The sequence below is a fragment of the Marinicauda salina genome (genome assembly GCF_003122085.1).
GTDB lineage: Bacteria > Pseudomonadota > Alphaproteobacteria > Caulobacterales > Maricaulaceae > Maricicauda_A > Maricicauda_A salina.
Map to the genome: position 1 here is coordinate 482437 of NZ_QEXV01000003.1, position 221583 is coordinate 704019.

Genomic DNA, 221583 nt, shown 5'->3' on the forward strand with positions numbered 1-221583 from the left:
ACATGCTGCCGGTGGCGGAAAAATTCGTCCGGCTGGCCGCCCAGCTCGCGCCCGACGATCCCGCGAACAACTCCAACCTCGCCTGCATCCTGCGCGACCAGGGCCGGTTCGACGACGCCATCGAGCTCATCCGCCAGGCGATCTATCGCGACCAGGAAAACGCCACGCTGTGGAACACGCTCGGCACGATCCTGATGGAGGCCGGCGATCCCGAACAGGCGATCCAGTTCTACGAGGAATCCATCCGCCTCGACCCGGATATGGCGCGCACCAAGCACAATCTCGCCTACGCGCTGGAGCTCGCCGGCGACGCGGACCGCGCCGTCGAGCTGTTCACGCAGGCCCGCGACGCCGCAACCGACAAGATCGAGGAGGTGACGATCCGGCACGGCCGGTCGCTGTCGCTGCTCGCCGCCGGGCGGCTGGCGGAGGGCTGGGACGAATACGACGTGCGCCTTCTGCCCGAATATTCGAGCGCGACCCTGTTCGCCGTCGAGGCGCCGATGTGGGACGGCGCCGACCCGGCGGAGATCCGCGGCAAGACGCTGCTGGTCATGGGCGAGCAGGGCCTCGGCGACGAGGTGATGTTCATGAACGCGCTCGCCGACGTGATCGATACGGTCGGTCCCGAGGGCGAGGTGCGCGTCGCCTGCGCAGGACGCCTGCTGGAGCTGGTCCGGCGCTCTTTCCCCGGGGTCGTCGCCGACGCCCACCAGACGCTCAATCGCGAGGGCCGGAACATTCGCGCCGCCTCGACGCTCACCGCCGACGGCGCGGTCGAGATGTGGACGCCGATGGCGCAGCCCTGCCGGGCCTTCCGCCGCTCGGTCGCCGATTTCCCCGACGCGCCCTTCATGACGGCCGACGCCGACAAGGTCGCCGCCTGGCGCGAACAGCTGGCCGGTTTCGGCCCCGGACTGAAGGTCGGTTTGCTGTGGAAGTCGCTGAAGATGGACGCCAAGCGGACCAAGTTCTTCACCGCCTTCGAGACATGGAAGCCCGTCCTCGAAACGCCGGGCGTCGAATTCGTCAATCTCCAGTACGGCGAGGTCGACGAGGAGATCGCGCTGGCCGAGAAGGAGTTCGGCGTCACCATCCATCAACCGCAGGGGATCGACCTGAAGGACGATCTCGACGACGTCGCCGCGCTGGGCAAGGCCTGCGACCTCGTCATCGGCCCGATGAACGCGACCACGAACCTGGCCGCCTCGGTGGGCGGCGAGGTCTGGCTGATCTTCTCCCAGCGCCGCTACTGGGCGATGCTCGGCGCGGAGAACCCGCCCTGGTACGCGACCGCGCGGGCTTTCGGCGGGCTCGGCGGCTACGGCGACTGGCGCAGCGGCATGCGCGAGATCGCCGAGGCCCTGGCCGAGCGCGTGGAGTCGATGGCGGCCGCATAGCCGGCCGCGTCGCGCATCGCAGACGCGCTCTCGTTTTCGAGAAATTTTCGCCCTAGGCTGCCGCCGAGCTGATCACAACCGCGCGGCGAGGGGATCGATGCGCTTTACTGGTACGGACACCTATGTCTCCACCGACGAGCTGTCGGCGGCGGTCAACGCCGCCGTCGTGCTCGAACGCCCGCTCCTGGTGAAGGGCGAGCCGGGCACGGGCAAGACCGAGCTGGCCCGCGAGGTGGCCGGCGCGCTCGGCGCGCCGCTTCTGGAGTGGCACATCAAGTCGACGACCAAGGCCCGCCAGGGCCTCTACGAGTACGACGCCGTCGCGCGCCTGCGCGACAGCCAGCTCGGCGACGACCGCGTTCACGACGTGAGGAATTACATCCGCAAGGGCCGGCTCTGGGAGGCGTTCACCGCCGAGGAGCGCCCGGTCCTTTTGATCGACGAGATCGACAAGGCCGACATCGAGTTCCCGAACGATCTCCTCCAGGAGCTCGACCGGATGGAGTTCCACGTCTACGAGACGGGCGAGACGATCAAGGCGGCCCAGCGCCCGATCGTCATCATCACCTCTAATAACGAGAAGGAACTGCCCGACGCATTCCTGCGCCGCTGCTTCTTCCACTTCATCGCCTTTCCCGACGAGGAGACGATGGAGCGCATCGTCCAGGTCCATTTCCCGGACCTGAAAAGCCGGCTCCTGTCCGAGGCGCTGCGCGTCTTCTTCGAGATCCGCCAGGTGCCGGGGCTGAAGAAGAAGCCCTCGACCTCGGAGCTGCTGGACTGGCTGAAACTGCTGCTGGTCGAGGACGTCGATCCGGCGGTGCTGCGCGAACGGGACTCGCGCAAGCTGATCCCGCCGCTGCACGGCGCGCTGCTGAAGAACGAGCAGGACGTCCAGCTGTTCGAGAAGATCGCCTTCATGGCGAGGCGGGACGGGGGATAGTCGGTGGGCGGTTTTGTGGCATGGGCGCAGACTGTCGACTGGCAAGCTTGGGCCCTGTTTGCACAGGCCGTAGCTATTGGAATCGCCGCTGCCGTAGCTGCAGTCGAAATCGGCCGATCGAGAAAAGCAATCGCTCGGGAAAAAATTCTCGGCATCGCGCACGAGATAGAAACTGAGTTTGAACGCCTTACGAAGTGGGTGCCGCCGACAGAGTATTCATTAGAAGGTAATGCTGAAGCCCGCTGTCATTTCATTCTTCAAGAGGGTTTCGATCCGACCAAGCTCGTACTCGAAAACCGTCAGATAACGTTCGGGATATCCCAGATCTACTTCGGGAAAGATGCTAGCCAGGCCTTCGACGATTTTGCTTCGCTAGCACACAAGGTTCGAGCTTCTGCGGAAGAGATATTGGAGATCAAATCGCAAGGTTATGATCGTATGCCACCCGAGATAGTACAACGGCTGGCTGAGCTAGACGAGAACATTAAGAGCGAAAATGTTTTGCGCGAAGTCAGTACCATCGTAAGCAGGCTATACAGAATTGTTGGGGTGAAGCGATAACTGAATCCTGATGTTCCATCGTTTCTTCACAGAGCTGCGCGCGGCGAAGATCCCCGTCTCGACGCGGGAGTATCTCACACTGCTCGAAGCGCTCGACCGCGGCGCGATCGGGCCGGACATCGACGCGTTCTACGCCGTCAGCCGCGCCGCGCTGGTCAAGGACGAGCGCCATTTCGACAAGTTCGACAAGGTCTTCGCCCACATGTTCGAGGGCGTGGAGCGGCTGGGAGATCTCTTCAAGGAACACGAGATCCCCGCGGATTGGCTCCGCGCCGAGATGGAGCGTCTCCTCACGCCCGAGGAAATGGCCGAGCTCGAAACGATGGAGCTCGACGAGCTCATGGAGACGCTCAAGCAGCGCCTCGAGGAGCAGACCGAGCGCCACGAGGGCGGGAACAAGTGGATCGGCACGGGCGGGACGAGCCCCTACGGCCATTCGGGCTGGAACCCGGCCGGCGTGCGCATCGGCGGAAAGTCGAAGAACAAGCGCGCGGTGAAGGTCTGGGAGAACCGCCGCTTCAAGGATCTCGATTCCGAGCGCGAGCTGGGCACGCGCAATCTCAAGGTCGCGCTCCGGCGGCTGAGAAAGTTCGCCCGCGAGGGCGCCGAGGAGGAGCTCGACCTCGACGACACGATCGCCTCGACCGCGCGCGAGGGCTATCTCGACGTCAAGATGCGGCCCGAGCGCCGCAACGCGGTCAAGGTGCTCGTCTTCTTCGACGTCGGCGGATCGATGGACCCCTATGTCGACGTCACCGAGCGGCTGTTCTCCGCGGCGAGCTCGGTGTTCAAGAACCTGGAGTATTTTTACTTCCACAACTGCCCCTACGAGGCGGTGTGGAAATCGAACCTGCGCCGGCGCTCCGAGACCACGCCGCTGTGGGACGTGCTCCACAAATATCCCTCCGACTGGCGCGTGGTGATCGTCGGCGACGCCTCGATGGCGCCTTACGAGATCACCCATCCCGGCGGCTCCGTCGAGCACTGGAACGAGGAGGCCGGCGGGGTCTGGCTGAGGCGCATCGCCGAGACCTATCCGCATATCGCCTGGCTCAACCCGCAGCCCGAGGCGTGGTGGCCGCACACCTACTCGATCCAGCTCGTCCGCGAGATCGTCGGTCCCGAGCGCATGTTCCCGCTCACGCTCGACGGCGTCGACAAGGCGATGAAGGAGCTGGCGAAGCGGTAGGGGCTTTCCGCTCCACGCTCGGCAGCCCCGCCAATCAGGCGAAGCGCTTTGTCATCCGGGCCGAGCCCAACCGTCTCGGTCCTTGGGCTCAACCCAAGGACCCAGCACGCCGCCCGCCTCGCGCTCCATGCTGGGCCCTTGGATCAAGTCCAAGGGCCGAGAGGAGTGGTGAGCACGCACATGCCCCGTCGCTGTGTCCCTCCCCTCCAGGGAAGGGTAAGGGTGGGGTGAGCCTTTCGGCCGCGCCGCAGCCCCCACCCCGGCCCTCCCCCGCAAGCGGGGGAGGGAGAGAAGCCTCCCCATTCTGGGTGGGCGCTGCCAGAGGGGGCCCAGCTCCAGCATTTCCGGCGTCCATCATCCAGCGCGGCGCGAGCGCCCCTGTTCCCGGGCAAGGGGAGCGGCCGGATGAGCGGGTGATCGGCGATGGTCCGCCCTGTCGCTGAAGGCCGCCCCCTCCCCTCATCTCACTTCTCCCCTCAAGGAGGGGAGAAGTGACGTCAGGGTCCAGCGCTTTCCGGAATGGTCGCGCCAGGCTCCGATCCCCCTCCCCCTTGAAGGGGGAGAGGCAAGCTGAGGGGGTCCGTCGATGACGTGCGTCGCGCAGCCCCCCCTCACCCCGACCGTTCGCCGCTTCGACCGATCCCCCGGATCGGTCTCGGGCGGCTCACCCCTCGCACCTGGCCCCTACGCGCAGCCATTCGCCGATCGCCCAGGCGGCTGCGGAATGGCGCATCAGGGTGATCGCGTCGAGCGGATCGAGCCAGGCCAGTTGATGATCGTCCTCGATCTTGCCGCCGGGCTCGCCGGCTTCGGCGACGGCGTAATAGGCCGCCCGGTTCAGCAGGCGCGTCCCGTCCGGCTTGATCCAGTAGTGATCGGCGCGCGCGATCAGCGGGCCGGCGTCGACGCCGAGCCCCGTCTCCTCGCGGAACTCGCGCGCGAGCGCGTCCTCCAGCGTCTCGCCGGCCTCGACCGCGCCGCCGGGCAGATCGTGCTCGACGCGGATATCCCCAGTGATGCGCACGACCGCGATCGTTCCGTCCTCGCGCGGCAGAATCCCGTAGGCGGCCTCGCGCGCGGCATAGGGCCCGGCCCCGTCGGGCGCGCCGAAGACGGGCCGATCGGCGGCGAGCGGCCCGCTCACGCCAGCGCCGCCTCGGCGTGCTCGATCCCGAGCGCGGTCTCGACCCGGCGCACCCACTGGTGGACGGCGGGGAACTCGGACAGGTCGAACCCGCCCTCATGGGCGACGCGCGTGTAGGCGACCAGCGAGATGTCGGCGAGACTCAGCTGCTCGTGGACGAAGAAGTCGCGCGCGATCAGCCGCATCTCCATGACGCCGAGCGCGCGGCGCCCCTTGGCCAGCAGCGCCGGATCGATGTCGGACTCCGTCGCGCCGGGCTGGCGCAGAAGCGCGCGGCGCACCGCGATGTTGGGCTCGTGGGAATACTGCTCCCAGAACAGCCACTCCATCATCTTGGCCCGGTCGAAGGAATCCTCGGGGACGAGGTCCGTGCCCTCGCCGAGATAGCAGAGGATGGCGTTCGACTGCGCCAGCGTGCGCCCGTCGGGCCGCTCGAGCACGGGCACCTGGCCGGCCGGGTTGATCGCCATGAACTCCTCGGTGCGGGTCTCGCCGGCGTAGATGTCGATCTCCACCCAGTCATAGGCGTAGCCGAGCCGGTCGGCGGCCCACTTCACCTTGAGGCAGTTGCCGCTGTTCGAATTGCCGTAGAGGCGGAAGCGGTTCATGGGCGGCTCCTTTCGCGAGTCGGTGCTCCTGATGGAACCTAGCGGGCGGACCCGGTCGTGAAAAAGCGGCGAAGAGTCGCCTGCGTCCGGTTTTGGCGGCGGGAGCCGACGCGGCTATAACCCGCGCGACGCCGACCCGAACCGGAAAGAGACCTCCATGGCCTTCGACGAGCTGAACCAGCGCACCGCCCCGGACGCCTGCGAATCCATGGCCGAGGTCCGCGACGGGGTCGACCGCATCGACCGCGCGCTGGTCGCGCTGATCGCCGAACGGACCCGCTACATGGAAGCGGCCGCGCGCATCAAGCCCGATCGCGGCGCGGTGCGCGACGAGGCCCGCATCGCCGACGTGCTGTCGAAAGTGCTGGCCGCGGCGGCCGACGCCGGGCTGCCGCGCCAGATCGCCGAGCCGGTCTGGCGCGAGCTGGTCGAGCGCTCGATCGCTTACGAGTTCGCGGTCTGGGACGAGACGCGCGGCTAGCGAGGATCGGGGCGCGGCGGTCGCGCGACGCGTTCCCCCTCCCCCTTGGGGGAGGGATGCCGCGAAGCGGCGGGGTGGGGGCGCCGCCGAAGGCGGCATCGACGAAAGACAGAACCTGGCCACCCCACCCCGGCCCTCCCCTCAAGGGGAGGGAGACAGCGCGGCGCCGGCATCGCGCGCAGCCGCCGCGAGGACCGTCCCCATCCTGAAACCCCGGCCGACCGCAGGGAGAGCCGGGGCCTCCCGGCGGTTAAACGCCTCGAGGTCCCGGATCGCGCCTTCGGCGCGTCCGGGAGTTCAGCTCACTTTCTCACCGTTTCCGGTCGAGCACCCTGAGCGTGAAGGCCGCGTCGTCGCCCTCGCCGGGCTCGACGCGCTCGGCGCTGGTCTCGGTCCACCCGGACTCGTCGATGTCCGGGAAGACCGCGTCGCCTTCGGGCGCGAGATCGACCTCGGTGAGATAGAGCCGATCGGCCTTTTCCAGCAGGAGATCGTAGAGCTGCGCGCCGCCGATGACGCAGACCTCGCCCGCGCCGGCCTGAACGGCGGCGGCGCGCGCGGCCTCCAGCGCATGCCGGACATCGTCGAAGACTTCCGCGCCCTCGGCCTCGCGCAGCGAACGCGAAACCACGATGTTGGCCCGGCCCGGCAGCGGCTTTCTCGGCAGGCTCTCCCAGGTCTTGCGGCCCATCACGATCGGCTTGCCCATCGTGATCTCTTTGAAGCGCTTCAAGTCCGAGCGCAGCCGCCAGGGCAGATCGCCGCCGGCGCCGATGACGCCGTTCGATCCGCGCGCGACCACGAAGGCGAGTTTCACAGCGTCCGCCACGCCAGATACCTGTCGATGCCGAAAATGATCCAGATGATGGTGACGGCGGCGGGGATGCCGTAGACGAACAGCGCGGGCCCGGCGCTGCGCAAACGCTTCCCTTTCATCTCCTCGCGAAAACGCTGATAGCCAACCAGGCTGGAAGCAAGACGCGCCGCGGTGCGCATCTCGTTGTGCTGGCGCATGTTCACCAGCAGCCAGAACAGCGACATCACGGCGCCGATCGCGATGCAGCCCGAGACCGTCCAGAAGCCAACCCGGTCGATGGCCTCGACGCTGAACACCAGCAGCATGGCGTGGGCGATCAGGAAATAACCCGATCGCTCGTTGAGCACCTGCTCCTCGTGCAGAGCGAGCCCCCAGAGCCGGTCGAGTTCGACCGCGCTGAGCGGCTCGGGTTCGGCGTCTTCGCTCATCGCATCGCCTTCACACCGCCACCGGCGCGGGAATCCGCGGATGGGGATCGTAGCCCTCGATCGAAATATCCTCGTAGTCGAAGGCGAAGAGATCGGTGATGTCCGGGTTGAGCCTGAGCGTCGGCAGGGCGCGCGGCTCCCGCGAGAGCTGCTCGTTCACCTGCTCGAGATGGTTCTCGTAGATGTGGGCGTCGCCGAAGGTGTGGACGAACTCGCCGGGTTCGTAGCCGGTGGCCTGCGCGGCCATCGCGAGCAAAAGCGCATAGCTCGCGATGTTGAACGGCACGCCGAGGAACATGTCGGCCGAGCGCTGGTAGAGCTGCAGGCTGAGCCGGCCGCGGCTGACATTGAACTGGAACAGGGTGTGGCAGGGCGGCAGCGCCATCGAGGGCGTGTCGGCCGGGTTCCAGGCCGAGACGATGTGGCGGCGCGAATTGGGGTGTTTCCGGATCTGCTCGATCACGTCGGCGAGCTGGTCGATCGGCTCGCCGTCCGGGCCGGTCCAGGCGCGCCACTGCTTGCCGTAGACCGGGCCGAGCTCGCCGGTCTCGTCGGCCCACTCGTCCCAGATCGTGACTCCGCGCTCGTTGAGCCATTTGACGTTGGTGAGCCCCTTCACGAACCAGAGCAGCTCCACGGCGACCGACTTGAAATGGACTTTCTTGGTGGTGAGCAGCGGGAAGCCGTCGGCGAGATCGCAGCGAATCTGCCGGCCGAACACCGAGCGCGTGCCCACGCCGGTGCGGTCGTCGGTCTTCTCGCCGGTCTTCAGGATGTCGCGCAGCAGATCGAGATAGGCCCGCTCGATGGGCGAGCCGGTCTCGGCGTGATGTTCGGCGAGCGCCATGGCGGACCTCCTGCGGCGATTGCGCGGATGCTCGCCCGATTCGTCCCCATCGGCGCCGGCCCGGCAAGCCCCGGCCTCAGCCCGCCCGTGGAAAATCCCGGATTCGCGCTTGCGCCCTTGCGGCTGCGGGCGCAGAGTGCGCGCCTCGGAACAAAAGGGGAATGATGATGATCGGATACGTCACGCTCGGCACCAATGATCGCGAACGCTCGGCGAAATTCTACGACGCGCTGTTCAAGGAGTTCGGCGTCGGCCGGATGATGGAGGAGGAGCAGTTCATCGCCTGGGGCGAGATGGGCGGCGCCCCGGGGATCGCCGCGACCCGGCCCCATGACGGAAAGCCGGCAACGGTCGGCAACGGCGTGATGGTCGCGCTGGCGGCGAAGGACCGCGCCCAGGTCGACAAGGTCTACGAGACGGCGCTGGCGAATGGCGGGACCGACGAAGGCGCGCCCGGCGAGCGCTTCGATGGCTTCTACGCGGGCTATTTCCGCGATCCCGACGGCAACAAGCTCAACGTCTTCGTCATGGGCTGACGGCGTCGGCCTCGAACGCCGCGCAGTCTCCCGCGGCGCGCGCCGACAGCCGCCGCATCAGGCTGCGCGGCAGGAGGTGGGTTCCCGGCGCGCCCGCCGGCGCGCCGGCCTCGCTGAGACGCGCCGCCGTCCAGACATTGCAGGTATGGAAGAGGTGGTAGCGCGGCGCGGCGTGGACGAAGCCGCTGTCCGGCCCGTACCAGCCCGCCCCCGCCGGCCGCGGCGCGCCGGCTTCGTCCAGCGCGAAGGCGGCGTCGATCTCCGCGGCGAGGCGGGCGAGCCCGGCTTCTGACACCGCGACGTCGACGAATTCGCGGTTCAGCGCTTCGTCGGGCGGGCGGTCGAAGGCCGCGACATGCAGCACGGACGGCGTCGGCCAGGCCAGCGCGGTGACCGCCGAGACCGGCGTGATCCCGCGGCGGAAGGCCTCCGCGTCGCCCCAGCCGACGGCGTACCAGGCGGCGTCGGGATAGAGCCGGCGGAGCGGCGAGGCCGGCGCGACGGCCCGGGCGGGCAGATGGATCTCGGTGTGCCAGCCCCCGGCGCTCACCGCAATCATCGCGCAATCGCCGGGCCCAGGCGGCGGCGGACGATCGGCCGAGCCCGCGCAGGCGGCGAGGATCATCACCCCGACGAGCGCGAGCAGGCCGGGACGGCGCGCGATCGCGCTGACCCGCATGGGCGCGAAACCTTTCATCAAGGCGGAACGGTGCTTATATTGGGGTCGTCGCGCAAGCGACTATGGCGATAAAGGCGCGTGTAATAACCAGACCGGACCCGGGTGCGAATCCCGGCGGCTCCACCAACTTCTTCCGGCTCGTTGGGCCGCGTTCATGGGGCCGAATTAGGATCGACGGCTGGCTAAAGACGTAGCTTTCGCCCGCATGGGCTCCGTTATCAGCCCATTGTTAAAGTTGCCAACGACAACTTTGCTGAAGAGGCCGTTCTCGCTGCGTAATGCAGCGCGAGCGTCTCGCTCTTAAGTCCTGACCTCTAGCATGGTCAGGCGGGGTTCGGAGGGCGCCTGGCAACAGAAGCCCTCCACTTTATTTTCCGAAAATTCGGACTCCCTCACCCGCCCTGCAGGCGATCGAGATCGCGCATCTGCGTGATCACGCGCCGGCGCGCGCGCCGGGCGTCGCGGAACTCGTCGGGCGACAGCGACAGCGCCTGCTCGTAACGCTGCAGCGCCAGCTCGAGCCGGCCGAACACCTCCGCGCAGACGCCCAGATTGTAGAGCAGGCCGGCGGTGCGCACGCCCGAAGTCTCGAGCTCCTCCCAGATCGTGCAGGCCTCGCCCAGCCGGTCGTCGCCGGCCAGCTCGTAGCCCGCCTGGAAGCGCGCCGCGACAGGTTCGGGCAGGTTGTCGCCCGGGCGCTGGAAGGGCGCGCGCACGCGCTCCTCGTGGGGCAGGAACAACTCGCGCAGCGGCCGGGCGGCGTCGCGCCGGGCCTGGTCGCGCAGCTGCGGGATCGTGTAGGGCAGATGCTCGTCCTCGCAGTAATACATCCCGCTCTCGCCGCGCACGATGTCGTTGAAGAGCGTGCGCCCGGTGGCGGTCTCGACGAGCAAGACGCGCGCCTCGATGCGCGCGTCGACGTCCCAGCACGGAATCTCGACAACGCGCACCTCGGTGCAGTCGCCGTCCTCGTCGCGCGCGACGCAGTCGTCCTCCTCGCGCGTGTACTCGCGATCGTCGACGATCTCGTCGAGCACGCTGCCGCCGATCACCCCGTCGACATCGATCCGCCGGCCGATCTCGACGAGCCCCGCCGCGCCGCGCCGCGCCGGACGGTAGCGGCCGCGCGCATAGCGCGGACCGGCGCTCGACGGGTCGACGACGCTCACCGCAGGCTGGCCGCGAAAGCGCGCCGCGACCATCTCGGATTCGATCTCCTCGGCGAGCACGGTTCCGCCCGGTCCGGCGAAATCCATCACGGCGAGCGAATAGATGCGCTCCGCGCCGAGCACGCGCGGGGCGCGCTCGACATTGACGGTGGCCGAGTTGGCGCAGGCCGCGGCGAGAAAGCCCAGCGCCGCGACGACGAGCGATCTTGCGGTCGAAACTCTCATGACGTCCCCCCTCGCCCGGAAGCGTGGCGCACCGATCGCGCCCGCGCAACCGTGCGGGCGCTCAGCGGCGGAAAACCTTGAGCGGCATGCCGCCCTCGGGCCGCATGGTCACCTGCATGACCGGCCGCACCTCGCCGTGGGCGGGTTCGAAAGCCAGATTCGCGGCGAAGCTCGCCAGCATGATCACCGCCTCCATCATCGCGAACTGGGCGCCGAGGCAGGCCCGCGGCCCGCCGCCGAACGGCATGAAGAGATAGCGGTCGCGCGGCCGGCGTTCGGGACCGAAGCGATCGGGATCGAAGTCGTCCGGGGCGTCCCAGAGGCTGCGGTTTCGATGCAGGGCGTAGAAAGCGAGCAGCGCGACGTCGCCCTTCTTCACCGGGCGGCCGCCGACCTCGGTGTCGCGCATGGCCCGCCGTCCGACGATCGGGGCGGGCGGAAACAGCCGCATCGATTCCTCGATCACCTGGCGGGTGAAGACCAGCTTCGCGACGTCTTCGGCCGCCGGCGCGCGCCCGCCGAGCACGGCGTCGGCCTCTTCCTGCAGGCGCGCCTGCGTCGCGGGATCGTTGGCGACGAGATAGAGCGTCCAGGTGAGCGTGATCGCCGTGGTCTCGTGGCCCGCCGCGATGAAGGTCATCAGCGTATCGCGGATGTCGACGTCGCTGAGCGCCGCGCCCGTCTCCTCGTCGCGCACGGTGAGCAGCAGGCCGAGCAGGTCCTCGCCGGGCTCGTCCGTGGCCCGGCGACGCTCGATCTGGGCGCGCGCGGCCCGGCGAAACACCGACCGGGCGCGCAGGGCGCGCGGCCCCATCAGACGGGGAACCCACTCGGGAAACGGGACGAGATCGGACATGCGCATCGTGCCGATCTCCTCGAGGAGGGCGTCGATCGCCGCGCGCACCTCGCCGCGGTCGAACGCCTCGACGTCGGAGAACAGGGCGCGCTCGATCACCGCGAAGGTCGCGTCGGTCATCACGGCCTGGACTTCGACGGGACCGTCGGCTTCGGCCAGTCGCGCGACAGCGTCGTTCGCGGCGTCGGCCATGACCGGCGCGAAGCGGTCGATGCGGCGCTTGAGGAAAGCCGGCTGCAGCGTCATGCGCTGGCGCCGCCAGCTCTCGCCATGCGCGGTCAGGATCGCGTCGCCGAGCACGGGCCGCAGCATGCGCACGATCAGCGGCGACTTGCGCCAGGAGTCGAAATCGTCCTGCAGGACGGTCTTCATCTCCTCCGGCCCGGAGAGCTCGTGAACCGTCCGGCCGAGATAGGGCCCGCTGACGATGGTCTGCTCGAACAGCAGGGAGGGGAGAATGGAGAGCGGATTGTCGCGCATCATCCGGCCGGTCTTCACCAGGCCGACCGGCTGATCGAGCGGGACGGCCGCGGCGGGCCTGAACAGGCTCGCGGCCGGGCCGGACGATCCGCGGCGCGACGCGTCGGTCATGGCCTCTCCTCTCGCCTCAAGCGATTACCACGCCAGCCAAACTAGCTGCGTACGCCGCCGCGCCAACCGTTCCTTCCAATTGACGCGCCTCCCGCATTGGATAGGCTCGCCAGTCATCCGGTCTGGGAGGGATGCGCGTGGCCGACGACCTCATGCAATACGACAAGCTGGCGCAGCAGGCGCTGCGCCAGGTTGTGCGTGAGGCGCTGATGCGGGCGGCGAACAAGGGTCTGCCCGGCGCGCACCACTTCTTCATCAGCTTCAAGACGCGCGATCCCGACTGCGATCTCGACGAGAGCCTGCTGAAGGCCTACCCGGACGAGATGACGATCGTGCTCGAGCACCAGTTCTGGGATCTCGGCGCCGACGACGACGGATTCGAGGTGACGCTGAAGTTCGACGGCGTGCCGAAATATCTCCGCGTGCCGTGGCGGGCCATAACCCGCTTCCATGACCCCGCGGTGAATTTCCATCTCCCGTTCGACTACGAGGAGCCGGAAAAGCCCGCCGTGGGCAAAGACCGCCGTAAGACCGCCGCATCGGACGACGCCGCGGTCGGAGATGACGACGAGCACACCGTGGTCAGCCTGGACGCCTTCCGGAAGAAAGAGTGAGCCGGACGCCCCTCGACAAGGAGACGGTGCGCAGGCTGCTCACCGATCCCGAGAACATTCCCGAAGCCACGCGGCTGTTCGGGTTCGAGCTGATCGACATCGATCCCGAGGCGGGCTGGGCCGAGGCGGCCTTCCACGCCCGGCGCGAATTCCTAAACCCGAACGGCTCCGTCCAGGGCGGCATCGTGACCGGCTTCCTGGATGAGGCGATGTCGGTCGCCGCCTTCGTGATGGCGAACATGGAGGCCCGCGTGCCGACGCTGGAGATGAAGACGAGCTTCCTGCGCCCGCTCGGCGAGGGCCGGTGCACCGCGCGCGGCGAGGTGGTGCGGCTGGGCCGGTCGGTCGCCTTCACGCAGGGCCGGCTGTTCGACGCCGAAGGCGCGCTGTGCGCGACGGCGACGGCCACCGCGGCGGTGCGCCGCCGGTGAGCCGGCCGGCCGGCAAGCCGCTCAGCCTCGCCGCCATCGCGCTCGCCCAGGTTCTGGCGCTGTCGGTCTGGTTCGCCGGCGCGGCCGCCCTGCCCGCGCTCAGGACGGCGACCGAGCTTTCGCCCTTCGCCGCGGCCGCCCTGTCGAGCGGGGTGCAGCTCGGCTTCGTCGCCGGCGCGCTGGCCAGCGCGATCCTCGGCCTGCCCGACCGGATCGAGATCCGCCGCCTGTTCGCCGCCGGCGCCGTGACAGCTGCGCTTGCGACCGGCCTCGCCGCGGCCGTTCCGCCCGGCGGCGCGGCGATGATCATCCTGCGCGTGATCACCGGCGCGGCGCTGGCGCTAGTCTATCCCGTCGGCATGAAGATGGCGGCGAGCTGGGCGAAGGGCGACGCCGGGCTGCTGGTGGGCCTGCTCGTCGGCGCGCTGACGCTGGGCTCGGCGACGCCGCACCTGTTTCCCCTCGTCGGCGCAGAGCTCGGCTGGCGCGCCCCCTTCGCCCTGTCGGCGATCGCCGGGGCGGCGGGCGGCGCGGTCATCCTGCTGGCCGGCGTCGGTCCGGCGTTCGCGCGGGCCAAGGCGTTCGATCCCTCCGCCGCCCTGCTCGCCTTCCGCGATCCCGCGCTCAGGCTCGCCAATCTCGGCTATCTCGGCCACATGTGGGAGCTCTACGCCTTCTGGGCGTGGACCGGCGTCTTCCTCGCCGCCTGGTTCGACGCCCGCGGGTTCGACGCCGGCGCCGGCCCGGCGGCGATCACCTTCGCCGTCGTGGCGATCGGCGCGGCCGGCGCGCTCGGCGCGGGCTGGCTCGCCGACCGGCTCGGACGGACGATCGTGACCAGCGCGGCGATGGCCGCAAGCGGCGCCTGCGCGCTTCTCGCCGGCCTCGCTTGGGGCCTGCCCCCGGCGGTGATGGTCGCGATCCTGCTCGTCTACGGCGTGACCGTGATCGCCGATTCCGCCCAGTTCTCCGCGGCGGTCGCCGAACTCGCCCCGCCCGACCGCGCCGGCTCGCTGCTGACCATCCAGACGGCGGCCGGCTTCGCGCTCACCGTCCTGACCGTTCAAGCGCTCCCGCTATGGGTCGAAATCACCGGCTGGCGCTGGGCCTTCGCGCCGCTGGCGCTCGGCCCGGCCGTCGGCGTCTGGGCGATGCTGCGGCTGAGGGCGCGGCCCGAGGCCGCCCGGATCGCCGGCGGGCGGGGCTAGCCCGACAGCTGCACGTCCATCAGATCGACGCCCGCGGGCGCGGGAATGTCGTCGGGCACGAAGAAGTCCGGAAGCAGCGGCTGGCCGGGCTCGACGGCGAACTGGTCGAGATCGGTCACGCCCTCGGCGGCGAGGAAGGTGTCGTCGATGAGGAAATTGCCGGTGAACTCGGCGGCCGGCTTGGTGAGCACGCGATACGCGGTCTCGGCGAGGATCTCGGGCTTGCGGCAGTTGGCGAAGGCCTCTTCTCCGGCGAGCACGTTGGCGATCGCCGCCGTGGCGATGGCGGTGCGCGGCCAGATCGCGTTGGCCGCGATCCTGCCGCGGAACTCGCCCGCCCAGCCCAGGATGCACAGGCTCATGCCGAATTTCGCGCTGGTGTAGGCGACGTGCGGGGCGAACCATTTCTCCTTCATGTCGAGTGGCGGCGACAGGGCGAGGATGTGGGGGTTCTCCGCCTTCTCGAGATGCGGCAGGCATTTCTGGGTCACAAGGAAGGTGCCGCGCGCGTTGACCTGGTGCATCAGGTCCCAGCGCTTCATCGGCGTGTCCTTCGTGCCGACCGGAAAGATCGCCGAGGCGTTGTTGACCACGATGTCGATCCCGCCGAACGCCTTGGCCGTCTTCTCGACGGCGTGTTCGACGCTGTCCTCGTCGCGAATGTCGCAGACCACCGGCAGCGCCTTGCCGCCGGCGGCCTCGACGGCCTCGGCGGCGGTGTGGATCGTGCCCTCGAGCTTGGGATGCGGCTTGTCGGTCTTGGCCGCGATGGCGACATTGGCGCCGTCGGCGGCGCAGCGCTCGGCGATCGCCAGGCCGATGCCGCGGCTCGCGCCGGTGATGAAGAGGGTCTTTCCTTCGAGGGACATGCGCGCGGCCTCCTCCTCGCAACTGGGATTGCGGGGGAGACTAGAGCGCGGCTAGAGCGGACGCCAGACCCGCCAGGGCGGACAGTGGAGCCCCGGCTCGCGCCGGCAGGACGCGAAGGTGAACAGCACGGTCTCGGCGCGGCCCACCACTTCGTCCATATGGACGTAGCCCAGCCCGGTCGCCACGCGGCTGTCCGCCGAGGCGTCGCGATTGTCGCCCATCAGGAAGAGATGGTTCTGCGGCACGGTGAACGGGCCGACATCGTCGAGCGGCATCGAATCCGAGCGCTCGTAGATGGCGTGCTCGACTCCGTTGGGCAGCGTCTCCTCGTAGACAACCGCCTGCACGATCTGGCCCGAACGGTCGCGATAGCGCACCGTGTCGACCGGCTCGCGCGGAACCGCCCCGTCGTTGATGTAGAGCCGGCCGGCGCGCACCTCGATGCGGTCGCCGGGCAGGCCGACGACGCGCTTGATGAGATTGATGCCCTGGTCGGGATCGCGGACCACGATCACGTCGCCCCGCCTGGGCGTCGAGCCCAGGATCCGGCCCGACCAGCTGTCCGGCAGCAGGTAGCCCAGGCCGAGCGGCAGGGAATGGCGCGAATAGCCGTAGGCCCATTTCGACACCAGAACCCGGTCGCCGACCTGCAGGACGGGCTGCATGCTTTCCGAAGGGATGTGGAACGCGGCGAAGACGAAGGTGACCAGGACGAACCACACCGCCGCCACGCCCGCGAAGAAGCGAACCGTCTCGCCCAGCTCGTCGGCCGCTCTGCGGGCCAGACGGGTCACCGTCTCGTTCATTTGAGTTTCACCGCCGTTCCGTACGCGAGGATCTCCGCGGAGCCCTCCATAACCGTCGACGTCGAAAAGCGGAAGGTCACGACCGCATCGGCGCCCAACTGTTCCGCATGCGCAACAAGGCGGCCCAGCGCCTGTTCGCGCGCTTCGGCGAGCAGGCGCGTGTATTCGACGACTTCGCCTCCGACGAGATTCCTCAGACCGGCGATGAAGTCCCGGCCGAAGAAGCGGGCGCGCACAACGCTGCCGCGCGCGATCCCGAGCACCTCGACGATCTCGCGCTCGGGAACGGTGTCGGCCATCGTTACGAGCACCGAAGAGCGGCCGGCGGGATGGGAGGGCGCGTCAGTCATCGGTCATCGCCTCCCCGCGCCCGATCCTGCGCGCATAGATCCACGCGAGTCCCGCAGCGGTCCCGGCGGCGAACACCGCCCAGACCAGGCTCGCCGGGAACGGAAGCAACCAGCCGAACGTGGTCGCCGCCGCGGTGAGCGCGATGAAGACCACGCCCGATACCGCGAACAACATCCATTCAGGACGCAGCACGCCGTCCAACATCACTGACCACTCCCCTCGTTTCAATCATGGGCTGTTCCGGCTCGCGAGCCAAGGTCGCGGCGCAGCGCCCCGCGGGCATCATGCTGCGACGGGGTTAAGCAGGTATTTTCGGGCGCTCGGGGGTGGTCCCCGCGTCGGCGATCTGTGATACGCAATAGGGGCGCGCGGCCGCGCATCAGGCGATGACTGGCGCGAACGCGGCCGCGCTCGCGGCGGAGCGGGAGACGGAACATGACCGACGGCGACACCCCGGCAGCCCGGCAGGACACGAGCGGCGACCGCACGCTCGCGGTGATCAACTACATCCTGATTTTGCTCGGCGTGCCGTCGAGCGGGATCCTGCTGCTGATCGCGCTCATTCTCGCCTATATCCGGCTCGACCAGTCGCAGGGCTGGCTCCGGACGCATTTCATCTACCAGATCCGCACGATCTGGGGCGGCCTGCTGTTCGTGGTCGTCGGCTGGGCGACGATCTGGATACTCGGCCTCGGCCTGCTGGTCTGGCTGTTCGGCGCGGTCTGGGTGCTGGTGCGCGGCGCCGTCGGCCTCGTGCGCCTCGTCGACGGGCGGGAGCACCCCGACCCGCGCGCCTTCCTGTTCTGAACCGACCCGCGCCTCAGGCGCTCTCCAGCATCTCCACGCCGGGCTCGAACAGCGAGTCCGCGCCCAGCTTCACGTCGCCGAGCAGGCCCGGCGCGCTTGTGAGCACGGTGTCGGCGTAGACGCGCGCGAGCGCGATGCGGCCGCGATCGTACTCGGCGTCCTCGCCCTCCTTGAGCTTGCGCTGCGCGGCGACCGCGCCGACGGCGAGCAGCCAGCCGCCGGTGACGTCGCCGGCCAGTTTCAGGAACGCCGTCGCGCCGGACAGCCGGTCGGCGGGCTTCGCCTTCAGGAGCCAGTTCGCCGCCTCTTCGAATGCGTCGCAGGCCGGCGACAGGCGCGCGGCGATCTGCGGCAATTCCGGGTTGGACGAGGTCTCGCAGTCCTCGATCGTCTGGCGGATATCCTCGATCAGCTCGCGAACCGGCTTGCCGCCCTCCATCGCGAGCTTGCGGCCGACGAGATCGATCGCCTGGATGCCGTTCGTGCCCTCGTAGATCGGCGCGATGCGCGCGTCGCGATAGTGCTGGGCCGCGCCGGTCTCCTCGATATAGCCCATGCCGCCATGGACCTGGACGCCGAGCGAAGACACCTCGACGCCGACATCGGTCGACCAGGCCTTGGCGATCGGGATGAGGATCTCCTCGCGGCGGCGCGACCAGGCCCGCTCCTCGGCGTCGGACTGGTACCGGCCATTGTCGGCCTCGACGGCGGCGTGCAGGCAGATCGCCCGCGCCGCCTCGGTCTTGGCCTTCATCAGCGAGAGCATGCGGCGCACGTCGGGATGTTCGATGATCGCGTGCGGCGGCGCGGCGTCGCTCGTCGCCGACCGGCCCTGCCGGCGTTCCTTGGCGAACGCGAGCGCCTGCTGGTAGGCGCGCTCGGCGATGCCCACGCCCTGGACGCCGACATTGAGACGGGCGGAGTTCATCATCGTGAACATGCACGCCATGCCCTTGCGCTCCTCGCCGATGAGCCAGCCGTTCGCGCCGTCATACTCCATGGTGCAGGTCGGCGAGCCGTGAATGCCCATCTTGTGCTCGAGCCCGATCGCCTTGACGCCGTTGCGCTCGCCCGGCGCGCCGCCAGCGTCGGGCAGGAATTTCGGGACGAGGAAGAGCGAGAGCCCCTTCGTGCCCTCGGGGCTGTCCGGCGTGCGCGCGAGCACGAGGTGGACGATGTTCTCCGCGCAGTCGTGCTCGCCCCAGGTGATGTAGATCTTCTGGCCCGAGACCGCCCATGAGCCGTCGCCGTTGGGCTCGGCCTTGGTCTTGAGCGCGCCGACGTCGGAGCCGGCCTGGGGCTCGGTCAGGTTCATCGTCGCCGACCACTGGCCGTTGATCAGCTTCGGCAGGTAAAGCTCCTGCTGTTCCTCGGTTCCGTGCGCGATCAGCGCCTCGATGGCGCCGAAGGACAGCATCGGGCCGAGCCCGAACGCCATGTTCGCCGACTGCAGCAGCTCCATGAGCGCGCATCCCAGCGCCACCGGCAGCCCCATCCCGCCGTGATCGGTGGAGAACTGGAGCCCCTGCCAGCCGCCCTCGACGAACTGGGCGTAGGCGTCCTTGAAGCCCTCGGGCGTGCGCACCACCCCGTTGTCGAGCGTGCAGCCCTGCTGGTCGCCGACGCGGTTCAGCGGCGCGAGCACGTCGTTGGCCAGCTTCGCCGCCTCGTCGAGGATCGCCCCGGTGAGATCGGAGGAGAACTCGGGAAACGCGCCGGTGGCCTTGAGACCGTCCATGGCGGCGATCTCCTCGAGGCAGAAGCGGATGTCGCGGACGGGGGCGCGGTAGGTCATGAGGGGGCTCCCGGGACGGAAGGACGAACAGGTCGATCGAAGATAGCTTTTTGTGCCGGCGACGCGAGCCCCTGCGCCAATTCGCCTCCGGGGCGGGCGGGGCGGTCGCCAAGCGGCGGCGATAAAGCTAGCCTGATCCGTTCCCCGGGAGCGCGCAGCATGCTCATCCGTCGCCTCGTTCTGTTCGCCGCCCTGCTGGTCTCGGCGTGCGTCTCCGCGCCGACGACCGATCCCGCCGAGCTGCCCGCCGGCGACTGGACGCTCGACCAGGCCCACACCCAGGTCATCTGGCGCGCCCGCCACATGGGGCTGTCCTGGTATGTCGGCCGCTTCGACGACGCCGAGGCGAGCCTGTCCTTCGACCCGGCCGATCCCGAAGCCGCGCAGATCACGGCGATCGTGCGCGCGGCCTCGATCTCGACAGGCGACCCGGATTTCGACGCGCGCCTGCTAGGCTGGCTCGGCGCCGAGCGCCATCCCGAGATCGTCTTCCGCTCCACGCGGATCGAAATCACGGGCGAGCGCGCGGGCCGGGTGCACGGCGAGCTCTCGCTCAACGGGATCACGCGGCCGGCGGTGATGGAAACGGAGTTTTACGGCGGCGTCCAAAATCCGCTCGAAGGGCGTCAGGCCGTGGGATTTGGAGGAGACCTCGTGATCGATCGCACCGAATTCGACGTCGCCGGTCTCGGCTCCAATTTCGTCGGGACCGAAGTTCGCCTAAGTATAGAAGCGGAATTCCTCGAGACGGAGGACTGAAAGATGAATCGCCCATCGACCGAAACGCGCCGCTACACCACGATCGCCATCGCCTTTCACTGGACGATCGCCATCCTGCTGGTGGGGATGGTCTTCTACGGCTGGTGGATGGAGGAGGTGCGCGACGCCGCGTTCGACGGCGAGGTGTCCGTCGAAAGGGCGTCGGCGGTCTACAACTGGCACAAGACGATCGGGCTGACGATCCTTGTGTTGTCGCTCGGCCGCCTGGCCTGGCGGCTCGGCCACAAGCCGCCCGCCCTGCCCGCGGCGATGCCCGGCTGGGAACGCCTCGCCGCACGTTTCACGCATGTCGCCTTCTACGCGATCATGATCGGCGCGCCGATCGCCGGCTATGTCGCGGCGTCCTCCTATGGCGAGGGCTTCCCGATTCTCGCCTTCAACGCCGTCGAGCTGCCCAAGCTGCCGGTTCCGCGCACCGAGGATTTCCATGAAGCCGCCGGCTCCATCCACGGGGCGGTCGGATGGGTGATCCTCGTCCTGCTCGCGGTGCACGCCGGCGCGGCGTTCAAGCATCACTTCGTCGATCGGGACGGCGTGCTGACGCGTATGATCCCTGGACTGAACCGTCCCGCACAGAAATCGGCGCAGCAGTGAGACCCGCCATGCTCCGCCTGCTTGCGACCGCCTGCCTCGCCGCCGTTCTCGCCGCGCCGATGGCGCTCGCGCAGGACTGGCTGGTCGACCCGGAAGCTTCCTCGGTGACGTTCGAGGCGACGGCGTTCAATTCGCCGGTGACCGGCGAATTCGCCGATTTCGGCGCCGAGATCCGGCTCGATCCCGACGACCTGTCCGACGCGCGCATCGACGCCGTGGTGCGGACCGGCTCGGCCCGGATGTCGAACGACAATTACCAGGCCGCGGTGACGGGAGCCGGCGGCCTCAATCCGGGTGATCATCCCGCCGCCCGGTTCCTATCGACCGACGTGACGCGATCGGGCGACGGCTACGAGGCCCGCGGCGACCTGACGATCAATGGCCGCACGCGCGAAGTCGCGCTTCCTTTCACCCTCGACATCACCGGTTCGCGCGCCGTCGCCGAGGGCGCGTTCGCGATCGATCGCGGCGATTTCGGCGTCGGCGGGCCCGACTGGAGCGATGTCGACCAGCAAGTGACGATCCGGCTTCACATCGAGGCCGAAGCCGCCGATTGAACGCGCGCAGCCCCGGTCTCGCCGGCGCTTCCAGGATGCCCCCCAATGACCGTCCCCGTCAGACCCGCCGACGATCCCGCGGCGCTCGACGCCGCCGCGGAGATTCTCGCCGGCGGCGGGCTCGTCGCCGTGCCGACGGAGACCGTCTACGGCCTCGCCGCCGACGCGACCAACGGGCGGGCGGTCGCCCGGATCTTCGAGGCCAAGGGCCGCCCGCGCTTCAACCCGCTGATCGCCCATGTCGATTCGATCGCGCGCGCCGAGCGGCTCGTCGATCTGGGCCGCCTCGGGCATGCGCTGGCCGACGCCTTCTGGCCCGGCCCGCTCACCGTCGTGGCGAAACGCAGGGCCGGCTCCGACATCTCCGATCTCTCCGCCGCCGGTCTGGACACCCTCGCGGTGCGTTGGCCCGACGCGCCGGCCATGACGGCGCTGATCGGCCGTCTCGATCGCCCGATCGCCGCGCCGAGCGCGAACCCGTCCGGCGCAGTCAGCCCGACGACGGCGGCCCACGTCGCCGCGGGGCTGGGCGATCGCGTCGACCTGATCCTCGACGGCGGCCCCTGCCGGGTGGGGCTGGAGAGCACCATCGTGGCGATCGACGAGGAGAAGGCGACGCTGCTGCGCGCGGGCGGCGTCGAACGCGGCCGCGTCGAGGCGATCGCCGGTCCGCTCGCCACGCCCGAAGCGGCGTCCGCGCCGACGGCGCCGGGCATGCTGTCGAGCCACTACGCCCCGCCGGTGCCGCTTCGCCTCAACGCACAACTTCCCCATACAGGCGAATCCTGGCTCGCGTTTGGGTCGCAGCAACCAATTGAAAACATTCAAATGTTTAATTTGTCCCCGACAGGAAACCTGGCCGAGGCTGCGGCGAATCTGTTCGCGGGGCTCACGGAGCTCGGCGGCCTCGGAAAACCGATCGCCGTATCGCCGATTCCCGAATCCGGGCTCGGCGAGGCGATCAATGACCGGCTTCGCCGCGCGGCGGCGGCTAAGGGATGACTGGAAAGCGGAGGTAACTCCGCGTAAATCTGGACGGAAACGGACGGTTCCGCATGAAGAACGGGCTCTACATCGTCAACTTCCGCACGCCGCTTGATGAAGCGTCGGGGGTGGTCGTCGTGCAGGACGAGACCGTCTACGGCGGCGATTCGGGGATGTACTACGTCGGCTCGGTATCGGGCGACGAGACCGCCCTGCAGGTGCGCCTCTATGTACGCCAGCACAATCCCGTCACCCAGTCCGTTTTCGGCGACTACACCGACTTCGAACTCAAGCTGAAAGGCAGCCGGAAGGGCGACGGCTACCTCTTCGAGGGCCGCGCCGACGCCGCGCCGTCGCTGCGTTTCGAGGCGCGGCTGAACCCCGCCGAGGTCTAGGCCTTACATCGCCGCGGCGAGCGTGTATGTCTGCCGGGCATGACGCACGCCGAAATACTCGATCGCCTGAAATCCGATCTCGACGCGAAGGCCTGGTCGGACGACCCGGCCGAACTCGAGGGCCATGTCAGCGACTGGCGCGACCGCCATCACGGCGCGACCCCGCTGCTGCTCAAGCCCGGCTCGACCGACGAGGTCGCCCGCATCCTCCAGGTCTGCAACGAGGCCGGGATCGCCGTGCTGCCGCAGGGCGGCAATACCGGCCTCGTGGGCGGTTCGACGCCCGAGGGCGAGGTCGTCCTGTCGCTCAAGCGCATGAACGGCGTGCGGGCGATCGATGCGGCCAACGAATCCGTCACCGTCGAGGCCGGGGCGATCCTCGAGGCCGTCCAGAACGCCGCGGAAGACGCCGGCAAGCTCTTCCCGCTCAGCCTGGGCGCGCAGGGCTCGGCCATGATCGGCGGGCTGATCTCGACCAATGCGGGCGGGGTCCATGTGCTGCGCTACGGCATGATGCGCGATCTCGTGCTCGGCCTCGAGGCGGTGCTGCCGGACGGACGCGTGGTCTCGGACCTCTCCGGCCTCAGGAAGAACAACACCGGCTACGATCTCAAGCAGCTCTTCATCGGCGCGGAGGGCACGCTCGGCGTGGTCACGGCGGCGACGCTGAAGCTGTTCCCGCGCCCCGCCTCGGCGTCGGTCGCGCTGGCCGCGGTCGAGAGCCCCTCGAAGGCGGTCGAGCTGCTCGGCGTGATGAAGGATCTCACCGGCGACGCGGTGGCCGCCTTCGAACTCATGCCGAAGGTCGGGATCGATCTCGTCCAGGACCATTTGCCGGGCGCGCGCGCCCGGCTGGAAAGCAATCCCGACTGGACCGTGCTCATCGAGATCGCGTCGGCCGAGGCCGACCGCGCCGAGACGCTGATGGAGACCGCGCTGGAGACCGCCTTCGAGCGCGGCCTCGTCACCGACGGCGCGGTGGCGCAATCGGAAGCCCAGATGGCCGAGTTCTGGGCGCTGCGCGAGGGCATCCCCGAAGCCGAGAAGCAGCACGGCAAGGCGGCCAAGCACGACGTCTCGGTGCCGGTCTCGCAGATGGGCGCCTTCATGGAGACGGCGATCCCGAAGGCCGAAGCCGCCGTCGAGGACGGCATGGTGATCGCCTTCGGCCATGTCGGCGACGGCAATGTCCACTTCAACCTCGCCCGGCGAAGGCCCGGCGCCGGAGACGATTTCCTCGCCGCGGCGAAGCCGGCGACCAAGCTGATCTACGACCTCGTCGACGAATTCGGCGGTTCGATCTCCGCCGAGCACGGGATCGGCACGCTGAAGCAGGCCGAGCTGGCCGCGCGCAAGCCCGTCGAGCTCTCGGTCATGCGCGCGATCAAGCAGGCGCTCGACCCGAACGGGATCATGAATCCGCGCGTGCTCATCCCCCGCGACTGAACCGCTCGTCCTGCGGGGTTGGAACCCGGCCGCCGCGACCGTATCTCCTCCCCGGACAAAGGAGACGATGTGATGCTGATCCTGCTCTCGCCCGCCAAGCAGCTCGACTTCGAACCCGCTCCCGTCGATCTCGACCCGACGACGCCGGCGCTGATCGATCGCACGCGCGAACTCGCCGAGACGACGGCCCGGCTCACCCCCGGCGATCTCAAGTCGCTGATGGGGATTTCCGACGACCTGGCGCAGCTCAACCGCGAGCGCTTCAAGGCGTTCGACCCGGACGCCGAGACCGGCAAGCCGGCCGCGCTGGCCTTCGCCGGCGACGTCTATCGCGGGCTCGAGGCGGCGAGCCTGTCCAATGACGATCTGGTCTGGGCGCAGGATCATCTCCGGATCCTGTCGGGGCTGTACGGCGCGCTGCGGCCGCTCGACGCCATCCAGCCCTATCGCCTGGAGATGGGCACGCGGCTGCGCACGGAGCGCGGCGGCAATCTCTACGATTTCTGGGGCGACGACATCGCCGGGGAGATCAAGCGCGTCGCGAGCGGCCACGCCGATCGAACCATCGTGAACCTCGCCTCCAACGAGTATTCCAAGGCCGCGCGGCTGAAATCGACCGGGCTTCCGGTGGTCTCGGTCGACTTCAAGGAGGAGAAGGACGGCCGACTGCGCACGCTGATGGTCTACGCCAAGAAGGCCCGCGGCCTGATGGCGCGCTGGATCATCGAGAACCGCATCGAGACGCCCGACCGCCTGAAGGACTTCGATCTCGAGGGCTATCGCTTCGAACCGGAGGGTTCGACGGACGACACGCTGCTGTTCACGCGGCCGCAGCCCCCGAAAAAGAACTGAAGTCTCTCCCCTTGACGCGAAACGGCCGCAGGCCTCTTTTGCACCGCAGCAATATTCGGCATCGGGAGCAGCTCCATGGGCGCCGTGAGTGTTGATCTGAAGGGCCAGGTCGCCGTCGTCACGGGTTCGACGAGCGGGATCGGCGCGGCGCTGGCCGAGAGCCTGGCCGAGAACGGCGCGAACGTGGTTCTGAACGGGCTCGGCGACGCCGACGAGATCGAGGCGCTGCGCGCCTCCATCGCCGACAAGCACGGCGTCGAGGTCCGCTATCACGGCGCCGACATGCGCAAACCCGACGAGATCGCCGATCTGATCGCCTTCGCCGAGCGCGAGTTCGGCCGGCTCGACATCCTGGTCAACAACGCCGGGATCCAGCACGTCGCCCCGGTCGAGGAGTTCCCGACGGAGAAGTGGGACGCGATCCTCGCGATCAATCTGAGTTCGGCCTTCCACACGACCAAGGCCGCCGTGCCGGTGATGAAGCGCCAGGGTCGCGGCCGCATCGTCAACATCGCCTCGGCGCACGGCCTCATCGCCTCGCCGTTCAAGGCGGCCTATGTCGCGGCCAAGCACGGCGTCGTCGGTCTCACCAGGACCGCCGCGCTCGAGGTCGCCGAGGCGGGCGTCACCGTGAACGCGATCTGCCCGGGCTATGTGAAGACGCCGCTGGTGGAGAACCAGATCGCCGATACGGCGAAGGCGCGCGGGATCAGCGAAGACGAGGTCGTCCGCGACGTCATGCTGGCCGCCCAGCCGACCAAGAAGTTCGTCACCTATGACGAGCTCGCCGGCCTGCTGCTCTATCTCGTCTCCGACGCCGGCGCCTCGGCCAACGGCGCCGCCTATCCCGTCGAGGGCGGCTGGCTGGCGCAGTAGCGTCGGCTTCCCATCCGGTTGAAAGCTCTAATCAGCAACTCCGGATACCGCTATCAAGGTGGGTAGACGTCGATATGTGGTATTGATAGCATTATTCACACCTAGGGGATGCGGTGGGCGTGAAAAATGAGTCGGGCTTTTTTGCTTGCTCTAGCAGTTCTCCTCGGACCAAGCGCGTCAGCGCAAAGTTGGGGGACATATGACCGCGCGCACTCTGTAGGGCGGTTTCAAGATTTTTATGTCATTCAAGACAATGGAGCCTGCTACATAAAGCAGGGCTATCACAATAATCCATCGCGAATGGAATTACTCTATAGTCAAGAACGTGGCTTATCCCTCATTGCGTCATTCCGGTCGAAGCCCGATGCAGTTGCCTATGAAGTTGACCCAGCGGACGGTGTTCCGACCAATCGCGTACCAGCCAATATGATTGAGGCGTCAAACCTAATACATTTGCCGCGCGATGGTCTTATTGAGGAAATGAGCCGAGGCCGCATTCTCTCAGTTCAAGTACAGCTGAATGGTCAGTGGTCATATATGCAAGAATTTTCATTGATGGGATTCAGCGCAGCAATGAATCAGCTGTCTGAACCTCCGTGCAGATAAAGAGCTGCCCGATTACATAGGAGCCTAATTCACCTCGGCCTCGATCAGCTCCGGCCCGTCATTGCGCACCGAATTGACCCGCGTCGAGATGCGCCGGGCGGCGAGCGCGCCGTCCGCCGCGGGATGCAGGAAGGGCTGTGGATCGATATCGGGGTCGAGCCAGTCCGACCACGCCCCGGACTCCAGGATCACCGGCGCGCGGTGATGGATCGCCTTGATGTCGGCGCTGGCGTCGGTGGTCAGGATCGCGAAGGAGTCGACGCGCTCGCTCCCCTCGCCCCAGCGCTCCCAGAGCCCGGCGAAGACCATCGGCTCGCCGTCGGCGCGGGTGATGTACCAGGGCTGCTTGCGATCGCCCTCCTTCGACCATTCGTAGAAGCCGTCGGCGGGCACGAGCGCGCGCCGGCGCGCCATGGCGGCGCGGAACATCGGCTTGTCGGCGGCCGTCTCCGCGCGCGCGTTGATCAGCGGCTTGGCGCCCTCCGGGCCGGTCTTCGACCAGTGCGGCACGAGCCCCCAGCGGATCTGCGACAGGCGGGCCTCGCCTTCCTTGCCGCGGCGGATGACGGGCAGGTCCTGCGTCGGCGCGGCGTTCCAGGTCGGCTGGAGATTGGGCCGGTCGGTCACGCCGAACATGGCGCGCATCTGGTCAAGCGATACGGTGATCACATAGCGTCCGCACATGGACGCAACGTTTCCCGCCCCGTCATGACCCGTCAAGGCGCGCCCCGATGAGCGCGGACCGACCCATCCCGTCGGCCGGCGTGGTGTGCTGGCGCGATGAGGACGTGCTCCTCATCCGCAGGTCGAAACCGCCCTTCGCCGGGCGCTGGTCGATCCCGGGCGGGCGCATCCGCGCCGGCGAACGCGCGCCGGACGCCGCCCTGCGCGAGCTGCGCGAAGAGACCGGGGTCGAAGCCGAGATCCTCGGCCTGATCGACGTCGTCGACGCGATCGGGACCAGCGGCCATTTCATCCTGATCGACTACGCCGCGCGCTGGACCGGCGGCGAACCGCGGCCCGGCGACGATGCGGCCGAGGCCGTCTTCGTCTCGCGGGCCGAAGCCGCGGCCCGGCTCGACTGGGACGAGACGCGCCGCGTGCTCGAGGCCGGCCGGGCGATCTACGACCGGGCGCGCGGAAAGCGGCCTTGATTCCGCCGGCTTCGGCGATAAGGGTCCCGCCCATGACGAGACGGGCGACATCCCTCCTGGCGGCGCTGCTGGCGGCCGCGGCGCTGGCTGTTCCCAGCGCTGCGCAGGATCTCAAGCCGTACGATCCCGAGGACGAGGCCGAGGATGGCACGGCCTCCTCGCTCTATCCCGTCGAGCAGCTGTCCGGGATCATGGGCGAGCTCCACTACATCGCCTACGCCTGCGAGGGCGCGGAGGCGCAGCGCTGGCGCAACGCCATGCAGGAGATGCTCGACCTGGAAGCGCCCACCCGCGGCCCGTTCCGCCAGCGCCTCGTCGACAGCTTCAACCAGGGCTTCCGCTATCACCAGCAGCGCCGCACCCGCTGCGACGCCGAGGCCGAGGTGGAGCGCCGCCGGCTGGCGATCCAGGGCCGGGCGCTGAGCGAGACCCTGCGGCGGGAATATATCGACTAGCGCGTCGGCGTCCGGACGCCGCGGACGACCAGCCAGAGCCCCAGCGACAGCTCGGCGACGAGGGCGATCGCATAAAGCGGCGCGACGGCCTCGATCAGCGACGGAGCGAGGAAACGCGTCAGGCTGCCGGCGAGATAGACCAGCCCGGCGGCGATCACGAGACCGCCGATGATGCGCGGAAGAATCCACGATTTCACAATCAGATAGCCGACGATCAGGCAGCTGAACCCGAAGAAGATCAGGCCCAGATCGTAGCCGTGGGCGTGCACCTCCATCGCCGACAGCGCTAGCGACTCGCGCGCCGCCGGGCCGAGGCCGGCCGCCGGCCCGGCGGCGTCGAGCAGGATGAGCGCCGCGACCGGGTTCAGGAGATTGGCGGCCAGGACCGCGGCCTGGATTCCCCGGAAACCGGCCGCGAGCAGGGCGAGCGTCGCGCCCGCCGGGCGCAGCAGCGCGTAGAACAGGACGGCCACAACGATGTCGCTCGCGATCATGGCGGCGTCGCTCAGCAGCCCGAGCCGGAACAGCCCTTCGGCGTCGGCGATCCGCGCCGCCGTGGCCGCCGCGTCGCCGGGAACCAGGAGCGCGCCGCGCACGCCGAGTTCGGCGAACAGCCCGCACGCGATGATGACGAGATAGAAGACGCCGGCGGTCCGGGCGAGCGCCTGGCGGGCCCTCAGGGAGCCGTCGTTGTTCATGGCGTTCGGCCGCCGGCGGCGCGTCAGCGCGCCCCCAGCGTCTCCACGAAGCGCGTCGGCCGGCCGGTCGAGGGCGCGACCAGCTCGTCCTCGCGCATGACGGCGCGGCCGCGCACGATGGTCGCGACCGGCCAGCCTTTCACCGTCATGCCGGTGAAGGGCGACCAACCGCATTTCGAGGCGAGCCAGCTTTCCTCGATCGTGCGCTCGGCGTTCATGTCGACCAGCGTGAGATCGGCGTCGTAGCCGCGCGCGATCCGGCCCTTCGCGGCGAGACCGAAGATGCGCTGCGGGCCGGCGCTGGTGAGGTCGACGAAGCGCTCCAGCGTCAGCCGGCCGGCGTTGACGTGGTCGAGCATCAGCGGGACCAGCGTCTGCACGCCGGGCATGCCCGACGGGCTTTGCGGATAGGGCTTCGACTTCTCCTCGACCGTGTGCGGCGCGTGATCCGAGCCGAGGACGTCGACGACGCCCTGGTCGAGGCCGCGCCAGATCCCCATGCGGGCTTCGTGGTCGCGGATCGGCGGGTTCATCTGGGCGTAGGCGCCCAGCCGCTCGTAGCAGTCCGGGCTCTCCAGGGTGAGATGCTGGGGCGTCGCCTCGACGCTGGCGACGTCCTTGTGCCCGCTCAGGAACTCCATCTCCTCGGCGGTCGAGATATGCAGCACGTGGATGCGCTTGCCGGCCTCGTGGGCCAGCCGCACGAGCCGTTCGGTCGACTGCATCGCCGCGCGCTTGTCGCGGACCTCCTCGTGGCTCGACCAGTCGCCGTCGCGGGCGAGCCCGCGGCGCTCTTCCAGCCGGAATTCGTCCTCGGAGTGGAAGGCCGCCCGGCGCTCGATGACGGCGAGCACCGCGGCGACGCCGGCGTCGTCGTCGACGAGCAGATCGCCCGTCGAGGCGCCCATGAACACCTTCACGCCGCAGCATCCGGCCATGCGCTCCATCTCGCGCAGCACCGGCGGGTTTTCCTTCGTCGCGCCCGCGTAGAAGGCGAAGTCGGTGTGCATGCGATGGGTGGCGCGCTCGACCTTGTCGGCGAGCAGGTCGGGCGTGATCGTCGAGGGGCTGGTGTTGGGCATCTCGAAAACGCAGGTCACCCCGCCCATCGCCGCGGCGCGGCTGCCGGATTCGAGATCCTCCTTCCATTCCATGCCCGGCTCGCGGAAATGAACCTGGGAGTCGATCACGCCCGGCAGGACATGCAGGCCGGCCGCGTCGATGGTTTCGCCGGCCCGGTCGGCGGACAGGTCGCCGATCGCGGCGAACTTGCCGTCGACGATCCCGACATCCGCCTCATGCCGGCCGTCGGGCGTGACGACCGTTCCGCCCTTCACGATCAGATCGAATGTCCGGGTCATGCGGCCTTCCTTTCGCTGAGCAGCTGTTCGGCGGCGGACACGACGGGATCGACCTCCAGCGCGCCCATCAGGCTTTCCTCGGCGAAGCGCAGCCTGCCGCGTTCGCGCTCGTCGGCGGGCCCGCCCGCGCGGACGGGACGGGCGAAATCGCCCCACGGCCCGTAGACGCGTTCGTCGGTCGGACCGAAAAGGCCCAGCGTCGGCGTTCCCGCCGCGGCGGCGATGTGCATCAGGCCGGAGTCGTTGCCAACGAACAGCGTCGCGCGCCTCAGGCAGGCGCCGGCCTCGAGCAGTCCCAGCTTTCCGACGAGATCGATCACGCGATCCTCGCGCAGCCCCTTGCACGCCGCGGCCGCCGTCGCCTCGTCGCCGGGGCCGCCGAGCAGGACGACATAACCGCCCTCCAGCGCGCCGCCGGGACCGGTCAGGCGTCCGGCCAGCTCGGAAAAGCGCTCCGGCGCCCATTCCTTGAAGGGCGCGGCCGCCGCCGGCGCCAGCGCCAGCACCGGCGCGTCGTCCGGGATCAGGCGCGCGGCCTCGGCCTCGGCGGCGGCGTCGAGCCAGAGCGCGGGCGCGAAGATCGCGTTCGGATCGAGCACCCGCGAGGCCTCGACTACCTTGTGCACCGGCGATCCGTTGACGGCCGCGCCGTTGAGCCCGCGCCGCTTCACGACGCGCCGGCCGGCGCGCAGGAACCAGCTCGTCGCCGAGCCGCGCAGATCCACGACCAGGTCCCAGTGCCGCGATACGGTGCGCCGCCACAGATCGAGCCAGTGTCCGCCGCCGGGGCGCTTCTCCATTACGATGACGTCCTCGACGCACGGCGCGGCGCGGAAGAGCGGCGCGGCGAGCGGGCCGCAGGCCACCGTGATCCGCGCGTCCAGCTCAGTGCGCGCGAGATGGTCCACGAGGCCCGAGGCGAGCACGGCGTCGCCGATCCGCGTGGCGGTTATGAACAGGATGCGCGACATGCCGGCGGCGGGATAGCCCTTTCGCGGCCCGAGCGCCAGTGCAAGCAGAGAGACTCGGTGCGGGATGATTGAATTCCCGGACGCGCCGCGGGCGCGATCCGGGACCTCTGCGAGATTATTCGCGGAGAGGCCCCGGCTCTCCCTCCGGTCGGCCGGGGTTTCAGGAGGCTGCGTCCGGTCCCGAGCGCGATTGACGCGGAACGCCGCATCGCCCAATTCAGCGTCATGACCGACGCGCCCGACTTCCTCACCGCCCTGCCCGACCGCGCCGTGATCCGCATAACCGGCGCGGATGCGCGCAGCTTCCTGCAGCGCGTGATCACGCGCGGCCCGGAGGATCTGCCCGACGGCGGCGCGATTTTCTCCGCCCTGCTCACGCCGCAGGGCAAGATCCTCGCCGACTTCGTCATTTTCGACGACGGCGAGGGCGGGCTCTATCTCGACACGCCGGCGAGCGAGGCCGAGGCGCTGGCCAAGCGCCTGGCGATGTATCGCCTGCGGGCGAAGGCCGAGATCGCCATCGACGCCGAACTCGCCGTGGCGGCCGCGCGCGGCGAGGGCGAAGCCGAACTGAAGACGGTCGCGCACGCGATCGCGCCCGCCCCCCGCAGCGCAGCGCTCGGCGTCCGCGCGATCGTGACCGCCGGCGGCCCCGAGGACGTCGACGCCTACGACGCCGCGCGCATCGCCGCCGGCGTCCCCGAGTTCGGCCGCGACTACGGCGCGGGCGAAGTCTTCTCCACCGACGTCAATCACGACCGGCTGGGCGGCATCGACTACCGGAAAGGCTGCTTCGTCGGCCAGGAGGTCGCCAGCCGCATGCACAGGAAGGGCGGCGTTCGGAAGCGCACGCTGCGCTTCGCCCTCGAGGGCGGATCGCCCGAGGCGGGTGCGGCCGTGACCGCCGGAGAAAAGAAGGTCGGCGAGGTGACGTCCGCCGCCGACGGTCTGGCGCTGGCGCTCGTGCGGGTGGACCGGCTCGCGAAGGCGGTCGAGGACGGCGGCGCGATCACGCTCGGCGAAGCGGCCGCCCGCCTGCTCGACGACCTCGACGCGATGACGGCGGCCTGACCCCCACCCCCGCCCTCCCCCTGAGAGGAGGGAGTCCCGCCCATCGCGACGGAGACGGATTCGCTGATCGAACACGCGTCTCCCTCCCCTTGAGGGGAGGGTCGGGGTGGGGTGAAACGGAGAGATGAATGAGATGACAAGCCGCTGCGCCTGGCCGGGCGAAGACCCGCTCTATGTCGCCTATCACGACACCGAGTGGGGCGTGCCCGAATACGACGACCGCGCGCTCTACGAGAAGCTCGTCCTCGACGGCTTCCAGGCCGGGCTGGCCTGGATCACCATCCTGAGGAAGCGCGAGAATTTCCGCGCCGCCTTCGACGGTTTCGACCCGGAGACCATCGCCGGATACGGCGAAGCGGACATCGCGCGCCTGCTCGGCGATGCGGGCATCGTGCGCTCGCGCGCCAAGATCGAGGCGGCCATCGCCGGCGCCCGGGCCTGGTGCGACATCCAGGCGAGCGACCGGTCCTTCTCCGAGCGCCTGTGGGGCTTCGTCGACGGCGCGCCCAGGCAGAATCGATTCGTATCGATGGCCGACGTGCCGACCGAGACCGACGAGAGCCGGGCCATGTCGAAGGAGCTCAAGCGGTTCGGCTTCAAGTTCTGCGGCCCGGTCATCGTCTACGCCTTCATGCAGGCCGTCGGCATGGTCAACGACCACGTGACGGGCTGCTTCAGGCACGCCGAGCTGTGCGGGCCGGGGTGAGACCATCTCTCCCAAGGAAAGAACGCGCGCCGACCCTCATCCTGAGGCGCCCGCCGCCAGGCGGGCCTCGAAGGATGCGAGGTCGTCCGTCATCCCATCCTTCGAGGCTCAGCTGCGCTGAGCACCTCAGGATAAGGGCGTTATCGATGACGCCCGGAGAGCGCCATCGCTTGCCCGATCGCCGCCCTGTCTGGTCGACAGGCCGCGCGGGGCGGGTCTAAGTTGCCTCTCAATCGCATGAACGCTTGCCGGAGCGCCGCATGACAGCCGCCGTGATCCGTTCCACCGGGCTCTGGACGCCCGAGGAATCCATCTCCAACGCCGAGCTCGTCGAGAGCTTCAACGCCTATGTCGAGAAATACAACGCCGCGCACGCCGCCGAGATCGAGCGCGGCGAAGTCGAGGCGCTGCAGCCTTCCTCGATCGAGTTCGTCGAGAAGGCCTCGGGCATCAAGTCGCGCTATGTCGTGAACAAGTCGGGCATTCTCGACACCGACCGGATGGTTCCCGACATCCCGGAGCGGGCCGACGAGGAGCTGTCCGTCCTCGCCGAGATCGGCGTCAACGCCTGCCGCGACGCGCTCGAGCGCGCCGGCAAGACCGCCGACGACGTCGACGGCGTCATCGTGGCCGCCTCCAACATGCAGCGCGCCTATCCCGCCATGGCCGTGGAGATCCAGGACGCGCTGGGCATCGAGGACGGGTTCGGCTTCGACATGAACGTGGCGTGCTCGTCTGCGACCTTCGGCATCCAGGCCGCCGCCGACATGATCGCCGCGGGCAACGCGCGCGCCATCCTGGTGGTCAATCCCGAGATCTGCTCGGGTCATCTCAACTGGCGCGACCGCGACAGCCATTTCATCTTCGGCGACGTGGCCACCGCGATCCTGCTCGAGCGCGACGATCTCGGCGACGGCGGGTGGAGCATCATCGGGACGCGGCTGAAGACCAAGTTCTCCAACAATATCCGGAACAATTTCGGCTTCCTGAACCGCGCCGAGCGGCGCACCGGCGACAACAAGCCGATCCAGAACGGCGCGCCCAAGGACGACAAGCTGTTCGTCCAGGAAGGCCGGAAAGTGTTCAAGGAGGTCGTGCCGATGGTCTCGGAGATGATCCGCGATCACATGACCGAACTCGGCCTGGAGCCCGACGACATGAAGCGCGTCTGGCTGCACCAGGCCAACATCAACATGAACCTGATGATCGCCAAGAAGGTGTTCGGCCGCGACGCCGGCGGCGAGGACGCCCCGACGATTCTCGACGAGTACGCCAACACCTCCTCGGCGGGCTCGATCATCGCCTTCCACAGGCATTCCGACGACCTCGCGCCGGGCGACAAGGGCGTCATCTGCTCGTTCGGCGCCGGCTACTCCGCCGGCACCGTCTTCGTGGAGAAGCTGGGCTAGGAAGCGGTCAGCCGACCGCGCGCGCCTCGGTGACCTTGTAGACGAGGTCGTCGCCGTCGGCCTCGTGGATCGTCACGTAATCGCCCAGCCGCATGGTGTGGTCGCCGAGCTTGTAGACCGGCTCGTCGGGCCCCTCGTGTTCCTCGTCATAGTGGAAGAACCAGTTCGAGCCGCGATGGCTGAGCCAGCCGTCGGCGTACTCCTCCTCCTCGGGCGAGAAGCGGACCACGGTGCAGCCCTTGCGGTGCTTGCGCCACAGCTCGGCGTCGAGCTTGCCGTCGGAATCGAGCGGCGCGGTGATGACGTAGCCGTGGCGGTCGTCGCCTTCGGGAAATCCGGCATCCGGGTTGCGGCCGAGGCGCAGGACGACGCGGGTGAGAGGCATCGAGTAATTCTCCGGGTCAGGAAATTGCGGATCCGACGGGGCGGCTAGTGAGCCATCAGGACGGAGGGTCCGTCCATAGCCCCCAATAGAGTGCGGGTCACCCCGCCGAAGATGAACTGGCTCACGCGGGAGTGGCCGTAGGCGCCGGCGACGAGCAGGTCGCACTCGCCGGCGGCCTCCAGCATCGCCTCGCCGAGCGAGCCCGAGGTGTCGACCTCGCGCGTCTCGCATTCCACGCCGTGGGCCGACAGCCAGTTCTTCAGCCGGTTGGGCGCCGAGGCGGCGCGGTCGTGATAATCCAGATTGCGGTCGCTGTGCAGGATCACGACCTTGTCGGCCTGATCGAAGAGCGGCTCGGCGGCGAAAGCCGCGCGCGCGGCTTCCTTCGACCCGTCCCAGGCCACGCAGATCGTCTTCGGCGGCGTCGCGCCCTTGCGGGGCACGTAGAGCGGCGCGGCCTCCTCGACGAGACAGGCGGCGACGAAATCGGCGAGCGGACCGCGGCCGGCGGCGGCTTCCGGACAGGCGACGAGCAGCCGCACCAGGCGCGCCTGCTGGGCGGCCTCGGCGGGGCTGTCCGTGATGCGCCTGAAGGACGCGCCGTCCTTGTCGCAGGGCCCGCCCTCGATTGTCTTGCTGAAGCGCGTCGCGGCGTCGCGGCAGGCCTTGTCGGCCTCCTCGCGCACGGCGTCGATGGCGGTCGACACGACCGAGGCGCCGGCCGCGCCGGGCCCGGTCCAGAGCATGTAATGGGCGGGATCGGGCTCGACGAAGACGCCGCGCAGATCGGCCTCGAAGACCGGCGCCAGCGCGCAGGCGGCCTCGAGCGGGGCGTCGTCGGGCTCGCCCCCCTGCAGGGCCACGAGAATGCGTTCCTTCGCCATATGCCTCTCCCGTTGATCGGCGCGCGCCCCGACACCTTTGCTTGAACTTGCGCCGTTTGGCGATAGGACGGGGCCGAGAGCTTCGCAAGGGACATAATGGCGCGGTCGACCAAGCCCGAACAGAGCAAACCGCGAGCCTGGCAACGCATGCTGTCGGGTCGGCGGCTCGATCTGCTCGATCCCTCGCCCTTCGACGTCGAGATCGACGACATCGCGCAGGGTCTCGCCCGGGTCGCGCGCTGGAACGGCCAGACGCGCGGCGATCACGCCTTCTCGGTGGCCGAGCACTGCGTCGTCGTCGAGGGCCTGTGCGGCAAGCTCGCGCCCCGGTGGGATGCGCGCTGGCGCCTGGCCGCGCTGCTCCATGACGCCGCGGAATACGTGATCGGCGACATGATCTCGCCGTTCAAGGCCGCGCTCGGCTATGACTACAAGGCCTTCGAGGCGCGGCTCGAAGGCGCGATCCACGTCCGCTTCGGCCTGCCCGCCGCGCTGCCCGCCGAGGTGAAGAAGACGATCAAGCGCGCCGACCGCGTCTGCGCCTTCTTCGAGGCCACCCAGATCGCCGGCTTCTCCGTGGAGGAGGCCCGGCGCTTCTTCGGCCGTCCGCCCAGGGGCCTGTCGGTCGAGATATCCCCGCTGCCGGCGGCCGAGGCCCAGGACGTCTATCTCGAGCGCTTCCACCGTCTGCTCGCCGCAGCGGAGGGCCGGTCATGAGACCCGAAGCCCTCGATGCCGCCAGCGGCGACCAGCTCGTCGTCGGCCTGAACGCGGTGATCTTCACCACCGAGGACGGCGAGCCTAAAGTGCTCGTCGCCGACGGGCCGAATGACGGCGAGATCGCCCTGCCCTTCGGTCCGTTCGATCCGAAGGCGCACCGCACCTTCGAGATCGGCCTGCGCGAATGGGTGCGCGAGCAGACCGGCTTCGAGCTGGGCTATGTCGAGCAGCTCTACACGTTCGGCGATCGCGGCCGCGAGGCGCCGCTGGCCGCGCTGTCGGGCGGCGGGTCCGACGCCCGGGTCATCTCGGTCGGCTATCTCGGCCTCACCTTCGAAGCGAAACCGCTCAAGGCCGCCGGCGCGCGCTGGGCGAGCTGGTGGAGTTTCTTTCCCTGGGAGGACCACCGCGGCGGACGCCCGCCCGTCCTCACCGATCTCATCGAGCCGGAGCTGCGCGCCTGGGCCGACGAGGCCGCCGCGCAGGGTGTCCGGGCGACCCGCTATGATCGCGTGCGCGCGACCTTCGGTCTCGACGGCGCGCCGTGGAACGAGGAGCGCGCGCTCGACCGCTACCAGCTGCTCTACGAGGCCGGCCTCGTCGCCGAGGCCGCGCGCGATCGCGGCGAGACGCCCGAACAGCCCGACGCGCTCGGCCTGCCGATGGCGTCGGACCATCGCCGCATCCTCGCCACGGCGATCTCGCGCCTGCGCGGCAAGATCAAGTATCGCCCCGTCGTCTTCGAGCTGATGCCGGAGACCTTCACGCTGTCCCACCTCCAGCGCGTGGTCGAGGGCATCGTCGGCTTCCCCATGCACAAGCAGAATTTCCGCCGCGCGCTCGACCGCGCCGGCTTCGTCGAGGGCACCGGCAAGATGGAGGCGCGCACCGGCGGCCGCCCGGCCGAACTCTACCGCTACCGGCGCGAAACCGAGCGCGCCGGCGGCGCGTTGGGCCTGACGACTCCGCGACTGAAGGACGCGTGATCGAGACTCGGCTTGCACCTGGTCTTGTTCCGCGTATATTCGCCCCCACCTTAGGCTCACGCGGAGCATAAGCGGCGCGCTGATCGACACGCGCCGCATTTTCAGCCCCTAGAAATGCTCATTTGGAGCAAAAGGAGGCCGTGATGGATGGCATGAACTGGACGCCCGCCCCGGCGAACGACACGGAGCCGAGCCCGGGCCGCGCGGCGCCGGCGCGCTGGCCGGAGGCCTCCGAGCTGGTCTACGACGACGCCGTCAAGGCGCGCGTCGACCATCTCTACGAGCGCGTGAAGGACGTCATCACCCCGATGGAGTGGCCGGCCTACGCGCCGCTCATCGACGCCATCAACCGGCTCAAGAAGGAGCGCGGCGCGACGATCCTGGCGCACAACTACATGACGCCGGAAATCTTCAACTGCGTCGGCGACATCACCGGCGACTCGCTCAGGCTCGCCCAGGTCGCCGCCGAGGCCGAAGAGGACGTGATCGTCCAGGCCGGCGTGCACTTCATGGCCGAGACCGCCAAGATCCTGTCGCCGCACAAGACGGTGCTGATCCCCGACCTGCGCGCGGGCTGCTCGCTGGCGAGCTCGATCACCGGCGAGGACGTCCGCCGGATCAAGGCCGCCTATCCCGACTATCCGATCGTGACCTATGTGAACACGTCGGCCGAGGTGAAGGCCTATTCCGACATCTGCTGCACGTCGTCGAACGCCGTCCAGGTCGTCGAGGCGATCGCCAGGGAATGGGACGTCGACACGGTGATCATGATCCCCGACGAGTATCTCGCCAAGAACGTCGCCGCCCAGACCGATGTCCGGATCCTGACCTGGAAAGGCGCCTGCGAGGTCCACGAGCAGTTCACCGCCGAGGACATCAAGCAGCTGCGCGAAGCCCACCCCGACGCGGTCATCCTCACCCACCCCGAGTGTCCGCCCGACGTCATGGCCGAGGCCGACTTCGCCGGTTCGACCGGCGCGATGGCCGCCTACGTCAAGGAGAAGCACCCGGCCAAGGCGATCCTCATCACCGAGTGCTCGATGAGCGACAACGTCTCCGTCGAGAACCCGCAGACCGCCTTCGTCAAGCCGTGCAATCTCTGCCCGCACATGAAGCGGATCACGCTTCAGGGCATCTACGAAGCGCTGCGCGACATGAAGCACGAGGTCGATGTCGACCCCGAGATCGCGGAGAAGGCTCGCGCCTCGCTGCAGGCCATGCTCGACCTGCCCAAGCCGGACAAGCCGGCGCATTTCGACACCCATCGCGACATCATCGACGTGCCTTACGTGGCGGTGTGATGGCGGCCGGACACGGTCCCTCCCTCCCCCTCGCGGGGAGGGTGGCTGCGCTTCGCAGAAGCGCAGTCGGGTGGGGGGCTGCGTCCTTCCGGCCGAACGCCGCGAGCTGCGATCTCCACCCCCCCCTCGCTTCGCTCGGGACCCTCCCCATCAAGGGGAGGGAGGGATCATGAAGCGCCCCCTCCTCATCGTCGGCGCCGGCGTCGCCGGGCTTTGGACGGCGCTGCACGCCGCGCCGACGCCGACCGTGCTGCTCACAGGCGGCAAGCTGGGAACCGGCGCCTCGACGGGCTGGGCGCAGGGCGGCGTCGCCGCCGCGCTCGGCCCCGACGACAGCCCCGAGCTGCATGCGCGCGACACGATCGCCGCCGGCGCCGGGCTGGTCGACGAGGCCGCCGCCCATCTGCTCGCCGAAGCCGGTCCGCGCGAGGTCGCGGCGCTCGCCGCGCTCGGCGTGCCCTTCGAACACGAGGCCGACGGACGCTGGGCGCTGTCGCGCGAGGCCGCCCACTCGCGCGCCCGCGTCGCGCGCGTGAAGGGCGACCAGGCCGGGGCGAGCATCTTCGCCGCGCTGATCCGGGCCGTCCGCGCCGCCGACCATGTCGAGATCCGCGAGGGCTGGCGCGCCGAAGCCCTGATGCCCGATGAGAACGGCGGCTGCGCGGGCGTGCTGGCGCGCGCCCCGAACGGCGGCGTCCAGCCGCTCGCCGCCGAGCAGACCGTGCTCGCCATGGGCAGTTCGTGCGGGCTGTACGCCGTGGCGACGACGCCGCAATCGAGCCAGGGCCGGTCGCTGGCGATGGCCGCGCGCCTCGGCGCGACCATCCGCGATCCCGAATTCGTCCAGTTCCATCCCACCGCGATCGATATCGGCCGCGACCCGGCGCCGCTGGCCACAGAAGCGCTGCGCGGCGAGGGCGCGACCATGCTCGACGCCGAGGGTCGGCGCTTCATGGCCGGCGTCCACCCGGACGCCGAACTCGCCCCGCGCGACGTCGTCGCCCGCGCCGTGCACCGCCAGCTGAAGGCCGGCCGCGGCGCGTTCCTCGACGCCCGCTCCGCCGTCGGCGCGGCCTTCCCCGATCGCTTCCCCGCCGTGTTCGCCGCCTGCATGAGTGCGGGCGTCGACCCGCGCACGCAACCGATCCCGATCGCGACGGCCGCCCACTACAACATGGGCGGGATCGCGACCGATCTCGACACGCGCACGGACGTCGAGGGCCTGTTCGCCGTGGGCGAATGCGCCTGCACCGGCGTCGACGGCGCCAACCGGCTCGCCTCGAACTCGCTGCTCGAATGCCTCGTCTTCGGCCGGCGCGCGGCGCAGGCGATCGCCGGCGCCGGGCCTCGACGGATCAAGGCCGGCGCGGCCATGGCGGCGCCCGACCTGCCGCCGGAGATGCTGGGAGAGCTGCGCAGGCTGATGAGCGCGCATGCCGGCGTCGAACGCGACGCGAAGGGGCTTTCCGCGCTGATCGCCGCAATCGATGCGATGGAGGATCGTTGCGGCCCGGCCGACGGCCTCGTCGCGGCGCGCTTCGTCGCCGCCGCCGCGCTGGCGCGCCAGGAGAGCCGGGGCGGCCATTTCCGCACCGACCATCCCGAGACGCTTCCACAGGCCGCGCACACCGAACTCACGCTCGAGCAGGCGCGCGGAATCGCCGCCGACCAATCTTCAGAAAGCGAGCACGCCGAATGACCCCGCCCCTGCCGACCGGCCTCGTCGCCGACATGGTCGCCCGCGCGCTGGCCGAGGACCTCGGCGGCCGCGGCGACGTCACCTCGATCGCCACGATCCCCGCCGACGCGCGCGGATCGTTCGTGATCGCATCGCGCGAGGAAGGCGTGCTGGCCGGCGTTCAGGCGGCGGCCGAAGCCTTCCGCCAGGTCGATCCCGACATCGCCGTCGAGTGGAAACTGGGAGACGGACAGGAGCTGCACGCAGGCGTCACGGTCGCGACGATCGAGGGTCCGGCGCGCGGGATTCTCACCGCCGAGCGCACGGCGCTCAATTTTCTCGGCCGGATGAGCGGGATCGCGACGCTGACGCGCGCCTACGCCGCCGCGATCGCGGGCACGGGCGCTGTCATCGCGCACACGCGAAAGACCACGCCGGGTCTGCGCGCGCTCGAGCTCCAGGCCGTGCGCGCCGGCGGCGGCGCGGCCCACCGCTTCGGCCTCGACGACGCCGTGCTCATCAAGGACAACCATGTCGCCGTGTGCGGCGGCGTCGCCCAAGCCGTGGAACGCGCCCGGCGCCATGTCGGCCACATGACGAAAATCGCCGTGGAGATCGACCGGCTCGACCAGCTCGAAGCCGCTCTATCGGCCGGCGCCGAGAGCGTGCTGCTGGACAATTTCCCCCTGGACGACCTGCGCGAGGCGGTGCGGGCCGCCCGCGGGCGCACCGTGCTCGAGGTCTCCGGCGGCGTCGGGCTCGACACCGTGCGCGCGATCGCCGAGACGGGGGTCGACGTGATTTCGGTCGGCGCGATCACGCATTCCGCGCCGAATTTCGACCTCGGCCTGGACGCCGTCTAGGACGCGTCCTCGCGCGCGGATTCCAGCTTTTCCTGCAGGCTCAGCATGTCGCGCCAGGCCTTCGCCTTCTCCTGCGGCCGCCTCAGCAGGAAGGCCGGGTGGAAGATCGGCAGCGCGGGGATGCTCTTCACCTCGTTCCCTTCGGCGTCCTTGACCCGGTACTCCGTCCAGCGCCCGCGCAAGCTCATGATGCCGGTCTTGGCGCGCAGCAGGGCCTGGGCGGAGATCCCGCCGGCGAGCACCAGCACCTTGGGGTCGACCAGCGCGATGTGGCGCTCGACGAAGGGCCGGCACGCCTCGATCTCGGCGTCGGTCGGCTTGCGGTTCCCGGGCGGGCGCCAGTTGACGATGTTGGTGATGTAGGCGTTCGACTCGTCGAGGCCGATCGCGGCGAGCATGCGGTCTAGCAGCTTGCCGGAACGCCCGACGAAGGGCTTGCCCTGCTCGTCCTCCTCGCGGCCGGGCGCCTCGCCCACGATCATCACGTCGGCGGCGGGATTTCCGCGGCTGAAGACGAGGTTCGACGCCGTCGCCCGGAGCGCGCAGCCCTCGAAACCGTCGAGCGCGTCGCGGAGTTCTTCCAGCGTGCCCGCCTTCGCGGCGAGCGCGCGCCCGTCCTCGCCGGCGTCGGATGCGGCGAATCCCGCCGCGCGGGCCGCCGAGGCGCTGGCGGTCGGCGCTTGCGGCGCCGAAGCGGGCGGCGGCGAAGCCGGCGCGGCGGGCCGCGCGGCGCGCTCGACGGGCGGCGCCTCGACGCCGAGATCGCCCCACCAGGACAGGAGGCTCTTCAGCGCGCGGGCGTCTTCTTGAGAGAGCGGGACGGACATGGGGCTCCGCGGACGGCGCCGGGGCTGGCGGCGGACCCGCCGCGCCCTAGCTGAAACGATGTCAGTAAGCTAAGACGGGCGGAACCGGCGCGCAAAGGCGGAGACGGTCCGCCGGCGCAGCAGACTCAGGGAGACGTCATGGCCGACGAGGCGGTGGAACGCGAGTCGATGGAATACGACGTTGTGATCGCAGGCGCCGGCCCGGCGGGCCTGGCCGCGGCGATACGTTTGAAGCAACTGGCCGAGGAGGCCGGGCGCGAGGTCTCCATCGCCGTCCTCGAGAAGGGCTCCGAGGTCGGCGCGCACATCCTGTCCGGCCTGGTGTTCGACCCGCGCGCCCTCGACGAACTGATTCCCGACTGGCGCGACGACGAGACCCAGCCGCTCGACACCCAGGTCACGAAGGACAAGTTCGTCGTGCTCGGCGAGACGGGCGCGCTGAGCCTTCCGGGCTTCGCCATGCCGCCCTTCATGAACAATCACGGCTGCTATGTCGGCTCGCTCGGCCAGCTCTGCCGCTGGATGGCCGACAAGGCCGAGGCGATGGGCGTCGAGATCTATCCCGGCTTCCCCGCCGCCGAGTTCATCGAGGAGGACGGCGTCGTCAAGGGCGTGCTGACCGGCGAGATGGGCGTGGCCAAGGACGGCTCGAAGAAGGACTCCCACCAGCCCGCGATGGAGCTTCGCGGCAAGTACACCCTGATCGCCGAGGGCGCGCGCGGCAGCCTGTCGAAGCAGCTGATCAAGCGCTTCGATCTCGACGAGGGCCGCGAGCCCCAGAAGTTCGGCCTCGGCATGAAGGAGATCTGGCGGGTCAAGCCGGAGAACCACCAGAAAGGCCTCGTCCAGCACACGATGGGCTGGCCGCTCGACGACAAGACCGGCGGCGGCTCCTTCCTCTACCATTTCGGCGAGGACCTCGTGGCCGTCGGTTTCGTGGTGCATCTGAACTACAAGAACCCGCACCTGTTCCCGTTCGGCGAGTTCCAGCGCTTCAAGACGCATCCCGAGATGGCGCCGCTGTTCGAGGGCGCCGAGCGCCTGTCCTACGGCGCCCGGGCGATCACCGAGGGCGGGCTTCAGTCCGTGCCGAAGCTGGCCTTTCCGGGCGGCGCGCTCATCGGCTGTTCGGCGGGCTTCGTCAACGTGCCCCGCATCAAGGGCAGCCATAACGCGATGAAGACCGGCATGCTCGCCGCCGAAGCCGCGTTCGAGGCGCTCGGCGCGGAGCGTGCGAACGACGAGCTCGCCGCCTACCAGGAGGCGTTCGATCGCTCCTGGGTGCGCGACGAACTCAAGAAGGTCCGCAACGTCAAACCGCTCTGGACGAAGTTCGGCACCCGGCTCGGCGTGATGCTCGGCGGCGCCGACATGTGGACCAACCAGCTCTTCGGCTTCTCGCTGTTCGGCACGATGAGCCACGGCGGCGCCGACCACGAAGCCACCGAGCCCGCCGAGAAGCACAAGCCGATCGAGTATCCCAAGCCCGACGGCGTCATCACGTTCGACCGGCTGTCCTCGGTGTTCGTCTCCAACACCAACCACGCCGAGGACCAGCCGGTGCATCTCAAGGTCGCCGATCTCGATCTGCAGCGCGACAGCGAACTCAAGGTGTTCGGCGGCCCGTCGGCGCGCTATTGCCCGGCCGCGGTCTATGAATGGACCGAGCCCGACGAGGGCGGAGCAAAGCAGTTCGTCATCAACGCGCAGAATTGCGTTCACTGCAAAACCTGCGACATCAAGGATCCGAACCAGAATATCAACTGGGTTCCGCCCGAGGGGGGCGGGGGACCGAACTACCCGAACATGTGAGGCGCGGGCCCGGCCCCGCGGACGAAATGCGCGGAGCGCTTCTATCCATCATCTCCCTCGTCGCGGCGGCGTCCTGCGCGATGAGCCCGGCCTTCTTGGCGGCGGACGAGCAGGAGGCGAGCGTCTACGGCGCGTTCCTCGCCGGACGCTACGCCGGCTCGGCGCGCGACACGGACGCGTCGGCGCGCTTCTATGGCGACGCGCTCGCGCTCGATCCGGAGTCCGATTTCCTCTCTGAACGGGCGTTCTACGCCGCCTTGCTCGCAGGCGATTTCGACCTCGCCGACGCCTCCGCCGCGACCGCGGCCGAGGCGCCGGACTCGCCCCAGCTCGCGCAAATATACGCCGTCGCCGCCGATCTCGCCGACGGTCGGGTGAACGCGCTTCTCGCCGAGACGCCCGAGGAATTCGGCGCGTTCGGCTCGCTGCTGGACGAAATTCTCGACCAGTGGGGGCTCATCGCGCGCGGCCGCCGGGCGGAGGCCGAGGCGGCCGCCAGCGAACTCGACACGCCGCTTGCGGCGAGCGGCCACGTCCTGGTCCATCGCGCCCTGATCTTCGAGGCGGCCGGCCGCATGGATCGCGCCGAGGACGCCTATCGCGCCGCGGCGGGCAGCCTCGACATGGAGGCCTTCACCACGCTGCTGCTCGGCGAGTTTCTCGAACGCCGCGGGCGGCGCGCGGAAGCGGCGGCCCTCTACGAGCAGGAGCTGGAGCGCGCCGACCACGAGGACGCCGCGCTGCTCGACGCGCTCGAGCGGGTGCGCGCGCGCCGGCGCGCCCCGCGCATGCCCGACGCCCCGGAAGCCGCCGCGCGCGCGCTGCTCGCCCCCAGCGCGATGCTCGCCGGATCAGCCCCGGTCGAGTACACCGCGCTCTATCTCCGCCTGATCCAGCGGCTCGACCCGGAGTTCGACCGCAACACGCTGCACCTCGCCGGCGTGCTCGAGGAGCTGGAGATGACCGACGCCGCGCTCGCCGCCTATGGGCGCCTCGCCGACGGCCCGTTCGCGCAGCGCGCCGCCGTCGACGCGGCCTGGCTCGAGTTCCGGCTCGGAAACCGCGAGGTGGCGATGGCCCGCGCGGCGACGCTGACCGAGACCACCGACGCGCGCGCGCCGCGCCTGCTGCTCGCCGACCTGCATCGCCTGTCGGGCCAGTGCGAAACGGCGGCCGACATCTACGCCGACGTCATCGACGCCCGGCGCGAAGCCGGCGAGCCGGTCGACTGGCGCTACTATTTTTACGAAGGCGTCTGCCGGCAGACCGCCGGCGACTGGGACGCCGCCGAGGCGCTCTTCCTGCAGGCCCTCGACGTCGCCCCGGACGAACCCCGCATCCTCAACCATCTCGGCTATAACTGGATCGTGCTCGAGGAGAACGCCGAGCGCGGCTTCGAGATGGTGGCGCGCGCCGCCGAGCTGGCGCCGGACAATGGCGCCATCCTCGACAGCCTGGGCTGGGGCCATTTCAAGGAGGGCCGTCACGACGAGGCCGTCCGCTGGCTCGAGGACGCCGTCGAACGCTCGCCCGCCGATCCGACGATCAACTGGCATCTCGGCGACGCCTATGCCGCCGTCGGCCGCTCGCTGGAGGCGCGCTTCCAGTGGCGCAGGGCGCTCGAGCTGGATCCGGATTCGCGGGAACGCGCGCTCATCGAGCGCCGTCTCGAGCAGGGCCTCGCCGCCGGGCCGCGGGACATCAGATGAGCGCGGCGGGACCGCGGGAGCCGGCGCCCGCCAAGGTCAATCTCACGCTCCGCGTCGGCCGGGCGCGCCCCGACGGCTACCATCCGCTCGACAGCCTGGTCGTGTTCGCGGACTGGGGCGACGAGGTGCAAACCGAGGAAGCCGATTCGCTAACGCTCACGATCGAAGGCGACGGCGCCGAGGCGCTCGCCGACGAGACGCACAATCTCGTTCTCAAGGCCGCCTGGGCCCTTCGCGCCGCGGTCGAGCGCCCGGAGCTCGCCGCGCAAATCACCCTCGAAAAGCGCCTGCCCGTCGCCGCCGGGCTGGGCGGCGGGTCGGCCGACGCCGCCGCGGCGCTCCGCGCGCTCAACCGGCTGTGGGACCTCGACCTGACCCGCGCCCAGCTCGCCGAGATCGCCAGCGTTGTCGGCGCCGACGCGCCGGCCTGCGTCTATTCCCGCCCGCTGCGCATGACCGGGATCGGCGATCGCATCGCGCCGCTGGCCGCCTGGCCCACGCTCGACGCGGTGCTGCTGCACCCCGGCGAAGCGGTCTCGACGGCGCGCGTCTTCGCTGCGTTCGACGAGGACGCGCCCGAACCGCTGGCCGGCGAGGCGCGCACGCCCGCCGCGGGGGATTTCGAAACCGCGCTGGCCGTCATCGAGCAGTCGGCGAACGATCTCGAGCCAGCGGCGAAACGACTCGCCCCCGTGATCGGCGACGCGCTCGACGCGCTCTCGACGCAGACCGGCGCGCGGCTCGCGCGCATGTCAGGCTCGGGCGCGACGTGCTTCGCCCTGTTCGCCGACGCCGACGCCGCGCGCGCCGCGGCATCCGCCCTCGACGGCGCGCAGGCGGGCTGGCGGGCGCGGGCGGTTCGGCTAGGAGGCGCGGCATGAGCGAGGTGATGGTCCTCCCCGCCGTGGCGGCGTTGTTGATCAGCCTCGCCGCCACCGCGCTCGCGATGGCGGGCGGCGTGCTCGATTTCCCGAACGAACGCTCCAGCCACGACCGGCCGACGCCGCGCGCCGGCGGTCTCGGCGTGGTCGCCGGGCTGGGCGCCGGCGCGCTGATCGCCGCGTTTCAGGGCTTTCCCGCCAGCGGAGTCGCGCCGCTGCTGGCCGCCGCGCTCGCATTTGCGGGACTCGGTTTGGCCGACGACCTGCTCGGTCTGGGATCGCTCGCCAAATTCGCCATGATCGCCGTACTCTCTGTGCTCGTCGCCCAGGCCGTCGGGCCGGTCGACCGGATCGCGCTCACGCTCGAGACCGGCGTCGCCCTGCCCGCGGCGCTCGCGCTCGCCGGCTCGGCGCTGTTCGTCTTCGTCGTCGTCAACGCCACGAACTTCATGGACGGTTCGAACGGCATGCTGGCGGCGGTGATGATCCCCGCCGGCGCGGCGCTCGGCGTCGCCGGGCTTGTCGCCGGCGCCGGCGCGGCGACGCTCGCCGGCCTCGTGCTCGCCGCGGCGATGGCGGGATTCATCCCCTTCAATGCGCCCCGCGCGCAGGTCTTCGCCGGCGACGCCGGATCGCTCGCCGCCGGCGCGGTCTACGCCGCCGGCGCGCTGGCGATGGCCGGACAGGGTTTCTCAGGCTCGCTCTGGCTGGCGCCGCTCTTCGTGCTCGCCTTCATCGGCGACGTCCTGCTCACCCTGCTCAAGCGCGCCGCCGGGGGCCGCTTCAGCCTCTCGGCGCATCGCGAACACGCTTACCAGATGCTGCTGCGCGCGGGCTGGAGCCATCCACAGGTCGCCGTGCTCTACGGCGTCGCCACCATCGGATTCGCCGCAGGCGGACTGGTCGCCGCGCAGGGGCCCGACGGCGCGGTCCCCGCGGCCTTCGGCGTCAGCGTACTCGTCTGGATCGGGATCTACGCGTGGATCCACCAGGTCGCCCGGCGGCGCGGGGTGGATCAGTAGGCGCGCTCGACCACGAACTCGGCCAGCGCATCGAGCGCTTCCGACCACGGATTGCGCGGGAAGACAGCCAGCGCCCGGCGGGCCGCGTCGGCATGGCCGCGCGCCGCGGCCAGCGTCGCCTCGAGTGCGCCGTGCCCGTTGATCAGCGAGACGGCGTGGTCGAAATCCCCGTCGCCCTGGTCCTTGTCACGCATGACGCGGCTCCAGAAGGCGCGCTCGGTCTCGTCGGCCTTCGCCACGGCGAGCACGACCGGCAGCGTCGGCTTGCCCTCGCGGAAATCGTCGCCGGTGTTCTTGCCCAGATGCGCAGAAAGTCCGCCGTAGTCGAGCGCGTCGTCGATCAGCTGAAAGGCCAGCCCGAGCTCGCGCCCGTAAGCCTCAAGCGCCTCCTCCTCGGCTTTCGGCCGGCCGGCGAGAATCGGCGAGACTTGGGCGGCGGCGGCGAACAGCGCAGCGGTCTTGGCGCCGATGATCTCCATGTAGGCGTCGCGGGAGGTGGAGATGTCGCCGGCGGCGGCGAGCTGGCGCACCTCGCCTTCGGCGATCACCGCGGCCGCCCGCGACAGCACGTGGAGCGCGGGCATCGACCCGGCGTCGACCATCAGCGTGAAGGCGCGCGCGAACAGGAAATCCCCGACCAGCACGGAGTGCGAATTGCCCCAGACCTGGTTGGCCGGCGCCTTGCCGCGCCTGAGCTCGCTCTCGTCGACGACGTCGTCGTGGAGCAGCGTGGCGGTGTGGATGAACTCGACGGCCGCGGCCAGGCTGACATGGCCCTCGCCGCGATAGCCGAGCATGCGCGCGGTGGCGACCGTGATCAGAGGCCGGATGCGCTTGCCCCCGGCGTCCACGAGATAGCGGGCGAGCTTGGGAATCACCGGCACGGCGCTGCTCACGCGCTCGGCGAGCAGCGCGTCGACGGCGGCCATGTCCTCACCGCCCAGCTCGACCAGTCGCGACATGGGGTTGGACGCCCCGGCCTCGATTTCGGGTTGCGGAAGTCCGTTCACCCCACGCCCTCTTGCAGTCCTGCAGTAAGCGCCTGCACAATAGGTAGCGGCTTCGGACCCGGCAAGCAGCCGCCGCTGCGGCGAACAGGCCGGATCGGACAATTTTCGCGGAGCGTCACGTGATCGAAGTCTTGCGCACAAACGATCCGGTGAAGCTCAATTTCGCGGAAACTATCCTGCGCGACGCCGGCATCAAGGCGGTCACGCTCGACGCCGAGACCGCGGGCGTTTTCGGCGGATCGCTGCCCTGGATCAAGCGCCGGCTGCTGGTGAGCGAAGGCGACAGCGACCAGGCCAAGCGGCTCTTGCGCGAACTCCTCCCGGAGAACGAGCAGCGGTGAGCCGCGCCGGGACCGCCGCCATCGAGACCACAGAAGACCGGCTGCTCGGCGGCCGCGTCACCCTCCTCCAGCCGAAAACCGGCTATCGCGCCGGGATCGATCCGGTCCTGCTCGCCGCCGCGCTCGACGCGCCGGCGGGCGCGGAGGCCTGCGAGTTCGGATGCGGCCCGGGCGCGGCGCTGCTGGCCGCGGCGCAACGCCTTCCCGGCGTTCGCTTCACCGGAATCGAGTCGGACGCCGACGCCGCCGCCCTGGCGCGTCGCAATGTCGCGCTCAACGCCCTGGAGGACCGCGTCGCCATCGTCGAGGCCGACGCGCTGGAGGCCGGCGGCCGCGAGCGCTTCGATCGGGTCTTCTTCAATCCGCCCTTCTTCGACGATCCCGCGAGCCTGCGCGCGCCCGCAGAAGAGAAGACCGCCGCCTGGATGGCCGACCGGCCGCTGGCCGACTGGATCGCCGCCGGGCTCGCCGCGCTGAAGCCGAAGGGCGCGCTTGTGTTCATCCATCGCGCCGATCGGCTGGGCGAGGCGCTCGCCGCGCTGGAAGGCCGGGCCGGGGCGATCACGGTGCTGCCCGTCCAGCCGCGCGCCGACCGGCCCGCCAAGCGGATCCTGGTGCGCGCGGTGAAGGCCGCGAAGGCGCCGCTGCGCGTGCTCCCCTCCCTGATCCTCCACGATGACGCCGGCGGCAAGTACGCCGCCTCCGCCGAGGCCGTGCTGCGCGGCGAGGCCGCGCTTGCCATGACGCCCTGAGCGGTCCACTCAGGGGATCGCCCGTCCGCCACGGAGGTCGCCGCCTTGTCCATCCTCGCCCGTCTCTCCGACTTCATCCACGGCCTGCAGGCGCGCCTGCCCAACCGGCCCAAGATCATCCCGGTCGTCCGGCTGGAGGGCATGATCGCGCCGGGCGGCCGCGCCCAGACCGGCAATGCGGTGACGCTGGCCAAGATCGAGCCGCTTCTCGAACGCGCCTTCGCGTTCAAGCCGGCGCCGGCGGTCGTCATTCTGGTGAATTCGCCCGGCGGCAGCCCGGTGCAGTCGAAGCTCATCCATGACCGCATCCGCCATCTCGCCGAGGAGAAGAACAAGCCCGTCCTCGTCTTCTGCGAGGACGTCGCCGCCTCGGGCGGCTACATGATCGCCTGCGCGGGCGATGAAATCTTCTGCGACGCCTCGACCCTGCTCGGCTCGATCGGCGTGGTGTCGGCGAATTTCGGCTTCACCGAGGCGATGGAGCGCCTCGGCGTCGAGCGCCGGATGCGGACCGCGGGAAAGAAGAAGGCGCTGGGCGACCCCTTCAGCCCCGAGACGAAGGACCAGCAGGCCCAGATCGACCGCATCACGCGCTCGCTTCACGAGGGCTTCATCGGTCTGGTGAAGACGCGCCGCGGCGACAAGCTCGCCAAGGATCCCGACCTGTTCTCCGGGGCGGTCTTCACCGGGCTGGAGAGCGTCGAGAACGGCCTCGTCGACGGCATGGCCGACATGCGCGCCGAGCTGAAGACGCGCTACGGCGCGACCGCGCGCGTGCGCATGCTCGCGCCCGCCAAGGCCGGTCCCTTCGGACGCATGTTCGGCGGCGCCGCGGCCCATTTCGCCGCCGAGCTCGACGCCCGCGCGGCGTGGAGCCGCTACGACCTCTGAAGGCGCTGAATGGGCTGGCTGACCCTCATCCTCGTCGCCGCGGCGATCGCGGCCGTCGTCTTCCTGAGGAAGCCGACGGAGCGCCGGCGATCCAGAGCCGAGGACGCCGCGCGCCGCGCCGTCGAGGCGCGCATGGACCGCGATGACGCGGACGACGACCGGTCCGGCCCGCCAGCTTGATCAAACCCGGCGGCGGGCCTAGGTTCGCGCCGCTTTTCGGGCCGCCGCGGGCGGCCTTCACACCTTCCGGTTCGCGCCCATGGCCGTTTCCCACGCCCCGTCCTTCCAGGAGCTGATTTTCCGACTCCAGCGCTACTGGGCCGAGCAGGGCTGCGTCATCCTGCAGCCCTACGACACCGAGGTCGGCGCGGGCACGCTGCATCCGGCGACGACGCTCCGCTCGCTCGGTTCGAAGCCGTGGCGCGCGGCCTATGTCCAGCCCTCGCGCCGTCCCTCGGACGGGCGCTACGGCGAGAACCCCAACCGGCTGCAGCACTATTACCAGTTCCAGGTGCTGCTCAAACCCAGCCCGAACGACCTGCAGGACCTCTATCTCGGCTCGCTCGACGCCATCGGCGTCGACCGCAAGCTCCACGACGTTCGCTTCGTCGAGGACGACTGGGAGAACCCGACCGTCGGCGCCTGGGGGCTCGGCTGGGAGGTGTGGTGCGACGGCATGGAGGTCTCCCAGTTCACCTATTTCCAGCAGGTCGGCGGGCTCGACGTCGAGCGCGTCTCCGGCGAGCTCACCTACGGGCTCGAGCGCCTGGCGATGTACGTCCAGGGCGTGGAGAACGTCTACGATCTCGATTTCAACGGCGCAGGCGTCACTTACGGCGACGTCTTCAAGGAGAACGAGCGCGAGCAGTCGGCCTTCAATTTCGAGCACGCCGACGTGGAGATGCTCACCGGCTGGTTCGAGGACGCCGAGCGCCAGTGCATGGCGCTGCTCGAACTCGACGCGCCGCTGCCGCTTCCCGCCTATGACTGGTGTCTCAAGGCCTCGCACCTGTTCAACCTGGTCGACGCGCGCGGGGCGATCTCGGTCGCCGAGCGGGCGAGCTGGATCGCGCGCGTGCGCGAACTCGCCAAGGGCTGCGCGAAGGCCTGGGTGGAGATCGAGAAGCGGGAGGCGGCGTGATGGCGATGCCTCCCCCCTCCGGCTTCGGCTTCGCCTCAGCCACCTCCCCCGTAAACGGGGGAGGAAAAGCTCTCGACGCCTACTCCGGGTTTCCTCCCCCGCTTGCGGGGGAGGGGGACCACGAAGTGGTGGAGGGGGCGTCGCGCCCGATCCCGGAAAGGACTGACCCATGACCGAGCTTACTCTCTGGCATTCCACGCGCACGCGCTCGACGGGCGCGCTCTGGCTCATCGAGGAGCTCGGCGCCGACTACGAGATCAAGCTGCTGTCCACGCAGGCCGGCGACACGCGCAAGCCCGAATTCCTCAAGGTCAATCCCGCCGGCAAGGTCCCGGCGATCACGCACAAGGGCCGCCATCTCGCCGAGCTGGCGGCGATCTCGCTCTATCTGTGCGACGTCTATCCCGACGCCGGGCTGGCGCCGGCCTTCGGCGATCCCATGCGCGCCGAGCACTATTTCTGGCACGTCTTCCGGCCGGGCGTGCTCGAGCCGGCGATGATCGCCAAGACGCAGGGCTGGATCGCCGAGCGCGGCATGGTCGGCTGGGGCGATTTCGAAAACGCGATCGAGCGCGTCGAGCTGGTGCTGCGCGACCGGCCCTACCTGCTGGGCGACGATTTCTCCGCCAGCGACATCCTGGTCGGCGGCGCGCTCGGCTGGCTCAAGCATTTCGGCGTGCTGGACGACAGCGACGTGCTGGATCCGTACATCGCGCGCATCCACGACCGCCCGGCGGCGAAGAAGGCCATGGAGATCGACGCGAAGCTGGAGGAGTCCGCCTCATGACCGATCCCGTCCGCGCCGGCGACGCGCCCATCGCCTTCGAGGTCAAGGAAGGCAAGACCTATTTCTGGTGCGCCTGCGGGCGCTCGAAGAAGCAGCCCTTCTGCGACGGCAGCCACGAGGTCACCGATCTCAGCCCCGTGGCCTGGACCGCGCCGAAATCGAAGACGGTGTTCTTCTGCGCCTGCAAGCAGACCGCGGGTCAGCCGCTCTGCGACGGCAGCCACAACAAGACATAAGGCTCGACGCCCGCCCCATGGCCGAACTCCTCATCGAATTCTTCTCGGAGGAAATTCCCGCGCGCATGCAGGCGCGCGCGGAGAGCGATCTCGCGCGCCTGGTCTCCGACCAGCTCAAGGAGGCCGGGCTCGGCTTCGGGAACCTGCGGACCTTTTCCGGCCCGCGCCGCATCGGCCTCGTCGCCGACAAAATCCCCGAAAAGACCGAGGACGTGCGCGAGGAGCGCAAGGGCCCGCGCGTCGGCGCGCCCGACAAGGCCGTCGAGGGCTTCCTGCGCGGCGCCGGGCTTTCGAGCCTCGACCAGTGCGAGACGCGCTCCGACAAGAAGGGCGAGTTCTACGTCGCCGTCATCGAGAAGCCCGGCCGGCCCGCCGCCGAGGTGATCGCCGAGGCGGTCGAGTACGCGGCGAAGAATTTCCCGTGGCCGAAATCGATGAAGTTCGGCGAAGGCGACGCCGCCCAGCGCTGGGTGCGCCCGCTGCACCGGGTCGTCTGCCTGCTCGGCGGCGAGATCGTCCCGGCGACGGTCTTCGGGATCGAGGCGTCGAACCTCACCGAGGGCCATCGCATCCACTCGAAGGCCGATCGGGTCTTCGCGGTGAAAGACTACGCCGACTACCAGGCCAAGCTGCGCGAGAACGGCGTCACGCCTACGCGCGACGAGCGCGAGGCCGCCATCATCGAGGGCGCGCGGAAGGTCTGCGCCGACGCGGGGCTCGAGCTGGTCGAGGACGCGGGCCTGCTCGCCGAGGTGACGGGGCTGGTGGAGCATCCCGTCCCGGTGCTCGGCGACATGGACCCGGAGTTTCTCGACCTGCCCCCGGAAGTCGTCACGCTGACGATGAAGGTCCACCAGAAATATTTCGCCGTGCGCGACCCGAAGACGGGCGAGCTCGCGCCGAAATTCGTCGTCGTCGCCAACCAGGACGCCCCCGACGGCGGGACGGCGATCGCGGCGGGCAATGCGCGCGTGCTGTCGGCCCGGTTGTCGGACGCGCGGCATTTCTGGGATCTCGACGTCGCCAAGGGCCTCGACGCCATGGCCGGCGAGCTCGGCGCCGTCACCTTCCACGACAAGCTCGGCTCGATGGCCGACAAGGTCGAGCGCGTCGCCGCGCTCGCCCGCGAACTGGCCCCGGCCGTCGGCGCCGATCCCAATCTCGCCGAGACCGCCGCCCGGCTCGCCAAGGCCGATCTCGTCAGCCGGATGGTCTACGAGTTCCCCGAGCTGCAGGGCGTGATGGGGCGATATTATGCGCTCGCCCCCCTCGGCCCTTCGGGCCACTCCCCCCGCAAGCGGGGGGAGACATCAACCGACGGTGGGGTGTCCTCCCCCGCTCGTGGGGGAGGTGTCAGCGAAGCTGACGGAGGGGGCCTGCTCGCCGATCTCTCCGACGACGAACGCGCACAGGTCGCCGACGCGATCCGCGACCACTACAGGCCGCAGGGCCCGTCCGACGACGTCCCGACCGCGCCGGTGAGCGCCGCCGTCGCGCTCGCCGACAAGCTCGACACGCTCGTCGGCTTCTGGGCGATCGACGAAAAGCCGACGGGCTCGAAGGACCCCTATGCGCTCAGGCGCGCGGCGCTGGGGGTGAGCCGCATTCTGCTGGCCGGAGACATCCGGATCTCGATCCGCCAGACGGCGCATCACTGGTTCACGGCCCACACGAAGGCGCAGCACCAGCTGAGCAAGGGCGACAAAGGCAGCCGCCAGACCGTGTTCTGCCTGCTCAAGGCCAACGACAAGGTGCTGCTCGAAATCGACGCGAGCGACTATGACTGGCGCGTCGTCCACGAACAGTACGTCGATATCGTCCGCCGCTATCACGGCGGATCATCGAACGACCTCCTCGCCTTCTTCGCCGACCGGCTGAAGGTCCATCTCCGCGACGAGGGCGTGCGCCACGACGTCATCGACGCGGTGTTCGCGCCCAGAGTCGATGGAACCGTCGACGACGACCTCGTGCGCGTGACCAACAAGGCGCGCGCGCTGCAGGCCTTCCTCGAGACCGAGGACGGCGCGGCGCTGCTGACGGGCTATCGCCGCGCGGCGAACATCCTCAAGGCCGAGGAGAAGAAGGGCTTCGATCTCGCCGCGGCGCGGGCCGAGGCGCTTCATGGCGTTGAAACCCCGGCCGACCCCGGACTTGATCCGGGGGAGAGCCGGGGCCTCCCGGCGTCCGGTCGCGACGAGGTCCCGGATCGCGCCTCCGGCGCGTCCGGGATTTCAGGGGGAATCCACGGCCCCGAAATCGCCGCCGAACAAGACGCCGCCCTGCTCGTCGCCGTCGCCCAGACCGCCGAGGCCGACGAGGAGACCGCGCTGATCGCCGCCATCGAGGGCGCCGAGGACGTCGCGGCGAAGGCGCTCGCCGACGAGGATTTCGAAGGCGCGATGACGGCGCTGGCGAGCCTGCGCGCGCCTGTGGACGCATTCTTCGAGGCCGTTGTGGTCAACGCCGAGAACGATATGCTGCGACGCAACAGACTCCTGCTCCTGTCGCGGATCCGCGCCGCCGTGCGCGCCGTGGCGGACTTCGATCGACTGGAGGGCTGAGGCGCCGTTTCGCGCGCCCCCTCCCCGTCAAACGCACGAGAGGACACGCGCTGACATGGCGAAATGGGTCTATGCATTCGGCGGCGGAACCGCCGACGGCGACCGCGAGGATCGCGACCTTCTGGGCGGCAAGGGCGCCAATCTCGCCGAGATGGCCACGCTGGGCCTGCCCGTGCCGCCGGGCTTCACGCTGACGACCGCGGTCTGCACGGCCTTCTACGACAATGACCGCCAGTATCCCGACGGGCTGACCGACGAGGTCGAGGCCGCGCTGGCCGATCTCGAGACAAAGGTCGGCAAGGCCTTCGGCGATCCCGCCAACCCGCTCCTGGTTTCGGTGCGCTCGGGCGCGCGGGCCTCGATGCCGGGCATGATGGACACCGTGCTCAATCTCGGCCTCAACGACGAGACCGCCGAAGGGCTGGCCAAGCTGTCGGGCGACCGGCGTTTCGCGCTCGATTCCTATCGCCGCTTCATCACCATGTATTCCGACGTCGTGCTCGGCGTGCCGCACTCGACCTTCGAGGAGCTGCTGGAGCGCTTCAAGGAGGACCGCGACTACCAGCTCGACACCGAGGTCACCGCCGAGGACTGGGCGGCGCTCATCCCCGAGTACAAGCAGGCCGTCGAGTCCGAGCTGGGCCAGCCCTTCCCGACCGATCCCCGCGACCAGCTCTGGGGCGCGATCGGGGCGGTGTTCGGCTCGTGGATGAACGACCGGGCGATCACCTATCGGCGCATGTACGACATCCCGGCGAGCTGGGGCACGGCGGTCAATGTCCAGGCCATGGTGTTCGGCAATATGGGCGAGACCTCGGCCACCGGCGTGGCGTTCACGCGCGATCCCTCGACAGGCGAGACCGGCCGCTACGGCGAGTTCCTGATCAACGCCCAGGGCGAGGACGTGGTCGCGGGCATCCGCACGCCGCAATGCCTGACCAAGGCGATGCGCGAGAAGATGCACGACCGGCAGCCCTCCATGGAGGAGGCGATGCCGGAGGTCTACGCCGAGCTCGAGCGCGTGTTCGAAAAGCTCGAGCACCATTATCGCGACATGCAGGACATCGAGTTCACGGTCGAGCAGGGCCGGCTGTGGATGCTGCAGACGCGCAACGGCAAGCGCACCGCGCGCGCGGCGCTCAAGATCGCCGTCGACATGGCCGACGAGGGGCTGATCTCCGAGGAGGAGGCGGTGATGCGCGTCGATCCCGGCGCGCTCGACCAGCTGCTCCACCCCACGATCGACGAGTCCTACGAGCGCGACGTCATCGCCAGGGGCCTGCCCGCCTCGCCGGGCGCGGCGACGGGCGCGGCGGTGTTCGACGCCGACGAGGCCGAGCGCCGCGCCAAGCTGGGCGACCGGGTGATCCTGGTGCGCGTCGAGACCAGCCCCGAGGACATTCACGGCATGCACGCCGCCCAGGCGATCGTCACCGCGCGCGGGGGAATGACCAGCCACGCCGCCGTCGTCGCGCGCGGCATGGGCCGGCCGTGCGTCTCCGGCGCCGGCGACATCAAGATCGACGCGGCGAACAAGCGCTTCTCCGCCAAGGGGCGGACGGTGTCGGAAGGCGAGATGATCACCGTCGACGGCGCCACCGGCGAAGTGCTCGCCGGCGAGGCCACCATGATCAAGCCGGAGCTCAGCGGCGATTTCGCCAAGCTGATGACCTGGGCCGACCGGACCCGGCGAATGAAGGTGCGCACCAACGCCGAAACGCCCGCCGACGTGCAGACCGCGGTCGACTTCGGCGCCGAGGGCATCGGGCTGTGCCGGACCGAGCACATGTTCTTCGACGCCGACCGCATCGCGGCGGTGCGCGAGATGATCCTGTCGGACAGCCAGGACGGCCGGGTGAAGGCGCTCGCCAAAATCCTGCCGATGCAGCGCGAGGATTTCGCGTCCATCTTCCGCATCATGGGCGAGCGACCGTGCACGATCCGCCTGCTCGATCCGCCGCTGCACGAATTCCTCCCCCACGAGGAAGACGACGTCGCCGCCGTCGCCGAGGCGACCGGGCTGTCGGCGACCGCGCTGATGGAGCGCGCCCAGTCCCTCAACGAGACGAATCCCATGCTGGGCCATCGCGGCTGCCGGCTGGGCATCACCTATCCCGAGATCTACGAGATGCAGGCCCGCGCCATTTTCGAGGCCCAGGCGCAGGTGGAGAAGGAGACCGGGATCAAGCCGGTCGCCGAGGTGATGATCCCGCTCGTCGCCGTGGCCAGGGAGCTCGAGATCCTCAAGGCCCGCATCGAGGCCGTCGCCCGCGACGTCGAGTCCGAGACCGGCAAGGCGCCGGAATACCTCATCGGCACGATGATCGAGCTGCCGCGCGCCGCCCTGCGCGCCGGAGACATCGCCGCCCACGCTGAATTCTTCTCCTTCGGCACGAACGATCTCACCCAGACCACGTTCGGCCTGTCGCGCGACGATGCGGGCAAGTTCCTGGCCGCCTATCTGGAAGCCCAGATCTTCGACAAGGATCCTTTCGTCAGCCTCGACCAGGAGGGCGTCGGCGATCTCATCCGGATCGGCGTCGAGCGCGGCCGCGCGTCGCGGTCGGAACTCAAGCTCGGCATCTGCGGCGAGCACGGCGGCGATCCCGCCTCGATCGGCTTCTGCGAGGGAGTCGGGCTCGACTACGTCTCGTGCTCGCCCTACCGCGTGCCGGTGGCGCGGCTGGCCGCCGCGCAAGCCGCGCTGCGCGCAAAGTCTTGATGGTTAACGCATCCTGTCGACTTGACGGGGACTGAATTCGAAACCAAATGGCGCCCTAATTGCGTTGGAATGAAGGCGCGTTGACCGCGCGGTCCGCCGCGTGTATCCACGCTCACCTTTTGCCGGTCCCGGGTTAGACTGTGATCAGTCGAATCGCCGGGACGACACGGGGCGGCGGGCCGAGGTCCGCGTCTCGATTCGCAGGAAGGACGGACACGATGCCCGTCAAGGTGCGGAAAGAGCAGGTCATCGGCGCGCTGCAGGGCCTCGGAGCCCTTGCGGCCGCAGCCGTCGTGGCGATCGCCCTGCCGATGGCGGGCGAGCGCGCGCGCTCCCAGGACGAGGCCGAGGTCTGGCGCGATCTGGCGTCCCGCTATCTCGAGCGCGGCGACGCCGTGTCCTGGAACGACGCGCCCGACGCGCTCCAGCTCGCCTTCGCCGAATCCTCCCCGGAGGACGGATCGGACGTGACAATTCTGACACGGTCGATCGACGATCTGCGCACCTTCGACGCCGAACACCTGATGACCGCGCGCGCCTCGGCGCGCGAGCGGCGCTGCCTGTCCGAAGCCATCTATTACGAGGCGCGCAGCGAAAACTTCTCCGGACAGCTGGCCGTCGCCGAGGTCGTGCTCAACCGGGTCCGCCACCGCGCCTATCCCGACACGGTGTGCGGCGTCGTCTACCAGGGCTCGGAGCGCGAGACCGGCTGCCAGTTCACCTTCACCTGCGACGGCTCGACGGCGATCGCGCCGTTCGGCGGCAAGTGGCGCGAGGCCCAGCTCGTGGCCGAGCACGCGCTGATGGGCTTCGCCGCGCCGGTGACGCGTTCGGCGACGCACTACCACACCACGTCGGTCAATCCGCACTGGTCGTCGTCGCTCGTGCGCACGCGCCGCATCGGGGCGCACATCTTCTATCGCTTCCCGAACCGCGCCGAGCGCGGCCTGCTGGCCGAGCGGGAAGCGTAGGCTTCAGCGATTTCTTTTGAGGTCGTCCGCCTCGTCGATATCGGCGAGCGTGCGCAGATGCGTCCAGCTCATCCCGAAACGGGCCAGATTGCGTTCGACGTCCCCGCGCGTCCCGGAATGGGACCAGCGCACCCCGTCGAACAGACCCGCCGGCGCAGGCGCTTTCAGTCCCAGCAGCCAGTAGCCGCCGTCCTCGGCCGGGCCGATCACCGCGTCATGGCGCCTGAGCGCGGCGAAGGCCGCGGCGATGTCGGCGCGCGTCACGCCGGGCGCGTCCGAGCCGATGACGACGGTCGGGCGCCGGCATCCCCGCCGTCCACCCCACCCCGTCCCTCCCCTCGAGGGGAGGGAGTCCGATAGTCGCCCACGTTTCTCCCTCCCCCCACTTGGGAGGGTCGGGGTGGGCGGACGCCAAGAGAAGATTCGACGCTGGCGCGCGCCGAGATCGCCGCCGCCCTGGGCCACGCGCTTCAAGGCCTCCGGCCAGACGCCGGGATAGCGACGGCTGACCGCCGCGTCGGGGGCGACGGCGAGGACCGTCTCCCAGCGCGGATCCCGCAACCGCCGCAGCAGCCGGGCCGTCATGGCGCGATGCAGCCGCCAGGCCTCGACGCGTCCGACGCCTGCGGCGAGCCGCGTCTTGGCCCCGCCGATCACCGGCGCCTTGGCGAACATGACCAGGCGCGGCCGGGTCACTTCGAATAGGCCCGCGCCAGCCGCGCCGGGTCGGCGCCGAGATAGTAGCGCGACAGCAGGACCAGATTCTTCGCCGAGCGCTTCAGATAGCCCTCGCGGCGAAAACGCTCGGCGCTGGTGATCGCTTTCGAGCGCAGCGGCTTCAGCCGGCGCCGGCCGATGCGCCGGACGAGATCGACGTCCTCGAACAGCGGCCAGGGCTTGAACCCGCCGAGCCGGCGATAGAAGGCCAGCGGCAGGACCAGCCCCTGATCGCCATAGGGCAGCGCGAAGGCCCGGCAGCGCCAGTCGACGAAGCGCTCCAAGCGCTTGGCCGCCCCGGACGGATCGTCCAGCGCGAAGCGGAAATGGAAGGCGTAGTCGCGGCCGGCGTTCATCTCCATCACGCGGGCCAGTTCGCTCGACCAGCCCGGCGAGAGGCGCGTATCCGCGTGGAGGAAGAGGAGCCAGTCTTCGGGATCCGCCAGTCGCGCGGCCGCCTCCGCGCCGGCGACGAGCTGCGCGCCGCGCCCCGTCGCGCCCGAGGCGATCGTGAACCCCGCCCGTTGGGCGATCTCGCGCGTGGCGTCGCGCGAGCCGCCGTCGGCGAGCACCCACGGACCAATGAGACGCGAGCGCACGCCCTCGTCCAGCGCCGCGATCGTCGCGGGCAGGCGAGCCGCGGCGTCGAGCGCGGGAATGACGGGAACAAGGCGGGCCATCGCCGTCTGTTTCATCGCGCCGGGATGTGGAAGTCAATTCCGAAATGTTCTTGTTATGTTCTGTTTCGTGGATATCATGGAGCCCATGACCGCCCGCTTCACGCCCGCGCGCCCCTCGACCGCCCTGCCCGAGCCGCTGCGCCCGCGCGGCCGCGGGGCGAAGTCGAACGCGGCGGGCCGCTACGAACCGACGACGCGCGAGCCCTTCGACGACGGCTGGAACGCGGACGATCCGAGCCCCGAACAGCTGAAGACCACGCTGATCCGCGATTCCTCGCGGTCAATCATCGCGACCAATGACAGCCCGGACATCAGCTTCGAGCGCTCGATCAATCCCTATCGCGGCTGCGAACACGGCTGCGTCTACTGCTACGCCCGGCCGAGCCATTCCTACTGGGGGTACTCAGCCGGCCTCGATTTCGAGAGCGTGCTCTTCTACAAGCCCGACGCCGCGGCGCTGCTGGAGAAGACGTTTCGCAAGCCGTCATACAGGGTCGAACCGATCGTTCTGGGCGCCAACACCGACGTCTATCAGCCGGTCGAGCGGCGCCTGCGCATAACGCGGAGCCTGCTCGAGACCTGTCTCAAGTTCCGCCACCCGGTGAGCCTGATCACCAAGTCGGCGAGCATCACGCGCGATCTCGACCTGCTCTCGGAACTCGCCGCGCTGAACCTGGTCAAGACCGCCGTCTCGCTCACCACGCTCGACCGCAAGCTCGCCCGGGCGATGGAGCCGCGCGCGGCGACGCCCGCGCGCCGGCTCGAGGCGATGCGCGCGCTCTCCGACGCCGGAGTCCCCGTCACGGCGATGACCGCGCCGATCGTCCCCGGCCTCACCGATCACGAGATCGAGGCGCTGCTCGAGGCCGCCGCGGAGGCGGGCGCGGAGCGCGCAGGCTATGTCCTGCTGCGCCTGCCGCTGGAGATCGCCGACCTGTTCAAGGAGTGGCTCGCCGCCGAGCGCCCCGACGCGGCGAAGAAGATCATGAGCCTCGTCCGCCAGACCCGCGGCGGAAAGGACTACGACTCGCGCTGGGGCAAGCGCGGCCGCGGCGAAGGCCCGGTCGCGGCGCTGATCGCGAAACGCTTCCGCGCCGCGGTGAGACGATACGGCCTCGACGGCGAGCGCCGCGAACTGCGCCGCGACCTGTTCCGCCGGCCGTTGGAGGATGCGCAGCAGTTGAGTTTGTTCTAGCGATAGGGGAACCTTCCTTCGAGGCTGACACATCGAACAGATCAGCCGAGGGGGGAGTTTATGATTATCGCGGTTCGTATTCTCGCAGTCGCGCTCGGACTTTTGCTCAGCGCATGCAACCAGACTGATACGATCGAGCAAACGGTCCGATCGATGGCGTCGGACCCGGAAGAATCGATCGCCGATGAGACCGTTCTGGCGATTTACGAAGGCGACGAGGAGACGCTCAGGAGCCACCTGCATCCGGCGCTATTGCAGGAGCAGTTTAGGGGTGAGCTTGAAGCGCTTGTGAAGCAATCTCCCGGTCAACCGCCGGACGAATACGCGCTGGTCAACTACCAATGGGACCGCGTCATGACGGCGGGAAACAATGAGCAGGAAACGAACGCAACGGATTTCAGCTTTACCTATCGCGCGGCCTACGGCGACCGGGAACAGATCATCTTCATTCGGATGCGCGCGGAGGGCGACGGCCCGCCCCTCGTACAGAACATACAGATCTCTCCTGCCCCGGGCGCCAACTACGCCTCGCCAGACGAATGGCCGCAGGCGTACCGCATCGCGCTCGGGTTGGCGGTCGCCACAGCCGTGTTCGTGGTGATCACCTTCCTTGCGTCACTGCGCGTGCGACGCCTGAAGCGGCGCATTCTCTGGTCCCTTCTCATACTGTTCGTCGGGTATCCGGTGTTCGTCTACAGCACCGCAGAAGGATGGCTGCTTTCCGCGCCTTCCATCACTCAGAACGAGACGGGCGTGAACATCCAGCTCTTCGATTTCAACCTGCTAGGAGCCGGATACCTCAAGAACACCATTACAGGGGTCGAGACGTTTGATATCGCCGTCCCGCTCGGCGCGCTGCTCTTCTGGCTGCAATATTTCCGCGGCAAGCTTGTGAGGAAGCCGGAACCCGGCGAGAAAGGCGAGGCGCCCGCGCCGACCGGAGAGGGACCCGCCGATCCGGCGCAGGCTGACGCCTGAAGCAATCACGCAGCGCGAGGCGGCCCGCCCCCATGCTCACCTCGTCCGCCCCGAATCGCTTCGCGAAGACGAACCGGCTGGTCGCCGGCGTCGACGAGGCCGGGCGCGGGCCGCTGGCCGGTCCGGTGGTCGCCGCCGCGGTGGTGCTGCCGAAGCGCTTCGCCGCGCTCGACGCGCTCAAGGACTCCAAGGCGCTCACGGCCGAGGACCGCGACCGGCTGGCCAGGACGATCCGCGCCCGCGCGCTCGTGGGCGTGGCGATCGCCGAGCCCGCCGAGATCGACCGGCTCAACATCCTGCACGCCTCGATGGCGGCGATGAGCCGCGCCGTCGCCGCGCTCAACTGCGATCTCGAGCGCGCCTATATCGACGGAAACCGGACGCCCGACCTGGCCTGCCGGGCGACCGCGCTCGTGGGCGGCGACGGCTACGAACCGACCATCATGGCCGCCTCGATCATCGCCAAGACGGTGCGCGACCGGATCATGACCACGGCGTGCGCGCGCTTTCCCGGCTACGAACTCCGCCACAACAAGGGCTATTCCGCCCCGGCCCATGTCGAGGGGCTGCGCCGGCTCGGCCCCTCGCCCATCCACCGGCGCAGCTTCGCGCCGGTGCGCGCAGCGCTGCAGGGCGACTTCCTGGACGCGCTGGACTCGGTCGCCGACGCGAGCGCAGCCGGGTGATTCGCGCTTAACCGGTCGTTAGCCGTATCATCCCAAGCCTCGGGCTTTCGGAGCTTCAGAGAACAGAGGGTGTGCGGCGTGTCGAGGGGACTTCCGGTCGATCAGATTCTCGAGGGCGACTGCGTCGAGGCGATGAAGGCGCTGCCGGACGGCAGCGTCGATCTCGTCTTCGCCGATCCGCCCTACAACCTGCAGCTTGGCGGCGAGCTGCACCGGCCCGACAATTCGCGGGTCGCCGCCGTCGACAATGACTGGGACCAGATCGGCGATTTCGACGCCTACGACCTGTTCAGCTGCGCCTGGCTCGAGGAAGCCCGCCGCGTGCTCAAGGACGACGGCGCGCTTTGGACCATCGGCAGCTATCACAACATCTTCCGCGTCGGCGCCTTTCTCCAGGACATGGGCTTCTGGATCCTCAACGACGTCATCTGGCGCAAGTCCAACCCGATGCCGAACTTCAAGGGCACGCGCTTCACCAACGCCCACGAGACGCTGATCTGGGCGGCCAAGACCCGGGACGCGAAGGTCACCTTCAATTACGCGGCGATGAAGGCGCTCAATGACGGCGTGCAGATGCGCTCCGACTGGACGCTGCCGATCTGCGCGGGCTCGGAGCGTCTCAAGCTCGCCGACGGCAAGAAGGCCCATCCCACGCAGAAGCCGGAAAGCCTGCTTCACCGCGTGCTGCTGGCCAGCACCGATCCCGGCCAGGTCGTGCTCGATCCCTTCTTCGGCACCGGCACGACCGGCGCGGTGGCCAAGAAGCTCGGCCGGCATTTCATCGGCGTCGAGGCCGATCCCGACTACGCCGAACTCGCCAGGAAGCGCATCGCCGCCATCGAGCCGGGCTCGGCCGACGCGCTCCAGGTCACGCAATCCAAGCGCGCCCTGCCCCGCATCCCCTTCGGCGCGCTGATCGAGGCGGGCCTCATCAAGCCGGGCGACACGCTCTACTGCGCCCAGGGCCGGCGCACCGCCCAGGTCCGCGCCGACGGCTCGGTCGTCGGCGCCGGCGAGCAGGGCTCGATCCACCAGGTCGGCGCGCGGGTCCAGTCTGCGCCGTCGTGCAACGGCTGGACGTTCTGGCATATCCGCCGGAAGGGCGGCCTCGTGCCGATCGACGTGCTGCGTTCGCAGGTCCGCGCCGGGCTGGAGGCGTGACGGCGGCGTTTCACGCGAACCCGGAAGCCGGGCGCCCGGCCCGCCTCAGCGAACGCGCGCTCGCGCGCTTCGGCCCAGACGCGGGCGCCGATCCGCTGCGTCTCCTGGCGGCCTGTCCGCTTCACGCGCCGACGCCGATGCTGCGCCTCGACGGCCTGGCCGCCGATCTGGGCGTCAGGCGCGTCTGGTGGAAGGACGAGCGCGAACGGCTCGGGCTCACCAGCTTCAAGGCGCTCGGCGGCGCCTACGCCGTGGCGAAGATCCTGGAACGCGCCTTCGAGGACCGGCATGGCCGCGCGCCGGCGCCCGAGGAATTGCGCTCCGACGCCGCCCGCGCGGTCGCGCAGGCGCTGACGGTGACGGCCGCCACCGACGGCAATCACGGCCTGTCGGTCGCCGCCGGCGCGATGGTGTTCGGGCTCAACTGCGTCATCTTCGTCCACAAGCGCGTCACGGCCGAGCGGCGCGCGCGCATCGAGGCGAAAGGCGCCGAGGTGCGCATCGTCGACGGCGTGTTCGACGACGCCGTCGCCGAGGCCGCCCGGGCCGCCGAGGCCGGCGGCTGGACGCTCGTCGCCGATACCTCCGCCGACGCCGAGGATCTAGTGTGCGGCGACGTCCAGCAGGGCTACGGCGTGCTGTGCGACGAGATCGACCGCCAGCTCGACGCCGCCGGCGCGGCGCCGAGCCATGTCTTCATCCAGGCCGGCGTCGGCGGGCTCGCCGCCGCCGTGATCGCCGGCCTGGCCGCCCGCCGCGGCGCCGATCGGCCGACCGGCGTGTGCGTCGAGCCCGAAGCCGCCCCCGCCCTGTTCGGCTCCATGCGCGCGGGCCGGGCCGTGCGCGCCGACGACGCCGGCGGCACGGCGATGGAGATGCTCGACTGCTACGAGCCCGCTGCGCTCGCCTTCGAGGCGCTCGGCGCGAGCGCGGACGTCTTCATGACCGTCGACGATGAAACCGCGCGCGACGCGACCGCATTGCTGACCGGCGTCGATCCCGCGATCGGGGCGACGGAGACGGCCGCGGCCGGTCTCGCCGGCCTGATCGCCGCGCTCGACGACCCGGAAGCGCGAGAATTATGCGGCCTCGGCGCCGACAGCGAGATCGTGCTGATCGGCAGCGAGGGTCCGGTCGCCTAGACGAGGGTCAGCCCAGACTGCGCCGCCTTCATCATCACGCTGGGAAGGCCGGCCTCCTTGAGCCGGTCGAGGCCAGCCCACTCGCCCTCGGGCGGGCGCCAGCCCGCCGGCGCGGCCGCGCACTCGACGTCGAGCTCGAGCGCGAAATGGGTGAAGACGTGGCGCACCCGGCCGGCGCGGCGCCAGTCGGCGTCGAAGGGCCGGGCCGCGGCGATATCGGCGGGCGCCGGACCCGCCTCGGTCCAGCCCGTCCCGGGCAGCTCCATCATGGCGCCGAGCAGGCCGTCGTCCGGCCGGCGCCGCACCCACAAGGCGCCGTCGCGCACGACATGAAAGCAGACGCCGCGGCGGACGGGTTTCGCCTTCTTCTTCGCCTTGACCGGATAGCGCTCGGGCTCGCCGTCGGCCCGCGCCGCGCAGGCGTCGCGCCAGGGACAGCCCGCGCAGTGCGGCGAAGCCGGCGCGCACGCCGTGGCGCCGAGGTCCATGATCGCCTGGGCGTAATCGCCCGGCCGCTCCGGATCGGCGAGTTCGGCGGCGATCGCCTTTATCTCGCGCTTGGCCTTCGGAAGCGGCGTCTCGATGGCGAACATGCGCGCGAGCACGCGCTCGACATTGCCGTCGACGACGCTGGCGGGCTTGTCAAAGGCGGCGGCGCGGACGGCGTTGGCGGTGTATTCGCCGATCCCGGGCAGCGCGCGCAGGGCGTCGAGATCGCTCGGAAACCGACCGCCGTGCTCGGACGCGACGACCTGGGCGCAGGCGTGGAGATTGCGGGCGCGGGCGTAGTAGCCGAGCCCGGCCCAGGCCGCCATCACCGCCTCGCGCGGGGCGGCGGCGAGCGCCTCGACCGTCGGCCAGCGCTCGAGGAATTTCTCCCAATACGGCGCGGCGTGAGCCACGGTCGTCTGCTGCAGCATGATCTCCGACAGCCACACCGCATAGGGATCGGCGATGCGGCCGGCGGCGCGGTCCTCGGGCCGCACCCGCCACGGCAGCGTCCGGCCCTGGCGGTCGTACCAGTCGAGCAGGGCGGCGCGCAGCCGGCGCGCCTCGTCGTCCGTTACGCCTGCTTTCGACACCGCTTCGCGCCCCGAACACCTTGCCAGCGCCGCCTTGCGACGCGATCCTTGCAAACCATGGATTTCCGTCCGCCCAGGTCAACGCCTCCCCGCAGGCCGATCGCGCGCAGCCCCGCTGGCGCCGACGCGGCGCGCGAGGCGATGAGCTGGGCCGAGCGCCATCGCGGCCGCGCCCCGGCGCCCGCCGCGCCGAGCGCGGGCAAGGCGGCGGCGCGGGTCGTCCGACCGCTGGCGAAGGCTTTCGGCCCCGGGATCGCCGAGCTCGACGCCCACTGGGCGGCGATCGTCGGCGATCAGCTCGCCCGCTGGACCCGGCCGGAGCGTTTCCAGGGCGGCGCGGCCGGCTCGACTCTGGTCATTCGCGCCCGCGGTCCGGCCGGCGCGCTCGCCGAAGCCCAGTCGGCGCGAATTCTCGAGCGCGTCGCGCACTATTCGGGCCGCTCGCCGACACGGCTGAAAGTGATCCAGGGCGCGCTGAGCGACGCGCGGCCGTCCGCCGAAGCCCCGCGGGTGCGACGCGTGCGGGCGGCGCCGGAGCATGAAGCGCTGGCCAGCGACCCGTCTGCGCGGCTAGAAGCGGTGCTGGAGGCGTGGGCCGCGGCCGTCGCCGAGCGCGAAGGCGTCGACGTCGGACCAAGCAAGCAACGCAAGTGAACCCGAAGGGGAGCGTAGGGATGATCTTCACCCGGCGAATTTTCAGCATCGCGGCGATGGCCGGCGGCCTCGCACTGGCGGCCTGCGGCGACGGCGGCGCGTCCGACGGGCGCACCGAGTTCGAGCGCGAGGGCGATTTCGCGAAGGGCTCGTCCGACGCCCCGATCACGATCGTGGAGTACGCCTCCACCGCCTGTCCCCATTGCGCCTCCTTCCACGAGCAGGCGATGCCGAGGGTCGAGGACTATGTCGAGAGCGGCGATGTGCGCCTGGTCTTCCGCGAGATGATCACCGGCCAGCCGCAGCTGGCCGTGGCCGGCTTCATGCTGGCGCGCTGCGCGCCCGAGGATCGCTATTTCGACGTCATCGACCTCTTGTTCGAGCAGCAGGAAGCGCTGTTCACGGCGATGCAGCAGGGCGAGGCCCAGGCCCAGTTCCGCAACATCGCGCGCTCGGCGGGCTTCTCCGACGAGGAGTTCCAGAGCTGCCTGTCCAACGAGGAGGTCCTGCAGGCGGTGCAGGACGCCCATGCGCGCGCGCAGGAGGACGGGGTGACCGGCACGCCGGCCTTCTTCTTCAACGGCGTCAAGCTCGACACCGAGCGCGCGGGCGACGGCTCGGGCCTCGTCTTCGCGATGAACGGCCAGCCGCTCGAGGACGAGGAAGGCGTCATCCCGGCCGCCTTCGACGGCGACACGTTCGAGCGAATCATCCTTCATTTGAGCGATCGCGCCGAGAGCGCGAACGGTGGATGATCGCGCCTGACAGACCGGCCCAGCCGGCGACCGGCGCGACCGGAGGAGCTCGTTGAAGTTCACGCAGCTGCGCCTCGCCGGGTTCAAGTCCTTCGTCGACCCGGCCGAACTCAGGATCGATCCCGGCCTTACGGGCGTGATCGGCCCGAACGGCTGCGGCAAGTCGAACCTGCTCGAGGCGTTGCGCTGGGTGATGGGCGCGACGTCGGCCAAGTCGCTGCGCGGCTCGGGCATGGAGGACGTGATCTTCGCCGGCACGGAGAACCGGCCGGCGCGCGACCGCGCCGAGGTCACGCTCAGGATCGACAATACCGACCGCACGGCGCCGGCGCGCTTCAACGACGCCGACGAGCTCGAGGTCGTCCGCCGCATCGCCCGCGGCAAGGGCTCGGACTACCGCGTCAACGGCGAGGAGGTCCGCGCCAAGGACGTCCAGCTCCTGTTCGCCGACGCCGGCACGGGCGCGAACTCCCCCGCCCTTGTCCGCCAGGGCCAGATCAGCGAGCTGATCAACGCCAAGCCGGAGAACCGGCGCCGCATTCTCGAGGAGGCCGCCGGCGTCGCCGGTCTGCGCGCCCGGCGTCATGAGGCCCGGCTCCGTCTGAACGCCGCCGAAGCCAATCTCGACCGGCTCCAGGAGGTCGTCGAGGATCTCGAGAACCGCCACGGCGCGCTGCAGCGCCAGGCCCGCCAGGCGTCGCGCTACCGCAAGCTGTCGGCGACGATCCGCGAGCTCGAGGCCCTGCTCTGGCTGCGCCGCTGGCGCGAGGCCGGCGAGGCCGTCGACGCCGCCGAGCGCGAACTCGCCGAAACCGAATCCGTCGCCGACGACGCCGCGAGACGCGCCGCCTCGGCCACCAGCGAAGCCGAAAAGCACGCCGCCGCCGTCGCCCCGCTGCGCGAGGCCGAGGCCGAGGCCGCCGCCGCGCTGCGCCGGCTCGAGCGCGAACGCGACGGGCTGGAGCGCGACCAGGCCGACGCCGAGGCCGAGATCGAACGCCTGTCGGCGCGGATCGAGGAGCTCAAGGCGGCCGAGGAGCGCGAAACCCAGCTCTCCGCCGAAGCGCGCGAAGCGCTGGAGCGGGTTTCGAGCCAGCTTGTGCGGTTGCGCGAGGAGGCCGCCGGCGACGCCGACGCGACCGCAGACGCCGAAGCCGCGCTGGAGACCGCCGAGGCAGCGCGCGGCGAGGCCGAGCGCGAACTCGACGCCTGCGCATCGGCGGCCGCCGACGCCCGCGCCCGTCGCGATTCGGCCCGGCGCGCCGCCGAGGACGCACGCAGCCGCGCCGAACGGCTTGAAAGGCAGTTGAGCGAAGCCGAGGCCGCGCTCGCCGCGCACCGGGAATCCGACGGTCCGGACATGGACGCGCTGGAGGCCGCCGTCGCCGAGACCGCGCAGGCGCTTGAAGCCGCGCGCCGGCGCGCCGAAACCGCAGAGACCGGGCTCGCCGAGGCGCGCGAACGCGCCGATGCGGCCCGCGAGGCGGCGCGAACCGCGGAGTCGGAGAAGACCGCGCTCGCCCGCGAGATCGAGAGTCTCGAACGCCTGCTCGCCAGTGATGACGGCGACGCCCGCGCGCTCGACGCCGTGCGCGCCGAGGCCGGCTACGAACAGGCGCTCGCCGCCGCGCTGGGCGAGGACCTCGAAGCCTCGCTCGACGCCGGCGCGGCGCGGCGCTGGACGCGCAAGGGAACCCGGGCAGCCGAACTGCCGGACGGCGCGACGCCGCTCACCACAGTGGTCAGCGCCCCAGACGCGCTGGCCGCGCGGCTGGCCGCGATCGGCGTCGTCGACGCCGACGATATCGAGCGCCTCGCCCCGGCCCTGAAGCCCGGTCAGCGGCTCGTCACGCGCGACGGGGCGCTGCGCCGCTGGGACGGCTATGTCGCCGAGGCCGGCGCGCCGTCGGCCGCCGCGGCGCGACTCGAGCACCGCAACCGGCTCTCCGAGGCGCGCCGCGAGCTGGCCGACGCCAAAAGCCGCGCCGAGACGCTGGGAGCGCAGGCGCAGCGCGAGGCGGACGCGCTGCGCGCCGCCGAGGCCGCGCTCCGCGACTCCCGGGACGAGGTGCGCCAGGGCGAGCGCGCCCTGCGCCAAGCCGAATCCGAACTCGCCGACGGTCGCGAACGCGAAGCCCGGGACAGCGCGAAGCGCGCCTCGCTGACCGAGACGGTCGAACGTCTCCGCGCCGAGGGCGAGACCGCGCGCAACGAGGCCGAAGCCGCCGAGCGCGCGCTCGCGGAGATCGAGGAAGGCGACGACGGCGGCGAAGCCCTCGAAGCCGCCCGGTCGCGCGCAGAAACCGCGCGCCGCGCGGCCGCCGACGCCCGCGCCGAGCTCGATTCGGTCAAGCGCGACAGCCAGGCCCGCCGTCACCGCATCGCCGCGCTCGAACGCGAGGAGGCCGACTGGTCGCGGCGCGCCGAGTCGGCGGGGGCGCGACTCGAGGATCTGGCTAGCCAGCGCTCGCAGGCGAGCGATGCGCTCGAGGCCGCCAGGGCGCGGCCCGGCGAAATCGAGGCGCGTCGCGTCGCCCTGATGGACCGCCTCGGCGAGGCCGAATCCGCCGAGCGCCTGGCGCGCGACCGCGTCGCCCAGGCCGAGACCGCCCAGCGCGAGGCCGACGCCGCCCAGCGCGCCGCCGAGCGCGACGCCAGCGCCGCCCGGGAAGCGCGCGCCGCCGCCGGCGCGACTCTCGCCGCGGCGAAAGAACGGCTGAGCGAGACGGTCGAGCGCGTCCACGACGCGACCGGCGATGCGCCCGAGGCTCTGGCTTCGAAGGCTGACGACAGCGAGTACGCCGGGCTTTCGGCCGGAGAGATCGAGCGCCGGCTCGACGAAGCGCGGCTGTCGCGGGAGCGTCTCGGGGCGGTCAATCTGCGCGCCGACGAGGAGGCCGAGACGCTGCAGGCCGAGCGCGACGAGATCACACGCGAGCGCGACGATCTCGTCGAGGCCGTCGCGCGCCTGCGCAAGGCCGTCGAGACGCTGTCGCGCGAAGGCCGCGCCCGGCTGCTGGAGGCGTTCGACGTCGTCAACGGCCATTTCCAGACCCTGTTCGCGACGCTGTTCGACGGCGGCCGCGCCGAGCTGCACCTCACCGAGAGCGACGACCCGCTCGAGGCCGGCCTCGAGGTCTACGCCTGCCCGCCGGGCAAGAAGCTCGAGACGATGTCGCTGATGTCGGGCGGCGAGCAGGCGCTGACCGCGACCGCGCTCATCTTCGCGGTCTTCCTGTCCAACCCGGCGCCGGTGTGCGTGCTCGACGAGGTCGACGCCCCGCTCGACGACGCCAATGTCGACCGCTTCTGCCGCATGCTCGACGAGATGTGCGCGATGACCGAGACGCGCTTCCTGATCATCACCCACAACCCGGTGACCATGGCGCGCGTCGACCGCCTGTTCGGGGTCACGATGGGCGAGCGCGGCGTCTCCCAGCTCGTCTCGGTGAACCTGAAGTCCGCGGAGGCGATGCTGGCCGCCGAGTAGGGAATATGCCCTTTCTTTTCAATAACTTGGGGTCGCACCCAGCTTGCTTGACTTGGTATGGGGGCGCTTATAGGGTGCGCGCGCTCGCCGGGGGAGCCCCGCCGAGCGATTGAGTGCGATGTCCCGCCGAGTCGAACCGACCCGAAACGCTCCTCCAGAGCCCGATGATTTCGAGCGCCGCCTCGAGGCGAAGCTTGAAGCAAGGCGGGCAGAGGAGAGAGCCCGGGCCCCGACGTCCGGATGGTCGGTCGGACTCCGATACGGCTCGGAGTTTTTCGGCGGGGTGCTCGCAGGCGTCGGAGTCGGCTTGCTGGTCGACTGGATCGCCGGCTGGTCGCCCTGGGGGCTTCTGGTCGGACTGGTACTGGGGTTCGCGGCGGGGACGGTGAACATCGTCCGCGCCGCGCGTGAGATAAACGCGGCGGGCGACGACGGCTGACCGGCGTCGATCCCGACCAGAACTGAGGCGGCGCGGAGCGCCGGAAAGGGACCGGGCGTGGCGGACACCAACCCGATCAAGCAGTTCGAGATCCATCCCGTCGCGCCGTTCCAGGTCGGCGGCTACGATCTCTCCTTCACCAATTCGAGCTATTTCATGGTGGTGGCCGTCGCGCTCAGCGTCGGCCTGCTCGCGCTGGCGATGTCGAAGCGCGCGCTCGTGCCGGGCCGCGCGCAATCCGTCGCCGAACTGCTCTACGAGTTCGTCGCGAACATGATCCGCTCCACGGCGGGCACCGACGGGCTGAAATTCTTCCCCTTCGTGTTCACGCTCTTCACCTTCGTCCTGATGGGCAACATGCTGGGAATGTTCCATTATTTCCCGGCGCCCGGAGCCCACGGCTTCACATTCACGAGCCATCTCATCATCACGGTCGCTCTGGCGCTGCTGGTGATGGCGATCGTCATCGGCTACGGCGTGTTCAAGAACGGGCTCGGCTTTCTGAAGGTTTTCAAGCCCTCAGGCGTGCCGATCGCGATCCTGCCCTTCGTGGTCCTGATCGAGGTGATCTCCTTCATCTCGCGGCCGATTTCGCTGTCGGTGCGTCTGTTCGCCAACATGCTCGCCGGGCATATCCTGCTGAAGGTGTTCGCCGGCTTCATCGTCATGCTCGGCGCGGCCGGGGCGGCCTGGCCCATCGTCGGCGTCCTGCCCTTCGCGATGGTGGTGGGGCTGACGGCGCTGGAGTTCCTGGTCGCCTTCCTCCAGGCCTACGTGTTCGCCATCCTCACCTGCATCTATCTGAGCGACGCGCTCCACCCGGGGCACTGAGCTCTCCGCACTTCGTCTTCAACCGCAATCCAGTCATCCAAGGAGCAACCTCATGGAAGCGGAAGCCGCCAAGTTCATCGGGGCCGGCCTGGCCTGCGTCGGCATGCTCGGGGCCGCGATCGGCGTCGGCAACATCTTCGGATCGTTCCTGCAGGGCGCGATGCGCAACCCGTCCGCCGCCCAGCAGCAGTTCGGCAACCTCATCTTCGGCTTCGCCGTGACCGAGGCGCTGGGCATCTTCTCGCTGCTGATCGCGCTTCTGCTGCTTTTCGTCGTCTGATCCGGCGACGCCGGGACGCGCTGCGCCGGACGCCCACTGACGGCCGTCCGGCGCAAGGCGTCTTTTCCGAGATCAGCCTGACAGGGAGGTCGCCGACATGGCGCCGCAATCCCACGGTGAAGCCGCGGAACAAGCCGCCGAGCACGCCTCGGGCGCGTTCCCGCCCTTCGACCCGACCTATTTCGCCTCGCAGCTCTTCTGGCTCGCGATCAGCTTCGCGGTGCTCTACCTGCTGCTGTCGCGGTGGATCCTGCCGCGCATCGGCGGGGCGATCGAGGAGCGCCGAGACCGCATCGCCGACGATCTCGACGCCGCGGCGAACATGAAGGCCCAGGCCGACGAGGCGGTGCGCGAATACGAGAAGTCGCTCGCCGACGCGCGGGCCAAGGCCCACTCGGTCGCCGCCGAGGCGAAAGCCGAGTCCGACCGGAAGATCGCCGAGGAGCTCGCCGAGGTCGACGCCGATCTCGACGCGAAACAGGCCGAAGCCGAGGGCCGCATCCGCGAATCGCGCGACGCCGCGCTCTCCGAGGTTCGCGGCATCGCCGCGACCGCCGCGGCGGCAGCCGTCGAGCGACTGTCAGGCGTCGAGATCGCCGAGACGGACGCGCAGAAGGCCGTCGACGAGGCGAGGAGCTGACGATGGGTTACCTGTTCTCCGATCCGACTTTCTGGGCCTTCATCGGCCTGATCGTCTTCTTCGTCGTGATCGCGCTGGTCGGCGCGCCGAAGATGCTCACGAAGATGCTCGACGACCGCGCCGAGAATATCCGAAAGGAGCTCGACGAGGCGCGGCGTCTGCGCGAGGAGGCCCAGGAGCGCCTGGCAACCTATGAGCGCCGCCAGCGCGAGGCGGCCGCCGAGGCCGAGCAGATCGTCAAGCAGGCCAAGCACGAGGCCGACCTGCTCCGCGAGGACGCGAAGAAGCAGATCGCCGAACGCATCGAGCGTCGCACGGCCATGGCCGAGCAGCGCATCGCCCAGGCCGAAGCCCAGGCGGCCAAGGAAGTCCGCGCGATGGCGGCCGACCTCGCCGTCGAGGCCGCCTCCGCCCTGCTGCAGAACAAGCTCACCAAGACGCAGAAGAACGCGCTGGTGAAGGACGATATCGCGGGGCTGAAGTCGCGGCTGAACTGACCGACCGGATCAGCCGGCGGAATCAAGAACGCCCGGGCCTGCGGCCCGGGCGTTTTCTTGTTCGGCCGCCTGAAGCGCCGAGGCTATTCGTGTTCGCCGAAGGCCCGCTTGACCCGGTTCCAGAGACCCGGGTGGCGGCGCAGATAGTTGGTGATGATCCGGTGCGCCGTCTTCGACGTCGCCGCGACCAGCAGCAGCCCCATGATGAAGACCGGCAGGCCGACGGGGATGATCGGCGTCACCAGCGCGAGCGGCAGCGCGATGGCCATCATGAACAGGCCAAGCGCAACGCCGACCGCGCGCACCAGCATCCGGACGATCCCCACGACGGGATTCCTGGACCAACCGTTTGCTGAGTCATTCATCGCCAATGGGGGCATCTCCGCGCGTCAGCGATCATTCGCCGCGTCTTATCTCGGTGTTCGAGGCTGATCATACAAGGCGAGGCATAATCTTTCGTGAGCTTGTAGCAGCGCCGGATGGCGATTTCGGGGCGGTGTGGCGCCGCCTCCTCGGTCCGTTCCGCCGCGGCGTCACTCCGCGTCGGCGAGCCGGGACCGGCAGGCGCGCATGGTGGCGTCGGGCGGTTCGATCACGACGCGCAGGCGCTCGATCATGATGTCGCGCCCCTCCCCGGCCGCATCCGGCCAGACGCCGATCCACTCCTCGTCGTTCAGCTCCGTGTTCTCGGGCACCGAGAAACAGAATCCCCCGGTGGAGAACTGCTCGGACAGCGGGATCTCCCGCCAGCCGGAATCGTGCTGCACGGTGAAATAGCCGAGATGGAACGACGCGGGCTCGCCGGCCTCGATGGCACGGGCGCGCGCCTCGACGCGGACGATCCGGCCGATGACGCGTTGCTCGAATTCCAGGGGAATCGCCGCGCCGACGCCCGCCGACAGCCGGCCGGCGGCCTCGATCGAGGCGACGGCGCCGGCCCGCGCCAGCCCCTGCGCCCCGGCGCTGCTGATGTAGGTCACGCGCGTGCCGGGCCCCGGAATGAGCTGCGACAGGGCGGCGCCCTCGACGAGGAACTCCGTCTCCGTGACGCGGGGCTCGTCGCCCAGCGGACGCCAGGACAGCGCCTGCCAGATCAGCAGCGCGGCGAGGCCGATCGCGGCCGGGTAGAAGATCCAGTCCGGCAGGGACAGGCGCCCCAGCCGGCGGCCGGCCGCGGTCACGCGCGCGCCCGGCCCCGCGTTCATTCAGCCGCCGCCGGGTGCTCCGCCGGCGGAGTCCAGCGCAGGACCGGCGAACGCGCCGCCCGGGTCTCGTCGAGCCGCTTGGTCGGCGCATGTATCGGGGCGGCCCGGAACCGTTCGGTCTCGCCGGCCTTCGCCGCCAGGGCGAGCGCCTCGAGCGTCTCGCAGAAACGGTCGAGCCCGGCCCGGGACTCGGTTTCGGTCGGCTCGATCAGCATGGCGCCGTGCACGACGAGCGGGAAATACATGGTCATCGGGTGATACCCCTCGTCGATCATCGCCTTTGCGAAGTCGAGCGTCGAGACCCCGGTGTCCTTGAGGAAGCGGTCGTCGAACAGCGCCTCGTGCATGCAGGTCCCCTCGAACGCCGGCGTCATCACGTGCTTCAGGCGCGCGAGCACGTAATTGGCGTTCAGCACGGCGTCCTCGGCGGCCTGGCGGAGACCGTCGGAGCCGTGGCTCATCATGTAGGATAGGGCGCGGGTGAACATGCCCATCTGGCCGTGGAAGGCGACCATCCGGCCGAACGGCTCGCCCTCGGCCTCGTCGGCGTTCTCGACCATGCGCCAGCTGTCGCCGTCCTTCTCCACGTACGGCACCGGCGCGTAGGGCGCGAGCGCCTCGGAGAACACCGTCGGTCCGGCGCCCGGCCCGCCGCCGCCATGCGGCGTGGAGAAGGTCTTGTGCAGGTTGATGTGCATGGCGTCGACGCCGAGATCGCCCGGGCGCACGCGGCCCATGATGGCGTTCAAGTTGGCGCCGTCGCAGTAGAAATACCCGCCCGCCTCGTGGATCGCGTCGGCGATCGCGATGATGTCGCGCTCGAACAGGCCGCACGTGTTCGGGTTGGTCAGCATGATGCCGGCGACGTCGTCGCCGAGCTTGGCGCGGAACGCCTCCATGTCGACCCGGCCCGTCTTGTCGGCGGGGATCTCGTCGGTCGTGAAGCCGCACTGAACCGCGGTCGCCGGATTGGTGCCGTGCGCGCTCTCGGGCACGAGGACCCGGCGGCGCTTGGTCTCGCCGCGCGCGTCGAGCGCGGCGCGGATCGCCATCATCCCGCACAGCTCGCCGTGCGCGCCGGCCTTCGGGCTCATCGCCACGGCGTGGGCGCCGGTGAGCGTGACGAGCCAGTGCGCCAGCTCGCCGATCAGCTCGTAGGCGCCCTGCACCGTCGATTGCGGCTGCAGCGGGTGGAGATCGGCGAAGCCGGGAAGCCGCGCCACCTTCTCGTTGAGCCGCGGATTGTGCTTCATCGTGCACGAGCCGAGCGGGTAGAGCCCGAGATCGATCGCGTAATTCTTGCGGCTGAGGCGGACATAGTGGCGCATCGTCTCCGGCTCGGAGAGCCCGGGCAGGCCGATGGCGTCCTCGCGCTCGAGCCCGGAGAGACGGCTCGTTCGCCCCTTCGGCTCGGGCAGGTCCACGCCGGTCTTGTCGTAATCGCCGCGCTCGAAGATCAGCGGCTCGGCCTGCTCCAGCCCCTTGGAGCCGGAGAAGGTCTCGAGATAGGCGCCCGGGTCGTTGACCGAGGCGGGCTGCACGGCGCTTTTCTGCATGTTCACGCCCATGGTCAGAGCACCTCTTTCAGCGCGCGTTCGAATGCATCGATATCGGCGTCGGTGTTGGTTTCGGTCGCCGCCACGATCAGCCGGTCGTCCAGGCCCGCCTTCGGGAAGAGCCGGCCGGCGGGAACGCCGGCGAGCACGTCTTTGTCCGCCAGCGCCTCGACGACCTCGGCGGCGTTCTTCTCGAGCTTCAGCGTGAACTCGTTGAAGAAGGCGTCGGTCTCCAGCGTCACGCCGTCGAGGGCCGACAGCCGGTCGGCGAGCTCGCAGGCGCGCTCGTGGTTGAGACGGGCGAGCCGTCTCAGTCCCGTCTCTCCGAGCAGCGTCATGTGAATGGTGAAGGCCAGCGCCATCAGGCCGGAATTGGTGCAGATGTTCGACGTCGCCTTGTCGCGGCGGATGTGCTGCTCGCGCGTCGACAGGGTGAGCACGTAGCCGCGCCGGCCGTCGGCGTCGACGGTCTCGCCGGCGAGGCGGCCGGGCATGTTGCGTATGTAGTTGCGGTCGCCGCGGCACGCGAACAGCCCGACATAGGGCCCGCCGAACTGCAGGCCGACGCCGAGCGACTGGCCCTCGCCGACCACGATATCGGCGCCCATCTCGCCCGGCGACTTCATCAGCCCGAGCGCGACGGCTTCGGTGACCACCGCGACCAGCAGCGCGCCCTTCTCGTGGGCGGCCTCGGCGATCTCGGAAAGGTCCTGCGCGCGGCCGAACACGTCGGGGTTCTGCACCACCACGCAGGCCGTTTCGTCGTCGATCGAGGCGGCGATGTCGCCGGCGCGGTCGGGCGTCGGCGCCTCGTAGGCGACCTCGATGTCCATGTACCTGGCGAGCGTCCGGGTCGCCTCGGCGTAGTGGGGGTGGAGATTGCCGGCGAGCACGGCCTTGCCGCGCTTGGTGACGCGCGCGGCCATCAGCACGGCTTCGGCGCAGGCCGTCGAGCCGTCGTACATCGAGGCGTTCGCCGTCTCCATGCCGGTCAGGAGCGCGACCTGGGTCTGGAACTCGAACAGGGTCTGCAGCGTGCCCTGGCTGATCTCCGGCTGGTACGGCGTGTAGGCCGTCAGGAACTCCGAGCGCTGGATCAGGTGATCGACCGTCGCCGGGACGTGGTGGCGATAGGCGCCCGCCCCGACGAAGAAAGCCGCGTCGGTCGCGGCGAGATTCTTCGACGCCATGGTCCGGAACGCCCGCTCGACGTCGAGCTCGGGCGCGCAACGGGGCAGGTCGACGGGCCCGTCGAGACGCGCGGCCTCGGGCACGTCGGCGAACAGGTCGTCGATGGAGGCGACGCCGACGGTCTCGAGCATCGCCTCGCGATCTTCAGGGCTCAGAGGGAGGTAGCGCATGCGGTGCCGTTCACTCCTCGATGTGCTTCTTGTAGGCGTCGGCGTCCATCAGGGACTCGACTTCCGAGGCGTCCGTCAGCTTCAGCTTCACGAACCAGGCCTCGTCCTCGGGGGACTCGTCGACCTTGCCGGGTTCGCCCTCGAGCACGTCGTTGACGGCGATCACCTCGCCGGACGCCGGGGCGTAGACTTCGGAGGCCGCCTTGGCGGACTCGACGACCGCGAGCTCGTCGCCCTTGGCCACGGTCTTGCCGACCTCGGGCAGCTCGACGAACACGACGCCGTTGAGCTCCGCGGCGGCGTGCTTCGAGATGCCGACGACGGCCTCGTCGCCGTCGACGCGGATCCATTCGTGCTGTTCGGTGTAGCGCGTTTCAGCCATTTGGCGTTCTCCTCCCGGGAAATAACTAGCCCGCGTCAGCCGCGGAAAAACCTGTGTTCGGTGAACGGGGTCTTCACGACCTCGGCCGCCCGCGGCTTGCCGCGGACGAGAATGTCCAGCGCCTGGCCCGGCTCGGCGAGGTCGGCGCGGACATAGCCCATCGCGACCGGTCCGCCCAGCGTCGGCCCGAATCCGCCCGAGGTGACGACTCCGACGGTCTCGCCCTCATGGACGATCTCCGAGCCCTCGCGCGCGGGCGCGCGATCATTGAGCGCCAGGCCGACGCGCTTGCGCTCCGGCCCGTCCGCGATCTGCTTGAGGATGCGCCGCGCGCCGGGAAAGTCGGCGCGCTCGCGGCGGGACTTCGCGATCGCCCAGGCGAGCGCGGCCTCGACCGGCGTCGTGGTCTCGTCCATGTCGTGGCCGTAGAGGCAGAGCCCGGCCTCCAGGCGCAGCGTGTCGCGCGCGCCCAGGCCGATCGGCGCGACCCGCTCGTCGGACAGGAGAAGACGCGCGATCTCCTCGGCCTTGTCGGCGGGCGTCGAGATCTCGAAGCCGTCCTCGCCGGTATAGCCCGAGCGCGAGATCATCACGTCGGCGCCGGCGAGTTCGAACCAGCCCGCCTGCATGAACTTGAGCTCCGTCGCGCCCGCGCACAGCGGCTCGAGCGCCGCAGCGGCCTCGGGGCCCTGCAGCGCCAGCAGCGCCCGGTCGGGCAACTCGACGAGTTCGGCGCGCCGGCCGAACCGGTCGCGCATGTAGGCGAAATCCGATCCCTTCACGGCGGCGTTGACGACGATGAACAGGCCCTCGTCGTCGGGACGGGAGACCATGAAGTCGTCCTTGATCCCGCCTTCCTCGTTCAGCAGCAGCGTGTATTTCTGGCGGCCCGGCTGCAGCTTCTCCAGGTCGGCGGTGATCAGCGCCTCCAGGGCCCCGACATCACCGGTCACGCGCGCCTGGCCCATGTGGGAGACGTCGAACAGCCCGGCGCGTTCGCGCACCTGCTTGTGCTCGGCCAGCACGCCCTCGAACTGGACGGGCATCTCGTAACCGGCGAACGGAACCATGCGCGCGCCCAGCTCGACATGGAGCGCGTAGAGCGGCGTGCGGCTCAGCGGAGTGTCCTGGGTGTCGGCCATCGATCGTCCCTGGCGAGCGCTTGTCTTCGACGGTCTCCGCCTGGAGAACCGCCATCGCGCCCCCGCTGTCTCGACGACCTGAGAGATTGGGCGGCCGGGGACGTCGCCGCCCGCGCCGCTTGCTCCTTCGGTGGAATGGCGATCGAAATCGCCATCCGCTTTCCAGCGTCGGCCTGTTCCCGCGGTCCCTTAGCCTGAGCGTTTCCGGGGCGGTTGCGCCTTCGGCGCCGGCGTCTTCGGCCGGTCTCTCCCGCGGGGGCCTCTATGTACCGACTCGCTCGCCGCATGGCGCGCGCTTCGGTGGCGCCACACTACTTTCGAGGCGGCGTCTGTCAATCGCGCCGACGCACCGGCGCGAGGCGTCAGCCGCCCTGCCCGGCGTCCACGCGGAAGCGCAGACCGGAGCGGTTGAACTCCAGCTGCTCGTCGGTCAGCTCGAAACCGACGATGATCTCGAAATTGGCGCCCGACGTGTCGGCCTCGGCCCGCGGTATCCGGATCGAGTCGAACTCCTCGGTGACCAGCACGCGATCCTCGTCGCGGTCGAAACGCACGGTGATCGGGAAGACCTGCTTGTCGATGACCGCGGTGTCGCGGCGCGTCACGGTGACGAAGTAGTTGTAGGTGTGCTCGCGGCCCTCCGCGGCGGGGCCGCGGCCGAAGGCGAAGCGGATCGCCATCGACACGTCGATCGGCGACGCCTGGCGGTCGGTGTAGCGGCAGCGGCTCGCGACATCGAGAATCTCGCCGGTGAAGCCGACATTCTCGAACACGGGGTCGTCGCCCTCGATCTCGACGAGCCTGTGGGCGTCATACAGGGACAGCGCATTCGGGCACGGGCCGGGGTTGGGCTCGGGCGAACCCAGCGTGTCCCGGACGGTCTGGCATCCGGTCAGCGCGAGCGCGGCGGCGAGACAGGCGGCGAGACGCATGAAGAATCCCCTCGAAGGCGCAGCTGCGAGCCGGCGGCCCCGCGCCCTTGCGGGCCGGGCCGGCTCTGTTACATCGTCTCTACGACGCGTGTAGATAAAGGGCAATGACGCGCCGCCGGCGACGTCGAGGAATCCATGACCGCCTCACCCGAGCTGACCGTGCTGCTGGCCGCCCCGCGCGGCTTCTGCGCCGGCGTGGATCGCGCCATCCAGATCGTCGAGCGCGCGCTCGAACGCTACGGGGCGCCGGTCTATGTCCGCCACGAGATCGTCCACAACCGGCACGTCGTGAACCGCCTCGAGGCGATGGGCGCGGTGTTCGTCAAGGAGCTCGACGAGTGCCCGCAGGACCGGCCGGTGGTGTTCTCCGCCCACGGCGTGCCCCAGCGCGTGCCCGACGAGGCCGAGCGCCGGGGCATGCTCTATGTGGATGCGACCTGTCCGCTGGTCTCGAAGGTCCATGTCGAAGCCCAGCGCCAGCACCGCGCCGGCAAGGAGATCGTGCTGATCGGCCACGCCGGCCATCCCGAGGTGATCGGCACGATGGGCCAGTTGCCCGAAGGCGCGATCCATCTCGTCGAGACCGTCACCGACGCCGAGGCGTTCGAGCCGCGGGATCCGGAAAACATCGCCTTCGTCACGCAGACGACGCTGTCGGTCGACGACACGGCGGCCATCGTCGACGTCCTGCAGCGGCGCTTCCCCGCGATCGCGGCGCCGCACAAGGAGGACATCTGCTACGCGACGACCAATCGCCAGGCGGCGGTGAAGGCGATGGCGCCGCGCGCCGACCTGGTGCTCGTCGTCGGGGCGAAGAACTCGTCGAACTCGGTGCGTCTCGTCGAAGTCGCGAGGCACGCCGGCGCCGGCGCGGCGCATCTCGTCGGCAAGGCCGACGACGTCGACTGGTCCTGGTTCGAGGGCGTGGAGACGATCGGCGTCACGGCGGGCGCCTCCGCGCCGGAGGAACTCGTCGAGGACCTGCTCGCCGCGATCGCGCAGCGCCGCGGCGTGCGCGTCGAAGAGGTCCGCGTCGCCGACGAGGACGTGGTGTTCAAGCTGCCGCGGGAAGTGGCGTGAACCGCGCGCCGAAAAGCGCGGCGCCGGAACGGGTCGAGGCGTTCAACGCTCGCACTCTCGTCTCGTGACCGATCTCGTCACCATCCACACCGACGGGGCCTGCTCGGGCAATCCCGGCCCGGGCGGCTGGGGCGCCGTGCTCGAGTGGAAGGGCCATGAGCGCGAGATCTCCGGCGCCGAGCCGGAGACCACCAACAACCGGATGGAGCTGATGGCCGCGATCCGCGCGCTGGAGACGCTCAAGCGGCCCTCGAAGGTGCGCATCGTCACCGACAGCGTCTATGTGCGCGACGGCGTGACCCGCTGGATCCACGGCTGGAAGAAGAATGGCTGGCGCACCAGCGCGAAGAAGCCGGTCAAGAACGAGGATCTCTGGCGCCGGCTCGACGAGGCCGCCGCGCGCCACGACGTCAGCTGGGAATGGATCAAGGGCCACGCCGGCCACCCGGAGAACGAGCGCGCCGATGCGCTGGCCCGCGAGGCGATCCGGACGCTGCGCGAGGGCGAGGCCTGAACGCCTAGAGCTCCGCGAGCACGTGCTCGGCCGACGAGACCTGGAAGTCGCCCGGCTCCTCGACCCAGAGCTTCTCGACCTTGCCGTCCTTCACGAGCATGGCGTAGCGCTGCGAGCGAAGCCCCATGCCGAATTTCGACCCGTCCATGTCGAGACCGACCGCGCGGGCGAAATCGCCGTTGCCGTCGGCGAGCATCATCACCTGGTCGCCCGCGCCCTGGTCGCGGCCCCAGGCGTCCATGACGAAGACGTCGTTGACCGACGTGCAGGCGATGCGGTCGACGCCCTTCGCCTTCAGCTCGGCGGCCTGCTTGACGAAGCCGGGCAGGTGCTGGGCCGAACACGTCGGGGTGAACGCGCCGGGGACGGCGAACAGCGCGACGGTGCGCCCGGCGAACACGTCGTCGGTCGACACCGGCGACGGGCCGTCCGGCGTCATGGTCATGAAGGTCGCTTCGGGGAGCGCGTCGCCTTGCTTGATGGTCATCGTCGGGGCCTCCGTATCGAGGGGCGAATGGATGATGGACCTCAGTTAGTCCCGCGGACCGGGCGCGGCAAGCCGCCGCTCACGGCGCCGGGCGCTGGACACGGGCGCGGGTTTTCCATGAAGCTCGCGCCATGACCGACGCACCCGCGGCTTCCGACGACGGTTATCTCCAGGGCCGGCTGCTGATCGCGAGCCCCGTGATCGGCGATCCGCGCTTCGACCGGAGCGTGGTCTTCATGTGCGCCCACGGCGAGGACCACGCCATGGGCATCATCGTCAACCGCCCGATGGGCCGGCTGCGCCTGCCCGAGCTGTTCGAGCAGCTCGAGGTGAAGTGCGAGATCCAGGTTCCCGATCGCGCCGTGCTCGATGGCGGCCCCGTCGACCGGGACCGGGGTTTCGTCCTGCACTCCGACGATTTCCGCAGCGACGAGGGCACCCTGCCGGTCGGCGAGGGCATCGGGCTGACCGCGACGAAGGAGATCCTCGAGGCGATGGCGTCGTCGCGGGCGCCGCAGCGCTCGACGCTGGCGCTGGGCTACGCCGGCTGGGAAGCGGGACAGCTGGAAGAAGAGATCCAGGCCAACGCCTGGCTGGTCGCCGAAGCCGACGACGAGCTCGTGTTCGGCGAGGATTACGACGCCAAGTGGACGAAGGCGCTGCGCAAGCTCGGCGTCACCCCGGAATTCCTGACCGGCGCGTCGGGACGCGCCTGACCCGTCACGCCGGCGGACCGAAGCGCCCGGCCAGCCCGTCGCGAACTGTCTCGGCGGCCGCTTCGGGCGGCAGCGCGCCGGCGTAGTGGAAACCCTGCGCGGCGTCGCAGCCGGCCTCGGCGACCAGATCGGCCATCTCCGCGGTCTCCACGCCCTCGGCGATCGTAGCCATGCCCAGGTTGCGCGCGAGCTTCACCACCGAGGCGACGATCTTCATCGCGGATGGATCGGCGATCATCGCGCGCACGAAATACTGGTCGACCTTCACCACGTCGAAGGGGAAGCGGTCGAGGCGGGCCAGCGAGGAATAGCCCGTGCCGAAATCGTCGAGCGCCAGCCCGACGCCGGCCGCGCGCAGGGCGTGCAGAACCTCGGCGCAGGCGTCGGGATCGCGCATGACCTCGGTCTCGTTGATCTCGAGGCGGAACGCCCCGCGCGCCAGCTCCGCACCGCGAACCGCGCCGATGAGCGCGTCGGCGAATCCGGGCGCGGTGAGTTCGCCCGCCGTGGCGTTCGCCGAGACGGTGAGCGCCCGCCCCGCTTCATACGCCGCCCGCCACGCCGAAAGGTCGTGGATCGCGGCGCGGCGCACCTGCTCGCCGATACCGCCCACGAGGTCGAGATCGATGGCGAGGTCGAAGAAGTCGTCCGGTCCGAGCACGCCCTCGCCCGGCCGGCGCCAGCGCGCCAGCGCCTCGAAACCGATGAGGCGCTCGCTCGCCAGCGCGACGATCGGCTGATGATAGGCGAGCACATCGCCTGCATCGACGGCCGCGGCGAGCGCGGCCTCGCGCTCGAGACGGCCCCGGCCGCCATCCGGGTCGGCGCCGGCGGGCGTGACCAGGCCGCGCCAGACCGCGTCGCTCGCCCCGCCGATCAGGCGCGCATAGCGGACGCGATGGTCGTCGCCGACGATCCGGATCCGCGCGTCGCACCGGCGTCCGTCCGCCATCGCGTCGAGCACGTCGCGATCGGCCGGGGCGACCGCCGCGCGCAGCGCCTCGAGCGACGGGCCTTGCGCGCATCGCGCCAGGCCGAGCGTTCCCGCCTCGCCACTGAGCGCGAGCCGGGCTGAGCGGAGATCCAGCGAAACGGCCACCGCGCCGGCGGCGCGGACGGCGGCGGCGAACGGCGCGTCGTCGGGATCGCTCACCGGATCGGGTCGTCCTTGAGAATCGCGAATTTCAGGTGATCGCGCCATTCCCCGTCGATCTTGAGATAGCGGCGCGCGAAGCCTTCCGGCGTGAATCCGACCGACAGAAGCAGCCGGCGCGAGGGCTCGTTCTCGGGCCGGGTCGCAGCCTCGACCCGGTTCAGGTGCAGCGGGCCGAAGGCGAAGGACAGCACGCGGCGCACGGCCGCGCGCGCATGGCCGCGCCGGACATAAGGCTGGCCGATCCAGTAGCCGAGATCAGCCGACTGCAGCACGCCGCGGCGGACATTGTTGAGATTGCACGCCCCGAGCATGACGTCGTCGGCGGCGCGGAAGACGAAGAAGGGATATCCCTGCCCGGACTCGATATCGGCGTGGTAGCGGCGCAGGCGGCGCTTGAACGCGGCGCGCGTCAGCTCGTCGTCGGCCCAGGCCGGCTCCCACTTCTCGGTATGCGCCCGGCTCGCCGAGCGCAGCTTGGCCCAGGCCTCGTAATCGTCGAGCGAAGGATGGCGCAGGCGGACGCCCTCGCCCATCAATACGGTTTCAAGCGCCTCGTCCCGCCACAGCGCCACGCCGGTCACCTTTCCCTCTTGGTGTGCGCAATACGAGTAGACGCCCGTCGACCCGTCGCATCAAGGGATAGCATGCTCACTCTTTCCGGCGCGTGAATACCAGCCGGCCCCGCGACATGTGCAGCGCCAAATAGACCGCGACCAGCGCACCGGCGAGGCCGAACCAGGTGATCGCGTAACCGAAATGGCGCGCCGGCGGCGTCTGCGCCAGGCGCGGGGGCAGCGCGCCGTGATCGGTCACCAACCAGCCCTCCTCCCACAGCGTCCCCGGTTCGAGCTGCAGGACCGCCTCCATGGCTGCGGCGTCGAAGCCGTAGAAGCGGAGGGTTTCGGGATCGCGCTCGGGCGTGAACGCACCCGGTTCGGTCGGGCGCTCCAGGACCATGGGGCCCTCGTGAAACTCCGTCATGCGAGTCTCGCCGTGCGGCAGGAAGCCGGCTTCGGTCAGAACACGGAGATCGCCGGCGCAATCGCCCACGCGGGCGTTCTGGAAGACCCGCCAGCCGGGCGCGCCGTCCGGATTGCGGCCATAGACCATCACGATCGACCCCGAAGCGGGATCCGGACGTTCAACGCGGCGGCTGAATGGATCGGGGCGTCCGCAATAGGCCTGGTCCAGCGAGACGGGCGCCTCGCCCTGCCGAGCCCGCCAGCGCTCGATCTCGGCCTGCTTCCAGTCCATCCGGTCGAGCTGCCAGACGCCGAGCGCGACGAGCAGGGCCAGCGCGGGCGCCGCGAGCACCGTCAGGAGCGGGAGCGGGCGAAATCTCATGACCGGGATTCGATCCGGACGCGCTAGCGGTCCGGGTCCTCGTCGAGGCGCGCCTCTTCGGCGTCATGCTTGTACTGCAGCGCGAACAGCGTCGCCTTGAACGGGCGCAGAAAGAGCAGGCACAGCGCGGTGGCCAGCGGCAGCCAGAGCAGGAGGTGAACCCAGATCGGCGGCGCGACGGCGAGCTCCAGTGCAAGCGCCAGCGGCACCACGATGAAGCCCACCAGGAACATGATGAAGACGGCCGGACCGTCGCCGGCGTCCTCCCTGGAAAAGTCCAGCCCGCAGGCCTCGCACTCGTCGGCGATCTCCAGAAAGCCGTCGAAGAGCGGCCCTTCCCCGCAGCGCGGACAGCGTCCGCGCAAACCGGCGAAGAAGGGGTTCACATCGGTCATCGGCTAGTGGCCGGGCCCCGCGAAAGCGACGTAGACGAAGGCGAACAGGAACAGCCACACGACGTCGACGAAGTGCCAGTACCAGGCCGCCGCCTCGAAGCCGAAATGCTTCTGCGGCGTGAATCCGCCGGCGAGCAGACGCAGCAGACATACGGTCAGGAAGATCGTCCCGATGATCACGTGCGCGCCGTGGAAGCCGGTCGCCATGAAGAAGGACGCGCCGTAAAGATTGCCGCCGAAGCTGAAGTGGGCGTGGGCGTACTCGTAGGCCTGCACGCAGCTGAAGGTGACGCCGAGCAGGATCGTGATCAGCAGGCCCAGCTTGGCGCCCTTGCGGTCGCCGTGCTGCAGCGCGTGGTGCGCCCACGTCACCGTCGTGCCCGACAGCAGCAGGATCATCGTATTGATGAGCGGCAGGTGGAAGGGATCGAACGTCTCGATGCCCGGCGGCGGCCAGGTCTCCCAGCCGGAGAAGTCCACCCCGATCGCCTCGCCGGTCCAGCTCGCGCCGGCGCGGGCTTCGTGGAACAGCGCGGCTTCGAAGAACACCCAGAACCAGGCGACGAAGAACATCACCTCGGACAGAATGAACAGGATCATCCCGTAGCGCAGGCCGATATCGACCACCGGGGTATGATCGCCCTGGTTGGCTTCCTTGATGACGTCGCCCCACCAGCCGATCATCGTGTAGGCGACGATCAGCCCGCCGAGGATCAGCACGTAAGGCGACCCCTGGCCGAGGATCGCGCCCAGCGCGCCGTCGCCGCCGGACAGGCCCTTCATGAAGACGACCAAGCCGAAAGCGAGAACGAACGCTCCGACCGAGCCGACGAACGGCCACGGACTCGGGTCGACGAGGTGGTAATCGTGTTTGACGGCTCCGCCAGCCATGCTCTTCTCCTGAAAAGTCCCTTCCCCGGGCGGGTCAGCCTGCAGCTATAGCTCCCGCCTCACGGCGTCGCAACGGTCGACGCTGCGCCGCGAGAGCGCAGCCCGGTCCGCCTACGAACGATCCTCCGTCGCCTGCGCCTGCGCAGTGCGCGACGCGCCGTCCTCGGCCTCCCAGAAGGTGTAGGACAGCGTGATCGTGCGCACGTCGTCGAGCCGGTCCTCCGCATCCATCTCGGGATCGACGAAGAACATCACCGGCATGTCCATTGATTCGCCCGGACCGAGCGTCTGGGCGGTGAAGCAGAAGCACTCGATCTTCGAGAAGTACGGCGCGGCCTTGAACGGCGACACGTTGTAGGTGGCCGTGCCAGTGATCGTGCGGTCGGTCGGGTTGGTCGCGCGGTAATAGGCCAGCCCGGTCTCGCCGACGCGAAGCTCCATCTCGCGCTGGACCGGCTCGAACTCCCACGGAAAATCGCGACTGTTCGAGGCGTCGAACCGCACGGTCACGGTGCGATCGAGCACGTCGCGCGATTCGGCTGCGGCGACCTGGGTCGTTCCGCCATAGCCGGTGACCCGGCAGAACAGGTCGTAGAGCGGCACCGCGGCGTAGGCGGCCGCGACCATCGATCCCACGACCGTCACGCAGATCGCGAGAATCCGGACATTGGGGTCTTTGGGAAGGAAACGCTTCACCTCAGCCTCCGCTGGCGATGTTGGCGCTCAGCCGCACCACCGTGACGACAAAGACGAGCACGATGAAGCCGACGAGCGACCAGGCGATCACCTGGTTGCGCCGCCCCCGCGCGCGCTTCTCGGCCTCGGTGAGCTTGACCGTCTCGGTCTCGGCGGCGGGCTCCGGCTCGCGCTCCGTCATCCGATCAGGCCTCCGCCGACGCCGGCGCCGTGCTCGACGAGCAGCGCCGCGAACAGGAGCGCGAGATGCGCGATCGAGTAGGCGAACAGGTCGCGCGCCGCCCGGTCGCCGGCGCGCACGGCGTAGAGTTCGTCCTCGGCCGCAGCCTCGTCGCCGGCGCGCGACAGGAAGACCCGCGTCGCCAGCAGCAGGAAGAGCGCGCCTCCGCCGATCGCGGCGACGGCGTAGATCGCGCCGCCGAGCCCGGTGAGGAGCGGGCCCGCCGTCGCGGCGAGATAGAGCAGCGTGTAGAGGAGGATCTGGATGCGGGTGGACTTCGCCCCCTTCGCCACGGGCATCATCGGCACGCCGGCCGCGGCGTAGTCGCCCGACTTGTAGAGCGCGAGCGCCCAGGAGTGCGGCGGCGTCCACAGGAAGATGATCGCGAACAGCAGGACGGCGTCGATCGAGATCGATCCCGTCGCCGCGGCCCAGCCGATCATCGGCGGGAAGGCGCCGGCCGCGCCGCCGATGACGATGTTCTGCGGCGTGCGGCGCTTGAGCCAGACCGTGTAGACCACGGCGTAGAACACGATCGAGAAGGCCAGCAGCCCGGCCGCGACATAGTTGGTCGCCAGCGCCAGCAGCAGCGTCGACATCAGCGACAGCACGACGCCCAGCGCATAAGCCTCGCTGGCGGGGACCGCCCCGCGCGGCACCGGGCGGCGCCGGGTCCGGCGCATGCGCGCGTCGATATCGGCGTCGTAGGCCATGTTGAGCGCGCCGGCCGCACCCGCGCCCGCAGCGATGCACAGCAGCGCGATCGCCGCCGAGATCGGGTGGATGGATCCCGGAGCGGCGACCAGCCCCGCCAGCGCGGTAAAGACGACGAGCGTCATCACCCGCGGCTTGAGCAGGTCGAAATAATCGCGAGGCGACGCCGCGTTCGCGGCGCCGCCCGGGGCGATATCGATGGACGATCCGGTCACCTCGGATCCTCTGTCGCGTTCGACGACCCGCCTACTTGATCTTCGGCAGCTCGTTGAACTGGTGGAAGGGCGGCGGCGAGGACAGCGTCCACTCCAGCGTCGTGGCGCCCTCGCCCCACGGATTGGCTTCCGCCGGACGACGCCGGACGGCCGCCTCGATGAGCAGGGCGAAGAAGATCAGCATGCCCACGGCCATGATCACGTAGCCCCAGGAGGAGACCTGGTTCCAGAAGGCGAAGCCGTCGGCGTAGTCGACATAGCGCCGCGGCATGCCCGCCAGGCCCAGGAAGTGCTGCGGGAAGAAGATCACGTTCGCGCCCACGAAGAAGAAGAAGAACTGCGTGCGCGCGAGGACGGAGTTGTACTTCACCCCGAAGATCTTCTCGAACCAGTAGTAGAAGCCCGCGAAGATCGAGAACACCGCGCCGAGGCTCAGCACGTAGTGGAAGTGCGCCACCACGTAGTAGGTGTCGTGCAGCGACTGGTCGACGCCGGCGTTGGCCAGCACGACGCCGGTCACGCCGCCGATCGTGAACAGGAAGATGAACCCGATCGCCCACATCATCGGCGTGCGGAACGAGATCGAGCCGCCCCACATGGTCGCGATCCAGGAGAAGATCTTGATGCCCGTGGGTACCGCGATGATCATCGTCGCGGCCACGAAATAGGCCTTCAGGTTCACGTTCAGCCCGACCGTGTACATGTGGTGGGCCCACACGATGAAGCCGATGAAGCCGATCGCGACCATCGCGTAGGCCATGCCGAGATAGCCGAAGATGGGCTTCCTGGAGAAGGTCGACACGATGTGGCTGATCATGCCGAAGCCCGGCAGGATCAGGATGTAGACCTCGGGGTGGCCGAAGAACCAGAACAGGTGCTGGTACATCACCGGGTCGCCGCCGCCGGCCGGGTCGAAGAAGGTCGTGCCGAAATTCCGGTCGGTGAGCAGCATGGTCAGCGCGCCCGCCAGCACCGGCAGCGCCAGCAGCAGCAGGAAGGTGGTCACCAGGATCGACCACACGAACAGCGGCATCTTGTGGATCGTCATGCCCGGCGCGCGCATGTTGAAGATCGTGGTGATGAAGTTGATCGCGCCGAGGATCGAGCTGACGCCGGCGATGTGCAGCGACAGGATCAGGAGGTCGAACGCCGGCCCGTTATGGCCGCTCGTCGACAGCGGCGGATAGAGCACCCAGCCCCCGCCGAAGCCGTTCTCCGCGCCCGTGCCCGGCACGAACATGGAGATCAGCGCCAGCGTGAACGACGCCGGCAGCAGCCAGAACGAGATGTTGTTCATGCGCGGGAACGCCATGTCCGGCGCGCCGATCATCAGCGGCACGAACCAGTTGCCGAAGCCGCCGATCATCGCGGGCATGACCATGAAGAAGATCATGATCAGGCCGTGCATGGTGGTGATGACGTTGTAGTCGTGCTCGTTGCCGAGCAGCATGCCGAACAGCTGGGTCTCGTTGTTGAAGACCTGCAGGCCCGGCTCGGCCAGCTCCCAGCGGATCAGGCCGGACATCGCGCCGCCGATGATCCCCGCGATGATCGCGAAGATCAGGTACATCGTGCCGATGTCCTTGTGGTTGGTCGAATAGACCCACCGCTTCCAGTTCCAGACGCTGGGCGCGTGATCGTGGTTCGCAGCGGCTTCAGCCATGATGCAATCTCTCCCTTACCGGGCCGACGCGAGCGCCGCGGCGCCGCGCTGTTCGTCGTAATAGGCGGCCAGCACTTGCGGCGCCTCGTACGGATCCTCGTTGGCGGCCTCGACCCATTCGTCGAAGACCGGTTGCGGGACGACGTGAACCTCGATGGGCATGAAGGCGTGCCGCAGGCCGCACAGCTCCGAGCACTGGCCGTAATAGACGCCGACATCCTCGTCGCCGACCTCGAACCAGGTCTCGTTCAGCCGGCCCGGGATCGCGTCCATCTTGATGCCGAAGGCCGGCATCGCCCAGTTGTGGATGACGTCCGACGCGGTCACCTCGACGCGCACCGTCGAATCGGCGGGCACGACCACCGGCAGATCGGTCGACAGGTTGCGGAGCTGACCCTCGCCGATGTCCTCGTCGGCGACCATGTTGGCGATGTACTGGAAGCCGCCGTGGTCGGGATACTCGTAGGTCCAGTTCCACTGGTTGCCCGTGACCTTGATGGTGAAATCCGATTCGGGGATCACGTCCTGATAGTAGAGAAGCCGGAAGGACGGCACGGCGATCACCACCAGGATCAGCACCGGAACCGCCGTCCAGACCACCTCGATCAGCGTGTTGTGGCTGAACTTCTTCGGCTCAGGATTGGCCTTCTCGTTGTAGCGGATCATCACCCACAGCAGCAGGGCGAGCACGAACAGCGAGATCGCGCCGATGATCCACAGAAGCAGGGTGTGGAATTCGGTGATGTTCTCCATCACCGGCGTGGCGGCGTCCTGCAGGCCCATCTGGCCGTCGACCGGCGCCCCGGTCACCGATGCGGACGCGGCGCCGGCGCCGAGAAGGAATAGCGAAACGAGTGCTCCTAGAGCGGCGTGAACACGCATGGCTCCCCCGAGAGTCTGGCTTGTACAACGCAGGGCGGACCCTGCCGAGCGCGGCGGAATATAGAACCCGGCCGACGCGGTGTCAGGGCGGTTAAAGCGCCTTTTTGTCGCAAGCGCCAAGGATTTTTCAGATAACGCCGCGCGAGGGTTGTGGCGGCGGCGTTAGGACTTTGTTAGCGTTTTGGCTCAGGGGGAAATGGATGAGGGGGCGTCTATGCAGAATGTAGAGCGCAGGAATGCGACCGTGAGCGCGATCGCGCAGGCCGCTATGGGCGGGGCGATCGGGTTGATAATGGCCACGCTGCTCGCCAGCGCTTGCGCTTTGTTTCTTTCGGGCGACGCCAACGCCCAGGCCGCAAGCGGCCCAGCCTTCAACGATGCGCTGGAGGAGTGCGAACAGGGCGCGAGCGCCGGCGCCGAAACCGGCCGCGCCCTGGGCGCCTGTGATTTTCTGCTGCGCAGCAGCGACATGGACCAGGCGATGCGCGCCCGCGTGCTCGTCGACCGCGCCGTCATCGCGCTCAACCGCGGTGATTCGCGCAATGCGCGATTCGATCTCGAGGACGCGGTCCGCCTCGCTCCCGAACTCGGCGAGGCCCACCTCAATCTCTCCGCGGCGCTGATCGCGACGGGCAGCCGCCAGGCCGCCGTCGAGGCGGCGCGCCAGGCGCTCGCGCTCGATGTCGAGGCCGCCCACTGGGCGTGGTTCAATCTCGGCGTCGCCCACGAACATCTCGATCGCTACGACGCGGCCTACGAGGCCTATGTCCAGGCCGCCGAACTCGCGCCGGACAACGAGCTGATCCAGGCCCAGCCGGCGCGCTTCCTGAGACATCAGCCCGACGGCGGCGCCGCGTAGCCGCGCTCCGAGCGCTGCGCCCCCTGATCGCCGGGCCTCGCATCGGCGGGGACGAGTGGCTATGTCTTGGCGGATGGACGCCGCCGACGGAGCCCCTGCATGACCGCCGATCCCTTCGCCGCCTTCGAGTTCGACGCCGACGATGCTGTGCGCGTGCTCGGCGATTCGCTGCTCGGCGCCGATGACGGCGAGCTGTTCCTGGAGACGGCGACCTCGGAATCGCTGGCCTTCGACGACGGCCGGCTGAAGGTCGCCAACTTCGACTCCGAGCGCGGCTTCGGCCTGCGCGGCGTGTTCGGCGAGACGTCCGGCTTCGCCCATTCGAGCGATCCCAGCCTGGCCGCGCTCAAGCGCGCCGGCGAAACCGCCGCGGCCGCCCGCAAGGGCCGCGACGCGGTGATGGCGCCGCCCCCGGAGGGCACCAACGTCAAGCTCTATGACGACATCGAGGTGGTCGAGAGCCCCGGCTTCGAGGCCAAGGCGAAGCTGCTCGGCGAGATCGACGCCTATCTGCGGTCCAGGGACCCTGAGGTCGTCCAGGTCGGCTGCTCGATCGCGGGCTCCCGGCGGGTCATCGGCATCGTCCGGGCCGACGGCGAGATCCGCGCCGATGTGCGCCCGCTGGTCCGGCTGAACGTCTCGGTGACCTGCGAGCGCGACGGCCGCCGCGAGAGCGGCTCGGCCGGCGCGGGCGGACGCGCCGCCTTCGAGCGCTGGCTCGCCGCCGACAGCTGGAAGGACCTCGCCGACGAGGCGCTCCGGGTGGCCAAGGTCAATCTCGAGGCCGTCGACGCGCCCGCGGGCGAATGGGAGGTCGTGCTCGGCGCCGGCTGGCCCGCCGTGTTGCTGCACGAGGCCGTCGGTCACGGGCTGGAAGGCGACTTCAACCGCAAGGGCACGAGCGCCTTCGCCGGCCGCGTCGGCGAACAGGTCGCGTCGAAGGGCGTCACCGTCGTCGACGACGGGACGATGAGCGAGCGCCGCGGCTCGCTCACCATCGACGACGAGGGCACGCCCACGCGCCGGACCACGCTGATCGAGGACGGCGTGCTCGTGGGCTACATGCAGGATCGGCAGAACGCGCGCCTGATGGGCGCCGAGCCGACCGGCAACGGTCGGCGCGAAAGCTACGCCCATCCGCCGATGCCGCGCATGACCAACACGATCATGACCGCCGGCGAGTCCGATCCCGGCGAGATCCTCGAAAGCCTGGAGGACGGGATCTACGCGAAGAATTTCGGCGGCGGCCAGGTCGACATCACCTCGGGCAAGTTCGTGTTCCGCTGCACCGAGGCCTATCGCGTGCGCGGCGGGAAGGTGCAGGAGCCGATAAAGGGCGCGACCCTGATCGGCGACGGCCCGACGGCGCTCACGAGGATCTCGATGGTCGGAAACGACTTCGCGATGGATCCCGGCGTGGGCACGTGCGGCAAGGGCGGCCAGGGCGTGCCGGTCGGCGTCGGCCAGCCGACGCTGAAGATCAACGGCCTCACCGTCGGCGGCGCGGGCTAGGACCGCGCTCGCCCCGCCTCACCAAGTCGTAATGTGACGCCGCCGGCGCCGTGTGGAAAACTCTCCACGGGGACGACAGTGGAGGAGACGGGATGCGCCTCGCCGGCATCGGCGCAGCAGCGATCGCCGCCGGTCTGATGACCGGAGGCGATGCTCACGCCGACCGCCTGACCCTCGAGGAGACCGAGAGCGGCCATCTCGCCGTCGAGGCCCGGATCAACGGATCCGTGCCGCTGCGCTTCCTGCCCGACACCGCCGCCAGCCACACCGCGATCGCCGAACCGCTCGCGATGAAGCTCGGATACGATCCCGGGCTGGAGCGGCGCGACGATGTCGACGCCCTCACCCAGCAGATCGAGGCGGATCGCCATCCCGTCGAGATCGCCGTGGCCGACTTGACCCGCGCCGTCGACGCCGTGGTGATCGATGTGGCGCCGGACACGACGCTGAGCGCGTTCGGCCTGCTCGGCACGGATTTCTTCGACGGGCTGACGGTCGAGTACGACCTGGAGGAGCTGACGCTCGATCTCGACGCCGGCCCGCCCGAGCGCATCGACGGGCGCATTCCGCCCGAGCGGCGGGTGCTGGTGGCCGAGACGCGGATGCCCGGCGTGCGCGACCCGGTCCAGGTGCTCATCGACACCGGCTCGCCCACCACGCTCGTCAATCCGACGCTGGCCGAGCGGGCCTACGGCGTCGACCGTCCGATCACGGTCACCATAAACGGGGTCCAGGGGCGGACGGACGATTCGCGCCGCGCCGTCCCGCTCACCGATATCGAGGTCGGCGGCTGGTGCGCCCGGCGGGCCTGGGCGCTCGAATCCGATCTCTACATCTTCAACGCCATGGGCTGGTCGGGACGGCCGGCGCTCATCCTCGGCCTCGACCAGCTCGCGGGATCGCGCATCGTCGTCGATTACGAGGAAGGCGTGTTCCAGATCGACGGGCCCGAGGACCAGTCCTGCGGACGCCGCCACGGCTGAAGGCGGGCTCTGAATCAGAACGGCCGCGCCCGATAAGGACGCGGCCGTTTCCTTTTGAGGCCAAGCGCCGCCTAGGGCGCGTCGGAGTCCTTGTCCATCGACGGGCCGCCGGCCTCGGTCTCGCGCGGATGCGGGACCATCTCCCTGGCCGCCGAGCCCATCATCTTCTTGATGAGCGGGGCGAGGATCAGCATGCCCAGCGCGACGCCCATCGCGACCATGCCCACGTTCGAATAGACCTCGGCGTAGGTCGCCTTGGCCGCCTCGGGGTCGGTGAGCTGGCCGCCGATCGTGTCGGCGCCCGTCGCCGCGCCGATGACGCCGGCGAGGAAGTTCGACAGGCCCGAATAGAGGAACCACGCCCCCATCGACATGCCCACCACGCGCGCCGGGGCGAGCTTGGTCACCGCCGACAGCCCGACCGGGGAGAGCATCAGCTCGCCCAGCGTGTGGATGAGATAGATGAGGAAGATGAAGTAGACCGGCACCAGCGCCGCGCCGGACAGCTGGATGCCGCCCACGAGCGCCCAGAAGCCCAGCCCGGCCATGAACACGCCCAGCGCGAACTTCACCGGCGTCGACGGATTGGCCTTGCGCTTGGCCAGCGCCACCCACATCCACGCGAAGATCGGCGCCAGCGTGATGATGAAGAACGGGTTGGCCGCCTGGAACACCGGCGCGGGCACCTGCATGCCGAACACGGAGCGGTCGACCAGCCGGTCGGTGAACAGGTTGAGCGAGCCGCCGGCCTGCTCGAACAGCGCCCAGAACGGAATCTGGGCGACGATGAAATAGGTCGCCGCGACCATCTGGCCGCGCTCCTCGCCCTTGCAGAAGAACACCGCGTAGCCCAGCAGCACGATCAGCATGATCGCGCCGAGCGGGCCGAGAATGCCGCCGACATATTGCGGCAGCGCGACGGCGGTCATGGCCACGCCGATGATGACCAGACCGGCGAGATAGCAGGCGACCTCGACATTGATCGGGCCGAACACCTTCTTCTTCAGCTTCTCCGGGTCGGGCGGATCGGCCTTGCCCTCGAGCCAGCCCTGGAAAACCCAGAAGGTGATCAGGCCGAGCACCATGCCGATGCCCGCCAGCCCGAAGCCGTACTTCCAGCCGTAGACGATACCGATCCAGGCGATGGTGAGATAGCTCAGCAGCGAGCCCAGATTGATCCCCATGTAGAAGATCGTGAACCCGGAATCGCGTTTGGGATCCCCCAATGCGTAGAGTTCTCCGACGATGGTGGAGATATTCGCCTTGAGGAAGCCCACCCCGGCGATGATCAGCGCCAGCGCCAGGTAGAGAATGTTGACGTAGAGGTCCTGCTGCTCGATGCGCCGCTCGGTGTCGGCCAGGTTCACCTCGGCGGGCAGGCCCACCGCGGCGGGATCGGCGACGACGAGCGTCTGCCCGCCGTCGACATAGCTGATCTCGGACTGCGCCTCGCCGGCCACGATCAGGGGCTGGGCGTCGCCGCCGCGCCCGTCGCGCGTGAGTTCGTACTCGGCGCCCTCATAGGTCATGATCTCGCGGGAGCCCGCGCCCTCGAAGGCCATCATGCCGTGGCCGAGCACGAGCAATATCGCCCCGAAGGTGACCGCCTTTCTCTGGCCGAGATAGCGGTCGGCCAGCGTGCCGCCGACGATCGTCATGACGTAGACGAGCGCGATATACGCCCCGTACATCAGGTTCGAGCGCTCGTCGGAGAACAGGAAGTGCTCGGTGAGATACAGGATGAGCAGGCCGCGCATCCCGTAATAGGAAAAGCGCTCCCACATCTCGGTCAGGAACAGGATGGCCAGCCCCTTGGGATGGCCGAAGAAACTGGTGTCCTGAAGCCCCTGCGGCCGGCCCTCGGCCGGCGTCGCCGTGGTGTCGGTCAAGACCTCTCCCCCTCTTGATCGTCGCGGCGGCCCCGCGTGTCGTTTTCGTGTCGGCGCGCACTAGAGCATGCGGGGGGCGGCGAGCCAAGCGGGGGCGAGGTCGCGCTCTTGATCATCCTTCGTCATCCCCGAGGCCGCAGGCCGTCGGGGAGCCAGAGAACGAGAGTCGCCAAGGTCGGCATCCTGTCATTTCTGGGTTCCCGCCTTCGCGGGAATGACGAGGGGACGGCGAAATTCCAAAAGCCGATGGCGATCAGAGACGCGGACGCCGGGCGCTCCGGAACACCCCCACCCCGACCCTCCCCCGCAGGCGGGGGAGGGAGGCGCTGCGATCAGCCAGGAAGCTCATCATGCGCCGCCGGGCGCGACCCGGCTCCCTCCCCTTGAGGGGAGGGATGGGGTGGGGTGCAGCCGCCTCGTCAGATCGAGAGGCGGACCCGTAACCCCTAATACGCCTCCTCCTCGAACACCGGCTCGACGCTTTCGCCCCAGACGGTGCGATAGCGCTCGAGCAGGCGCTCGGCGGGGCTGACGCCGGAGGCGGCGATTTCGTCGAGATCGTCGAGGAAGACCGCCTCGTGCTCGCCGTGGGCGTTGAGCCGGCCGCGCGCCTTGAGCCCGTCGCGGGCGATGGCGAGGACGTCCCTGGCGACGTCCTGGACCGTGCGGCCGCGGAACCTCGTCTTCATCGCGGTGCGCGCGACGCCGCGGCGCAGCGCCTCGACTTCCTCCAGCGTCCAGTCCTTCACATACGCTTCGGCGGCGGCCAGCGCGGCGTCGTCGTACAAGAGGCCCGTCCACAGCGCGGGCAAGGCGCACAGCCGGCCCCAGGGGCCGCCGTCGGCGCCGCGCTGTTCGAGGAAGGTCTTGAGCCGCACCTCGGGGAAGAGCGTGGAGAGATGATCCTCCCAGTCCGACACCGTCGGCAACTCGCCCGGCAGCGCGGGCAGCGCGCCCTTCAGGAAATCGCGGAAGGACTGGCCGGAGGCGTCGAGGAAGCGGCCCTCGCGCTTGACGAAATACATCGGCGCGTCGAGCGCCCAGTCGACATAGCGCTCGTAGCCGAAGCCGTCGTCGAAGACGAAGCCGAGATTGCCCGTCCGGTCGGGGTCGGTGTCGGTCCAGACATGGGCGCGGTAGGACAAAAAGCCGTTGGGCTTTCCGTCGGCGAAGGGCGAGTTGGCGAACAGCGCCGTGGCGATCGGCTGCAGCGCCTGGGAGACGCGGAATTTCCGCGCCATGTCGGCCTCGCTGGCGAAGTCGAGATTCACCTGGACCGTGCACGAGCGGAACATCATCTGGTGGCCGAGCGCGCCCACCTTCGGCATGTAGGCGCGCATGATGTCGTAACGCGCCTTGGGCATGAGCGGGGTCTCTTCGAGCGACCATTTCGGCGAGAAGCCGAGCCCGAGAAAGCCCGCCCCGATCTCCTCGGCGACCTCGCGCACCTCGCGCAGATGGCGGTTCACCTCGTTGCAGGTCTCGTGAAGGCTTTCCAGGGGCGCGCCCGAGAGCTCGAACTGGCCGCCGGGCTCGAGCGTGATCGAGCCGCCGTCGCGTTTGAGCGCGACCGGCTTGCCGGCCTCCTCGATCGTCGTCCAGCCGAATCGGGTGAGGCCCTCGAGCATCTTGCGCACGGACGGGCCCTCGCCCTCGTAGGGCAGCGGGCGATGACCGTCGAGCGTGAAGCCGAACTTCTCGTGCTCGGTGCCGATGCGCCAGGCCTCGCGCGGTTTCTCGCCCGAGGCGAGATGGTCGATCAGCTGGGACCGGGATTCGATGCGGGCGCCTTCGCCGCCGGCGTTGTACGTGCCGCTCATGGGATCGCGTGAGGCCTCCGCCCGCGTGCCGAGGCCGCACACTTATGAACTCGCGGCGCGAGCGGCAAGCTTGCCGATATTCCCGTCACGTCCCCGTGACGTCAGCTCCAGTCGCCGAGCGCGGCCTGCCACAGCGTCAATGCGGCGACCGCGGCGGTGTCGGCGCGCAGGATGCGGGGCCCGAGCGTGACCGGGACGACGGAGCCGCATTCGCGCAACCGCGCGCGCTCTTCGGGATCGAACCCGCCCTCCGGGCCGATCAGGACGGCCCATTTTCCGGGGTCATACCCCCCACTCGTTCGGCCGGTCGCCCGATCCCCCGGATCGGGCTTTGCGGCCTCACCCCCCGAGGGGGAGGAAGGCGCGTCTGCGCTCTGCGATTCCACGAATTCGCCCGTCATGGCCGCGCCCTGACTCCCTCCCCTTGAGGGGAGGGTCGGGGTGGGGTGGCCTTCCAGCACCCCGCGAATTGTCTCGAAGACCCCTTCCGGATTCTCCAGCACTTCATTATTCCAGATCCGCAGCACGCGATAGCCGTTCGCCTCGAACCACGCGTCGCGCTCGGCGTCCCGGGCGCCGCCGTGTCCGCCGCCGTCGGCCTCCACGATCAGCTTCTCCGAGAGGCAGGCGAAGTCCGCGACGTACGGGCCGATCGCGGCCTGCCGGCGGAAATGTCGCCCCGGCTGCTTCAGCGATTTCAGGATCGTCCAGAGCTTCTGTTCGGCCTCGGTCGGCTCTCCGCGCATGCGGCGCGCCGCGGCAAGCGCCTTCGTCGAAGGCTCCGGCCGCCCCCCACCCCTGCCCTCCCCCAAGGGGGAGGGAGTCGGCGTATGGCGCTCCTCGATCAAACCGTCCTGCGTGACCGCGAAGCGATCGGGATCAGATCGCGTCTCGCCGCCTGGAGCGTTTTCTCCTGCTCCCGCCGAAGCTGCAACCTGACTCCCTCCCCCCTCAGTCGGCTTCGCCGACAGCTCCCCCGCAAGCGGGGGAGCAAACCCTTCGCGGTGGTCGAGCAACGCCTCCAGCATCGGCCGGGCGCGGCCCGTCTCGCCGCCCCAGGGCGCGTCTTCGTCGTCTCCCGCCTCGTCGCAGAAGACGAGCCGCCGGTCCGCATCCCAGCCGTCGAGCAGGCGGTCGAGGCTCACCGGTTCGCGCACCTCGGGCAGGTCGAGGCGTTCGGTCTGCTCGGCGGCCTCGCGGGCGATCGCGGCCAGGCGGTCGGTGCGCACGCGCTCGGCGATCGTCCGCCTTGTCATCACCGGGGTGATCGCGCGCACGCCCAGCTCGGTGGCCTTCTCCACGATGAAATCGGTGCGCGCGCGCTTCACCGGCGCGAAGACAAGCTCGAGATCGGGCGGCGGGGCTTGTTCGCGCAGCCGCTCGCCGACCGCCAGCGTCGCGGCGCGTTTCGAGGCCTCCGCGACTTCGGCGCGCCATTCGCCGTCGCGGCCGTTGAACACGCGCACGCCGTCGCCGGGCGCGCGGCGCATGACGTTGACGAGATAGTGCGCGGCCTCGCGCGGCAGCGCGATCTCGGCGCCGGACTCGAGCGGCGCGTCGACATAGAGTCTCGGCTCGACGGTCATCGCGCCTGCTTTAGCCGCTCGCGCGCGCCGGGGAAACAAGGCCGGGGCGGGCGCGTTACCGTCCGGCCGCCGCGCCAGGAGATCCGCCCATGACGATCCGCTCGATCAATCCCGCCACCGGCGAGGAGCTCGAAACCTTCGAAGCCCACGACGAGGCCGAGATCGATTCGGCGCTCGCCCGCGCCGAACGCGCCATACGGCGGCTCGGCGAGTACGGCCTGGACGGCCGCGCCGAGCGGCTGATCAGGGCCGCCGACATCCTGGAATCCGAGGCCGAGGCCTTCGGCCGGATGATGACCGCGGAGATGGGCAAGCCGCTCGCCCAGGCGAAGGCCGAAGCCGAGAAATGCGCCTGGGCCTGCCGGCATTACGCCGAAACGGGCGCGGACATGCTCGCCGACGAGCCGATCGAGGCCGGCGACAAGGGCCGCGCCTTCGTCCGGCGCCTGCCGCTCGGGCCGATCTTCGCGATCATGCCGTGGAACTTTCCCTTCTGGCAGGTCTTCCGCTTCGCCGCGCCGAACCTGATGGCGGGCAATCCCGGCGTTCTGAAACATGCCTCCAACGTGCCGCGCTGCGCGCTCGCCATCGAGCAGGTGCTCCACCGCGCGGGCTTCGAGGCGGGCTGCTTCCAGTCGCTGCTGATCGGCTCGGACCTCGCCGGCGACGTCATCGCCGACGACCGCATCCGCGGCGTCACGCTCACCGGCTCGGAAAAGGCCGGCGCGGCGGTGGCCCGCCAGGCCGGGGCGGCGATAAAGCCGACCGTGCTGGAGCTGGGCGGCTCGGACGCCTTCATCGTCATGCCGAGCGCCGATCTCGACGAGGCCGTCGAGACGGGCGTCGCCGCGCGCATCCAGAACAACGGCCAGTCCTGCATCGCCGCCAAGCGCTTCATCGTCCACGAGGACGTCTACACGGAGTTCCGCGACCGCTTCGTCGCCGCGCTCGAGGCGAAGATCGTCGGCGATCCCATGCACGCCGACACCGATATCGGTCCCCTAGTCGACGAGACCGCCGCCGAGACGCTGATGGGTCAGGTCGACGACACCGTGAAGGCCGGCGGCAAGGCCGTTCTCGCGCCCGAGAAGGGCCGCCTGAGCTTCGTCACGCCCGGCGTGCTGGAGCAGATCCCCCCGGCGAGCCCGGGCTATCGCGAGGAGCTGTTCGGCCCCGTCGCGCTGATGTTCAAGGCGGCCGATCTCGACGCCGCGATCCGGCTCGCCAACGACCACGCCTACGGGCTGGGCTCGTCGTTATGGTCGAGCGACGAGGCCGAGATCGAAGCGGCCGCCAGCCGGCTCGAGGCCGGCTCGACCTATGTCAACCAGATGGTCGCCTCCGACCCGCGCCTGCCCTTCGGCGGGGTGAAGAAGTCCGGCTATGGCCGCGAACTCGCCCGCGAGGGCCTCTTCGCCTTCACCAACGCAAAGACGATCGCGATTCGCTGATCCGCATCGCCGGTCAGCGTTGGGCGATTGAGCTGACATGAACTCCCGGACGCGCCGAAGGCGCGATCCGGGACCGCTGTGCGAGAAATCGCCGGGAGGCCCCGGCTCGCTACGCGGCCGGGGATTCAGTAACCGGCGTCACTCCTTCCCCCGCGGCGGGGTGAGGCCGCGAAGCCCGATCCGGAGGATCGGGCGACCGGTCGAACGGGCGGAGCCGGATGGAGTCCAACGCGAAAACCGCCGCTCGCGCTTTTCCCGCGGCGGCGCCCCCGCTATCAGTGGCCCCATGAGCCGGGCCGAGGATCGCCGAGTCGCCGACTCCCTGCCGACCAGCTGGGTCGACCGGGCGCCGGCGCATATCCGGCCCTATCTGCGTCTGGCCCGCTACGACCGGCCGATCGGCTACTGGCTGCTCGGGCTGCCGGCCTGGCAGGGTCTGGCGCTGTCGCGCGTCGAGACCGGTTTCGCGCCGATCCATCTCTGGTACGCGGTGCTGTTCGCGATCGGCGCGGTCGCCATGCGCGGGGCGGGCTGCACCTATAACGACATCGTCGACCGCGATCTCGACGCCAAGGTCGCGCGCACCGCCGACCGGCCGATCCCGGCCGGAACGGTCTCGCTGAAGGCCGCCTGGGGCTTTCTCGTCGCCCAGTGCCTCGTCGGCCTTCTCGTGCTCGTCCAGCTGCCGCCGCTGGCGATCGGCGTCGGGCTGGCCTCGCTGGGGCTCGTGGCCGCCTACCCGTTCATGAAGCGCATCACCTGGTGGCCGCAGGCCTGGCTGGGGCTCACCTTCAACTGGGGCGTGCTGGTGGCCTACGCCGCCGGCGCCGGCGAGATCGGCCTCCCCGCGCTGCTGCTCTACGCCTCGGGCCTGTTCTGGACGCTCGGCTACGACACCATCTACGCCTGCCAGGACAAGGAGGACGACGCGCTGATCGGCGTGAAATCCGCCGCGCTCGCCCTCGGCGACCGCCTCCGGCCGGCGCTGTGGGGCTTCTATCTCGTCGCCGCCTTCCTCGTAGCCGCCAGCGCGATCGCGGCCGGCGCCGGGCTCGTCTTCGCAGTGGGATTCGCGGCCTATGTCGCCCACCTGTTCGGCCAGCTTCTGCGCGTCGATCTCGCCGACGGGCCGTCCTGCCTCAAGACCTTCAAGGCCAACCGAGACACCGGGCTTATTCTCGCCGCTTCGTTCGCCTCGGCGGCCCTGCTCGCGTGACTCACACGGCAAGTTGAGTGGCGCTCGCGCGGTTTGCGCTTACATCTGGGATGGTCCCGATCGCAATGTCCGGGAGGCCCCGAATGATCGACCGCCGTCTCTTCACCGTCTCCGCCCTGGCCCTGTTCGCCTGCGGCCGTCCGCCCGGCGCGCAATCGCAGGAGAACGCCGCCGGCGAGGCCGACGCCCGCATCGTCGACTGGGGCGAGAGCGATACGGACTGGACCAGCCTGACCGAGAACGACTGGCGCGCCCGGCTGACCGACGAGGAATTCCGCGTCCTGCGCCAGGAAGGCACCGAGCGGGCGGGCAGCTCGCCGCTCAATGACGAGCACCGCGCGGGAACCTATGTCTGCGCGGGCTGCGCGCTGCCGCTCTTCCGCTCGGAGACCAAGTTCGAATCCGGCACCGGCTGGCCGAGCTTCTACGAGCCCATCGAAGGCGCGCTCGATACCAAGCGCGACTACCGGCTGTGGACGCCGCGCACCGAGTATCACTGCGCCCGATGCAGCGGCCACCAGGGCCACGTCTTCGACGACGGCCCGCCCCCGACGGGTCAGCGCTGGTGCAATAACGGCGTCGCGCTCGACTTCGTCCCCGACGCGGCCGCCTGAGCCGCGCTTCGCGCTTGGCCCGCCGGCCGGGACGTGAGATGGCGCGCGCATGGCGCTCGATCCCGCCCGCTTCATCGATGACAACACGCGCGTCCGGTCAGCGCCGCTGACGCCCGAACTGCGCTTTCATCTCGCCGACGAGGCCCTGCCGGTCTGGGAGATGACCGAGGAGGCGCTCGGCCGCATCGGCCTGCCGCCGCCCTTCTGGGCGTTCGCGTGGGCGGGCGGACAGGCGCTGGCGCGCTACCTCCTCGACAACCCGGAGGTCGTCGGAGGAAAGCGCGCGCTCGATTTCGCCTGCGGCTGCGCCATCGCCGGGATCGCCGCGGCGAGGGCCGGCGCGGCGCGCGTCGAAGCCAGCGAGATCGACCCCTTCGCCGTCGCGGCGGCCCGGGCCAACGCCGCGCTCAACAATGTGACGATCGCCGCCGAGGAGACCGACCTCGTCGGCGCGGACCGCGGCTGGGACGTCGTCCTCGCCGGCGACGTGTTCTACGAGGCGCCCGCGGGCGGACGCATCGCCGACTGGCTGGCCGGACTACACGCCCGCGGCGCGACCGTTCTGATCGGCGATCCCGGCCGCGCCTTCCTGCCGAAGGATCGCCTCGAGCCGCTGGCGCGCTACGACGCGCCGGCCGGGCGCGATCTCGAGGACCGCGACGTGCGCCTGGCGCGGGTGTGGCGGTTCAGGGGGTGAGCGCCCTGTCGGCGGCCGGGCGCGCCGCTCCCGATCCCTTCATCCCCGGATCACGTCCGGGGCAGGCTCTGAGGAGGCCTGTTCCCTCGTGCTTCGAGACGCTCCCCCGGACCAAGTCCGGGGTCGCCCTCAGCATGAGGGAACAGGGCGTCTCGAAGGACGGGGATCGGGAGCACGACCGAAGCATCAAGACGCCCCTTCTTTCACACCCGAAGGAATCGGCGCAGTCTTGCCCCCATGGCACGCGTCCGCGCCGTCGACCGGCGCCTCTACCTGCTGATCGAGATCGCCGCGCGCCGGCTGCAGCGCGAGGCCGACCGGCGTCTGCGCGCCGAGGCGGGCGTCTCGGCGTCGCAGGCCGCCGTGCTGTTCCTGCTGCTGCGCCGCGGCAAGCGCCGCATGGGCGCGATCGGCGAGACGCTCGCCCTCGGGGCCCCGGCGGTGACCGGGCTGGTCGACCGCATGGCGAAGGCCGGCCTGGTGACCAAGCGCCGCGATCCGGGCGACCGGCGCGGCGCCGTCGTCGAGCTGACCGAGGCCGGCCGCCAGGCCGGCGAACGCGCCGACGCCACGCTGCGCACGCTCAACCAGGAGCTGTCCGACGAGCTCGGCGACGAGGACGCCGACATCCTCCACGCCGCCCTGACACGCCTCGCCACGCGCGAAGACTAGAGCGAAACGCCTTTCGCGCGTATGGTTAACGCGGGGCGCGGCCGCTGGCCGCAAGGAGGCTGGACATGCGCGAATTCTTCGTCGTGCTCGTGGTGATCATCCTCATCGGACTGGGACGCATGGCCGCCGTCGTGCTGCCGGCGTCCGGCGAATTCGTCGAGCTCGAGCCCACCGGCCTCGAGGGCTGCGAACCGTTCGAGATCGCGCCGGGAACCGAGGACGTCACGATCGATCCCGAGACCGGGCTGGCCTATGTGTCCGCAGCCGAGCGCCGCGGCGGCTCGCCCGAGGCCAACGGCGTCTACGCCTTCGATCCCGACGATCCCGCCGGCACGCTGCGCCGCGTCTCGACCGACGCGCCGTCGGACTTTCAGCCCCACGGAATCAGCCTGTGGCGCGGCCCGGAAGGCGAGGCGCGCCTGTTCGTCGTCAATCATCCCGACGCCGGCCATACCGTCGAGATCTTCGAGGTCGGGTCCGACGGCTCCCTCTCCCATCTCGAAACCATCGCCTACCCCGCGCTGGAATCGCCTAACGACGTGCTCGCCGTCGGTCCGCGCGCCTTCTACGCCACCAATGATCGCGGCTTCACCGAGGGCGTGATGAGCATGGCCGAGGCCTATCTCGGCCTGCCGCTGGCCAGCGTGACCTATTTCAACGGCGCCCAGGGCCGCCTGCTCGCAAACGGTCTGGTCTACGCCAACGGCGTGGCGCTGGGCTCGAACGGCGAGCGCCTCTACGTGGCCGAGTTCCTCGGCCGGCGGATCACCGTCTATCAGCGCGATCCCGACAGCGGCGCGATCACGCGCATCGACCGGATCTCGGTGGAGACCGGGCCGGACAATATCGAAACCGGTCCCGAGGGCGATCTCTGGATCGGCGGCCATCCGCGCGTGTTCGACTTCCTCGATCACGCCGACGACGCCGCCTCCATCGCGCCGTCCCAGGTGATCCGGCTCAACCCCGACACCGGCGAGACCGAAACCGTGTTGGCCGCGCTCGACGGCGAGATCAACGCCTCCAGCGTCGGCGCGGTCGACGCCGATACGCTCATCGTCGGCGCCGTGTTCGACAGCCACGTGCTGGTCTGTCCGCGCTGATCTCGCCCGGAGCGTCTGGACAATCCGGCCGCGGTGCGCATCGTGTCGGCGGAACGCCATCTGGAGCCGCCTCGCCCATGACCGAGCATGTCGCCGTCGCCGACGCCGATCGCGTCCGCACGATCCGTTTCAACCGGCCGGAAAAGAAGAACGCGCTCACCCGCGCGATGTACGACGCCGCCGCCGAAGCGCTCGAGACGGCGCGCGGCGCCGGCGTGCGCGTGTGCGTCTTCGCGGGCGGCGAGGGCGTGTTCACCGCCGGCAACGATCTCGGCGACTTCATGGAGGCGCCGCCGCATATCGGCGGCGACGAGACTCCGCCCGTCGAGCGTTTCATGCGCGCCCTGCTCGAAACGCCGATGCCGGTGATCGCCGCCGTCGACGGGCTGGCGATCGGCATCGGCACGACGATGCTGCTGCATTGCGATCTCGCCTACGCGTCCGACCGGGCGATCTTCCGCACGCCCTTCGTCGATCTCGGCCTCGCCCCCGAGTTCGGCGCGAGCATGGTGATGCCCTCCGTGCTCGGTCGGGTCGTGGCCGGCGATCTCCTGATCAACAGCGCGATGTGGGACGCCGAGAAGGCCCTGGCGCGCGGCCTCGTCACCGACGTCTTCCCCGCCGACTCGCTCGAAAAGGAAGTGATGGCGCGGGCGGGTTCGATCGCGGCCAAGGCGCCGTCGGCCGTCCGCGCCGCCAAGCAGCTCATGACGCGCCCCGAGGAGCCGCTGATCGAGCGCATCATCGCCGAGGGATCGGTGTTCGCGGAGCTTCTGGCCTCCGACGAGTTCAAGGAGGCCGCCGCCGCCTTCATGGAGAAGCGCAAGCCCGACTTCTCGCGGTTCGACTGAGCATGGCCAAGGGCAGCCACGAATATCTCGACGATCCGCGCAACGCGGACGTGAAGATCTGGATCAACGGCGAACTGTTCGCCCGCGACGAGGCGAAGGTCTCCGTCTTCGATTCCGGCTTCATCCTCGGCGACGGCGTGTGGGAGGGGCTGCGCGTCCACAAGGGCCGCATCGCCTTCCTCGACCGTCATCTCGACCGTCTCTACGAGGGCGCCAAGGCGATCGATCTCGATATCGGCATGACGCGCGAGGCGCTGACCGACGCGCTGCACGCCACGCTCGACGCCAACGGCATGGAGGACGGCGTCCATATCCGCCTGATGGTCACCCGCGGGATCAAGGCGACGCCCTACCAGGGTCCGCGCGTGACGATCAGCCCGGCCACGATCGTGATCACGCCCGAGTGGAAGACGCCGAAGCCGGAGACCGCGACGCGGGGGCTCAACCTGTTCACCGTCCATGTCCGGCGCGGCTATCCCGACGTCCAGGACCCGAAGCTCAACTCGCACTCCAAGCTCAATTGCATCACCGCCTGCATCCAGGCGACCAAGGCCGGCGCCGACGAGGCGCTGATGCTCGACCCGCACGGCTTCGTGGCGACCTGCAACTCGACCCATTTCTTCATCGTCCGGAAGGGCGAGGTGTGGACCTCGACGGGCGATTACTGCCTCGGCGGAATCACGCGCGGCGCCGTGATCGAGCTGTGCCGCGAGGCGGGCATTCCCGTGTTCGAGAAGAATTTCTCGCTGACCGAAGCCTATAGCGCCGAGGAGGCCTTCGTGACGGGCACGTTCGCCGGCCTCGCCCCGGTCGCCAGCATCGACGGGCGCATGATCTCCGAGGGCCGCGGCCCGATGGTCGAGCGCCTGCAGCGGCTCTATCTCGAGCGCATCGAGCGCGAGTGCGGATGATGGCCGACGCGACGGTGCGCCTCTGCCTGTGGTCCGGGCCGCGCAACATCTCGACGGCGACGATGCGGTCCTTCGAGGCGCGCGGCGGCTGCGCGGTCTGGGACGAGCCCTATTACGGCTGGTTTCTCGCGCGCACCGGCGCCGACCATCCCGGCCGCGCCGAGACGCTGGCGGCCTGGCCGACCGACGCCGATGCGATCGCCGCGGCCTGCGCCGGACCGGCGCCGGGCGGAGAGCCCGAGTTCTTCCAGAAGCATATGTGCCAGCACATGCTGCCGGAACTCGATCTGTCGTGGACGGCGGCCTGCCGGCATCTCTTCCTGATCCGCGATCCCGCCGAGGTGGCCGCGAGCTATTACGCCACCCGCGAGACCGCGAGCCCCGACGATCTCGGCGCGGAGCGCCAACTCACGCTTTATGACGAGATCGCCGCGATCACCGGGCGCGACTGGCCCGTCGTCGAGGGCCGCGACGTGCTCGCCGACCCCGCGGCCATGCTCGAACGGGTCTGCGGCGCGCTCGACATCCCGTGGCGCGAGTCGATGCTGTCCTGGCCGGCGGGCCGGCGCGCGACCGACGGCCCCTGGGCGCCATACTGGTACAGGCGCGTGGAGGCGTCGACCGGGTTCGCCGCGCCGCAGCCGAGCCCGCACGCCCTGCCCGCCGAGCTGGAGCCGGTGGTCGCAGCTTGCCGCCCCGCCTATCTGGAGATGCGGGAACGCAAGCTGACCCCGGCGGAGGCGGACTAGCCATGCCTTTCGACCAGACCGGATCGGGCGGCGGCGGCGACCGCAACGTGCTCGACGGACCGCTCGCCGAATGCGGATCCGAGCCGAGGGCGGGTTTTTATCGCGACGGGTGCTGTCGCAGCGGGCCGGAGGATCGCGGCGTCCACACCGTCTGCGCGGTGATGACCGCCGACTTCCTCGAATTCACCGCCAGCCGCGGCAACGACCTCGCCACGCCGCAGCCGGCCTTCGGGTTTCCCGGGCTCACGCCGGGCGACGCCTGGTGCCTGTGCGCGGCGCGCTGGCTGGAAGCGTTCGAGGCGGGCGTCGCCCCGCCGGTGAAGCTGGCCGCGACACATGCGCGAACCCTCGATATCGTAAAGCTCGAGGCCCTGACCGCCCACGCCATCGACGCCAATTGAAGGAGCGCCCCGATGAAGCCCCTGGAACTCGAGGTGAAGGAAATCCGCGAAGACGACGGGGGCCGCTACGTGGCCGCCTATCCCGACGAGCCGGAATCCGAACTCACCTATCGGCTGAACGGCGACCGCATGGTGATCGAGCGCACCTACACGCCCGAGGAGCTGCGCGGCCAGGGCATCGCCCGCCGCCTCGTCGAGCAGGCCGTCGAGGACGCCCGCGAGCGCGGCTGGAAGATCATCCCGGTCTGCTCCTACGCCAAGATCGCCATCGAGCGTTCGCCCGATCTGCGCGACGTGCTCGACCCGGAGGCCGCCCGGCGCATGGAGTGACGCGCCTCAGCGCCGCGCCCGCGGCGGATCGAGGCTCTCGATGGCGTCCCTGAGGCGGTTGATCTGCCGCATGAACTGGTCGCAGTCGAACGCGCCCCTGAGCTGGTGGGCGAAGATCGGCATGAGCTCGGCGAGCGTCCGATGAACGCCGAGCCAGTCGTCCTCCTCGATCAGGCGCCGGCGCTCCACCCGGTCGGCGAGATCCTCGAGAAACGCGGCCAGCGTGCGGCACGCCGCGGCGGTCTCCGGCGCCAGGCCGGAATTGCGGGCGGCGTCGAAACCCGCATCGGCGACTTCCCGGACCCTCGACGCGGTCGGCGACCTGGACCAGGCCTCCGCTTCGTCGAGCGTCTCCAGGAAATCCGCGATCATCCGTCCGTCTTGAACTCGCTGGCCCGGAACACGGCGTGCAGCGTGACGCCGGCCTTCTCAAGATTGTCCGCCGCGCCCTCCTCGCGATCAACGACGGTGACCACGTGATCGACGGTCACGCCGTTGCCGCGGGCCTCCTCGATCGCCTGCAGAACCGAGCCGCCGGTCGTGGTGACGTCCTCGACCATCACAGCGGTCTTGCCCTCGAGATCGGCGAGGTCGAGGCCCTCGAGGCGCGACTGCGAACCGTGCGCCTTGGCCTTCTTGCGGATCCAGAAGGTGGGGATGTCGCAACCGCGCCGATGGCTCTCCAGCGCGACGCCGTTGAGAATCGGGATCGCGCCCATCTCGAGCCCGCCGATATAGTCGGGCGACAGCGGCCGGATCTCGTCGAGCATCAGGTCGGCGATGAGCGCCAGCCCCTGCGGCTGCGACATGGTCCGCTTCATGTCGAAGTAGAAACTGCTCGTCTTGCCGGAGGCGAGCGTCTTGGCTTCGCCCTCGGAAAAGGACAGCCGCCGGATCAGCGCCTTCAGCGCAGCGCGCGCCTCGGCGGGGTTCGGCGTCGAGGGCGAAGCGTCGGCGGGCTGGGCGGACATGGGAAACCTCTCGAAGTTTCGCCGGCGAGGATCGATGACCGGCGCTCGCGGCGGAGGTGATTATCACACCGCGGCGATTCTGCGCACCCGGTCAAAGCCGCCGGCTGCGCGCTTGCCCTCTCCCCACGCGCGAGCGAAAGTCGATCCGACAGGGAGGGGCCTCATGAAACGCTTCATTCTCATCGTCGTGCTCGCCGCGCTCGTGGCCGGCGCCTGGACGTTCTCCCGGACGGGTCTCCATCGCATCTACCTGCCCACGGCGACGGGGATCACCGCCAAGCAGGTCTGCTCGCTTCACTTCGTCTCCGGCCTCGCGCCGGAGCGCGCCCGCGCGCTCTACATCGATCCCCTGCTCGGCGACGCCGGCCGGTTCGTGTCGATGAGCGTCGGCGACGGCGAGGTGCGTTCGAGCATCTTCGGGCTCTACGGCCAGCGCGCCGCGTTCCGCGAGGGGCTCGGCTGCACGCTGGTCCACGACGCCGACGCCTTCGATCCCGACCTCGCCCTGCCGCGCGAAAGCGAATTCGCCCCCATGCCGCTGGACGCGGCCCATCGCGACGCGGCGTTCGACGTCGCCGCGCTCGACGCCGCCATAGACGCGGCCTTCGCCGAGCCCGAGGGCGGCGGGCGCAACACGCTCGCCGTCGTCGTGCTGCATGACGGCCGCCTGGTCGCCGAGCGCTACGCCGACGGGATCACGTCCGCGACGCCGCTGCACGGCTGGTCGATGACCAAGTCGCTCGCCGCCACGCTCGCCGGCGCGATGGTCCAGCGCGGGGAAATCGCGCTCGACGCGCCCGCCATCACCGACGAGGCCGCCCTGGAGGAAACCCCGGAGAAGGCCGACATCACGCTCGAGCACCTGCTGCGCATGACCGCAGGCCTCGACATCACCGAGGACAATGACGGCACGGATCCCAATTCCGACATGCTGTTCACGGAAGGCGACATGGCGACGTGGGCGGCGCGGCGCGAACGCCTGTTCGCGCCCGGCGAGCACTGGGAGTACATGAGCGGCCAGACAGTGCTCGCCACAGCGCGCATGCAGGAGGAGATCGAGGGCGGGCTCATCGACGATCTCGCCGGCGTGCGCGACCGCGTCTTCGAGCCGCTCGACATGGGCTCGGCGATCTTCGAGACCGACCAGGCCGGCAACCTCCAGGGCAGCTCCTACATGTACGCCGCCGCGCAGGACTGGGCGCGCATGGGCCAGCTCTATCTCGACGACGGGCTCGCGCCCGACGGGACGCGCATCCTGCCGGCGGACTGGGACGAGATCGTCGCGACGCCGACGGACGGGTCGAACGCCGCCTACGGGCTGGGCTTCTGGCTCGGCCATCCGCGCGACGAGGCGCTGGACACGGGCTATTACATGAGCGGGTTCCAGGGCCAGTTCGGCTATGTCCTGCCCGAGCAGAACCTCGTCGTCGTGCGCATGGGCGCGACCAACTTCACCTCCGACGGCGGCTACGATCTCGCTTCGGCCGTCGCCGCGGCGCTGCGCCCCGCCCCGGCGCCCGAGCCCGAGACCCCGCCCGTCGAGGAAGCTCCCGGCCCGGAGGTCCCGGAGGACGGATCGCCACAGTGATGGGCGGCGCGTCGCGCGCGTGCTAAGTCCCGCCCCGACCGAATGAAGCGGGATCCTCCTCATGGCCTACAAATCCCTGCGCGACTTCATCGAGCGCCTCGAGGCGGAGGGCGATCTGAAACGCGTCTCGCGGCCGGTCTCGACCCATCTCGAGATGACCGAAATCCAGACCCGGCTTCTGGCGAAGAAGGGTCCGGCGGTCATCTTCGAGAATCCGGTTCACGAGGACGGCCGCGAAAGCGAGATGCCCGCGCTGGTCAATCTATTCGGCACGGTCGAACGCGTCGCCCGGGCCGTCACGCTCGGCGGCGAGCCGCGCACCGACGCCGCCCAGCTCAGGGAGGTCGGCGAGCTGCTGGCCTTCCTGCGCCAGCCCGAGCCGCCGCGCGGGGTCCGCGACGCGCTCGACATGCTGCCGCTGGCCAAGACCGTGATGAGCATGCGTCCCTCCACCGTGCGCCGCGCGCCCTGCCAGGAGGTCGTGCTCAAGGGCGACGACATCGATCTCGACCGCCTGCCGATCCAGGGCTGCTGGCCGGGCGAGCCCGCCCCGCTCATCACCTGGCCGCTCGTGGTCACCAAGGGCCCGTCGGAGGACAAGCAGGACGACTTCAATCTCGGCATCTATCGCATGCAGAAGCTGGGCAGGGACAAGACGCTGATGCGCTGGCTCAAGCATCGCGGCGGCGCCCAGCACTACGCGCGCTGGAAGAAGGAAAAGCCCGAGCCGCTGCCCGCCGCCGCGGTCATCGGCGCCGATCCGGGCACCATCCTCGCCGCGGTGACGCCGGTGCCCGACACGCTTTCGGAATACCAGTTCGCCGGCCTGCTGCGCGGCGCCAAGGCCGAGCTCGTCGACTGCAAGACGGTGCCCTTGAAGGTCCCCGCCCAGGCCGAGATCGTCATCGAGGGCCACGTCATGCTCGACGAGGACGGCGAGGAAGGCCCCTACGGCGACCACACCGGCTACTACAATTCCGTCGAGCGCTTCCCCGTGTTCAAGGTCTCCGCGATCACCATGCGCGAGGACCCGATCTACCTCACCACCTTCACCGGCCGGCCGCCCGACGAGCCCTCGGTGCTGGGCGAGGCCCTCAACGAGGTCTTCATCCCGCTCCTGCGCCAGCAATTCCCCGAGATCGTGGATTTCTGGCTGCCGCCGGAAGGGTGCAGCTACCGCATCGCGGTGGTGTCGATGAAGAAGGCCTACGCCGGCCACGCCAAGCGCGTGATGATGGGCGCGTGGAGCTATCTCCGCCAGTTCATGTACACCAAATGGGTCATCGTCGTGGACGACGACATCGACGCGCGCGACTGGAAAGACGTGATGTGGGCGATCTCCACCCGCATGGATCCCGCCCGCGACTGCACCGTCATCGACAACACCCCGATCGACTATCTCGACTTCGCCTCCCCGGTCTCCGGGCTGGGCTCCAAGATCGGCCTCGACGCGACCAACAAGTGGCCCGGCGAAACCGACCGGGAATGGGGCGACAAGCTCGAGATGGACGCCGAGACGAAGGCGCGGGTGGACGCGATGTGGGGCGAGCTGGGGCTGGATTGAGGTCCTCTGCCTGTCATCACCGGGCTTGTCCCGGTGATCCAGCAGCGCGGACATCATGGATCGCCGGAACAAGTCCGGCGATGACGACCTGAGTGTGGGGCGCCTGGTTCCAGCAGAGCCAGCCCCCCTTAACCCCGCGTTCACCTCCGCGATCGGTTCCGCGTGCAATCGCGGACGCATATCCGCATTCTCAAGCTGTCATGAACGCAGCCGTCGCATCCGGCCTGCAAGGCTACCAAGCCGCCGCCGCCCAGTTCGCAAAGGCGGCGGACCGGATCGCGAATGCTCGGGCATCGACCATCCCCGACGCGTCGAAACCCGGCGCGGAAACACCTGGCGCGTCCGCCGGCGGCCCCATCGCCCCCCACCCATCCTCCGGCGGACGCGTCTCTTCCTCCTCCCCGCGCGACGTCGCCATCGACGCCATCGAGGCGGCCGTCGTGATGATGCGCGCCAATCGCGCCGCCGCGGCCGCGGCGACCTCGATCCGCGCGGCCGACGATCTCGTCGGCCAGCTGCTGGACGCCAAGGCCTGAGGATCCACAAAGCCGCCGGTCTCGTTTAAACCCTCGCTCGACCCGCCCGAGCGAGGACCCGATGGCCGAACCCACCGTCAAGCGCATCCATTACCGCTCGCTCGCCGAGCGCGCCGACGCCTGGATGCGATCGCGCCTGTGGGCGCAGGTCCTGACGGGACTTTTGCTCGGCGTCGTGATCGGCTTCCTGCTCGGCCCCGATGTCGGGCTGGTTTCGCGCAGCTTCGCGGGCACGCTGGGCGAATGGCTCGCCCTGCCCGGCCATATCTTCCTGTCGCTCATCAAGATGGTGCTGATGCCGCTGGTGGCGTCGTCGATCATCCTCGGCCTCGCCGCCGGCGCGTCCGATCCGGCCAAGCTGAGACGCCTCGGCGGCGGACTGGCGATCTTCGTCGGCGCGACGACGGTCGGCGCGGCGACGCTGGGCGCGTTTCTCGCCATGACGTTCAGGCCCGGCGCGCTGGTCCAGGCGAGCCCCGTGCCCGTGCCGCGCCTCAAGCCGCCGGTTCCCGGCGCGGCGGACGCGCCCGGCGCCGCAGAGGCCGCCGACCCGTTCGCGGAGATGGCCGCCCAGGCGCCCTCGCTCATCGTCGGGCTGGTGCCCGACAACCCGCTCGCCTCGGCGGTTCAGAACGAGATGCTGGCCGTGGTCATCTTCTCGATCTTCCTCGGCGTGGCCTATGTGGCGTCGAACAACAAGGCCAAGCTCGACCCGCTCATCAAGGTGCTCGAGGCGATGCTCGAGGTCTCGATGACGGTGGTGAAGTGGGCGATGTATCTCACCCCCTACGCGGTGTTCGGCCTGACCGCCCAGCTGATGGCGCGGCTCGGCGTCAATTCGCTGGTCGCGCTCGGCGCCTATGTCGCCACCGTGCTGGCCGGGCTCGCGGCGCTGCTCGTCGCCTATTTCGTCATCGCCGCGGTGTTCGGCCGCATCGCGCCGGCCCGGCTGCAGCGCGCGATCGGCGACGCCCAGCTGCTGGCCTTCTCGACCTCGTCCTCGGCGGCGGTCATGCCGCTGTCGATCGAGACCGCCGTGGAGAAGCTGCGCGTGCCGTCCTCGGTGGCGAGCTTCATCATCCCGCTCGGCGCCACGGTGAACATGGCCGGCACCGCGCTCTACCAGGCCGTCGCGGTGATCTTCGTCGCCCAGGTCGCCGGCGTGACCCTCGGGCCGAGCGAGACCGCGATCATCGTCATCACGCTGGTGGCCGCCTCGATCGGCGCGCCGGGCGCGCCGGGCGTGTCGATCGCGATCATGTCCGGGCTGATCGCCAATTTCGGCATCCCCGCCTACGGACTCGTGTTCGTCCTCGGCGTCGACCGCTTCCTCGACATGGCGCGCACGGCGGTGAACGTGACCGGCGATCTCACGGCGGCGCGCGTGCTCACCCGCGACGGGCCGGAGCTCAGCGCCGAGGAGGCGCGCCACAGCTGATCGGGCCTTCCGCGAGGCGGGGCGCACGACTAGCATCCGGATCATGGCGAAGGTCACCGTCGACATCGTCTCCGACGTCGTCTGCCCGTGGTGCTGGCTCGGCCATCGCTACTGGGCCGCCGCGCGCGATCTCGCCCCGGAGATCGAGACCGAAACCTTCCTCAGACCCTTCCAGCTCGACCCGACCGTGCCGCGCGAAGGCGTCGGCTATCGCGACTACATGAAAGCGAAATTCGGCGGCGGCGCGTCGGAACACTGGAAAGCGATGCGGGACCATCTCGAGGCCGCCGCGCCGGAGGCCGGCATCCGTTTCCGCTTCGACGATATCCCGGTCCGGCCGAACACGCTCGACGCCCACCGCGTCATCCGCTGGGCGCAGGGCCAGGGTCTGGGCGAGGCCGCCGCCGACCGCCTGTTCCGGGCCTTCTTCGACGAGCTTCGCGATGTCGGCGACCGCGCCGGGCTCGCCGACCTCGCCGACGAGATCGGCCTGCACCGGGACGTCGTCGCCGGCCTGCTCGCCGAGGACCGCGACCTCGAGGAGGTCCAGCGCCAGGAACAGCTCTACCGCTCGCTGGGCGTGACCGGCGTGCCCTGCTTCATCTTCAACGGCCGGTTCGCGATCGCCGGCGCCCAGGCGCCCGAAACGCTGGCCGACGCGTTGCGCAAGGCCGCCGCGGGGGCGGAAACGGAGGACGCGCGATGAGCGCTCTCGAAGCGGCGGGCTTCTACACCGCCATCAATCTGATCATCCTGATGGTGCTCGCGCTGCAGGTCTCGCTGCAGAGGCGGGAGGCGAAGGTGAGCCTCGGCGACGGCGGCGACGAGCCGCTGCGCCGGCGCATCCGCGTCCACGCCAACGCCGCCGAGTGGATGCCCGGCGCGCTCGTCGGGCTGGTGATCCTGGCCCTGCTCGACGCGCCGACCCTGCTTATCCACGGCCTCGGCGCGACGCTCGTGGTCGGCCGCGGCCTGCACGCCTACGGGCTCGGAGGTTCTTCGGAATCGAGCTTCGGGCGCTTCACCGGGACGGTGCTGACGATGCTGGTCTATCTCGGCCTGGCGCTCGCGCTGTTCTGGGAAGCGATCAGCTGAGCCGTCCACGCGCGTTGCGCGTCCGGCGCAAGGAGCGCTATAGCCGCGGCCATGACCGATCCCGCACTCGCCAAGTCCGGCGGCGCGCCGACCGACGCGCCGCCCGACCCCGAAAGCCTCGCCGAGCTCGCCGAGGACCTCGTCGCCCGCGCGAAGCGCGCCGGCGCGGAACAGGCCGAGGCCCATGTCAGCGAATCCCGCTCGCTCGAGGTCGGCGTCCGCGAGGGCGCGCTCGAGGAGGTCGAACGCTCCGAATCGCGCGACGCCGGCGTGCGCGTGCTGATCGGCAAGCGCCAGGCGGGCGTCGCCTTCTCCGATCTCTCCGAGGCCGGCTGCGCGCTGGCCATCGAACGCGCCGTGGCGATGGCCAAGGCCGCCCCGGAGGACCCCTGGTGCGGCCTCGTCGAACCCGATCAGCTCGCCCGCGACCTGCCCGACATCCCGCTCTACGAGGCGATGGATTTCGACCCCGACGCGCTGGAGCGCGCCGCGCTGGCCATGGAGGCCGCCGCGCTGGCCGTCGAGGGCGTCGAGACGACGGCTTCCGCCGGCGCCAGCCTGGGCGTGGGCGCGTCGGCGTTGGCTGCGTCGACGGGCTTCCGGCACGCCCGCCGGTCATCGAGCTGCGCGATGGGCATCGCCCCGATCGCCAAGCGCGACGGCGTCATGGAGCGCGATTTCGAGTCGCATTCGTCGCGCCGCCGCGGCGAGTTGAAAACGCCCGAGGAGATCGGCCGCATCGCCGGCGAGCGCGCCGCCGCCCGTCTCGGCGCCGAACGCCTGCCCACCGGCAAGCAGCCCGTCGTGTTCGATCGCCGCGTCGCGACGGCCTTCATCTCCGCCCTGCTCGGCGCGATCTCCGGCCCGGCGATCGCGCGGGGCACGTCTTTCCTCAGGGACAAGATGGGCGAAGCGGTGTTCGCGCCCGGCATCGACATCCTCGAAGACCCGCTTCGCGCCTGGGGCTTCGGCTCTCGCGCCTGCGACGCCGAGGGCGTGGCGACGAAGCCGCGCGCCCTGATCGAGGACGGGGTGCTCACGACCTGGCTGCTCAACGCGGCGTCGGCGCGCCAACTCGACCTGCCGCTCACGGGCCACGCGTCGCGCCATCTCGGCGCGCCGCCGGGCGCGGGCGTGTCCAACGTCCATCTCGCCGCCGGCGAGCTCGACCGCGACGGCCTGATCGCCGAGGCCGGCGACGGGCTGCTGGTCACCGAGATGTTCGGGCCCTCGCTCAACGCCAATACTGGCGACTGGTCGGTCGGCGTGGCGGGCTTCCGCATCGCCGGCGGACGCATCGCCGGGCCGGTGAGCGAGATCACCGTGGCGGGCAATCTCCTCGACATCTTCAAGCAGCTCGTCCCCGGCTCGGACCTCGAGTTCGATCACGCCGTGAACGCGCCGAGCGTGCTGGTCGAAGCGCTGTCCGTTGGCGGAAGCTGACGCCGATCTCGCGCTGATCGGTGACGCCGCGCGCGAGGCCGGCGAGCGGATCATGGGCTTCTACGGCCGCAAGCCGCGGATCTGGGACAAGGGCGGAAACGATCCGGTCAGCGAGGCCGATCTCGCCGCCGAGGCGCTGCTTGAGGACCGCCTGCGCACCGCCCGGCCCGACTATGGCTGGCTGTCGGAGGAGGCCGAAGACGACGGTTCGCGGCTGACCGCCGCGCGCAGCTTCATCGTCGACCCGCTCGACGGCACGCGCGCCTTCGTCAAGCAGCGCGACGGCGAGTTCGTCGTTTCCGTCGGGCTGGTGGAGAACGGCCGGCCGATCGCCGGCGCCGTCTACGAGCCGGCCGGCGAGGTCCTGTACGCAGCCCGCCGCGGCGGGGGCGCGTTCCGCAACGGCGAGCCGATCCGGGTCTCCGACGCCGATTCGATCGCCGGGGCGCGCATCCTCGGCGATCCCGGCCGCCTCTCCGCGCTCAGGGATCTCGGCGCGAGCGCCCATACGGTCAATTCCATCGCGCTGCGCCTGGCGCTGGTCGCCGAGGGACGCTACGACGCCGTCGTCGCCGTCCGGGGCAAATGGGACTGGGATCTCGCCGCGGGCCATGTCCTGATCGAGGAGGCCGGCGGGCTGATCACCTCCGACCGCGGCGAGCCGCTCGCCTACGACGCCGAAACGCCGCGCCGGCCGCCGCCGCTGGCGGCTGGTCGCGCCTTGCACGCGCTGTTATTACAGCGCCTTTCCAGGGAGACATGACCGCATGAGCGAACAGGACGCCCCCCAGCTGCTTCATCTCGTCATCGGCGGCGAGCTGAAGGAGGTCGGCCCGCGCGCCCACGAGTTCAAGGATCTCGACAAGGTCGAGTTCGTCGGCGCGTTTCCCGACTACCAGTCGGCCAAGGAAGCGTGGAAGGCGGCCGCCCAGCGCACCGTCGACAACGCCCACATGCGCTATTTCGTCATTCACGCCCATCGGCTGCTCGACCCGGCCGAGGGCGATCCGCAGGGCTGAGTCCTGGGGCCGCCCGCCATCCCTGACGATGCGGCGCCCGACGCCGCGAGCTCGCGCCGCATCGCGGGGCGGCTGTGGCGGGACTGGATCGCGCCGCACTGGCGCCTGCTTCTGCTCGCGCTCGGCCTGTCGGCGCTCACAGCCGCGGCGGCCTCGGCCTATCCCGCGCTCGTCGAGCACGTCTCCAACCTGATCGACGCGCGCGACCGCAGCGTGATCTATCTCGCCCCGGCGCTTATCCTGGCGCTGACGGGTTTCCGGGCGCTGACGCTCTACCTGCAGACGCTGACGACGAACCGGCTGGCGCTGGCGATTATGCGCGACCTGCAGATCGCGATGTACGCCCGGCTGATCGCGGCGGATTTCGCGCGCCTGCAGGGCGAGGCCGTCGGCGCGCTCATCTCGCGCTTCACCAACGACATCACCATGCTGCGCGAGAGCCTGATCCGCTCGGCGAACAATCTGCTGCGCGACAGCCTGACCATCGTCGGCGTGCTGGGCGTGATGGTCTATCTCGACTGGGTGCTGACCCTGGTCGTCGTCGTGCTGATGCCGCTGGCGGGCCAGCCCGTCCTGCGCATCGGCAAGGCGATCCGAAAGCGCTCCACCGATGTGCAGAGCCAGATGGGCGACGTCACCAGCTTCCTCGAGGAGAGCTTCGCCGGGGCGCGCACGATCAAGAGCTTCTCGCTCGAATCCTACGCGCAGGAACGCTCCGAGACCCGCTTCCGCGAGCGTTTCCGGCTGATGCTGTCGATGGTCGCCCAGCGCGCCCGCATCGAACCCGTCATGGAAGTCGCCGGCGGGCTGGCGATCGCGGTGGTGTTCGCCGTCGCCGGCTGGCGGGCGGCCAACGGCGCGACCGATCTCGCCGACCTCGTGGCCTTCATTTTCGCCCTTCTCGTGCTCAGCCCGTCGGCCCGCGCGCTGGGCTCGCTGTTCGGCGTGATCCAGGAAGGCCTCGCCGTGCTCCAGCGCGTCTTCGCCGTGCTCGACGAGGAGCCGGCGCTGCTCGAGGCGGCCGACGCCGCACCGCTGAAAATCGACGGCGGCGCGATCGAGTTCGACGATGTCGAGTTCGGCTACGCCGGCGACCAGAGCGCGCTCGATCACGTCTCGCTCACCGTGCCCGCCGGCGAGACCGTCGCGCTGGTCGGCCCGTCGGGATCGGGCAAGACGACGCTGCTCAACCTGATCCTCCGGCTCTACGATCCCCGCTCCGGCCGGGTGCAGATCGACGGCCAGGACATCCGCGGCGCGACCTTCGCCTCGCTCCGCGGCGCGATCTCGCTGGTGAGCCAGGAAAGCACGCTGTTCGACGACACGGTCCGGGCCAATATCGCGCTGGGCAAGCTCGACGCGAGCGACGCCGAGATCGAGGCCGCCGCCAAGGCCGCCGACGCCGACGACTTCATCAGCCAGCTCCCGCAGGGCTACGACACGCCGGTGGGCCCGCGCGGCTCGAACCTGTCGGGCGGGCAGCGCCAGCGCATCGCCATCGCACGCGCCGTCCTGAAGGACGCCCCCATCCTGCTGCTCGACGAGGCCACCTCGGCGCTCGACGCCCGGTCGGAAGCCCGCGTGCAGGACGCGCTGGATCGCCTGAGGAAGGGCCGCACGACGCTGGTCATCGCCCACCGGCTGTCGACCGTGCGCGCCGCCGACCGGATCTGCGTGCTCGAGAACGGGCGCGTCGTCGAAACGGGAAGTCACGACGCGCTCGTCGAGAAGGGTGGCCTCTACGCCGACCTCGCGAAGCTGCAGTTCCGCGACGGCGAGTGAGCCGGCTACTCCCGCCGCAAGATCTTCTCGGTGAAGAGCGAGCCCCACCAGCTCGCCATGAAGCCCTCATGGCAGGCTTCGCGATCGTACTCGGTGCGCACCCACTCCATGAAGTCGATCGGCTCGCGCGCGTTGCGTTCCCGGTAGAGCTCGAAGAAATGGTCGAGCATGCCGGTCTTGCCTTGCTTCATGTGGCCGTACTTGAGCGAGAGCTGGTCGAGGGCGTCCTCGAGCGGGGCCTTTTCGTAGAGCAGCTTGTAGAGCGCGGCGACGATGCCGGCGCGGTCGGCCCCCGACTTGCAGTGCATGAAGGCGGGATAGTCTATCGTGCGGAACACCTCGTCGAGCTGTTCGATGCGCTCCACATACGGCGCCTCCCGGGAGCCCCAGGGCAGGTCGACGATCGCGAGGCCGTGCTTCTTCGCCGCCCAGTGCTCGAGTTCGTAGTAATGCCGACCCGTCTGGAAGCCGCGCAGATTGAGGATCGTCCGGAAGCCGTGCCGGGCGAGTTCGCCGATGCGCGCCGGGCTCGGCTGGTTGCCGCGCCACATCTCGCCGCCGACATGGCGGAAATTCTTGAACGCCAGCCGCAGGACGCCGTGATCGCCCCACATCAGGCCGCGCATCGCGCGCCGGTAATCGACCGGATCGTCGAGATCGTAACTCATGACCGAGGCCTCATAGGCGCCCGGACGGCGTCAGGCAACCGCGGCGCGCGCTTGACGCGGCGGCCGGGGGCGGCGAGCAAGTGGCCGTCATGTTGAAGGCGCTGCTCAATTCCGGCCCCGTGCAGACCGCGATCGCGGCGCTGCTGGCGGGCTATATGAGCCTGGTCAAGCACACCACGCGCTGGGAGGTCCGCGGGCGGGAGAACATCGAGCCGATCTGGAGGAGCGGCGAAGGCGTCATCGGCTGCGTCTGGCACGGCCGCATCCTGATGACCATCGCCGCCTGGCCGAAGACCGTTCAGCCGCCGGCGATCCTGATCTCGCGTTCGCGCGAGGGCGACGTGGTCACCCGCGTCGCCGAGTTTCACGATATCGGCGTGGTCCGCGGCTCGTCGCGCAACCGGAAGAAGACCAAGCAGAAGGGCGGGCTGACGGCGTTCCGGGAGATGGACCGCCATGTCCGCTCGGGCGGCTGCATGGCGATGACGCCGGACGGGCCGCGCGGCCCGCGCATGCATGCGGGCATGGGCGCAGTGAAGCTCGCCCGCGCCTCCGGCGCGCCGTTGGCGCCGCTCGGATGGACGACGCGCTGGCGCATCGTCTTCAACTCCTGGGACCGTTTCGTCCTGCCCCTGCCCTTTTCCCGCGGCGTCATCGTCTGGGGCGAACCCGTCCGCGTGGCCCGCGACGCCGACGCCGCCGCCATCGAGCACGCGCGCGCCCAGCTCGAGGCGCGCCTCGTCGCCGCCAACCAGGAGGCCGAGCGCGCCTGCGGCGTCGATGTCATCGATCCCGCGCCGATGGAGCCGAACGAGGCGAGCCCCGCCGCGGAGCCGGCCTCGTGAGCCTGCCGTTCGGCCTGCGCCTCTACTGCGCCGGCACGGCGCTGGCCGCCCCGCTGGCCCCGCTGGCGCTGGCCCGCCGGGCCGACCGCGGCAAGGAGGACCCCGCCCGCATCGACGAACGCAAGGGGGTGGCGAGCGCGCCGCGGCCCGAGGGCCGGCTCGCCTGGATCCACGCCGCCAGCGTCGGCGAGAGCCTCGTCGGCCTCACCCTCGCCCGCGCGCTGACCGACGCCGAGCCGAACCTCGAAGTGCTGCTCACCTCGGGCACGCGGACCTCGGCCGAGCTCGTCGCCGACCGGCTGCCGGATCGCACGCGCCACCAATACGCGCCGGTCGACGCCCCGGGCGCGGCGCGGCGCTTTATCGATCATTGGCGCCCCGACCTCGCCGTGTTCGTCGAGAGCGAACTCTGGCCCAACCTGCTGATCGAAACGGCGAAGTCCGGCGCGGCGACGGCGCTGGTCAATGCGCGCATGAACGCCGCCTCGCTGAAACGCTGGGGACGCTGGGAGGCGAGCGCGCGCCGCCTGCTCGGGGCCTTCGACTGGATCGGGGCGGCCGACCGGCGCACCGCCGAGGGGCTCTCCACGCTGGCGGGCCGCGAGGTGGGCGAGGTCGGCAATCTCAAGCTCGAGGCCGATCCGCCTCCACCCGACCCCGACGCGCTCGCCGCGGCCCGGGCGGCGATCGGCGACCGGCCGGTCTTCGTCGCCGCCAGCACGCACGAGGACGAGGAAGTCGAGCTCGCCGCCGCGCATCTGCGCCTGCGGCGCGACCATCCCGACGCGCTGATGATCCTCGCTCCGCGCCATCCCGAACGCGCCGAGGCCGTCGCCGAGATCCTCCAGCTCGCCGGACTGACCTTCGCGCGCCGCTCCGCCGGCGAGACGCCGGCGCCCGACACGGCGGTCTGGCTCGCCGACACGCTGGGCGAGATGGGGCTGTGGTTCGCGCTCACCCCGGCGGCCTTCATCGCCGGCAGTCTCGTCGAGGCCATCGGGGGCCATAATCCGGTCGAGGCCACGCGCGCCGGCGCGGCGGTGATCACCGGCCCGCATGTCGATAGCTTCGCCGACGTCTATGCGACCTACCGCGCGACCGGCGCGGTCGCCGTCGCCTCCGACGCCGCGGCCATCGCCGCGGCGGTCGAGCAGATCTGGGCGGGCGGGGACCCGACGCCGGAAGCCGGCCTGGCCGCGTTGGAGCGCCTGTCCGGCGACGCGCTCGAGACCACCGTGGAAGCGCTGCGCGGCCTGCTGAACCGGGAGCGCGAATCATGAGGCCGCCGGCCTTCTGGGACGCCGACGCGCCGCGCGGCTCGGCGCGCCTGACCCGCGCCCTGCTGGCGCCGGCCTCGGCGGTCTACGCCTGGGCGACGGCGCGCCGCATCGCGCGCACGAGGCCGGCGCGCGCGCCGGTTCCGGTAATCTGCGTCGGCAATCTCACGCTCGGCGGGACGGGCAAGACACCCGTGGCGCGGGCGCTCCTGGAGATCGCCCGCGATCAGGGCCGGTCGCCGGCCGCGCTCAGCCGCGGCTGGCGGGGGCGATTGAAGGGCCCGGTCATGGTCGATCCGGCGCTCCACACGGCCGCCGATGTCGGCGACGAGCCGCTGCTGCTCGCCGCGACCGCGCCGACCGTGGTCTCGCGCGACCGGCCCGCGGGCGCGCGCTTGGCGGCGGAACATGGCGCCGACCTGGTCGTGATGGACGACGGCCACCAGAACCCGACGCTCGCCAAGGATCTCTCGATCGTCGTCGTCGACGGCGAGACGGGATGGGGCGCGGGCCGGGTCTTCCCCGCCGGCCCGCTGCGCGAGCCGGTCGCGGCGGGCCTCGCCCGCGCCGACGCCGTCGTCGTCATGGTCAGGAACAAGGACGACAGGCCCGACTATGCCGGCCTCGGGCTCGCCGAGCTCGACATCCCCGTCCTGACCGCCTGGCTCGAACCGGCCGCGCCGCCTCCGGACGGCCCGCTCGTCGCCTTCGCCGGCATCGGCCGGCCGCAGAAATTCTACGACGCGCTCGCCGCGCAAGGCGGCGAGCTGGCCGAGGTGGCGAGCTTTCCCGACCATCACGCCTTCACGCGACGCGAGATCGATGCGCTGACCGATCTCGCCGAGGCTCATGACGCCCGCCTGATCACCACGGAGAAGGACTGGGTCCGCCTCCCCGCCGACGCGCGCGAACGGGTCGCCGCCTGGCCGGTGCGCGCCGTTTTCGCCGAGCCGGCGCGGATCGCCGATCTCGTCGCCGACGCCCGCCCCCGCGTGGACGCGGCGCGCGAGCAAGGCTAGACCGAGGCTCATGACGTCGTTGCTGCAGAATCTGGGCTGGCGCGCCGAGGCGCTGGGCTGGGACGCCTACCAGGGGCTGTTCCGCTCGATGGGGCTCGAACGCGCCAGCGACGCCGGCGCGCGCCTGCTCAGAATGCTGGGGCCGAGAACGAAGCCCCACCACATCGCGCGCGTGAACATGCAGATCGCGTTTCCCGACGCGCATCCGCGCGAGCTCGACCAGCTGCTCGACCGGATGTGGGACAATTTCGGCCGGCTCGCCGGCGAATTTCCCAACCTGCATCGCTTCGACCTCTCGCCCGACAGCGAGCATGTCGAGTTCCACGGCCGCGAGGTGCTCGAGGAGATGCAGCGCACCGGCCAGCCGGCGGTGCTGATCTCGGGGCATCTGGCGAACTGGGAGCTGATGCCGGCCATGATCATGCGGCATCTGCCGACCTGCCGGATCACCTATCGCCACGCCAACAACCCGTTCATCGACCGGCGCATCGTCGACCAGCGCGAGGCCTACGGCGTGAAGATATTCGCGCCCAAGGGCGGGCTCGGCGCCAAGGAGATCATGAAGGCGCTGGGCGAGGGCCACTCGGTGGCGCTGCTCAACGATCAGAAGATGAATGACGGGATCGCCGCGCCCTTCTTCGGCCGCGAGGCGATGACCGCCTCGGGCCCGGCGCGCATGGCGCTGCGCTTCCGCGTGCCCCTGCTGCCGATGTCGGTTCGCCGCATCGAGGGCGTGCGCTTCCGCATGCAGGTCCACGAGCCGATCGAGCTGCCGGAAGGGCAGGGCCCCGAGGCCGTCCGCGAGACCGTGACGCGGATCAACCGCTTCATGGAGGATCGCATCAACGAGGCGCCGGCGCAGTGGTTCTGGGTCCACCGCCGCTTCGACAAGGCGATCTATCGCGGCGCTGAGAGCTGAAGGTCCAGCGTCGTCGCCGGGTCGATATAGCGGCCGCGCCACTTGATCCGCCAGTCGACATGAGCCCCGGTCGAGCGCCCGCCCGAACCGATCTCGCCGATCTTCTGACCCTGCTCGACGACGTCGCCGACCGCGACGTCGACCGCGCCGAGATGCAGGAAGGCGCTGGTGAAGCCTTGGCCGTGGTCGATGAAGATGAGCCCGCCCTCGAAATACATGTCGTCGTCGGCGAGCGTGACGATCCCGCTCGCAGGCGCATGGACCGGCGTCCCGTCGGCGGCGGCGACGTCGAGGCCGTAATGGGGCCGGCGCGGCTCGCCGTTATAGACGCGCTGCGAGCCGTAGACGCCGGTGATCGGACCGTCGGCGGGCATGGCGAAACCGTCGAGAAAACCGCGGCCGGACCATTGCGAGGTATAGGCCTCCGACTTCACCGCGCCCTCGCGGCGGATGCGCTCGAGCGTCTCCGGCGGCGGGGTGACGTATTCCGGCGGCACGCCGTCGATGCGCTGGATGTCGTACTCGCGCTGGGCGACGGAGACTGTCTCCTCGTAGACAACCTCGTCCCCGCTCGCCACGCGCAAAGTCGTCTCGGCTTCGGCGTCGCGGTCATGGCCGAGGACCACCCAGCCGTTCTCGTCTGCGGTCACGGCGACGTCGCCCAGGCTCACCTCGGCGCCCGGCGCCGTCCGGCAGATCAGCGCCGCGCCCTGCCTGTGTTCGCCCGCGCACGCGATCGGCGCTTCGGGCGCGGCCGGCGCTTCGGCGGCGACCGCCGCGCCCTGGAGCAGAAGTCCCGCGAGAATCTCGATCATGACGCCCTTTTCGATCCCGGTCCGCCGTGAACCTCCAGCCAGCGCTTCGTCGCCGCGTCGGCGTCGCGATAGGCTTCCTGGAGCTCCGCGCTCCAATAGCGCAGCGCGTTTAAGGGAATCCTTTCGCCAGTGACCGCGCACGTGACGTACGCGCCGGGCTTGAGGATGAGATAGTCCGCGTCACCGTATTCGAGGTGCGCCTCGCCGGTGAACTCGCGATCGAATTCGTTCATGGAATGGCTCGTCCCTGACATGAGCGGAAAGCTAGCACGGGCCGGCCGCGCCTAGAACAGGTCGCCCTGCTCCGGCGGCGGCGTTTTCGCGCGTCGCGCCGGCGTTCGCGGCGCCGGCCGGGCGGGTCCGCCGCCCTCGCCGATCACCGCGGGCCGCTCGCCGTCGGCGAATTGCAGCGACACCGCCTGGCCGTCGTTGAGCGCCTTCGCCTCGCGCACCAGCCGGCCGTCGGCGTCCTTGACCATTGCGAAGCCGCGCTTGAGCACGTTCCTGTGCGACAGCGACTCCAGCCGGGCGCCCAGCGCGGCGAGATCGCGGCGGCGCGCGTCGAGCCGGCGTTCGAAGGCCGGCCGGGCGCGTGCGGCGGCCTGCTCGAGACGCCGGGCCTGCTGGTCGAGATCGCGCCTGAGCGCGGCGGGGCGCAGACCGGCGGAGGCGCGGTCGAGCCGACCCTGCTGACGCTCCAGCCGCGCCCGGACGGCGAGACCCAGCCGCTCGCCGGCGTAATCGAGCCGCTGGCTCTTTTCGGCGATCATCTGGTCGGGGCGCGGCAGGGCGCGGGCCGCCGATTTCAGCTCGGAGGCCTTGCGCTCGATCCCGCGCATGAGCGCGGCGGCGAGCCGGCCGCCCACCCCCTCGACGCGCTCGACGAGCTCGCGCCGGACCGGCACGGCGATCTCGGCCGCGCCGGTGGGCGTGGGCGCGCGACGATCGCTGGCGTAGTCGATCAGCGTGGTGTCGGTCTCGTGGCCGACCGCGGAGATGAGCGGGATGTCGGACGCCGCCGCGGCGCGCACGACGATCTCCTCGTTGAACGCCCAGAGATCCTCGATCGAGCCGCCGCCTCGGGCGACGATCAGCGTGTCGGGGCGCGGAACCGGCCCGCCCTCCGGCAGCGCGTTGAAGCCTTCGATCGCCGCGGCGATCTGCTCGGCGGCCTTCTCGCCCTGGACCAGCACGGGCCAGAGCAGGACGTGGACGCCGAAGCGGTCCTCGAGCCGGTGGAGGATGTCGCGGATGACCGCGCCGGTCGGCGAGGTCACCACCCCGATCACCTCCGGCAGGAAGGGGATCGGGCGCTTGCGCGCCTCGGCGAACAGCCCCTCGGCGGCGAGCGCCTTCTTGCGCGCCTCCAGCAGCGCCATCAGCGCGCCCTCGCCGGCGGGCTCGAGGCGCTCGATGATGATCTGGTATTTCGACCGGCCCGGGAAGGTCGACAGCCGGCCCTCGGCGATCACCTCGAGGCCTTCCTCGGGGCGGAAGCCCAGCCCCGCCGCGACGCCCTTCCACACCACGCCGTCGATCACCGCGCGCTCGTCCTTGAGATCGAGATAGACATGGCCGGACTTGGCGACCGTCACGCGGCCGAGCTCGCCGCGCACGCGGACATGGCCGTAGGCGTCCTCGACCGTCCGCTTGAGCGCGCGGGACAGCTCGGAGACGGAGTATTCGGGAACGTTGGTCGCGGCGGCGTCTGACGGCGTCATGGCGCGGATGCTAAACCGGATTCGCCGCGAGGCCAGCCGCCGGGAACCGCCGCGGCTTGACGCCCGGCGCCCGCGCGGCGATCACGGCGTTTCGAAATCGACGGAGACCCCTCTTGAACATCCTCGTCATCGGATCCGGCGGGCGAGAGCACGCCCTGGCCTGGAAGATCGCGCAAAGCCCGCTCGCGGACACGGTCTGGTCGGCGCCCGGCAGCGCGGCGATGGACCGGATCGGGCCGTGCTTCGACGTCAAGGCCGACGATGTCGACGGGCTGGAGAAGCTGTGCCTGCAGATCGAGCCCGACCTGGTCGTCGTCGGTCCCGAGGCGCCGCTGGTCGCCGGGCTGGCCGACCGGCTGCGCGCGCGCGGCTTCGACGTGTTCGGCTGCTCGGGCGCGGCCGCGCAGCTCGAGGCCTCGAAGTCCTTCGCCAAGGAGATGATGGCGAAGTTCGACGTCCCCACCGCGCGTTACGGCCGCTTCACCGACGCGGCCGAGGCGAAGGCCTTCCTCGACGAGTTCGACGCGCCCTGGGTCCTCAAGGCCGACGGGCTGGCGGCGGGCAAGGGCGTCGTCATCGCCGAGGATCGCGCCGAGGCCGAGCGCGAGATCGACGCCATGCTCTCGGGCAAGTTCGGCGAGGCCTCGGCCTCGCTCGTCATCGAGGAATTCATGGAGGGCGAGGAGGCCAGCGTGTTCGTCCTCACCGACGGAAAGAACATGATCACGCTGCCGCCCGCCCAGGATCACAAGCGCGTCGGCGAGGGCGACACCGGGCCCAACACCGGCGGCATGGGCGCCTACGCCCCGGCGCCGGTGATGACCGACGCGCTGATGCGCCGGGTCGAGACCGAGATCGCCCGGCCGATGATCGACGGCATGGCCGACGAGGACTCGCCCTATCGCGGCGTCCTCTATATCGGCCTGATGATCACCGCCGAGGGGCCGAAGGTGGTCGAATTCAACTGCCGCTTCGGCGATCCCGAATGCCAGGTCCTGATGGCCCAGATGGAAGCCGACATCGTCCCGGCCCTGCTGGCGAGCGCGACCGGCGGCATGACGGAGCGCGAATACGCCAGCCTGCTGCCCGCCGAGGCCGATCCGGCGCCGACGGTCACCGTCGTGATGGCCGCCGAGGGCTATCCCGACGCCTATGCGAAGGGCTCGGTGATCCGCGGGCTGGAGGCCGCCGAGGCCTATGAAGGCGTGACCATCTTCCACGCCGGCACCGACCTGAACGACGCCGGCGAGACCATCGCCGCCGGCGGCCGGGTGCTCAACGTCACCGCTACCGGCGCGAGCCTGCGCGAGGCCGTTGACCGCGCCTACGCCGCCATCGATCTGATCAACTGGCCGGAAGGCTACTGCCGCCGCGACATCGCCTGGCGCGCGCTCGACTGACGGCGCCGGGGGTTTGACACCGCGCCGCCGAGCGGCCGAGATAGCGGTGAACAACGATCACTTTTCGGGGAGACCGGACATGAAACGCGTTCTGACCGCCTGCGCGGCCGCCATCGGGCTTTGCGCCGCCGCCTACGCCCAGGACGAGGCGCCGCTGCGCGTCATCCACGCCGGTCATCTCATCGCCGTGCCCGGCGAGGAGGCGCGCGAGGACGTCTCGATCCTCGTCCGCGGCGAGCGCATCGAGGCGATCGAGGACGGCTTCGTCACGCCCGAAGGCGCGGAGATCGTCGATCTGTCCGACGACTGGGTGATGCCCGGCTTCATCGACAGCCACGTCCACATCCTCTCCGAACTCGGCCCGGGTCGGCGCTTCCAGGCCTTCACCGACGACTCAGCCGATCTCGCGCTCGACGGCGCGCGCAACGCGCGCACGACGCTGATGGCAGGCTTCACGACGGTCCAGGACGTCGGCGGCGACTTCTCCGCCGTCACCGGCCTGCGCGACGCCATCGCGGCGGGCGACGTGATCGGCCCGCGCATGCGCGTCTCCGGCCCGGCGGTGACGCCCACCGGCGGCCATGCCGACATCAACGGGTTCAATCTCGAGGTGCTGCACTACTTCTCCAGCACCAGCGCCTGCGACGGCGCGGACGACTGCCGGCGCGCGGTGCGCGAGCTGGTGCGCGGCGGCGCGGACGTCATCAAGATCACGGCGACCGGCGGCGTGCTCTCCGACACGGCGGCCGGCGTCGAGCGGCAATTCTTCGACGACGAGCTCGAATCCATCGTCCAGGCCGCGCACATGATGGGCCGGCGGGTGACCGCCCACGCCCACGGCGAGACCGGCATCGACGCCTTCCTGCGCGCCGGCGGCGATTCGATCGAGCACGGCACCTATCTCGACGACGAGTCGATCCGTCTGTTCCGGCGCAACGACGCCTATCTCGTGCCCACCGCCATGGCCGGCGAGTACGTCTCGCAGATGGCCGAGACCGCCGAGTGGATGACCGACAACCAGCGCGCCAAGTCGCGCCAGGTCGGCCCGCAGATGCTCGACATGGTCCGCCAGGCCCACGAGGGCGGCGTGATGATCGCCTTCGGCACCGACTCCGGCGTCTCGCCGCACGGCGACAACGCCCGCGAGTTCGAGCTCTATGTCGAGGCGGGCATGACGCCCGCCGAGGCGATCCGGACCGCGACGGTGAACGCCTCGCGCCACGTCCAGATGGCCGACGCGATCGGGACGATCGAGACGGGCAAGTACGCCGACATCGTCGCCGTCGACGGCGATCCGCTCGCCGACATCTCGGAGCTGCGCGACGTCGACTTCGTGATGATCGGGGGAACGGTGGCGAAGAACGAGGAGTAGGTCGTTCTTCGAATCCCCGACCGACTCCGACCCTGATCGGCGCGGCCGGAACGTCGTCCCCCCACCCCGGCCCTCCCCCGAGGGGGAGGGAGAACAGGTGTTCGCGGGCCAATGCATCGCGGGGACGGGTGCGAGGGCCGCAACCCGACTCCCTCCCCTTGAGGGGAGGGTCGGGGTGGGGTGATATGACCGACCACGCACCAGCCTCCCGGCGAGTCAGAGACGCCGCCTGCAGCCCGCAAAGTAGACGATCATGTCCGAACTCGACGCCCAGTTCTCCGGCACCAAGGACGTCGCCGACGCCCTGAAATTCGATCAGGCCGGCCTCGAGCGCTGGATGGCGGCGAACGTCGACGGCTATGAGGGACCCCTCACCGTCTCCCAGTTCCGCGGCGGCCAGTCGAACCCGACCTACAAGCTCACCACGCCGGGCCGCGAATACGTGCTCAGGCGCAAGCCGCCGGGCAAGCTGCTGCCGTCGGCCCACGCCGTCGACCGTGAGTTCAAGGTGATGGACGCGCTGGGAGGGGTCGATTTCCCGGTCCCGACCATGCACGGGCTGTGCGAGGACGAGAGCGTCGTCGGCACGGCCTTCTACGTCATGGACTTCGTCGAGGGCCGGATCTTCTGGGATCCCTACCTGCCCGATCTCGACAAGGCCGAGCGCCGGGCGATCTACGACGCCTCCAACAAGACGCTCGCGGATCTCCACTCGGTCGACTACGAGGCCATCGGGCTCGGCGATTACGGCAAGCCGGGCAACTATTTCCAGCGCCAGATCGGCCGCTGGACGAAGCAGTACAAGGCCGCCGAGACCGAGACCATCGAGGCCATGGACCGGCTCATCGAGTGGCTGCCCGAGAACGCCCCGGAGCAGGACCGCACGTCGATCGTCCACGGCGACTATCGCCTCGACAACCTGATCTTCCACCCGACCGAGCCCCGGGTCGTCGCGGTGCTCGACTGGGAGCTGTCCACGCTGGGCGATCCGCTGGCCGACTTCACCTACCAGCTGATGCAGTGGCGCACGCCCAAGGACATCCGCTCGGGCTTCCTCGGCGTCGATCTCGAGGCGCTGGGCATCCCGACCGAAGACGAGTACGTCGCCGCCTATTGCGAGCGCACCGGCCGCGACGGCCTCGACCAGCTCGATTTCTATTTCGCCTACAACATCTTCCGGCTCGCCGGCATCGCCCAGGGCGTCTATGCCCGCGCCATGCAGGGCAACGCCTCGAACGAGCGCGCGAAGGAGCTCGGCGCGCTGGTCCGGCCGATGGCGGACTATGCGTGGGGAATGGTGAAGGCGTAGGCGCGCGGCCTCCCATCCTTCGAGGCCCGGCTGATGCCAGGCGCCTCAGGATGAGGGTGAGTCTTGTACAACAGTTCGGCCGGACGATTCCCTCATCCTGAGGTGCGAGCCGCAGGCGAGCCTCGAAGGATGCGACGCGAGACGCCCCTACCCGCCCAGATGGCCGAGGAAGGGCGCGAGCAGCGCCAACCCCATCGCCGCCTCGAAGCCGACGCTGAAGACGTTGTAGCCGGTGCGTGTGTCCCGGCCGGCGTCCAGCGCGAGCGAAACGATGCGCCCGACCGCCATGCCGAACCAGTAGAGCGACGCGGCGAAGCTCGCCCCGATCACCGAACCGGCGCCGGCCTGGAAGCTCATCGCCAGCGTGAGCAGAACGGCGGCGTGGACGAAAAGGAACCCGCCGCCATAGGAGGCGCGGAACTCCGCCCAGCCGCCCTTCCAGCGCGGATCGGGCGCGAGTCGGACGACTCCCTGGCCCCAGCGCGGCACGGCGAGGCTTGCCGCGCCCATGACGGCGCCGATGAGCGCCGCGCCGGCGGCGATGTACCAGCTTGTCGGCCAATCCAGCATGACGGCGACTCCCGCGTTGGATTCTGAATCATCTTACGCGGGCGGCGACGGCGCGGATCAGGGGGACGGCCGTCGGTGCGTTCGAGAGGCCTGCGGCGAACTGATGACCGCCGCCTTCCTCCCCCACCCCGTCCCTCCCCCGCAAGCGGGGGAGGGAGATCAGGCCGAGCCCGTCATGGGCCGCAGAAGACTCCCTCCCCTTGAGGGGAGGGTCGGGGTGGGGTGAGTGAAATCCCGGACGCGCCGAAGGCGCGATCCGGGACCTCTCGGAGATAGCCCTCTCGAAGGCCCCGGCTCTCCCTCCGGTCGGCCGGGGTTTCACGAGGCCCTCATCCTGAGGGCCCCGATCCCCGTCCTTCGAGACGCTCGCTTTGCTCGCTCCTCAGGATGAGGGGATCGGGGCGTCTCGAAGGACGAGGGCCGTGCGGGCAGAATATCGCCGCCTAACCCTCGTTCAGCCAGCGCTTGGCCTCGAGGCGGGCGATGGTGCGCTCGTGGACCTCGTCGGGCCCGTCGGCGAGCCTGAGCGTGCGGATGCCGGCATAGGACGAAGCCAGCGGGAAGTCGTCGGAGACCCCGCCGCCGCCATGGGCCTGGATGGCGTCGTCGATGACCTGGAGCGCCATGCGCGGGGCGGCGACCTTGATCATGGCGATCTCGCCGCGCGCGGCCTTGTTGCCGACCGTGTCCATCATCCAGGCGGCCTTCAGCGTCAAAAGCCGGCTCTGCTCGATCTCGATGCGCGCCTTCGCGATGCGGTGCTCCCAGATCGAGTGCTTGATGATCGGCTTGCCGAAGGCCTCGCGGCTCATCGCCCGCTTGACCAGGAGCTCGAGCGCGCGCTCGGCTGCGCCGATGGTGCGCATGCAGTGATGAATCCGGCCCGGGCCGAGCCGGCCCTGGGCGATCTCGAAGCCGCGCCCCTCGCCGAGGATCATGTTCGCCGCCGGCACGCGGACATTATCGAGCAAGACCTCCATGTGGCCGTGGGGCGCGTCGTCATAGCCGAAGACCGGCAGGTGGCGCTCGATCTTCACGCCCTTCGCATCCGCCGGCACCAGGATCATCGACTGCTGGCGATAGGTCTCCGCGTCCGGGTCGGTCTTGCCCATCAGGATATAGACCTTGCAGCGGGGGTCGCCCGCGCCGGAGCTCCACCACTTGCGCCCGTTGATGACGTACTCGTCGCCGTCGCGGGTGATCGAGCACTCGATATTCGTCGCGTCCGACGAGGCCACGGCCGGCTCGGTCATCAGGAAGGCCGAGCGGATCTCGCCGGCGAGGAGAGGTTCGAGCCACTGCGCCTGCTGCTCGGGCGAGCCGTAGCGGGCGATCACCTCCATGTTGCCGGTGTCGGGCGCGGCGCAGTTGAACACCTCCGAGGCCCAGGGCACGCGGCCCATCTCCTCGGCGAGCGGGGCGTAGTCGGCGTTGGACAGCCCGGCGCCGCGGTCGTCGTCGGGCAGGAAGAGGTTCCACAGCCCCTCGGCTTTCGCCTTGGCCTTGAGGTCCTCGATGATCTGCGGGACCCGCCAGCGATCCGCGCCGAAGGCGCGCATCTGCTCGTGATAGGTCTTCTCGTTGGGATAGACGTGCGCGTCCATGAAGGCGCGCACGCGCCTGAGATAGTCCTTGCACACGTCGGAATATTCGAAGTTCACGGAAGAGCCTCCCCGGCCGAACGCGGTTCGTCGTTTCGGTTATCTTGGACGATCCCGCCGCTGATTCCACCCGCGACATGACGTCATTTCTCATTCTGCTGAGCGTGCTCGGCACCGCGTTCCTCTCGGCCGTGTTCGGCATGGCCGGCGGGCTCATTCTCATGGGCGTGCTCGCCGCCCTGCTGCCGGTCTCCACGGCGATGGTCACGCACGGCGCGGTGCAGAGCGTGTCCAACGGCTGGCGCGCCATCCTGCTCAGGCGCTTCATCCTGTGGCGCGCGCTGGGGATCTACGCGATCGGCGCGGCGATCGCGGCGGCGGGGCTGGCGAGCGTGTCGGTCATCCTGCCGCGCGCCTGGCTGTTCATCGTGCTGGGGCTGGTTCCCGCCCTCGTCTGGCTGCCAAAGGAGCGGCTGCATCTCGACGCCCGACGGCCCGCGCATGCGGTCGCCTGCGGCTTCCTCGTGACCGGGCTCAACGTCGTCGCCGGCGTGTCGGGGCCGTTGCTCGACGTCTTCTTCCAGAACGCCGAGGCCGACCGGCGCGCGATCGTGGCGACCAAGGCGGCCACCCAGGTCGCCGCTCACGGCGTGAAGATCGCCTACTATGTCGGCCCGGCGCTGGCCGCCGGCGTCGGTCCGCCGGTGTGGTTGCTCGCGGCCGCCGCGCCGCTGGCGATCCTCGGCACGACGCTCGGATCGCGCGTCCTGCACCGGCTGAGCGACGCGGATTTCCGGAACTGGACGAAACGCATCGTGACGGCGATCGGCGCGATCTACATCATGCGGGGCCTGATCCTGCTCGCCGGCTAGGAGTTCGACGTGCCCATGTACATCATCGAGTCCAGGCGTCAGGGCGGCTGCTTCGAGGGCTGCGCGGGCGTGTTCGCCTTCGCCGGCTGGCTCACCGCCGTCATCCGCGACGTCATGGCCGCGAAATGGCTGTGGCTGATCTTCGACGTGGCGCTGGCGCCGCTGGGCGCGATCCGGGGCTGGCTGATGTGGTTCGGGCTGGCCTGAGCAACGTCCCGGCTTGACCGACTCGGGCCCGCCCGCGACGCTTCGGCCATGAGCGCCATCCGTCGCCTGTCGCCCGAAACCGTCAACCGCATCGCCGCCGGCGAGGTCGTCGAACGCCCCGCCTCGGCGGTGAAGGAGCTCGTCGAGAACGCGCTCGACGCCGGCGCCAGCCGGCTCGACATCCGCGCCGAGGGCGGCGGGCTCGCCCGGCTCGTCGTCGAGGACGACGGCCGCGGCATGAACCGAAATGAGCTCGGCCTCGCCGTCGAGCGCCACGCCACGTCGAAACTGGCCACCGACGAGACCGGCGCAGACGATCTGCTCAACATCGCGACGATGGGCTTTCGCGGCGAGGCGCTGCCCTCGATCGGCTCGGTCGCGCGGCTGGCGATCACCACCCAGGGCGAAGAGCTGGGCGATTGCTGGTCGATCGAGGTCGAAGGCGGCGAGACCTCCGAGGTCCGGCCCGCGCCCGCGCTCGGCCGGCGGGGGACGCGCGTCGAGGTGCGCGACCTGTTCTACGCCACGCCGGCGCGGCTGAAATTCCTCAAATCCGAGCGCGCCGAGGCGACCGCGCTCGCCGACGTGGTCAAGCGCCTCGCGCTGTCGCGGCCCGATGTCGGCTTCTTCCTGACCGTCGACGGCCGGGCGCGGTTGTCGCTCGCCGCCGAGACGGCGCCGGACGAGGCCGAGGCGCGGCGGGCGCGGCTGTCGGCCCTGCTCGGCCGCGAGTTCGGCGAGAACGCGCTCGCCATCGAGACCGAGCGCGAAGGCGTGCGCGTGACCGGCTGGGCGAGCCTGCCGACATACAATCGCGGCTCGAACCAGCACCAGTTCCTGTTCGTCAACGGCCGGCCGGTGAAGGACAGGCTGCTGGTCGGCGCGGTGCGCGGCGCCTACCAGGATTTCCTCGCCCGCGACCGGCACCCTGTCGTCGCGCTCTATGTCGACCTCCCCGGCGGGCTGGTCGACGTCAACGTCCATCCGGCCAAGGCCGAGGTGCGCTTCCGCGATTCCGGGCTGGTGCGCGGGCTGATCGTCGGCGCGCTGCGTCATGCGCTGGCCGGCGCCGGCCACCGCGCCTCGACGACGGTCGCCGGCTTCGCGCTCGGCCGGGCCCGCGCCGAGGGCGCGCCGTCCGCGCCCTGGCGCGGCGGATCGGCCCCCTCGCCCGTCTACGAGCAGAGCCTGCGCCCGGAGCCGGGCGAACTGGCGCTCGCCGAGACCGCCTCGGCGCGCTACGAGGCCGGTCCGGCGCCGGCCATGGAGAGCGCGGCCGAGACGGAGGCCGCGCCCGCGCCGGACCTGCCGCTCGGCGTGGCGCGCGCCCAGCTTCACGAGACCTATATCGTCGCCCAGACCGGAGACGGCGTGGTCATCGTCGACCAGCACGCCGCCCACGAGCGCCTCGTCTACGAGCGCATGAAGGCCCAGCTCGCCGAGGCCGGCGTCGGCCGCCAGGCCCTGCTCGTGCCCGAGATCATCGAACTCGACGAGGCCGAGGCGCGCCGGGTGCTCGACCGGGCCGCCGAGTTCGCCGAGCTCGGCCTCGTCATCGAGGCCTTCGGCCCCGGCGCGGTGGCGGTGCGCGAGACGCCGGCGCTGCTGAAGCGCCTCGACGTGCAGGGGCTGATCCGCGACCTCGCCGATGAGCTCGCCGAGTTCGACGAGGCGCTGTCGCTGAAGGAAAAGCTCGAGGAAGTCGTCTCCACCATGGCCTGCCACGGCTCGGTGCGCTCGGGCCGGCGCATGAACGCCGACGAGATGAACGCGCTCCTGCGCGAGATGGAGGCGACGCCCCATTCCGGCCAGTGCAATCACGGCCGGCCCACCTACGTCGAACTCAAGCTCGCCGATATCGAGCGCCTGTTCGGACGGCGGTGAACGCCCAGCTGTCATTCGGTTGAACGGGTTCACCTGCTCTTAAGCATGCGCCCCTTCTTGTCAGCTCTCGGACACGGAGCCAGGAGCGCGGCCACGCAATGGAATCGACGAGCAACCCAAACGCCCGGGCGCGGCTGCGCAACGGCGTGATCGCGGCCGCGGCGATCCTCGCGGTGAGCCTCGCCGTGTGGACGTTCGGCGCGGTGAACGCCGAGCGCGATCGGGCGCGCCGGCTTGAAGAGGCGATCGAGCTGTCGGCGGTCGCCAGCGTCCTGCTGCACGATCTCGATCGCGAGCGCAGCGAGGCGGTCTATGTCACGGCCGATCCGGCGGCCGCGAAGGCCGATTTCAACGCCCGCGCCCGAAATACGGACGACGCCATCGCGACCGTCGTCGACGGGCTCGCGCCCGCCGGCGGCGCGAAGCGCCTGCTCGGGCCGCAGGATCCCGTCGCCGAGCACGCCCTGTCCGCGCTGGAGCGGCTCGACGGCCTGCGGGCGGCGGTCAACGCCCGGTCGCTGGCGCCCGACGAAACCGCGGCGCGCTACACCCGCGTCATCGACGCGCTCATCGCCGACCAGGGCGCGATGCTCGCCCGGCTCTCGCCGGAGCGCCCCGACATCGCCCACGCGCTCATCGCGCTCGCCAGGCTCGCCGACCGGGTCGGCCTGGAGCGCGGCCTTGGCTGTCTCGGATTCGCCGTCCACGGCATGCCGCCCATGCTGGAGACGCTGCTGACCTCGGCGCACGCCGAGCAGGCGCTCAACCGCTCCCGGTTCGTCGAGCATGCGCCGCCCGAGCGCGCCGCAATGCTGCGCGCCACGATCGCCCGGACCGAAACCCCCGAGCAGGCGCGCGCCCGCACGCTGCTCGCGGCCTCGGCGCGCGGCGCCGAGCTCGACGCAAGCCTGCACGGCGCCTGGTCGGGATCGATGCGCGAGCTGAGCGCGGATCTCTCCGTGCTCAAGAACGTCTATCTGCGCGAGTCGCTCGAAGGGCTCGTCATCCGCCATCGCGCCCGCGCCCGGGCGCGGCTCATTCTCGGCGGCGGCGCGACCGGCGGCGCCGTCCTTCTGCTTCTGGTGGCGATGGCCGTGTTCAGGAAGCCGAAGCCGGGCGCTGGCGGCGCATCCGCCGCATCGGAAGGCGCAGCCTAGCCCCGCTTCAGATAGACCACCCGCGCCGCGCCGTGGACGGCGTCGTCGAGGCGGTCCCAGCCGGGCGTCTCCGGCGCCTCGTCGGCGCCGACCTCGAACACGGCGACCGCGTCTTCGGCGACCCAGCCGCCCTCGATCAGGCGGGCGAGCGCCTTTTCCCCCAGGCCCTTGCCGTAGGGCGGATCGAGGAAGACGAGATCGAAGGCCGGGCCGACATTGGCCGGCTTGTCGCCGAGCTGCGTCGCGTCCCGGCGATGGATGCGCGTATTCCCCCAGAGCCCGAGCGTCTCGACATTGGCGCGGATGGCGCCGCGCGCGGCCGCGTCGGTCTCGACGAACAGGCAGAATTCCGCCGCCCGGCTCATCGCCTCGAAGCCGAGCGCGCCGGAGCCGGCGAACAGGTCGATCACGCGGCGGCCCGCGACGCCCGCGCTCCAGGGCGCGTGGGCGAGCTTGTTGAAAACCGCCTCGCGCGTGCGGTCGGCCGTCGGGCGCGTCGCCCGGCCCTTCGGCGCGGCGAGCGGCCGACCCTTGAACTCACCGCCGACGATTCGCACCGCCCCGTCCCTTCCTACCGTCCGCCGGCGCGGCGCCGGCGGGATAGCCCTCGGCGTCGAGCCGATAGAGCTTGCCGAGCTGGTCGCGCAGGACGGCGGTCTTGACCTCCTCGACCGCGCCGGGCTTGAGCGAGCCGAGCTGGAACGGGCCGTAGGCGGTGCGCAGGAGCCGGTTCACCGCGAGCCCGATGTGGGAGAGCACCTTGCGCACCTCGCGGTTCTTGCCTTCCTTGAGCCGCACGGTGAGCCAGACATTGGAGCCCGTCCGGCGGTCGACCTCCGCCTCGATCGGCCCGTACTTCACGCCCTCGACCGTGACGCCGTCCTTCAGCGACTCGAGCTGCTTGTCGGTGACCTCGCCCCAGGCGCGCACGCGATAGCGCCGCGTCCAGCCGGTGGCGGGCAGCTCGAGCACGCGGGCGAGCTCGCCGTCATTGGTGAGCAGCAGAAGCCCTTCCGAGTTGAGATCGAGCCGGCCCACCGAGATCACCCGGCCCATGTCGTCGGGCAGGCGATCGAACACCGTCTCGCGGCCTTGCGGGTCGGCGTGCGTCGTCACCAGCCCGGCGGGCTTGTGAAAACGCCAGACCCGCGTCGGCGGCCGCGCCCCGACCGGTTCGCCGTCGAAGCGGATATCGTCGCCGGGCCTCACCTTGAACGCCGGCGTCGTCAGCGTCTCGCCGTTCACCGAGATCCGGCCCGCCTCGATCAGGCGCTCGGCCTCGCGGCGCGAGGCGACGCCGGCGTGGGCGAGCACCTTGGCGATGCGCTCGCCCCCGGGCTTCTCGTTCGACTCGCTCACGCTTGCAGGCTCCCCGGATGCGGGCTAGGCGAAGCCGTCATGACCTCGCGCGACGAAGCCCTTATGAAGCGCGCGCTCGCCGAAGCGCAAGCCGCCGCGGCCGCCGGCGAGGCGCCGATCGGCGCGCTCGTCGTCGATCCGCAGACCGACGCGGTCGTCGCCGCCGCTCGCAACGCCCCCATCGCGGAGCACGATCCCACCGCCCACGCCGAGATCCTGGCCCTGCGCGAAGCGGCGCGGAAGCGCGGCAATTACCGGCTCACGGGCCTCGAACTCTTCGTCACGCTCGAGCCCTGCGCGATGTGCGCCGGCGCGATCAGCCACGCCCGCATCTCCCGGCTGGTCTACGGCGCAAGCGACGAGAAGGGCGGCGCGGTCGAACACGGCCCGCGCTTCTTCGAACAGCCCACCTGCCACTGGCGCCCCGACGTGGTCTCCGGGGTGATGGCCGAAGAAAGCGCGGATCTCCTGCGGGGCTTCTTCCGGGAACGGCGGGGGAAAGGGTGAAGCGCCGCGGGGCGCCGGGTAATTCCCGGACGCGCCGCAGGCGCGATCCGGGACCGCCCGGCGACAGCCCTCCCCTCATCTCACTTCTCCCCTCCATGAGGGGAGAAGGGACGTCAGCGTCGGCGCGCTGTCTCGAAACGTCGCGCCAGGCTCCGATTCCTCTCCCCCTGACAGGGGGAAAGGTCAGGTGAGGGGGCGGGGTGATTGAATTCCCGGGCGCGCCGCAGGCGCGATCCGGGATCTCTCTGCGAATAGTCACCCGGAGGCCCCGGCTCTCCCTCCGGTCGGCCGGTGTTTCAAGTTTCAGCCGCATACACCCTCCCTCCCCTTGATGGGGAGGGTCGCGAGCGCAGCGAGCGGGGTGGGGTGACGGCCGAAGGGCGCTCTATGCTCGCCCCCCCACCCGGCCGGACCTGCGGTCCGTCCACCCTCCCCACGAGGGGGAGGGAGGGAGGGTCACTTCGCGGCCTCCTCAGGATGAGGGGATCGGGGCGTCTCGAAGGATGAGGGCCATCCTTCCCTACCCGGCGATCAGGTCGAGCCATTCCTGCTCGGAGAGCACCTCCACCCCCAGCTCTTCGGCCTTCTTGAGCTTGGAGCCGGCGCCGGGACCGGCGACGACGTAATCGGTCTTTCCCGACACCGAGGACGACACCTTCGCGCCGAGGGATTGCGCGCGCGCCTTGGCTTCTTCGCGTGTGAACTTTTCTAGCGAACCGGTGAAGACGACCGTCTTGCCGGAGACGGGGCTCTCGGCGGCGGGCGCCTCGGCGTCGCGTATGGAGACCTGTTCGAGAAGGCGGTCGAGCGCCTCGGCGTTGTGGGCCTCGTCGAAGAAGCGGCCGATGGAATCCGCGGCGACCTGGCCCACCCCGTCGATATCGATCAGCGTCTGGCGCTTCGACGAGTCCGCGTCGTCGGCCTTCTTCGCGGTCTCGAAGAAGGCGTCCCAGGAGCCATAGACGGTCGCCAGCAGGCGCGCCGTCGTCTCGCCGACATGCCGGATCCCCAGCGCATTGAGGAAACGCCAGAGATCGATCTCGCGGCGCGCCGCGATCGCGTCGAACAGGTTGGAGACGGACTTCTCGCCCCAGCCCTCGCGTTCACGCAGCGGCGGTTCGATCTCGCCGGCCTCGTCGCGCGCCTTCAGCGTGAAGATGTCGGCGGGCTCGGCGATCACCCCGTCGTCGTAGAACTCCTCGACCTGCTTGCCGCCGAGCCCCTCGATGTCGAAGGCCGAGCGCGAGACGAAGTGTTTCAGATGCTCGCGGCGCTGGTAGGGACAGGCGAACTCGCCGGTGCAGCGGCGCACCGCGCCCTTTTCGCCGGTGCGCTCGTTGACCTCGCGCACCGCCGGAGTCTTCAGGGGACACGGACAGACCGTCGGGAATTCGTACGGCTTCGCGTCGTTCGGCCGGCGCTTCTTCACCGCCTCGACGATCTGGGGAATGACGTCGCCGGCGCGCTGGACGACGACGAAATCGCCCTCGCGCACGTCCTTGCGCGCGATCTCGTCCTCGTTGTGGAGCGTCGCGTTGGAGACCACCACGCCGCCTACGGTGACCGGCTCGAGCTTGGCCACCGGAGTCATGGCGCCGGTGCGGCCGACCTGGATCTCGATGCGCTCGAGCCGCGTCGTCGCTTTCTCCGGCGAGAACTTGTAGGCGATCGCCCAGCGCGGCGAGCGGGAGACATAGCCCAGCCGGTCCTGCCAGGCGAGGCGGTCGACCTTGTAGACGACGCCGTCGATGTCGTAGCCGAGCCGCGAGCGCTGCGCCTCGATCTCTTCATAGACCTTGAGCGCGGCCTCCAGGCTTTCGACGCGCTCCATCAGGGGATTGGTGGTGAAGCCGAAGGCGTCGAGCCGCTCGACGGCCTCGAGCTGGGTCTCGCCCAGCGGCTCGGAGACGTCGCCCCAGGCGTAGGCGAAGAATTTCAGCGGCCGGCGCGCGGTCACCGCCGGGTCGAGCTGCCTGAGCGAGCCCGCCGCGGCGTTGCGGGGATTCTTGTACTCGGCCTTTCCCTGCTTGCGCTGGCGTTCGTTGAGCGCGGCGAAATCATCGTGGCTCATATAGACCTCGCCGCGCACCTCGACGCGCTTGGGCCAGCCCGAGCCTTTCAGCGTCTTGGGTATGTCGGCGAGCGTGCGGAGGTTCTCCGTGACGTTCTCGCCGGTCCGCCCGTCGCCGCGCGTGGCGCCCACGACGAGCTCGCCGTTCTCGTAGCGCAGATTGGCGCTCAGCCCGTCGATCTTCGGTTCGGCGGTGAGCGCGAGCGTCTCGTCCTCGTCCAGCCCCAGGAAGCGCCGCACGCGCTTGATGAAGTCCTCGACGTCGCCGGCGTCGAAGGCGTTGCCCAGCGAGTACATCGGAACGAGGTGCTCGACCTCGGTGAACTCCTCGGCCGGCGCCGCGCCGACGCGCTCCGACGGGCTGTCGTCGCGCTTGAGATCGGGGAAGCGCGACTCGATCGCGGCGTTGCGATGCCGCAGCGCGTCATAGGCCGCGTCGGAGATGACCGGCTCGTCCTTCTGGTAATAGGCGCGATCATGCTTCGCGATCTCCTTCGCGAGCCGGGCCAGCTCGGCGCGGGCCTCGTCCTCGGTGAGATCGGAAACATCCTTGTGGGCGGGCTTCATGGCGACGCGTCCCCTTTCCTCCCCCGTTCACGGGGGAGGTGTCAGCGAAGCTGACGGAGGGGGGACGGGCCGCAGAACTCCCCCCTCCACCACTTCGTGGTCCGTTCACCGCTTCGACCGATCCCCCGGATCGGCCTCCTGCGGCTCTCCCCCCGCAAGCGGGGGAGGAAACAAAGCTCGGCGCGCAACCACATCATGACGCCATCAGCTGGTCGGCGGCGGCGCGGGCCGCCTCGGTGATCTCCGCGCCCGAGAGCATGCGCGCGATCTCTTCCCGACGGGCCGGGCCGTCGAGGGCGACGACGGTCGTGCGCACGCCGCCTTCGACCTCGCGCTTCTCGATGCGCCAGTGGTGATCGGCGCGCGCGGCGACCTGCGGGCTGTGCGTGACGACCAGCGCCTGGCCGTCCGCGGCGAGCCGGGCCAGCCGCGCGCCGACGGCGTCGGCGACCGCGCCGCCGACGCCCTGGTCGACCTCGTCGAAGACCATGACGAGCCCGTCCGAGCGCCCGGCCAGGCAGACCTTGAGCGCCAGCGCGAAGCGCGACAGCTCGCCGCCCGAGGCGATCTTGTCGAGCGGACCGAAGGGCGCGCCGGGATTGGTGGCGACCTCGAAGGCGACGACGTCGCGGCCCTGCGGTCCGGCGCGGGTTTCGTCGGGCGTTACGCTGACGCGGAAGCGGGCCTTGTCGAGCTTGAGCGGGCCCAGCTCGGCCTCGACCGCCGCGGCGAGGGCCTCGGCGGCCTTCGCGCGCACGGCCGACAGCGCCCCGGCGGCGCGATCGTAATCGGTCGCGGCGGCCTCCAGCGCGGCGCGGGCCTCCTTGAGCCGGTCGTCGGCGTGCTCGACCGCCTCGAGGCGCTCGGCCATGCGGCCGCGATGGGCGGCGAGATCGTCGACGGCGACGTCGTGCTTGCGCGCCGCGGCGCGCAGGGCGAACAGGCGCTCCTCGACCTTGTCGAGCCGGCCGGGCTCGACGGCGAAGGCCGCCCCGGCGTCGGAAAGCGATTCCTCGGCCTCGTTGAATTCGATCAGCGCGCGATCGAGCGCGCCGGCGGCCCGTTCAAGCGCGGCGCGCGCCGTCGCCGCCGCGCCGTCGCCCTCCTCGGCGTCCGCCGCGCCGATGGCGTCGCGCACGCGCTCGAGCCCGCGCAGCGCCGCGTTGAGACGGCCGCTCAATCCTTCCCCGCCGGCGAGCAGCTCGCTGGCGGCCTGGATCTCGGCGAGCGCGGTCTCGGCCTGCTGGAGGAATTTGCGCTCGTCGGCCAGCGTCGTCTCCTCGCCGGCCTGCGGATCGAGCTCGTCGAGCTCCTCGACAGCGTGACGCAGGAAGCTCTCCTCGGAGGCGGCCCGGTCGCGCGCGGCCTCGAGTTCGTTGACGCGGTCGCGCGCCTCGGCGAGCGCGGTCCAGGCCGTCCGCGTCGCCTCGAGCTCGGCGGGGCATCCGGCGTAGTCGTCCAGAAGCCCGCGATGGGTCTTGGGGTCGAGCAGGCCCCGCCCGTCATGCTGGCCATGGATCTCGACGAAGAGATCGCCGAGCGCGCGCAGCAGCGAGACGCTGGCGGGCTGATCGTTGACATAGGCGCGCGACCGGCCGTCGGCGCCGAGCGTGCGGCGCAGGATGAGCGGCTCGCCCGGCTCGGCCGTGACGCCCGCCTCGTCGAGCAGCGCCCACGCGGCGTGATCCGGGGCGATCTCGAACACCGCTGTCGCCGCGGCCTGCTCGGCGCCGGAGCGCACGAGCGCCCGGTCGGCGCGATCGCCGCAGGCCAGGCCGAGCGCGCCGAGCAGGATCGACTTGCCCGCCCCGGTCTCGCCGGTGAGCGTGCTCAGTCCGGGCGCGAACTCGAGATCGAGGCGCTCGATGAGGACGATGTCGCGGATCGAGAGAGACGCCAGCATGACCGGGCGCGCCGCCCTCCTCGCCGGTCTAACCGAAGATGCGGTCCATCGCGCGGCGCAGGAGGCCGGGATCCTCCTCCTCCACGGCGTCGCCCGGCACGTCGATGCCGCGCGAGGTGAGGAGGTCGTAGCTGTCGGAATACCACGCCGAGCCCGGGAAGTTGTGTCCAAGCACCGCGGCGACCTGGCGGGCCTCCTCGTCGACGCCGAGCGAGACATAGGATTCGACGAGCCGGTGCAGCGCCTCGGGGACGTGGCTCGTGGTCTGATAGTCCTGAATGACGGTCTGGAAACGGTTGATCGCGGCGAGGTGGTAGCCGTTGCGCAGATACCACCGCCCGACGCTCATCTCCTTACCGGCCAGGTGATCGCGCGTCATGTCGATCTTGAGCCGCGCGTCCTGGGCGTACGGGGTGCCCGGATAGCGGCGCACGACCTGCTGGAGCGCGTCCATCGCCTGGCGGGTCGTCGACTGGTCGCGGCCGACATCGTAGATGCGCTCGTAATGGCTGACGGCGATCAGGTAATAGGCGTAGGGCGCGCTCGAACTGCCCGGATGCAGGGCCACGAAGCGCTCGGCGTCGGAAATCGCCTCTTCGTAGTTGTTGCCGCGATAGTTCGCATACGCCGCCATCAGCATCGAGCGGCGCGCCCACTCCGAGAACGGATGCTGGCGCTCGACCTCGTCGAAGAACTGCGCGGCCTCCTGGTAGCGCCGCCGCTCGAGATGGGAGAAGCCTTCATTGTAGAGCTGCTCGACGGGCTGCTCGACATAGGCCAGCTCGGTCTGGTTCCGCCCGCCGCACGCCGCCAGCGTCGAGGCGAGCGCGATCAGGACACAGGCGCGAAGGGCGAACTTCATCGAGACACCGTCCTCAACAGCGAGAGCGTTTCCGGGCGCGCCCGCGCGGGAGCGCCCCCGCATCCGCGGAGCCACCGGGTTTTAGCCCATCCGCCGCTTCGGAAAAAGCGTCCCGTGAACCTCGGACCGGACGCGTCAGCTGCGCGCCGCCCGGCCCGGCTCCACCTCGATCTCCGCCAGCGAGACCATGCGCCACGCCTCGGCGTCGGCCATGAGGGCGCGCACCGCGGCGTTGTTGAGCCCGTGTCCCGGGCGCTCGGCCCGGTAGAGCGCGAGCAGCGGACCGCCGGCGAGATAGAGGTCGCCGAGCGCGTCGAGCGCCTTGTGCCGGACGAACTCGTCGGCGAATCGCAGGCCCTCGGGATTGGCCACGCCGCCGTCGTCCTCGACGACCACGGCGTTGTCCATCGAACCGCCGCGGGCGAGGCCGGCCTTCATCATGGCGTCGACATCGCGCCGGAAGCCGAAGGTGCGCGCCGGCGCGACGGCGTCGACGAAGGCCTCGCGGCTGACCTCGAAGGCGTAGCTCTGACGGCCGATCGCGGAATCGGCGAAATCGATCTCGACGTCGATGGCCGGCTTCAGCGACGGCAGGAAGGCCGCGCGGCGGCCGTCGAGCTCGATGGTGACGGGCTTGAGCACCTGGATCGCCCGCCGCGCGGCGGGATGCGTCTTCAGGCCCGCGCGCAGGATCAGGTCGACGAAGGGCCGCGACGAGCCGTCCATCGCCGGGATCTCCGGTCCGTCGAGCTCGACGACGAGATCGTCGACGCCCAGCCCGGCCAGCGCCGCCATGAGATGCTCGACCGTCGAGACCGAGGCGCCGGCCGCGTTCGTCACGGTCGTGCCCAGCTCGGTCGACGTCACGAGATCGTGCCGCGCGGGAATCCGCGCCGAGTCGATATCGACATCGTTCCTGAAGAATACGATCCCCGAACCGGACGGCGCCGGCTTCAGCGCCATCCGGACGCGCGCGCCCGTGTGCAAACCGATCCCGGCACACACGGCCGCGGACGCAAGCGTCGTTCTCTCACCCATCGATCCAGCCCACGCTGTACTGACCCAGGTCCGCCGCACGCGCCTCGGCGCAGGGGCGCACCTCCCCTCATTCCCCTTCACCCTAGGGTTCCGCGCCGGCGGCACAATTAAAGCATTGTTGCAGCGTGTTACGTTGCGCCCGAACGCGACGGAGGCGGCCGAACCGGCCGCCTCCGCGCATCGCATCATGGCGTGATCTGGAGTCTCAGTTCGCCTGCCGGCGCAGGAAGGCGGGGATCTCCAGCTCGGACTCGTCGATCTCCTCGTTGAACAGATCGCCGCTATTGCGCTGCTCGGGGTCCGGCTGCGGGTTCGCGCGCGGCGCCGGCTGGGCCGGCGCGGCCTGCTCGGACGGCCTGGAGCGGCGGCCGAACAACGAGATGCCGCGTTTCGGCGGCTCCGGGGCGCGACGCCGGTCCGGCTCCTCCTCGGTGCGCGCGCCGACCTGGCGGGCGAGCCGTTCCTGGGCCTGGACGACGGCGGGCTTGCTCGCCTCGGCGTCGGTGTAGCCGTCGGGCGCGCTCAGTTCGCGATCGACGCCGGAGACCGGCTCGGCCGGCTCGGCGGGGGCGGACCGGGCCGCCGGCGCCTGACCCGCCTGCGCGGCCGGGCGCCCCTGTTCGGCGACCTGGGGCGTTTCGTTCACCGCCTCGTCGGCGACCCGGCGGACGAAGGGTTCGGCCTGGCGCGGCTGGCGCGCCTCGCGGCCTTTCCAGGCGTTGACGACCTGCGCGGGCTGGGCGGCGTCGGGACGACGGCGCGGATCGGCCGATTCCATCACCTCGGAATCGATGCCCGTCGCCACGACCGAGACCCGGATGCAGCCCTCGAGGCTCTCGTCGAAGGTCGAGCCGACGATGATGTTGGCGTCCGGATCGACCTCGTTGCGGATCTCGTTGGCCGCCTCGTCGACCTCGTAGAGCGTCATGTCCATGCCGCCGGTGATGTTGATCAGCACGCCGCGCGCGCCCTTCATCGAGACGTCGTCGAGCAGCGGGTTGGCGATGGCGGCGTGGGCGGCCTCGACGGCGCGCTTGTCGCCGGAGGCCTCGCCGGTGCCCATCATCGCCTTGCCCATCTCGTTCATCACCGTGCGCACGTCGGCGAAGTCGAGATTGATGAGGCCGGGCATGACCATGAGGTCGGTGATGCCGCGCACGCCCGAATGCAGCACCTGGTCGGCCATGCCGAACGCCTCGGCGAAGGTCGTCTTCTCCGTGGCGATGCGGAACAGGTTCTGGTTCGGGATGATGATCAGCGTGTCGACATGCTGCTGAAGCTGCTCGATGCCGGACTCGGCGATCTTCATCCGCCGCGAGCCCTCGAAATGGAACGGCTTGGTCACCACGCCGACGGTGAGCACGCCCTGCTCGCGGGCGGCGCGCGCGATCACCGGCGCCGCGCCGGTGCCGGTGCCCCCGCCCATGCCCGCGGTGATGAACACCATGTGGGCGGCGTGGAGATGCTCCATGATCTCGCCGAGCGAGTCCTCGGCGGCCTGCTCGCCGACTTCGGGCCGGGCGCCCGCGCCGAGCCCCTCGGTGATCTGGTGGCCCATCTGGATGCGCCGGTCCGTGCCCGAGCGCTGCAGCGCCTGGGCGTCGGTGTTCGCCACCACGAAATCGACGCCCTCGAGATTGGCGTCGATCATGTTGTTGACCGCGTTGCCGCCGGCGCCGCCGACGCCGAACACGAGGATGCGCGGCTTCAGTTCGGTCGTTTCGGGGGCGGAGAGATTCAGCGACATGGGGGAGCGGCTCCGTACACCAGAGGGCAAGGATTGTTATTCAGAGGTGAACACTCTCGACCCGGTTGTTTAATCGACAGTTAAACCAAGCCCCTCCAAGCGCCCCGAATTCATCGGAACACTTCGCGAACAAATAACCGATTCCGGGAACGCGGAGCCGCCGTTCAGAAGCTCTCGGCGAGCCAGCGCAGGAAGGCGCGGGGACCGCCCTCGCCCGAGACGCGCGTCGAACGCCGCTCGGACGCCGCGGCGAAACGCGGCGGGCCGGCGATCGCTTCAGCCGGCCCGCGGCTGTGGCGAATGATCACGCCGGCGCACGCCGAGAAGGCCGGGCCCGAGACGGCGTCGCCCAGGCCGGCGACGCCTTCGGGCCGGCCGACGCGCACCTGCTTGTTGAGCACGCGGCCGGCGAGTTCGGCGGTTCCGGGCAATTGCGCCGCGCCGCCGGTGAGCACGAGGCGCCGACCCGCGGCCTTGGCCGCCCCGGCGGTCTCGGCGCGGTCGCGGAGCAGCTCGAACACCTCCTCGAGCCGCGGCCGGATGACGGCGTTGAGCAGGGAGCGCGGCTGCTGGGCCATGGTCGCGCCCGCGTCCCCGCCGACGGGCGGCGTCTCGATCATCACCTGGTCGTCGTCCGGGCTGTCGAGCGCCGAGCCGTAGAGCACCTTGATCCGGTCGGCGGCCGAAAGCGGCGTCGACAGGCCGCGGGCGATGTCGCTGGTGACGTGCGCCCCGCCCACCGGCAGGCAGTCGACATGAACCAGCGAGCCCTCGGCGAACACGCCCAGCGTGGTCGTGTGCGCGCCCATGTCGACGATCATCGCGCCGAGCGACATCTCGTCCTCCGCGAGCGCGGCGAGCCCGGCCGCGTAGGGCGTGGCGACGACGCCGGCGACGTCGAGCCGGCAGCGCTCGACGCAGGAGATCAGGTTGAGCAGCGGATCGGACGCCGCGGTGATGATGTGGAGATCGACCCCCAGCACGCGGCCGAACATGCCGCGCGGATCCTTGACGCCGCGATGGCCGTCGACGCGCCAGCCGAGCGGAATGGCGTGGAGCGTGACGCGGCCGGGCTGGAAGAATTCCTGCAGTCCGGCGGTGAGCGCCCGGCGCAGATCTCGATCGGTGATCTCGCCGCGCGAGAGCGGCGCCTCGACCGCGAGCCGCGTCGAGGCCGGCAGGCCCGCTGAAGCGACCAGCGTCACTTCCGAGACGGCGTGGCCGGCCATGCGCTCGGCCTTCTCGACGGCCTCGCGGATGGCGTCGGCGGCCGCATCCATGTCGACGACGGCGCCGCCGCGCACGCCGCGGCTGGACTGATGGCCCACCCCGATGACGCGCGGCCGCGCGCCGGCCAGCGTCTGCTCGGTCTTGACGATGAAGCACACGATCTTCGACGCGCCGATGTCGAGCGCGGCGAACAGGCCGGGCTTGCGCGGCGCGGCGGCCTCGTCCTGCGGTCGGAGAAAACTCATCAGTCCCATGATCGTCAGGCTCCCCGCCCCGGCGCCTCGGAAGCGCGATCCGGCCAGGCGCGGATCACCAGATCTCCCTCGTTGCGCAGATCGAACGTCCTCGCGTCCAGATGAAGCACGCCGCGATCGGCGTGGAGCGCGGCGATCATCGCCAGCGCCGAGGCCGGGTCCTCCTCCGGCAGCATCACGTCGCCGCCTCCGGCGAGACGCAGGTTCCAGCGCCGCTCGCCGACGCGGACGGCGTGCGTGACCAGCTCGGAGACGGTCGGCTGGCGCGCCAGAAGCGTCAGGATCTCGACCGCGGCGGTGTTGGCGCCGGCGCCGACGACGCGCGGCAGGTCGGCGTAATCGCCGGGATCGGCCGCCTCGATGACGACGCCCGAACGGTCGACGACGCGATAGCGTCCCTCGTTCTGCCACAGCGCGTAGGGGCGGCGCTCGGCGAGGCGCACCGCGATGCGGTCGGGCCAGAGCCGGGCGACGGTCGCGTGTTCGACCCAGCTCAGCGCCTCGACGGCCTCGCGGGCGGCGGCGGGATCGAGCGAAAGCATGCTGGCGCCGGGCTCGACGCCGATGACGCGGGCGATCTCCTCGGCCGAGACGCGGCGCGAGCCGGCGACCTCGACGACGGCGGGGGTGAAGCCGGCGGCGGCCATGCGCTGGGCCACGCCGTCATGAATGCGCGCGCCCATGTCGTCGAGCCGGCCAGCCGCCCAGGCCAGCCCCATCGCCACGGCGAGCACGCCCATCGCGGCGAAGCCCGCCAGCCTGAGCGCATGCACGCCGCGATAGCGCGCCGCGCGCAGCCGGGCGCTCGCCCAGTTGGCGACCTTGCGCCGGCGCTCCGGCGCGGTCTTTCGCGCGTTCCGCCGGGACCTTGCGTGCTGTTTCTTGCCAGAGCCGCGAGCGTCGCCGGCGCGTCTCACCTTGGGCACGACGCGTCCTCCGCCATCCACTCGACGAGATCGGGAAAATCGATCCCGCAGTGCGCCGCCTGTTCCGGCGCGAGCGATGTCGGAGTCATGCCGGGTTGGGTGTTAATTTCGAGTAACCAAACCCGGCCGTCGCCGGGTTCGTCCCAGCGGAAATCGGTGCGCGTCAGCCCCCGGCAGCCGATCTCGCGATGCGCCGTGAGCGCGGCCTGCATCGCCTGTGCGGCGACGGCGGCGGGAACGTCCGCCGGCAGGATGTGGTCCGAGCCGCCGGCGGCGTACTTCGCCTCGTAATCGTAGAAGGCCGTCTTCGGCACGATCTCGGTGACCGCCAGCGGCCGGTCGTCCATGACCGCCACGGTGAGCTCGCGGCCGGAGATGAACTTCTCGATCAGCACCTCGTCGCCATAGGGCCAGCTGTCGGCGGCGAGCTCGGCCGGCGGGCGGTTCGCGCCCTCGGGCACGATCAGCACGCCCACCGACGAGCCGCGATCGTTCGGCTTGGCGACATAGGGCGGTTCGATCAGATGCGTCCGCGCCGCCTCGAAGCGGTCGGCGACGACGCCCTCGGGGCAGTCGAGACCGAAGGGGCGCAGGGCGGCCTTGGTGCGCTCCTTGTCCATGGCCAGCGCCGAGGCGGCGACGCCGGAATGGGTGTAGGGCCGGCCGAAATACTCCAGCAGGCCCTGGATGCGCCCGTCCTCGCCGTACTCGCCGTGGAGCGCGTTGAAGACGATGTCGGGATCGGCGTCCTTCAGGCGGTCCCAGACATCGCGATCGACGTCGATCTCCACGACCTCGTGGCCCTTGACCCGCAACGCCTCGGCGCACTTGACGCCGGAGACCAGCGAGACCTCGCGCTCGGCGCTCATGCCGCCGAGCAGGACGGCGATGCGGCTAGTCTTCATCCTTCACCCCGATCCGCCGAACCTCCCACTCCATGTCGACGCCGGTCTCGCGCTTGATGTCGGCGCGCACGCCCTCGACCAGCGCCTCCAGGTCGGCGGCCGTCGCCGTGCCGTCATTGATCAGGAAATTCGCGTGCAGCTCGGAGAAGCGCGCCCCGCCGACGCGCCGGCCGCGGCCGCCGACCTTGTCGACGAGCTGCCAGGCCGACAGTCCGCCGCTCTGGTCCTTGTCCGGGTTCTTGAACGTCGAGCCCGAGGTCTTCTCGCGGATCGGCTGGGTCTCCTCGCGCCGGGCCGTGATCTCGTCCATGCGCTTGAGGATCGCCTCGGGTTCGTCGGGCCGGCCCTGATAGACCGCCTCGGTGAAGATCCAGTCGTCGGGCGCGTCGCTGTGGCGGTAGGCGTAGCCCATGTCCTCGACCGGAACGACGATGCGCCGGCCGCGGCGATCGAGCGCGATCGCCTCGACAAGCACGTCCTTGGTCTCGGTCCCGTAGCAGCCCGCATTCATCCTGAGCGCACCGCCGATCGCGCCCGGAACGCCGACATAGAATTCCAGCCCGGCGATCCCGGCCTTCGCCGCGGCCTTGGCGGCGGCCTTGTCGAGCGCGGCGGCGCCGACGCGCAGGCGCGCGCCCTCGAGCGCCTCGGATTTCGCGAAGCCGGGTCCCAGCTTGATGACCACGCCGGGCACGCCGGCGTCGCGGGCGAGCGTGTTCGAGCCCGCGCCGAGCACGCTGACGGGAATGTCGCGCGGCGTCTCGCCGAGGAAACGGGCGAGATCGGCCTCGTCGGCGGGCATGAACAGGACCTGCGCCGGTCCGCCGACCCTGAGCCAGGTGATGTCCTTGAGCGGCGCGTTCTCGATCAGCCGGCCGCGGACCTCGGGCAGCCGGTCGAGGATGGAGGGGAAGGTCATGGGCGCGCCCCCGCTGTCCTGACGACTGAATTCCCGGGCGTAGCGTAGCGAAGACCCGGGACCTCCGGGCGATCGACGTGCCCGAGGCCCCGGCTCTCCCTCCGGTCGGCCGGGGATTCAATGGTCCTGATCGACCGCCTCACCCCGCCGCCTCCAGGCGTTCGGGCAGCTCGGCGGCCCAGGCGGTGATGTCGCCGGCGCCGAGGCACACGACGAGATCGCCGGGCCGGATGCGCGTCTTGAGATCGTCGGGCAGGGATTCGCGCGTCGTCGCGGCAACGTCGCGATGGCCGTAGGCGACGAGGCCCTGGACGAGACCCTCCTGGTCGGCGCCTTCGATGGGGGTCTCGCCGGCGGCGTAGACCGGCGCGACGAGAACGGAATCGGCGTCGTTAAAGCAGCTGCAGAAATCGTCGAACAGGTCGTGCAGGCGCGTGTAGCGGTGCGGCTGGACGACGGCGATGACGCGGCCCTCGCCGGCGCGCTGGCGCGCCGCGCGCAGCACCGCCTCGATCTCGACGGGGTGGTGGCCGTAATCGTCGACGACGGTGACGCCGTTCGCCTCGCCGGTGACCGTAAAGCGCCGCTTGACGCCGGCGAACTTCGACAGGGCGCGGCGCGCGGCGTCGGCCTCGCCGCCGAGCGCCTGGAACACGGCGAGCGCGGCGGCGGCGTTAAGCACGTTGTGCTCGCCGGCCATCGGCAGGCGGATGTCGCTCCAGCGCGTCTCGCCGTCGCCGGGCGGGCGGAAGACGAGATCGAAGCGCGCGCCGTCGGGCCCCATCTCGACGTCGACCGCGCGGACCTGGGCCTGCGGGTTGAGGCCGTAGGTGATGACGCGGCGGTCCTCGATGCGCGCAGCCAGCGCCTGCACTTCGGGATGATCGGTGCACATCACCGCGAAGCCGTAGAAGGGCAGGTTCTCGACGAACAGGGCGAAGGCGTCGCGCAGCGCGTCGAACCCGCCGTAATGCTCCATGTGTTCGGGATCGATATTGGTGATGATCGCCACCGAGCCGCGCAGCTTCAGAAACGAGCCGTCGCTCTCGTCGGCCTCGACGACCATCCACTCGCCCTCGCCCATCTTGGCGTTGGAGCCGTAGGCCGAAATGATCCCGCCATTGATCACGGTGGGGTCGAAGCCGGCCTCGTCCATCAGCGCGGCGACGAGCGAGGTCGTGGTGGTCTTGCCGTGCGTGCCGCCGACGGCGACGGCGTATTTCAGCCGCATCAGCTCGGCGAGCATCTCCGCGCGGCGCACGACGGGAATGCGGCGACGGCGGGCGGCGCGCAGCTCGGGATTGTCGCCCTTGACCGCAGACGAGACGACCAGCGCGCCGGCCTCGTCGATATTGGATTCGTGATGGCCGATATGGATCACCGCGCCCTTCTCGCGCAGGCGCGCCACGTTCGGGCTGGCCTTGATGTCGGAGCCGCTCACCGGATAGCCGAGATTGAGCATCACCTCGGCGATGCCGCTCATTCCGATCCCGCCGATTCCGACGAAATGGATCGGACCGACGGACATGGGCAGATCGACGGGCGGCATTCAGCCTCCTTCGGCGACGGATTCGATCAGGTCGGCGAGCCGCTCGTGCGCATCCGGACGGCCCGCGGCGCGCGCGGCCTCGGCGCGCCGGGCGAGAGCTTCCCCGTCCGACAGCAGCGATTCAAGCCGCGCCGACAGCGCCGGCGCGTCGAGATCGGCCTCGCGCACGATTTCCGCGCCGCCGCCGGCGACGAGGCCCTCGGCGTTGGCGGTCTGGTGGTCGTCCATGGCGATGGCCAGCGGAACCAGCAGGGCGGGCCGGCCGACGGCGGCGAGCTCGGAGACGCTCGAGGCGCCGGCGCGCGAGACGACCAGATGCGCCGCGGCGTAGCGTTCGCCCATGTCGTGGAAGAAGGCCTCGCATTCGGCGTCGACGCCGGCGTCGGCATAGATTTCACGCGCCGCGGCGATGGCTTCGGGCCGGGTCTGCTGGACGACTTTCAACCGCGCGCGCAACGCTTCCGGCAGGCGGGCGATCGCCAGCGGCGCGGTCTCCGACAGCACGCGCGCGCCGAGACTGCCGCCGATGACGAGCAGGCGTATCTCGCCGTCGGGGGCGGGCGGCTCGTAGTCCGCGTCGCCAGCGGCGAGCACGGCGGCGCGCACCGGGTTGCCGGTGACGACATGGCGGGCCTTCGAACTCGCCCGGTCGAGCCGGTCGAAGCCCGACGCGACCGCGGTCGCCGATCCCGAGAAGAGCCGGTTCACCCGGCCGAGTACGGCGTTCTGCTCGTGGATCACGAACGGCGTTCCCGAGACCCGCGCGGCGAGCAGGACGGGAAAGGCGGGATAGCCGCCGAAGCCGGCGACTACGTCGGGTTCGAAGTCGCGCATGATCGCCCGCGTCCGGCCGTAGCCGCGCGCGAGCTTTCCGAGCGCGCCGACGAGGCGGACCGGGTTCTTCACGAACGGGCTGGCCGCGTCGATCACGTCGACGCCGTCGCCGGGAAAGTCCTCGGCGTGCCGGGCGCCGCGCGCGTCCGTGATCAGGCGCACCCGCCAGCCGCGCGCGATCAGCGCCTCGGCGGCGGCGCGCGCCGGGAAGATGTGCCCGCCGGTGCCCCCGGCGGCGAACAGGACGCGCCCGCCGGTCACGTCGTCAGGCCGCGCCGTTGATAGGCGCCGGGCCGGCGGCGCGTCAGCGCCAGCAGCAGGCCGGCGGCGAAGGCCAGCCCGAGCATCGAGGAGCCGCCATAGGACACGAAAGGCAGCGTCATGCCCTTCGGCGGCACCAGGTTCAGATTGACCGCGATATTGATGAGCGCCTGCGCGGCGAACAGCATCGCCAGCCCGGCCGTGGCGAGCTGGGCGAAGTGATCCGTCAGCCGACGCGCATTGGTCCACGCGCGCAGGAACAGGATGGCGAAGAAGGCGATGATCGCGAGCGAGGCGAGCAGGCCGAACTCCTCGGCGGCGACGGAGAAGACGAAGTCGGTGTGCGCCTCGGGCAGGAGCCGCTTGACCTCGCCCTCGCCCGGTCCGGTGCCGAACAGCCCGCCGCGTCCGATCGCCTCGAGCGCGGTCTCGGTCTGCATGCGTTCGCCGCCCGGGCTCAGGAAGTCGGCGATGCGGTCGCGCACGTGGGGCAGCATGAAGTAGGCGAGCCCGGCGCCCGCCGCCCCGAGGCCGCCCAGCACGGCGGTGTAGACATAGGACAGCCCGCTCACCCAAAGCATCCCGCCGAAGATGAGCGAGAGCAGCACGGTCTGGCCGAAATCGGGCTGGCCGAGCAGGAGCAGCACGGCGAGCGCGTAGATGCCCGCCGCGATCAGGCGGCCCGGGACGGGCGCGCCGCGGCTCTCCTCGGCGAACAGCCAGGCGGCGATGACGATGAAGGCCGGCTTGAACAGCTCCGAGGGCTGCAGCGAGAACCCTCCGAGCCGCAGCCAGCGCGTCGCGCCGTTGACGTCGGCGCCGACGAACGGGATCGCGATCATGGCCAGCAGCGACCCGACGAGCACCAGCCCTGCGGCGCGGCGCGCGCCGACCGGCGACAGCGCCGCGGTTCCCGCAAGAATGAGCGCCGCCAGCGCCGCGAAGGCGCCGTGACGATAGAGAAAATAGAACGGATCGGTCAGCGCCAGGCGTTCGGCCGCCGCCGGGCTCGCCGCCAGCGACAGCGTCAGGCCGATGAAGATCAGCGCCAGAACGGTGAACATCAGTGTGCGGTCCAGCCCGCTCCAGAGCAGCGGGGCGCGGCGGGCGGCTCCGACGATCATGCGGCGTCTCCTTCCTTCGCCTTCCTCAGAAGCTTGTTCACAAGCTCGCGGAAGACGTCGCCGCGATGTTCGAAATCGCGGAACTGGTCGAACGAGGCGCAGGCCGGCGACAGCAGCACCACCGGCGCGGACAGGCCGCTGTCTGCGGCGTCGCGCGCCGCGCGCGCCGTGGCTGTCTCGAGGTCGCCGCACATGACGACCTCGACGTCGCGCTTGAGCTGGCGCTTCAGAAGATCGGCGTCCTCGCCGATCAGGTAGGCCTTGCGGATGCGCGGCAGGAAGGGCTTGAGCGGCTTGACCCCGCCCTCCTTGGCCTGGCCGCCGGCGATCCAGAACACGTCCTCGTAGCAGCCCAGCGCCTGGGCGGCGGCCTCGGCGTTGGTGGCTTTGGAGTCGTTGACGAAGCTCACCGGCCCGGCGGTCCCGACGCGTTCCTGGCGATGGGCGAGGCCGGGAAAGCTCGCGAGCCCGCGCGCGGCGTCGTGGGCGTCCACCCCCATGCGCCGGACCGCGGCGTAGGCGGCCGCGGCGTTCTGGGCGTTGTGGCGGCCGGGCAGCGCGGGAACGGCGTTCAGGTCGGCGACCTCGGTCGCGCGCCCGTCGAGCGCGTCGTAAAGCGTTCCGCCGACCGCGTAGGCGCCCTCGCCGAGGACCTGCGCGGCCGAGATCGGAATGACCGTGCGGTCCCGCCCCGCGCGCAGCTCGGTGCAGATGCGCCGGGTGATCGAGTCGTCGACTCCCACGATCGCCGCATCCTCGGCGGTCTGATTGGCGAAGATGCGCTTCTTGGCGGCGACATAGCCGGCGAGATCGCCGTGCCGGTCGAGATGGTCCGGCGTCAGGTTGAGGAAGAGCGCGGCGTTGCAGCGCAGGCTCTCGACGAGGTCGAGCTGATAGGAGGACAGCTCCAGCACGTAGATCGCGCCGGGCCGCGGCGGATCGAGATCGAGCGCGGCCTCGCCGATATTGCCCCCGACGCGCACGTCCAGCCCGGCCTCCTTGAGCATGTGGCCGATCAGCGCCGTCGTGGTCGACTTGCCGTTGGTGCCGGTCACGCCGATCACGCGGACGCCGTCCACCGGCGCGACGGCCTGGGCGAACAGCTCCACATCGCCGATGATCGGCGCGCCGACGGCGCGGGCCAGCTCGACCATGCGATGCGGCTTCGGATGAGTGAGCGGCACGCCCGGCGACAGGACCAGCGCGGCGAGATCGCCCCAGTCGCGGCGGTTGAGATCGTCAAGCGTCACGCCGCGGGCCTCGGCGGCGGCCCGCGCTTCCTCGCGATCGTCCCAGGCCGACACCTCCGCCCCGCCGGCGGCGAGCGCGAGCGCGGCCGAGATCCCGGTGCGGCCGAGGCCGAACACCGCGACGCGGCGACCCTCGTATGCGCGGACGGGGATCATGCGGAGCCTACCTCAGCTTCAGCGTCGACAGGCCGATCAGCGCGAGCACGACGGCGATGATCCAGAAGCGGATCACGATGGTGGGCTCGGCCCAGCCCATCTTTTCGAAGTGGTGGTGGATCGGCGCCATCTTGAAGACCCGGCGGCCGGTGAGCCGGTAGCTCGCGATCTGGACCATCACCGAGACGGCCTCGAGGACGAACAGGCCGCCGATGATGGCCAGCACGATCTCGTGCTTGACCGCGACCGCGATCGTGCCGATCGCGCCGCCCAGCGACAGCGAACCGGTGTCGCCCATGAACACCATCGCCGGCGGCGCATTGTACCAGAGGAAGCCGAGCCCCGCGCCCATGATCGCCCCGCAGATGACCGCGAGCTCGGCGGTGCCGGGCGTGAAATTCAGGAACAGGTAGTCGGCGTAGACCGCCGAGCCGACGAAATAGGCGATGAAGCCGAACGAGCCCGCCGCGATCATCACCGGCACGATCGCCAGCCCGTCGAGCCCGTCGGTGAGATTGACCGCGTTCGAGGCGCCGACGATGACGACCAGGCCGAACAGGTAGAAGGCGAAGCTCAGCGGGATGAGCACGTCCTTGAGGAAGGGCACCGCCACGGAGGTCGCGAAATTCTCCGGCGTGTCGGGCGCGCCGGCGAGCAGGTTCGTCATCCAGATCACGGCGACCAGCGCGATCGCCGACTGCAGGACGAGCTTGCCGCGCCCCGACAGGCCCTTGTGGCTCTTCTGGGTGACCTTTCGCCAGTCGTCGATGAAGCCGATGCCGCCGAAGCCGGCGGTCACGAAGATCACGACCCAGAGATAGGGATTGCTGAGATCGCCCCACAGGATCGTGCCGATCAGCAGGCCGAGCAGGATGATGAAGCCGCCCATGGTGGGCGTGCCCGCCTTCGAGACGATATGGGCCTCCGGCCCGTCGTCGCGGATCGGCTGGGAGCCCTTGGTGCGCAGCCAGCCGATGAAGGGATTGCCGACGATCAGCGCGACGACGAACGCCGTCATCATCGCCGCGCCCGTCCGGAAGGTCAGGTAGTTGAGGATGTTGAAGATCAGGAACTCGTCGCTCAGCGGCGACAGGAACAGATAAAACATTGAACTATCAGACCTCGGACGAAGCGACGGCCGCACCCTCGCGCAGGCTTGCGACGATATTGTGGACCCCGGACGCGTTGGAGCCCTTGATCAGCACGACGTCGCCGTCGCGGAGCTCGGAAGTCAGCATGTCGAGGGCGGCTTGCGGAGCGTCGGCATAGCGCGCCGTCGCGCCGGCCGGCAAGGCGTCGACCAGCGCGCGCATCCCCGCGCCCACGCCGATCACGAGCTGTGCGCTCGCGGCCTCCAGCGGCCCGGCGAGTTCGGCGTGCATCTCAGCGGATTTCGGCCCGAGCTCGAGCATCTCGCCGAGAACGGCGATCCGGCGGCCCGCGCCGCGGACGCGCTCGGCGCCCAGCCGCGCGATGGCCGCGCCCATCGAAACGGGATTGGCGTTGTAGCTGTCGTCGACGACCCGGACCGCGCCGCCGTCGGCGAGCCTGAGATCGAAGCTCGCGCCGCGGCCGGCTTCGGGCTCGAGCCCTGACAGCACCTCGGCGACGAGATCGGGATCGACGCCGGCGGCCGCGCAGGCGGCGAACACGGCGGCGGCGTTGACGGCCTGGTGCGCGCCGGGCAGCGCCAGCCGCACCGAAACCCGCCGGCCGAGCACGTCGAACGCGCACGTCCCGCCGTCCTCGCCGTTCTCCATGGAGAGAACGCGCACGGCGGCCTCTGGCGAGACCCCGAAATCGAACAGGAAGGCCGGCTTCGCGCGGCGGGCGTGGGCGGCCAGGCGCGGCGCGAAATCGTCGTCGGCGGGAATGATCGCGACGCCGTCGCCGTTCAGCCCCTCGAAGATCTCCGACTTGGCGTCGGCGATCGCCTCGAGCGAGCCCAGCTGCTCGAGATGGGCGGGCCCGATCTTGGTGATGAGCGCGACCTGGGGCTGGACGAGGCCGGTGAGCTCGCGGATCTCGCCGGCGTGGTTCATGCCCATCTCGAAGACGGCGCGCTCGGTGTCGCGCGGCATGCGCGCCAGCGTCAGCGGCACGCCCCAGTGATTGTTGTAGGACTTCACGCTCCAGTGGGCGCGGCCGGCGGCGCGGAACACCGCGGCGATCGCTTCTTTCACGCTCGTCTTGCCGACGGAGCCGGTCACGCCGACGCGGACCGCGGCGCAGCGATCGCGCGCCGCCGCGCCGAGCTTGCGCAGGCCCTCCAGCACGTCGTCGACGACCAGCTTCGGCCCGTCGCAGGCCTCCGGTTTCGAGACCATCGCCGCCGCCGCGCCCGCGTCCAGCGCGGCCTGCGCGAACTCGTGACCGTCGCGCTTGTCCTTCAGCGCCACGAAGAGATCGCCCGGCTCGATGGTGCGGGTGTCGATCGAGACCCCGCCGGCGGCCCAGTCGCCGCCCTCGAGCCGGCCGCCCGTCGCTTCGGCGGCCTCCTGCGCGGTCCACAGCGTGCGCGTCATGCCCGCGCCTCCATTTCCTCGAGCGCGCCGCGCACGATCGCCGGCTCGTCGAACGGGATCACGCGGTCGGCGAGGATCTGTCCGGTCTCGTGGCCCTTGCCGGCGACGAGCAGCGTGTCGCCCGGTTCGAGCCGGCCGATCGCGGTGCGGATCGCCGTCTCGCGATCGCCGATCTCCTCGGCGTCCGGGCAGCCGCGCAGGATGGCGGCGCGGATCGCGGCGGGGTCCTCGCTGCGCGGATTGTCGTCGGTGACGATGACATGATCGGCGAGCCGGGCCGCCACCGCGCCCATCTTCTCGCGCTTGGAGGGATCGCGATCGCCGCCCGCGCCGAAGACCAGCACGATCCGGCCCTGCGTGTGCGGCCGCGCCGCGCGCAGGAGCTTGTCGAGCCCGTCCGGCGAATGGGCGAAATCGAGCAGGACCGGCGCGCCCGCCGGCGTCGTCCCGACCGGCTGCAACCGCCCGGCGACGCCTTCGAGGGTCTCCAGCGCGCCGAGCGCGTCCTCGGCGTCGACGCCGCTGGCGCCGGCCATCGCCGCCGCGCCGACGGCGTTGAGCGTCTGGAACTCGCCGATCAGCGGCAGCCTGACGACGCGCTCCTCGCCGCGATGAACGAGGCGGATGTCCTGGCTGGCGGGATGGGGCGTGATCTCGGCGATGCGGAAATCCTTCCCGCGCCAGCCGACCTCGATCACCTCGAGGCCCCGGCGACGGCAGATGTCGGCGACCTTCGCGCCCCAGTCGGAATCCATGTTGATGACCGCCGGCGCGCCGTCGGCGGCGAGCACCTCGAACAGCCGCATCTTGGAGGCGAAGTAGTCGTCGAAGTCCGGGTGATAATCGAGATGGTCCTGGGTGAGATTGGTGAAGGCGGCGACGTCGACGCGTACCCCGTCCATACGGCGCTGCTTCAGCCCGTGGCTCGAGGCCTCCATGGCGAGATGGGTCACCCCGTCGGCGGCCAGCGCATCCAGCGCCTCATGCAGCGCGATGGCGTCAGGCGTGGTGTAGCCGACCTCGGACCGGCCCGAGGCGCGAGTCACGCCGAGCGTGCCCAGCGCGGCGGCCTCGAAACCGACTCTCGCCCAGATCTGGCGCAGGAACTCGACCGTCGAGCTCTTGCCGTTGGTGCCGGTGACCGCCGCGATCGTCTCGGGCCGGCCGGGATGAAAGCGCGCCGCGATCGCGGCGAGCGCGGCAGCCGGGTCGTCGGCGGCGATCAGCGGCAGATTGGTCTGCGTCCCCGGCGGGGCCAGCACGGCGACCGCGCCGGCGGCCTCGGCGTCGGGGATGAATTCCCGCCCGTCCGTGCGCAGGCCGGGCAGCGCGGCGAACAGGCAGCCCGGCGTCACCTTGCGGCTGTCCAGCGCCAGCCCGGTCACCGCGAGCGTCGCCGCCTCCGCGGGAAGCGCGACTCCCTCGGGCAGCAGATCGGCGAGGACACGGCTTCGGGTCACGGCTGGGCGGTCTCCTCGGCTGAAGCGGCGGGATGCGCCGCGGCGAGATCCACCGGCTCTTCGGGGCCCGCGCGCGTGCGAGCGCGCGGGGCGAACATCGCGGCGACCACCGAGGCGCGCGCCTCCGGGTCGAGCTCGCGGCGCTCGATGTCGAGAATGCCGCCGAGCCGCTCGATGATCTCCCCGGCGGTCGGCGCGGCGTTCCAGCCGGCGGTGGCGAAGCCGTGAGTCTCCTGCGTCGGTTGCGGCCGGTCCAGCGTGACCAGCAGCACGTACTGCGGATCGTCGAACGGGAACACCGAGACGAACGAGGTGATCAGGCTGTCGGGATCGTAGCGCCCGTCGACGACCTGCTCGGCGGTGCCGGTCTTGCCGGCGATGGCGAAGCCCTCGACATCGGCCTGCCCCCCGGAGCCCTCGGTGACCACCTGGCGCATCACGCCGAGCACCTGGGCGGCGGTCGACGCGCTCATCACCGGATCGCCCGCGACGGTCTCGCCCGGCGCGACGGGGCGCAGCGTCGGCGGCGTGTAGACGCCGCCGTTGGCGAGCGCGGCGTAGGCCGAAGTCAGCGCCAGCGGGCTGACATTGAAGCCGTGGCCGAAGGAGGCGGTCATCAGCTGGATGCGGCCCCAACGGTCGGGCGTCAGCGGCTCGCCGCTCTCGGCGAGTTCGACAGGCGCGCGCTCCCACAGCCGGAGCCGGCCGTAGAAGTCGACCAGCCCGTCGCGGCCGATCTGGTCGGCTATGCGCGCCGTGGCGATGTTCGAGGAATGCACGATCGCCTCGCGCGCGGTCAGCGGCCGGCGCTCGGGGTGGAAGTCGTGGATGCGGTGGCCGCCAACGCGCAGCGGCTCGGTCGCGTCGAACACGTCGTCGAGGTCGACCGACCCGGTCTCGAGTCCGGCGGCCAGCGTGAGCGGCTTGAACACCGAGCCCAGCTCGTAGACGCCCTCGGTGGCGCGATTGAACAGCGCGGCGGGATCGGCTTCGCCGACGCGGTTCGGGTCATAGTCGGGCAGGCTGGCGAGCGCCAGGATCTCGCCGGTGCCCACGCGCATCAGGATGGCGCTCGCGCCTTGCGCGCGATAGCGCGCCATGCGCGCGCGCAACACGCTCTCGACGGCGTGCTGGGCGGTGAGGTCGATCGACAGCGCGACCGGCCGGCCGCCGTCCTCGGCGAGTTCGGAATCGAAGGCGCGCTCGGCGCCCGCCAGTCCGCTGAGATCGCGGTCGGCGTAGCCGACGACGTGGGCGGCGGCGCGCTGCTTGGGATAAATGCGGCCCGGTTCGACGCGGAAGCCGAGCCCGGGCAGGCCGAGCAGGTGGATCGCCTGGCGCTGGCGCGGCGACAGCCCGCGGCGGATCCACACGAAGCGCCGGTTCGAGGCGAGATCGCGCGCGGTCCGCTCGACGTCGAGATCGGTGAGCACCGTCGAGAGCTGTTCGGCGGTCTCGACGGGATCCCACACCATCTCGGGGTCGGCGTAGAGCGAGTGGAAGTCGAGATTGGTCGCGAGGATCTCGCCGTCGCGGTCGAGGATCGGCCCGCGGCTGACCTCCCCGGCGGCGACGCGGGCGGGTCCGTCGCCGACATGCGGCTCGGCGGTGAGCGCCAGCCCGGCCGCGCGCAGCGCGACGAGAGCGAACCCCATCCCGATGACGAGGCCCAGCACGGACAGGCGGGTGCGCGAGGTGGCCACCGCCGCGCCGGCCTCGTCCTCGAGGCGCAGCAGGCGCGTGACGTCGGCGGGCGCGGCCTCCTGGAAGGGGGCGGGCGGCTCGGTGGCGCTGACGCGCGGCCGCGAGAGGAATCGGAGAAAGCCCAGCTTCACCGGCCCGCGCCTCCTCCCGGACGGACGACGCGCGCCCGCGCCACGCCGGAGTCGTCGGCGCGCGCGTCGGCCTCGTCGTCCTCCTCGACATCCTCGGGATCGACGCGCGGCAGATCCGACAGCAGGATCTCCTGCGAGGGCCGCGCCGGCTCGAAGCCGAGATGGGCGCGCGCCAGCTCGCGCAGATGCTCGGGGTCCTCGAGATGGGCGATGTTGGCGGTGAGCGTGTTGATGCGCCCGCGCTCCTCGGCGAGCTCGGCCTGAAGCCGCGCCAGCCGGTCCTGCGCCGACGAGGCGTCGGTCTTGGCGATGTAGAGCGCGGCCAGGAGGGCCGCCGTGACCACGACTCCGACGACATTGATCCAGGCGCTCATGACGCAAGCTCCAGAAGTCGGCTGTAGGGCGGCGCGCCGGCGACGGCGGCGTCGCCGCGCGGCCAGGCCGGCGCGTCGGTGCGCGCGGCGGCGCGCAGCTTCGCCGAGCGGGCGCGGGGGTTGTCGGCTTCCTCCGCCGGGCTCGGCTCGACGGCCTTGCGCGTGAGCAGGGAGAAGCTCGGCTCCGGACCCGGCTCCGGCTCGGGGGCGTGGCGCGAGCCGCCGCCGGTCATGCCGGCGCGCTCGCGCAGGAAGGTCTTCACGATGCGGTCCTCCAGCGAGTGGAAGGCCACCACGACGAGCCGGCCGGCGGGCTTCAGCACGCGCTCGGCCGCGGCCAGGCCGCGCATCAGCTCGCCGAGCTCGTCATTGACGAAGATCCTGAGCGCCTGGAACACGCGGGTCGCGGGATGGATGCGGCCCGGCTTGCCGCCGACGGCGCGCGCGACGATTTCCGCGAGCCGATCCGTCGTCTCGATCGGCGCGTCTTCCCGCGCGCGGACGATGAACTGGGCGGCGCGGCGCGCCTTCTTCTCCTCGCCATAGACCTTGAAGATGGCGGCGAGCTCGTCGCGCTCCAGGCCGTTGACCGCATCGGCCGCGCTCGGCCCGGAGCGCGCCATGCGCATGTCGAGCGGGCCTTCCTTCTGGAAGGAGAAACCGCGCTCGGCCTCGTCGAGCTGCATCGAGGAGACGCCGAGATCGAACATGACGCCGTCGGCGCCGGCGCTTCCGGCCTGCGCGATGACGTCCTCCATCAGCGAGAACGGTCCCTCGGCCAGCGCGAAGCGGCCCTCATGGGCCGCCTTCAGCGGCTCGGCGGCCTCGCGCGCGGACGGATCGCGATCGATCCCCAACACGCGGGCTCCCTCGACGCCGAGCACGGCGCGCGAATAGCCGCCCGCCCCGAAGGTGGCGTCGATATAGAGACCGCCCGCGCGCGGCGCGAGCCAGTGCATCACCTCGTCGAGCATGACGGGAAGATGAGCCATCACGCGCCCTCCCCGTCTCGCCGCGGCGGCCGGCGCAGCGCGTGCTTGTTCTCGCGGGCGAAGTCGAGCGCGGCGGCGTGCTGCTCGGCGTGGGCGTCGGGATTCCAGATCTCGAAGCGCCGGCCCATGCCGACGAAGGTCGCCTTGTCGGCGAGCCCGGCGTGCTCGGCGAAATCCTTGGGCAGCGTCACCCGGCCGTTGGCGTCGAAGGTCAGCGGACGCGCGCCGCCGAAGATGACGCGCTCGAAGGAGGTGCGGCTGTCGTCATAGGGGTCCATCGCGTCGATCGCCGCCGACAGCTCGGCCATCAGCGCCTCGCCGCCGCCTTCCAGGAACGGTCCGTTGAAGGAGCGCCAGACGAAGACGCCGTTGAGCGCGTCGGAGGCCACGGCCGCGCGGAAATCGGCCGGGACGGAGACCCGTCCCTTGGCGTCGATCCCGTTGGTGGCGGTGGAGAAGAACATCCCCGGCATGGTCCCCGTTAACCCCTCACGCGCGTTCGCGTGGTCATTTATGGGATACCATGGGAATTTGTGGGAAACAACGCCGAAAGCCGCCTTTCATTACGCCGACAGGGTTAGCCGCAAGTAAAAATCGGGACGCGAAGACGCGCCCCGAAGAGAACGGACAAAGAACAGATTCGTTAACACGGCCGGGCGCGTTAACCTTTCGGCGAGGAAGGAAAGGGTCGGACGGCCTGTAAGCCGGGTTCTGTGCCGTTCTTTCCACGCGGGAAAGAACGCGACGACCATTCATCTGGGACGCCGCTTGCGCGGCGCCTCGTGCGACCTACCCGGACGGAACGCGGAGGCGCGCCTGCCGCGGCCGAAGCCGCGGCGTCCGTCCCTATTCGGTCTTGCTCCGGGCGGGGCTTGCCGTGCCCCCTTCCTTGCGGTCGGGGCGGTGCGCTCTTACCGCACCGTTTCATCCTTGCCGGGGAGCCGAAGCCCGGGTCCCGGCGGTCTGTTTTCTGCGGCGCTGTCCCTGAACCGGCGAACCGGCCCGCCGGGATTTCCCCGGCGCCCTGCCTCCATGGAGCCCGGACTTTCCTCTCCCGCCGGTCTTTCGACCCCTGGCGGGAGCGGCCGTCCGGCCGTCCGACCGCCTTCTAAGTCGGCATGAGAGGCCGCGACGTCAAGCACAAAGCGCGCGCACGCGCGCGATCAGCCCCGCCGTCTCCGCGTCGAGAACGCCGTCGACGCGCCCGGGGCGGTAGCGGCGCTGGAACGCCGCGACGAGGTCCTCCGGCGCGATGTCCTCGACGCCGTAGCCGATCCGCTCCAGCGCCTCGAGGTTCGCGGCGAGTTCCGAGACGGCCGCCTCGTCGGCGCCGGCGGTGTCCGGCCACAGCCCCACGCCCGCCGCGGCCAGGCGCGCCCAGGGGAAGCGCTCGCCCGGGTCGAGCTTGCGCTCGGGCGCGACGTCGGAATGGCCGACCACGTCGCGCGCAGCGATTTCGTGACGTCCCAGAATCTCGCGCGACAGCGCGATCACCGCCTCGATCTGCGCGTCGGGGAAATCCGGCAGGCCGAAATCGTGCCCGCCGTTGACGATCTCGATCCCGATCGAGGCGGAATTGACGTCCTCGATCCCGCGCCAGCGCGCCACGCCGGCGTGCCAGGCGCGCTTGTCCTCGGCCACGAGCCGCAGGACGGAGCCGTCCTCCTCGACCACGTAGTGGGCGCTGACCTTCGCGGCGGGATCGCACAGGCGCTCGATCGCGGCGTCGCCCGTCTCCATCCCGGTGTAGTGCAGCACCAGCATCGAGACCGGCCCGGCGCGGTCGTTGAAGTTCGGCGAGGCGCGGTCGGTCATGGTCATCGCGGGCGTTGTATCACGGTCTCGGTCGCGCGCGCCTTCGAGCGGCGCGCCGCCACCACGCCCACGCCCGACAGCGCCAGCACGCCGCCGAGCACGAGCTGCCAGGTCACCGGATCGCCGAGCAGGACGACGCCGGCGATCACCCCGATCAGCGGCCCCATCAGCGTCATCGGCGCGATCATCGAGGCGTCGTAGCGACGCAGCAGCCAGTAGAAGCTGCCGTGGCCGAAGACGTTGACCAGCACCACGGTGAACAGGAGCGCCAGCACGAACCACCACCCGCCCGCGGCGATGGAGGACAGCTGATCGCGTTCGAACACGAGGCTGGCGATCAGCAGCGGCGGCCAGGAGATGAGCCCGATCCAGGCCTGCAGCGGGATCGGCATGATCTCCACGCGCTTGACGAAGATCGAGCCCGCCGCCGCGGCGAAGGCCGCGCCGACCCCGGCGAGCAGCCCGATGGTGAAGCTGATCTCGGCGGGCTTGGCCACGACCAGGCCGGCCCCGGCGAAGGCCATGAGCATGCCCGTCCAGCGCACCCACCTGACCTGCTCCTTCAGGAAGACGATGGACAGGATCGTGGTGAAGGGCACGGCCAGCTGGACGACGATGGCGATGGCCGACGGCGTGGCGTAGCGCAGGCCGAGGAAGAGCAGCGCGAACTGGATCGCGCCCATCGCCAGCGCCGCGCCGACGACCGGGCCGGGTTTCTTCGGAACCGGCAGCAGCCAGGGCGCGAGCACGGCGTAGAGCAGCGCGAAACGCAGGAAGGCGAAGAAGAGCGGCGGCGCGCCGTCGAAGCCGGGCACGATCGCCGGCGTGCCCGACACCGACCATTTCGCGACGACGAAATTGACGCCCCAGACGAAGCAGACGGCGAACAGGAGAAGGAAATGGCGCGGCGACATGCGCCGCCTCTAGCCGCGGCGGCGCGCCGCTTCAAGCCGCGCCGCTGACGAAGGCGCGACGGAGACGAGCCGCGGAGACGGCGAAGCACGCCGTCCCCGCGGCTCCAGACGCGGCGGCGGTCCGGGAGGCTGGGGGGCTGGGGACGTTCCCGACCGCGCCGCCGCGCCGATCCGGACGTCAGCCGCCATTGACCTCCTGGGCCAGGGCGTTGATCTCCTGGGCCAGGCTGGGGTTCTGGCGGGCGGCGGCCTGAACGGCGTTGTAGGTCTGGACCGTGATGCCGGCCTCCTCGACCTCCGCCGCCATTTCAGCGCGGGCCTCCTCCTGGATGCTCCGGGCGTCGGCCTGGTTTTCCGCCGACGACAGCAGGGGCTGATACTCCTCGGCCACCTCCTGGATCCGCACCGACGCGGTCACGTAGGCGCGCAGGGTGTCCTCGGAGAAATCGGCCTGGGCCTGCGATGCGGGCGGACCGGACTGCTGCCCCGCCTGGGCGAAGCCCGCGCCGGCGGCGGGCAGCGTGAGGCAGGCGGCGGCGGCGAAAACGGTGAGCGGCTTCTTGAACATGGATTTCCTGACTTCCGTGTTGCGTCGGACCCTGTGCGCCCGACGCCCCAACAACACGGGGCAGGAATCGATAGGTCCCGAAAAAATTCACGCGCCGCCGCCGCGGCGGCGGCCGGGACCTTTGGCGGCGGCCGCGACGTTGTTACGACACCGAGATCACGCGGAGGCGTATTTGATGAAGGACCGGTTCGCAGAGCGCCTGACGGGCGAGACGCCGCATCTGAGGCGGTTCGCCAGGAGCCTCGAGACCGACCCCGACGCAGCGGACGACCTGGTCCAGGCCTGCCTGGAGCGGGCGTGGCGCAAGCGTCGATTGTGGAATCCCCGGGGGTCGCTGCGCTCCTGGCTGTTCCGGATCCTTCACCGCGAGTTCCTCAACGCCCGCCGCGGCAAGGGGCGGACCGCGGAGACGCCTCCGCTTGACGAGGACGACATGCGGCTTGCGACCGGGGCCGACCAGCACGACCACATGAACTGCGCCGACGCGCTCGACGCGGTGGCCGCCCTGCCTCCCGACCAGCGCGCGGCCGTCAGCCTCGTCGCCTTCGAGGACGTCTCCTACATGGAGGCGGCCCGGATCCTCGAGATTCCGGAAGGAACGCTGCGCTCCCGCCTGGCGCGCGGACGCCGCGCCTTGCGCGATTCGCTGGTCGCGGAAGAGGCCCCGAGGCAGCCGCAGCTGAGGCGAGTGAAATGACCGAGATCGAACACCGCGCAAGCGAAACGGACCTGCAGGCCTATCTCGACGGCGAACTCGACGAGGCCGAACGGGCGCGGGTCGAATCCGCGCTGGCCGCCGATCCCCGACTCCGCGAACGGCTGGAGCGGGACCGGCGCGCGCTCGATCGCCTTCGCGAGGCGGGCGCCGCGGTCGCCGAGGAGCCGATTCCCGAACGCCTGCTGGCGACCATCAATCGATCGGCCCGGACCGTCGCCAGGCGACGGTTCGAGGGCGCGAAGGCGGCCGCGGTCGTCGTCTGCGCCTTCGCCGCGGGCTGGCTGGGAGCCGAGTGGCGCGACATCGACCATCCCGCCCCGAATTCGTCGACCTGGGAAGGCCTGGCGCTGTTCCCCGCCGCCAGCGTCGACGCCGGGGGCGGCATGCTCAGCGACGCCGCCGTCGCCGACCTGGAGGAGCAGACGAGCGGGCTGCTTCGTCTGTCCGAGTCGAATCTGCGGCTGACCCACGCTACGAGCCGAATCGCCGGCGGGCGGGTGATCCGGGAGCTGCAATATCGCGCCGACGGCGGAGAACGACTGACCGTGCTCGCCAGCGCACCCGAATCGTCCGGGCCGGGCAACGCCGCCCCTCGCGTCGCGTCGCTCGACGGCGAGCCGCTGGTCTACTGGACGCAGGGTCGAACCGCGATCGGCGTCACCGGGGATTTCGACGTCGGAACCCTGTCGCGCCTCGCCGACGAAGTGCGCGAGCGCCTGGATCGCCCGGCGTCCGAACCGGCGCCGAGCCGGGCGCAAACAGTGGCGGGAGATGCGGAGCCGGCGCGTTCGGATCCGGCCGCCGGCGTGCTGCAGCCGGCGCTGGGCGCGGAAAGCCGCCCCACGCGAGTGGATGCGCGCGGGGATCTCCTTACCGATCAGTCGGAAGTTCCCGGCTGACGCCGGAGCAAGAAATCCGCCGGGCCTACGCCTCGTTCGGGCGGTTATCGCCCTCGACGGTCCAGCCGTGCGGGCCGCGGCGGGCGACCAGGATGCGGGGCTCGCGGTCCCTGTCGGACCGGCCGCCGCGGATCTTGCGATAAAGCCAGAAGGCCCCCGCGCCGAGCGCGGCGACGCCGGCGATAATGAAGGCCGACGCGGTGACGACCGCGGCCATCAGGACGACCAGCGCGATGAAGGCCGCCGCGACGAGACCCGCGAGCACGGCGCGCAGCACGCGGACCGCGTTGGCTCCGTAAACTGCCTGCTTGCGCGAACTCATCCTGCGTCCTCTCTCATCCGAGCGGCCGCCCCCTCGCCGCCTGATAGATTTGGGCGCCCGCCGCTCCGGGTCAATGGCGCGGCGCCGATTCAGACGTTCGGCCGCAGGCCGCGCTCGTCGAGAATGGCGGCGTAGGCCGCATTGATCGCCATCATCTTCTCGTCGGCGACGCGCTGCATCTCCGGCGGCGCGCCGCGCGCGATCAGCCGGTCGGGGTGATTCTGGGAGGCGATGCGGCGATAGGCGCGCTTGAGATCGGCGTCGGAGATGTCGCGATCGATGCCGAGCACGATGTAGGGATCGTCGGGCGGCGCGCCGAGATGGCCCACGCGGATGCGCTCGAACTCCCGGTTGGAGAAGCCGAAGATGTCGGCGACGTCGCGCAGATAATTCTCCTCGTCGGGAGTCACGCGCCCGTCGGCCTTGGCGATGTGGAACAACCCGTCGAGCACGTCCTCGAGCACGGCGGGATTGGCGCGGAAGCGCCGCGCCAGCCGGCGGGCGTAGCCGTCGAAGCCCAGCGTCGTCTGCTTGGCGAGATCGAAGGCGCGCCGCAGCGGCTCCTGCGACCCCGGCGGGGCGCGGAAGACCTGGGCGAAGGCCTCCAGCTCGCTCGGCGTCACCCGGCCGTCGGCCTTGGCCATCTTGGCGCCGAGCCCGATCAGCGCCATGGCGAACTCGGCGTCGTCGACGCGCCGGCCCGGCTCGCAATCGCCGGTCTCGCAGTCGAACGGGTCGCTCGGCCCGGCGATCAGCTCGGTCAGTTTGCGCCACAGCCCCATCGGCGGTTATCTGCTCGCTGCTTCCTGCCTGCTCGGGTCCGCGCGCCGGACCGTGGAGACCCGCATGCGCGACCGCTGGGAATTCTGGATCGACCGGGGCGGCACCTTCACCGACGTGATCGGCCGCGCGCCCGACGGACGAATCGAGGCGCTGAAACTACTCTCTCAAAGCGACGAATATGAAGACGCCGCCACACAGGGCGTGCGCCGCATATTGTCGCTTCCCGCCGACGCGCCCATGCCGGGCGACCGCCTCGCCGCCGTCAAGATGGGCACGACGGTGGCGACGAACGCGCTTCTGGAGCTCGACGGCGCGCCCACGCTCATGATCGTAAACCGGGGCTTCGCCGACCTTCTGGCGATCGGCGATCAGACCCGGCCGGACATCTTCGCGCTCAGGATCGACACGCCCGACCCCCTGCCCGCGCGCATCGTCGAGATCGACGGCCGGCTGGGCGCGGACGGCGCAGAGGTCGAACCGCTCGACGAGGATGCGGTGAGAGCCGCGCTGGCCGACGCGCGCGCCGACGGGATCGAGTCCGTCGCGGTCGCGCTGTTTCATTCGTATGCGAATGATACACATGAACACCGCGTCGCCGAGCTGGCGCGAGACGCCGGATTCGCCCATGTCACGCGCTCAAGCGAGGCGAGCCCGCTGATCAAGATCGTCCCGCGCGCCTCGACCGCGGCGATCGACGCCTATCTCGAGCCCGTGCTGCGCCGCTATGTCGATCGCGTGGCCGACGGGCTCGGCGGCGCGCCGCTCTATTTCATGCAGTCCTCAGGCGGGCTCGCCGAAGCCGGCGGCTTCGCCGCGCGCAACGCCGTGCTGTCCGGACCGGCGGGCGGCGTGGTCGGCATGGCGATGACCGCGCGCCAGGCCGACCATGACAAGGTGATCGGCTTCGACATGGGCGGCACGTCGACCGACGTCTCGCGCTTCGACGGCGACGCCTACGCGCGGTCCGGCGAGACGAAGATCGGCGGACGCCTGCTGCGCGCGCCGATGCTGGCGATCCATACCGTCGCGGCCGGGGGCGGCTCGGTGCTGGCCTTCGACGGCGAGCGCGCCCGCGTGGGTCCGAAAAGCGCCGGCGCCGATCCCGGCCCGGCGGGCTATGGCCGCGGCGGGCCCGCCGCGGTGACCGACGCCAATGTCGTGCTCGGCCGCATCCAGCCGGACTGGTTTCCGCGCGTGTTCGGGCCGGACGGCGACGCCCCGCTCGACGCCGCGGCCAGCCGCGCCGCGCTCGCCGGGCTGGCCGACGCGATGGGCGTCGACGGACCCGAAGCCGCCGCGGAGGGCTTCCTCGCCGTCGCCGTCGAGGCGATGGCCGAGGCGATCAAGCAGATCTCCATCGCCCAGGGCGTCGACCCGCGCGCCTACGCGCTCAACGCCTTCGGCGGGGCGGGCGGCCAGCACGCCTGCAAGGTCGCCGAAGCGCTCGGCATGCGCACCGTGCTCATCCACCCCCATGCGGGTCTTCTCTCGGCCTGGGGGATGGGGCTGGCCAGGCTGCGCGAGACCCGCGAGGCCGGGCTCGAGCAGAGCTTCGACGCCTCCGGGCTCGCGGCCGCCCGGGCCGAACTCGACCGGCTCGAGGCCGAGGCCCGCGACGCGCTCGCCGAACAGGGCGGAGCCGACGCCCGCGCCGACCGCGAGATCCGCCTGCGCGTGGCCGGCTCCGACACCGCGATCCCCGTCGCCTTCGGAGACGAGGCCGCGATCCGCGAGCGCTTCGGCGCGGCGCACGCCCGCCTGTTCGGCTTCATGGAGGAGGGCGCCGCGCTGGTGATCGATTCCGTCGCGGTCGAAGCCGGGGCCGCGCCCGCCGGCGGCGAACTCGCCTCGAAGCCGCTCGACGCGCAGGCCGGCGCGCCTGAGCCCGCGGCGACCACACGCGTCTATGACGCCGGCGAATGGCGCGACACGCCGGTCTTCTCGCTGCCCGATCTCGGCGGCGGCGCCGAGATCGCGGGCCCCGCCCTGATCATGGACGCCAACCAGACCATCGTCGTCGACCGGGGCTGGACCGCGCATCGGCGGTCGGACGGCATGCTGGAGATGAAGGCCGACGGCGCCCCGGCGCGGAGCGGCGCCTCGACCGAACTCGATCCGGTCACGCTCGAGCTGTTCAACCGGCGCTTCATGTCGATCGCCGAGCAGATGGGCGTCGTGCTCGAGCGCACGGCCCATTCGGTAAACATCAAGGAGCGGCTCGACTTCTCCTGCGCGGTGTTCGACGCCGAGGGCGGGCTGGTCGCCAACGCGCCGCACATGCCCGTTCATCTCGGCTCGATGTCGGCGAGCGTGCGCGCCGCGCTCGAGGCCCATCCCGACCTGGGCGCGGGCGACGCCGTCGCGCTCAACGCGCCCTATAACGGGGGCACCCACCTGCCCGACGTCACGGTGATCCAGCCGGTCTGCGGCGAGGACGGCGAGCGGCTCTTTTTCGTCGCCTCGCGCGGCCACCACGCCGATATCGGCGGGATCGCGCCGGGCTCGATGCCGCCCTTCTCGACGCGCATCGAGGAGGAAGGCGCGGTGTTCGACGCGGTGAAGATCCGCGCGAACGGCCGGTTCGACGACGCCGCGGCGCGGGCGCCGCTGACGGCGGGCGATCATCCAGCGCGCAATCCCGACCAGAACATCGCCGATCTCAAGGCCCAGCTGGCGGCCTGCGCCAAGGGCGAAGAAGAGCTCCATCGCCTGATCGACGGCCAGGGCCTCGACGTCGTGCGCGCATACATGGGCCACGTCCAGGACAACGCCGAGCGCGCCGTGCGCCGGGTCATCGGCGCGCTCGAGGACGGCGCCGCCGAGATGCGCCTCGAGGACGGCGCGGTGGTGAAGGTCGCGATCCGCGTCGATCGCGAGGCCGGGACGGCCGTCGTCGACTTCACCGGGACGAGCCCGCAGCAGGCGACCAATTTCAACGCGCCGGCCGCGGTGGCGCGCGCCGCCGTGCTCTACGTCCTGCGCTGCCTCGTCGACGACGAGATCCCGCTCAACGAGGGCTGCCTCAAGCCGATCGAGCTGATCATTCCCGAAGGCTCGCTGCTCGATCCCAAGCCGCCCGCCGCGGTGGTGGCGGGCAATGTCGAGACCAGCCAGATCGTCGTCGACGCCCTGTTCGCCGCGACCGGGCGGATGGCCGCCGCGCAGGGCACGATGAACAACTTCACTTTCGGCAACGCCCGCCACCAGTATTACGAGACGATCTGCGGCGGCGCCGGGGCGGGCGTCATGGCCGACGGGACCGGCTTCGACGGGGCGAGCGCCGTCCACACCCACATGACCAATTCGCGGCTCACCGATCCGGAGGTTCTGGAGCTGCGCTATCCCGTGCGCATCCTCTCCCATGCGATCCGGACCGGCTCGGGCGGCGGCGGCGCGCATCGCGGCGGGGACGGCTCGCTCCGCCGGATCGAATTTCTCGAACCGATGGAGGCCTCGCTGCTGTCCGGCCGGCGCAAGGAGGCCCCGCCCGGACTGGCCGACGGCGACGACGGGCGGCCCGGCGCGCAGCGCGTGATCCGGTCGGACGGTTCGGTCGAGACGCTCGACGCCCTGTTCCGGGTCGATCTCGAGGCCGGCGACGTCATCGAGATCGAAACCCCCGGCGGCGGCGGGTTCGGCGACGCCGACTGAGACGGGCTCGCCCGCCTTCACGAAATTTTCCCGGCGCGGCTGATCCAGGCGCGCCCCGGCTCCGTAAGACCGAACGAGCTGCGCAATGCAGCCGCCCGCCCGGGCCGAGCCCGCGCGGACCGAACCCGAGAGAGACTGCTCAAGAGGAGCCCTCCCCAATGCGTTTCAACACCCTGCTTTCCACCGCCGCGATCGCCGCGGCCGCGTTCGCCGCGCCGGCCGCCGCCGACCATCACGCGATGGAGGCCGATATCGTCGACACCGCGGTCCAGGCCGACGACTTCAACACGCTCGTCGCCGCGCTGCAGGCCGCCGATCTCGTCGACGCGCTCAAGGCCGAAGGGCCGTTCACGGTGTTCGGCCCGACCGACGCCGCCTTCGCCGCGCTGCCCGAAGGCGCGCTCGACAGCCTGCTCCAGCCGGAGAACAAGGATCAGCTGACCGCGATCCTCACCTATCACGTGGTGCCGGGCGAATACCTCGCCGCCGAGACCGAAGCCGGCGAGTACGAGCTCGAGACGCTCCAGGGCGAGACGGTCAACGTCGTCGTCGGCGAGGACGGCTCGGTGACGGTCGACGGCGCCAATGTCGTCGCCGCCGACGTCGACGCCTCGAACGGTGTGATTCACGTGATCGACGGCGTCATCACCCCGTAACGGCGATCCCCGTTCCGGGCGGGCGACGGGTCATCTCCCCCACCGAAACGTCGCCCGAAGGGCCCGCGGCGCCGCCCTCGCGCCGCGGGCCTGTCTTTTTGCGGGAACGCGTCAGCCAGCCTTCTTCGCGGCGGCGCCTCGCCGGGCGCGCGGACGGGTGACCGTGCGCACGTGGTTCTCCACGTGCTCGATCATCAGCCCGGCGACGTCCTTGCCGCTCGAGCGCTCGATGCCCTCGATGCCCGGCGAGGAATTCACCTCGATCACCTTGGGGCCGCTCTCGGAGCGCAGCAGATCGACGCCGGCGACGCCCAGCCCCATCACCTTCGCCGCCTTCACGGCGGCCGCGCGCTCCTCCTTCGTGATCCGCACCTTCACAGCCTCGCCGCCGCGATGAAGGTTGGAGCGGAACTCGTCGGCGGCGGCCTGGCGCATCATCGAGGCGACGACCTTGCCGCCGACGAGGAAGCACCGGATGTCCGCGCCGCCGGCCTCCTTGACGAATTCCTGGACGATGAAGTTGGCGTCGAGTCCGCGGAAGGCGTCGATCACCGACTCGGCGGCCTTGCGCGTCTCGGCCAGCACGACGCCGCGGCCCTGCGTGCTCTCGAGCAGCTTGACCACCAGCGGCGCGCCGCCGACATGCTCGATCAGGTTCTTGGTGTCCTTCGGCGAATGGGCGAACGCCGTCGTCGGCATGCCGATGCCCGCCCGGGCGAGCACCTGGTGGGCGTAGAGCTTGTCGCGGCTCACCCCGATCGATTCCGCGGAATTGAGGATATAGGCGCCGGTCATGGCGAACTGGCGCAGCACCGCCATGCCGTAATTCGTCATCGACGCGCCGATGCGCGGGATGACGGCGTCATAGCGCGGCAGCTTGCGGCCGTCGTAATAGACCGCCGGCGAGAGCGCGTTGATCGCCATGGTGCAGCGCGCGGTGTTGATCATCTCGGCGACGTGTCCGCGCGCCTCGGCGGCCTCGCGCAGGCGCTGCGAGGAATAGTTATTCGGCTCGCGCGTGAGGATCGCGATCCTGAGCGGACGCTTCACCTGGGCCTTGCGCGGGAAATCCTTGTAGAGGTCCCAGGACAGTTCGCCCTGCGCGCACGACGTGGTCGGACTGACCACCATGTCGTCGAGGATCGCGGTCCGCCCGAGCAGCATGCGGTACTGCATGGTCTCGCGATTGGTGAGCGTGACCTCGATCGGCCATTCGCGCTCGCCGATCTTCACCCGCGCCTCGATCACCCAGCGAAGCTCGGTCTCGCCGTTGGACGAGGTGACCTCGCGGCGGTCGACGGCGGGGGCGGCGCACACCACCTCGACCTCAGGCTGGTCGGGAATGGGATGCATGACGAAGCGCACCTGGGGGGCGTCCTCGCGCCCGAACGGCTCGATGGAGACCGCATGCAGCGCCGAGGTGCGCGCGCCGGTGTCGACCTTGGCCTTTATCGCCGGCAGGCCGAGCCCGGGAAAGGCGGCCCATTCCTCCCAGCCGAGAACGAAGGGGTCTGACATGTCGGTCTCCGCGCTCCCGCGACGCCGCGTGTGATCACGCCGTTGGTCGTGCGCCTTAGCGGCTCCCGGCCGCCGCGTCCACGGGGCGGCGCCGGGCGGGTTTCCCTCACGGAAAAAGACCGTCTCCGCGGATGCGGTCGATTCCCGCCCCGCGGCGCCCCATTTCAGGGACCGGCATCGAATGGAGGCTGCGATGACGGAAGCCGTCCGTCCCATCGTCAAGACGACAAGCGGCGTGAAGGCGTCCGACGGCGCGGGCGTGAAGCTCACCCGCCTGCTGGGTTCGCCGGACCTCAGGGCGCTCGACCCGTTCCTGATGCTCGATCATTTCCACTCCGACGATCCCGGCGACTACATCGCCGGCTTCCCGCCGCATCCCCATCGCGGCTTCGAGACCGTGACCTACATGGTCGCCGGCCGCATGCGCCATCGCGACAACAAGGGCCATGAGGGCGTGATCGAGCCCGGCGGGGTGCAGTGGATGACCGCCGCGGGCGGCATCGTCCACTCCGAAATGCCCGAGCAGGAAGAAGGCCTGATGTCGGGCTTCCAGCTGTGGGTGAACCTGCCCGCCGCGGAGAAGATGAAGCCCGCCGCCTACCAGGAGTACGACGAGGCCCGCGTGCCCGCCGACGAACGCGACGGCGTCGTCGCCAAGATCGTCGCCGGCCGCACTTCGACCGGCGTCGAGGGCCCGGTGACCGGGGTGACCGTCGAGCCGTTCTACGCCGAGCTGCGCATGGCGTCCGGCGCGGTGTTCGAGGAAGCGATATCCGACGAAAAGACGGCCTTCGCCGCGGTGCACTCCGGCGCGATCGAGGCCGGCGGCGCGGCGCTGTCGGCGGGCGAGCTGGGCGTGTTCGGCGCGGGCAAGACCATCCGCATCACGGCCGGCGCCGACGGCGCGCGCGTCATTCTCGCCGCCGGCAAGCCGATCGGCGAGCCGATCGTCCAGGCCGGCCCGTTCGTCATGACGACCGAGGCCGACGTCCGCCAGGCCATGCTCGACTACCGGCAGGGGCGGTTCTGAGATTTCGAGCGCACACCTTCTCCCTCCCTCCCCTTGAGGGGAGGGCCGGGGTGGGGTGCTTGAACTCCCGGACGCGCCGAAGGCGCGATCCGGGAATTCAATCACCCCCCTCCGGCCCGTCGGGCCGTCTCCCCCTGGAGGGGGGGGGGGGAGAGACAACCACCCCAGGGGACCCTCCATGGGCCTGCTCATCGACGGCGTCTGGCATGACCAGTGGTACGACACGAAATCGACCGGCGGACGCTTCAAGCGATCCGACAGCGCCTTCCGCAACTGGGTGACGCCCGACGGCGCGCCGGGTCCGACCGGCGAAGGCGGGTTCAAGGCCGAGCCCGGGCGCTATCACCTCTATGTCTCGCTCGCCTGTCCCTGGGCGCACCGCACGCTGGTCTTCCGGCGCCTGAAGGGGCTGGAGGAGATGATCCCGGTCTCGGTCGTCCACTGGCGGATGAAGGAGAACGGCTGGGAGTTCCGCGACGGGCCGGGCGTCGTCCCCGATCCGATCCACGGCGCGGAGTTCATGCACCAGATCTACACCGCGGCGAAGCCCGACTATACCGGCCGCGTAACCGTGCCGGTGCTGTGGGACAAGCAGCGCGGGACGATCGTGTCCAACGAGAGCGCCGATATCATCCGCATGTTCAATTCCGCGTTCGACGGCGTCGGCGCGGCGCCGGGCGACTACTATCCCGAGGCGCTCCGCGACGAGATCGACGCCGTCAACAAGCGTGTTTATTCGAATGTGAATAATGGCGTCTACAAGGCCGGATTCGCCACGACGCAGGCCGCCTACGAGGACGCCGTCGGGACGCTGTTCGACGCGCTCGACTGGCTGGAGGACCGGCTCTCCGACGGCCGCTCATACCTCCTCGGCGAGACGCTGACCGAGGCCGACTGGCGGCTCTACACGACGCTCGTGCGCTTCGACCCGGTCTATGTCGGCCATTTCAAGTGCAACCGGAAGCGGCTGATCGATTACCCGCATCTCGCCGCCTATGGCCGGCGCCTGCACGAAAACCACGGCGTCGGCGACCTGTTCGATCTCGAGCACGCCAAGCGCCACTATTACGAGAGCCACGAAACCATCAATCCGACCGGCGTGGTCCCCGTCGGACCCGACGAACACATCGCCGACGGGCGGGGCGTCGAGTCGAGACGGCCGCAGGCGGCGGCGCGCGTTCGCACAGCGAACGCACGGTAGCCTACGGATCGCCGCGGGCGCGCCCGTCCCCGTCACGCCGTTCAACCCTCATCCTGAGGCGCCCGATCCCCGCCCTTCGAGGCTCGCCTGCGGCGAGCACCTCAGGGTGAGGGGATCGGGCGCCTCAGGATGAGGCCCAAGGCCCTGCAAAATAGAGCGTCTCGGCCCTTGGACTTGATCCAAGGGCCCATACTGACGCGCAGCGCGCCCGACGCTCTGGGTCCTTGGGTAGCCTGTCCCCGCGACGGCGGGGAAGCCCAAGGACCGAGAGAAACGGGAAGTCGCCCCCTACTCCGCGGCTTCGGCGACGTTGGCCTTCAGGCTGTCGGGCTCGTAGCCGAGGATCGGGCTGAGCGCCTTCTCGGCCTGCTCGATCGACCAGCCCTTGCGCTTGGCGTAGTCCTCGACCTGGTCCTTCGCGATCCGGCCGACGGCGAAATAGGCGCTGTCGGGATGGGCGAAGTAGAGGCCAGAGACCGACGAGGCCGGCGTCATCGACCAGCCCTCGGTGAGCTTCACGCCGGCGCGCTCGGGCGCCTCGAGGATGCGGAACAGGGCCTCCTTCTCGGTGTGGTCCGGCTGGGCGGGATAGCCCGGCGCGGGACGGATGCCCTGATATTTCTCCTCGATAAGCTCTTCGCATGTGAAGCTCTCATCGGGCGCGTAGCCCCAGTAGTCCTTGCGGACGCGCTCGTGGAGATACTCGGTGAAGGCCTCGGCGAAGCGGTCGGCGAGCACCTTGAACATGATCTCGGAGTAGTCGTCCTTGTCGCGCTTGAAGCGCTTGACGACGTCGTCCTCGGCCTCGCCGGCGGTCACCGCGAAGCCGCCGATATAATCCGGCCGCGTCTCCGAGATGAAGTCGCAGATCGTATAGTGCGGCTTGTCGCCGTCCTTCTGCTGCTGCTGGCGCAGGCCGTGGAAGGTCGCGATGACGTCTTCGCGATCCTCGTCGGCGTAGACATTGACGTCGTCGCCCTCGCGCTGGGCCGGCCAGAAACCGACGACGGCCTTCGGCTTGAGCCACTCGTTCTCGACCATGTCGTCGAGCATCTTCTGGGCGTCCTCGAACAGCGTCTTCGCCGCCTCGCCGCGATTGGGATCGTTGAAGATGGCGGGATAGCTGCCCTTCATGTCCCAGGCGAAGAAGAAGGGCGTCCAGTCGATATACGGGCGCAGATCCTTCAGCGTGACGTCCTCGACCGTGGTCAGGCCGAGACGCTTCGGCTTGACCGGCGTGTAGCCGTCCGTGTCGGGGTTGAAGGCGTTCTTGCGCGCGTCCTCCAGCGGAACGCGGGTCTTCTTGCCCTGCGTGCGCGCCCGCGTCTCGCGGATCTGGGCGTAGCGCTCCCGCGTCTCCTCCCAGAAATTGTCGCGCTCGTCGGAGAGCAGCTTGGAGACCACGCCGACCGCGCGCGAGGCGTCGAGGACATGGATCACCGGCGCATTGGCGTAGGCCGGCTCGATCTTCACCGCGGTGTGGGCCGGGCTCGTCGTCGCCCCGCCGATCAGCAGCGGGATGTCGAAGCCCTGCTTCTGCATCTCGGAGGCGACGATGACCATCTCGTCGAGCGACGGCGTGATCAGGCCGGACAGCCCGATGGCGTCGGCCTTGTGCTCGCGGGCGGCCTCGAGAATCTTCTCCGGCGGCACCATCACGCCGAGATCGATCACCTCGTAGCCGTTGCACTGCAGAACAACGCCGACGATGTTCTTGCCGATATCGTGGACGTCGCCCTTCACGGTGGCCATGACGACCTTGCCCGCCGGCTCGTCGGCGAGGCCCATCTCCTCGCGCTCCTTCTCCATGTAGGGGAAGAGATGGCCGACGGCCTTCTTCATCACGCGGGCCGATTTCACCACCTGCGGCAGGAACATCTTGCCCTCGCCGAACAGGTCGCCGACGACGTTCATGCCGTCCATCAGCGGGCCCTCGATGACGTGGAGCGGCCGCTCGACGTTCTGGCGGGCCTCCTCGGTGTCGTCGATGATGTGCTCGGTGATGCCCTTGATGAGGGCGTGCTTGAGCCGCTCCTCGACGGGCTTCGAGCGCCACTCGGCGTCTTCCTTCTTTTCCGCCCCGCCGGAGTCGCGATAGCGCTCGGCGGCCTCGAGCAGGCGCTCGGTCGCGTCGTCGCGCCGGTTGAGGATGACGTCCTCGACCAGCTCGCGCAGCTCGTCCTCGATATCGTCATAGATGTCGAGCTGGCCGGCGTTGACGATCCCCATGTCCATGCCCGCCTTGATGGCGTGGTACAGGAAGACCGAGTGCATCGCCCGGCGCACCGGCTCGTTGCCGCGGAACGAGAACGAGATGTTCGACACGCCGCCCGAGACGTGACAGCCGGGCAGGTTCTCGCGGATGCGCTTCGTCGCCTCGATGAAGTCGACGGCGTAGTTGTTGTGCTCCTCGATGCCGGTCGCGACCGCGAAGATGTTCGGGTCGAAGATGATGTCCTCGGCCGCGAAGCCGACCTTCTCGGTGAGCAGCTTGTAGGCGCGCTCGCAGATCTCGTACTTGCGGTCGGCGGTGTCGGCCTGGCCTTCCTCGTCGAACGCCATCACCACGACGGCCGCGCCGTAGGACAGGCAGGTCCGCGCCTGCTCGAGGAATTGCTCCTCGCCCTCCTTGAGCGAGATCGAGTTGACGATCGACTTGCCCTGGACCCATTTCAGGCCGGCCTCGATCACCTCGAACTTCGAGGAGTCGATCATCACCGGAACGCGCGCGATGTCCGGCTCGCACGCGATCAGCTTCAGGAAGGTCTCCATGGCCTCCTTCGAGTCCAGGAGTCCCTCGTCCATGTTGACGTCGATCACCTGGGCGCCGTTCTCGACCTGCTGACGGGCGACATCAAGCGCGGTGGCGTAGTCGCCGTTCTTGATCAGCTTGCGGAACTTCGCCGAACCGGTGACGTTCGTGCGCTCGCCGACATTGACGAAGACGGCGCGGGATTTCTGTTGGTCTTCGGACATTGCTCACTCAAGCCAGTTCGAACGGTTCAAGTCCGGACAGGCGCATGGCCTGCGGACGCTCGGGGATGTCTCTCACGCGGCCCTTCTTGGCCGCCTCGGCGATGGCGCGGATATGCGCGGGCGTGGTGCCGCAGCAGCCGCCGACGATGTTGACCAGGCCGTCCTTGGCCCAGTCCTCGATATGGGCGGCGGTCTCGTCGGGCGTCTCGTCGTACTCGCCGAAGGCGTTGGGCAGGCCGGCGTTGGGATAGGCCAGCACGCGCGTGTCCGCGATTCGGCTCATCTCCTTGACGTAGGCGCGCAGATCCTTGGCGCCGAGCGCGCAGTTGAGGCCGACGGCCCACGGCTGGGCGTGGCGCACGGAGTGCCAGAACGCCTCGGTGGTTTGACCCGACAGGGTCCGGCCCGACGCGTCGGTGATCGTGCCCGAGATCATCACGGGAATGTCCTCGATCGCGCCGGCTTCGCGCAGGTCCAGGATCGCCTTGATCGCGGCCTTGGCGTTCAGCGTGTCGAAGATCGTCTCGATCAGGAAGAAGTCGACATGCGGCGCCATCGCCTCGATCTGCTCGGCGTAGGCCTCGCGGATGTCGTCGAAGCTGACGTCGCGAAAGCCGGGATCCTCGACATCGGGCGAGATCGACAGCGTCTTGTTGGTCGGCCCGATCGCGCCGGCCACGCCGCGCGGCGAGCCGGTCTCTTCAGCGACTTCGTCGGCGGCCTCGCGGGCCAGGCGCGCGCCCTCGGCGGCGATCTCCGAGGCGAGGTCCTGCATCTCGTAATCGGCCTGGGCGATCGTCGTCGCCGAGAAGGTGTTGCTCTCGACGATGTCGGCGCCGGCCTCGAAATAGGCCTTGTGAATCTTCTTCAAGGCGTCCTGCTGGGTGAGATTGAGCAGGTCGTTATTGCCCTTCACCGAACAGGACCAGTCGGCGAAGCGCTCGCCGCGATAGTCGTCTTCCTCCAGACCCAGATCCTGGATCTGGGTGCCCATCGCGCCGTCGAGCACGAGGACGCGCTCGGAGGCCAGCGCCTCGAGCGCCTTCAGGCGGTCTTGTCTCGTCATTCCTCAGCCTTTCAGGCGGCTTCCATTTCGGCCGGCGTCGCGCCCAGCAGGCGCGTCGTGCAGAGCGCGAGCTCGGCCCGGTTCAGCGTGTACAGGTGGAACTGGTCGACGCCGCCCTCGGCGAGCTTCGTGCACAGCTCGGCGGCGACGTTGGCGGTGACCATCTTGCGGGTCTCGACGTCGTCGTCGAGGCCCTCGTAGAGATCGTCCATCCAGGACGGGATGGCCGAGCCGCACATGCCGGCCATCCGCTTCAGCCCCTTGAAGTTGGACTGGAGCATGATCCCCGGCACGATCGGGATGTCGATGCCGGCGGCCCGGACCCGCTCGAGATAGCGGAAATAGACGTCCGGCTCGAAGAAGAACTGCGTGATGGCCCGCGTCGCGCCGTTGTCGATCTTCTGCTTCAAGAGATCGATGTCGTAGTCGTAGCTCGGGCTCTCGGGGTGCTTCTCGGGATAGCAGCCCACCGAGATCTCGAAATCGCCGATCTTCTTGATGCCGCCGGCCAGCTCGGCGGCGTTGGCGTAGCCGCCTTCATGCGGGACGTACTTCTCGCCGATGCCCTCGGGGGGATCGCCGCGCAGCGCCACGATATGGCGCACGCCGGCGGCCCAGTAATCGCGGATGACGTCGTCGATCTCCTCGCGCGTGGCGTCGACGCAGGTCAGGTGCGCGGCCGGCTTCAGGTCCGTCTCCTGGACGATGCGCTTGACCGTGCGGTGCGTCCGGTCGCGCGTCGAACCGCCCGCGCCGTAGGTGACCGACACGAAGCTTGGATTCAGCGGTTCGAGCCGCGAGATCGAATCCCACAGGCGTTCCTCGGCCTCGTCGGTCTTGGGCGGGAAGAATTCGAACGAGAATTTCGGGACGCTGTCGGCGTCCCGCGCGTGAATCGCGGTCAACGTCATTGAGCGGGCTCCTGAATGGACTGATCGGAATTCTCTTCGGCCGGGACGGTCGGCTTGACGCCGGTCCACACGAGCACGGTCAGGCGCTCGTCGTCGGCCGCATCGGGCGCGAGCGCGAGCGGCTCGCCGGCCTCGAGGCCGGCGGCGTCGAGCGCGTCGCGGATCTCCTCGGCGGGAAAGCCGAGGCGGCGATGGTGATGGCGCTCGCGCAGCCAATCCAGGCCGTGCGGCGCGAAGTCGGCGATGACCACGCGGCCGCCCGGCGCGACCACGCGCACGCACTCCTCGACCACGCGCTCGGGATCCTCCACGACGTGGAGGACCTGGTGGACGGTGACGAGATCGGCCGCGCGCGAATCGATCGGCAGCGCGCCGGCGTCGGCCTGGCGCACGAAGCGGTCGGACAGGCCGGCCTTGGCGATGTTGGAACGGGCGAGATTGAGCATCTCGTGGCTGAGATCGATGCCCACGCCGTCCTTTGCGCGGTCGACGAAGACCTCGAGCATGCGTCCCGTGCCGGTGCCGATATCGAGGTGCAGGTCGAACGGCCCCGGTCCCGCTGCGGCGCGCATGGCCGCCTCGACCTCGGCCTCGGGGAACTGCACCGCGCGGATATGCTCCCAGTCGCTGGCGACGCGTTCGAAATAGGCCGACGCGGCGTCGGCGCGCTCCTGCTTGACCGCGTTCAGCCGCTCCAGGTCGCGGGCCAGGTCGGGATCGCCGGAGTCGGCGATCTCCTCGATCAGGGCGGCGAGCTTGCGGCCGACATCGGATTTCGCCAGGCGATAGAAGACCCACGAGCCCTCGGGCAGGCGTTCGGCCAGCCCGGCGTCGACCAGCATCTTGAGATGCCGGCTCACCCGCGGCTGGCTCTGGCCGAGGATGCGCACCAGCTCGCTGACCGTCAGCTCGCCCCGCCACAACAGGGTGACGATGCGCAGCCGTGTCGGCTCGCCAAGCGCGCGCAGCTTTCTGAGCAGGTCTTCCAAGACGCCCCTCGAACAGCGAAAAATCACATAAAGATATCTTTATGCGATTATCTGCCGAGGATCAACGCCCCTCCCCGCCGCCGCGTGTTGCCCCGAAGCCGCGGCGGGGGCCTTCCCTCGCGTCTCCCGGGAACGGGACTCTTTAGGTTAACGCTTGTCTGGCTCTATCCTGCCGCCCGCTGGAGGAGCCCGCCCTTGATGCGATCCCTGCAAAATCGGCTGCGCGGCGTCGCGCGCGCCATGCTCGCCTGCGTTTCCCTCGGGGTCGCCGCGTGCGCGACCAGCCCGGAAGCGATCGAGGCGAACGATCCGCTCGAACCGCTCAACAGGCGAATCTATGCGGTGAACGAGGGATTCGATTCCGTTCTGCTCGAACCCGCCTCGGACGCCTACGCAGCCGTCGCCCCCGACCCGGTCGAGAGCGGCGTGCGCAATTTCATGACCAATCTCAACCAGCCCGTCGTGTTCGCCAACACCGTGCTGCAGGGGCGGTTCCGCGACGCCGGCCAGACCGCGGCGCGGTTCGGGCTGAACACCGTGTTCGGCCTCGGCGGCTTCGTCGACGTCGCCGACCGGGAAGGCGTCCCCGAGCACCACGAGGACTTCGGCCAGACGCTGGCCGTCTGGGGCGTGGGAGAAGGCCCCTATCTGATGCTCCCCGTGTTCGGACCGTCGAACATCCGCGACGGCGTCGGCCGGGTGGTGGACCGCTATCCCCACGTTCTCAACTGGGACGCGGAGTTCTCCGATTCGACGGCCGCCTGGACCACGCGCGGCGTCAACGGCTTGAGCTGGCGCTCGCAGCAGGACGAGTTGTTCGAAAGCATGGACCGCACCGCGATCGATCCCTATGTGCAGCTCAGATCGGCCTGGCGGCAGAGCCGCGCTGCCGCCATTCGCGACGAGGGAGACGACGGGTTCGACGATCTCCCCGATTTCGAATAGCGCCCGAAACTCGCCGCAAAGTCGCGAGAGAAATCCGCCCATGATGACGCTCGCCAGGATCCTCCCAGCCGCGTGCCTCGCGTTGATCGCGTTCGCGACGCCGGCTTCGGCCGCCGACGCCGCCGAGGCCGAGGCGTTCGTCGAGGAGAACGCCCAGGCGGTGATCGACGTCCTCGAGGAGTTTCACCAGGGCGACCGGTCGCTCGCCGCCGTCAAGCAGGACTTCCGCGGGCGCGTCGACGAGCTGGCCGATGTCGACCGCATCTCCAATTTCGTGCTGGGCCGCTGGCGCCGCATGGCCGACGAGGCCGACCTCCGGGAGTTCCGAGAGACGTTCCGGGAGTTCGCGATCGGCGTCTACGAGACCGAGCTGACGAACTACGCCGGCCAGACGCTCGAAGTCACCGGCTCGGTGACGCGCGGGCCCGGCGACTACATCGTGCGCAGCGAGGTCTCGGGCGGTCCGGCCGGCGAGACCTACGACGTCAACTGGCGCGTGCTCGAGAACACCGACGGCGAGCTTCGCGTCGTCGACGTCCAGGTCCAGGACATCTGGCTGGCCCAGACCCAGCGCGAGCAGATCACCTCGATCATCGGAAACAATCGCGGCGACGTGTCGGCGGCCACCGAGCAGCTGCGCCGGCGGATCGCCGAACGCGACGGCTCGGAGTCGGCGTACGCGTCCGCCGAGTAGGCGCGGCCTTCGGGCGCGTCGGGCGCCGAACATCGGAACACCCCCGTTCCCTAGAGCCCCGGCGGCGTCAGCCAGTCCGGCGCGCGACCGGCTGCTGCAACCGCGCCCAGCATGACTCCGGCGAGATTGTTCACTGCATGCGCCGCGACAGCCGGCCACAGCGAGCCGGAGGCCCGGAAGATCCAGATCAACGCCAGCGACAGCACGGCTGCGTTGATCGCCTGAGGCGGCACGATGTGCATCGCGCCGAACATGATCGAACTCAGCACGGCCGCCAGCCAGACGGGGTGATGACCCGTCATCCAGCGAAACAGAAAACCGCGGAAGAACACTTCCTCAGCGAACGGCGTCACCGCCAGCGTCATCGCGAGGAATCCCGCCTGCACAGCGAATGAAGATGCATCTCCGAACGCGAATGGCGGTCCGCTGAACGCGGCCCATGCCGGCAACGCGGCCATCATCATCTTGACCAGCGCCAGCCCGGTCGCGACGAAGACCAGGCCCAGACCAGCGCCGATCGCGAGCCAGCCGGGGCGTACGGACCGCAACCCCAGCCCGGCCCAGCCGATCTCGCGGCGCCGCGCCAGGATCAACCAGATCGCGAACAGGAGAGCCCCCGCCTTGCTCGCCTGGCTGATCACGAGGAGCGAGGCCGGCAGACGCTCACCGTCTCCGAGATAGGCCTCCATCCCGATCGTTCCGGCCACTATGCGCATGTGAGCGAAGCTCGCCAGCGCATACAGCCCGAATGCGGTGAGGATCACTCCGGCCCCGGTCGCAAAGCGCCAGCCGGGCCTGAACGTCATGCACGGGGTCGGCGCGGCGGAGGGTTCATGCATCTGTCTTCTCCTCGAATGGAACGGGAGAAGCCTCGCCGCGCCGCGCCGGCGCGCCTACCTGCAGATGTCGGGAAGATGTCGATCGACAGGCGTCAGCCGGGCCGGCGGGCGCAGGCGGCGGCCTGGGTGCGATTGGCGACGCCGAGCTTGGCGTAGAGCGTCGAGTTGTAGCTGCGCACGGTCGCCGGCGAGAGATTGAGCTCGCGCGCGATCTCCTTGTCCGACAACCCGCGGCCGATCAGGCCCAGAAGCCGCTGTTCGCGCGCGGTCAGCGCCTCAAGCCCCGCCGCCGGCGGATCAGCCAAATCCGCTTCGCCGGGCGCAGGTTCGGGTGCGAGGCCGAGCAGCGCACCCGAAAGCGGCGCGTATCGCACGTCTATCCGCGTGCCGGGAGCGAGCTTCCCCGCTGCGGTTTCGTCGAGATCGAACCATCTCTCGCCGAGGCGCAGCCGCGTGCGCTCGGGGCCGACCAGGCCCGGCGCCCGCGCGCGGCGCAGCTCCGCCGGCCCGGTCGCGGACTCGACCCGGCCCGCCTTCAGGTCCCGCCAGGCGGCGACGAGACGGCCGGGCGCATCGCGGAACAGGACGATCCAGAGTCCCAGCAGGGCCGGAGCGAGCAGCCACGGTCCGGCCAGCGGCCGGCCGGGAACCGTCGCGATCCAGACCAGACTGGCGGCGAGGCCGAAGACGGCGCCGAGGAAGACGGCGGCGCGCGCGGCTTGGACGGTCAGGAACCGCCGCAGCCGCGCGCGCTCCGCCCCGGTCATCCTACCGCTCGAACTTCTGGAACTTGATGCGGTGCGGGATCTCGGCGTCGTCGCCGAGCCGGCGCTTCTTGTCCTCGAGATAGTCCGAGAACGCGCCCTCGAACCACTCGACATGGCTGTCGCCCTCGAAGGCGAGGATGTGGGTCGCGATCCGGTCGAGGAAGAAACGGTCGTGCGAGATGATCACCGCGCAGCCGGGGAAGTCCTCGAGCGCGGCCTCCAGCGCCGACAGCGTCTCGACGTCGAGATCGTTGGTCGGCTCGTCGAGCAGCAGCAGATTGCCGCCCTCCTTGAGCATCTTGGCGAGATGGACGCGGTTGCGCTCGCCGCCCGAGAGCACGCCGACCTTCTTCTGCTGGTCGCCGCCCTTGAAGTTGAAGGCGCCGACATAGGCCCGGCTGTTCACTTCGTGGCCGCCGAGATCGATCATGTCGTGGCCGCCGGAGATCTCCTCCCAGACGGTGTGCTTGGCGTCGAGCGCCTCGCGCGACTGGTCGACATAGCCGACCTGGACGGTCTCGCCGATGGCGATGTCGCCGGCGTCGGGTTTCTCCTCGCCGACGATCATGCGGAACAGGGTGGTCTTGCCCGCGCCGTTGGGACCGATGACGCCGACGATGCCGCCCGGCGGCAGCTTGAAGGACAGGTCCTTGATCAGCAGCCTGTCCTCGAAGCCCTTGGAAACATTGTCGAACTCGACCACGTTGCCGCCCAGCCGCGGCCCCGGCGGGATGCGGATGACCGCGGTGGAGATCTTCTCCTTGTCGGCCTTGTCGCGCATCTCCTCGTAGGACTTGATGCGCGCCTTCGACTTGGCCTGGCGGGCCTTGGGCGAAGAGCGGATCCACTCCAGCTCGCGGCTGAGCGCGCGCTGCTTGGCGGTCTCCTCGCGGGCCTCCTGCTCGAGACGCTTCTGCTTCTGCTCCAGCCAGGACGAGTAGCCGCCCTTGTAGGGAACGCCCTGGCCGCGATCGAGCTCGAGCGTCCAGGTCGTGATGGCGTCGAGGAAGTAGCGGTCGTGGGTGACGATCAGCACCGCGCCCGGATACTGCTCGAGATGGTGCTGCAGCCAGGCGACGCTCTCGGCGTCGAGATGGTTGGTCGGCTCGTCGAGCAGCAGCATGTGCGGCTTCGACAAGAGCAGCCGGCAGATCGCCACGCGGCGGACCTCGCCGCCCGACAGCGTGGTGACGTCGGCGTCGCCCGGCGGGCAGCGCAGCGCGTCCATCGCCATCTCGATCTTGGAATCGATGTCCCAGGCGTCGCGCTGGTCGACCTTCTCCTGAAGGTCGGTCATCTCCGTCATCAGCTCGTCGGAATATTCCTCGGCGAGCTTCATGGCGAGCGCGTTGTACTGGTCGTAGAGCTGCTTGTCCTCGGAGCCCTCGATGACGTTCTCCCAGACCGTCTTGTCGGCGTCGAGCTGCGGCTCCTGCGGCAGATAGCCCACGCGCACGCCCTTCTCGGCCCAGGCCTCGCCGGTGAAGTCCGGATCCTGGCCGGCCATGATCCTCAGAAGGGTCGACTTGCCCGAACCGTTCACCCCGACGACGCCGATCTTGGCGTCGGGCAGGAAATGCAGCGAGATGCCCGAAAAGACCGACTTCCCGCCGGGATAGGTCTTTGCGAGATTATCCATGTGATAGACGTACTGGTAACTGCTCACTCGAAACCCCCTTCAGGGCTTGAAAATCAGGGCTTTCCGCGCCTATCTAGTGTCACACACCTATGTCACACAATGGACGCGAAGGATGCCTAAGACGAAGACCAAACGCCCTCACCGAGACCGCGGCCTGCTGGATCGAAACGGTATCTATCAGGCTCAGTTTCGGACGCCTAGAGAAGTCCTCCGAAGGCACCCGGATGAGCCCGAGGTCCACCGCCGCTCCCTCGGAACCTCATCGCTTCACGAAGCCCGCAAACTCCGCGACGCCTTTGAGGCGAGCCTCAGGAAACGCTGGAAGCGGCTGCTAGAGGAACACCCGCTGGAACGGCAGGCCAGAGAGGAGAGGGAATACATCCGCGAACACGGAGTAGAGCCTCCCGGCCCGTCCGCAATGATGACCGCTCAGGAACGCCTTGAGATGCTCGCGGATCGCTTGGGCGTTCGGGAGGAGTTCGAACAGGCGAATACGCTCCATCAGCTCCCCGAACAGCTTTTGGCGCACCGCGAAGGCAGAGAGCTGGTCAAGACTGCGGCCAGCCTGCGGGGAGGGCTTAACTGGAAGCTGGCGGGGGAAGAATTCCTCTCCCAAGGCACGATCAAGCCCAGCACCGGCAAGACCTATCAGAGCCAATGGAAGCTGGCCGATGAGCATGGAGTCCCCGGCCCGAACGCCATTACCCGCGAGGAGGCCCGGAATTACCTCCGAAAGCGGCGAGACCAAGGGGCGACGCTCTCAACGCTCAACACGATCATCACGGCAATGACCGGAGTGATGGGTTACCTGTTCCCCGATGACGAGGAACGCAAACGCGTTTGGAAAGGCCATGACGTAAAGCCTCGCGTGGACAAGAAGGCGTCCAAACGCCGAGCGATCACCCCCGAAGAAATCGAGACGCTGCTAGCCGTCGATCGGCACTGGTCTCTGGCCGCTGCGATGAAGCTGGCGGTTCACTCCGGCCTCAGGCTCCAAGAGCTATACAACGCCGACTGGGATACCGAGGCGAAACTGATCCACGTCCGGGAAGGTAAGACCGATAGCTCCGCGAGAACCATCCCCATGCACCCCGATATCGTCGAGACGGCGAAGCGGTGGACCACCGATAAGACCCGGTACGGCTACAACACCGCCAAGGACACCTTCTCAAAGCTCAAGCGGGGCGTGGGCCTCCCGAAAGAGGTCTCATTCCACTCGACGCGCCACGCGTTCGCCTCGGAACTGGCGAAGGCCGGAGTGGAATATGAGCGCCGAGAGCTGCTCTGCGGACATAAGCCCGGAGGAGTCCAAAGCCGATACACGCACCTAGGCCCGGAGGACCTGAGAGAGGACCTCAAAAAGCTGGATTGGTCGCACGTCGATTGGCGCGGCGTGTAGGGCCGATTTCGGCGGGGTCTAATGCGCCTCTTCGAGGTTCCGGTAGTTTCGCCCTGCGGATGCCCTTGGAAGCCATTAGCCCCACCGTAGCTCTCACTAACAGGAAGCGCGCCCAAGACTACAGGGTGACCTCAGTCACCTTCTCTACAACATCGCCGCCTTCATGCTCCCATCGGAGCCCCACCTCGTGTTTTCGAGGCGTGCCAAGCGAAACGGCTACAGCCAGGTCTACAGAGCTATGCTGCTCAAGCCGAGCCATGGGAAACTTACCGGTCAGATCGTTCTTGGCCACGGGGAGGCCCTCGGAAATCGAGTAGACCTCGACATTGCGGGCTGCGGCTTTGCCTTGGTTCCAAACCCGAAGCCGGGTCATTGAGCCGCCCCCTATAAGCCGCGCCCGCACATCAGCCGAAACCTCTTCACGGGCAGCTTTCTCTTCCCGAGCAAGAAGACGCTTGTTGAGCTTCGTCTGGATGCTCTGCCTTCTCTCAGCCATCACGGTGTTGAACAGAGAAAGAAGGAAGGCGAAGCCCGCGACAACAAGCGCCGCAGCCTCAAGAGTGATAGTGTCCATCACCGCCCCTTAAACAAATTCTTGAAGCGGTCGGTCACGTCCTTCTTGATGTCAGCCAACATCGCAGCCTTCTCTGCTTCTATGGCCTCGGAGTTCTCCGCGATTAAGGCATCTCGCGTGATCTCTCGCTCGCACCCGGCACAGGTCGCGATCTCTCCCGCTTCGTCATAAGCGAACTGGTCACCGCCGCAGGTCGGGCAGATCATGTTCACTCTGCGGCTATATTTTTCGTCATTCATGGAACGCTCCTTTCTGAGGCGGAATGGATTATAATACAGTTGGAACGCACCGCGAACACGGTAATGCAGCTCATAAACAGTCTGCACGATTTTTAGCAAGGGTGCCAATGAAGGAGCTTATGCCTTCTCAGAGAAACTCGCGTCACGTCGCGTCACGCTCTGTGGCTCCTGCGGATCGGTCTCGAAGCCCGTTTCTCTAAGCCCGCTTTGGCTATTCGGATAACGCCTCAGCCAGCACGATTGGAATAGAGTTCCAAGGCCGATTGTTCGCTAGCAAAAGACGGCCCGAATGTCAAGGAAACATTATATGTTTCAGTGTCTTGCCCGCTTCATGGCTCTTGCTATCTTCAGTCTGCCACAGCCCCCATGAACGGAACAGGAAAGGAACCGATGACGCTGAACGCCGCTTCGCTGAGCCTAACCGCCTTCGACGGCCAGACCATCTTCTTCTTCGTACGCAAAGGAAAAGGCTTCCACCTCGCATGGGACCCGGCTCCCAAGGGGACGCCAGCGTTCATCTTCGAGCGAGACCATACCGGAATGACGCTCCGGGCAGGGCCGTTCCTTTTGGACATCGACGCGCCGAAACTCCGCCGTCCGGGCGCCTAAGGGGAGGCGCGCATCATGGACCTACGCAACCGCCATGACCTTCCCGCAATCCGGGAGTGTCGCCCGTTGTCCGGTCGCGAGCCCCCTGTATGCGGCGCAAATCACCCAGACCGAACTAGTTCTATCCGCAGGAATAGCTGTGGGAGCGCCGACCCGAGACCGGGCCACGGGCCTCGGCCTAGAATGCCCCGCCAGCATCTCAACGGCGGGCTAATGGCGGTCTTACCCCGCCCGGTGGTCTGCCCTATGGACACCCCGGAATGGCCATTAGCCCGGCCTTGAGAGGCCTTTACCGGCTGGTGAGAACGTCCCGCAGGGCTAATGACCGAGGACACGCCTCGGCCTCGCTCGTGAGAGCTGCGGAGATATGCGGCAACCGCAAGCCCGCCGATCCTGAGCCCGCTCCCGAGCCTGAGTTTTGCGGGCGTGGGCTGGCCCTCAGGCCCGGTTAAACGAGAAACTTAACCACCTGATTTAACGCATACTTTCAAAACCCAGCATTACTTGGAGGGGATGGGGATGCCAATCCCCATTCCCCCTATAGATACTCCTTAAGCTATCCCTATGGGATACCTATAGGATGCTGCTGGAAATCCGGTGGTGTCCTATAGGCTATCCTGAGATGCGCCCTGAAGTGCGCCTAGAGATGCGCTGAGGAGCGCCTATCCTCAGCCTCGGTTAGGCGAGAAACCTAACCACCTGATTTAACATGTATTTTCAAAACCCCGCGTTACATGGAGGGGATGGGGATGCCAATCCCCATTCCCTCTATAGATACTCCTAAAGCTATCCCTAAAGGATAACCTATTGGATGCTGCTAGTAATCCAGCGGCACCCAATAGGTTGTCGTTAATATGCTGCTAGGAATGCAGCTAGCCCGGCCCTGAGGGGCCTTCTCTTCTTTAGGAGCTATCTCAAACTGCCCTTTTCCCTAAACCCCGAATACGGAGACGATCGAACTATGAATGCCGAAGAGCCCATAGCAGAGGAGGCCCTAGACCGCGTTCTCCTCGCTGGGGGCGGATATCAGAACCTGAAGAAGCTTGTTCAATTCGGACGAGAACATCTCGACCAAGCGTCCAAGGAAGCTTTCGATGAAGCGTTGAACCAAGCTTTAGACGGCGGAGACATCACCGCGTTCGAAACCTACGTATCAGACCTCCGCGAGTTCTATGCAAAGGCCGGTTATGAGGACAAGCCTCCCGAGCCCGAGAGAGCTTCCTCGCTCGTGAGAGCTGAGGAGGACATGCCTCAGCCCGAGAGCGGGCTTACTCAGGCCGCCGAGCCATTCTCTGACCAAACCGAAATGATCCGTGCGATCCAAGACCCCCGCTACCGAAAAGACCCGGTATTTCAGGCTAAGACCGAAGCCCGGATCGCCGCCACCGAACATTTCAACCCGCAGGGCTGAAGCTGGCCCAGAGAGGACTAAAGCCAGTGAGAGCGTCCTCGCTCGTGAGAGCTGCGGGTCCTCAGCACGTAGGTATGACCGAGCTTCGTCCCACGGGGTTAGGAGGACGGAGAGGGCGCGTATCCGTAGCGCTCATAGCCGTTTGTGAGAACGTACTCGTTCGAACGAACTGCGGACGGATGCGAACCGAGCGCCGGGTTCTGGGGAGGACATGCCTCGGCCCGCAGGGCTCATGACCGAGGACACGCCTCGGCCCGCAAGTGAGAGCTGAGGAGGACATGCCTCGGCCCGGCGCTCGTCTTTTCGTCTCACCCCTCGCTGAGGAGGACATGCCTCGGCCACGGACGGGCTACCAACAGAAACAGAAAAATTTTTGAAACATGAACAACGCTAAGAATCTCTCCGCCGAAACCTTTAAGGACCCGATCACCCGCCTTCAGAACGGCGGCATGTCCTACCTCCTGGCCTCGGTCGAGATCGGAGGCCGAGAGTTCGCCATTCGTATCGAGCCTCAGGCGTTCCGCATCCTGACCCTAGAACAGGGAGCCCTCCGCTGCCCTAAAGGCACCGCACATGATCGCGGAACGCTCATCGGCCACGCTGAGGCTTTAGGTCTTCTCTCTGTCCGAGAGCTGGAGCTTCTTGTTCGCACTGTCTCCGCGAGCGCCGCTTCCGCCTACTCGACCGTTCAAAGGATCGCTTCGGGCGAGGCCCTGACCGCAGAGCCTCCCGTATGGGTCCATCCCGCCATTGTCGAAGCCCGGCGCGCCGCTGACTCCCAAAGCTCTAATGCGAGCGCTCATCCGGCGCAGGCTCCACTCTCGCTGGACGGGATGGCGAGCATCGAAGGCCAAGTTAGCGAGGATGCGACCAAGCCCATTGGCAGGGACGGCGGAGGCCATCCCTCCATCTTCATCGCCAAGCTTTCCCCGGACGTTGTTCTCCGCATCGAGCGGGGCGGCTATGCGGTCTGGCTCAAGAGCCGCAATGGCGATCACTGGTTCAGCTCCGATGGCTACGGCGTCCAGATGAGCGGCCATCAGGTGCCGGTCCAAGCCCTCGCCGCCCTTCGCGAGGCACTGAACGAGCTTAAGCGAGACCTCCGGGCGTCCGAATGGAAGGCCGCCGAGGCCCTCGCCTCCAAACTCCCGAACGAGTCCACCATCGCCTTCAAGACGTTGAGCGAACTTCTGACCTCTCCGGCCCGTCCCGCTCACGTCCCGGACTGGGTTCCGGTCTCCATCATCAACCGAGCGAACCGCTAGGAGGAAGCGCGATGAAGAAGAGAGACCGGTTCCTGTTAGACCTGAACGAGGACCTCGCGCTTCGCTGCGATGACCTTCAGCTAATCATCTCCAAGCGTAAGAAGCCGAGAGCCGACGGAAGCCCCCGCTTCGAAAATCTCAAATTCAGCACCGAGGGCTGGAACGGCGAAGGTCTTACTGAAAAGGCTTGGCGGGGCGTCCTGCGCTGCCTTCGTCAGCTCGCCTATCGAGAGGACCTGAAGCTCAAGACTGAGATCAGTCCCGCAGTTGTGGATTTCCTCGCTCGACGAAGGGCGGGCCTCTGCGATCGAGCGGAGGAGGTCTATGGCTGACCGCAAGGGGCGGAAGGTCTGCAAGAAGTGCGGGGAGGAGAAACCCCTCGCCGAGTTCCATAAGGCGCGAGGCAACAAGGACGGCCACAAGAACGCGTGCAGGACGTGCGAGAATGCCCGGCTGCGCGCCTACAGACTGGCGAAGGGGATCACAGGCCGCTCTTACGGGGCTTCCCGCAGGGCTCATGACCGAGGACACGCCTCGGCCAGTTCTCGGCCATCCCGACGACGAGCTACTTGGCCTAAAGACCCCGAGCGAGAAGCCCGCTATCTGAGCAAGCTCGCGGAAGGGGCTGAAAGGCTCCCGGAGATGCGACGAGCATACCTTGAACACGTCGAGCGGTGGTATCAGCGCCACGGGAGCTATCATGCCTTCCCGCCGCGCTTCCTCGCTGGCCGTCCTACAGGCCCCTGCGGACCATTAATCAACCCGCAGTGAGAGCATCCTCGCTCGAACGGGCTGCGGTGAGAGCTTCCTTGCGCCGGGCCAATGGCCTTCAGCAACCCTCCGGCGGTCTACCCTTCGGACCCCTTAGGATCGCCATTAGCCCGCCGCTGAGGAGGCCGCACGGCCGATGCCCGCGCAGGTGGCCCGTCCTCGCTCGGACGAGCTGCGGAGGACGCTCTCACGGGTCAGAGCCTTGCGAACCTCAGTCTGGCAGGGGTGAAGATTTTGGGTCAGATATGTGAGACCCCCAAATCACCTATGATGCCCAGCCGTTTCCCCCCATAGCCCCCCTTCGGAGATTTCCTAAGGCAGGGGCGCGGGGGTTATTTTTGGTAATGAGTTACCGCATACCGCGCCGATGTGTGACGCAGCGTCATACAATAATTGGCGTGTTTTGCGAGAAATCTTTGTTTTTTCTCCTTTTTCTACAAGCTACAGCAGCCGGTCGCGGGGTGACCCGCAGCTATTTTTAGCGCTCGCTGCGTCTCGCCAAAGCTACCCGGCGAGGACGCCCTGACTGTCCGCGGGCTATGAGCCCGCAGCTCGTTCGAGCGAGGATGCTCTCACTTGCGGGCGGTCGTCGATCGGATCAGAACGCGCGGGAGTGATCGGCTGTTTTTGCGTATTACCTAAAGGCGAGCCTTCACACCGGCTCACTCAACGATAATGATTAAGCTCAGACGACCATAAGTGTGAGGTGTGTCCATGCTGGGCTGGCTAGGCACGAAAATCATGAACAGCCGTGTGACGGCTTGCGTTAAGGAAGTCTCTTGGGAGGTGCGAGACGCGGACGGACCAACACGAGCAAAACTACACCTTTACGCGATGATGTGGGGAGAGCAGCTCGCCAACGAAGGCTTTCCCATTGAGGCGATCCAAGACCCAATTGCGCTAGGCAAAGGTCAGGCCGACCAAGGCTACAAAGCCCTAGAGCATCTTCGAAACGTCGGGATGATCCAGACCAAAAATGCCAAGGCCAACATGCGGCGCATGGGCTATGAAACAGAAGGTATGGACGATGAGCCGCAAATGATGCGCCGCGGGCTTGAGCTGCTCATGTTGTGCTTCGCGGTAGGGAAGCTACCCGAGAAGGTCTATGAGGTTTCTGCGATTTGGCGCAGACTCGTGCAGCGCTCTAGAGAAGATGAGGAAGCCGCGATTGCGCTAACTTTGGAAGAAGGACGGCTTGCTCAGCGCATGGGCGTCAACAATTGGTTTGCATCACAATCAGAAGACGACCTTCGAGAAATGCTCCAGTTCATGCCGGATTTCGTCCAAAGAACTACGACGTAAAATGCCTGTCGAGCGTCACACAATCCGCCTCACGGCGTCACACACTCACCCGATGCAAGCCCATAAGTTGCTGATTATGCAATGTTTTAATGACTATCCTGACGCGCGCTTGGGCTAGACGTACTGGTATGAGGACATGAGGGGTCCCGCGCTCCTGGAGGCGTGAGGGGAGGAATTCGCTGGCGCCGCTATAGCGGAGAGCGCGGCGGGGTGGCAATCGGGAGGACATGGCGGCTGATGACCGCGGGAGCGGTTTGATCCGCGCGCGATTGACGATCCCGAGGATTTAGGCCTACATTGTGCCCACGAATGGAGGTGGCTTTCATGTCCGCCGGAACAGGACGCGCAACCGACCCCCGGGCCGAAAAGCTCGACGAAACGCTCAAGCTGCGCCTGGCCGCGCGCGACAAGGAGCTGATCGCGCGAGCGGCGCGCCTGGCGGGCGAAAAACCGTCGGCGTTCATCCGGGCCTCCGTCATGCGGGAAGCCGAGCAGATCGTTCAGGCGCACGAGCATACGATCCTGCCGGCGGCCGACCACGACGCCTTCCGCGCCGCGCTCGCCTCGCCGCCCGAGCCGACCGAGGCCGCCGTGGCGGCCGCGCGCCGGTCCCGCCGCCGCATGAAGCATGCCGGCTGACGCCGACGACCGCCTCAGGATCGAACCGCTGGATCCAGCCCGGCACGACCGGGCCGGTTTCACGTGCGGCGTCGCCAAGCTCGACAATTTCATCCGGCGGACGGCGCGAAAGCAGGCGGACGCCGACATCACCAATGTCTTCGTGCTGACCGATGACGGGCGGCGCATCCTCGGCTACTTCACGCTGAACGCCCATTCGATCCATCGCGAAGACATGGGTTCGGCGGCGCCGCGCGCCGGCTCCGACGACCGGCCGATCCCCGCCGCCTTCCTGGGATTTCTGGCGATCGCGTCCGGACATCAGGGCCAGGGCCTGGGGGAAGCGCTCCTGTTCGCGGCGCTGGAGCGCGCCCTGGCGGCGTCCGAGCGGATCGCGCTGCACTCAGTGGTGCTCGACGTGCTGGACGACGGCGATTCCGCAGCCCGCGATCGCCGGAAGCGCTTCTACGAAACCCACGGATTCAGGGCGTTCGAAAGCGATCCCTGGCGGATGTATCTGCCCATGGCGACCGTGCGCGAAATCTTCCGCCGGGCGGAATAGGCGCCTCGGACCGGCGCGACCCAGAACACCGGCCGGAGAGAGCCGCTGAACCAGCGAGCGATGCTTGGGCCCTTCGACTTGGCGCTTGGGTGTGCAGCGCTTAGGCTTTTCCCCTCATAGGGGAGGAGGCTGATCATGAAACAGTGGATGCTGGCCGGGCTGGCGGCGTTTGCGGTCACTGCGCCGGCGCTCGCCCAGGGCGAGGATCTTCGCGCAATCACCATCGAAGCCGAAGCGTCGGGATCGGCGAGCGTGCCGGCTGCGACAGGGCGGATGATACTCTGGGCGCGGGTCGATCAGGAACTGGACTGGCTCTCCGAAGTTGAAGCAGCAACTGACGAGACCGGGGCTACGCTGGTTCATCACCAGGAAGACATAGGCGGCGGGAGGAGATTCTCTCCTCCTTTTCCGGAAGGCGGCGCTGAAAGCGACGCGAGCGAGTCCACCGTCGACCTACGTACGGCGTCGGTGATTCTCAGCGGCGATGCGGCGAGCCTGCGGGAGGCGTTTCATATGCTCCGCGAGAGCGCTGCCGAGGTTAGTTCCTTGAATACCCATTGGCGCGCGGCCAGCTCGACGGCAGGCCTCGAGGCGGCGATCTCCGACGCGACCGCCAACGCTTTGACGCTCTCCGAGAGCGCAGCGGAATCCCAAGGATGCGAACTGGGTGAGCTTGCTGGAATTCGGCTCCGTGGGTCACCCTACTCCGAGTTCCGGGAGTGGTCGGACGAGGGGATTGTTATGCAGATTCACGGTGCGTCTCAGGGACCCCAAGAAGAGATCGTCTTTCCGGAAGAGCCGTTGGCCGGTCGGTCCGTCACCGTTCAGGCAACCTTCGAAGCCGCGTGCCCAATCGACTGAAGACGCGGCTATGAGACTTCTCCCCTTCACATTCGATTGAGACGGCCGCCTCGTCGCTGGACGGCTCCGCCCGACGCGCTAGCGTGCGGCGTCGGGGGCGCGACAGGGACGGATTTCATGATCAGGACGCTTCTTTCCGCCATCGCCGGCGCGCCCGACGGCGGTCATGCGAACCGCGTCTACATGGCCGTGGGAAGCTTCGAGGAGCAGCCCCAGAACACCGGCCTGCGCGCCCTGTTCCAGTAACCGACCGTTGCGCCGGCGCCGCGCCTCGCGCCCGAGCCCGCCGCGTCCGGATTGTCGCCTTAACAGTCCCGGCGCCGCGCGCTAACGTTTCGTCAACGATCGCGTCCGCGGCGGGAGGGGCCGCCGCACCGGGCGCGCGAGGGTTCCGAGGGGTGGAGAGGCGATGACCTCCGAAGTCATGATCATGAACCGCCAGGCGGTGGCGCTCGCCGCCGACAGCGCGGTGACCTACGGCGGCGGCCAGGACGGGGTGGTCACGCTCGAGGCGGAGAAGATCCTGCCGCTGACCGACAACATGGCGATGATGGTCTATGCGCGCGGCGACGTGCTGGGTCGGTCCTGGGCGCATATCGCCCACGCCTTCCAGCGCGAGCACGGCGGCAGCGAATTCGAGAGCGTCGGCCAGTGCGCGCAGGCCTTCTTCAGCTTCATCGACAACAATCGCCAGCTCTTCCCCGAGAAGGAGGAGCGCGAGGAGTTCGAGGAGCTGATGCGCGCGGCCTTCCTGACCGTGCTCGATCACGCCCGCGCGCTGCGCGGCTATCCCGGCCTCAATCTCGAGGACGACGAGGCCGCCTTCGAAGCCGCGCTCGATCTCTATCGCGGCCATCTCGCCACCGACGAGGCCGGAGCCGAGCGCGAGCCGCTGCCGATCTTCTCGGAGATGACGCGCGAGCGCTTCTTCCAGCTCTACGGCGAGATGCTCGACTCGCTGATCGCCGAGGCGCTCGGCGCGTTCGGAACCCAGGACGAGATGCGCGCGAAGCTGTTCGACTTCGCCTACATGCTGGTGACCAAGCCGGCCTTCCTGGAGCCGTTCGCCGGGCTGGTCTTCGCCGGCTTCGGAACCGCCGACGTGTTCCCGGTCTACAGCCACCACTACGCCTCGATCCTCGTCGACGGCGTGATGAAGCGCGCCCATGACGAGACGACGCCGGTGGGCGTCGACGACGGGCCGAACGCCTTCGTGCGCACCTTCGCCCAGGCCGACATGACCCACGCCTTCCTGCGCGGCGTGCATCCGCTCATGTTCGACCTGATGATCTCGATGAACCTGATCACGAACGAGTCCGCCGCCGAGGCCGCCCTGCGCCAGGCCGGCGTCGACGACGCCAAGATCGCCGAGGTGATGGACGCGCTCCACGCCGACGCCCTGCCCGGCCTGACGATGGAGTTCATCAAGACGGTTCAGATGGTCTCGCAGGAAGAATTCATAAATCCATTCATCCAGGTCGTCGCCGCCTCCGGCAAGAAGCAGATCGCGGAGACATCCAAGGCCCTGGTGGAGCTCAATATTCTCAAGACGGACCTGCACCAGACGCAGACCGGGGTGGGCGGCGACGTCGATGTGTTAATGATATCGCGCACAAGCGGGGTGGAGTGGTATGCTCGAAAGACCTGAGGGAGGGTCGGCGAGTTGTGGAGGTGTGAGATGAGCACTGAAAACACCCGCCTGAACATCGAACGGGCCCGCCAGGCCCTTTCGAAGGCGCGCCTGGACGGCTCCAACGCGGTGCGCTCGCCGCGGCCGGCCGATCTCAGCCGCCTGCGCGAGCTGGAGATCCGCCGCGAGCATCTCGACAGCCGCGCGGCGACGTTCCGCACGGAAGTCCGCTCGCGGCTCGGGCTCGGCGACTACGCCCGTCCCGACGGGTCCGCCGCGCCGATCGCCTCGGTCGCGATGGACGGCGCGCTATGCGATGCGGAGATGTGCGCGCCGGGCGCGCCGCAGCTGCAGCCGCGCCATGTGCCCGCCCCCGACGCGGCCACGCGCAACGCCGCGGAGGCGGCCAAGTCGAAGCGCGGCCGCAAGAAGAAGCCCGCCAAGCGCGACGCCGAGGCCAAGCCGAAGAAGAAGCGCAAGCTGTTCGGCCTGTTCTAGGCCGCAAGCTTTTGCGTCAGGCCGTCAGCAGGCTCCGGCAGATCGCCTCGAGACCGTAGCGATCGGTCTCGTCGAACGCGTTCGGCTGCTCGCTGTCGATGTCCAGCACGGCGGCCAGCCGGCCGGCGGCGTCGAAAACCGGCACGACGATTTCCGAATTGGTCCGGCTGTCGCACGCGATATGGCCCGGGAAGGCGTGGACGTCGGCGACGAGCTGGGTCTCGCCGGACGCCGCCGCCGCGCCGCACACGCCCCGGCCGAACGGGATGCGCAGGCAGCCCAGCGTGCCCTGGTAGGGCCCGACGACCAGCTCCTCGGGCTTGTCGGGATCGACCACGTAGAACCCCGTCCAGAAGAAGCGCGGCGCGAAGGCGTGGGCGAGCAGGCACGCCGCGCTCGCATAGCGCGCCGTGGCGCTGGTCTCGCCGGCGACGACGCTCGCGATCTCCTTGTTCAGCCGCGCATAGGCCTCCGCCTTCGTTTCCCCGGCGGGGGCCTGGCTCATCGCTTCGGCCATGATCGGTCTCCGGACTGCTCGTCCCGCGCAAGGTAAGCCTCGCCGCGCGCGATGGAAGCCCCGCTCACGACGCCGTGCGGATCACAGCACCAGCGTCATGCCGTCATGGGCGAAGCGGGCCTCGCCCACGCCGCGTTCCCGCGCCAGCCGGCGCAGCTCCGCCCGCAGCGTGCGCTCGTCGCCCTCGACGATCTGGGAGCCGCAATGGGTGAAGATCGTCCGGTCGACGCCGGCCTCGGCGCACCAGCCCAGCTGGGCGCGGATCGTGGTGTGGCCGAACAGCTGCTCGCCCCGCCGACGCACGAGCGGCCGCGTCAGGCTGGAGCCGTCGCCGACATAGACGTCGAGACCCGCAAGCGCCGCGTCGCGGTCGACGATGTCGACGACGTCGGGGACGTAGAAGATCGCCGCGCGTCCCGCCTCGATCCGGTAGCCGACGGCGGGCGCGCGGATCGAGTGGACGACCTCGAACGCCTCGAAGGTGATCCCGGCGAGCGTCTCCGGCGCGCGGGGCCGAACCGTGCGCAGGTCCGCGATCGCGAAATCCTCCAGCGCCGCCCGGCTCGCCGGCGTCGCGTAGACCGGGCACGGCGCGCCGTCCTCCAGGCCGAAGGCGTGATCGGGATGGGCGTGCGTGACCGCGATCGCGTGCGGACGCACCTGGCCGACGCGGCCCAGCCAGTCGGCGCCGCAATCGATCATCAGCCGCGCCTCCGCGTACTCCACCAGCAGCGCGCTGTGCCGGCGATGGCGATCGTTCCTCGCGGCGATATTCGCCCGGGTGCCGAGAAATGTGAGCTTCATGGATCGCCCGCTTCGGCGCCTGTCGGGAACGTGCGGAATGCGCTAGACCGCGCGACGTTCCCGCGAGCGCCCGCTCCGCACCCCGCCACCAGGAAGGATCCCGACATGCGCGTCTCCAGCGTCTTCGACTCCGGCAACATCGTCGTCAAATCCGCCAAGACGCCGGGCGATATCCGTCTCGAGATCCGCAAGGACAACGGCTCCGACTTCTATCAGTGGTTCCATTTCCGCCTCACCGGCGCGCGCGGGCAAGACTGCGTCATGACGATCGAGAATGCAGCCGGGGCGGCCTATCCCGACGGCTGGCGAGACTATCGCGCCGTCGCCTCGACCGACCGCGAGACCTGGGTGCGCGTGCCGACCGACTATGTCGACGGCAAGCTCGTCATCCGCCACACGCCCGACGCCGACGCCGTCTGGTACGCCTATTTCGCGCCCTACTCGATGGAGCGCCACGCCGATCTCCTCGCCCGCTGCCAGGCGTCGCCGCGCGCGCGCCTCGACGTCATCGGCGAGACCCTCGACGGGCGGACGCTCGACCGGCTCGTGATCGGCGAACCCGGCGAGGGCAAGGCGGTGATCTGGGTGACCGCCCGCCAGCATCCCGGCGAGACCATGGCCGAATGGGCCGCCGAGGGCCTGCTCGAGCGACTGCTCGACCCGGCCGACGGCGTGGCGCGCGCCCTGCTCGACCGGGCGGTGTTCCACGTCGTTCCCAACATGAACCCGGACGGCTCGGCGCGCGGGCATCTGCGCACGAACGCCAAGGGCGTGAACCTCAATCGCGAATGGAACAAGGCGAGCCCCGAGAACAGCCCGGAGGTCCACGCCGTGCTCGAGCGCATGGCCGAGACCGGCGTCGATCTCTTCCTCGACATGCACGGCGACGAGGCCCTGCCCCACAACTTCATCGCCGGCGGCGAGGGCGCCCCGAGCTTCACCGACGAGCAGGGCGCGCTGCTTGAAGCCTACAAGGACGCCCTCGCGGCGATCACGCCGGACTTCCAGACCGCGAAGGGCTATCCCGTCGACGCCCCCGGCGCGGCCGATCTGTCGATCGCGACGAATTACATGGCCGAGACCTTCGGCGGCCTGGCGATGACGCTGGAGATGTCGTTCAAGGACTGCGTCGAGGCCCCCGACCCGGTCCACGGCTGGTCGCCCGCTCACGCCCGCAAGCTCGGCGCGGCCAATCTCGACGCCATGCGCGCGGTGATGGATCGGCTTCGTTGACGCGGACGTGAAGCCCCGGCGCGGTTTCTCACGGCGTCTTGATCCGCATAACGGCGCTGCGGTGCTAGCTTGCGGATGAGAGCGTCGCGAGGGAAAGCGTCAAGTCCATGAAGTCCGACACGAACGCGCCGTCAGGCGGCGAGACCGCCGCATCGCTGTCGAACATCTACCGCAGCCTGATGAAGAGTCCGGCGGCGCAGGCCGCCGTGCGCGAGGCGCAGTCGCGGCTCGAAACCGACGGCGAGCTGTCGGCCGCCGACCGCGAGCTGATCGCGCTGTGCGTGGCGTCCGTCAACGCCTGCCCCTACTGCTCGACGGCGCACGAACGCCTGGCCGAAGCCGCCGGCGTCGCGCGCGAGGACGTCGCCGCGACCCTGTCCGGCGGCCGGCCCTCGGAGCCGCGCGCGCGGCTGGTGGTGGACGCCGCCCGCCGGATCCTGGAGCGCGCGGGCGGGCTGGGCCCGGCCGACAAGGCCGATCTCGCCGCCGCCGGGCTCGGCGAGGGCGCGCTGGTCGAGATCATCGGCCTGATCGGGCTCTATACGACAGCCACATATGCGGCGAACCTCGACCGGACGCCGCTGGATCCGGAATTCCGCAAGCCGGGCTAGCGCGGCAGGCGCAGCTCGAAGCATGCGCCTTCGGGACCGTTCTCGACCAGCCGCAGCTCGCCGCCATGGGCGAGCGCGATCTCCCGGGCGATGGACAGCCCCAGACCGCTCGCGTCGGATCGCCAGCTCTTCTCCTCGAACAATGTCGCCTCGGCGTCCGCCGGCAGTCCGGGGCCGTCATCGCACACCGTGATCGCGATCATGTCCGCGGTCGAGCGGTCCTGGTCCGGCTGGATGACGACCGACGACGCGCCGGCTGCGAATGCGTTGCGGGCGAGGTTGAGAAACAGCCGGTAAAGCTGGTCGTAGTCGGCGTCCAGCGCCACGGTCTCGGCGGCCTCGCCGCGAACGCCCGGGGCGTCCGGCGAGGACGGTTTCACGGTCGCCTCGAGCTCCTCGACGAGATCGACGAGCAGGAAGCGCATCCGGTCGAGCGTCCGCTCGCCCGAGCGTCCGGTCATCACCGCATCCGTGCACATCGCGACGGCGCGCCCGATCGAGCGTGCGAGCACGTCGGCGCTTCGCCGCACGCGCGCGTCGTCGGCTTCGGCGAGTCGCTCGGTGAGCAGCTGCGCGGTGGCGAGCGTGTTGCGAAGATCGTGGGCCACCGCCCTCACCGAAGCGCCAAGCCGGGCGAGCTGCTCGGTGCGGAGATCGCGAATGACGAGGAAGACGAAATCGCGATCGTCGAACCGGATCCGGGTGGCCCGGACATCGGCCGGAATCCGCTGGCCGCTGCGCGCCCGGCAGGACAGCGCGTCGGAGGTCCAGTTGCCGGACGCCATCACCGCGTCGAGAAACGCCTCGACCCGGGGGATTTCGTGCGGGTGAATGTCGGCGGGCGACATCTGCGCCAGCTCGTCGACCGGATAGCCGAGCAGCGCCTCGGCGGCCGCGTTGCCGTACACGATCGTGCGCGACGCCACGTCGACGAGCAGGCTGGCGTCGTACATCTCGTCGACCAGCCGCCGGAATTCGATCTGTATGTCCCGCATCAGCGTCCCGCCCGCCTTTCATGAAGGACCTAGCCGCTCGGCCGTCCGGTCTCAAGGCGACGCATCGCCGCCCGCCCGGCGATGCCGAGCGAAAAGAAGACGTTAACCTAAATTTCAGCCGGATCATGCGCGTAATACCCGGTTAACACCCCGGGCGCAGAGTTTTTCCTGACACAGCAGGAAGAGGCGGTTCCCGCCAGCGAGGCGGCGCAACCGATAGGCGCGTGGACATTCTTCTTCAGGGCATCGATTTCTCCGCGGCGTTTGCCGCGTTCGCCAACGGCGCCGCCGCCGCGCTCAGCCTTGGAGCGGCCGCCGCAATCGGGTGGCTCGCGCTGCGCGGCGTGCTCGGACGCGTTCGCCACGCCCCGACGCTGGACGCGTTTTCCCGCATCGACGGCGCGATCGCGCTCGCCGCCCGCGCGCCCCTCGGCCTCACCCTGCGCAAGCCCCTTCCGCGTCGCGCGGCGTTCGCCGCGGCCTGGATCGCCTTGCTGGCCGTCGCCCTCCTCGCCCCCGTCCCGGCCGCGCTGGCCGCATCAGGCTCGGCGCTGTTTCTCAGCGTCGGCCTGATGCGGGTCCGGGGCCGGATGCGGGCCGACGCCGACGAGGCGGCCGATCGCGGCGCGACGCTCATCGACCGCGTCGACCTTCGCGTCGAAACGCTCGCCGGCGTGTTCCTGGGCGTCTGGGTCGCGTTCGTCGGCGCGAGCCGGCTGGCGCTGGGAGACGGCGGCGCCGGGCTGCTCGGCCCCGTCATGTTCCTGTGGACTGAAACCGCGCGCGCGCTGCCGATGGGCGACGCCGCGGCGTCGCTGGGTTGGGCGGATGCAGCGGCGACCGCCGGATGGACGGCCGTGCTCGCGCGCGGCTTCGTCGAGGCGCTGCTGCTCGTCGGCCTCGTGCACGCCGCCATGCGCTTGCGGGCGGCGGCGACCGGGCGCGACCAGTCCGATGTCGACGCCCTGCTGGCGACCGGCGAGGAGGCCGCCGTCGAAAAGGCCTTCGATCTGCTCGAGGCGCGCGCGCTGAAGAACCGCCGCTCGGCGCAGATGCGGCTGGCGCGGATCGCCGCCGGAGCGCGCTCCGACGGACGCTTCCGATCCGCCCACGCCCGCCTGCGCGCGTCCGACGCGCTGCTCCGGGTCGCCGAGAGGTTCGACGACGCCGGCGCGGCGTACGCCGCCGCCGAGGGCTATCGCGGCGCCGTCGACGCCATGGCGCGCAAGACCGGCTCGGTGAGCTGGGCCCACGCCCATGTCGGGCTGGGCGATGCGATCATGGCGGCCGCGCGCGTCACCGGCCGCAACGCCCGGGCCGAGGACGCGATCGAGGCCTATGTCACCGCCGAGCGCGTGCTCAGCTACGACGACGCGCCCGAGGAGTGGGCCGGTCTCCAGGACAAGAAGGGCGCGGCGCTGATGCTGCTGGCCGCCGACGACCCCACGGCGCGCGGCCTGCGCGAGGCCGTCGCCGCCTTCCGCGAGGGCCTGCAGCTGCGCAAGCGCGGCGGGCTGGCCTCAGACCGCGCCCGCACCCAGGAACAGCTCGCCAAGGCGCTGCTGCAGCTCGGCGAGCGCTCCCGCGACCAGTCGCCGGTGCGCGAGGCGATCGCGATCTGCCGCGACGCCGAGGAGGTCCATTCCCGCGCCGGCCAGGTCGCCGACCACGCCCGCATGCGCGCCCTGACCGCCGAGGCGCTGCATCTGCTCTCGCGCCTGACGGGAGACGCCTCGCGCCTGCGCGACGCCGACGCCGCGGTTTGCGAGGCGCTCGATCTGACGTCGCGCAAGCGCGATCCCGTCGAATGGGCGCGCCTGCAGGACGTCCGCGGCCGCATCCTCAAGACGCTGGCCGCCCGGACCGGCGACAGCGTCCATCTCGAGGCCTCCATCGCGGCGTTCAACCACGCGCTCGAGGTCCGCACGCCGGCGACCATGTCGGCCGAGTGGACCGAGACCCGCCGCCAGATGGGCGACGCGCTGCGCGTGCTCGGCGGCGGCCGCCGCGACGCCGCCCTGCTTGAGCGCGCCGTGGAATGCTACACGGACGCCCTCGGCGGCCGCGACGAGACCGAGCCGGAGAGCCGCGCGGCGATGCTGCATAATCTCGGCGTCACGCTGAGCATGCTGGGCCGGATTCGCGAAAAGTCCGAGCTGATGGACAGCGCCGCCGAAACCCTGCAGGCCGCGCTGGACCTGCTCGACCCTGACGTCGTCCCGACGCGCTGGGCGAACACCCAGCATGCGCTGGGCGTGGCGCTCCAGGAGGCCGGCCACATGCTGCGCGACCGCGAGCGCCTGAAGTCCGCCCTGGCGGCCTTCGCCGAGGCGCTGAGCCTGCGCGGCCGCGAGACGGAGCCCGGTCCGCACGCCGCGACCCGGCGCAAGATCGGCGAGACCTATGTGCGCCTGTTCCCGATGACCCAGAACCCGGAAGCGCTCGATCACGCGCTGGAGAATTTCGAGGCCGCGCGCGACGCCTTCGCCGCCGTCGGCGACAAGGCCCGCGCCGGCGAAATGACCGAGCATATCCGCCGGGTTCGCGCGGTGCACCGCGGACCGCCGCGCGAGGTCGCGACGCCGACATTCGGGCGCGCCGCAGCGGGCTGACCCCTCTGACGATCGCAGTCTATGCTCCCGGCTCCGCAGCGGGCCGGGAGCATTCCATTGAGCGTCATCGCCGTCGTTCAGGACGCACCGAAGCTTTTCGACGCCGACGAGACGATCGCGCGCTTTGCGCGCCGGCTCGCCGAGGCGGCCGAGGCGAACGCCGATCTCGTCGTCTTTCCGGAGGCGTTTCTCGGCGGCTACCCCAAGGGCGTGGATTTCGGGATCCGGGTCGGCATGCGTCTGCCCGAGAGCCGCGAGCTCTACAGGCGCTATTTCGAAAGCGCGTTTCCGCGCGGCTCGACCCGCCTCGACAAGATCGCGCGGCTCGTCCGCGAGGCCGGCGTCAACTGCGTCGCCGGACTGATCGAAAGCGTACACCGCACGCTCTACTGCTCGACGGCGACGTTCGACCGCTCGGGCGCGATCGCGGGCTGGCATCGCAAGCTCATGCCCACGGCGATGGAGCGCGTGATCTGGGGCTCGGGCGACGCCTCGACGATCGAGCCCGCCGCGCTCGATATCGGCGTCGCCGCGACGGCGATCTGCTGGGAGAACTACATGCCGCGCTACCGCGCGCATCTTTACGAGCGCGGAACGCGCTACTGGTGCGCGCCGACCGTCGACGACCGCGAGGTCTGGCTGCCCTCCATGCGCATGATCGCGCTGGAAGGCCGCTGTCTCGTCGCCAGCGCCTGCCAGATGATGACGCGCGCCGACGGGCCCGATGATGGCTTCCATCCGATCCAGGGCGACGATCCCGACGCCGTGCTGATCCGCGGCGGAAGCTGCATCGTCTCGCCGATGGGCGAGGTGCTGCACGCGCCGGTCTTCGACCAGCGCGGCGTCTTCACCGTCGCGTTCGACGAAAGCGAGCTGATCGGCTCGGCGCTCGATCTCGACCCGGCCGGCCACTACACGCGGCCGGACGTGTTTCCGCCCGAATCCGACCTGCCATAATCGGCGGGCGTTCCGCCGCCGGAGGCGCGACATCACCGTGACCGACACCGCCGCCCTCGCCGGCCTCGCGCCGATCCTCACGACTTTCGGCGTGCTGCTGCTGGCCGGACTGGCGCTGGACGCGCTGGGCCGGCGCACGCGGCTGCCGCGCATCACGCTGCTGGTCGTGTTCGGCGCAATCATCGGGCCGGCGGGGTTCGGGCTGTTGCCGATCGATGCGGAGAACTGGCGCGAGATCACCGCCGATCTCGCCCTGACCATGGTCGCCTTCCTGCTGGGCGGCGAGCTTTCGCTGGCCTCGCTCAGACGCCACGGCCGGGCGATCGTCTGGGTCTCGCTGCTGGTCAGCCTGGTCACGTTCGCCGTCATGACGGCGGGTCTGGCCGCACTGGGCGCGCCAATCGCGCTGGCGCTGGCCCTGGCCGGCGTCGGCGTCGCCACCGATCCCGCCGCGATCCGGGACGTCGTCTCGGAGACCCGCGCCGACGGCCCGGTCACCAGGACCATCCTCGGCATCGTGGCGATCGACGACGCCTGGGCGATCATCACCTTCAGCGTCCTGCTCGGCGTGCTCGCCGCAGCCGGCGACGGAATCGCCGGCGGGTTCGGCGCGGGCGCGGCCGAGATCGGGAAGTCGCTCGCGATCGGCGCGGCCGTCGGGCTGCCCGCGTCGTTCGCCTCCGGCCGCATCCGGCCCGGCGAACCGACGCTCGCCGAGGCGCTCGGCCTCGTCCTGCTTTGCGCCGGCGTGGCGGAATGGCTCGGCGCCTCGCTTCTGCTGACCGGCATGACGGCGGGCGCGGTGATCGTGAACCTCGCCCGGCATCACGACTACTCGTTCCACGAGATCGAGCACATCAGCTGGCCGTTCCTGATCGTCTTCTTCGTGCTCGCCGGGGCGGGCTTCGACCCCGCCGGACTGACGGGCGCGCTCGCGCTGACCGGCGGCTATCTCGTCTTCCGCACCGCCGGCCGGTTTCTCGGCGGCTGGATCGGCGGGCGCGCCGGCGGGCTCGACGATGCGCAGTCGCGCCGGATCGGGCTGATGCTGACGCCGCAGGCCGGCGTCGCCCTCGGCATGGCGCTCGTCGCGCGGGACGCGCTGCCGTCGATCGGAGACACCCTGCTCAACGTCGCCGTGACGACGACGATCCTGTTCGAGATCGCCGGCCCGATCGCCACGCGCATCCTGCTCAAGCGCGCCGGCGAGACGGACGCAAGGGACTAGGACTCCTCGGCGCGCCCGGCGAAGAGCCGGTTAGCGAGGCTGCGTTCGCCGAACCACCAGCGCCAGTCTAGCAGGCCGTAGCGCTCGAACGGCGGCGGCGCGTCGACGTTCAGTCCCAGCTCCTGGAGCAACGCCTCCGGCGTGCGCTGGACATCGAGCGAGGCGAGTTCGCTGCGCACCGACTCGACGGAGGCCTCGACGCGCCGCTCCGGCAGGTCGAGCAGCCGGGGCGGTCCGTCGTCGGCCACGATCACCAGCCGCCCGGCGTCCGGCGAGAAGCTCGCCTGGAAGACCTCGCCGGCGGTCTCGGCCAGCCGCGATCGCTCGAACCCGGTCCGCACGTCCCACAACCGCACCGCGCCGTCGGCCGAGGCGGTGACCACCTCGGCGCGCGCCGGCGAGAACTCCGCCCAGTTGACCCGTTCGCCGTGCCGGAAAATCTGCAGGCGCCGGCCGGTCGCGAGCTCCCAGACGACGGCCGTCGTGTCGTCGGACGCCGATACGAGCCGGCTCCCGTCGCCGCTGAACGCCACCCGGCGAATCCAGCCGGCGTGCCCGCGCAAGGCCGAGACGACCTCGCCGGTCTCCACGCTCCAGAGCCGCGCGACGCCGTCCTCGGAGCCGGTCGCGATCTGCGTTCCGTCGGGGCTGATCGCGACAGAACGCACGCCGCCGCCATGATCGCGGAGCACGCGCGTCGGCGCGTCGGAACCGACGTCCCAGAGCCGCACCGTGCGATCGGCCGAGGCGGTGGCGAGCCACGCGCCGTCGGGCGCCCAGGCGAGATCGAGGACCGGGCCTTCATGGCCCTCGAACATCGCTTCGAGCTTGCCGGTCTCGCGGTTCCAGACGATCGCCGTGCCGTCGTCGGAGGCCGTCGCGAGCCACGCGCCGTCCGGGCTGACGGCCACGTCGCGCACCGGCGCGGCGTGACCCGAATACACCGAGAGCCGCTCGCCGGAGGCGTCCCAGATCGCGGCGTCCTTGTCGTCGGAGCCGGTCGCTAGCGTCTCGCCGAGCGGATCGAAGACGGCGCGGCGCACGCGGTCGCCATGACCGTCCAGGGCGACGCTGGCGCGCGCGCCGGCGCTGAGCGCGTCGAGCGACCAGACCGCGGCGCGATGGTCGCCCGCCAGCGTCACGAGCCGCGAGCCGTCGGCGCTGAGCGCGATCTGTCCGGCCGGCGGCTCGGCGGCGTCGCCGGAATGCGTGTTGGCGCGCGCGTCAGACAGCGCGGCCAGGCGCAGCACGCCGCGGGTCTCCTCGGTCTCCGGGTCCCAGACGCGGATCGTGTCGTCGCGCGCCGCCGTGATGATGACCGACTCGTCGGCGCTGTAGACGGCGTCCCAGACCGCGGCGGAATGGCCGCGCAGCGTGGCGCCGAGCTTGATGTCGACGCCCGGCCGGGCGTCCCAGATGCGGATCGCGTTGTCGCTCGACGTCGTGATCAGCTGATCGCTCAACGGGCTGAACGCCGCGCTCATCGCCGCGCTCTCCAGCCCGGCGTCGGCCTCCGCCCTCACCTCGTCGAGCAGCGCGCCGCCATTGGTGCGCCAGACGCGCGCCGGCCCGTCGCCCGACGCCGTGACGAGGCGCCAGCCGCGCGGGCTGAAGCGGGCCGTGCGGATCGGAGAGTCATGACGCATCGTCGCCGTCAGCCGGCCGTTGACCGGATCCCAGAGCCGGGCCGCGCCGTCGGCGGCGATCGTCACGATCTGCCGGCCGTCGGAACGGAAGGCGAGCGAGACCACGGCGGCGTCATCGTGATCGAGCGCGACGACCTGCTCGCCGTCGGAGAGCCGCCAGACCCGCGCCGTCCCGTCCTCGCCGGCGGTCGCGACCCGCGCGCCGGCGGAATCGAAGACGGCTGCGCGCAAGGGCGCCTCCTGGCTGAAGACGGCGATCTGCTCGCCCGTTTCGGCGTCGGACACCCGCGCCGTCCCGTCGGCCGAGGCGGTGAGCACGCGCGCCCCGTCCCGGCTGAACACGACCGACGCGACCTCGCCCTCATGCTCGATCAGGGCAAGCCGCTCGCCGGTCTCGGCGTCCCAGACGCGCGCCGCACCATCGGCCGAGGCCGTGGCGATCCGCGTCCCGTCCGGACTCAGCGCCGACATGCGCACCGGGCCTTCATGGGAATTCAGCGTGCGCGTCAGCACGCGCGAATCCAGCAGGTCGGCGGCGAGCTCGATCGCCTCGGGCGTCTCAGGCCGCGACAGCAGCGCGCCCGACGTCGTCGGCAGCACTTCGGCGAGCAGGGCGGCGGCGACGACCTCCTCGCCGCGGCCGAAGGATTTCTGGACATAGCGCGCGACGAGTTCGGATTCGCGGGCCAGCGCGGACTGGCGCTGCTGGTAGGCGCCGACGCCGATTCCCCCGGCGATGACCATCAGCACCAGGGCGGCGAGGGAGGCGTAGGTCGCGATCTTGGCGCGGCGGACCGCCTCGGCCTTTTCCTGCTCGAGCTTGACGTTGTGCTTTTCGCGCAGCTCGCCGACATCGACGCCGAGCAGGCCGGCGACCAGCTTGACGAAGGCTTCGTCGCGGCCCTCGCCTTCCTTGCGGGCGTCTGCGGCGATCGGCGCGGTCTCGGTCTTGGTGAGCTCTCCCGTGGACGGGTCGATCTCGCGCTTGAGCGCCTCGACGAAGCACTCGTTCTTCTTGTCGAAGGGTTCGCCGCCCACGATGATCGGGAAGATCCGGTGGCCCTTGCCCGAGCGCTTGAAGTGGGCGACCTCCTCGTTGACGTAATCCGACTTCGCCGAGTTCGGGCTGCACACCACGATCAGCGAAGCCGAGGCGTCGAGCGTCTCGCGCAGCCCGTCGTCGAGATGCGAGCCGGCGGCGAGGCTGGTGCGATCGCGGAACACGGGCGACACGCCTGAAGGCACCGGTCCGGGCGGCGCCCAGGCGCCGATCAGGTCGATCGGCACGCGGAAGGCCTCGAGCTCGGTCTCCAGCCATTCAGCCCAGCCCACGTCCTTGTGGTTGTAGCTGATGAAGGCCTTGTAGGCGTACTGGCCCCACGGGTCGCGCGCCATTGAGATCCCCCTTCCGAACCGCGGGATATTAACCTTTCCACCCCGACGGGTCAGCCATTTCTTATGCCGGAGCCGTGTCGCCGCCGGTCCGGCCGGTCTTCCCCGAGACGGCGGAGCGCTTTAGACAGATCGGGAGGGAATGGCGCGGCGCCGGCCGCGCCGGCGGCGGGCGCGAGGTATCCGGATGGCGAGACAGCTGATCGCGGCGACGCCGATCGCGCTCGCGGTCCTCACCCTGGTCGCGGGCGTGTGGGGCTGGAGCGTCGCGCTGTCCGGCGAGTTCACCGGTTTCGCGCTGATCGAGAACGCCTTCTTCCGCACGATCAAGGCGTTCACATTCAGCGACGTCTACAACGAGCTCGGCGCATACGGCGAGCCGGCGAGCCTCCGCCTTGCGCGGTGGTCGGGCTTTCTCGCCACGACGGGCACGCTCATCCAGATCGGCTACGCCCTGCTGCGGACGCAGGTGAAGAATTTCCAGGCGTCGTGGCGGCGCGGCCACGCCGTGGTGCTCGGCGACCACCCCTTCGCGCGGCGCTTCGCCGAGGCGCTGGCCGTGCGCGGCCGGACCGTCACCCATCACGCCGACGCCGAAGAGGACGACTGGGACGGCGTGCTCACCCTGCGCCGGGCGGTGAGCCTCCAGCAGGACGTGATGCAGCGCAGCCTCAGGAGCGCGGCGCGCATCATCGTCGCCGAAACCACCGACGCGGCGACGGCCCAGACCGCGCTCACGCTGTCGCGCAGCTATCCCGAGACCGCGATCTTCGCCTTCATCAAGCAGCCCTGGCTGGCCGAGCGGCTCAACCACGTCTCCGACATCGCCGTCGACGCCGAGCATCGCGGCGACCGGCTGACTGTCGTCTCCGAGGCCGCCGCCGCGGCCCGCGCCGTGATCGCCCGCCATCCGCCCTTCCTGGCGCCGGACGGCTCGGCGCGCGCGCCGGTCCATGTCCTGATCGCCGGGTTCGGCGCGCTGGGCGAGGCGATCGCCACCGAGCTTCTGAACTCCGGCGCGCACAGCCCCGGCGCGCCGCCCATGGTCACCGTCGTCGACCCCGAGGCCCGCCGGCGCGCCGACGGCTTCGCAGCCCGTCACGGCGATCTCTCCGATATCCTCGATCTCGCCTTCATCGAGGCGCGCGCCGACGCGATCGACCGGCAGGGCCTCGAGATCCTGCGCGACCGCTGCGCGCGCACGCCGCTGCACGCCATCTACGCCGCGCCGGGCGAAGCCTTCTCGCCGCTGGTCTCGGCGCTCGCCCTGCGCGAACTCGGCGAGCGCGAGCACCTGTTCGATTGCCCGATCTTCGTGCGCGCCCGCAACGGCGCGGGCCTGCCCGAGTGCGGACCGAGTCTCGATTACGACCCGCGCCAGCTGATCGCCTTCGCGCGCTGGGAGGAGGTGATCGCCGCGACCGGCCTGCTCGAGGAGGACCCGGACGCGCGGGCGAAGTCCTACCACGACGCCTATCGCGACGCGGGTTCGGGCCGCGACGCCGACCAGCCGTGGGAATTCCTCAGCGAGAAGTACCGCGTCTCCAACCGCCGCGCCGTCTCGCACATCCCCGCCAAGCTGCTCGCCGCCGGCTTCGACATCCGCGACTGGGTCGCGACGCGTTCGCTCTCGCCCAACGCCGCGCCGGCGCTCGCACCGGGCGAGCCGCTCTACCGCAACGCCGCCGAGCTCGTGCGCCTGGCGGAGCTCGAGCATGTGCGCTGGGTCATCGACCGGCGCCTCGAAGGCTGGCGGCCCGGCGAGAAGACCGACCGGGCGCGGCGCATTCACGGCGACCTGAAACCGTTCGATGCGCTCACGCCGGAGACGCAGAGCTACGACGTGCGCTTCGTGCTGGCGCTGGAGGACTGGCTGGAGACGAGCGAAACGGGCTTGGCGCGGCTCGAGACCGCAACGGCGCCGGAGGAGACCGCGGCCGATCGCGACCTCGTCCGCCATGTCCGCGATCTGATCGACGGCGACGCCGAAGCTGCGTGATGGCTGCGCGGATCATCGGCGTGACGGGCCATCGGCCGAACCGGCTCAGCAGCTGGGCGATCTTCCGCCTGCCGGGCCGCGCGCGCCGGGTGCTGGCGCGGCTCGAACGCGCCGCCGGGGCGACGGGCGCGGAGATGCGGCTGGTCTCCGGGCTCGCCGAAGGCGCCGACACGATCGTCGCGCGCGAGGCGCTCAAGCGCGGATGGACGTTGACGGCGCTGCTGCCGAAGCCAGCCTCGGCGTACGAGCGGGACTTCGCGAGCCGCCGGGCGCGCGCCGCGTTCCGCCGTCTGCATCGGCGCGCCGACGAGACGGTCGTCGTCGCCCGCGCCGCGGAGGCGCCGGCCTCCCCGAGCGGGCGCTACCGCGCCGCGGGGATCGCGATGGTCGAACGCATCGATGCGCTGATCGCCGTCCACGACCGCGGCGAACCGGCGGGGCCCGGCGGCACGCACGACGTGATGGAGATCGCCCGCCGGCGCGGCGCGCCGATCGTCGAGATCGTGGTGTGAGGCCGCCGCCGCGTCAGGCGCTCTCGTCGCGGTTCTCCAGCCGGAAGCGCTGAAGCTTGCCGGTCTGGGTCTTGGGCAGATCGTCGACGAAGGCGACCGCACGGGGATACTTGTAGGGCGCGATCGTCGCCTTGACGAAATCCTGCAGCTCGCGGGCGAGCGCGTCGCCGGCCCGGGCGGGATCCTTGAGCACGACATGGGCGCTCACGATCGCGCCGCGCTCGGCGCAGGGCCGCCCGGCGACCGCGCACTCTGCGACGGCGTCGTGCTTCAGCAGCGCCTGCTCCACCTCGATGGCGGCGATGTTGTAGCCCGACGACACGATCATGTCGTCCGACCGCGAGACGTACCAGAAATAGCCGTCTTCATCGGTGCGGAAGACGTCGCCGGTGACGTTCCAGCCGTCCTGCACGTACGACTTCTGCCGCTCGTCGGCGAGGTAGAGGCAGCCCGTCGGACCGCGCACGGCCAGCCGGCCGGTCTCCCCAACCGCCAGCGGCGCGCCGGCGTCGTCGATGAGGCGCGCCTCGTAGCCCGGAACCGGCTTGCCGGTCGCGCCGGGGCGGATCTCGCCGGCCGGCGCGGAAATGAAGATGTGGATCATCTCGGTCGCGCCGATGCCGTCGATGAGTTCGACGCCGGTGGTCTCATTCCAGGCCCGCCAGGTCGCCTCGGGCAGGTGCTCTCCGGCCGAGACCCCGCCCTTGAGCGAGCACAGGTCGAACCGCTCGGCCAGGCCGATCATGGCGCGATAGCCCGTCGGCGCGGTGAATGTGTGGGTGACCCCGAAGCGCTCGATGGTCTCGCACAGCGCCTCGAAGCCCGGCCGGTCGGGCAGCGCGACGGCCGCCCCGAACCGCGCGGGAAACACCACGAAGGCGCCGAGCCCGAAGGTGAAGGCGAAGGGCGGCGTGCCGGCGTAGACGTCGCCGGGCTGCGGATCGAGACAATGCCGCGCGAAGGTGTCGGCCATCGCCAGGATGCTGCGATGGAAGTGCGCGCAGGCCTTGGGCTCGCCCGTCGTGCCCGAGGTGAAGGCCAGCAGCGCGACGTCGTCGGCCGCAGCATCGCAGGCCTCGAACGTCGCCGGCTTGCCGGCGGCCATCTCTTCGAGCGTGGAATGCGGACCGAACTCGGCGACGCGCTCGAGCCCGCTCCCGGCGGCCTGCGATTCCTGGGCGGGTTCGGCGAAGCGCGGATCGACGAGCGCGAGGCGCACCTCGGCCTTCCTCACGATCTTGGTGAGCTCGGTTTCGCGCAGCATCGGCATGGTCGCGACCGCGATCCCGCCGGCCTTGAGCACGGCGTGCCAGGCGATCATGAGATCGGCCGAATTGCCGCCGTGAAGCAGGACGCGGTTTCCGGACACGAGGCCGAGATCGTCGACGAGGACGTGCGCGAGCCGGTTCGCCGCGGCGTTGAGCTCGGCGTAGGTGAGCGTCTTCTCGCTGGAGTACACGGCGACCCGGTCGCCATGGCCGGCGGCGACGGTCTTGTCGAGCAGCTCGACGGCGGCGTTGAGGCGGGGCGGGTATTGCAGCCCGGGACGGTTGAATATCAGGTCCGGCCAGTCATCCTCGTCGGGCAGATTGTCCCGCGCGAAACTGTCGGCGTATCCCGTAGGCTCCATCGGCATGCGGCCGTCCCCGAACTCCTGCGAGCGCATTGAATCGGCGCGCATTGTTGCATGAGGAACAGCGTATGAAGGAAGCCTTTCTTTATGACGGCGTGCGCACGCCGATCGGGCGCTATGGCGGCGCGCTGTCGTCGGTGCGCGCCGACGATCTCGCCGCCCATCCCTTGCGCGCGCTGGTCGAGCGCCACGGCCCGGAGCTGGCCGAACGCGTCGAGGAGATCGTGCTGGGCTGCGCCAACCAGGCCGGCGAGGACAATCGCAATGTCGCGCGCATGGCCGCGCTTCTGAGCGGTCTCGGCGAGACGGTCCCCGGCGTCACCGTGAACCGGCTGTGCGCCAGCGGGCTCGAGGCCGTCGCCCACGCCGCGCGCGCGATCCGGACGGGCGATATCGGCCTGGCGCTCGCGGGCGGGGTGGAGAGCATGTCCCGCGCGCCCTTCGTCATGGCGAAGGCCGAGACGGCGTTCTCGCGCGCGGCGAAGATGGAGGACACCACCATCGGCTGGCGCTTCGTCCACCCGGAGATCGAGGCGCGCTACGGCGTGGAATCGATGGGCGAGACGGCCGAGAACCTGGCCGAGGAGCGCGGAATCGACCGCGCCGATCAGGACCGCTTCGCCGCGCGGTCCCAGCGCCTGGCCGCCGAGGCGACCGACAGGCTCGCCGCCCAGATCGCGCCGGTCGAGATCCCGCAGCGCAAGGCCGATCCCGTGATCGTCGACGCCGACGAGCATCCCCGCCCGGGCGTCGACGAGGACAAGCTCGCCGGGCTCAAACCCGCCTTCAGAAAGGACGGGAGCGTCACCGCCGGCAACGCCTCTGGGGTGAATGACGGGGCGGCGGCGCTGATCGTCGGCGACGAGGCCTCGGGCCGGGCGCTCGGACTGACCCCCCTCGCCCGCGTGGTCGGCTACGCCGCAGCGGGCGTCCCGCCGCGCACGATGGGGATCGGCCCTGTCCCGGCGACGGCCAAGGCGCTCGCCCACGCGGGCCTCGCGCTGGACGATGTCGACGTCATCGAACTCAACGAAGCCTTCGCCGCCCAGGTGCTGTCCTGCACGCGCGAATGGGGCATTGAAGACGACGACAAGCGCCTCAACGCCTGGGGCGGGGCGATCGCGCTCGGCCATCCCCTCGGCATGAGCGGGGCGCGGCTGGCGCTCACCGCCGCCCAGCGCCTCCACGCCGAGAACGGCCGCTACGCGCTGGTCACGCTGTGCGTCGGCGTCGGCCAGGGCGCGGCGATGGTGCTGGAGCGGACCTAGTCCTCGACGACGGCCGTCGTCTCGATCTCGATCTGCGCGGCCGGCTCGATCAGACCCGCGACGACGACGAAGGCCATGGCGGGATAATGCCGGCCCATCAGGGCCTTCCAGATCGGGCCGAGCCTCGGCGCGGCGTCGAGATAGGCGTCGCGGTCGGTGATGTAGCCGGTCATGCGCGCCACGTGCTCGGGTCCGGCGCCGGCCTCGGCGAGGACGGCGAGCGTGTTCTTCAGCACCTGCTCGAACTGGTCGGCGAAGTCGTCGGAGACGATGGTTCCGGTCGCGTCCCAGCCGATCTGGCCGGCGACGAAGACCTGGCGGCCGCGCGCTTCGATCCCGTTGGAATAGCCCTTCGGCCGGGGCCAGCCCGGCGGCTGCAGCACCTTCATCGCTCGACCTCCTCGAGAAAATCGGTCATCCGCGCGCGCAGCCCGTCGGGAATGGGCGTCGGCTTGTGGGCGTCGATGTCGAGATAGACGATGGTCAGCCGCGCCTCGAAACGGACTTCCTCGCCGCACAGCGCCCGGATGCGCAGCGCCGCCGACGCCCCGCCGATGCGCTCCACCGTCAGCCGGAAAACGAGCTCGTCGTCGAGTCCGCCTGGCGTCTTGAAATCGACCTCGATGCGCGCCAGCGGCACGCCGAAGCGCTCTTTCAGGATCATCTCGTCGAAGCCGTGGTCCAGCGCCTCGCGGAACCAGGCCTCGACGGTCTCGTTGATCATCTCGAAATAGCGCGGATAGAAGACGATCCCCGCCGGATCCATGTCGGCGAAGCGGATCGCGCGGCGGTGCTCGAAGACGCTCATGCGCCCTCCGCGAGCGCGTGGCGCGCGATGATCAGCTTCTGCACTTCCGAGGCGCCCTCATAGATGCGCAATGCGCGGATCTCGCGGTAGAGCGCCTCGGGAACCGAGCCCTTCGTCACGCCCAGCCCGCCGAAGATCTGGACGGCCTTGTCGATGGTCGCCTGCGCGGTCTCGGTGGCGTGGAGCTTGGCCATCGCGGCTTCGCGCGAGACCCGCGGCGCGCCGGAATCCTTCATCCAGGCGGCGCGATAGATGAGCAGCGCGGCCGCATCGATATCGAGCGCCATCTCGGCGATCTGCGACTGCACGACCGGCAGGTCGGCGAGCGTCCCGCCGAAAAGCTCGCGCGAACCCGCCCGCGACCGCGCCTCGTCCAGCGCCCGCCGGGCGAAGCCGAGGGCGGCGGCGGCCACGGTGGAGCGGAACACGTCGAGCGTCGCCATGGCGTACTTGAACCCGGCGTTCTCCTCGCCGATCAGGTTCGACGCCGGCACGCGGCAGCCTTCGAAGCCGAGACGCGCCAGCGGATGGGGCGCGATCACCTCGATGCGCTCGCGGATCTCGAGGCCGGCCGCGTCGGCGGGCACGATGAAGGCGCTGATCCCGCGCGATCCCGCCTCGCCGGTGCGCGCGAAGACCACATAGAAGTCCGCGATCCCGCCGTTGGAGATGTAGGTCTTCTCGCCGTCGAGCACGTAATCGTCGCCGTCGCGCTTCGCCTCCAGCGACAGCGCGGCGACGTCGGAGCCCGCCTCGGGCTCGGTGAGCGCGAAGGCGGCGATCGCCTCGCCCGAGGCGACGCCCGGCAGCCAGGCGGATTTCTGCGCGGCGTCGCCGAACAGCGAGATCGTGCCCGAGCCCAGCCCCTGCATGGCGAAGCTGAAATCGGCGAGCCCCGAGTAATAGCCCAGAGTCTCGCGCATCAGGCACAGCGAGCGGACGTCGAGCGGGTCGTCGCCGCCCGGCGCGCTCAGCTTCAGCCAGCCCGCCGCGCCGAGCGATTTCACGAGATCGCGGCATTCGGCGTCGACATCGCCGTGCTCGGCGAAGCCGTCGGCGCCGAACGTCTTTTCCGCCCAGTCGCGCGCCCGGCGGGCGAGGTCGCGATGGCGATCGGTGAGGAAGGGCCAGTCGAGATAGCTTTGATCGGCCACGCTCAATTCCCCTCGAAGACGGGCTTTTCCTTCGCCACGAAGGCGCGGTAGGCGCGGCGGAAATCCTCGGTCTGCATGCAGATCGCCTGGGCCTGGGCCTCGGCCTCGATGGCCTGGTCGAGCCCCATGTCCCACTCGGCGTTCAGCTGCGCCTTGGTCATGGCGTTGGCGAAATTGGGCCCCGCCGCGATGCGGGCCGCCCACGCCTTCGCCGCGTCGAGCACCGGGCCGTCTTCGACCAGCTGGTTCCAGAAGCCCCAGCGCTCGCCTTCTTCCGCGCTCATCGAGCGGCCGAAAAACAGCAGCTCGCTCGCCCGGCCCTGGCCGATGATGCGCGGCAGGATCGCGCACGCGCCCATGTCGCAGCCGGCGAGCCCAACGCGGTTGAACAGGAAGGCGGTCTTCGCGTCCGGCGTCGCCAGCCTGAGATCGGCGCTCATCGCGAGGATCGCCCCGGCGCCGGCGCACACGCCCTCGACAGCGGCGATCACCGGGGGCGGGCAGTGCCGGATCGCCTTCACGAGATCGCCGGTCATGCGCGTGAATTCGAGCAGGCCGGGCATGTCCTTCTCGGTGAGCGGGCCGATGATCTCGTGAACGTCGCCGCCCGAGCAGAAATTCCCCCCGGCGCCGGTGAGGACCACCGCCTTCACCTCCGGCGCCTGGTCGAGGGCGCGGAAGAAA

At 69.8% G+C, this 221583-nt stretch carries 220 protein-coding genes, 2 other RNA genes, 2 pseudogenes and 2 riboswitches (2 of these 226 cut by a window edge); of the genes and pseudogenes, 123 read left to right on the plus strand and 101 right to left on the minus strand.

The features are described from left to right. From DDZ18_RS07865 to DDZ18_RS07875, 4 genes are all read left to right on the plus strand, one after another. Nucleotides 1-1400, plus strand: the 3' portion of a protein-coding gene (locus DDZ18_RS07865; RefSeq protein ID WP_158272105.1) for a tetratricopeptide repeat protein. Its footprint begins 388 nt before the window's first position; the window shows 1400 of its 1788 coding nt (coding positions 389-1788); its start codon lies beyond the left edge, outside the window; the stop codon is at nucleotides 1398-1400. Nucleotides 1401-1497: 97 nt separating this feature from the next. Then, on the plus strand, nucleotides 1498-2343 hold the full coding sequence (locus DDZ18_RS07870) for an AAA family ATPase (protein WP_109252810.1): 846 nt from the start codon (nucleotides 1498-1500) through the stop codon (nucleotides 2341-2343). A gap of 3 nt (nucleotides 2344-2346) precedes the next feature. Further along, nucleotides 2347-2904 carry a hypothetical protein gene (locus DDZ18_RS13740; protein ID WP_146190634.1) on the plus strand — a complete coding sequence of 186 codons (558 nt, stop codon included), beginning with the start codon at nucleotides 2347-2349 and terminating at the stop codon, nucleotides 2902-2904. Nucleotides 2905-2914: 10 nt separating this feature from the next. Further along, complete coding sequence (locus tag DDZ18_RS07875) at nucleotides 2915-4093, plus strand: vWA domain-containing protein (RefSeq protein ID WP_109252811.1); 1179 nt, start codon at nucleotides 2915-2917, stop codon at nucleotides 4091-4093. Between the two features lie 664 nt (nucleotides 4094-4757). Here DDZ18_RS07875 and DDZ18_RS07880 read toward each other — a convergent pair. Continuing rightward, entirely contained in the window at nucleotides 4758-5237 is a 480-nt protein-coding gene (locus tag DDZ18_RS07880; protein ID WP_109252812.1) for an NUDIX domain-containing protein, read from the minus strand. Next, nucleotides 5234-5845, minus strand: a complete 612-nt coding sequence (locus DDZ18_RS07885; protein ID WP_109252813.1) for a glutathione S-transferase family protein — start codon at nucleotides 5843-5845, stop codon at nucleotides 5234-5236. Before DDZ18_RS07885 ends, DDZ18_RS07880 begins: the two co-directional genes overlap by 4 nt. Nucleotides 5846-6002: 157 nt before the next feature. Here DDZ18_RS07885 and DDZ18_RS07890 point away from each other — a divergent pair, with 157 nt between their 5' ends. Beyond that, nucleotides 6003-6326, plus strand: a complete 324-nt coding sequence (locus DDZ18_RS07890) for a chorismate mutase (protein ID WP_109252814.1) — start codon at nucleotides 6003-6005, stop codon at nucleotides 6324-6326. A gap of 310 nt (nucleotides 6327-6636) precedes the next feature. Here the strand turns inward: DDZ18_RS07890 and DDZ18_RS07895 are convergent, their stop codons facing one another. From DDZ18_RS07895 to DDZ18_RS07905, 3 genes are read right to left on the minus strand one after another with little or no spacing between them, the layout of a single operon-like run. After that, on the minus strand, nucleotides 6637-7155 hold the full coding sequence (locus tag DDZ18_RS07895) for a dihydrofolate reductase (RefSeq protein WP_199241141.1): 519 nt from the start codon (nucleotides 7153-7155) through the stop codon (nucleotides 6637-6639). Then, a complete protein-coding gene (locus DDZ18_RS07900; RefSeq protein WP_109252815.1) occupies nucleotides 7140-7571 on the minus strand; it encodes a hypothetical protein in 432 nt (143 codons plus the stop codon). Before DDZ18_RS07900 ends, DDZ18_RS07895 begins: the two co-directional genes overlap by 16 nt. A gap of 10 nt (nucleotides 7572-7581) precedes the next feature. After that, complete coding sequence (locus DDZ18_RS07905; RefSeq protein WP_109252816.1) at nucleotides 7582-8418, minus strand: thymidylate synthase; 837 nt, start codon at nucleotides 8416-8418, stop codon at nucleotides 7582-7584. A 167-nt stretch (nucleotides 8419-8585) separates the two neighbouring features. On the opposite strand from DDZ18_RS07905, the gene DDZ18_RS07910 reads away from it, so the two are divergent. Beyond that, nucleotides 8586-8954 (plus strand): VOC family protein, encoded by a 369-nt coding sequence (locus DDZ18_RS07910; RefSeq protein WP_109253092.1) that lies wholly within the window; start codon nucleotides 8586-8588, stop codon nucleotides 8952-8954. Here the strand turns inward: DDZ18_RS07910 and DDZ18_RS07915 are convergent. After that, entirely contained in the window at nucleotides 8944-9633 is a 690-nt protein-coding gene (locus DDZ18_RS07915) for a DUF2459 domain-containing protein (RefSeq protein WP_109253093.1), read from the minus strand. The two genes, DDZ18_RS07910 and DDZ18_RS07915, sit on opposite strands and share 11 nt — an antisense overlap. Before the next feature lie 8 nt (nucleotides 9634-9641). On the opposite strand from DDZ18_RS07915, the gene ssrA reads away from it, so the two are divergent. Then, nucleotides 9642-10000: a transfer-messenger RNA gene (gene ssrA / locus DDZ18_RS07920) on the plus strand. Between the two features lie 25 nt (nucleotides 10001-10025). Here ssrA and DDZ18_RS07925 read toward each other — a convergent pair. Further along, nucleotides 10026-11027 carry a tetratricopeptide repeat protein gene (locus DDZ18_RS07925; RefSeq protein WP_109252817.1) on the minus strand — a complete coding sequence of 334 codons (1002 nt, stop codon included), beginning with the start codon at nucleotides 11025-11027 and terminating at the stop codon, nucleotides 10026-10028. Between the two features lie 61 nt (nucleotides 11028-11088). Then, nucleotides 11089-12474, minus strand: coding sequence for a cytochrome P450 (locus tag DDZ18_RS07930; RefSeq protein WP_109252818.1), 1386 nt, complete (start codon nucleotides 12472-12474; stop codon nucleotides 11089-11091). Between the two features lie 131 nt (nucleotides 12475-12605). Here DDZ18_RS07930 and DDZ18_RS07935 point away from each other — a divergent pair, with 131 nt between their 5' ends. Genes DDZ18_RS07935 through DDZ18_RS07945 form a run of 3 tightly spaced genes read left to right on the plus strand, consistent with a single transcriptional unit; the run spans nucleotide 12606 to nucleotide 14727 of the window. Next, nucleotides 12606-13088, plus strand: coding sequence for an SspB family protein (locus DDZ18_RS07935; protein ID WP_233245760.1), 483 nt, complete (start codon nucleotides 12606-12608; stop codon nucleotides 13086-13088). Then, nucleotides 13085-13519, plus strand: coding sequence for a PaaI family thioesterase (locus DDZ18_RS07940; protein WP_109252819.1), 435 nt, complete (start codon nucleotides 13085-13087; stop codon nucleotides 13517-13519). Before DDZ18_RS07935 ends, DDZ18_RS07940 begins: the two co-directional genes overlap by 4 nt. Further along, entirely contained in the window at nucleotides 13477-14727 is a 1251-nt protein-coding gene (locus DDZ18_RS07945; RefSeq protein WP_233245761.1) for an MFS transporter, read from the plus strand. Before DDZ18_RS07940 ends, DDZ18_RS07945 begins: the two co-directional genes overlap by 43 nt. On the opposite strand, the gene DDZ18_RS07950 is transcribed toward DDZ18_RS07945, so the two are convergent. The 4 genes from DDZ18_RS07950 to DDZ18_RS07965 are packed head-to-tail and all read right to left on the minus strand — an operon-like array spanning nucleotide 14724 to nucleotide 16958. After that, entirely contained in the window at nucleotides 14724-15596 is an 873-nt protein-coding gene (locus DDZ18_RS07950; protein ID WP_109252820.1) for an SDR family oxidoreductase, read from the minus strand. The genes DDZ18_RS07945 and DDZ18_RS07950 overlap by 4 nt on opposite strands. A gap of 51 nt (nucleotides 15597-15647) precedes the next feature. Beyond that, nucleotides 15648-16403 (minus strand): signal peptidase I, encoded by a 756-nt coding sequence (gene lepB, locus DDZ18_RS07955; RefSeq protein ID WP_109252821.1) that lies wholly within the window; start codon nucleotides 16401-16403, stop codon nucleotides 15648-15650. Continuing rightward, entirely contained in the window at nucleotides 16400-16702 is a 303-nt protein-coding gene (locus DDZ18_RS07960) for a YbjQ family protein (RefSeq protein WP_233245762.1), read from the minus strand. The genes lepB and DDZ18_RS07960 overlap by 4 nt, the downstream gene beginning before the upstream one ends. Nucleotides 16703-16745: 43 nt before the next feature. Further along, complete coding sequence (locus DDZ18_RS07965; protein WP_109252823.1) at nucleotides 16746-16958, minus strand: hypothetical protein; 213 nt, start codon at nucleotides 16956-16958, stop codon at nucleotides 16746-16748. 231 nt (nucleotides 16959-17189) lie between these two features. Here DDZ18_RS07965 and DDZ18_RS07970 point away from each other — a divergent pair, with 231 nt between their 5' ends. Continuing rightward, entirely contained in the window at nucleotides 17190-17561 is a 372-nt protein-coding gene (locus DDZ18_RS07970; RefSeq protein WP_109252824.1) for a DUF4870 family protein, read from the plus strand. A 13-nt stretch (nucleotides 17562-17574) separates the two neighbouring features. Here DDZ18_RS07970 and DDZ18_RS07975 read toward each other — a convergent pair whose 3' ends face one another. Continuing rightward, the gene (locus DDZ18_RS07975; protein ID WP_109252825.1) at nucleotides 17575-19356 is read right to left on the minus strand and encodes an acyl-CoA dehydrogenase; all 1782 of its coding nucleotides are present in this window, start codon (nucleotides 19354-19356) and stop codon (nucleotides 17575-17577) included. 159 nt (nucleotides 19357-19515) lie between these two features. Here DDZ18_RS07975 and DDZ18_RS07980 point away from each other — a divergent pair, with 159 nt between their 5' ends. The 8 genes from DDZ18_RS07980 (at nucleotide 19516) to DDZ18_RS08015 (ending at nucleotide 25840) form a co-directional block, all read left to right on the plus strand. Then, on the plus strand, nucleotides 19516-20115 hold the full coding sequence (locus DDZ18_RS07980; protein ID WP_109252826.1) for a YceI family protein: 600 nt from the start codon (nucleotides 19516-19518) through the stop codon (nucleotides 20113-20115). A 3-nt stretch (nucleotides 20116-20118) separates the two neighbouring features. Continuing rightward, nucleotides 20119-20730: a cytochrome b gene (locus DDZ18_RS07985; protein ID WP_109252827.1), complete on the plus strand. Its 612-nt coding sequence runs from the start codon at nucleotides 20119-20121 to the stop codon at nucleotides 20728-20730. A gap of 8 nt (nucleotides 20731-20738) precedes the next feature. Next, a complete protein-coding gene (locus tag DDZ18_RS07990; protein ID WP_109252828.1) occupies nucleotides 20739-21287 on the plus strand; it encodes a YceI family protein in 549 nt (182 codons plus the stop codon). A gap of 45 nt (nucleotides 21288-21332) precedes the next feature. After that, nucleotides 21333-22289: an L-threonylcarbamoyladenylate synthase gene (locus tag DDZ18_RS07995; RefSeq protein ID WP_109252829.1), complete on the plus strand. Its 957-nt coding sequence runs from the start codon at nucleotides 21333-21335 to the stop codon at nucleotides 22287-22289. 53 nt (nucleotides 22290-22342) lie between these two features. Next, entirely contained in the window at nucleotides 22343-22666 is a 324-nt protein-coding gene (locus DDZ18_RS08000; protein ID WP_109252830.1) for a GrlR family regulatory protein, read from the plus strand. A 39-nt stretch (nucleotides 22667-22705) separates the two neighbouring features. Continuing rightward, nucleotides 22706-24112 carry an FAD-binding oxidoreductase gene (locus DDZ18_RS08005; protein ID WP_109252831.1) on the plus strand — a complete coding sequence of 469 codons (1407 nt, stop codon included), beginning with the start codon at nucleotides 22706-22708 and terminating at the stop codon, nucleotides 24110-24112. A 72-nt stretch (nucleotides 24113-24184) separates the two neighbouring features. Then, nucleotides 24185-24964: a peroxide stress protein YaaA gene (yaaA, locus tag DDZ18_RS08010; RefSeq protein WP_109252832.1), complete on the plus strand. Its 780-nt coding sequence runs from the start codon at nucleotides 24185-24187 to the stop codon at nucleotides 24962-24964. 75 nt (nucleotides 24965-25039) lie between these two features. Beyond that, entirely contained in the window at nucleotides 25040-25840 is an 801-nt protein-coding gene (locus DDZ18_RS08015; RefSeq protein WP_109252833.1) for a 3-hydroxybutyrate dehydrogenase, read from the plus strand. A 630-nt stretch (nucleotides 25841-26470) separates the two neighbouring features. Here DDZ18_RS08015 and DDZ18_RS08020 read toward each other — a convergent pair. Continuing rightward, nucleotides 26471-27130 (minus strand): SOS response-associated peptidase, encoded by a 660-nt coding sequence (locus DDZ18_RS08020; protein WP_109252834.1) that lies wholly within the window; start codon nucleotides 27128-27130, stop codon nucleotides 26471-26473. Nucleotides 27131-27177: 47 nt separating this feature from the next. Between DDZ18_RS08020 and DDZ18_RS08025 the strand changes: the two genes are divergently transcribed. Further along, nucleotides 27178-27600: an NUDIX hydrolase gene (locus tag DDZ18_RS08025; protein WP_109252835.1), complete on the plus strand. Its 423-nt coding sequence runs from the start codon at nucleotides 27178-27180 to the stop codon at nucleotides 27598-27600. A 32-nt stretch (nucleotides 27601-27632) separates the two neighbouring features. After that, nucleotides 27633-28055 carry a TIGR02301 family protein gene (locus tag DDZ18_RS08030; RefSeq protein ID WP_109252836.1) on the plus strand — a complete coding sequence of 141 codons (423 nt, stop codon included), beginning with the start codon at nucleotides 27633-27635 and terminating at the stop codon, nucleotides 28053-28055. On the opposite strand, the gene DDZ18_RS08035 is transcribed toward DDZ18_RS08030, so the two are convergent. The 3 genes from DDZ18_RS08035 to DDZ18_RS08045 are packed head-to-tail and all read right to left on the minus strand — an operon-like array spanning nucleotide 28052 to nucleotide 31085. After that, the gene (locus tag DDZ18_RS08035) at nucleotides 28052-28753 is read right to left on the minus strand and encodes a DUF4386 domain-containing protein (protein ID WP_109252837.1); all 702 of its coding nucleotides are present in this window, start codon (nucleotides 28751-28753) and stop codon (nucleotides 28052-28054) included. The genes DDZ18_RS08030 and DDZ18_RS08035 overlap by 4 nt on opposite strands. Before the next feature lie 23 nt (nucleotides 28754-28776). After that, the gene (locus tag DDZ18_RS08040) at nucleotides 28777-30114 is read right to left on the minus strand and encodes a dihydroorotase (protein ID WP_109252838.1); all 1338 of its coding nucleotides are present in this window, start codon (nucleotides 30112-30114) and stop codon (nucleotides 28777-28779) included. After that, entirely contained in the window at nucleotides 30111-31085 is a 975-nt protein-coding gene (locus DDZ18_RS08045) for a glycosyltransferase family 9 protein (RefSeq protein ID WP_109252839.1), read from the minus strand. Before DDZ18_RS08045 ends, DDZ18_RS08040 begins: the two co-directional genes overlap by 4 nt. A 225-nt stretch (nucleotides 31086-31310) precedes the next feature. Between DDZ18_RS08045 and ygfZ the strand changes: the two genes are divergently transcribed. From ygfZ to DDZ18_RS08060, 3 genes are all read left to right on the plus strand, one after another. Further along, the gene (gene ygfZ, locus DDZ18_RS08050) at nucleotides 31311-32156 is read left to right on the plus strand and encodes a CAF17-like 4Fe-4S cluster assembly/insertion protein YgfZ (RefSeq protein WP_109252840.1); all 846 of its coding nucleotides are present in this window, start codon (nucleotides 31311-31313) and stop codon (nucleotides 32154-32156) included. Between the two features lie 133 nt (nucleotides 32157-32289). After that, nucleotides 32290-32862: a DNA-3-methyladenine glycosylase I gene (locus DDZ18_RS08055; protein ID WP_109253096.1), complete on the plus strand. Its 573-nt coding sequence runs from the start codon at nucleotides 32290-32292 to the stop codon at nucleotides 32860-32862. Nucleotides 32863-33122: 260 nt separating this feature from the next. Then, complete coding sequence (locus DDZ18_RS08060) at nucleotides 33123-34271, plus strand: beta-ketoacyl-ACP synthase III (RefSeq protein ID WP_109252841.1); 1149 nt, start codon at nucleotides 33123-33125, stop codon at nucleotides 34269-34271. Between the two features lie 7 nt (nucleotides 34272-34278). Here DDZ18_RS08060 and DDZ18_RS08065 read toward each other — a convergent pair whose 3' ends face one another. Together DDZ18_RS08065 and DDZ18_RS08070 are read right to left on the minus strand one after the other, a co-directional pair. Continuing rightward, complete coding sequence (locus DDZ18_RS08065; protein ID WP_109252842.1) at nucleotides 34279-34656, minus strand: hypothetical protein; 378 nt, start codon at nucleotides 34654-34656, stop codon at nucleotides 34279-34281. A gap of 44 nt (nucleotides 34657-34700) precedes the next feature. Continuing rightward, a complete protein-coding gene (locus tag DDZ18_RS08070; RefSeq protein WP_109252843.1) occupies nucleotides 34701-35540 on the minus strand; it encodes a universal stress protein in 840 nt (279 codons plus the stop codon). 147 nt (nucleotides 35541-35687) lie between these two features. Between DDZ18_RS08070 and DDZ18_RS08075 the strand changes: the two genes are divergently transcribed. The 5 genes from DDZ18_RS08075 to nadC all read left to right on the plus strand — a co-directional run bounded on the left by DDZ18_RS08075 (nucleotide 35688) and on the right by nadC (nucleotide 41088). Then, entirely contained in the window at nucleotides 35688-36257 is a 570-nt protein-coding gene (locus DDZ18_RS08075) for an HD domain-containing protein (protein WP_109252844.1), read from the plus strand. Further along, the gene (locus tag DDZ18_RS08080) at nucleotides 36254-37246 is read left to right on the plus strand and encodes an NUDIX hydrolase (RefSeq protein ID WP_109252845.1); all 993 of its coding nucleotides are present in this window, start codon (nucleotides 36254-36256) and stop codon (nucleotides 37244-37246) included. Before DDZ18_RS08075 ends, DDZ18_RS08080 begins: the two co-directional genes overlap by 4 nt. Nucleotides 37247-37389: 143 nt before the next feature. Beyond that, a complete protein-coding gene (gene nadA / locus DDZ18_RS08085) occupies nucleotides 37390-38547 on the plus strand; it encodes a quinolinate synthase NadA (protein ID WP_109252846.1) in 1158 nt (385 codons plus the stop codon). 169 nt (nucleotides 38548-38716) lie between these two features. After that, nucleotides 38717-40246 (plus strand): L-aspartate oxidase, encoded by a 1530-nt coding sequence (locus DDZ18_RS08090; protein ID WP_109252847.1) that lies wholly within the window; start codon nucleotides 38717-38719, stop codon nucleotides 40244-40246. Beyond that, nucleotides 40243-41088, plus strand: a complete 846-nt coding sequence (nadC, locus tag DDZ18_RS08095) for a carboxylating nicotinate-nucleotide diphosphorylase (RefSeq protein ID WP_109252848.1) — start codon at nucleotides 40243-40245, stop codon at nucleotides 41086-41088. The genes DDZ18_RS08090 and nadC overlap by 4 nt, the downstream gene beginning before the upstream one ends. Here nadC and DDZ18_RS08100 read toward each other — a convergent pair. Further along, nucleotides 41085-41915 (minus strand): uracil-DNA glycosylase, encoded by an 831-nt coding sequence (locus DDZ18_RS08100; RefSeq protein ID WP_109252849.1) that lies wholly within the window; start codon nucleotides 41913-41915, stop codon nucleotides 41085-41087. The two genes, nadC and DDZ18_RS08100, sit on opposite strands and share 4 nt — an antisense overlap. 138 nt (nucleotides 41916-42053) lie before the next feature. Between DDZ18_RS08100 and DDZ18_RS08105 the strand changes: the two genes are divergently transcribed. From DDZ18_RS08105 to DDZ18_RS08120, 4 genes are all read left to right on the plus strand, one after another. Then, nucleotides 42054-43727, plus strand: a complete 1674-nt coding sequence (locus DDZ18_RS08105; protein WP_109252850.1) for an electron transfer flavoprotein-ubiquinone oxidoreductase — start codon at nucleotides 42054-42056, stop codon at nucleotides 43725-43727. 80 nt (nucleotides 43728-43807) lie between these two features. Then, entirely contained in the window at nucleotides 43808-45436 is a 1629-nt protein-coding gene (locus tag DDZ18_RS08110) for a tetratricopeptide repeat protein (protein WP_146190636.1), read from the plus strand. Next, entirely contained in the window at nucleotides 45433-46317 is an 885-nt protein-coding gene (locus DDZ18_RS08115) for a 4-(cytidine 5'-diphospho)-2-C-methyl-D-erythritol kinase (protein WP_109252852.1), read from the plus strand. The genes DDZ18_RS08110 and DDZ18_RS08115 overlap by 4 nt, the downstream gene beginning before the upstream one ends. Further along, nucleotides 46314-47339, plus strand: coding sequence for an MraY family glycosyltransferase (locus DDZ18_RS08120; RefSeq protein WP_109252853.1), 1026 nt, complete (start codon nucleotides 46314-46316; stop codon nucleotides 47337-47339). Before DDZ18_RS08115 ends, DDZ18_RS08120 begins: the two co-directional genes overlap by 4 nt. Here the strand turns inward: DDZ18_RS08120 and DDZ18_RS08125 are convergent. After that, complete coding sequence (locus DDZ18_RS08125; protein ID WP_233245763.1) at nucleotides 47333-48349, minus strand: polyprenyl synthetase family protein; 1017 nt, start codon at nucleotides 48347-48349, stop codon at nucleotides 47333-47335. The two genes, DDZ18_RS08120 and DDZ18_RS08125, sit on opposite strands and share 7 nt — an antisense overlap. 119 nt (nucleotides 48350-48468) lie before the next feature. Here DDZ18_RS08125 and DDZ18_RS08130 point away from each other — a divergent pair, with 119 nt between their 5' ends. The 10 genes from DDZ18_RS08130 (at nucleotide 48469) to DDZ18_RS08180 (ending at nucleotide 58751) form a co-directional block, all read left to right on the plus strand. After that, the gene (locus DDZ18_RS08130; RefSeq protein WP_109252855.1) at nucleotides 48469-48690 is read left to right on the plus strand and encodes a putative signal transducing protein; all 222 of its coding nucleotides are present in this window, start codon (nucleotides 48469-48471) and stop codon (nucleotides 48688-48690) included. Next, nucleotides 48687-49442: a tRNA1(Val) (adenine(37)-N6)-methyltransferase gene (locus DDZ18_RS08135; protein WP_233245764.1), complete on the plus strand. Its 756-nt coding sequence runs from the start codon at nucleotides 48687-48689 to the stop codon at nucleotides 49440-49442. Before DDZ18_RS08130 ends, DDZ18_RS08135 begins: the two co-directional genes overlap by 4 nt. 75 nt (nucleotides 49443-49517) lie before the next feature. Further along, nucleotides 49518-50333, plus strand: a complete 816-nt coding sequence (locus DDZ18_RS08140) for a S49 family peptidase (protein WP_408631537.1) — start codon at nucleotides 49518-49520, stop codon at nucleotides 50331-50333. A gap of 9 nt (nucleotides 50334-50342) precedes the next feature. After that, nucleotides 50343-50513 carry a hypothetical protein gene (locus tag DDZ18_RS13880; protein WP_158272107.1) on the plus strand — a complete coding sequence of 57 codons (171 nt, stop codon included), beginning with the start codon at nucleotides 50343-50345 and terminating at the stop codon, nucleotides 50511-50513. A 79-nt stretch (nucleotides 50514-50592) separates the two neighbouring features. Beyond that, a complete protein-coding gene (locus DDZ18_RS08145; protein ID WP_109252856.1) occupies nucleotides 50593-51474 on the plus strand; it encodes a glycine--tRNA ligase subunit alpha in 882 nt (293 codons plus the stop codon). A gap of 169 nt (nucleotides 51475-51643) precedes the next feature. Continuing rightward, a complete protein-coding gene (locus DDZ18_RS08150; protein ID WP_109252857.1) occupies nucleotides 51644-52261 on the plus strand; it encodes a glutathione S-transferase family protein in 618 nt (205 codons plus the stop codon). Then, entirely contained in the window at nucleotides 52258-52497 is a 240-nt protein-coding gene (locus DDZ18_RS08155) for a CDGSH iron-sulfur domain-containing protein (protein ID WP_109252858.1), read from the plus strand. The genes DDZ18_RS08150 and DDZ18_RS08155 overlap by 4 nt, the downstream gene beginning before the upstream one ends. Before the next feature lie 17 nt (nucleotides 52498-52514). Beyond that, nucleotides 52515-55058, plus strand: a complete 2544-nt coding sequence (gene glyS / locus DDZ18_RS14115) for a glycine--tRNA ligase subunit beta (protein WP_146190637.1) — start codon at nucleotides 52515-52517, stop codon at nucleotides 55056-55058. Nucleotides 55059-55113: 55 nt separating this feature from the next. Beyond that, nucleotides 55114-57780 (plus strand): pyruvate, phosphate dikinase, encoded by a 2667-nt coding sequence (gene ppdK / locus DDZ18_RS08175; RefSeq protein ID WP_109252859.1) that lies wholly within the window; start codon nucleotides 55114-55116, stop codon nucleotides 57778-57780. A gap of 218 nt (nucleotides 57781-57998) precedes the next feature. Beyond that, nucleotides 57999-58751, plus strand: coding sequence for a cell wall hydrolase (locus tag DDZ18_RS08180; RefSeq protein ID WP_109252860.1), 753 nt, complete (start codon nucleotides 57999-58001; stop codon nucleotides 58749-58751). A 3-nt stretch (nucleotides 58752-58754) separates the two neighbouring features. Here the strand turns inward: DDZ18_RS08180 and DDZ18_RS08185 are convergent, their stop codons facing one another. Both DDZ18_RS08185 and DDZ18_RS08190 read right to left on the minus strand, forming a co-directional pair. Then, a complete protein-coding gene (locus DDZ18_RS08185) occupies nucleotides 58755-59447 on the minus strand; it encodes a TIGR04282 family arsenosugar biosynthesis glycosyltransferase (RefSeq protein ID WP_233245766.1) in 693 nt (230 codons plus the stop codon). Beyond that, a complete protein-coding gene (locus DDZ18_RS08190; protein WP_109252862.1) occupies nucleotides 59444-60148 on the minus strand; it encodes a glycosyltransferase in 705 nt (234 codons plus the stop codon). The genes DDZ18_RS08185 and DDZ18_RS08190 overlap by 4 nt, the downstream gene beginning before the upstream one ends. A gap of 85 nt (nucleotides 60149-60233) precedes the next feature. Between DDZ18_RS08190 and DDZ18_RS08195 the strand changes: the two genes are divergently transcribed. The 5 genes from DDZ18_RS08195 (at nucleotide 60234) to DDZ18_RS08215 (ending at nucleotide 65310) form a co-directional block, all read left to right on the plus strand. Continuing rightward, nucleotides 60234-61343, plus strand: a complete 1110-nt coding sequence (locus DDZ18_RS08195) for a PA0069 family radical SAM protein (protein WP_109253099.1) — start codon at nucleotides 60234-60236, stop codon at nucleotides 61341-61343. A 60-nt stretch (nucleotides 61344-61403) separates the two neighbouring features. After that, on the plus strand, nucleotides 61404-62321 hold the full coding sequence (locus DDZ18_RS08200; protein WP_109252863.1) for a tripartite tricarboxylate transporter TctB family protein: 918 nt from the start codon (nucleotides 61404-61406) through the stop codon (nucleotides 62319-62321). A gap of 32 nt (nucleotides 62322-62353) precedes the next feature. Continuing rightward, nucleotides 62354-63007, plus strand: coding sequence for a ribonuclease HII (locus DDZ18_RS08205; RefSeq protein ID WP_199241142.1), 654 nt, complete (start codon nucleotides 62354-62356; stop codon nucleotides 63005-63007). 132 nt (nucleotides 63008-63139) lie between these two features. Next, a complete protein-coding gene (locus DDZ18_RS08210; protein ID WP_109253100.1) occupies nucleotides 63140-64168 on the plus strand; it encodes a site-specific DNA-methyltransferase in 1029 nt (342 codons plus the stop codon). After that, nucleotides 64165-65310 carry a diaminopropionate ammonia-lyase gene (locus DDZ18_RS08215; RefSeq protein WP_109252865.1) on the plus strand — a complete coding sequence of 382 codons (1146 nt, stop codon included), beginning with the start codon at nucleotides 64165-64167 and terminating at the stop codon, nucleotides 65308-65310. Before DDZ18_RS08210 ends, DDZ18_RS08215 begins: the two co-directional genes overlap by 4 nt. On the opposite strand, the gene mutY is transcribed toward DDZ18_RS08215, so the two are convergent. After that, complete coding sequence (mutY, locus tag DDZ18_RS08220; protein WP_199241143.1) at nucleotides 65307-66392, minus strand: A/G-specific adenine glycosylase; 1086 nt, start codon at nucleotides 66390-66392, stop codon at nucleotides 65307-65309. The two genes, DDZ18_RS08215 and mutY, sit on opposite strands and share 4 nt — an antisense overlap. A 141-nt stretch (nucleotides 66393-66533) precedes the next feature. On the opposite strand from mutY, the gene DDZ18_RS08225 reads away from it, so the two are divergent. The 8 genes from DDZ18_RS08225 to DDZ18_RS08260 all read left to right on the plus strand — a co-directional run bounded on the left by DDZ18_RS08225 (nucleotide 66534) and on the right by DDZ18_RS08260 (nucleotide 73978). Next, a complete protein-coding gene (locus DDZ18_RS08225; RefSeq protein WP_158272108.1) occupies nucleotides 66534-67046 on the plus strand; it encodes a DUF721 domain-containing protein in 513 nt (170 codons plus the stop codon). 20 nt (nucleotides 67047-67066) lie between these two features. Next, nucleotides 67067-67801, plus strand: coding sequence for a DsbA family protein (locus DDZ18_RS08230; protein WP_109252867.1), 735 nt, complete (start codon nucleotides 67067-67069; stop codon nucleotides 67799-67801). 52 nt (nucleotides 67802-67853) lie between these two features. Beyond that, nucleotides 67854-71291, plus strand: a complete 3438-nt coding sequence (smc, locus tag DDZ18_RS08235; protein ID WP_109252868.1) for a chromosome segregation protein SMC — start codon at nucleotides 67854-67856, stop codon at nucleotides 71289-71291. Between the two features lie 118 nt (nucleotides 71292-71409). Beyond that, a complete protein-coding gene (locus DDZ18_RS14230) occupies nucleotides 71410-71730 on the plus strand; it encodes an AtpZ/AtpI family protein (protein ID WP_109252869.1) in 321 nt (106 codons plus the stop codon). 57 nt (nucleotides 71731-71787) lie between these two features. Beyond that, nucleotides 71788-72561 carry a F0F1 ATP synthase subunit A gene (locus DDZ18_RS08245; protein ID WP_109252870.1) on the plus strand — a complete coding sequence of 258 codons (774 nt, stop codon included), beginning with the start codon at nucleotides 71788-71790 and terminating at the stop codon, nucleotides 72559-72561. Between the two features lie 52 nt (nucleotides 72562-72613). Further along, nucleotides 72614-72841 carry a F0F1 ATP synthase subunit C gene (locus DDZ18_RS08250; RefSeq protein ID WP_109252871.1) on the plus strand — a complete coding sequence of 76 codons (228 nt, stop codon included), beginning with the start codon at nucleotides 72614-72616 and terminating at the stop codon, nucleotides 72839-72841. 97 nt (nucleotides 72842-72938) lie between these two features. Further along, on the plus strand, nucleotides 72939-73481 hold the full coding sequence (locus DDZ18_RS08255; protein ID WP_109252872.1) for a F0F1 ATP synthase subunit B: 543 nt from the start codon (nucleotides 72939-72941) through the stop codon (nucleotides 73479-73481). Between the two features lie 2 nt (nucleotides 73482-73483). Further along, nucleotides 73484-73978, plus strand: a complete 495-nt coding sequence (locus DDZ18_RS08260; protein ID WP_109252873.1) for a F0F1 ATP synthase subunit B family protein — start codon at nucleotides 73484-73486, stop codon at nucleotides 73976-73978. An 83-nt stretch (nucleotides 73979-74061) separates the two neighbouring features. On the opposite strand, the gene DDZ18_RS08265 is transcribed toward DDZ18_RS08260, so the two are convergent. The 7 genes from DDZ18_RS08265 to DDZ18_RS08295 all read right to left on the minus strand — a co-directional run bounded on the left by DDZ18_RS08265 (nucleotide 74062) and on the right by DDZ18_RS08295 (nucleotide 80556). Then, a complete protein-coding gene (locus DDZ18_RS08265; protein ID WP_146190638.1) occupies nucleotides 74062-74304 on the minus strand; it encodes a hypothetical protein in 243 nt (80 codons plus the stop codon). A 207-nt stretch (nucleotides 74305-74511) separates the two neighbouring features. Then, on the minus strand, nucleotides 74512-75183 hold the full coding sequence (locus DDZ18_RS08270) for a hypothetical protein (RefSeq protein WP_109252875.1): 672 nt from the start codon (nucleotides 75181-75183) through the stop codon (nucleotides 74512-74514). Beyond that, the gene (gene gcvPB / locus DDZ18_RS08275; RefSeq protein WP_233245768.1) at nucleotides 75180-76739 is read right to left on the minus strand and encodes an aminomethyl-transferring glycine dehydrogenase subunit GcvPB; all 1560 of its coding nucleotides are present in this window, start codon (nucleotides 76737-76739) and stop codon (nucleotides 75180-75182) included. Before gcvPB ends, DDZ18_RS08270 begins: the two co-directional genes overlap by 4 nt. A 14-nt stretch (nucleotides 76740-76753) precedes the next feature. Next, nucleotides 76754-78100 carry an aminomethyl-transferring glycine dehydrogenase subunit GcvPA gene (gcvPA, locus tag DDZ18_RS08280; protein ID WP_109252877.1) on the minus strand — a complete coding sequence of 449 codons (1347 nt, stop codon included), beginning with the start codon at nucleotides 78098-78100 and terminating at the stop codon, nucleotides 76754-76756. A gap of 10 nt (nucleotides 78101-78110) precedes the next feature. After that, nucleotides 78111-78482 carry a glycine cleavage system protein GcvH gene (gene gcvH / locus DDZ18_RS08285; RefSeq protein ID WP_109252878.1) on the minus strand — a complete coding sequence of 124 codons (372 nt, stop codon included), beginning with the start codon at nucleotides 78480-78482 and terminating at the stop codon, nucleotides 78111-78113. 35 nt (nucleotides 78483-78517) lie between these two features. Next, nucleotides 78518-79624, minus strand: coding sequence for a glycine cleavage system aminomethyltransferase GcvT (gene gcvT / locus DDZ18_RS08290; RefSeq protein ID WP_109252879.1), 1107 nt, complete (start codon nucleotides 79622-79624; stop codon nucleotides 78518-78520). Between the two features lie 63 nt (nucleotides 79625-79687). Then, a riboswitch (glycine riboswitch) is annotated at nucleotides 79688-79792 on the minus strand. A 4-nt stretch (nucleotides 79793-79796) separates the two neighbouring features. Further along, nucleotides 79797-79887, minus strand: a riboswitch (glycine riboswitch). A gap of 99 nt (nucleotides 79888-79986) precedes the next feature. Next, entirely contained in the window at nucleotides 79987-80556 is a 570-nt protein-coding gene (locus DDZ18_RS08295; RefSeq protein WP_109252880.1) for a hypothetical protein, read from the minus strand. 135 nt (nucleotides 80557-80691) lie between these two features. Between DDZ18_RS08295 and ispH the strand changes: the two genes are divergently transcribed. Then, entirely contained in the window at nucleotides 80692-81636 is a 945-nt protein-coding gene (gene ispH / locus DDZ18_RS08300) for a 4-hydroxy-3-methylbut-2-enyl diphosphate reductase (RefSeq protein ID WP_109252881.1), read from the plus strand. 64 nt (nucleotides 81637-81700) lie between these two features. Then, nucleotides 81701-82150, plus strand: coding sequence for a ribonuclease HI (rnhA, locus tag DDZ18_RS08305; protein WP_109252882.1), 450 nt, complete (start codon nucleotides 81701-81703; stop codon nucleotides 82148-82150). Nucleotides 82151-82154: 4 nt separating this feature from the next. Here rnhA and DDZ18_RS08310 read toward each other — a convergent pair whose 3' ends face one another. Beyond that, nucleotides 82155-82637: a peroxiredoxin gene (locus DDZ18_RS08310; RefSeq protein ID WP_109252883.1), complete on the minus strand. Its 483-nt coding sequence runs from the start codon at nucleotides 82635-82637 to the stop codon at nucleotides 82155-82157. 131 nt (nucleotides 82638-82768) lie between these two features. Here DDZ18_RS08310 and DDZ18_RS08315 point away from each other — a divergent pair, with 131 nt between their 5' ends. Then, entirely contained in the window at nucleotides 82769-83353 is a 585-nt protein-coding gene (locus DDZ18_RS08315; RefSeq protein WP_109252884.1) for a YqgE/AlgH family protein, read from the plus strand. Nucleotides 83354-83357: 4 nt separating this feature from the next. Here the strand turns inward: DDZ18_RS08315 and DDZ18_RS08320 are convergent, their stop codons facing one another. The 10 genes from DDZ18_RS08320 to coxB form a co-directional block, all read right to left on the minus strand. Further along, nucleotides 83358-84506, minus strand: a complete 1149-nt coding sequence (locus DDZ18_RS08320) for an EAL domain-containing protein (RefSeq protein ID WP_109252885.1) — start codon at nucleotides 84504-84506, stop codon at nucleotides 83358-83360. Beyond that, nucleotides 84503-85090 carry a GNAT family N-acetyltransferase gene (locus DDZ18_RS08325; protein ID WP_233245769.1) on the minus strand — a complete coding sequence of 196 codons (588 nt, stop codon included), beginning with the start codon at nucleotides 85088-85090 and terminating at the stop codon, nucleotides 84503-84505. Before DDZ18_RS08325 ends, DDZ18_RS08320 begins: the two co-directional genes overlap by 4 nt. A gap of 67 nt (nucleotides 85091-85157) precedes the next feature. After that, a complete protein-coding gene (locus DDZ18_RS08330) occupies nucleotides 85158-85853 on the minus strand; it encodes an SURF1 family protein (RefSeq protein WP_109252886.1) in 696 nt (231 codons plus the stop codon). Between the two features lie 23 nt (nucleotides 85854-85876). Further along, complete coding sequence (locus DDZ18_RS08335; RefSeq protein ID WP_109252887.1) at nucleotides 85877-86248, minus strand: DUF983 domain-containing protein; 372 nt, start codon at nucleotides 86246-86248, stop codon at nucleotides 85877-85879. Between the two features lie 3 nt (nucleotides 86249-86251). Next, the gene (locus tag DDZ18_RS08340; protein WP_109252888.1) at nucleotides 86252-87139 is read right to left on the minus strand and encodes a cytochrome c oxidase subunit 3; all 888 of its coding nucleotides are present in this window, start codon (nucleotides 87137-87139) and stop codon (nucleotides 86252-86254) included. Between the two features lie 111 nt (nucleotides 87140-87250). Next, complete coding sequence (locus tag DDZ18_RS08345) at nucleotides 87251-87835, minus strand: cytochrome c oxidase assembly protein (RefSeq protein ID WP_109252889.1); 585 nt, start codon at nucleotides 87833-87835, stop codon at nucleotides 87251-87253. Between the two features lies 1 nt (nucleotide 87836). After that, a complete protein-coding gene (locus DDZ18_RS08350) occupies nucleotides 87837-88016 on the minus strand; it encodes a protoheme IX farnesyltransferase (protein ID WP_109252890.1) in 180 nt (59 codons plus the stop codon). After that, complete coding sequence (locus tag DDZ18_RS08355) at nucleotides 88013-88984, minus strand: heme o synthase (protein ID WP_109252891.1); 972 nt, start codon at nucleotides 88982-88984, stop codon at nucleotides 88013-88015. The genes DDZ18_RS08350 and DDZ18_RS08355 overlap by 4 nt, the downstream gene beginning before the upstream one ends. Nucleotides 88985-89015: 31 nt before the next feature. Next, complete coding sequence (gene ctaD, locus DDZ18_RS08360; RefSeq protein ID WP_109252892.1) at nucleotides 89016-90647, minus strand: cytochrome c oxidase subunit I; 1632 nt, start codon at nucleotides 90645-90647, stop codon at nucleotides 89016-89018. A gap of 15 nt (nucleotides 90648-90662) precedes the next feature. After that, nucleotides 90663-91529 (minus strand): cytochrome c oxidase subunit II, encoded by an 867-nt coding sequence (gene coxB, locus DDZ18_RS08365; RefSeq protein ID WP_109252893.1) that lies wholly within the window; start codon nucleotides 91527-91529, stop codon nucleotides 90663-90665. Nucleotides 91530-91773: 244 nt separating this feature from the next. On the opposite strand from coxB, the gene DDZ18_RS08370 reads away from it, so the two are divergent. The 3 genes from DDZ18_RS08370 to DDZ18_RS08380 all read left to right on the plus strand — a co-directional run bounded on the left by DDZ18_RS08370 (nucleotide 91774) and on the right by DDZ18_RS08380 (nucleotide 94883). Beyond that, complete coding sequence (locus tag DDZ18_RS08370; RefSeq protein ID WP_158272109.1) at nucleotides 91774-92388, plus strand: tetratricopeptide repeat protein; 615 nt, start codon at nucleotides 91774-91776, stop codon at nucleotides 92386-92388. Nucleotides 92389-92487: 99 nt separating this feature from the next. Beyond that, on the plus strand, nucleotides 92488-93900 hold the full coding sequence (tldD, locus tag DDZ18_RS08375) for a metalloprotease TldD (RefSeq protein ID WP_109252895.1): 1413 nt from the start codon (nucleotides 92488-92490) through the stop codon (nucleotides 93898-93900). Nucleotides 93901-93992: 92 nt separating this feature from the next. After that, entirely contained in the window at nucleotides 93993-94883 is an 891-nt protein-coding gene (locus tag DDZ18_RS08380) for an aspartyl protease family protein (protein WP_109252896.1), read from the plus strand. Nucleotides 94884-94954: 71 nt separating this feature from the next. Here the strand turns inward: DDZ18_RS08380 and DDZ18_RS08385 are convergent, their stop codons facing one another. The 4 genes and pseudogenes from DDZ18_RS08385 to DDZ18_RS14125 form a co-directional block, all read right to left on the minus strand. Further along, complete coding sequence (locus DDZ18_RS08385; protein WP_233245770.1) at nucleotides 94955-96772, minus strand: peptide MFS transporter; 1818 nt, start codon at nucleotides 96770-96772, stop codon at nucleotides 94955-94957. Nucleotides 96773-97218: 446 nt separating this feature from the next. After that, complete coding sequence (locus tag DDZ18_RS08390) at nucleotides 97219-98592, minus strand: glutamate--cysteine ligase (RefSeq protein WP_109252897.1); 1374 nt, start codon at nucleotides 98590-98592, stop codon at nucleotides 97219-97221. Between the two features lie 101 nt (nucleotides 98593-98693). Then, nucleotides 98694-98873: pseudogene (locus DDZ18_RS14295) on the minus strand (RsmE family RNA methyltransferase); the annotation flags it as partial. 186 nt (nucleotides 98874-99059) lie between these two features. After that, a pseudogene (locus DDZ18_RS14125) lies at nucleotides 99060-100178 on the minus strand (16S rRNA (uracil(1498)-N(3))-methyltransferase); the annotation flags it as partial. 89 nt (nucleotides 100179-100267) lie between these two features. On the opposite strand from DDZ18_RS14125, the gene DDZ18_RS08400 reads away from it, so the two are divergent. The 11 genes from DDZ18_RS08400 to DDZ18_RS08450 all read left to right on the plus strand — a co-directional run bounded on the left by DDZ18_RS08400 (nucleotide 100268) and on the right by DDZ18_RS08450 (nucleotide 109170). Continuing rightward, a complete protein-coding gene (locus DDZ18_RS08400; RefSeq protein ID WP_109252899.1) occupies nucleotides 100268-101629 on the plus strand; it encodes an NAD-dependent succinate-semialdehyde dehydrogenase in 1362 nt (453 codons plus the stop codon). Nucleotides 101630-101915: 286 nt separating this feature from the next. Then, the gene (gene ubiA, locus DDZ18_RS08405; protein ID WP_109252900.1) at nucleotides 101916-102845 is read left to right on the plus strand and encodes a 4-hydroxybenzoate octaprenyltransferase; all 930 of its coding nucleotides are present in this window, start codon (nucleotides 101916-101918) and stop codon (nucleotides 102843-102845) included. A gap of 83 nt (nucleotides 102846-102928) precedes the next feature. Further along, on the plus strand, nucleotides 102929-103459 hold the full coding sequence (msrB, locus tag DDZ18_RS08410; protein ID WP_109252901.1) for a peptide-methionine (R)-S-oxide reductase MsrB: 531 nt from the start codon (nucleotides 102929-102931) through the stop codon (nucleotides 103457-103459). Between the two features lie 49 nt (nucleotides 103460-103508). Beyond that, on the plus strand, nucleotides 103509-104156 hold the full coding sequence (locus tag DDZ18_RS08415; RefSeq protein ID WP_109252902.1) for a class I SAM-dependent methyltransferase: 648 nt from the start codon (nucleotides 103509-103511) through the stop codon (nucleotides 104154-104156). A gap of 237 nt (nucleotides 104157-104393) precedes the next feature. Then, complete coding sequence (locus tag DDZ18_RS08420; RefSeq protein ID WP_109252903.1) at nucleotides 104394-104828, plus strand: MarR family winged helix-turn-helix transcriptional regulator; 435 nt, start codon at nucleotides 104394-104396, stop codon at nucleotides 104826-104828. 65 nt (nucleotides 104829-104893) lie between these two features. Beyond that, nucleotides 104894-105928, plus strand: a complete 1035-nt coding sequence (locus DDZ18_RS08425) for a strictosidine synthase family protein (RefSeq protein ID WP_109252904.1) — start codon at nucleotides 104894-104896, stop codon at nucleotides 105926-105928. Between the two features lie 77 nt (nucleotides 105929-106005). Continuing rightward, nucleotides 106006-106779 (plus strand): enoyl-CoA hydratase-related protein, encoded by a 774-nt coding sequence (locus tag DDZ18_RS08430; RefSeq protein ID WP_109252905.1) that lies wholly within the window; start codon nucleotides 106006-106008, stop codon nucleotides 106777-106779. Between the two features lie 2 nt (nucleotides 106780-106781). After that, nucleotides 106782-107690 (plus strand): aminotransferase class IV, encoded by a 909-nt coding sequence (locus DDZ18_RS08435; protein WP_109252906.1) that lies wholly within the window; start codon nucleotides 106782-106784, stop codon nucleotides 107688-107690. Beyond that, a complete protein-coding gene (locus DDZ18_RS08440) occupies nucleotides 107690-108439 on the plus strand; it encodes a sulfotransferase-like domain-containing protein (RefSeq protein ID WP_109252907.1) in 750 nt (249 codons plus the stop codon). Before DDZ18_RS08435 ends, DDZ18_RS08440 begins: the two co-directional genes overlap by 1 nt. Before the next feature lie 2 nt (nucleotides 108440-108441). Continuing rightward, nucleotides 108442-108840: a DUF2237 family protein gene (locus tag DDZ18_RS08445; protein ID WP_109252908.1), complete on the plus strand. Its 399-nt coding sequence runs from the start codon at nucleotides 108442-108444 to the stop codon at nucleotides 108838-108840. Between the two features lie 12 nt (nucleotides 108841-108852). Further along, complete coding sequence (locus tag DDZ18_RS08450) at nucleotides 108853-109170, plus strand: GNAT family N-acetyltransferase (protein ID WP_109252909.1); 318 nt, start codon at nucleotides 108853-108855, stop codon at nucleotides 109168-109170. A gap of 6 nt (nucleotides 109171-109176) precedes the next feature. Here DDZ18_RS08450 and DDZ18_RS08455 read toward each other — a convergent pair whose 3' ends face one another. After that, nucleotides 109177-109542: a hypothetical protein gene (locus tag DDZ18_RS08455; RefSeq protein WP_109252910.1), complete on the minus strand. Its 366-nt coding sequence runs from the start codon at nucleotides 109540-109542 to the stop codon at nucleotides 109177-109179. Further along, a complete protein-coding gene (gene pyrE / locus DDZ18_RS08460; protein WP_109252911.1) occupies nucleotides 109539-110141 on the minus strand; it encodes an orotate phosphoribosyltransferase in 603 nt (200 codons plus the stop codon). Before pyrE ends, DDZ18_RS08455 begins: the two co-directional genes overlap by 4 nt. 163 nt (nucleotides 110142-110304) lie before the next feature. Between pyrE and DDZ18_RS08465 the strand changes: the two genes are divergently transcribed. From DDZ18_RS08465 to DDZ18_RS08510, 10 genes are all read left to right on the plus strand, one after another. Then, nucleotides 110305-111729 carry a serine hydrolase domain-containing protein gene (locus DDZ18_RS08465; protein ID WP_109252912.1) on the plus strand — a complete coding sequence of 475 codons (1425 nt, stop codon included), beginning with the start codon at nucleotides 110305-110307 and terminating at the stop codon, nucleotides 111727-111729. A 61-nt stretch (nucleotides 111730-111790) separates the two neighbouring features. Then, on the plus strand, nucleotides 111791-113293 hold the full coding sequence (locus tag DDZ18_RS08470; protein WP_109252913.1) for a UbiD family decarboxylase: 1503 nt from the start codon (nucleotides 111791-111793) through the stop codon (nucleotides 113291-113293). A gap of 200 nt (nucleotides 113294-113493) precedes the next feature. Next, the gene (locus DDZ18_RS13885; RefSeq protein ID WP_158272110.1) at nucleotides 113494-113829 is read left to right on the plus strand and encodes a hypothetical protein; all 336 of its coding nucleotides are present in this window, start codon (nucleotides 113494-113496) and stop codon (nucleotides 113827-113829) included. Nucleotides 113830-113890: 61 nt separating this feature from the next. Further along, nucleotides 113891-115267, plus strand: a complete 1377-nt coding sequence (locus tag DDZ18_RS08480) for a dicarboxylate/amino acid:cation symporter (protein ID WP_109252915.1) — start codon at nucleotides 113891-113893, stop codon at nucleotides 115265-115267. Nucleotides 115268-115310: 43 nt separating this feature from the next. After that, a complete protein-coding gene (locus DDZ18_RS08485; RefSeq protein WP_109252916.1) occupies nucleotides 115311-115973 on the plus strand; it encodes a DsbA family oxidoreductase in 663 nt (220 codons plus the stop codon). Continuing rightward, the gene (locus DDZ18_RS08490) at nucleotides 115970-116362 is read left to right on the plus strand and encodes an MAPEG family protein (RefSeq protein ID WP_109252917.1); all 393 of its coding nucleotides are present in this window, start codon (nucleotides 115970-115972) and stop codon (nucleotides 116360-116362) included. The genes DDZ18_RS08485 and DDZ18_RS08490 overlap by 4 nt, the downstream gene beginning before the upstream one ends. A gap of 51 nt (nucleotides 116363-116413) precedes the next feature. Then, a complete protein-coding gene (locus DDZ18_RS08495; protein WP_109252918.1) occupies nucleotides 116414-117805 on the plus strand; it encodes a TldD/PmbA family protein in 1392 nt (463 codons plus the stop codon). Then, the gene (locus DDZ18_RS08500; protein WP_109252919.1) at nucleotides 117792-118568 is read left to right on the plus strand and encodes a 3'(2'),5'-bisphosphate nucleotidase CysQ; all 777 of its coding nucleotides are present in this window, start codon (nucleotides 117792-117794) and stop codon (nucleotides 118566-118568) included. The genes DDZ18_RS08495 and DDZ18_RS08500 overlap by 14 nt, the downstream gene beginning before the upstream one ends. Nucleotides 118569-118572: 4 nt before the next feature. Then, nucleotides 118573-118824: a DUF4170 domain-containing protein gene (locus tag DDZ18_RS08505; protein ID WP_109252920.1), complete on the plus strand. Its 252-nt coding sequence runs from the start codon at nucleotides 118573-118575 to the stop codon at nucleotides 118822-118824. Between the two features lie 111 nt (nucleotides 118825-118935). Next, complete coding sequence (locus DDZ18_RS08510) at nucleotides 118936-120606, plus strand: ABC transporter ATP-binding protein (protein ID WP_269845071.1); 1671 nt, start codon at nucleotides 118936-118938, stop codon at nucleotides 120604-120606. Between the two features lie 5 nt (nucleotides 120607-120611). Here the strand turns inward: DDZ18_RS08510 and DDZ18_RS08515 are convergent, their stop codons facing one another. Next, nucleotides 120612-121274, minus strand: a complete 663-nt coding sequence (locus DDZ18_RS08515) for a fused DSP-PTPase phosphatase/NAD kinase-like protein (RefSeq protein WP_109252922.1) — start codon at nucleotides 121272-121274, stop codon at nucleotides 120612-120614. 89 nt (nucleotides 121275-121363) lie between these two features. Between DDZ18_RS08515 and DDZ18_RS14130 the strand changes: the two genes are divergently transcribed. The 4 genes from DDZ18_RS14130 to DDZ18_RS08535 are packed head-to-tail and all read left to right on the plus strand — an operon-like array spanning nucleotide 121364 to nucleotide 125334. Further along, nucleotides 121364-122119, plus strand: coding sequence for a lysophospholipid acyltransferase family protein (locus DDZ18_RS14130; RefSeq protein ID WP_109252923.1), 756 nt, complete (start codon nucleotides 121364-121366; stop codon nucleotides 122117-122119). Continuing rightward, nucleotides 122116-123399, plus strand: a complete 1284-nt coding sequence (locus DDZ18_RS08525) for a 3-deoxy-D-manno-octulosonic acid transferase (RefSeq protein ID WP_233245771.1) — start codon at nucleotides 122116-122118, stop codon at nucleotides 123397-123399. The genes DDZ18_RS14130 and DDZ18_RS08525 overlap by 4 nt, the downstream gene beginning before the upstream one ends. Then, nucleotides 123396-124415: a tetraacyldisaccharide 4'-kinase gene (gene lpxK, locus DDZ18_RS08530; protein WP_109252925.1), complete on the plus strand. Its 1020-nt coding sequence runs from the start codon at nucleotides 123396-123398 to the stop codon at nucleotides 124413-124415. Before DDZ18_RS08525 ends, lpxK begins: the two co-directional genes overlap by 4 nt. Nucleotides 124416-124425: 10 nt before the next feature. Next, nucleotides 124426-125334, plus strand: coding sequence for a lysophospholipid acyltransferase family protein (locus DDZ18_RS08535; protein WP_109252926.1), 909 nt, complete (start codon nucleotides 124426-124428; stop codon nucleotides 125332-125334). Here DDZ18_RS08535 and DDZ18_RS08540 read toward each other — a convergent pair. The 3 genes from DDZ18_RS08540 to xseA are packed head-to-tail and all read right to left on the minus strand — an operon-like array spanning nucleotide 125313 to nucleotide 127870. Next, complete coding sequence (locus DDZ18_RS08540; protein ID WP_109252927.1) at nucleotides 125313-126149, minus strand: M23 family metallopeptidase; 837 nt, start codon at nucleotides 126147-126149, stop codon at nucleotides 125313-125315. The genes DDZ18_RS08535 and DDZ18_RS08540 overlap by 22 nt on opposite strands. Then, nucleotides 126146-126382, minus strand: a complete 237-nt coding sequence (locus DDZ18_RS08545; RefSeq protein ID WP_109252928.1) for a DUF2093 domain-containing protein — start codon at nucleotides 126380-126382, stop codon at nucleotides 126146-126148. Before DDZ18_RS08545 ends, DDZ18_RS08540 begins: the two co-directional genes overlap by 4 nt. A gap of 51 nt (nucleotides 126383-126433) precedes the next feature. Then, nucleotides 126434-127870 carry an exodeoxyribonuclease VII large subunit gene (gene xseA / locus DDZ18_RS08550; RefSeq protein ID WP_109252929.1) on the minus strand — a complete coding sequence of 479 codons (1437 nt, stop codon included), beginning with the start codon at nucleotides 127868-127870 and terminating at the stop codon, nucleotides 126434-126436. Nucleotides 127871-127983: 113 nt separating this feature from the next. Here xseA and purD point away from each other — a divergent pair, with 113 nt between their 5' ends. From purD to DDZ18_RS08565, 3 genes are all read left to right on the plus strand, one after another. Then, on the plus strand, nucleotides 127984-129270 hold the full coding sequence (purD, locus tag DDZ18_RS08555) for a phosphoribosylamine--glycine ligase (protein ID WP_109252930.1): 1287 nt from the start codon (nucleotides 127984-127986) through the stop codon (nucleotides 129268-129270). A gap of 79 nt (nucleotides 129271-129349) precedes the next feature. Next, nucleotides 129350-130642 carry a metal-dependent hydrolase family protein gene (locus tag DDZ18_RS08560; RefSeq protein WP_109252931.1) on the plus strand — a complete coding sequence of 431 codons (1293 nt, stop codon included), beginning with the start codon at nucleotides 129350-129352 and terminating at the stop codon, nucleotides 130640-130642. A 253-nt stretch (nucleotides 130643-130895) separates the two neighbouring features. Further along, the gene (locus DDZ18_RS08565; RefSeq protein WP_109252932.1) at nucleotides 130896-131951 is read left to right on the plus strand and encodes a phosphotransferase; all 1056 of its coding nucleotides are present in this window, start codon (nucleotides 130896-130898) and stop codon (nucleotides 131949-131951) included. Nucleotides 131952-132098: 147 nt separating this feature from the next. Here the strand turns inward: DDZ18_RS08565 and DDZ18_RS08570 are convergent, their stop codons facing one another. After that, on the minus strand, nucleotides 132099-132521 hold the full coding sequence (locus DDZ18_RS08570; RefSeq protein WP_109252933.1) for a hypothetical protein: 423 nt from the start codon (nucleotides 132519-132521) through the stop codon (nucleotides 132099-132101). A 443-nt stretch (nucleotides 132522-132964) separates the two neighbouring features. After that, the gene (locus DDZ18_RS08575; RefSeq protein WP_109252934.1) at nucleotides 132965-134182 is read right to left on the minus strand and encodes an acyl-CoA dehydrogenase family protein; all 1218 of its coding nucleotides are present in this window, start codon (nucleotides 134180-134182) and stop codon (nucleotides 132965-132967) included. Between the two features lie 77 nt (nucleotides 134183-134259). On the opposite strand from DDZ18_RS08575, the gene DDZ18_RS08580 reads away from it, so the two are divergent. The 4 genes from DDZ18_RS08580 (at nucleotide 134260) to DDZ18_RS08595 (ending at nucleotide 138242) form a co-directional block, all read left to right on the plus strand. Next, on the plus strand, nucleotides 134260-134994 hold the full coding sequence (locus tag DDZ18_RS08580; RefSeq protein WP_109253104.1) for a TSUP family transporter: 735 nt from the start codon (nucleotides 134260-134262) through the stop codon (nucleotides 134992-134994). Between the two features lie 15 nt (nucleotides 134995-135009). Continuing rightward, a complete protein-coding gene (locus DDZ18_RS08585) occupies nucleotides 135010-135201 on the plus strand; it encodes a hypothetical protein (protein ID WP_109252935.1) in 192 nt (63 codons plus the stop codon). A gap of 48 nt (nucleotides 135202-135249) precedes the next feature. Beyond that, the gene (gene mutL / locus DDZ18_RS08590; protein ID WP_109252936.1) at nucleotides 135250-137085 is read left to right on the plus strand and encodes a DNA mismatch repair endonuclease MutL; all 1836 of its coding nucleotides are present in this window, start codon (nucleotides 135250-135252) and stop codon (nucleotides 137083-137085) included. A gap of 98 nt (nucleotides 137086-137183) precedes the next feature. Then, a complete protein-coding gene (locus tag DDZ18_RS08595) occupies nucleotides 137184-138242 on the plus strand; it encodes a nitrate- and nitrite sensing domain-containing protein (protein ID WP_109252937.1) in 1059 nt (352 codons plus the stop codon). On the opposite strand, the gene rsmD is transcribed toward DDZ18_RS08595, so the two are convergent. Further along, nucleotides 138239-138799, minus strand: coding sequence for a 16S rRNA (guanine(966)-N(2))-methyltransferase RsmD (gene rsmD / locus DDZ18_RS08600; protein WP_109252938.1), 561 nt, complete (start codon nucleotides 138797-138799; stop codon nucleotides 138239-138241). The two genes, DDZ18_RS08595 and rsmD, sit on opposite strands and share 4 nt — an antisense overlap. Then, nucleotides 138780-139601, minus strand: coding sequence for a pseudouridine synthase (locus DDZ18_RS08605; protein WP_109252939.1), 822 nt, complete (start codon nucleotides 139599-139601; stop codon nucleotides 138780-138782). The genes rsmD and DDZ18_RS08605 overlap by 20 nt, the downstream gene beginning before the upstream one ends. Before the next feature lie 39 nt (nucleotides 139602-139640). On the opposite strand from DDZ18_RS08605, the gene tadA reads away from it, so the two are divergent. Further along, nucleotides 139641-140108, plus strand: a complete 468-nt coding sequence (tadA, locus tag DDZ18_RS08610; RefSeq protein WP_233245772.1) for a tRNA adenosine(34) deaminase TadA — start codon at nucleotides 139641-139643, stop codon at nucleotides 140106-140108. A 520-nt stretch (nucleotides 140109-140628) separates the two neighbouring features. Here tadA and ligA read toward each other — a convergent pair. From ligA to DDZ18_RS08730, 24 genes are all read right to left on the minus strand, one after another. Continuing rightward, complete coding sequence (gene ligA / locus DDZ18_RS08615) at nucleotides 140629-142746, minus strand: NAD-dependent DNA ligase LigA (protein WP_109252940.1); 2118 nt, start codon at nucleotides 142744-142746, stop codon at nucleotides 140629-140631. Between the two features lie 193 nt (nucleotides 142747-142939). Beyond that, nucleotides 142940-144649, minus strand: coding sequence for a DNA repair protein RecN (gene recN, locus DDZ18_RS08620; protein WP_109252941.1), 1710 nt, complete (start codon nucleotides 144647-144649; stop codon nucleotides 142940-142942). A gap of 28 nt (nucleotides 144650-144677) precedes the next feature. Next, on the minus strand, nucleotides 144678-145511 hold the full coding sequence (locus DDZ18_RS08625; RefSeq protein WP_109252942.1) for an outer membrane protein assembly factor BamD: 834 nt from the start codon (nucleotides 145509-145511) through the stop codon (nucleotides 144678-144680). A 135-nt stretch (nucleotides 145512-145646) separates the two neighbouring features. Next, a complete protein-coding gene (lpxC, locus tag DDZ18_RS08630; protein ID WP_109252943.1) occupies nucleotides 145647-146549 on the minus strand; it encodes a UDP-3-O-acyl-N-acetylglucosamine deacetylase in 903 nt (300 codons plus the stop codon). A gap of 205 nt (nucleotides 146550-146754) precedes the next feature. Beyond that, complete coding sequence (gene ftsZ / locus DDZ18_RS08635) at nucleotides 146755-148296, minus strand: cell division protein FtsZ (RefSeq protein ID WP_109252944.1); 1542 nt, start codon at nucleotides 148294-148296, stop codon at nucleotides 146755-146757. Nucleotides 148297-148460: 164 nt separating this feature from the next. Next, nucleotides 148461-149771 (minus strand): cell division protein FtsA, encoded by a 1311-nt coding sequence (gene ftsA / locus DDZ18_RS08640; RefSeq protein WP_109253106.1) that lies wholly within the window; start codon nucleotides 149769-149771, stop codon nucleotides 148461-148463. Nucleotides 149772-149785: 14 nt separating this feature from the next. After that, nucleotides 149786-150706 carry a cell division protein FtsQ/DivIB gene (locus DDZ18_RS08645; RefSeq protein WP_109252945.1) on the minus strand — a complete coding sequence of 307 codons (921 nt, stop codon included), beginning with the start codon at nucleotides 150704-150706 and terminating at the stop codon, nucleotides 149786-149788. Next, nucleotides 150694-151611 carry a D-alanine--D-alanine ligase gene (locus DDZ18_RS08650; RefSeq protein WP_109252946.1) on the minus strand — a complete coding sequence of 306 codons (918 nt, stop codon included), beginning with the start codon at nucleotides 151609-151611 and terminating at the stop codon, nucleotides 150694-150696. The genes DDZ18_RS08645 and DDZ18_RS08650 overlap by 13 nt, the downstream gene beginning before the upstream one ends. After that, nucleotides 151601-152530 carry a UDP-N-acetylmuramate dehydrogenase gene (gene murB, locus DDZ18_RS08655; protein ID WP_109252947.1) on the minus strand — a complete coding sequence of 310 codons (930 nt, stop codon included), beginning with the start codon at nucleotides 152528-152530 and terminating at the stop codon, nucleotides 151601-151603. The genes DDZ18_RS08650 and murB overlap by 11 nt, the downstream gene beginning before the upstream one ends. A 139-nt stretch (nucleotides 152531-152669) precedes the next feature. Beyond that, nucleotides 152670-154079, minus strand: a complete 1410-nt coding sequence (murC, locus tag DDZ18_RS08660; protein WP_109252948.1) for a UDP-N-acetylmuramate--L-alanine ligase — start codon at nucleotides 154077-154079, stop codon at nucleotides 152670-152672. Next, the gene (murG, locus tag DDZ18_RS08665; protein WP_109252949.1) at nucleotides 154080-155174 is read right to left on the minus strand and encodes an undecaprenyldiphospho-muramoylpentapeptide beta-N-acetylglucosaminyltransferase; all 1095 of its coding nucleotides are present in this window, start codon (nucleotides 155172-155174) and stop codon (nucleotides 154080-154082) included. Further along, entirely contained in the window at nucleotides 155171-156298 is a 1128-nt protein-coding gene (locus DDZ18_RS08670) for an FtsW/RodA/SpoVE family cell cycle protein (RefSeq protein WP_109252950.1), read from the minus strand. Before DDZ18_RS08670 ends, murG begins: the two co-directional genes overlap by 4 nt. Beyond that, entirely contained in the window at nucleotides 156295-157704 is a 1410-nt protein-coding gene (gene murD / locus DDZ18_RS08675) for a UDP-N-acetylmuramoyl-L-alanine--D-glutamate ligase (RefSeq protein WP_109252951.1), read from the minus strand. Before murD ends, DDZ18_RS08670 begins: the two co-directional genes overlap by 4 nt. 7 nt (nucleotides 157705-157711) lie before the next feature. Further along, on the minus strand, nucleotides 157712-158812 hold the full coding sequence (gene mraY / locus DDZ18_RS08680) for a phospho-N-acetylmuramoyl-pentapeptide-transferase (protein WP_109252952.1): 1101 nt from the start codon (nucleotides 158810-158812) through the stop codon (nucleotides 157712-157714). 7 nt (nucleotides 158813-158819) lie between these two features. Beyond that, nucleotides 158820-160229 (minus strand): UDP-N-acetylmuramoyl-tripeptide--D-alanyl-D-alanine ligase, encoded by a 1410-nt coding sequence (locus DDZ18_RS08685; RefSeq protein WP_109252953.1) that lies wholly within the window; start codon nucleotides 160227-160229, stop codon nucleotides 158820-158822. After that, entirely contained in the window at nucleotides 160226-161689 is a 1464-nt protein-coding gene (locus tag DDZ18_RS08690) for a UDP-N-acetylmuramoyl-L-alanyl-D-glutamate--2,6-diaminopimelate ligase (RefSeq protein ID WP_233245773.1), read from the minus strand. The genes DDZ18_RS08685 and DDZ18_RS08690 overlap by 4 nt, the downstream gene beginning before the upstream one ends. Continuing rightward, a complete protein-coding gene (locus tag DDZ18_RS08695; protein WP_109252954.1) occupies nucleotides 161686-163524 on the minus strand; it encodes a peptidoglycan D,D-transpeptidase FtsI family protein in 1839 nt (612 codons plus the stop codon). The genes DDZ18_RS08690 and DDZ18_RS08695 overlap by 4 nt, the downstream gene beginning before the upstream one ends. Continuing rightward, nucleotides 163521-163898 (minus strand): cell division protein FtsL, encoded by a 378-nt coding sequence (ftsL, locus tag DDZ18_RS08700; RefSeq protein WP_109252955.1) that lies wholly within the window; start codon nucleotides 163896-163898, stop codon nucleotides 163521-163523. Before ftsL ends, DDZ18_RS08695 begins: the two co-directional genes overlap by 4 nt. Beyond that, nucleotides 163895-164890, minus strand: a complete 996-nt coding sequence (gene rsmH, locus DDZ18_RS08705) for a 16S rRNA (cytosine(1402)-N(4))-methyltransferase RsmH (protein ID WP_109252956.1) — start codon at nucleotides 164888-164890, stop codon at nucleotides 163895-163897. Before rsmH ends, ftsL begins: the two co-directional genes overlap by 4 nt. Continuing rightward, nucleotides 164890-165363, minus strand: coding sequence for a division/cell wall cluster transcriptional repressor MraZ (locus tag DDZ18_RS08710; protein WP_233245774.1), 474 nt, complete (start codon nucleotides 165361-165363; stop codon nucleotides 164890-164892). Before DDZ18_RS08710 ends, rsmH begins: the two co-directional genes overlap by 1 nt. Nucleotides 165364-165574: 211 nt before the next feature. Further along, nucleotides 165575-165991, minus strand: an RNA gene (gene rnpB / locus DDZ18_RS08715) — RNase P RNA component class A. A 33-nt stretch (nucleotides 165992-166024) separates the two neighbouring features. After that, nucleotides 166025-166711 (minus strand): N-acetylmuramoyl-L-alanine amidase, encoded by a 687-nt coding sequence (locus DDZ18_RS08720; protein ID WP_109252958.1) that lies wholly within the window; start codon nucleotides 166709-166711, stop codon nucleotides 166025-166027. After that, a complete protein-coding gene (locus DDZ18_RS08725; RefSeq protein ID WP_109252959.1) occupies nucleotides 166708-167619 on the minus strand; it encodes a DMT family transporter in 912 nt (303 codons plus the stop codon). The genes DDZ18_RS08720 and DDZ18_RS08725 overlap by 4 nt, the downstream gene beginning before the upstream one ends. 178 nt (nucleotides 167620-167797) lie before the next feature. Beyond that, nucleotides 167798-168187, minus strand: coding sequence for a DUF4168 domain-containing protein (locus tag DDZ18_RS08730; RefSeq protein WP_109252960.1), 390 nt, complete (start codon nucleotides 168185-168187; stop codon nucleotides 167798-167800). Here DDZ18_RS08730 and DDZ18_RS08735 point away from each other — a divergent pair. Further along, on the plus strand, nucleotides 168186-168884 hold the full coding sequence (locus DDZ18_RS08735) for an RNA polymerase sigma factor (protein WP_233245775.1): 699 nt from the start codon (nucleotides 168186-168188) through the stop codon (nucleotides 168882-168884). The two genes, DDZ18_RS08730 and DDZ18_RS08735, sit on opposite strands and share 2 nt — an antisense overlap. Continuing rightward, a complete protein-coding gene (locus DDZ18_RS08740; protein ID WP_109252962.1) occupies nucleotides 168881-169804 on the plus strand; it encodes an anti-sigma factor family protein in 924 nt (307 codons plus the stop codon). The genes DDZ18_RS08735 and DDZ18_RS08740 overlap by 4 nt, the downstream gene beginning before the upstream one ends. A 25-nt stretch (nucleotides 169805-169829) precedes the next feature. Here the strand turns inward: DDZ18_RS08740 and DDZ18_RS08745 are convergent, their stop codons facing one another. Together DDZ18_RS08745 and DDZ18_RS08750 are read right to left on the minus strand one after the other, a co-directional pair. Then, nucleotides 169830-170126 (minus strand): hypothetical protein, encoded by a 297-nt coding sequence (locus DDZ18_RS08745; RefSeq protein ID WP_109252963.1) that lies wholly within the window; start codon nucleotides 170124-170126, stop codon nucleotides 169830-169832. Nucleotides 170127-170215: 89 nt separating this feature from the next. After that, nucleotides 170216-170908: a molecular chaperone DjiA gene (locus tag DDZ18_RS08750; protein WP_109252964.1), complete on the minus strand. Its 693-nt coding sequence runs from the start codon at nucleotides 170906-170908 to the stop codon at nucleotides 170216-170218. A 64-nt stretch (nucleotides 170909-170972) separates the two neighbouring features. On the opposite strand from DDZ18_RS08750, the gene DDZ18_RS08755 reads away from it, so the two are divergent. Further along, entirely contained in the window at nucleotides 170973-174560 is a 3588-nt protein-coding gene (locus DDZ18_RS08755) for a hydantoinase B/oxoprolinase family protein (RefSeq protein WP_109252965.1), read from the plus strand. Nucleotides 174561-174718: 158 nt separating this feature from the next. Then, nucleotides 174719-175216 (plus strand): fasciclin domain-containing protein, encoded by a 498-nt coding sequence (locus DDZ18_RS08760; RefSeq protein ID WP_109252966.1) that lies wholly within the window; start codon nucleotides 174719-174721, stop codon nucleotides 175214-175216. 111 nt (nucleotides 175217-175327) lie between these two features. On the opposite strand, the gene rimK is transcribed toward DDZ18_RS08760, so the two are convergent. Beyond that, nucleotides 175328-176734 carry a 30S ribosomal protein S6--L-glutamate ligase gene (rimK, locus tag DDZ18_RS08765; RefSeq protein WP_109252967.1) on the minus strand — a complete coding sequence of 469 codons (1407 nt, stop codon included), beginning with the start codon at nucleotides 176732-176734 and terminating at the stop codon, nucleotides 175328-175330. Nucleotides 176735-176927: 193 nt separating this feature from the next. Here rimK and DDZ18_RS08770 point away from each other — a divergent pair, with 193 nt between their 5' ends. Together DDZ18_RS08770 and DDZ18_RS08775 are read left to right on the plus strand one after the other, a co-directional pair. Next, nucleotides 176928-177764, plus strand: coding sequence for a pirin family protein (locus DDZ18_RS08770; protein WP_109252968.1), 837 nt, complete (start codon nucleotides 176928-176930; stop codon nucleotides 177762-177764). A 178-nt stretch (nucleotides 177765-177942) separates the two neighbouring features. Next, nucleotides 177943-178965, plus strand: coding sequence for a glutathione S-transferase family protein (locus DDZ18_RS08775; RefSeq protein WP_109252969.1), 1023 nt, complete (start codon nucleotides 177943-177945; stop codon nucleotides 178963-178965). A 288-nt stretch (nucleotides 178966-179253) separates the two neighbouring features. Here the strand turns inward: DDZ18_RS08775 and metH are convergent, their stop codons facing one another. Genes metH through DDZ18_RS08795 form a run of 4 tightly spaced genes read right to left on the minus strand, consistent with a single transcriptional unit; the run spans nucleotide 179254 to nucleotide 184907 of the window. Beyond that, nucleotides 179254-181941 (minus strand): methionine synthase, encoded by a 2688-nt coding sequence (metH, locus tag DDZ18_RS08780; protein WP_109252970.1) that lies wholly within the window; start codon nucleotides 181939-181941, stop codon nucleotides 179254-179256. 7 nt (nucleotides 181942-181948) lie between these two features. Further along, on the minus strand, nucleotides 181949-183007 hold the full coding sequence (locus DDZ18_RS08785) for a homocysteine S-methyltransferase family protein (RefSeq protein ID WP_109252971.1): 1059 nt from the start codon (nucleotides 183005-183007) through the stop codon (nucleotides 181949-181951). Nucleotides 183008-183018: 11 nt separating this feature from the next. Further along, nucleotides 183019-183918, minus strand: coding sequence for a methylenetetrahydrofolate reductase [NAD(P)H] (gene metF, locus DDZ18_RS08790; protein ID WP_109252972.1), 900 nt, complete (start codon nucleotides 183916-183918; stop codon nucleotides 183019-183021). After that, nucleotides 183915-184907 (minus strand): ArsR/SmtB family transcription factor, encoded by a 993-nt coding sequence (locus tag DDZ18_RS08795; RefSeq protein WP_109252973.1) that lies wholly within the window; start codon nucleotides 184905-184907, stop codon nucleotides 183915-183917. Before DDZ18_RS08795 ends, metF begins: the two co-directional genes overlap by 4 nt. Before the next feature lie 198 nt (nucleotides 184908-185105). Between DDZ18_RS08795 and DDZ18_RS08800 the strand changes: the two genes are divergently transcribed. Next, nucleotides 185106-185852 (plus strand): MlaA family lipoprotein, encoded by a 747-nt coding sequence (locus DDZ18_RS08800; RefSeq protein WP_233245776.1) that lies wholly within the window; start codon nucleotides 185106-185108, stop codon nucleotides 185850-185852. Nucleotides 185853-185892: 40 nt separating this feature from the next. Next, a complete protein-coding gene (locus tag DDZ18_RS08805) occupies nucleotides 185893-186546 on the plus strand; it encodes an MlaC/ttg2D family ABC transporter substrate-binding protein (protein WP_109252974.1) in 654 nt (217 codons plus the stop codon). Between the two features lie 50 nt (nucleotides 186547-186596). Here the strand turns inward: DDZ18_RS08805 and DDZ18_RS08810 are convergent, their stop codons facing one another. The 3 genes from DDZ18_RS08810 to ettA form a co-directional block, all read right to left on the minus strand. Beyond that, complete coding sequence (locus DDZ18_RS08810; protein ID WP_109252975.1) at nucleotides 186597-187385, minus strand: CPBP family intramembrane glutamic endopeptidase; 789 nt, start codon at nucleotides 187383-187385, stop codon at nucleotides 186597-186599. A gap of 92 nt (nucleotides 187386-187477) precedes the next feature. Beyond that, nucleotides 187478-188152: a helix-turn-helix transcriptional regulator gene (locus DDZ18_RS08815; protein ID WP_109252976.1), complete on the minus strand. Its 675-nt coding sequence runs from the start codon at nucleotides 188150-188152 to the stop codon at nucleotides 187478-187480. A 1-nt stretch (nucleotide 188153) separates the two neighbouring features. Continuing rightward, complete coding sequence (gene ettA, locus DDZ18_RS08820; RefSeq protein WP_109252977.1) at nucleotides 188154-189818, minus strand: energy-dependent translational throttle protein EttA; 1665 nt, start codon at nucleotides 189816-189818, stop codon at nucleotides 188154-188156. Between the two features lie 85 nt (nucleotides 189819-189903). On the opposite strand from ettA, the gene DDZ18_RS08825 reads away from it, so the two are divergent. Next, on the plus strand, nucleotides 189904-191190 hold the full coding sequence (locus tag DDZ18_RS08825) for a tyrosine-type recombinase/integrase (RefSeq protein ID WP_109252978.1): 1287 nt from the start codon (nucleotides 189904-189906) through the stop codon (nucleotides 191188-191190). 118 nt (nucleotides 191191-191308) lie between these two features. On the opposite strand, the gene DDZ18_RS08830 is transcribed toward DDZ18_RS08825, so the two are convergent. Then, the gene (locus tag DDZ18_RS08830) at nucleotides 191309-191764 is read right to left on the minus strand and encodes a hypothetical protein (protein ID WP_109252979.1); all 456 of its coding nucleotides are present in this window, start codon (nucleotides 191762-191764) and stop codon (nucleotides 191309-191311) included. Further along, a complete protein-coding gene (locus tag DDZ18_RS08835; RefSeq protein WP_109252980.1) occupies nucleotides 191764-192003 on the minus strand; it encodes an ECs_2282 family putative zinc-binding protein in 240 nt (79 codons plus the stop codon). The genes DDZ18_RS08830 and DDZ18_RS08835 overlap by 1 nt, the downstream gene beginning before the upstream one ends. A gap of 390 nt (nucleotides 192004-192393) precedes the next feature. Here DDZ18_RS08835 and DDZ18_RS08840 point away from each other — a divergent pair, with 390 nt between their 5' ends. The 11 genes from DDZ18_RS08840 to DDZ18_RS08885 all read left to right on the plus strand — a co-directional run bounded on the left by DDZ18_RS08840 (nucleotide 192394) and on the right by DDZ18_RS08885 (nucleotide 201530). After that, on the plus strand, nucleotides 192394-192612 hold the full coding sequence (locus DDZ18_RS08840) for a hypothetical protein (RefSeq protein WP_109252981.1): 219 nt from the start codon (nucleotides 192394-192396) through the stop codon (nucleotides 192610-192612). Between the two features lie 961 nt (nucleotides 192613-193573). After that, nucleotides 193574-194023 carry a capsid assembly protein gene (locus tag DDZ18_RS08845; protein ID WP_109252982.1) on the plus strand — a complete coding sequence of 150 codons (450 nt, stop codon included), beginning with the start codon at nucleotides 193574-193576 and terminating at the stop codon, nucleotides 194021-194023. A gap of 380 nt (nucleotides 194024-194403) precedes the next feature. Beyond that, the gene (locus tag DDZ18_RS08850; RefSeq protein WP_109252983.1) at nucleotides 194404-195288 is read left to right on the plus strand and encodes a hypothetical protein; all 885 of its coding nucleotides are present in this window, start codon (nucleotides 194404-194406) and stop codon (nucleotides 195286-195288) included. Nucleotides 195289-195299: 11 nt separating this feature from the next. After that, entirely contained in the window at nucleotides 195300-195620 is a 321-nt protein-coding gene (locus DDZ18_RS08855) for a hypothetical protein (RefSeq protein ID WP_109252984.1), read from the plus strand. Between the two features lie 1153 nt (nucleotides 195621-196773). Next, on the plus strand, nucleotides 196774-197361 hold the full coding sequence (locus tag DDZ18_RS08860) for a hypothetical protein (RefSeq protein WP_146190641.1): 588 nt from the start codon (nucleotides 196774-196776) through the stop codon (nucleotides 197359-197361). A gap of 324 nt (nucleotides 197362-197685) precedes the next feature. Then, the gene (locus DDZ18_RS08865) at nucleotides 197686-198000 is read left to right on the plus strand and encodes a type II toxin-antitoxin system TacA family antitoxin (RefSeq protein WP_158272111.1); all 315 of its coding nucleotides are present in this window, start codon (nucleotides 197686-197688) and stop codon (nucleotides 197998-198000) included. Then, nucleotides 197990-198541, plus strand: coding sequence for a GNAT family N-acetyltransferase (locus DDZ18_RS08870; protein WP_109252987.1), 552 nt, complete (start codon nucleotides 197990-197992; stop codon nucleotides 198539-198541). Before DDZ18_RS08865 ends, DDZ18_RS08870 begins: the two co-directional genes overlap by 11 nt. A 135-nt stretch (nucleotides 198542-198676) precedes the next feature. Continuing rightward, nucleotides 198677-199402: a hypothetical protein gene (locus DDZ18_RS08875; protein ID WP_109252988.1), complete on the plus strand. Its 726-nt coding sequence runs from the start codon at nucleotides 198677-198679 to the stop codon at nucleotides 199400-199402. 117 nt (nucleotides 199403-199519) lie between these two features. After that, the gene (locus DDZ18_RS14235; RefSeq protein WP_269845067.1) at nucleotides 199520-199648 is read left to right on the plus strand and encodes a hypothetical protein; all 129 of its coding nucleotides are present in this window, start codon (nucleotides 199520-199522) and stop codon (nucleotides 199646-199648) included. A 163-nt stretch (nucleotides 199649-199811) separates the two neighbouring features. Next, nucleotides 199812-201050, plus strand: coding sequence for a hypothetical protein (locus DDZ18_RS08880; RefSeq protein WP_109252989.1), 1239 nt, complete (start codon nucleotides 199812-199814; stop codon nucleotides 201048-201050). 30 nt (nucleotides 201051-201080) lie between these two features. Next, nucleotides 201081-201530 (plus strand): hypothetical protein, encoded by a 450-nt coding sequence (locus DDZ18_RS08885; RefSeq protein ID WP_109252990.1) that lies wholly within the window; start codon nucleotides 201081-201083, stop codon nucleotides 201528-201530. Between the two features lie 16 nt (nucleotides 201531-201546). Here DDZ18_RS08885 and DDZ18_RS08890 read toward each other — a convergent pair whose 3' ends face one another. Together DDZ18_RS08890 and DDZ18_RS08895 are read right to left on the minus strand one after the other, a co-directional pair. Next, entirely contained in the window at nucleotides 201547-202047 is a 501-nt protein-coding gene (locus tag DDZ18_RS08890) for a GAF domain-containing protein (protein ID WP_109252991.1), read from the minus strand. A gap of 81 nt (nucleotides 202048-202128) precedes the next feature. Next, nucleotides 202129-202851, minus strand: a complete 723-nt coding sequence (locus DDZ18_RS08895; RefSeq protein WP_109252992.1) for an MBL fold metallo-hydrolase — start codon at nucleotides 202849-202851, stop codon at nucleotides 202129-202131. A gap of 105 nt (nucleotides 202852-202956) precedes the next feature. Here DDZ18_RS08895 and DDZ18_RS08900 point away from each other — a divergent pair, with 105 nt between their 5' ends. Together DDZ18_RS08900 and DDZ18_RS08905 are read left to right on the plus strand one after the other, a co-directional pair. Further along, the gene (locus DDZ18_RS08900) at nucleotides 202957-204084 is read left to right on the plus strand and encodes a M14 family metallopeptidase (protein ID WP_109252993.1); all 1128 of its coding nucleotides are present in this window, start codon (nucleotides 202957-202959) and stop codon (nucleotides 204082-204084) included. A gap of 107 nt (nucleotides 204085-204191) precedes the next feature. Next, a complete protein-coding gene (locus DDZ18_RS08905; protein WP_109252994.1) occupies nucleotides 204192-204695 on the plus strand; it encodes a carboxymuconolactone decarboxylase family protein in 504 nt (167 codons plus the stop codon). Here the strand turns inward: DDZ18_RS08905 and DDZ18_RS08910 are convergent. After that, nucleotides 204692-205690, minus strand: a complete 999-nt coding sequence (locus DDZ18_RS08910; protein WP_109252995.1) for an ATP-binding protein — start codon at nucleotides 205688-205690, stop codon at nucleotides 204692-204694. The two genes, DDZ18_RS08905 and DDZ18_RS08910, sit on opposite strands and share 4 nt — an antisense overlap. A gap of 224 nt (nucleotides 205691-205914) precedes the next feature. Between DDZ18_RS08910 and DDZ18_RS08915 the strand changes: the two genes are divergently transcribed. From DDZ18_RS08915 to DDZ18_RS08925, 3 genes are read left to right on the plus strand one after another with little or no spacing between them, the layout of a single operon-like run. After that, nucleotides 205915-208302: a tetratricopeptide repeat protein gene (locus tag DDZ18_RS08915; RefSeq protein ID WP_109252996.1), complete on the plus strand. Its 2388-nt coding sequence runs from the start codon at nucleotides 205915-205917 to the stop codon at nucleotides 208300-208302. A gap of 57 nt (nucleotides 208303-208359) precedes the next feature. Beyond that, complete coding sequence (locus DDZ18_RS08920) at nucleotides 208360-209259, plus strand: carbon-nitrogen hydrolase family protein (protein WP_233245777.1); 900 nt, start codon at nucleotides 208360-208362, stop codon at nucleotides 209257-209259. Nucleotides 209260-209296: 37 nt separating this feature from the next. Next, nucleotides 209297-210487: a cation:proton antiporter gene (locus DDZ18_RS08925; RefSeq protein WP_233245778.1), complete on the plus strand. Its 1191-nt coding sequence runs from the start codon at nucleotides 209297-209299 to the stop codon at nucleotides 210485-210487. Here the strand turns inward: DDZ18_RS08925 and DDZ18_RS08930 are convergent. Then, nucleotides 210484-213528: a WD40 domain-containing protein gene (locus tag DDZ18_RS08930; protein WP_109252998.1), complete on the minus strand. Its 3045-nt coding sequence runs from the start codon at nucleotides 213526-213528 to the stop codon at nucleotides 210484-210486. The genes DDZ18_RS08925 and DDZ18_RS08930 overlap by 4 nt on opposite strands. Nucleotides 213529-213712: 184 nt before the next feature. Here DDZ18_RS08930 and DDZ18_RS08935 point away from each other — a divergent pair, with 184 nt between their 5' ends. Both DDZ18_RS08935 and DDZ18_RS08940 read left to right on the plus strand, forming a co-directional pair. Further along, entirely contained in the window at nucleotides 213713-215524 is a 1812-nt protein-coding gene (locus DDZ18_RS08935) for a hypothetical protein (RefSeq protein WP_109252999.1), read from the plus strand. Continuing rightward, nucleotides 215524-216036: a hypothetical protein gene (locus DDZ18_RS08940; protein ID WP_109253000.1), complete on the plus strand. Its 513-nt coding sequence runs from the start codon at nucleotides 215524-215526 to the stop codon at nucleotides 216034-216036. Before DDZ18_RS08935 ends, DDZ18_RS08940 begins: the two co-directional genes overlap by 1 nt. A 13-nt stretch (nucleotides 216037-216049) precedes the next feature. On the opposite strand, the gene DDZ18_RS08945 is transcribed toward DDZ18_RS08940, so the two are convergent. Continuing rightward, nucleotides 216050-217666, minus strand: coding sequence for an AMP-binding protein (locus DDZ18_RS08945; RefSeq protein WP_109253110.1), 1617 nt, complete (start codon nucleotides 217664-217666; stop codon nucleotides 216050-216052). Between the two features lie 71 nt (nucleotides 217667-217737). On the opposite strand from DDZ18_RS08945, the gene pcaF reads away from it, so the two are divergent. Next, a complete protein-coding gene (gene pcaF, locus DDZ18_RS08950) occupies nucleotides 217738-218937 on the plus strand; it encodes a 3-oxoadipyl-CoA thiolase (RefSeq protein WP_109253001.1) in 1200 nt (399 codons plus the stop codon). Here pcaF and DDZ18_RS08955 read toward each other — a convergent pair. The 4 genes in view from DDZ18_RS08955 to DDZ18_RS08970 are tightly spaced (at most 2 nt apart) and all read right to left on the minus strand, a layout consistent with a single transcriptional unit that may run on beyond the window. Further along, nucleotides 218934-219326 (minus strand): RidA family protein, encoded by a 393-nt coding sequence (locus DDZ18_RS08955; protein WP_109253002.1) that lies wholly within the window; start codon nucleotides 219324-219326, stop codon nucleotides 218934-218936. The two genes, pcaF and DDZ18_RS08955, sit on opposite strands and share 4 nt — an antisense overlap. Then, on the minus strand, nucleotides 219323-219745 hold the full coding sequence (locus DDZ18_RS08960) for an acyl-CoA thioesterase (RefSeq protein ID WP_109253003.1): 423 nt from the start codon (nucleotides 219743-219745) through the stop codon (nucleotides 219323-219325). Before DDZ18_RS08960 ends, DDZ18_RS08955 begins: the two co-directional genes overlap by 4 nt. Beyond that, the gene (locus DDZ18_RS08965) at nucleotides 219742-220899 is read right to left on the minus strand and encodes an acyl-CoA dehydrogenase family protein (protein WP_109253004.1); all 1158 of its coding nucleotides are present in this window, start codon (nucleotides 220897-220899) and stop codon (nucleotides 219742-219744) included. The genes DDZ18_RS08960 and DDZ18_RS08965 overlap by 4 nt, the downstream gene beginning before the upstream one ends. 2 nt (nucleotides 220900-220901) lie before the next feature. Further along, on the minus strand, nucleotides 220902-221583 hold the 3' portion of the coding sequence (locus DDZ18_RS08970; RefSeq protein ID WP_109253005.1) for an enoyl-CoA hydratase family protein. The gene runs 128 nt beyond the window's last position; 682 of the gene's 810 nt are visible here — the last part of the coding sequence; its start codon lies beyond the right edge, outside the window; the stop codon is at nucleotides 220902-220904.

Excerpts from the sequence above, each read along its gene's own strand:
- DDZ18_RS07870 (WP_109252810.1), top strand. The coding sequence starts at position 1,498 with ATGCGCTTTACTGGTACGGACACCTATGTCTCCACCGACGAGCTGTCG.
- DDZ18_RS07875 (WP_109252811.1), top strand. The coding sequence starts at position 2,915 with ATGTTCCATCGTTTCTTCACAGAGCTGCGCGCGGCGAAGATCCCCGTC.
- DDZ18_RS07885 (WP_109252813.1), bottom strand. The coding sequence starts at position 5,845 with ATGAACCGCTTCCGCCTCTACGGCAATTCGAACAGCGGCAACTGCCTC.
- DDZ18_RS07890 (WP_109252814.1), top strand. The coding sequence starts at position 6,003 with ATGGCCTTCGACGAGCTGAACCAGCGCACCGCCCCGGACGCCTGCGAA.
- DDZ18_RS07900 (WP_109252815.1), bottom strand. The coding sequence starts at position 7,571 with ATGAGCGAAGACGCCGAACCCGAGCCGCTCAGCGCGGTCGAACTCGAC.
- DDZ18_RS07905 (WP_109252816.1), bottom strand. The coding sequence starts at position 8,418 with ATGGCGCTCGCCGAACATCACGCCGAGACCGGCTCGCCCATCGAGCGG.
- DDZ18_RS07910 (WP_109253092.1), top strand. The coding sequence starts at position 8,586 with ATGATCGGATACGTCACGCTCGGCACCAATGATCGCGAACGCTCGGCG.
- DDZ18_RS07915 (WP_109253093.1), bottom strand. The coding sequence starts at position 9,633 with ATGCGGGTCAGCGCGATCGCGCGCCGTCCCGGCCTGCTCGCGCTCGTC.
- DDZ18_RS07925 (WP_109252817.1), bottom strand. The coding sequence starts at position 11,027 with ATGAGAGTTTCGACCGCAAGATCGCTCGTCGTCGCGGCGCTGGGCTTT.
- DDZ18_RS07930 (WP_109252818.1), bottom strand. The coding sequence starts at position 12,474 with ATGACCGACGCGTCGCGCCGCGGATCGTCCGGCCCGGCCGCGAGCCTG.
- DDZ18_RS07935 (WP_233245760.1), top strand. The coding sequence starts at position 12,606 with ATGCGCGTGGCCGACGACCTCATGCAATACGACAAGCTGGCGCAGCAG.
- DDZ18_RS07950 (WP_109252820.1), bottom strand. The coding sequence starts at position 15,596 with ATGTCCCTCGAAGGAAAGACCCTCTTCATCACCGGCGCGAGCCGCGGC.
- lepB (WP_109252821.1), bottom strand. The coding sequence starts at position 16,403 with ATGAACGAGACGGTGACCCGTCTGGCCCGCAGAGCGGCCGACGAGCTG.
- DDZ18_RS07960 (WP_233245762.1), bottom strand. The coding sequence starts at position 16,702 with ATGGCCGACACCGTTCCCGAGCGCGAGATCGTCGAGGTGCTCGGGATC.
- DDZ18_RS07965 (WP_109252823.1), bottom strand. The coding sequence starts at position 16,958 with ATGTTGGACGGCGTGCTGCGTCCTGAATGGATGTTGTTCGCGGTATCG.
- DDZ18_RS07970 (WP_109252824.1), top strand. The coding sequence starts at position 17,190 with ATGACCGACGGCGACACCCCGGCAGCCCGGCAGGACACGAGCGGCGAC.
- DDZ18_RS07975 (WP_109252825.1), bottom strand. The coding sequence starts at position 19,356 with ATGACCTACCGCGCCCCCGTCCGCGACATCCGCTTCTGCCTCGAGGAG.
- DDZ18_RS07980 (WP_109252826.1), top strand. The coding sequence starts at position 19,516 with ATGCTCATCCGTCGCCTCGTTCTGTTCGCCGCCCTGCTGGTCTCGGCG.
- DDZ18_RS07985 (WP_109252827.1), top strand. The coding sequence starts at position 20,119 with ATGAATCGCCCATCGACCGAAACGCGCCGCTACACCACGATCGCCATC.
- DDZ18_RS07990 (WP_109252828.1), top strand. The coding sequence starts at position 20,739 with ATGCTCCGCCTGCTTGCGACCGCCTGCCTCGCCGCCGTTCTCGCCGCG.
- DDZ18_RS07995 (WP_109252829.1), top strand. The coding sequence starts at position 21,333 with ATGACCGTCCCCGTCAGACCCGCCGACGATCCCGCGGCGCTCGACGCC.
- DDZ18_RS08000 (WP_109252830.1), top strand. The coding sequence starts at position 22,343 with ATGAAGAACGGGCTCTACATCGTCAACTTCCGCACGCCGCTTGATGAA.
- DDZ18_RS08005 (WP_109252831.1), top strand. The coding sequence starts at position 22,706 with ATGACGCACGCCGAAATACTCGATCGCCTGAAATCCGATCTCGACGCG.
- yaaA (WP_109252832.1), top strand. The coding sequence starts at position 24,185 with ATGCTGATCCTGCTCTCGCCCGCCAAGCAGCTCGACTTCGAACCCGCT.
- DDZ18_RS08015 (WP_109252833.1), top strand. The coding sequence starts at position 25,040 with ATGGGCGCCGTGAGTGTTGATCTGAAGGGCCAGGTCGCCGTCGTCACG.
- DDZ18_RS08020 (WP_109252834.1), bottom strand. The coding sequence starts at position 27,130 with ATGTGCGGACGCTATGTGATCACCGTATCGCTTGACCAGATGCGCGCC.
- DDZ18_RS08025 (WP_109252835.1), top strand. The coding sequence starts at position 27,178 with ATGAGCGCGGACCGACCCATCCCGTCGGCCGGCGTGGTGTGCTGGCGC.
- DDZ18_RS08030 (WP_109252836.1), top strand. The coding sequence starts at position 27,633 with ATGACGAGACGGGCGACATCCCTCCTGGCGGCGCTGCTGGCGGCCGCG.
- DDZ18_RS08035 (WP_109252837.1), bottom strand. The coding sequence starts at position 28,753 with ATGAACAACGACGGCTCCCTGAGGGCCCGCCAGGCGCTCGCCCGGACC.
- DDZ18_RS08040 (WP_109252838.1), bottom strand. The coding sequence starts at position 30,114 with ATGACCCGGACATTCGATCTGATCGTGAAGGGCGGAACGGTCGTCACG.
- DDZ18_RS08045 (WP_109252839.1), bottom strand. The coding sequence starts at position 31,085 with ATGTCGCGCATCCTGTTCATAACCGCCACGCGGATCGGCGACGCCGTG.
- ygfZ (WP_109252840.1), top strand. The coding sequence starts at position 31,311 with ATGACCGACGCGCCCGACTTCCTCACCGCCCTGCCCGACCGCGCCGTG.
- DDZ18_RS08055 (WP_109253096.1), top strand. The coding sequence starts at position 32,290 with ATGACAAGCCGCTGCGCCTGGCCGGGCGAAGACCCGCTCTATGTCGCC.
- DDZ18_RS08060 (WP_109252841.1), top strand. The coding sequence starts at position 33,123 with ATGACAGCCGCCGTGATCCGTTCCACCGGGCTCTGGACGCCCGAGGAA.
- DDZ18_RS08065 (WP_109252842.1), bottom strand. The coding sequence starts at position 34,656 with ATGCCTCTCACCCGCGTCGTCCTGCGCCTCGGCCGCAACCCGGATGCC.
- DDZ18_RS08070 (WP_109252843.1), bottom strand. The coding sequence starts at position 35,540 with ATGGCGAAGGAACGCATTCTCGTGGCCCTGCAGGGGGGCGAGCCCGAC.
- DDZ18_RS08075 (WP_109252844.1), top strand. The coding sequence starts at position 35,688 with ATGCTGTCGGGTCGGCGGCTCGATCTGCTCGATCCCTCGCCCTTCGAC.
- DDZ18_RS08080 (WP_109252845.1), top strand. The coding sequence starts at position 36,254 with ATGAGACCCGAAGCCCTCGATGCCGCCAGCGGCGACCAGCTCGTCGTC.
- nadA (WP_109252846.1), top strand. The coding sequence starts at position 37,390 with ATGGATGGCATGAACTGGACGCCCGCCCCGGCGAACGACACGGAGCCG.
- DDZ18_RS08090 (WP_109252847.1), top strand. The coding sequence starts at position 38,717 with ATGAAGCGCCCCCTCCTCATCGTCGGCGCCGGCGTCGCCGGGCTTTGG.
- nadC (WP_109252848.1), top strand. The coding sequence starts at position 40,243 with ATGACCCCGCCCCTGCCGACCGGCCTCGTCGCCGACATGGTCGCCCGC.
- DDZ18_RS08100 (WP_109252849.1), bottom strand. The coding sequence starts at position 41,915 with ATGTCCGTCCCGCTCTCTCAAGAAGACGCCCGCGCGCTGAAGAGCCTC.
- DDZ18_RS08105 (WP_109252850.1), top strand. The coding sequence starts at position 42,054 with ATGGCCGACGAGGCGGTGGAACGCGAGTCGATGGAATACGACGTTGTG.
- DDZ18_RS08110 (WP_146190636.1), top strand. The coding sequence starts at position 43,808 with ATGAGCCCGGCCTTCTTGGCGGCGGACGAGCAGGAGGCGAGCGTCTAC.
- DDZ18_RS08115 (WP_109252852.1), top strand. The coding sequence starts at position 45,433 with ATGAGCGCGGCGGGACCGCGGGAGCCGGCGCCCGCCAAGGTCAATCTC.
- DDZ18_RS08120 (WP_109252853.1), top strand. The coding sequence starts at position 46,314 with ATGAGCGAGGTGATGGTCCTCCCCGCCGTGGCGGCGTTGTTGATCAGC.
- DDZ18_RS13880 (WP_158272107.1), top strand. The coding sequence starts at position 50,343 with ATGGGCTGGCTGACCCTCATCCTCGTCGCCGCGGCGATCGCGGCCGTC.
- DDZ18_RS08145 (WP_109252856.1), top strand. The coding sequence starts at position 50,593 with ATGGCCGTTTCCCACGCCCCGTCCTTCCAGGAGCTGATTTTCCGACTC.
- DDZ18_RS08150 (WP_109252857.1), top strand. The coding sequence starts at position 51,644 with ATGACCGAGCTTACTCTCTGGCATTCCACGCGCACGCGCTCGACGGGC.
- DDZ18_RS08155 (WP_109252858.1), top strand. The coding sequence starts at position 52,258 with ATGACCGATCCCGTCCGCGCCGGCGACGCGCCCATCGCCTTCGAGGTC.
- glyS (WP_146190637.1), top strand. The coding sequence starts at position 52,515 with ATGGCCGAACTCCTCATCGAATTCTTCTCGGAGGAAATTCCCGCGCGC.
- ppdK (WP_109252859.1), top strand. The coding sequence starts at position 55,114 with ATGGCGAAATGGGTCTATGCATTCGGCGGCGGAACCGCCGACGGCGAC.
- DDZ18_RS08180 (WP_109252860.1), top strand. The coding sequence starts at position 57,999 with ATGCCCGTCAAGGTGCGGAAAGAGCAGGTCATCGGCGCGCTGCAGGGC.
- DDZ18_RS08190 (WP_109252862.1), bottom strand. The coding sequence starts at position 60,148 with ATGGCCCGCCTTGTTCCCGTCATTCCCGCGCTCGACGCCGCGGCTCGC.
- DDZ18_RS08195 (WP_109253099.1), top strand. The coding sequence starts at position 60,234 with ATGACCGCCCGCTTCACGCCCGCGCGCCCCTCGACCGCCCTGCCCGAG.
- DDZ18_RS08200 (WP_109252863.1), top strand. The coding sequence starts at position 61,404 with ATGATTATCGCGGTTCGTATTCTCGCAGTCGCGCTCGGACTTTTGCTC.
- DDZ18_RS08205 (WP_199241142.1), top strand. The coding sequence starts at position 62,354 with ATGCTCACCTCGTCCGCCCCGAATCGCTTCGCGAAGACGAACCGGCTG.
- DDZ18_RS08210 (WP_109253100.1), top strand. The coding sequence starts at position 63,140 with ATGAAGGCGCTGCCGGACGGCAGCGTCGATCTCGTCTTCGCCGATCCG.
- DDZ18_RS08225 (WP_158272108.1), top strand. The coding sequence starts at position 66,534 with ATGAGCTGGGCCGAGCGCCATCGCGGCCGCGCCCCGGCGCCCGCCGCG.
- DDZ18_RS08230 (WP_109252867.1), top strand. The coding sequence starts at position 67,067 with ATGATCTTCACCCGGCGAATTTTCAGCATCGCGGCGATGGCCGGCGGC.
- DDZ18_RS14230 (WP_109252869.1), top strand. The coding sequence starts at position 71,410 with ATGTCCCGCCGAGTCGAACCGACCCGAAACGCTCCTCCAGAGCCCGAT.
- DDZ18_RS08250 (WP_109252871.1), top strand. The coding sequence starts at position 72,614 with ATGGAAGCGGAAGCCGCCAAGTTCATCGGGGCCGGCCTGGCCTGCGTC.
- DDZ18_RS08255 (WP_109252872.1), top strand. The coding sequence starts at position 72,939 with ATGGCGCCGCAATCCCACGGTGAAGCCGCGGAACAAGCCGCCGAGCAC.
- DDZ18_RS08260 (WP_109252873.1), top strand. The coding sequence starts at position 73,484 with ATGGGTTACCTGTTCTCCGATCCGACTTTCTGGGCCTTCATCGGCCTG.
- DDZ18_RS08270 (WP_109252875.1), bottom strand. The coding sequence starts at position 75,183 with ATGAACGCGGGGCCGGGCGCGCGCGTGACCGCGGCCGGCCGCCGGCTG.
- gcvPB (WP_233245768.1), bottom strand. The coding sequence starts at position 76,739 with ATGCAGAAAAGCGCCGTGCAGCCCGCCTCGGTCAACGACCCGGGCGCC.
- gcvPA (WP_109252877.1), bottom strand. The coding sequence starts at position 78,100 with ATGCGCTACCTCCCTCTGAGCCCTGAAGATCGCGAGGCGATGCTCGAG.
- gcvH (WP_109252878.1), bottom strand. The coding sequence starts at position 78,482 with ATGGCTGAAACGCGCTACACCGAACAGCACGAATGGATCCGCGTCGAC.
- gcvT (WP_109252879.1), bottom strand. The coding sequence starts at position 79,624 with ATGGCCGACACCCAGGACACTCCGCTGAGCCGCACGCCGCTCTACGCG.
- DDZ18_RS08295 (WP_109252880.1), bottom strand. The coding sequence starts at position 80,556 with ATGCGTCTCGCCGCCTGTCTCGCCGCCGCGCTCGCGCTGACCGGATGC.
- ispH (WP_109252881.1), top strand. The coding sequence starts at position 80,692 with ATGACCGCCTCACCCGAGCTGACCGTGCTGCTGGCCGCCCCGCGCGGC.
- DDZ18_RS08310 (WP_109252883.1), bottom strand. The coding sequence starts at position 82,637 with ATGACCATCAAGCAAGGCGACGCGCTCCCCGAAGCGACCTTCATGACC.
- DDZ18_RS08315 (WP_109252884.1), top strand. The coding sequence starts at position 82,769 with ATGACCGACGCACCCGCGGCTTCCGACGACGGTTATCTCCAGGGCCGG.
- DDZ18_RS08330 (WP_109252886.1), bottom strand. The coding sequence starts at position 85,853 with ATGAGATTTCGCCCGCTCCCGCTCCTGACGGTGCTCGCGGCGCCCGCG.
- DDZ18_RS08335 (WP_109252887.1), bottom strand. The coding sequence starts at position 86,248 with ATGACCGATGTGAACCCCTTCTTCGCCGGTTTGCGCGGACGCTGTCCG.
- DDZ18_RS08340 (WP_109252888.1), bottom strand. The coding sequence starts at position 87,139 with ATGGCTGGCGGAGCCGTCAAACACGATTACCACCTCGTCGACCCGAGT.
- DDZ18_RS08350 (WP_109252890.1), bottom strand. The coding sequence starts at position 88,016 with ATGACGGAGCGCGAGCCGGAGCCCGCCGCCGAGACCGAGACGGTCAAG.
- ctaD (WP_109252892.1), bottom strand. The coding sequence starts at position 90,647 with ATGGCTGAAGCCGCTGCGAACCACGATCACGCGCCCAGCGTCTGGAAC.
- coxB (WP_109252893.1), bottom strand. The coding sequence starts at position 91,529 with ATGCGTGTTCACGCCGCTCTAGGAGCACTCGTTTCGCTATTCCTTCTC.
- tldD (WP_109252895.1), top strand. The coding sequence starts at position 92,488 with ATGACCGCCGATCCCTTCGCCGCCTTCGAGTTCGACGCCGACGATGCT.
- DDZ18_RS08380 (WP_109252896.1), top strand. The coding sequence starts at position 93,993 with ATGCGCCTCGCCGGCATCGGCGCAGCAGCGATCGCCGCCGGTCTGATG.
- DDZ18_RS08390 (WP_109252897.1), bottom strand. The coding sequence starts at position 98,592 with ATGAGCGGCACGTACAACGCCGGCGGCGAAGGCGCCCGCATCGAATCC.
- DDZ18_RS08400 (WP_109252899.1), top strand. The coding sequence starts at position 100,268 with ATGACGATCCGCTCGATCAATCCCGCCACCGGCGAGGAGCTCGAAACC.
- ubiA (WP_109252900.1), top strand. The coding sequence starts at position 101,916 with ATGAGCCGGGCCGAGGATCGCCGAGTCGCCGACTCCCTGCCGACCAGC.
- msrB (WP_109252901.1), top strand. The coding sequence starts at position 102,929 with ATGATCGACCGCCGTCTCTTCACCGTCTCCGCCCTGGCCCTGTTCGCC.
- DDZ18_RS08415 (WP_109252902.1), top strand. The coding sequence starts at position 103,509 with ATGGCGCTCGATCCCGCCCGCTTCATCGATGACAACACGCGCGTCCGG.
- DDZ18_RS08420 (WP_109252903.1), top strand. The coding sequence starts at position 104,394 with ATGGCACGCGTCCGCGCCGTCGACCGGCGCCTCTACCTGCTGATCGAG.
- DDZ18_RS08425 (WP_109252904.1), top strand. The coding sequence starts at position 104,894 with ATGCGCGAATTCTTCGTCGTGCTCGTGGTGATCATCCTCATCGGACTG.
- DDZ18_RS08430 (WP_109252905.1), top strand. The coding sequence starts at position 106,006 with ATGACCGAGCATGTCGCCGTCGCCGACGCCGATCGCGTCCGCACGATC.
- DDZ18_RS08435 (WP_109252906.1), top strand. The coding sequence starts at position 106,782 with ATGGCCAAGGGCAGCCACGAATATCTCGACGATCCGCGCAACGCGGAC.
- DDZ18_RS08440 (WP_109252907.1), top strand. The coding sequence starts at position 107,690 with ATGGCCGACGCGACGGTGCGCCTCTGCCTGTGGTCCGGGCCGCGCAAC.
- DDZ18_RS08445 (WP_109252908.1), top strand. The coding sequence starts at position 108,442 with ATGCCTTTCGACCAGACCGGATCGGGCGGCGGCGGCGACCGCAACGTG.
- DDZ18_RS08450 (WP_109252909.1), top strand. The coding sequence starts at position 108,853 with ATGAAGCCCCTGGAACTCGAGGTGAAGGAAATCCGCGAAGACGACGGG.
- DDZ18_RS08455 (WP_109252910.1), bottom strand. The coding sequence starts at position 109,542 with ATGATCGCGGATTTCCTGGAGACGCTCGACGAAGCGGAGGCCTGGTCC.
- pyrE (WP_109252911.1), bottom strand. The coding sequence starts at position 110,141 with ATGTCCGCCCAGCCCGCCGACGCTTCGCCCTCGACGCCGAACCCCGCC.
- DDZ18_RS08465 (WP_109252912.1), top strand. The coding sequence starts at position 110,305 with ATGAAACGCTTCATTCTCATCGTCGTGCTCGCCGCGCTCGTGGCCGGC.
- DDZ18_RS08470 (WP_109252913.1), top strand. The coding sequence starts at position 111,791 with ATGGCCTACAAATCCCTGCGCGACTTCATCGAGCGCCTCGAGGCGGAG.
- DDZ18_RS13885 (WP_158272110.1), top strand. The coding sequence starts at position 113,494 with ATGAACGCAGCCGTCGCATCCGGCCTGCAAGGCTACCAAGCCGCCGCC.
- DDZ18_RS08480 (WP_109252915.1), top strand. The coding sequence starts at position 113,891 with ATGGCCGAACCCACCGTCAAGCGCATCCATTACCGCTCGCTCGCCGAG.
- DDZ18_RS08485 (WP_109252916.1), top strand. The coding sequence starts at position 115,311 with ATGGCGAAGGTCACCGTCGACATCGTCTCCGACGTCGTCTGCCCGTGG.
- DDZ18_RS08490 (WP_109252917.1), top strand. The coding sequence starts at position 115,970 with ATGAGCGCTCTCGAAGCGGCGGGCTTCTACACCGCCATCAATCTGATC.
- DDZ18_RS08495 (WP_109252918.1), top strand. The coding sequence starts at position 116,414 with ATGACCGATCCCGCACTCGCCAAGTCCGGCGGCGCGCCGACCGACGCG.
- DDZ18_RS08505 (WP_109252920.1), top strand. The coding sequence starts at position 118,573 with ATGAGCGAACAGGACGCCCCCCAGCTGCTTCATCTCGTCATCGGCGGC.
- DDZ18_RS08515 (WP_109252922.1), bottom strand. The coding sequence starts at position 121,274 with ATGAGTTACGATCTCGACGATCCGGTCGATTACCGGCGCGCGATGCGC.
- DDZ18_RS14130 (WP_109252923.1), top strand. The coding sequence starts at position 121,364 with ATGTTGAAGGCGCTGCTCAATTCCGGCCCCGTGCAGACCGCGATCGCG.
- lpxK (WP_109252925.1), top strand. The coding sequence starts at position 123,396 with ATGAGGCCGCCGGCCTTCTGGGACGCCGACGCGCCGCGCGGCTCGGCG.
- DDZ18_RS08535 (WP_109252926.1), top strand. The coding sequence starts at position 124,426 with ATGACGTCGTTGCTGCAGAATCTGGGCTGGCGCGCCGAGGCGCTGGGC.
- DDZ18_RS08540 (WP_109252927.1), bottom strand. The coding sequence starts at position 126,149 with ATGATCGAGATTCTCGCGGGACTTCTGCTCCAGGGCGCGGCGGTCGCC.
- DDZ18_RS08545 (WP_109252928.1), bottom strand. The coding sequence starts at position 126,382 with ATGAACGAATTCGATCGCGAGTTCACCGGCGAGGCGCACCTCGAATAC.
- xseA (WP_109252929.1), bottom strand. The coding sequence starts at position 127,870 with ATGACGCCGTCAGACGCCGCCGCGACCAACGTTCCCGAATACTCCGTC.
- DDZ18_RS08560 (WP_109252931.1), top strand. The coding sequence starts at position 129,350 with ATGAAACGCGTTCTGACCGCCTGCGCGGCCGCCATCGGGCTTTGCGCC.
- DDZ18_RS08565 (WP_109252932.1), top strand. The coding sequence starts at position 130,896 with ATGTCCGAACTCGACGCCCAGTTCTCCGGCACCAAGGACGTCGCCGAC.
- DDZ18_RS08570 (WP_109252933.1), bottom strand. The coding sequence starts at position 132,521 with ATGCTGGATTGGCCGACAAGCTGGTACATCGCCGCCGGCGCGGCGCTC.
- DDZ18_RS08580 (WP_109253104.1), top strand. The coding sequence starts at position 134,260 with ATGACGTCATTTCTCATTCTGCTGAGCGTGCTCGGCACCGCGTTCCTC.
- DDZ18_RS08585 (WP_109252935.1), top strand. The coding sequence starts at position 135,010 with ATGTACATCATCGAGTCCAGGCGTCAGGGCGGCTGCTTCGAGGGCTGC.
- mutL (WP_109252936.1), top strand. The coding sequence starts at position 135,250 with ATGAGCGCCATCCGTCGCCTGTCGCCCGAAACCGTCAACCGCATCGCC.
- DDZ18_RS08595 (WP_109252937.1), top strand. The coding sequence starts at position 137,184 with ATGGAATCGACGAGCAACCCAAACGCCCGGGCGCGGCTGCGCAACGGC.
- tadA (WP_233245772.1), top strand. The coding sequence starts at position 139,641 with ATGACCTCGCGCGACGAAGCCCTTATGAAGCGCGCGCTCGCCGAAGCG.
- ligA (WP_109252940.1), bottom strand. The coding sequence starts at position 142,746 with ATGAAGCCCGCCCACAAGGATGTTTCCGATCTCACCGAGGACGAGGCC.
- recN (WP_109252941.1), bottom strand. The coding sequence starts at position 144,649 with ATGCTGGCGTCTCTCTCGATCCGCGACATCGTCCTCATCGAGCGCCTC.
- DDZ18_RS08625 (WP_109252942.1), bottom strand. The coding sequence starts at position 145,511 with ATGAAGTTCGCCCTTCGCGCCTGTGTCCTGATCGCGCTCGCCTCGACG.
- lpxC (WP_109252943.1), bottom strand. The coding sequence starts at position 146,549 with ATGGGTGAGAGAACGACGCTTGCGTCCGCGGCCGTGTGTGCCGGGATC.
- ftsZ (WP_109252944.1), bottom strand. The coding sequence starts at position 148,296 with ATGTCGCTGAATCTCTCCGCCCCCGAAACGACCGAACTGAAGCCGCGC.
- ftsA (WP_109253106.1), bottom strand. The coding sequence starts at position 149,771 with ATGAGTTTTCTCCGACCGCAGGACGAGGCCGCCGCGCCGCGCAAGCCC.
- DDZ18_RS08650 (WP_109252946.1), bottom strand. The coding sequence starts at position 151,611 with ATGAAGACTAGCCGCATCGCCGTCCTGCTCGGCGGCATGAGCGCCGAG.
- murB (WP_109252947.1), bottom strand. The coding sequence starts at position 152,530 with ATGACCTTCCCCTCCATCCTCGACCGGCTGCCCGAGGTCCGCGGCCGG.
- murC (WP_109252948.1), bottom strand. The coding sequence starts at position 154,079 with ATGCCGCCCGTCGATCTGCCCATGTCCGTCGGTCCGATCCATTTCGTC.
- DDZ18_RS08670 (WP_109252950.1), bottom strand. The coding sequence starts at position 156,298 with ATGATCGTCGGAGCCGCCCGCCGCGCCCCGCTGCTCTGGAGCGGGCTG.
- murD (WP_109252951.1), bottom strand. The coding sequence starts at position 157,704 with ATGATCCCCGTCCGCGCATACGAGGGTCGCCGCGTCGCGGTGTTCGGC.
- mraY (WP_109252952.1), bottom strand. The coding sequence starts at position 158,812 with ATGTTTTATCTGTTCCTGTCGCCGCTGAGCGACGAGTTCCTGATCTTC.
- DDZ18_RS08685 (WP_109252953.1), bottom strand. The coding sequence starts at position 160,229 with ATGACGCGCACGCTGTGGACCGCGCAGGAGGCCGCCGAAGCGACGGGC.
- ftsL (WP_109252955.1), bottom strand. The coding sequence starts at position 163,898 with ATGAGCGCCTGGATCAATGTCGTCGGAGTCGTGGTCACGGCGGCCCTC.
- rsmH (WP_109252956.1), bottom strand. The coding sequence starts at position 164,890 with ATGGCTCATCTTCCCGTCATGCTCGACGAGGTGATGCACTGGCTCGCG.
- DDZ18_RS08710 (WP_233245774.1), bottom strand. The coding sequence starts at position 165,363 with ATGCCGGGGATGTTCTTCTCCACCGCCACCAACGGGATCGACGCCAAG.
- DDZ18_RS08720 (WP_109252958.1), bottom strand. The coding sequence starts at position 166,711 with ATGACCATGACCGACCGCGCCTCGCCGAACTTCAACGACCGCGCCGGG.
- DDZ18_RS08725 (WP_109252959.1), bottom strand. The coding sequence starts at position 167,619 with ATGTCGCCGCGCCATTTCCTTCTCCTGTTCGCCGTCTGCTTCGTCTGG.
- DDZ18_RS08735 (WP_233245775.1), top strand. The coding sequence starts at position 168,186 with ATGGATTTCCTGACTTCCGTGTTGCGTCGGACCCTGTGCGCCCGACGC.
- DDZ18_RS08730 (WP_109252960.1), bottom strand. The coding sequence starts at position 168,187 with ATGTTCAAGAAGCCGCTCACCGTTTTCGCCGCCGCCGCCTGCCTCACG.
- DDZ18_RS08740 (WP_109252962.1), top strand. The coding sequence starts at position 168,881 with ATGACCGAGATCGAACACCGCGCAAGCGAAACGGACCTGCAGGCCTAT.
- DDZ18_RS08745 (WP_109252963.1), bottom strand. The coding sequence starts at position 170,126 with ATGAGTTCGCGCAAGCAGGCAGTTTACGGAGCCAACGCGGTCCGCGTG.
- DDZ18_RS08750 (WP_109252964.1), bottom strand. The coding sequence starts at position 170,908 with ATGGGGCTGTGGCGCAAACTGACCGAGCTGATCGCCGGGCCGAGCGAC.
- DDZ18_RS08755 (WP_109252965.1), top strand. The coding sequence starts at position 170,973 with ATGCGCGACCGCTGGGAATTCTGGATCGACCGGGGCGGCACCTTCACC.
- DDZ18_RS08760 (WP_109252966.1), top strand. The coding sequence starts at position 174,719 with ATGCGTTTCAACACCCTGCTTTCCACCGCCGCGATCGCCGCGGCCGCG.
- rimK (WP_109252967.1), bottom strand. The coding sequence starts at position 176,734 with ATGTCAGACCCCTTCGTTCTCGGCTGGGAGGAATGGGCCGCCTTTCCC.
- DDZ18_RS08770 (WP_109252968.1), top strand. The coding sequence starts at position 176,928 with ATGACGGAAGCCGTCCGTCCCATCGTCAAGACGACAAGCGGCGTGAAG.
- DDZ18_RS08775 (WP_109252969.1), top strand. The coding sequence starts at position 177,943 with ATGGGCCTGCTCATCGACGGCGTCTGGCATGACCAGTGGTACGACACG.
- metH (WP_109252970.1), bottom strand. The coding sequence starts at position 181,941 with ATGTCCGAAGACCAACAGAAATCCCGCGCCGTCTTCGTCAATGTCGGC.
- DDZ18_RS08785 (WP_109252971.1), bottom strand. The coding sequence starts at position 183,007 with ATGACGAGACAAGACCGCCTGAAGGCGCTCGAGGCGCTGGCCTCCGAG.
- metF (WP_109252972.1), bottom strand. The coding sequence starts at position 183,918 with ATGACGTTGACCGCGATTCACGCGCGGGACGCCGACAGCGTCCCGAAA.
- DDZ18_RS08800 (WP_233245776.1), top strand. The coding sequence starts at position 185,106 with ATGCGATCCCTGCAAAATCGGCTGCGCGGCGTCGCGCGCGCCATGCTC.
- DDZ18_RS08805 (WP_109252974.1), top strand. The coding sequence starts at position 185,893 with ATGATGACGCTCGCCAGGATCCTCCCAGCCGCGTGCCTCGCGTTGATC.
- DDZ18_RS08810 (WP_109252975.1), bottom strand. The coding sequence starts at position 187,385 with ATGCATGAACCCTCCGCCGCGCCGACCCCGTGCATGACGTTCAGGCCC.
- DDZ18_RS08815 (WP_109252976.1), bottom strand. The coding sequence starts at position 188,152 with ATGACCGGGGCGGAGCGCGCGCGGCTGCGGCGGTTCCTGACCGTCCAA.
- DDZ18_RS08825 (WP_109252978.1), top strand. The coding sequence starts at position 189,904 with ATGCCTAAGACGAAGACCAAACGCCCTCACCGAGACCGCGGCCTGCTG.
- DDZ18_RS08830 (WP_109252979.1), bottom strand. The coding sequence starts at position 191,764 with ATGGACACTATCACTCTTGAGGCTGCGGCGCTTGTTGTCGCGGGCTTC.
- DDZ18_RS08835 (WP_109252980.1), bottom strand. The coding sequence starts at position 192,003 with ATGAATGACGAAAAATATAGCCGCAGAGTGAACATGATCTGCCCGACC.
- DDZ18_RS08840 (WP_109252981.1), top strand. The coding sequence starts at position 192,394 with ATGACGCTGAACGCCGCTTCGCTGAGCCTAACCGCCTTCGACGGCCAG.
- DDZ18_RS08845 (WP_109252982.1), top strand. The coding sequence starts at position 193,574 with ATGAATGCCGAAGAGCCCATAGCAGAGGAGGCCCTAGACCGCGTTCTC.
- DDZ18_RS08850 (WP_109252983.1), top strand. The coding sequence starts at position 194,404 with ATGAACAACGCTAAGAATCTCTCCGCCGAAACCTTTAAGGACCCGATC.
- DDZ18_RS08855 (WP_109252984.1), top strand. The coding sequence starts at position 195,300 with ATGAAGAAGAGAGACCGGTTCCTGTTAGACCTGAACGAGGACCTCGCG.
- DDZ18_RS08860 (WP_146190641.1), top strand. The coding sequence starts at position 196,774 with ATGCTGGGCTGGCTAGGCACGAAAATCATGAACAGCCGTGTGACGGCT.
- DDZ18_RS08865 (WP_158272111.1), top strand. The coding sequence starts at position 197,686 with ATGTCCGCCGGAACAGGACGCGCAACCGACCCCCGGGCCGAAAAGCTC.
- DDZ18_RS08870 (WP_109252987.1), top strand. The coding sequence starts at position 197,990 with ATGCCGGCTGACGCCGACGACCGCCTCAGGATCGAACCGCTGGATCCA.
- DDZ18_RS08875 (WP_109252988.1), top strand. The coding sequence starts at position 198,677 with ATGAAACAGTGGATGCTGGCCGGGCTGGCGGCGTTTGCGGTCACTGCG.
- DDZ18_RS14235 (WP_269845067.1), top strand. The coding sequence starts at position 199,520 with ATGATCAGGACGCTTCTTTCCGCCATCGCCGGCGCGCCCGACGGCGGT.
- DDZ18_RS08880 (WP_109252989.1), top strand. The coding sequence starts at position 199,812 with ATGACCTCCGAAGTCATGATCATGAACCGCCAGGCGGTGGCGCTCGCC.
- DDZ18_RS08885 (WP_109252990.1), top strand. The coding sequence starts at position 201,081 with ATGAGCACTGAAAACACCCGCCTGAACATCGAACGGGCCCGCCAGGCC.
- DDZ18_RS08890 (WP_109252991.1), bottom strand. The coding sequence starts at position 202,047 with ATGGCCGAAGCGATGAGCCAGGCCCCCGCCGGGGAAACGAAGGCGGAG.
- DDZ18_RS08895 (WP_109252992.1), bottom strand. The coding sequence starts at position 202,851 with ATGAAGCTCACATTTCTCGGCACCCGGGCGAATATCGCCGCGAGGAAC.
- DDZ18_RS08900 (WP_109252993.1), top strand. The coding sequence starts at position 202,957 with ATGCGCGTCTCCAGCGTCTTCGACTCCGGCAACATCGTCGTCAAATCC.
- DDZ18_RS08905 (WP_109252994.1), top strand. The coding sequence starts at position 204,192 with ATGAAGTCCGACACGAACGCGCCGTCAGGCGGCGAGACCGCCGCATCG.
- DDZ18_RS08910 (WP_109252995.1), bottom strand. The coding sequence starts at position 205,690 with ATGCGGGACATACAGATCGAATTCCGGCGGCTGGTCGACGAGATGTAC.
- DDZ18_RS08930 (WP_109252998.1), bottom strand. The coding sequence starts at position 213,528 with ATGGCGCGCGACCCGTGGGGCCAGTACGCCTACAAGGCCTTCATCAGC.
- DDZ18_RS08935 (WP_109252999.1), top strand. The coding sequence starts at position 213,713 with ATGGCGAGACAGCTGATCGCGGCGACGCCGATCGCGCTCGCGGTCCTC.
- DDZ18_RS08940 (WP_109253000.1), top strand. The coding sequence starts at position 215,524 with ATGGCTGCGCGGATCATCGGCGTGACGGGCCATCGGCCGAACCGGCTC.
- DDZ18_RS08945 (WP_109253110.1), bottom strand. The coding sequence starts at position 217,666 with ATGGAGCCTACGGGATACGCCGACAGTTTCGCGCGGGACAATCTGCCC.
- pcaF (WP_109253001.1), top strand. The coding sequence starts at position 217,738 with ATGAAGGAAGCCTTTCTTTATGACGGCGTGCGCACGCCGATCGGGCGC.
- DDZ18_RS08955 (WP_109253002.1), bottom strand. The coding sequence starts at position 219,326 with ATGAAGGTGCTGCAGCCGCCGGGCTGGCCCCGGCCGAAGGGCTATTCC.
- DDZ18_RS08960 (WP_109253003.1), bottom strand. The coding sequence starts at position 219,745 with ATGAGCGTCTTCGAGCACCGCCGCGCGATCCGCTTCGCCGACATGGAT.